At 65.6% G+C, this 220,047-nt stretch carries 221 protein-coding genes, 1 tRNA gene and 7 pseudogenes (2 of these 229 running past the window's edge); 90 read left to right on the forward strand and 139 right to left on the reverse strand.

The annotated features are described in order from the left end of the window. Both fdnG and AC3WR5_RS09290 read right to left on the reverse strand, forming a co-directional pair. Positions 1 to 396, reverse strand: partial view of a formate dehydrogenase-N subunit alpha gene (fdnG, locus tag AC3WR5_RS09285; protein ID WP_492484565.1) — the 5' end (the start) only. The gene continues 2,652 nt to the left of window position 1, outside the view; the window shows 396 of its 3,048 coding nt (coding positions 1–396); its start codon is at positions 394 to 396; its stop codon lies beyond the left edge, outside the window. A gap of 227 nt (positions 397 to 623) precedes the next feature. Beyond that, on the reverse strand, positions 624 to 1,583 hold the full coding sequence (locus tag AC3WR5_RS09290) for a bifunctional helix-turn-helix transcriptional regulator/GNAT family N-acetyltransferase (RefSeq protein ID WP_492483756.1): 960 nt from the start codon (positions 1,581 to 1,583) through the stop codon (positions 624 to 626). 257 nt (positions 1,584 to 1,840) lie between these two features. Between AC3WR5_RS09290 and AC3WR5_RS09295 the strand changes: the two genes are divergently transcribed. Continuing rightward, positions 1,841 to 2,233, forward strand: a complete 393-nt coding sequence (locus tag AC3WR5_RS09295) for a hypothetical protein (protein ID WP_492483758.1) — start codon at positions 1,841 to 1,843, stop codon at positions 2,231 to 2,233. Between the two features lie 198 nt (positions 2,234 to 2,431). Next, positions 2,432 to 5,050 carry a DNA mismatch repair protein MutS gene (gene mutS / locus AC3WR5_RS09300; RefSeq protein ID WP_492483760.1) on the forward strand — a complete coding sequence of 873 codons (2,619 nt, stop codon included), beginning with the start codon at positions 2,432 to 2,434 and terminating at the stop codon, positions 5,048 to 5,050. 30 nt (positions 5,051 to 5,080) lie between these two features. On the opposite strand, the gene AC3WR5_RS09305 is transcribed toward mutS, so the two are convergent. After that, positions 5,081 to 5,773, reverse strand: coding sequence for a hypothetical protein (locus AC3WR5_RS09305; protein ID WP_492483762.1), 693 nt, complete (start codon positions 5,771 to 5,773; stop codon positions 5,081 to 5,083). A gap of 85 nt (positions 5,774 to 5,858) precedes the next feature. Here AC3WR5_RS09305 and AC3WR5_RS09310 point away from each other — a divergent pair, with 85 nt between their 5' ends. The 9 genes and pseudogenes from AC3WR5_RS09310 (at position 5,859) to AC3WR5_RS09350 (ending at position 14,558) form a co-directional block, all read left to right on the forward strand. After that, positions 5,859 to 6,962, forward strand: coding sequence for a TolB family protein (locus AC3WR5_RS09310; protein WP_492483764.1), 1,104 nt, complete (start codon positions 5,859 to 5,861; stop codon positions 6,960 to 6,962). A gap of 90 nt (positions 6,963 to 7,052) precedes the next feature. Continuing rightward, a complete protein-coding gene (locus AC3WR5_RS09315) occupies positions 7,053 to 7,877 on the forward strand; it encodes a proteasome-type protease (RefSeq protein WP_141287561.1) in 825 nt (274 codons plus the stop codon). Beyond that, positions 7,877 to 8,695 carry an alpha/beta fold hydrolase gene (locus AC3WR5_RS09320; RefSeq protein WP_492483767.1) on the forward strand — a complete coding sequence of 273 codons (819 nt, stop codon included), beginning with the start codon at positions 7,877 to 7,879 and terminating at the stop codon, positions 8,693 to 8,695. The genes AC3WR5_RS09315 and AC3WR5_RS09320 overlap by 1 nt, the downstream gene beginning before the upstream one ends. 124 nt (positions 8,696 to 8,819) lie before the next feature. Next, positions 8,820 to 10,508 carry a CTP synthase gene (gene pyrG, locus AC3WR5_RS09325; RefSeq protein WP_141287563.1) on the forward strand — a complete coding sequence of 563 codons (1,689 nt, stop codon included), beginning with the start codon at positions 8,820 to 8,822 and terminating at the stop codon, positions 10,506 to 10,508. After that, the gene (gene kdsA / locus AC3WR5_RS09330; protein WP_141287564.1) at positions 10,505 to 11,362 is read left to right on the forward strand and encodes a 3-deoxy-8-phosphooctulonate synthase; all 858 of its coding nucleotides are present in this window, start codon (positions 10,505 to 10,507) and stop codon (positions 11,360 to 11,362) included. Before pyrG ends, kdsA begins: the two co-directional genes overlap by 4 nt. A 93-nt stretch (positions 11,363 to 11,455) precedes the next feature. Beyond that, positions 11,456 to 12,739, forward strand: a complete 1,284-nt coding sequence (gene eno / locus AC3WR5_RS09335) for a phosphopyruvate hydratase (RefSeq protein WP_141287565.1) — start codon at positions 11,456 to 11,458, stop codon at positions 12,737 to 12,739. Positions 12,740 to 12,842: 103 nt separating this feature from the next. Beyond that, positions 12,843 to 13,106, forward strand: a pseudogene (locus AC3WR5_RS09340) (septum formation initiator family protein); the annotation flags it as partial. A 101-nt stretch (positions 13,107 to 13,207) separates the two neighbouring features. Next, on the forward strand, positions 13,208 to 13,855 hold the full coding sequence (pnuC, locus tag AC3WR5_RS09345; RefSeq protein WP_492483770.1) for a nicotinamide riboside transporter PnuC: 648 nt from the start codon (positions 13,208 to 13,210) through the stop codon (positions 13,853 to 13,855). Beyond that, on the forward strand, positions 13,848 to 14,558 hold the full coding sequence (locus tag AC3WR5_RS09350) for an AAA family ATPase (RefSeq protein WP_492483772.1): 711 nt from the start codon (positions 13,848 to 13,850) through the stop codon (positions 14,556 to 14,558). The genes pnuC and AC3WR5_RS09350 overlap by 8 nt, the downstream gene beginning before the upstream one ends. Here the strand turns inward: AC3WR5_RS09350 and hslO are convergent. The 3 genes from hslO to AC3WR5_RS09365 form a co-directional block, all read right to left on the reverse strand. Continuing rightward, positions 14,541 to 15,524: an Hsp33 family molecular chaperone HslO gene (gene hslO, locus AC3WR5_RS09355; RefSeq protein WP_492483774.1), complete on the reverse strand. Its 984-nt coding sequence runs from the start codon at positions 15,522 to 15,524 to the stop codon at positions 14,541 to 14,543. The two genes, AC3WR5_RS09350 and hslO, sit on opposite strands and share 18 nt — an antisense overlap. Positions 15,525 to 15,658: 134 nt before the next feature. Next, positions 15,659 to 16,438, reverse strand: coding sequence for a ferritin-like domain-containing protein (locus tag AC3WR5_RS09360; RefSeq protein ID WP_492483776.1), 780 nt, complete (start codon positions 16,436 to 16,438; stop codon positions 15,659 to 15,661). A 43-nt stretch (positions 16,439 to 16,481) separates the two neighbouring features. After that, complete coding sequence (locus AC3WR5_RS09365; RefSeq protein ID WP_141288621.1) at positions 16,482 to 17,264, reverse strand: DUF481 domain-containing protein; 783 nt, start codon at positions 17,262 to 17,264, stop codon at positions 16,482 to 16,484. Between the two features lie 287 nt (positions 17,265 to 17,551). Here AC3WR5_RS09365 and AC3WR5_RS09370 point away from each other — a divergent pair, with 287 nt between their 5' ends. Both AC3WR5_RS09370 and AC3WR5_RS09375 read left to right on the forward strand, forming a co-directional pair. After that, positions 17,552 to 18,421, forward strand: a complete 870-nt coding sequence (locus AC3WR5_RS09370) for a basic amino acid ABC transporter substrate-binding protein (protein WP_141288622.1) — start codon at positions 17,552 to 17,554, stop codon at positions 18,419 to 18,421. A 15-nt stretch (positions 18,422 to 18,436) separates the two neighbouring features. Beyond that, positions 18,437 to 19,189: an amino acid ABC transporter permease gene (locus tag AC3WR5_RS09375; RefSeq protein WP_141288623.1), complete on the forward strand. Its 753-nt coding sequence runs from the start codon at positions 18,437 to 18,439 to the stop codon at positions 19,187 to 19,189. A 56-nt stretch (positions 19,190 to 19,245) separates the two neighbouring features. On the opposite strand, the gene AC3WR5_RS09380 is transcribed toward AC3WR5_RS09375, so the two are convergent. Then, entirely contained in the window at positions 19,246 to 19,842 is a 597-nt protein-coding gene (locus AC3WR5_RS09380) for a MarC family protein (protein ID WP_141288624.1), read from the reverse strand. A gap of 227 nt (positions 19,843 to 20,069) precedes the next feature. On the opposite strand from AC3WR5_RS09380, the gene AC3WR5_RS09385 reads away from it, so the two are divergent. After that, positions 20,070 to 21,059 carry a porin gene (locus tag AC3WR5_RS09385; RefSeq protein WP_492483780.1) on the forward strand — a complete coding sequence of 330 codons (990 nt, stop codon included), beginning with the start codon at positions 20,070 to 20,072 and terminating at the stop codon, positions 21,057 to 21,059. A 99-nt stretch (positions 21,060 to 21,158) separates the two neighbouring features. On the opposite strand, the gene xerD is transcribed toward AC3WR5_RS09385, so the two are convergent. Together xerD and AC3WR5_RS09395 are read right to left on the reverse strand one after the other, a co-directional pair. Further along, on the reverse strand, positions 21,159 to 22,100 hold the full coding sequence (xerD, locus tag AC3WR5_RS09390; RefSeq protein WP_492483782.1) for a site-specific tyrosine recombinase XerD: 942 nt from the start codon (positions 22,098 to 22,100) through the stop codon (positions 21,159 to 21,161). Then, positions 22,097 to 23,035, reverse strand: a complete 939-nt coding sequence (locus AC3WR5_RS09395; RefSeq protein WP_492484567.1) for a tripartite tricarboxylate transporter substrate binding protein BugE — start codon at positions 23,033 to 23,035, stop codon at positions 22,097 to 22,099. Before AC3WR5_RS09395 ends, xerD begins: the two co-directional genes overlap by 4 nt. Before the next feature lie 197 nt (positions 23,036 to 23,232). On the opposite strand from AC3WR5_RS09395, the gene AC3WR5_RS09400 reads away from it, so the two are divergent. Next, positions 23,233 to 24,135 (forward strand): AEC family transporter, encoded by a 903-nt coding sequence (locus tag AC3WR5_RS09400; RefSeq protein ID WP_141289570.1) that lies wholly within the window; start codon positions 23,233 to 23,235, stop codon positions 24,133 to 24,135. 4 nt (positions 24,136 to 24,139) lie between these two features. On the opposite strand, the gene queG is transcribed toward AC3WR5_RS09400, so the two are convergent. After that, positions 24,140 to 25,285 (reverse strand): tRNA epoxyqueuosine(34) reductase QueG, encoded by a 1,146-nt coding sequence (gene queG / locus AC3WR5_RS09405; protein ID WP_492483784.1) that lies wholly within the window; start codon positions 25,283 to 25,285, stop codon positions 24,140 to 24,142. On the opposite strand from queG, the gene tsaE reads away from it, so the two are divergent. The 4 genes from tsaE to AC3WR5_RS09425 all read left to right on the forward strand — a co-directional run bounded on the left by tsaE (position 25,286) and on the right by AC3WR5_RS09425 (position 27,891). Continuing rightward, positions 25,286 to 25,762 (forward strand): tRNA (adenosine(37)-N6)-threonylcarbamoyltransferase complex ATPase subunit type 1 TsaE, encoded by a 477-nt coding sequence (gene tsaE / locus AC3WR5_RS09410; protein WP_492484569.1) that lies wholly within the window; start codon positions 25,286 to 25,288, stop codon positions 25,760 to 25,762. After that, a complete protein-coding gene (locus AC3WR5_RS09415; RefSeq protein ID WP_492483786.1) occupies positions 25,759 to 27,147 on the forward strand; it encodes an N-acetylmuramoyl-L-alanine amidase in 1,389 nt (462 codons plus the stop codon). The genes tsaE and AC3WR5_RS09415 overlap by 4 nt, the downstream gene beginning before the upstream one ends. Positions 27,148 to 27,235: 88 nt before the next feature. After that, positions 27,236 to 27,481, forward strand: a complete 246-nt coding sequence (locus AC3WR5_RS09420; RefSeq protein ID WP_492483788.1) for an antitoxin — start codon at positions 27,236 to 27,238, stop codon at positions 27,479 to 27,481. Further along, complete coding sequence (locus AC3WR5_RS09425) at positions 27,481 to 27,891, forward strand: type II toxin-antitoxin system VapC family toxin (protein WP_492483790.1); 411 nt, start codon at positions 27,481 to 27,483, stop codon at positions 27,889 to 27,891. Before AC3WR5_RS09420 ends, AC3WR5_RS09425 begins: the two co-directional genes overlap by 1 nt. A 93-nt stretch (positions 27,892 to 27,984) precedes the next feature. Here AC3WR5_RS09425 and AC3WR5_RS09430 read toward each other — a convergent pair whose 3' ends face one another. Then, entirely contained in the window at positions 27,985 to 28,629 is a 645-nt protein-coding gene (locus AC3WR5_RS09430) for a VTT domain-containing protein (protein WP_492483792.1), read from the reverse strand. A gap of 50 nt (positions 28,630 to 28,679) precedes the next feature. On the opposite strand from AC3WR5_RS09430, the gene mutL reads away from it, so the two are divergent. The 5 genes from mutL (at position 28,680) to AC3WR5_RS09455 (ending at position 35,026) form a co-directional block, all read left to right on the forward strand. After that, the gene (gene mutL / locus AC3WR5_RS09435) at positions 28,680 to 30,623 is read left to right on the forward strand and encodes a DNA mismatch repair endonuclease MutL (RefSeq protein WP_492483794.1); all 1,944 of its coding nucleotides are present in this window, start codon (positions 28,680 to 28,682) and stop codon (positions 30,621 to 30,623) included. Positions 30,624 to 30,649: 26 nt separating this feature from the next. Next, positions 30,650 to 31,978, forward strand: a complete 1,329-nt coding sequence (locus AC3WR5_RS09440; RefSeq protein ID WP_492483796.1) for a pseudouridine synthase — start codon at positions 30,650 to 30,652, stop codon at positions 31,976 to 31,978. Continuing rightward, positions 31,965 to 33,218 (forward strand): multidrug effflux MFS transporter, encoded by a 1,254-nt coding sequence (locus AC3WR5_RS09445; RefSeq protein WP_492483798.1) that lies wholly within the window; start codon positions 31,965 to 31,967, stop codon positions 33,216 to 33,218. The genes AC3WR5_RS09440 and AC3WR5_RS09445 overlap by 14 nt, the downstream gene beginning before the upstream one ends. Further along, positions 33,215 to 34,168, forward strand: a complete 954-nt coding sequence (gene miaA, locus AC3WR5_RS09450; protein ID WP_492483799.1) for a tRNA (adenosine(37)-N6)-dimethylallyltransferase MiaA — start codon at positions 33,215 to 33,217, stop codon at positions 34,166 to 34,168. The genes AC3WR5_RS09445 and miaA overlap by 4 nt, the downstream gene beginning before the upstream one ends. A gap of 84 nt (positions 34,169 to 34,252) precedes the next feature. Then, complete coding sequence (locus AC3WR5_RS09455) at positions 34,253 to 35,026, forward strand: oxygen-binding di-iron domain-containing protein (protein WP_141288164.1); 774 nt, start codon at positions 34,253 to 34,255, stop codon at positions 35,024 to 35,026. Positions 35,027 to 35,085: 59 nt separating this feature from the next. Here the strand turns inward: AC3WR5_RS09455 and AC3WR5_RS09460 are convergent, their stop codons facing one another. Beyond that, complete coding sequence (locus AC3WR5_RS09460; protein ID WP_141288163.1) at positions 35,086 to 35,895, reverse strand: GGDEF domain-containing protein; 810 nt, start codon at positions 35,893 to 35,895, stop codon at positions 35,086 to 35,088. A gap of 223 nt (positions 35,896 to 36,118) precedes the next feature. On the opposite strand from AC3WR5_RS09460, the gene AC3WR5_RS09465 reads away from it, so the two are divergent. From AC3WR5_RS09465 to AC3WR5_RS09475, 3 genes are read left to right on the forward strand one after another with little or no spacing between them, the layout of a single operon-like run. Beyond that, entirely contained in the window at positions 36,119 to 37,030 is a 912-nt protein-coding gene (locus AC3WR5_RS09465; RefSeq protein WP_492483802.1) for an SPFH domain-containing protein, read from the forward strand. Positions 37,031 to 37,057: 27 nt separating this feature from the next. Further along, positions 37,058 to 37,576, forward strand: coding sequence for a hypothetical protein (locus tag AC3WR5_RS09470; protein ID WP_492483804.1), 519 nt, complete (start codon positions 37,058 to 37,060; stop codon positions 37,574 to 37,576). Further along, positions 37,576 to 37,770 (forward strand): type II toxin-antitoxin system antitoxin, encoded by a 195-nt coding sequence (locus AC3WR5_RS09475; protein ID WP_492483806.1) that lies wholly within the window; start codon positions 37,576 to 37,578, stop codon positions 37,768 to 37,770. The genes AC3WR5_RS09470 and AC3WR5_RS09475 overlap by 1 nt, the downstream gene beginning before the upstream one ends. 132 nt (positions 37,771 to 37,902) lie before the next feature. Here AC3WR5_RS09475 and AC3WR5_RS09480 read toward each other — a convergent pair whose 3' ends face one another. The 4 genes from AC3WR5_RS09480 to AC3WR5_RS09495 all read right to left on the reverse strand — a co-directional run bounded on the left by AC3WR5_RS09480 (position 37,903) and on the right by AC3WR5_RS09495 (position 43,096). Continuing rightward, entirely contained in the window at positions 37,903 to 39,531 is a 1,629-nt protein-coding gene (locus tag AC3WR5_RS09480) for a DHA2 family efflux MFS transporter permease subunit (RefSeq protein ID WP_492483808.1), read from the reverse strand. 23 nt (positions 39,532 to 39,554) lie between these two features. Continuing rightward, positions 39,555 to 40,808, reverse strand: a complete 1,254-nt coding sequence (locus AC3WR5_RS09485) for an HlyD family secretion protein (protein WP_492483810.1) — start codon at positions 40,806 to 40,808, stop codon at positions 39,555 to 39,557. 91 nt (positions 40,809 to 40,899) lie between these two features. After that, positions 40,900 to 42,387: an efflux transporter outer membrane subunit gene (locus AC3WR5_RS09490; protein WP_492484571.1), complete on the reverse strand. Its 1,488-nt coding sequence runs from the start codon at positions 42,385 to 42,387 to the stop codon at positions 40,900 to 40,902. Between the two features lie 97 nt (positions 42,388 to 42,484). Further along, on the reverse strand, positions 42,485 to 43,096 hold the full coding sequence (locus AC3WR5_RS09495) for a MarR family winged helix-turn-helix transcriptional regulator (RefSeq protein ID WP_492483812.1): 612 nt from the start codon (positions 43,094 to 43,096) through the stop codon (positions 42,485 to 42,487). Positions 43,097 to 43,326: 230 nt separating this feature from the next. On the opposite strand from AC3WR5_RS09495, the gene AC3WR5_RS09500 reads away from it, so the two are divergent. From AC3WR5_RS09500 to AC3WR5_RS09510, 3 genes are all read left to right on the forward strand, one after another. Continuing rightward, positions 43,327 to 45,132 (forward strand): ABC transporter transmembrane domain-containing protein, encoded by a 1,806-nt coding sequence (locus AC3WR5_RS09500; protein WP_492483814.1) that lies wholly within the window; start codon positions 43,327 to 43,329, stop codon positions 45,130 to 45,132. A 130-nt stretch (positions 45,133 to 45,262) separates the two neighbouring features. After that, complete coding sequence (locus AC3WR5_RS09505) at positions 45,263 to 45,946, forward strand: YiaD family glycine zipper/OmpA-like lipoprotein (RefSeq protein ID WP_492483816.1); 684 nt, start codon at positions 45,263 to 45,265, stop codon at positions 45,944 to 45,946. A 72-nt stretch (positions 45,947 to 46,018) separates the two neighbouring features. Then, positions 46,019 to 46,882, forward strand: coding sequence for a thymidylate synthase (locus tag AC3WR5_RS09510; protein ID WP_141283945.1), 864 nt, complete (start codon positions 46,019 to 46,021; stop codon positions 46,880 to 46,882). Positions 46,883 to 46,897: 15 nt separating this feature from the next. Here AC3WR5_RS09510 and AC3WR5_RS09515 read toward each other — a convergent pair whose 3' ends face one another. Continuing rightward, positions 46,898 to 48,721 (reverse strand): ATP-binding protein, encoded by a 1,824-nt coding sequence (locus AC3WR5_RS09515; RefSeq protein ID WP_492483818.1) that lies wholly within the window; start codon positions 48,719 to 48,721, stop codon positions 46,898 to 46,900. Between the two features lie 202 nt (positions 48,722 to 48,923). Between AC3WR5_RS09515 and AC3WR5_RS09520 the strand changes: the two genes are divergently transcribed. Continuing rightward, positions 48,924 to 49,439: a dihydrofolate reductase gene (locus AC3WR5_RS09520; RefSeq protein WP_492483820.1), complete on the forward strand. Its 516-nt coding sequence runs from the start codon at positions 48,924 to 48,926 to the stop codon at positions 49,437 to 49,439. A gap of 3 nt (positions 49,440 to 49,442) precedes the next feature. Beyond that, positions 49,443 to 50,021 (forward strand): DUF4337 domain-containing protein, encoded by a 579-nt coding sequence (locus tag AC3WR5_RS09525; RefSeq protein WP_141283951.1) that lies wholly within the window; start codon positions 49,443 to 49,445, stop codon positions 50,019 to 50,021. Positions 50,022 to 50,090: 69 nt separating this feature from the next. Here the strand turns inward: AC3WR5_RS09525 and AC3WR5_RS09530 are convergent, their stop codons facing one another. The 7 genes from AC3WR5_RS09530 to AC3WR5_RS09560 all read right to left on the reverse strand — a co-directional run bounded on the left by AC3WR5_RS09530 (position 50,091) and on the right by AC3WR5_RS09560 (position 55,489). Beyond that, positions 50,091 to 50,993 carry a copper resistance D family protein gene (locus AC3WR5_RS09530; RefSeq protein ID WP_492483822.1) on the reverse strand — a complete coding sequence of 301 codons (903 nt, stop codon included), beginning with the start codon at positions 50,991 to 50,993 and terminating at the stop codon, positions 50,091 to 50,093. Further along, entirely contained in the window at positions 50,993 to 51,358 is a 366-nt protein-coding gene (gene copC / locus AC3WR5_RS09535; protein ID WP_141284051.1) for a copper homeostasis periplasmic binding protein CopC, read from the reverse strand. The genes AC3WR5_RS09530 and copC overlap by 1 nt, the downstream gene beginning before the upstream one ends. 40 nt (positions 51,359 to 51,398) lie before the next feature. Continuing rightward, a complete protein-coding gene (locus AC3WR5_RS09540) occupies positions 51,399 to 51,728 on the reverse strand; it encodes a copper-binding protein (RefSeq protein ID WP_492483824.1) in 330 nt (109 codons plus the stop codon). A 29-nt stretch (positions 51,729 to 51,757) separates the two neighbouring features. Continuing rightward, positions 51,758 to 53,155, reverse strand: a complete 1,398-nt coding sequence (locus tag AC3WR5_RS09545) for a multicopper oxidase family protein (RefSeq protein WP_492483826.1) — start codon at positions 53,153 to 53,155, stop codon at positions 51,758 to 51,760. 11 nt (positions 53,156 to 53,166) lie between these two features. Next, positions 53,167 to 54,564 carry a TolC family protein gene (locus tag AC3WR5_RS09550; RefSeq protein ID WP_492483828.1) on the reverse strand — a complete coding sequence of 466 codons (1,398 nt, stop codon included), beginning with the start codon at positions 54,562 to 54,564 and terminating at the stop codon, positions 53,167 to 53,169. Next, positions 54,561 to 54,902, reverse strand: coding sequence for a hypothetical protein (locus AC3WR5_RS09555; RefSeq protein ID WP_492483830.1), 342 nt, complete (start codon positions 54,900 to 54,902; stop codon positions 54,561 to 54,563). Before AC3WR5_RS09555 ends, AC3WR5_RS09550 begins: the two co-directional genes overlap by 4 nt. Before the next feature lie 113 nt (positions 54,903 to 55,015). Continuing rightward, positions 55,016 to 55,489, reverse strand: a complete 474-nt coding sequence (locus AC3WR5_RS09560) for a DUF2946 family protein (protein WP_492483832.1) — start codon at positions 55,487 to 55,489, stop codon at positions 55,016 to 55,018. Between the two features lie 504 nt (positions 55,490 to 55,993). Here AC3WR5_RS09560 and AC3WR5_RS09565 point away from each other — a divergent pair. Continuing rightward, a complete protein-coding gene (locus tag AC3WR5_RS09565; RefSeq protein WP_492483834.1) occupies positions 55,994 to 56,302 on the forward strand; it encodes a hypothetical protein in 309 nt (102 codons plus the stop codon). Positions 56,303 to 56,731: 429 nt separating this feature from the next. Here the strand turns inward: AC3WR5_RS09565 and AC3WR5_RS09570 are convergent, their stop codons facing one another. From AC3WR5_RS09570 to AC3WR5_RS09685, 24 genes and pseudogenes are all read right to left on the reverse strand, one after another. After that, positions 56,732 to 57,187 carry a hypothetical protein gene (locus AC3WR5_RS09570; protein ID WP_492483836.1) on the reverse strand — a complete coding sequence of 152 codons (456 nt, stop codon included), beginning with the start codon at positions 57,185 to 57,187 and terminating at the stop codon, positions 56,732 to 56,734. Continuing rightward, positions 57,184 to 57,687 carry a lysozyme gene (locus AC3WR5_RS09575; RefSeq protein ID WP_492483838.1) on the reverse strand — a complete coding sequence of 168 codons (504 nt, stop codon included), beginning with the start codon at positions 57,685 to 57,687 and terminating at the stop codon, positions 57,184 to 57,186. The genes AC3WR5_RS09570 and AC3WR5_RS09575 overlap by 4 nt, the downstream gene beginning before the upstream one ends. A 37-nt stretch (positions 57,688 to 57,724) precedes the next feature. Then, positions 57,725 to 57,904 (reverse strand): annotated as a pseudogene (locus AC3WR5_RS09580) (DUF7940 domain-containing protein); the annotation flags it as partial. Positions 57,905 to 57,987: 83 nt separating this feature from the next. After that, positions 57,988 to 58,212, reverse strand: coding sequence for a hypothetical protein (locus AC3WR5_RS09585; protein ID WP_492483839.1), 225 nt, complete (start codon positions 58,210 to 58,212; stop codon positions 57,988 to 57,990). After that, on the reverse strand, positions 58,205 to 60,124 hold the full coding sequence (locus AC3WR5_RS09590) for a hypothetical protein (RefSeq protein ID WP_492483841.1): 1,920 nt from the start codon (positions 60,122 to 60,124) through the stop codon (positions 58,205 to 58,207). The genes AC3WR5_RS09585 and AC3WR5_RS09590 overlap by 8 nt, the downstream gene beginning before the upstream one ends. After that, positions 60,121 to 60,516, reverse strand: coding sequence for a hypothetical protein (locus tag AC3WR5_RS09595; protein ID WP_492483843.1), 396 nt, complete (start codon positions 60,514 to 60,516; stop codon positions 60,121 to 60,123). The genes AC3WR5_RS09590 and AC3WR5_RS09595 overlap by 4 nt, the downstream gene beginning before the upstream one ends. Continuing rightward, on the reverse strand, positions 60,513 to 61,307 hold the full coding sequence (locus AC3WR5_RS09600; protein ID WP_492483845.1) for a hypothetical protein: 795 nt from the start codon (positions 61,305 to 61,307) through the stop codon (positions 60,513 to 60,515). Before AC3WR5_RS09600 ends, AC3WR5_RS09595 begins: the two co-directional genes overlap by 4 nt. Before the next feature lie 3 nt (positions 61,308 to 61,310). Next, the gene (locus tag AC3WR5_RS09605) at positions 61,311 to 62,507 is read right to left on the reverse strand and encodes a hypothetical protein (RefSeq protein ID WP_492483847.1); all 1,197 of its coding nucleotides are present in this window, start codon (positions 62,505 to 62,507) and stop codon (positions 61,311 to 61,313) included. Between the two features lie 3 nt (positions 62,508 to 62,510). Beyond that, entirely contained in the window at positions 62,511 to 63,695 is a 1,185-nt protein-coding gene (locus tag AC3WR5_RS09610; RefSeq protein ID WP_492483849.1) for a hypothetical protein, read from the reverse strand. Between the two features lie 3 nt (positions 63,696 to 63,698). Beyond that, positions 63,699 to 67,412: a hypothetical protein gene (locus AC3WR5_RS09615; protein WP_492483851.1), complete on the reverse strand. Its 3,714-nt coding sequence runs from the start codon at positions 67,410 to 67,412 to the stop codon at positions 63,699 to 63,701. Then, on the reverse strand, positions 67,412 to 67,819 hold the full coding sequence (locus AC3WR5_RS09620; protein WP_492483853.1) for a hypothetical protein: 408 nt from the start codon (positions 67,817 to 67,819) through the stop codon (positions 67,412 to 67,414). Before AC3WR5_RS09620 ends, AC3WR5_RS09615 begins: the two co-directional genes overlap by 1 nt. Next, the gene (locus AC3WR5_RS09625; protein ID WP_492483855.1) at positions 67,816 to 71,448 is read right to left on the reverse strand and encodes a tape measure protein; all 3,633 of its coding nucleotides are present in this window, start codon (positions 71,446 to 71,448) and stop codon (positions 67,816 to 67,818) included. Before AC3WR5_RS09625 ends, AC3WR5_RS09620 begins: the two co-directional genes overlap by 4 nt. Next, entirely contained in the window at positions 71,441 to 71,653 is a 213-nt protein-coding gene (locus AC3WR5_RS09630; protein WP_492483857.1) for a hypothetical protein, read from the reverse strand. The genes AC3WR5_RS09625 and AC3WR5_RS09630 overlap by 8 nt, the downstream gene beginning before the upstream one ends. Positions 71,654 to 71,662: 9 nt before the next feature. Beyond that, entirely contained in the window at positions 71,663 to 72,409 is a 747-nt protein-coding gene (locus tag AC3WR5_RS09635; protein WP_492483859.1) for a phage tail tube protein, read from the reverse strand. A 9-nt stretch (positions 72,410 to 72,418) separates the two neighbouring features. Continuing rightward, complete coding sequence (locus tag AC3WR5_RS09640) at positions 72,419 to 72,898, reverse strand: hypothetical protein (RefSeq protein ID WP_492483861.1); 480 nt, start codon at positions 72,896 to 72,898, stop codon at positions 72,419 to 72,421. Continuing rightward, positions 72,895 to 73,212, reverse strand: a complete 318-nt coding sequence (locus AC3WR5_RS09645) for a hypothetical protein (RefSeq protein ID WP_492483863.1) — start codon at positions 73,210 to 73,212, stop codon at positions 72,895 to 72,897. The genes AC3WR5_RS09640 and AC3WR5_RS09645 overlap by 4 nt, the downstream gene beginning before the upstream one ends. After that, on the reverse strand, positions 73,209 to 73,463 hold the full coding sequence (locus AC3WR5_RS09650) for a hypothetical protein (RefSeq protein WP_492483865.1): 255 nt from the start codon (positions 73,461 to 73,463) through the stop codon (positions 73,209 to 73,211). The genes AC3WR5_RS09645 and AC3WR5_RS09650 overlap by 4 nt, the downstream gene beginning before the upstream one ends. Positions 73,464 to 73,507: 44 nt before the next feature. After that, positions 73,508 to 74,446 (reverse strand): major capsid protein, encoded by a 939-nt coding sequence (locus AC3WR5_RS09655; RefSeq protein ID WP_492483867.1) that lies wholly within the window; start codon positions 74,444 to 74,446, stop codon positions 73,508 to 73,510. A gap of 40 nt (positions 74,447 to 74,486) precedes the next feature. Continuing rightward, positions 74,487 to 74,825 carry a capsid cement protein gene (locus tag AC3WR5_RS09660; protein WP_492483869.1) on the reverse strand — a complete coding sequence of 113 codons (339 nt, stop codon included), beginning with the start codon at positions 74,823 to 74,825 and terminating at the stop codon, positions 74,487 to 74,489. Positions 74,826 to 74,861: 36 nt separating this feature from the next. Continuing rightward, on the reverse strand, positions 74,862 to 76,268 hold the full coding sequence (locus tag AC3WR5_RS09665) for a S49 family peptidase (protein WP_492483871.1): 1,407 nt from the start codon (positions 76,266 to 76,268) through the stop codon (positions 74,862 to 74,864). 70 nt (positions 76,269 to 76,338) lie between these two features. Beyond that, the gene (locus AC3WR5_RS09670) at positions 76,339 to 76,662 is read right to left on the reverse strand and encodes a hypothetical protein (RefSeq protein WP_492483873.1); all 324 of its coding nucleotides are present in this window, start codon (positions 76,660 to 76,662) and stop codon (positions 76,339 to 76,341) included. Positions 76,663 to 76,717: 55 nt separating this feature from the next. Beyond that, positions 76,718 to 78,286 carry a phage portal protein gene (locus AC3WR5_RS09675; RefSeq protein ID WP_492483875.1) on the reverse strand — a complete coding sequence of 523 codons (1,569 nt, stop codon included), beginning with the start codon at positions 78,284 to 78,286 and terminating at the stop codon, positions 76,718 to 76,720. Between the two features lie 2 nt (positions 78,287 to 78,288). Further along, positions 78,289 to 78,519, reverse strand: coding sequence for a DUF6148 family protein (locus AC3WR5_RS09680; protein WP_492483877.1), 231 nt, complete (start codon positions 78,517 to 78,519; stop codon positions 78,289 to 78,291). Beyond that, positions 78,519 to 79,256, reverse strand: a complete 738-nt coding sequence (locus AC3WR5_RS09685; RefSeq protein ID WP_492483879.1) for a hypothetical protein — start codon at positions 79,254 to 79,256, stop codon at positions 78,519 to 78,521. The genes AC3WR5_RS09680 and AC3WR5_RS09685 overlap by 1 nt, the downstream gene beginning before the upstream one ends. Positions 79,257 to 79,483: 227 nt before the next feature. Between AC3WR5_RS09685 and AC3WR5_RS09690 the strand changes: the two genes are divergently transcribed. Continuing rightward, positions 79,484 to 80,002, forward strand: a complete 519-nt coding sequence (locus AC3WR5_RS09690; protein ID WP_492483881.1) for a DUF4124 domain-containing protein — start codon at positions 79,484 to 79,486, stop codon at positions 80,000 to 80,002. On the opposite strand, the gene AC3WR5_RS09695 is transcribed toward AC3WR5_RS09690, so the two are convergent. The 19 genes from AC3WR5_RS09695 to AC3WR5_RS09785 form a co-directional block, all read right to left on the reverse strand. Continuing rightward, positions 79,962 to 80,510 (reverse strand): hypothetical protein, encoded by a 549-nt coding sequence (locus AC3WR5_RS09695; RefSeq protein ID WP_492483883.1) that lies wholly within the window; start codon positions 80,508 to 80,510, stop codon positions 79,962 to 79,964. The genes AC3WR5_RS09690 and AC3WR5_RS09695 overlap by 41 nt on opposite strands. Beyond that, positions 80,507 to 82,579: a phage terminase large subunit family protein gene (locus AC3WR5_RS09700; RefSeq protein WP_492483885.1), complete on the reverse strand. Its 2,073-nt coding sequence runs from the start codon at positions 82,577 to 82,579 to the stop codon at positions 80,507 to 80,509. The genes AC3WR5_RS09695 and AC3WR5_RS09700 overlap by 4 nt, the downstream gene beginning before the upstream one ends. Further along, positions 82,566 to 83,207 carry a hypothetical protein gene (locus tag AC3WR5_RS09705; RefSeq protein ID WP_492483887.1) on the reverse strand — a complete coding sequence of 214 codons (642 nt, stop codon included), beginning with the start codon at positions 83,205 to 83,207 and terminating at the stop codon, positions 82,566 to 82,568. The genes AC3WR5_RS09700 and AC3WR5_RS09705 overlap by 14 nt, the downstream gene beginning before the upstream one ends. 232 nt (positions 83,208 to 83,439) lie before the next feature. Next, positions 83,440 to 84,399 (reverse strand): DnaB-like helicase C-terminal domain-containing protein, encoded by a 960-nt coding sequence (locus tag AC3WR5_RS09710; RefSeq protein ID WP_492483889.1) that lies wholly within the window; start codon positions 84,397 to 84,399, stop codon positions 83,440 to 83,442. Then, positions 84,387 to 84,770, reverse strand: coding sequence for a hypothetical protein (locus AC3WR5_RS09715; protein ID WP_492483891.1), 384 nt, complete (start codon positions 84,768 to 84,770; stop codon positions 84,387 to 84,389). Before AC3WR5_RS09715 ends, AC3WR5_RS09710 begins: the two co-directional genes overlap by 13 nt. Then, positions 84,770 to 85,642, reverse strand: a complete 873-nt coding sequence (locus tag AC3WR5_RS09720; protein WP_492483892.1) for an LvrA C-terminal domain-related protein — start codon at positions 85,640 to 85,642, stop codon at positions 84,770 to 84,772. The genes AC3WR5_RS09715 and AC3WR5_RS09720 overlap by 1 nt, the downstream gene beginning before the upstream one ends. 5 nt (positions 85,643 to 85,647) lie before the next feature. Further along, on the reverse strand, positions 85,648 to 85,848 hold the full coding sequence (locus AC3WR5_RS09725; protein WP_492483894.1) for a helix-turn-helix transcriptional regulator: 201 nt from the start codon (positions 85,846 to 85,848) through the stop codon (positions 85,648 to 85,650). A 77-nt stretch (positions 85,849 to 85,925) separates the two neighbouring features. After that, the gene (locus tag AC3WR5_RS09730; RefSeq protein WP_492483896.1) at positions 85,926 to 86,369 is read right to left on the reverse strand and encodes a hypothetical protein; all 444 of its coding nucleotides are present in this window, start codon (positions 86,367 to 86,369) and stop codon (positions 85,926 to 85,928) included. Continuing rightward, positions 86,366 to 86,617, reverse strand: coding sequence for a hypothetical protein (locus AC3WR5_RS09735; RefSeq protein WP_492483898.1), 252 nt, complete (start codon positions 86,615 to 86,617; stop codon positions 86,366 to 86,368). The genes AC3WR5_RS09730 and AC3WR5_RS09735 overlap by 4 nt, the downstream gene beginning before the upstream one ends. Continuing rightward, positions 86,614 to 87,081, reverse strand: coding sequence for a hypothetical protein (locus AC3WR5_RS09740; RefSeq protein WP_492483900.1), 468 nt, complete (start codon positions 87,079 to 87,081; stop codon positions 86,614 to 86,616). Before AC3WR5_RS09740 ends, AC3WR5_RS09735 begins: the two co-directional genes overlap by 4 nt. Next, the gene (locus AC3WR5_RS09745; protein ID WP_492483902.1) at positions 87,078 to 87,239 is read right to left on the reverse strand and encodes a hypothetical protein; all 162 of its coding nucleotides are present in this window, start codon (positions 87,237 to 87,239) and stop codon (positions 87,078 to 87,080) included. The genes AC3WR5_RS09740 and AC3WR5_RS09745 overlap by 4 nt, the downstream gene beginning before the upstream one ends. Position 87,240: 1 nt before the next feature. Next, positions 87,241 to 87,477: a hypothetical protein gene (locus AC3WR5_RS09750; protein ID WP_492483904.1), complete on the reverse strand. Its 237-nt coding sequence runs from the start codon at positions 87,475 to 87,477 to the stop codon at positions 87,241 to 87,243. After that, positions 87,474 to 87,755, reverse strand: a complete 282-nt coding sequence (locus AC3WR5_RS09755) for a hypothetical protein (protein ID WP_492483906.1) — start codon at positions 87,753 to 87,755, stop codon at positions 87,474 to 87,476. The genes AC3WR5_RS09750 and AC3WR5_RS09755 overlap by 4 nt, the downstream gene beginning before the upstream one ends. Beyond that, the gene (locus AC3WR5_RS09760; protein WP_492483908.1) at positions 87,752 to 88,162 is read right to left on the reverse strand and encodes a hypothetical protein; all 411 of its coding nucleotides are present in this window, start codon (positions 88,160 to 88,162) and stop codon (positions 87,752 to 87,754) included. The genes AC3WR5_RS09755 and AC3WR5_RS09760 overlap by 4 nt, the downstream gene beginning before the upstream one ends. Next, complete coding sequence (locus tag AC3WR5_RS09765; RefSeq protein ID WP_492483910.1) at positions 88,159 to 88,518, reverse strand: hypothetical protein; 360 nt, start codon at positions 88,516 to 88,518, stop codon at positions 88,159 to 88,161. Before AC3WR5_RS09765 ends, AC3WR5_RS09760 begins: the two co-directional genes overlap by 4 nt. Before the next feature lie 116 nt (positions 88,519 to 88,634). Further along, a complete protein-coding gene (locus AC3WR5_RS09770; protein ID WP_492483912.1) occupies positions 88,635 to 89,426 on the reverse strand; it encodes a BRO-N domain-containing protein in 792 nt (263 codons plus the stop codon). A 3-nt stretch (positions 89,427 to 89,429) separates the two neighbouring features. Then, the gene (locus AC3WR5_RS09775; RefSeq protein WP_492483914.1) at positions 89,430 to 89,741 is read right to left on the reverse strand and encodes a hypothetical protein; all 312 of its coding nucleotides are present in this window, start codon (positions 89,739 to 89,741) and stop codon (positions 89,430 to 89,432) included. A 7-nt stretch (positions 89,742 to 89,748) separates the two neighbouring features. After that, entirely contained in the window at positions 89,749 to 90,216 is a 468-nt protein-coding gene (locus tag AC3WR5_RS09780) for a hypothetical protein (RefSeq protein WP_492483916.1), read from the reverse strand. Further along, complete coding sequence (locus tag AC3WR5_RS09785) at positions 90,213 to 90,395, reverse strand: Arc family DNA-binding protein (protein WP_492483918.1); 183 nt, start codon at positions 90,393 to 90,395, stop codon at positions 90,213 to 90,215. The genes AC3WR5_RS09780 and AC3WR5_RS09785 overlap by 4 nt, the downstream gene beginning before the upstream one ends. Positions 90,396 to 90,507: 112 nt before the next feature. On the opposite strand from AC3WR5_RS09785, the gene AC3WR5_RS09790 reads away from it, so the two are divergent. The 4 genes from AC3WR5_RS09790 (at position 90,508) to AC3WR5_RS09805 (ending at position 93,568) form a co-directional block, all read left to right on the forward strand. Next, positions 90,508 to 91,377 carry an Arc family DNA-binding protein gene (locus tag AC3WR5_RS09790; protein ID WP_492483920.1) on the forward strand — a complete coding sequence of 290 codons (870 nt, stop codon included), beginning with the start codon at positions 90,508 to 90,510 and terminating at the stop codon, positions 91,375 to 91,377. A gap of 164 nt (positions 91,378 to 91,541) precedes the next feature. Beyond that, positions 91,542 to 91,775, forward strand: a complete 234-nt coding sequence (locus AC3WR5_RS09795) for a hypothetical protein (protein ID WP_492483922.1) — start codon at positions 91,542 to 91,544, stop codon at positions 91,773 to 91,775. Positions 91,776 to 92,018: 243 nt separating this feature from the next. Further along, positions 92,019 to 92,279: an excisionase family protein gene (xisR, locus tag AC3WR5_RS09800; RefSeq protein ID WP_492483924.1), complete on the forward strand. Its 261-nt coding sequence runs from the start codon at positions 92,019 to 92,021 to the stop codon at positions 92,277 to 92,279. Then, entirely contained in the window at positions 92,213 to 93,568 is a 1,356-nt protein-coding gene (locus AC3WR5_RS09805) for a hypothetical protein (RefSeq protein WP_492483926.1), read from the forward strand. Before xisR ends, AC3WR5_RS09805 begins: the two co-directional genes overlap by 67 nt. Positions 93,569 to 93,588: 20 nt before the next feature. On the opposite strand, the gene AC3WR5_RS09810 is transcribed toward AC3WR5_RS09805, so the two are convergent. The 4 genes from AC3WR5_RS09810 to AC3WR5_RS09825 all read right to left on the reverse strand — a co-directional run bounded on the left by AC3WR5_RS09810 (position 93,589) and on the right by AC3WR5_RS09825 (position 95,101). Further along, entirely contained in the window at positions 93,589 to 93,987 is a 399-nt protein-coding gene (locus AC3WR5_RS09810) for a hypothetical protein (RefSeq protein WP_492483928.1), read from the reverse strand. A 90-nt stretch (positions 93,988 to 94,077) separates the two neighbouring features. Continuing rightward, positions 94,078 to 94,398, reverse strand: a complete 321-nt coding sequence (locus AC3WR5_RS09815; RefSeq protein ID WP_492483930.1) for a YHYH domain-containing protein — start codon at positions 94,396 to 94,398, stop codon at positions 94,078 to 94,080. 50 nt (positions 94,399 to 94,448) lie between these two features. Beyond that, positions 94,449 to 94,790: a hypothetical protein gene (locus tag AC3WR5_RS09820; RefSeq protein ID WP_492483932.1), complete on the reverse strand. Its 342-nt coding sequence runs from the start codon at positions 94,788 to 94,790 to the stop codon at positions 94,449 to 94,451. A gap of 68 nt (positions 94,791 to 94,858) precedes the next feature. Further along, entirely contained in the window at positions 94,859 to 95,101 is a 243-nt protein-coding gene (locus tag AC3WR5_RS09825; protein WP_492483933.1) for a hypothetical protein, read from the reverse strand. 99 nt (positions 95,102 to 95,200) lie between these two features. Here AC3WR5_RS09825 and AC3WR5_RS09830 point away from each other — a divergent pair, with 99 nt between their 5' ends. The 3 genes from AC3WR5_RS09830 (at position 95,201) to AC3WR5_RS09840 (ending at position 97,312) form a co-directional block, all read left to right on the forward strand. Next, on the forward strand, positions 95,201 to 95,689 hold the full coding sequence (locus AC3WR5_RS09830) for a thermonuclease family protein (protein WP_492483934.1): 489 nt from the start codon (positions 95,201 to 95,203) through the stop codon (positions 95,687 to 95,689). A gap of 392 nt (positions 95,690 to 96,081) precedes the next feature. Then, entirely contained in the window at positions 96,082 to 96,780 is a 699-nt protein-coding gene (locus AC3WR5_RS09835; RefSeq protein WP_492483936.1) for a hypothetical protein, read from the forward strand. Between the two features lie 10 nt (positions 96,781 to 96,790). Further along, positions 96,791 to 97,312: a hypothetical protein gene (locus tag AC3WR5_RS09840; protein WP_492483938.1), complete on the forward strand. Its 522-nt coding sequence runs from the start codon at positions 96,791 to 96,793 to the stop codon at positions 97,310 to 97,312. Between the two features lie 82 nt (positions 97,313 to 97,394). On the opposite strand, the gene AC3WR5_RS09845 is transcribed toward AC3WR5_RS09840, so the two are convergent. The 6 genes from AC3WR5_RS09845 to AC3WR5_RS09870 form a co-directional block, all read right to left on the reverse strand. Further along, positions 97,395 to 98,627, reverse strand: coding sequence for a tyrosine-type recombinase/integrase (locus AC3WR5_RS09845; RefSeq protein ID WP_492483940.1), 1,233 nt, complete (start codon positions 98,625 to 98,627; stop codon positions 97,395 to 97,397). A gap of 176 nt (positions 98,628 to 98,803) precedes the next feature. Then, positions 98,804 to 98,891 (reverse strand) — tRNA-Ser (locus AC3WR5_RS09850). A gap of 84 nt (positions 98,892 to 98,975) precedes the next feature. After that, complete coding sequence (locus tag AC3WR5_RS09855) at positions 98,976 to 103,223, reverse strand: DEAD/DEAH box helicase (protein ID WP_492483942.1); 4,248 nt, start codon at positions 103,221 to 103,223, stop codon at positions 98,976 to 98,978. 71 nt (positions 103,224 to 103,294) lie between these two features. Beyond that, positions 103,295 to 104,623 (reverse strand): serine--tRNA ligase, encoded by a 1,329-nt coding sequence (serS, locus tag AC3WR5_RS09860; RefSeq protein WP_141290126.1) that lies wholly within the window; start codon positions 104,621 to 104,623, stop codon positions 103,295 to 103,297. Between the two features lie 109 nt (positions 104,624 to 104,732). Continuing rightward, positions 104,733 to 105,716 (reverse strand): 4-hydroxy-3-methylbut-2-enyl diphosphate reductase, encoded by a 984-nt coding sequence (gene ispH, locus AC3WR5_RS09865; protein WP_141290127.1) that lies wholly within the window; start codon positions 105,714 to 105,716, stop codon positions 104,733 to 104,735. Between the two features lie 20 nt (positions 105,717 to 105,736). Continuing rightward, entirely contained in the window at positions 105,737 to 106,180 is a 444-nt protein-coding gene (locus tag AC3WR5_RS09870; protein WP_141290125.1) for an FKBP-type peptidyl-prolyl cis-trans isomerase, read from the reverse strand. Positions 106,181 to 106,290: 110 nt separating this feature from the next. On the opposite strand from AC3WR5_RS09870, the gene radC reads away from it, so the two are divergent. The 3 genes from radC to AC3WR5_RS09885 all read left to right on the forward strand — a co-directional run bounded on the left by radC (position 106,291) and on the right by AC3WR5_RS09885 (position 108,406). After that, the gene (radC, locus tag AC3WR5_RS09875; RefSeq protein WP_492483944.1) at positions 106,291 to 106,965 is read left to right on the forward strand and encodes a RadC family protein; all 675 of its coding nucleotides are present in this window, start codon (positions 106,291 to 106,293) and stop codon (positions 106,963 to 106,965) included. 121 nt (positions 106,966 to 107,086) lie between these two features. Next, positions 107,087 to 107,776 carry a Smr/MutS family protein gene (locus tag AC3WR5_RS09880; protein ID WP_492483946.1) on the forward strand — a complete coding sequence of 230 codons (690 nt, stop codon included), beginning with the start codon at positions 107,087 to 107,089 and terminating at the stop codon, positions 107,774 to 107,776. A gap of 93 nt (positions 107,777 to 107,869) precedes the next feature. Further along, positions 107,870 to 108,406: a TlpA family protein disulfide reductase gene (locus tag AC3WR5_RS09885; RefSeq protein WP_492483948.1), complete on the forward strand. Its 537-nt coding sequence runs from the start codon at positions 107,870 to 107,872 to the stop codon at positions 108,404 to 108,406. Positions 108,407 to 108,420: 14 nt separating this feature from the next. Here the strand turns inward: AC3WR5_RS09885 and AC3WR5_RS09890 are convergent, their stop codons facing one another. From AC3WR5_RS09890 to AC3WR5_RS09900, 3 genes are all read right to left on the reverse strand, one after another. After that, positions 108,421 to 108,840: a group II truncated hemoglobin gene (locus AC3WR5_RS09890; RefSeq protein WP_492483950.1), complete on the reverse strand. Its 420-nt coding sequence runs from the start codon at positions 108,838 to 108,840 to the stop codon at positions 108,421 to 108,423. 77 nt (positions 108,841 to 108,917) lie between these two features. Further along, positions 108,918 to 109,703 (reverse strand): MinD/ParA family protein, encoded by a 786-nt coding sequence (locus AC3WR5_RS09895; RefSeq protein WP_492483952.1) that lies wholly within the window; start codon positions 109,701 to 109,703, stop codon positions 108,918 to 108,920. 26 nt (positions 109,704 to 109,729) lie between these two features. Then, positions 109,730 to 110,449: a GGDEF domain-containing protein gene (locus AC3WR5_RS09900; RefSeq protein WP_141289883.1), complete on the reverse strand. Its 720-nt coding sequence runs from the start codon at positions 110,447 to 110,449 to the stop codon at positions 109,730 to 109,732. A gap of 235 nt (positions 110,450 to 110,684) precedes the next feature. Between AC3WR5_RS09900 and AC3WR5_RS09905 the strand changes: the two genes are divergently transcribed. From AC3WR5_RS09905 to AC3WR5_RS09915, 3 genes are all read left to right on the forward strand, one after another. Beyond that, positions 110,685 to 111,554, forward strand: a complete 870-nt coding sequence (locus tag AC3WR5_RS09905; protein ID WP_492483954.1) for a CheR family methyltransferase — start codon at positions 110,685 to 110,687, stop codon at positions 111,552 to 111,554. 107 nt (positions 111,555 to 111,661) lie between these two features. Next, on the forward strand, positions 111,662 to 112,318 hold the full coding sequence (gene cheD / locus AC3WR5_RS09910) for a chemoreceptor glutamine deamidase CheD (protein WP_211361516.1): 657 nt from the start codon (positions 111,662 to 111,664) through the stop codon (positions 112,316 to 112,318). A gap of 65 nt (positions 112,319 to 112,383) precedes the next feature. Next, positions 112,384 to 113,499: a protein-glutamate methylesterase/protein-glutamine glutaminase gene (locus AC3WR5_RS09915; RefSeq protein WP_231011383.1), complete on the forward strand. Its 1,116-nt coding sequence runs from the start codon at positions 112,384 to 112,386 to the stop codon at positions 113,497 to 113,499. Positions 113,500 to 113,562: 63 nt separating this feature from the next. On the opposite strand, the gene AC3WR5_RS09920 is transcribed toward AC3WR5_RS09915, so the two are convergent. From AC3WR5_RS09920 to AC3WR5_RS09945, 6 genes are all read right to left on the reverse strand, one after another. Further along, entirely contained in the window at positions 113,563 to 114,696 is a 1,134-nt protein-coding gene (locus tag AC3WR5_RS09920; protein ID WP_492483956.1) for a sulfotransferase, read from the reverse strand. A 29-nt stretch (positions 114,697 to 114,725) separates the two neighbouring features. Next, complete coding sequence (gene hemW / locus AC3WR5_RS09925) at positions 114,726 to 116,042, reverse strand: radical SAM family heme chaperone HemW (RefSeq protein WP_492483958.1); 1,317 nt, start codon at positions 116,040 to 116,042, stop codon at positions 114,726 to 114,728. 9 nt (positions 116,043 to 116,051) lie between these two features. Further along, on the reverse strand, positions 116,052 to 116,684 hold the full coding sequence (locus AC3WR5_RS09930) for a non-canonical purine NTP pyrophosphatase (RefSeq protein WP_492483960.1): 633 nt from the start codon (positions 116,682 to 116,684) through the stop codon (positions 116,052 to 116,054). Between the two features lie 22 nt (positions 116,685 to 116,706). Next, positions 116,707 to 117,447, reverse strand: coding sequence for a ribonuclease PH (gene rph / locus AC3WR5_RS09935; RefSeq protein ID WP_492483962.1), 741 nt, complete (start codon positions 117,445 to 117,447; stop codon positions 116,707 to 116,709). Between the two features lie 73 nt (positions 117,448 to 117,520). Beyond that, positions 117,521 to 118,432 (reverse strand): PP2C family protein-serine/threonine phosphatase, encoded by a 912-nt coding sequence (locus AC3WR5_RS09940; RefSeq protein ID WP_141288371.1) that lies wholly within the window; start codon positions 118,430 to 118,432, stop codon positions 117,521 to 117,523. Between the two features lie 32 nt (positions 118,433 to 118,464). Then, positions 118,465 to 119,433 carry a serine/threonine protein kinase gene (locus tag AC3WR5_RS09945; RefSeq protein WP_141288372.1) on the reverse strand — a complete coding sequence of 323 codons (969 nt, stop codon included), beginning with the start codon at positions 119,431 to 119,433 and terminating at the stop codon, positions 118,465 to 118,467. 30 nt (positions 119,434 to 119,463) lie between these two features. Here AC3WR5_RS09945 and AC3WR5_RS09950 point away from each other — a divergent pair, with 30 nt between their 5' ends. The 4 genes from AC3WR5_RS09950 to AC3WR5_RS09965 all read left to right on the forward strand — a co-directional run bounded on the left by AC3WR5_RS09950 (position 119,464) and on the right by AC3WR5_RS09965 (position 123,324). Beyond that, complete coding sequence (locus tag AC3WR5_RS09950) at positions 119,464 to 120,390, forward strand: YicC/YloC family endoribonuclease (RefSeq protein ID WP_492483965.1); 927 nt, start codon at positions 119,464 to 119,466, stop codon at positions 120,388 to 120,390. Between the two features lie 200 nt (positions 120,391 to 120,590). Further along, the gene (locus AC3WR5_RS09955) at positions 120,591 to 121,904 is read left to right on the forward strand and encodes a tyrosine-type recombinase/integrase (RefSeq protein ID WP_492483967.1); all 1,314 of its coding nucleotides are present in this window, start codon (positions 120,591 to 120,593) and stop codon (positions 121,902 to 121,904) included. 742 nt (positions 121,905 to 122,646) lie between these two features. Next, on the forward strand, positions 122,647 to 122,877 hold the full coding sequence (locus AC3WR5_RS09960; RefSeq protein WP_492483969.1) for a helix-turn-helix transcriptional regulator: 231 nt from the start codon (positions 122,647 to 122,649) through the stop codon (positions 122,875 to 122,877). 132 nt (positions 122,878 to 123,009) lie between these two features. After that, the gene (locus AC3WR5_RS09965; RefSeq protein ID WP_492483971.1) at positions 123,010 to 123,324 is read left to right on the forward strand and encodes a hypothetical protein; all 315 of its coding nucleotides are present in this window, start codon (positions 123,010 to 123,012) and stop codon (positions 123,322 to 123,324) included. Positions 123,325 to 123,351: 27 nt separating this feature from the next. Here the strand turns inward: AC3WR5_RS09965 and AC3WR5_RS09970 are convergent, their stop codons facing one another. After that, the gene (locus AC3WR5_RS09970; RefSeq protein WP_492483973.1) at positions 123,352 to 124,266 is read right to left on the reverse strand and encodes a LysR family transcriptional regulator; all 915 of its coding nucleotides are present in this window, start codon (positions 124,264 to 124,266) and stop codon (positions 123,352 to 123,354) included. Positions 124,267 to 124,426: 160 nt separating this feature from the next. Here AC3WR5_RS09970 and AC3WR5_RS09975 point away from each other — a divergent pair, with 160 nt between their 5' ends. The 4 genes from AC3WR5_RS09975 to AC3WR5_RS09990 all read left to right on the forward strand — a co-directional run bounded on the left by AC3WR5_RS09975 (position 124,427) and on the right by AC3WR5_RS09990 (position 126,818). Next, complete coding sequence (locus AC3WR5_RS09975) at positions 124,427 to 124,987, forward strand: flavodoxin family protein (RefSeq protein ID WP_492483975.1); 561 nt, start codon at positions 124,427 to 124,429, stop codon at positions 124,985 to 124,987. A gap of 65 nt (positions 124,988 to 125,052) precedes the next feature. Beyond that, on the forward strand, positions 125,053 to 125,376 hold the full coding sequence (locus tag AC3WR5_RS09980) for a superoxide dismutase (protein WP_492483977.1): 324 nt from the start codon (positions 125,053 to 125,055) through the stop codon (positions 125,374 to 125,376). Positions 125,377 to 125,460: 84 nt separating this feature from the next. Beyond that, positions 125,461 to 126,402 carry an aldo/keto reductase gene (locus AC3WR5_RS09985; RefSeq protein ID WP_492484574.1) on the forward strand — a complete coding sequence of 314 codons (942 nt, stop codon included), beginning with the start codon at positions 125,461 to 125,463 and terminating at the stop codon, positions 126,400 to 126,402. A gap of 5 nt (positions 126,403 to 126,407) precedes the next feature. Next, positions 126,408 to 126,818, forward strand: a complete 411-nt coding sequence (locus AC3WR5_RS09990) for an XdhC family protein (RefSeq protein ID WP_492483979.1) — start codon at positions 126,408 to 126,410, stop codon at positions 126,816 to 126,818. 36 nt (positions 126,819 to 126,854) lie between these two features. Here AC3WR5_RS09990 and AC3WR5_RS09995 read toward each other — a convergent pair whose 3' ends face one another. The 3 genes and pseudogenes from AC3WR5_RS09995 to AC3WR5_RS10005 form a co-directional block, all read right to left on the reverse strand. Then, entirely contained in the window at positions 126,855 to 128,069 is a 1,215-nt protein-coding gene (locus tag AC3WR5_RS09995; RefSeq protein ID WP_492483981.1) for an arabinose transporter, read from the reverse strand. Between the two features lie 2 nt (positions 128,070 to 128,071). After that, positions 128,072 to 128,293 (reverse strand): annotated as a pseudogene (locus AC3WR5_RS10000) (oxidoreductase); the annotation flags it as partial. Positions 128,294 to 128,406: 113 nt separating this feature from the next. Continuing rightward, on the reverse strand, positions 128,407 to 129,321 hold the full coding sequence (locus AC3WR5_RS10005) for a LysR family transcriptional regulator (protein WP_492483983.1): 915 nt from the start codon (positions 129,319 to 129,321) through the stop codon (positions 128,407 to 128,409). 258 nt (positions 129,322 to 129,579) lie between these two features. Here AC3WR5_RS10005 and AC3WR5_RS10010 point away from each other — a divergent pair, with 258 nt between their 5' ends. The 14 genes from AC3WR5_RS10010 (at position 129,580) to AC3WR5_RS10075 (ending at position 143,531) form a co-directional block, all read left to right on the forward strand. Continuing rightward, positions 129,580 to 129,747 (forward strand): hypothetical protein, encoded by a 168-nt coding sequence (locus AC3WR5_RS10010; RefSeq protein ID WP_492483985.1) that lies wholly within the window; start codon positions 129,580 to 129,582, stop codon positions 129,745 to 129,747. Between the two features lie 26 nt (positions 129,748 to 129,773). After that, a complete protein-coding gene (locus tag AC3WR5_RS10015) occupies positions 129,774 to 130,307 on the forward strand; it encodes a cyclophilin-like fold protein (RefSeq protein WP_492483987.1) in 534 nt (177 codons plus the stop codon). Between the two features lie 11 nt (positions 130,308 to 130,318). Then, the gene (locus tag AC3WR5_RS10020) at positions 130,319 to 131,062 is read left to right on the forward strand and encodes a dihydrofolate reductase family protein (protein ID WP_492483989.1); all 744 of its coding nucleotides are present in this window, start codon (positions 130,319 to 130,321) and stop codon (positions 131,060 to 131,062) included. 83 nt (positions 131,063 to 131,145) lie between these two features. Further along, positions 131,146 to 131,787, forward strand: coding sequence for an SDR family oxidoreductase (locus AC3WR5_RS10025; protein ID WP_492483991.1), 642 nt, complete (start codon positions 131,146 to 131,148; stop codon positions 131,785 to 131,787). Between the two features lie 204 nt (positions 131,788 to 131,991). Further along, complete coding sequence (locus tag AC3WR5_RS10030; protein WP_492484576.1) at positions 131,992 to 132,975, forward strand: alpha/beta hydrolase; 984 nt, start codon at positions 131,992 to 131,994, stop codon at positions 132,973 to 132,975. A 148-nt stretch (positions 132,976 to 133,123) separates the two neighbouring features. Continuing rightward, positions 133,124 to 133,867: an SDR family oxidoreductase gene (locus AC3WR5_RS10035; RefSeq protein WP_492483993.1), complete on the forward strand. Its 744-nt coding sequence runs from the start codon at positions 133,124 to 133,126 to the stop codon at positions 133,865 to 133,867. Positions 133,868 to 133,877: 10 nt separating this feature from the next. Beyond that, on the forward strand, positions 133,878 to 134,975 hold the full coding sequence (locus AC3WR5_RS10040) for an SMP-30/gluconolactonase/LRE family protein (protein ID WP_492483995.1): 1,098 nt from the start codon (positions 133,878 to 133,880) through the stop codon (positions 134,973 to 134,975). Between the two features lie 184 nt (positions 134,976 to 135,159). Continuing rightward, positions 135,160 to 135,900, forward strand: coding sequence for an SDR family NAD(P)-dependent oxidoreductase (locus AC3WR5_RS10045; protein ID WP_492483997.1), 741 nt, complete (start codon positions 135,160 to 135,162; stop codon positions 135,898 to 135,900). A 58-nt stretch (positions 135,901 to 135,958) separates the two neighbouring features. Next, on the forward strand, positions 135,959 to 137,176 hold the full coding sequence (locus tag AC3WR5_RS10050) for a PQQ-dependent sugar dehydrogenase (protein WP_492483999.1): 1,218 nt from the start codon (positions 135,959 to 135,961) through the stop codon (positions 137,174 to 137,176). A gap of 2 nt (positions 137,177 to 137,178) precedes the next feature. Further along, positions 137,179 to 138,342 (forward strand): MBL fold metallo-hydrolase, encoded by a 1,164-nt coding sequence (locus tag AC3WR5_RS10055; protein WP_492484001.1) that lies wholly within the window; start codon positions 137,179 to 137,181, stop codon positions 138,340 to 138,342. 111 nt (positions 138,343 to 138,453) lie between these two features. Then, on the forward strand, positions 138,454 to 139,275 hold the full coding sequence (locus AC3WR5_RS10060) for a 2Fe-2S iron-sulfur cluster-binding protein (protein ID WP_492484003.1): 822 nt from the start codon (positions 138,454 to 138,456) through the stop codon (positions 139,273 to 139,275). After that, positions 139,262 to 140,254, forward strand: a complete 993-nt coding sequence (locus tag AC3WR5_RS10065) for an FAD binding domain-containing protein (protein ID WP_492484005.1) — start codon at positions 139,262 to 139,264, stop codon at positions 140,252 to 140,254. Before AC3WR5_RS10060 ends, AC3WR5_RS10065 begins: the two co-directional genes overlap by 14 nt. 17 nt (positions 140,255 to 140,271) lie before the next feature. After that, a complete protein-coding gene (locus AC3WR5_RS10070; protein ID WP_492484007.1) occupies positions 140,272 to 142,458 on the forward strand; it encodes a xanthine dehydrogenase family protein molybdopterin-binding subunit in 2,187 nt (728 codons plus the stop codon). A gap of 197 nt (positions 142,459 to 142,655) precedes the next feature. Continuing rightward, positions 142,656 to 143,531 carry an aldo/keto reductase gene (locus tag AC3WR5_RS10075; protein ID WP_492484009.1) on the forward strand — a complete coding sequence of 292 codons (876 nt, stop codon included), beginning with the start codon at positions 142,656 to 142,658 and terminating at the stop codon, positions 143,529 to 143,531. A 115-nt stretch (positions 143,532 to 143,646) separates the two neighbouring features. Here AC3WR5_RS10075 and AC3WR5_RS10080 read toward each other — a convergent pair whose 3' ends face one another. From AC3WR5_RS10080 to AC3WR5_RS10100, 5 genes are all read right to left on the reverse strand, one after another. Next, positions 143,647 to 144,660 (reverse strand): XdhC family protein, encoded by a 1,014-nt coding sequence (locus AC3WR5_RS10080; RefSeq protein ID WP_492484011.1) that lies wholly within the window; start codon positions 144,658 to 144,660, stop codon positions 143,647 to 143,649. A gap of 13 nt (positions 144,661 to 144,673) precedes the next feature. Then, the gene (paoC, locus tag AC3WR5_RS10085; protein ID WP_492484013.1) at positions 144,674 to 146,887 is read right to left on the reverse strand and encodes an aldehyde oxidoreductase molybdenum-binding subunit PaoC; all 2,214 of its coding nucleotides are present in this window, start codon (positions 146,885 to 146,887) and stop codon (positions 144,674 to 144,676) included. A 2-nt stretch (positions 146,888 to 146,889) separates the two neighbouring features. Continuing rightward, positions 146,890 to 147,840: an FAD binding domain-containing protein gene (locus AC3WR5_RS10090; protein ID WP_492484015.1), complete on the reverse strand. Its 951-nt coding sequence runs from the start codon at positions 147,838 to 147,840 to the stop codon at positions 146,890 to 146,892. Further along, positions 147,837 to 148,496 (reverse strand): aldehyde dehydrogenase iron-sulfur subunit PaoA, encoded by a 660-nt coding sequence (gene paoA / locus AC3WR5_RS10095; protein ID WP_492484017.1) that lies wholly within the window; start codon positions 148,494 to 148,496, stop codon positions 147,837 to 147,839. Before paoA ends, AC3WR5_RS10090 begins: the two co-directional genes overlap by 4 nt. A 109-nt stretch (positions 148,497 to 148,605) precedes the next feature. After that, positions 148,606 to 149,793 (reverse strand): MFS transporter, encoded by a 1,188-nt coding sequence (locus AC3WR5_RS10100; RefSeq protein ID WP_492484019.1) that lies wholly within the window; start codon positions 149,791 to 149,793, stop codon positions 148,606 to 148,608. 143 nt (positions 149,794 to 149,936) lie between these two features. Here AC3WR5_RS10100 and AC3WR5_RS10105 point away from each other — a divergent pair, with 143 nt between their 5' ends. Continuing rightward, positions 149,937 to 150,836, forward strand: coding sequence for a LysR family transcriptional regulator (locus AC3WR5_RS10105; protein ID WP_492484578.1), 900 nt, complete (start codon positions 149,937 to 149,939; stop codon positions 150,834 to 150,836). A 110-nt stretch (positions 150,837 to 150,946) separates the two neighbouring features. Here AC3WR5_RS10105 and AC3WR5_RS10110 read toward each other — a convergent pair whose 3' ends face one another. Beyond that, complete coding sequence (locus AC3WR5_RS10110) at positions 150,947 to 151,915, reverse strand: sugar ABC transporter substrate-binding protein (RefSeq protein WP_492484021.1); 969 nt, start codon at positions 151,913 to 151,915, stop codon at positions 150,947 to 150,949. 87 nt (positions 151,916 to 152,002) lie between these two features. Next, the gene (locus AC3WR5_RS10115) at positions 152,003 to 153,994 is read right to left on the reverse strand and encodes a methyl-accepting chemotaxis protein (RefSeq protein WP_492484023.1); all 1,992 of its coding nucleotides are present in this window, start codon (positions 153,992 to 153,994) and stop codon (positions 152,003 to 152,005) included. Between the two features lie 198 nt (positions 153,995 to 154,192). On the opposite strand from AC3WR5_RS10115, the pseudogene AC3WR5_RS10120 reads away from it, so the two are divergent. The 3 genes and pseudogenes from AC3WR5_RS10120 to AC3WR5_RS10130 all read left to right on the forward strand — a co-directional run. Continuing rightward, positions 154,193 to 154,828: pseudogene (locus AC3WR5_RS10120) on the forward strand (transposase family protein); the annotation flags it as partial. A 40-nt stretch (positions 154,829 to 154,868) separates the two neighbouring features. Next, positions 154,869 to 155,198: a group II intron maturase-specific domain-containing protein gene (locus AC3WR5_RS10125; RefSeq protein ID WP_492484580.1), complete on the forward strand. Its 330-nt coding sequence runs from the start codon at positions 154,869 to 154,871 to the stop codon at positions 155,196 to 155,198. A gap of 136 nt (positions 155,199 to 155,334) precedes the next feature. Then, a pseudogene (locus tag AC3WR5_RS10130) lies at positions 155,335 to 155,970 on the forward strand (transposase); the annotation flags it as partial. 60 nt (positions 155,971 to 156,030) lie between these two features. Here the strand turns inward: AC3WR5_RS10130 and AC3WR5_RS10135 are convergent. The 13 genes from AC3WR5_RS10135 to AC3WR5_RS10195 form a co-directional block, all read right to left on the reverse strand. Next, positions 156,031 to 157,683 carry an FG-GAP-like repeat-containing protein gene (locus AC3WR5_RS10135; protein WP_492484025.1) on the reverse strand — a complete coding sequence of 551 codons (1,653 nt, stop codon included), beginning with the start codon at positions 157,681 to 157,683 and terminating at the stop codon, positions 156,031 to 156,033. A gap of 640 nt (positions 157,684 to 158,323) precedes the next feature. Then, on the reverse strand, positions 158,324 to 160,402 hold the full coding sequence (locus AC3WR5_RS10140) for an acetate--CoA ligase family protein (protein WP_492484027.1): 2,079 nt from the start codon (positions 160,400 to 160,402) through the stop codon (positions 158,324 to 158,326). A 90-nt stretch (positions 160,403 to 160,492) separates the two neighbouring features. Continuing rightward, a complete protein-coding gene (locus tag AC3WR5_RS10145; RefSeq protein ID WP_492484029.1) occupies positions 160,493 to 161,467 on the reverse strand; it encodes a Bug family tripartite tricarboxylate transporter substrate binding protein in 975 nt (324 codons plus the stop codon). 207 nt (positions 161,468 to 161,674) lie between these two features. Next, positions 161,675 to 162,841 carry an iron-containing alcohol dehydrogenase family protein gene (locus tag AC3WR5_RS10150; protein ID WP_492484031.1) on the reverse strand — a complete coding sequence of 389 codons (1,167 nt, stop codon included), beginning with the start codon at positions 162,839 to 162,841 and terminating at the stop codon, positions 161,675 to 161,677. Between the two features lie 58 nt (positions 162,842 to 162,899). Then, entirely contained in the window at positions 162,900 to 163,829 is a 930-nt protein-coding gene (locus AC3WR5_RS10155) for an electron transfer flavoprotein subunit alpha/FixB family protein (protein WP_492484583.1), read from the reverse strand. A 1-nt stretch (position 163,830) separates the two neighbouring features. Beyond that, complete coding sequence (locus AC3WR5_RS10160) at positions 163,831 to 164,580, reverse strand: electron transfer flavoprotein subunit beta/FixA family protein (RefSeq protein ID WP_492484033.1); 750 nt, start codon at positions 164,578 to 164,580, stop codon at positions 163,831 to 163,833. A gap of 43 nt (positions 164,581 to 164,623) precedes the next feature. Next, entirely contained in the window at positions 164,624 to 166,060 is a 1,437-nt protein-coding gene (locus tag AC3WR5_RS10165) for an aldehyde dehydrogenase family protein (RefSeq protein ID WP_492484035.1), read from the reverse strand. Between the two features lie 78 nt (positions 166,061 to 166,138). Further along, positions 166,139 to 166,921, reverse strand: a complete 783-nt coding sequence (locus AC3WR5_RS10170) for an enoyl-CoA hydratase/isomerase family protein (protein WP_492484037.1) — start codon at positions 166,919 to 166,921, stop codon at positions 166,139 to 166,141. Between the two features lie 49 nt (positions 166,922 to 166,970). Further along, the gene (locus AC3WR5_RS10175; RefSeq protein WP_492484039.1) at positions 166,971 to 168,194 is read right to left on the reverse strand and encodes an acyl-CoA dehydrogenase family protein; all 1,224 of its coding nucleotides are present in this window, start codon (positions 168,192 to 168,194) and stop codon (positions 166,971 to 166,973) included. Positions 168,195 to 168,244: 50 nt separating this feature from the next. After that, a complete protein-coding gene (locus tag AC3WR5_RS10180) occupies positions 168,245 to 168,715 on the reverse strand; it encodes a MaoC/PaaZ C-terminal domain-containing protein (protein WP_492484041.1) in 471 nt (156 codons plus the stop codon). A 25-nt stretch (positions 168,716 to 168,740) separates the two neighbouring features. Then, complete coding sequence (locus tag AC3WR5_RS10185) at positions 168,741 to 169,907, reverse strand: thiolase C-terminal domain-containing protein (protein WP_492484043.1); 1,167 nt, start codon at positions 169,905 to 169,907, stop codon at positions 168,741 to 168,743. Then, the gene (locus AC3WR5_RS10190; protein WP_492484045.1) at positions 169,904 to 170,350 is read right to left on the reverse strand and encodes a Zn-ribbon domain-containing OB-fold protein; all 447 of its coding nucleotides are present in this window, start codon (positions 170,348 to 170,350) and stop codon (positions 169,904 to 169,906) included. Before AC3WR5_RS10190 ends, AC3WR5_RS10185 begins: the two co-directional genes overlap by 4 nt. Before the next feature lie 16 nt (positions 170,351 to 170,366). Beyond that, positions 170,367 to 172,145 (reverse strand): thiamine pyrophosphate-binding protein, encoded by a 1,779-nt coding sequence (locus tag AC3WR5_RS10195; protein ID WP_492484046.1) that lies wholly within the window; start codon positions 172,143 to 172,145, stop codon positions 170,367 to 170,369. Between the two features lie 229 nt (positions 172,146 to 172,374). On the opposite strand from AC3WR5_RS10195, the gene AC3WR5_RS10200 reads away from it, so the two are divergent. The 4 genes from AC3WR5_RS10200 (at position 172,375) to AC3WR5_RS10215 (ending at position 176,406) form a co-directional block, all read left to right on the forward strand. Then, complete coding sequence (locus tag AC3WR5_RS10200) at positions 172,375 to 172,920, forward strand: DUF2889 domain-containing protein (protein WP_492484047.1); 546 nt, start codon at positions 172,375 to 172,377, stop codon at positions 172,918 to 172,920. Continuing rightward, the gene (locus AC3WR5_RS10205) at positions 172,917 to 174,143 is read left to right on the forward strand and encodes an arabinose transporter (RefSeq protein ID WP_492484048.1); all 1,227 of its coding nucleotides are present in this window, start codon (positions 172,917 to 172,919) and stop codon (positions 174,141 to 174,143) included. Before AC3WR5_RS10200 ends, AC3WR5_RS10205 begins: the two co-directional genes overlap by 4 nt. A gap of 97 nt (positions 174,144 to 174,240) precedes the next feature. Then, complete coding sequence (locus AC3WR5_RS10210; protein WP_492484049.1) at positions 174,241 to 174,594, forward strand: cyclophilin-like fold protein; 354 nt, start codon at positions 174,241 to 174,243, stop codon at positions 174,592 to 174,594. A gap of 69 nt (positions 174,595 to 174,663) precedes the next feature. Beyond that, the gene (locus AC3WR5_RS10215) at positions 174,664 to 176,406 is read left to right on the forward strand and encodes an FAD-dependent oxidoreductase (RefSeq protein WP_492484051.1); all 1,743 of its coding nucleotides are present in this window, start codon (positions 174,664 to 174,666) and stop codon (positions 176,404 to 176,406) included. Positions 176,407 to 176,446: 40 nt separating this feature from the next. Here the strand turns inward: AC3WR5_RS10215 and AC3WR5_RS10220 are convergent, their stop codons facing one another. Beyond that, positions 176,447 to 177,349, reverse strand: coding sequence for an SDR family NAD(P)-dependent oxidoreductase (locus AC3WR5_RS10220; protein ID WP_492484053.1), 903 nt, complete (start codon positions 177,347 to 177,349; stop codon positions 176,447 to 176,449). Positions 177,350 to 177,415: 66 nt separating this feature from the next. Between AC3WR5_RS10220 and AC3WR5_RS10225 the strand changes: the two genes are divergently transcribed. Beyond that, a complete protein-coding gene (locus AC3WR5_RS10225) occupies positions 177,416 to 178,189 on the forward strand; it encodes an SDR family oxidoreductase (RefSeq protein WP_492484054.1) in 774 nt (257 codons plus the stop codon). A gap of 63 nt (positions 178,190 to 178,252) precedes the next feature. On the opposite strand, the gene AC3WR5_RS10230 is transcribed toward AC3WR5_RS10225, so the two are convergent. The 15 genes and pseudogenes from AC3WR5_RS10230 to AC3WR5_RS10300 all read right to left on the reverse strand — a co-directional run bounded on the left by AC3WR5_RS10230 (position 178,253) and on the right by AC3WR5_RS10300 (position 191,432). After that, the gene (locus AC3WR5_RS10230) at positions 178,253 to 178,465 is read right to left on the reverse strand and encodes a hypothetical protein (RefSeq protein WP_492484056.1); all 213 of its coding nucleotides are present in this window, start codon (positions 178,463 to 178,465) and stop codon (positions 178,253 to 178,255) included. Between the two features lie 175 nt (positions 178,466 to 178,640). Continuing rightward, positions 178,641 to 178,808, reverse strand: coding sequence for a hypothetical protein (locus AC3WR5_RS10235; RefSeq protein ID WP_492484058.1), 168 nt, complete (start codon positions 178,806 to 178,808; stop codon positions 178,641 to 178,643). A gap of 28 nt (positions 178,809 to 178,836) precedes the next feature. Next, positions 178,837 to 179,190 (reverse strand): hypothetical protein, encoded by a 354-nt coding sequence (locus AC3WR5_RS10240; RefSeq protein WP_492484059.1) that lies wholly within the window; start codon positions 179,188 to 179,190, stop codon positions 178,837 to 178,839. A 443-nt stretch (positions 179,191 to 179,633) separates the two neighbouring features. Next, positions 179,634 to 180,254 carry a PfkB family carbohydrate kinase gene (locus tag AC3WR5_RS10245; protein ID WP_492484061.1) on the reverse strand — a complete coding sequence of 207 codons (621 nt, stop codon included), beginning with the start codon at positions 180,252 to 180,254 and terminating at the stop codon, positions 179,634 to 179,636. 143 nt (positions 180,255 to 180,397) lie between these two features. Next, on the reverse strand, positions 180,398 to 181,336 hold the full coding sequence (locus tag AC3WR5_RS10250) for an AraC family transcriptional regulator (RefSeq protein ID WP_492484063.1): 939 nt from the start codon (positions 181,334 to 181,336) through the stop codon (positions 180,398 to 180,400). 23 nt (positions 181,337 to 181,359) lie between these two features. After that, positions 181,360 to 182,766, reverse strand: a complete 1,407-nt coding sequence (gene dalD / locus AC3WR5_RS10255) for a D-arabinitol 4-dehydrogenase (protein ID WP_492484065.1) — start codon at positions 182,764 to 182,766, stop codon at positions 181,360 to 181,362. 64 nt (positions 182,767 to 182,830) lie between these two features. After that, positions 182,831 to 183,559: an SDR family oxidoreductase gene (locus AC3WR5_RS10260; RefSeq protein ID WP_492484067.1), complete on the reverse strand. Its 729-nt coding sequence runs from the start codon at positions 183,557 to 183,559 to the stop codon at positions 182,831 to 182,833. A 47-nt stretch (positions 183,560 to 183,606) separates the two neighbouring features. Continuing rightward, positions 183,607 to 184,629, reverse strand: a complete 1,023-nt coding sequence (locus AC3WR5_RS10265) for an ABC transporter ATP-binding protein (protein WP_492484069.1) — start codon at positions 184,627 to 184,629, stop codon at positions 183,607 to 183,609. Between the two features lie 24 nt (positions 184,630 to 184,653). Continuing rightward, the gene (locus AC3WR5_RS10270) at positions 184,654 to 185,469 is read right to left on the reverse strand and encodes a carbohydrate ABC transporter permease (RefSeq protein WP_492484071.1); all 816 of its coding nucleotides are present in this window, start codon (positions 185,467 to 185,469) and stop codon (positions 184,654 to 184,656) included. Between the two features lie 42 nt (positions 185,470 to 185,511). After that, positions 185,512 to 186,369 (reverse strand): carbohydrate ABC transporter permease, encoded by an 858-nt coding sequence (locus tag AC3WR5_RS10275; RefSeq protein WP_492484073.1) that lies wholly within the window; start codon positions 186,367 to 186,369, stop codon positions 185,512 to 185,514. Between the two features lie 90 nt (positions 186,370 to 186,459). Next, on the reverse strand, positions 186,460 to 187,767 hold the full coding sequence (locus tag AC3WR5_RS10280) for an ABC transporter substrate-binding protein (RefSeq protein WP_492484075.1): 1,308 nt from the start codon (positions 187,765 to 187,767) through the stop codon (positions 186,460 to 186,462). Positions 187,768 to 188,564: 797 nt separating this feature from the next. Further along, positions 188,565 to 188,813, reverse strand: coding sequence for a hypothetical protein (locus AC3WR5_RS10285; RefSeq protein WP_492484077.1), 249 nt, complete (start codon positions 188,811 to 188,813; stop codon positions 188,565 to 188,567). Between the two features lie 919 nt (positions 188,814 to 189,732). Further along, positions 189,733 to 190,401 (reverse strand): annotated as a pseudogene (locus AC3WR5_RS10290) (carboxymuconolactone decarboxylase family protein). Between the two features lie 97 nt (positions 190,402 to 190,498). Next, positions 190,499 to 190,993 (reverse strand): (R)-mandelonitrile lyase, encoded by a 495-nt coding sequence (locus AC3WR5_RS10295; RefSeq protein WP_492484079.1) that lies wholly within the window; start codon positions 190,991 to 190,993, stop codon positions 190,499 to 190,501. 28 nt (positions 190,994 to 191,021) lie between these two features. Then, complete coding sequence (locus tag AC3WR5_RS10300) at positions 191,022 to 191,432, reverse strand: (R)-mandelonitrile lyase (protein ID WP_492484081.1); 411 nt, start codon at positions 191,430 to 191,432, stop codon at positions 191,022 to 191,024. 10 nt (positions 191,433 to 191,442) lie between these two features. Here AC3WR5_RS10300 and AC3WR5_RS10305 point away from each other — a divergent pair, with 10 nt between their 5' ends. Together AC3WR5_RS10305 and AC3WR5_RS10310 are read left to right on the forward strand one after the other, a co-directional pair. Then, positions 191,443 to 192,351 carry a LysR family transcriptional regulator gene (locus AC3WR5_RS10305; protein WP_492484083.1) on the forward strand — a complete coding sequence of 303 codons (909 nt, stop codon included), beginning with the start codon at positions 191,443 to 191,445 and terminating at the stop codon, positions 192,349 to 192,351. A gap of 589 nt (positions 192,352 to 192,940) precedes the next feature. Further along, positions 192,941 to 193,921, forward strand: a pseudogene (locus AC3WR5_RS10310) (IS4 family transposase); the annotation flags it as partial. 187 nt (positions 193,922 to 194,108) lie between these two features. Here the strand turns inward: AC3WR5_RS10310 and AC3WR5_RS10315 are convergent. The 6 genes from AC3WR5_RS10315 to AC3WR5_RS10340 all read right to left on the reverse strand — a co-directional run bounded on the left by AC3WR5_RS10315 (position 194,109) and on the right by AC3WR5_RS10340 (position 200,380). Then, entirely contained in the window at positions 194,109 to 194,846 is a 738-nt protein-coding gene (locus tag AC3WR5_RS10315; protein ID WP_492484085.1) for an IclR family transcriptional regulator, read from the reverse strand. Between the two features lie 127 nt (positions 194,847 to 194,973). Then, on the reverse strand, positions 194,974 to 195,816 hold the full coding sequence (locus AC3WR5_RS10320; RefSeq protein WP_492484087.1) for an SMP-30/gluconolactonase/LRE family protein: 843 nt from the start codon (positions 195,814 to 195,816) through the stop codon (positions 194,974 to 194,976). A gap of 56 nt (positions 195,817 to 195,872) precedes the next feature. Next, positions 195,873 to 196,616: an SDR family oxidoreductase gene (locus AC3WR5_RS10325; protein WP_492484089.1), complete on the reverse strand. Its 744-nt coding sequence runs from the start codon at positions 196,614 to 196,616 to the stop codon at positions 195,873 to 195,875. A gap of 53 nt (positions 196,617 to 196,669) precedes the next feature. After that, a complete protein-coding gene (locus AC3WR5_RS10330; RefSeq protein ID WP_492484585.1) occupies positions 196,670 to 198,097 on the reverse strand; it encodes an aldehyde dehydrogenase family protein in 1,428 nt (475 codons plus the stop codon). 69 nt (positions 198,098 to 198,166) lie between these two features. Continuing rightward, positions 198,167 to 199,072 (reverse strand): sugar phosphate isomerase/epimerase family protein, encoded by a 906-nt coding sequence (locus AC3WR5_RS10335; protein ID WP_492484091.1) that lies wholly within the window; start codon positions 199,070 to 199,072, stop codon positions 198,167 to 198,169. 18 nt (positions 199,073 to 199,090) lie between these two features. Continuing rightward, positions 199,091 to 200,380 (reverse strand): CaiB/BaiF CoA transferase family protein, encoded by a 1,290-nt coding sequence (locus AC3WR5_RS10340; RefSeq protein ID WP_492484093.1) that lies wholly within the window; start codon positions 200,378 to 200,380, stop codon positions 199,091 to 199,093. 381 nt (positions 200,381 to 200,761) lie between these two features. Here AC3WR5_RS10340 and AC3WR5_RS10345 point away from each other — a divergent pair, with 381 nt between their 5' ends. Continuing rightward, on the forward strand, positions 200,762 to 201,694 hold the full coding sequence (locus AC3WR5_RS10345; RefSeq protein WP_492484095.1) for a LysR substrate-binding domain-containing protein: 933 nt from the start codon (positions 200,762 to 200,764) through the stop codon (positions 201,692 to 201,694). A gap of 28 nt (positions 201,695 to 201,722) precedes the next feature. Here AC3WR5_RS10345 and AC3WR5_RS10350 read toward each other — a convergent pair whose 3' ends face one another. From AC3WR5_RS10350 to AC3WR5_RS10380, 7 genes are all read right to left on the reverse strand, one after another. Then, a complete protein-coding gene (locus AC3WR5_RS10350; protein ID WP_492484097.1) occupies positions 201,723 to 203,108 on the reverse strand; it encodes an MmgE/PrpD family protein in 1,386 nt (461 codons plus the stop codon). Positions 203,109 to 203,160: 52 nt separating this feature from the next. Beyond that, complete coding sequence (locus tag AC3WR5_RS10355; protein WP_492484099.1) at positions 203,161 to 204,390, reverse strand: ABC transporter permease; 1,230 nt, start codon at positions 204,388 to 204,390, stop codon at positions 203,161 to 203,163. Continuing rightward, on the reverse strand, positions 204,390 to 205,961 hold the full coding sequence (locus AC3WR5_RS10360) for a sugar ABC transporter ATP-binding protein (RefSeq protein ID WP_492484101.1): 1,572 nt from the start codon (positions 205,959 to 205,961) through the stop codon (positions 204,390 to 204,392). Before AC3WR5_RS10360 ends, AC3WR5_RS10355 begins: the two co-directional genes overlap by 1 nt. A gap of 41 nt (positions 205,962 to 206,002) precedes the next feature. Then, complete coding sequence (locus tag AC3WR5_RS10365; RefSeq protein ID WP_492484103.1) at positions 206,003 to 206,974, reverse strand: sugar ABC transporter substrate-binding protein; 972 nt, start codon at positions 206,972 to 206,974, stop codon at positions 206,003 to 206,005. A gap of 92 nt (positions 206,975 to 207,066) precedes the next feature. Further along, on the reverse strand, positions 207,067 to 208,545 hold the full coding sequence (locus AC3WR5_RS10370) for an NAD-dependent succinate-semialdehyde dehydrogenase (protein ID WP_492484105.1): 1,479 nt from the start codon (positions 208,543 to 208,545) through the stop codon (positions 207,067 to 207,069). A 254-nt stretch (positions 208,546 to 208,799) separates the two neighbouring features. Continuing rightward, the gene (locus tag AC3WR5_RS10375) at positions 208,800 to 209,579 is read right to left on the reverse strand and encodes a glucose 1-dehydrogenase (protein ID WP_492484107.1); all 780 of its coding nucleotides are present in this window, start codon (positions 209,577 to 209,579) and stop codon (positions 208,800 to 208,802) included. A 59-nt stretch (positions 209,580 to 209,638) separates the two neighbouring features. Continuing rightward, positions 209,639 to 211,261 (reverse strand): GMC family oxidoreductase, encoded by a 1,623-nt coding sequence (locus tag AC3WR5_RS10380; protein WP_492484108.1) that lies wholly within the window; start codon positions 211,259 to 211,261, stop codon positions 209,639 to 209,641. A gap of 105 nt (positions 211,262 to 211,366) precedes the next feature. Here AC3WR5_RS10380 and AC3WR5_RS10385 point away from each other — a divergent pair, with 105 nt between their 5' ends. The 9 genes from AC3WR5_RS10385 to AC3WR5_RS10425 form a co-directional block, all read left to right on the forward strand. Then, the gene (locus AC3WR5_RS10385) at positions 211,367 to 212,305 is read left to right on the forward strand and encodes a LysR family transcriptional regulator (protein ID WP_492484110.1); all 939 of its coding nucleotides are present in this window, start codon (positions 211,367 to 211,369) and stop codon (positions 212,303 to 212,305) included. A 122-nt stretch (positions 212,306 to 212,427) separates the two neighbouring features. Further along, the gene (locus AC3WR5_RS10390; protein WP_492484111.1) at positions 212,428 to 213,345 is read left to right on the forward strand and encodes an NAD(P)-dependent oxidoreductase; all 918 of its coding nucleotides are present in this window, start codon (positions 212,428 to 212,430) and stop codon (positions 213,343 to 213,345) included. Positions 213,346 to 213,355: 10 nt separating this feature from the next. Beyond that, positions 213,356 to 214,252, forward strand: a complete 897-nt coding sequence (locus tag AC3WR5_RS10395) for an NAD(P)-dependent oxidoreductase (RefSeq protein ID WP_492484113.1) — start codon at positions 213,356 to 213,358, stop codon at positions 214,250 to 214,252. A 129-nt stretch (positions 214,253 to 214,381) separates the two neighbouring features. Then, positions 214,382 to 214,534 carry a hypothetical protein gene (locus tag AC3WR5_RS10400; protein ID WP_492484115.1) on the forward strand — a complete coding sequence of 51 codons (153 nt, stop codon included), beginning with the start codon at positions 214,382 to 214,384 and terminating at the stop codon, positions 214,532 to 214,534. Positions 214,535 to 214,549: 15 nt separating this feature from the next. Further along, positions 214,550 to 215,485: a LysR substrate-binding domain-containing protein gene (locus AC3WR5_RS10405; RefSeq protein ID WP_492484116.1), complete on the forward strand. Its 936-nt coding sequence runs from the start codon at positions 214,550 to 214,552 to the stop codon at positions 215,483 to 215,485. Positions 215,486 to 215,543: 58 nt separating this feature from the next. Continuing rightward, entirely contained in the window at positions 215,544 to 216,959 is a 1,416-nt protein-coding gene (gene tcuA / locus AC3WR5_RS10410) for an FAD-dependent tricarballylate dehydrogenase TcuA (RefSeq protein WP_492484117.1), read from the forward strand. Beyond that, positions 216,946 to 218,121, forward strand: a complete 1,176-nt coding sequence (gene tcuB, locus AC3WR5_RS10415) for a tricarballylate utilization 4Fe-4S protein TcuB (RefSeq protein ID WP_492484118.1) — start codon at positions 216,946 to 216,948, stop codon at positions 218,119 to 218,121. Before tcuA ends, tcuB begins: the two co-directional genes overlap by 14 nt. Further along, positions 218,108 to 218,329 (forward strand): hypothetical protein, encoded by a 222-nt coding sequence (locus AC3WR5_RS10420; RefSeq protein WP_492484119.1) that lies wholly within the window; start codon positions 218,108 to 218,110, stop codon positions 218,327 to 218,329. Before tcuB ends, AC3WR5_RS10420 begins: the two co-directional genes overlap by 14 nt. A gap of 1,045 nt (positions 218,330 to 219,374) precedes the next feature. Next, on the forward strand, positions 219,375 to 220,047 hold the 5' portion of the coding sequence (locus AC3WR5_RS10425) for an HTH-type transcriptional regulator ArgP (protein ID WP_492484120.1). It continues 314 nt past the right edge of the window; the window shows 673 of its 987 coding nt (coding positions 1–673); its start codon is at positions 219,375 to 219,377; its stop codon lies off the right edge, out of view.

Here is a 220,047-nt window from a genome sequence, read left to right on the forward strand (position 1 = left end):
GTCGGCCTTCATCAGCTTGGCGATGCGCTCGTTCGCCTCGTCCCAGCTGATGCGCTTCCACTCGTCGCTGCCGGCCTCGCGTACTTCCGGGTGTAACAGCCGGTTCGGGCTGTTGATGATGTCCAGCAGGCTGGCGCCCTTGGGGCAAAGCGTACCGCGGTTGACCGGATGGTCCGGGTCGCCCTCGACGTGGATCACCGAACGCTTGGCGTTCTTCGCGCCGTCGCCCAGCGAATGCATCAGGATGCCGCAACCGACCGAGCAGTAGGTGCAGGTCTGGCGCGTGACCGTGGTCGCGGCGAGCTTGTATTGGCGCACCTCCGCCAGCGCCGTCGCCGGGGAGAACCCCAGCAAGGCCAGGCTTGAGCCTGCCAGGGTGGAGCCAGTCACTCTCATGAACTGGCGACGTGAGACTTGCACGTGAAGCTCCTCGCAAAAAAGCACGAAGTGCAACCGCTCGAAGCCCTGGAACGCACCTGGGTTCAGCCTGGGAGCGGGTCGCCAGAAAATTCTATGCCTATGGGGGCATCCAGGTTGCGGGGTTTCACGGATGCCCCAGCGTCCAAGGCGGGCATGTTCACGCCCATGCGGGCTGCCTCGGGCAAGCGGCAAGACACTTGCGCTCAGAAATCCAAGGTCCAGGTCTCGCCCACCAGGTCATGGCCAAAGCTGTGGTGCGCCTCGCTGGCGACGAACCGATAGCCAGCCTTGCTGTAGATGCGCTTGGCAACGGTGAGATTGCTGTTGGTCCAGAGCCGGATGGAGCGGTAGCCGACGTCACGCGCGAACTGGCTGCACTCGGCGACCAACCGCTCACCCAGGCCCAGCCCGCGGGCGGAAGGCTCGACCAGCAGCAGCCGCAACTGGGCCACGCCCTCGATCGGCTGCCCGGTGGCTTCGTCCCGCGCCTGTACCAGGCAAACGCTGCCGATGTTCACGCCATCGCGCTCGGCGATCCAGCAGGCCTCGCGGCGCGCATCGAAGCGCTCGATGAAATCCGCCGCGATGCGCGCGACCATGGCCTCGAAGCCAATGTCCCATTGGTACTCGCGGGCATAGAGCGCACCATGCCGCGAGACCACCCAGCCCATGTCGCCGGGTCGATGCGGTCGCAGGACAAAGCTGTTTCTCGCCGGCTTGCTGCCTGGCTCCTCCAGCATGTCTCGCACGCGCTGGAAGGCCTGCAGCAACTCGCCCTGTTGTGCATCGCTGAGCCGGTCCAGCAGTTCACCCACCTGAGCCTGTGAGCGCTGCTCCAGCGGCGCCAGCGCCAGGCGGCCGGCGGCGGTGAGCTGCAGCAAGGACTGCCGCCCGTCCGCCTCGCTGCGGTTTGCCTCCACCAGCCCGCGCTCCTTCAGAGAGCGCAGCAATCGGCTCAAGTAGCCCACATCCAGATCCAGCAGGCGGCCCAGCGCCGTGCCGGTGATGCCGGCGCCTTCCTGCAGGTGCGCCAGCTCCCACAGCACGCGGGACTCGGTGAGGTTGAAGTCCGAGTCCAGCAAGCCTTCGTTGAGCGCGCCGATGCGACGGGTATAGAAGCGGTTGAAGCCGCGCACGGCTTCGATTCGGTCAGGCGAAGTCATGGCCGAAGGATACGAAAATTGATTGCTTTTGGCAATCAATTGCTTGCTGGATTGTCAATTGGCAACGGCGGCGGCGCAACACGCCTGTAGCGAGCCCATCACCGACGTCAGCAGTCCGCCAAACCTACAAACCCTGTTGGCAACGCCTGACACCGAGGCTGGTGGGTGGGGCGTACCTTCTGGTTCATCCGGTTCCGACCGGTTGCCCCTTTTCCTCCCACCGCGCAGGCCCTGCGCGGACTCTCAAGGAGTTCCCCATGAAGACGAACAAGACGCTTCTCTCCGTTGTGACCGCTGCTGCAGTCGCTGGTGCCCTGTCGATGGCCTACGCCCAATCCGAGCCGAACCTGCCGGTCCAGCCGGACACGCCGACCGCCGTGGAACCGCACGCCACCCAGGTGGCCACGCCCATGGTCCCGCCGCCTGGCGATTTCACCGGCTCGCAGAGCAGCGGCACCACGACCACCACGGTCGAAGCCCCTCAGCCTGTGGTGACGGTCACTCCGCCCGCCACCGTTGCCTATACCGCGCCTGCACCCGCCCCGGCCGCGCCGGCACCCGAGACCAGTCCGCCTGTCGACAACAGCGCGCCTGCGCCCATCGACAACACGCCGACAACCATGCCCGCGCCGCAAGCCGACCGCAACTAAGCTCATGCCTTCAGCGCCACCAGGCGCTGGGGTGAGAGGAAGAGCCGCCCGAGAGGCGGCTCTTCCTTTTGTGCGCCGCGCTGCGTCGTTCTACGGGCACCGCTGGGGCTGCAGCCAAAACCTCTGTGCGATGATCGCCAGCCGCTTCTTCGCGGCCCGGCCGCTGCGCCTTCCGCGCGCCTGATCCCCGCCCACCCCATGATTGACGAGACCGAGACCGCAGCCAGCCCGCGGCCTGCGCCAGCTTCGCTGGAAGGCCACACGCCGATGATGGCGCAATATTTCAGGCTCAAGGCCGACCACCCGGACACGCTGCTGTTCTACCGGATGGGGGACTTCTACGAGCTGTTCTACGACGATGCGCGCAAGGCCCACAGGCTGCTGGACATCACGCTGACGACACGCGGCCAGAGCGCAGGCCAGCCGGTCATCATGGCCGGCGTGCCGGTGCATTCGGTGGAAGGCTACCTGGCGCGGCTGCTGAAGCTGGGCGAATCGGTAGCGGTGGCCGAGCAGGTGGGCGACGTGGCCACGGCCAAGGGACCGGTGGAGCGCAAGGTGGTGCGCGTGGTGACCCCGGGCACGGTGACCGACAGCGAACTGCTGAACGACCGGGCCGACACGCTGCTGCTGGCCATCACCCGCCAACGCCAGACCTGGGGCCTGGCCTGGCTGGGGCTGGCCAGCGGGCAGCTGGGTGTGACCGAGTGCGTGGAGCGCGAACTGCCGGGCTGGCTGGCACGGCTGGCACCGGCCGAGCTGCTGCTGGACCGCGAGAACGACGCACACCCCGCCCTGCAGGCCTGCCGCGCGGCACGCACCGCGCGCCCCTCCTGGCAGTTCGACAGCGCCTTGGGCCTGCGCAAGCTCTGCGAGCAGTTGAACGTGGGCAGCCTGGCTGGCTTCAACGCACAGGCGCTGGGCACGGCCCACGCGGCCGCAGCCGCGCTGCTGAGCTACGCCGAACACACCCAGGGCCGCGCACTGGCCCATGTACAGACGCTCACGGTGGAGCGCTGCAGCGAACTGCTGGAGCTGCCGCCGGCCACCCACCGCAACCTGGAGCTGACCGAGACGCTGCGCGGCGAGGCTGCACCCACGCTGCTGTCGCTGATCGACACCTGCCGCACCGGCATGGGCAGCCGCGCGCTGCGGCAGTGGATGACGCACCCGCTGCGCGACCGCGCGCTGGCCAGCGGCCGGCATGCGGCGATCGAGCAGATGCTGGCAGATGGCATTGACCGGCTGCGCGACGCACTGCGCGGCATCAGTGATGTGGAGCGCATCACCTCGCGCGTGGCGCTGCGCCAGGTGCGGCCGCGCGAGCTTTCCGGCCTGCGGCAGACGCTGGCGCAGCAGCCGGCGCTGCGCGAGCTGGCGCCACGCGGCACCGCGCTGCTGGACGCGCTGTATGCCGACCTGTCACCCGACCCTGCCGTGGGCCAGCTGCTGGCGCGCGCCGTGGCCGAAGAGCCGGCGGTCCTGCTGCGCGACGGCGGCGTGATCGCCACCGGCTTCGACGCGGAGCTCGACGAGTTGCGCGCCATTGGCCAGAACTGCGATGCCTTCCTGCTGGAACTGGAGACGCGCGAGCGCGCCCGCACCGGCATCACCAACCTGCGGGTGCAGTTCAACCGGGTGCATGGCTTCTACATCGAGGTCACCAGCTCCGGGCTGGACCGGGTGCCGCTGGACTACCAGCGCCGGCAGACTCTGAAGAATGCCGAGCGTTTCATCACGCCCGAACTGAAGACCTTCGAGGACAAGGCGCTCTCGGCGCAGGACCGCGCGCTGGCGCGCGAGAAGTGGCTGTTCGAGCAGTTGCTGGACCAGCTTCAGCACTGGCTGCAGCCGCTGGCCGCGCTGGGCCGGGCCCTCGCCAGCCTGGACGCGCTGGCGGCGCTGGCCGAACGCGCGACCACGCTGGACTGGTGCCGGCCGGAGTTCGTCTCGCATCCCTGCCTGGACATCGAGGCCGGCCGGCATCCCGTCGTGCAGGCGCGGCTGGCCGAGACCGGCGCGGGCGACTTCATCGCCAACGACTGCCGGCTGGACACGCGCACCAAGCTGCAGATCATCACCGGCCCGAACATGGGCGGCAAGAGCACCTACATGCGCCAGGTGGCGCTGATCGTGCTGCTGGCGGCCATGGGCAGCTACGTGCCGGCAAGGCGCTGCCGGCTGGGGCCGATCGACGCGATCCACACCCGCATTGGCGCCGCGGACGACCTGGCCAACGCCCAGTCCACCTTCATGATGGAAATGACTGAGGCCGCCGCCATCGTGCACGGCGCGACCGAGCATTCGCTGGTGCTGATGGACGAGATCGGCCGCGGCACGTCCACCTTCGATGGCCTGGCGCTGGCCTCGGCCATCGCCACGCAGCTGCACGACCGCAACAAGTCCTTCACGCTGTTTGCCACCCATTACTTCGAGCTGACCGAGTTCCCGCGCAAGCACGAGCGGGCGCTGAACCTGCACGTCAGCGCGGTCGAAAGCGGGGACGACATCGTCTTCCTTCACGCGATCGAGCCCGGCCCGGCCAGCCGCAGCTACGGCGTGCAGGTCGCCCGGCTGGCCGGCATGCCGCCCGCGCTGGTCCGCCAGGCGCGGCACACGCTGGAAGCGCTGGAAACCAACTCGCGCGCCGGTGACCCGCAAGTGGACCTGTTCGCCGCGCCGGCTGCCTCGCCGGTGCGCGAAGCCTCTGCCGTGGAGCAGGCAATGGCGGCGATCAACCCGGACGCGATGTCGCCCAAGGAAGCGCTGGACGCGCTGTACCGCCTGAAGCAGTTGCAGGCGCAGGGCCAGGGCTGAAACGCCCGGCCTTCACCCGGCAGGAATCGCTCAACGCGGCTCGCGCACGTGGATGAGGTGCATCAATGAGGACACCGGCTTGTTGGCCTTGTCGCTCAACGCACCGTAGCGGTCGTAGACAGCGTTGAGTTCGCGGGCCAGCGCTTCGGTTTCCGCTTCGGTGAGCCAGAGGCGGCACCAGTAATAGAGGAAGTCGTCCGGCGGCTGGGCGTGGCCCTCGCGCGGCAGGATGGTGGTGAACAACCCCGCCGAAGGCGTGTGCGCCAGGCACAGCTCCAGGCTGGGCGCCTGGCGCACCAGCGAGCGCGACATGGCCGACAAGGCCTGGCCGTGCCAGCGCTGCGAGAAGTCCGCGAAGACGGCCTCGTAGCTTTCCATCGGCGCATGTTCGAGGCTGACGCGCACACGGTCCGCCACGCATCGGTAGAAAGTGACGCGGTGGCGCGCCCGCTTCTCCACGCGCTCGGGGCGGATCAGGCCGGCTTCGCTCAGGCGCTTGATCCAGTAGCTCATCGCCGGCTTGGCAATGCCCAGCTCGGCCGCGGCGCCGGCCAGGTCCGCGCTGCGGCCCAGGAAGGGCTTCAGGTGCTGGCGCTTGTCCGGCAGCCAGAGGATCTCGATGGCGGCCGGCTCGGTGACCAACAGGTCGGCGGCCGGCGTCCAGCCGGGCACTTCGTCGGAGGGTGAAAGGCGCAACGCGGTGGGCTCACGGTTCAGTTTCAAGCATGTTATTTGAACAGTGCGCTGCCTAGCCTTGGCACCGCCGCCTCACCCGGGGTGGCGTGACTGATTCAGGGACGACAACGCCATGCACAACCGATCCGCCATTTTCTCCACAGCCCGCCGCCTGCAACGCATGGCCGCGCTGATGGCCCTTGCCTGCAGCCTCGCCGCCTGCGGCGGCGGCGGCAGCGACACCTCGGAGCCGACCAGCGGCCCGGCACCCGCGCCCAGCCCTTCGCCCTCGCCTGCCCCATCCCCCTCGCCTTCGCCAGCTCCCGCACCGGCACCCACGCCTGCCCCGGCACCGGCCCCTTCCGTCTCCGGCCGGCTGTGGCACGAGGACTACGCGCTGGACTTCCGCGACGGCACGCAGATCGCTTCGCCCGATGGCGCACTGCCCTCGCAGGTCACCGCCGAACTGGATGCCTGGCCCTGGCCGGACGGCAGCCAGTACGCCACGACCGACTGGAACAGCTACGACGAATACACCACGCTGAAGGTGGTGGACACGGCCAGCGGCAACGTCCTCTACTCGGCCACGTCCAACCGCTACCTGCGTGTTGGCGCACCTTCTCCGGTCAACAAGTCCATGCTGCTGCTGTCGATTGCCGACGACGTCATTTCCCCGGAAGACTGGATCTTCGTGGACCTGAGCACCATGACGACGGTCAAGCAATTCCCGGCAAACGACTACATCAGCTGGTTGCCGGATGGGCGCTACCTGGCCGTCAGCGTCAGCGGAGCGATGCACATCGGCCAGGTGGATGGCGGCGACACGCCTGCCGGGCAGTTGAGCTTGCCCCCCGGCCGCCAGGTGGGCGGCGTGTGGGTCAATCGGCAGGGCACGCAGATGGCGCTGCGGCTGGAGAACCCGAACACCACTGGCGGCGAGGCGGACATCTGGGTGGCCGGGATGGACGGCAGCAACCTGGGCCGGGTGACGCAGACCACGATGAGCTACTTCCCGAAATGGTCACCTGACGGCCGCACGCTGGCGTTCGACGTGGACACCGGCCACTTCTGCAACGGCGTGGGCTGCATGGGCAGCTGTGACCTTTGGTGGGTGCCGGTGGAGGCCCGCAACGTGGTCGCACTGCCCGCCAGCGGCGATGCGAACCGCTTCTACGTCAAGGACCGGGACGGTCAGCAGCAGATCCTGGGGTGCGAGCTGTTGGCCTGGACCGACTGATCCCGCGCCAGGCGCATGCTCGGCCGGGCAAAGTCCCGGCCAGCGTGGACAATCGCGGTTTCAGCGATTTCCCGGTCCGCGGGCAATTCCATGACTTACTGCGTCGGCATCCGGCTCAACGCCGGCCTCGTGTTCCTCTCGGATTCCCGCACCAACGCGGGCCTGGACGCGATCAGCACCTTCCGCAAGATGATCGTGTACGAGCAGCCCGGCGAGCGCTTCATGGTGCTGATGTCGGCCGGCAACCTGAGCATCTCGCAGTCGGTGCGGGAAATCCTGCAGGTCGAGAAGCTGGCCAACGGCGACGAAGAGCCGATCACGATCTGGAACGCCAAGAGCATGTTCGAGGCCACGCGCGTGCTGGGCAGCGCGGTGCGCCGGGTCTATGACCAGGACGGCCCTTCGCTGAAGGCCGCGGGCATCGACTTCAACTGCAGCATGATCTTCGGCGGCCAGATCGGCAACGAGGCGATGCGGCTGTTCCTGGTCTATTCGGCCGGCAACTTCATCGAGGCCACGCGCGAGACCTGCTTCTTCCAGATCGGCGAGAGCAAGTACGGCAAACCCATCCTGGACCGGGTGCTGACGCCGGGCACGCCGCTGGACGAAGCGGCCAAGTGCGCACTGGTGTCAATGGATTCGACGCTGAAGTCCAACCTCTCGGTCGGCCTGCCGCTGGACCTGATGGTCTACGAGAAGGACAGCCTGCAGAGCAACCGCATCGCGGTGATCGACGACCACAACCCGTATTTCCGCATGATCCACAACACCTGGGGCCAACGGCTGCGCGAGGTGTTCGAGGGCATTGACGATCCGCACTGGGGCGGCGGCGACGCGGTGCATCCACTGCTGACGCCCAGCCATCGCTACGAGCCGATGCGCAAGATCCAGGGGCCGGACGAGAAGATCGTCTGATGGCCGACACCATTGTTTTCGCCCATGCCAACGGGTTTGGCGCCGGCACGTACCGCGTACTGTTCGAGCGCTGGCGCGCAGCGGGTTTCGAGGTCAAGGCGCCCGAGCGACTGGGCCACGACCCGAAATATCCGGTGGCCAGCAACTGGCGCGCACTGCGCGACGAATTGCTGGCGTTTGTCGAACGCGAAACCGAAGGCAGGGTCTTCCTGGTTGGCCATTCGCTGGGCGGCTTGCTGAGCCTGATGGCGGCCAGCCGCCGGCCCGAACTTGCGCGCGGCCTGCTGATGCTGGACTCGCCGGTGATCACCGGCTGGCGTGCCCACAGCCTGCAAATGGTCAAGCTGGGCGGCCTGCTGCCCAGCATTTCGCCCGGCAAGGTCTCGGTCAAGCGGCGCCATGAGTGGCCCAGCCGCGAGGCAGTGCATGCACATTTCGCCGGCAAGCCGGTTTTTGCCCGCTGGGACCCGCGGGTGCTGGCCGACTACGTGGCCACCGGCTTTGTCGAGGCCGATGCGGCCGAGGCGGTGCGCGAAGAGGCCCGCATCGTGCTGGGCTTCAAGCGCGAGATCGAGACCCGCATCTACAACACGCTGCCGCATCACCTGGGACTGGTGCTGCACAAGCATCCGCTGCAGTGTCCCGTGGGCTTCATTGCCGGCACCCAGTCGGCCGAAATGCGCCAGGGTGGCACCGAAGGCGCGCGGGCACTGGCCAAGCAGCGTTTCGTCTGGTTCGAAGGCACGCACCTGTACCCGATGGAGCGGCCGGACGACACGGCCGACGAAGTGATGAAGCTGCTGCGCGGCATGTCCTGAACACGCGGCACCGCCCGGCCGGGTAGGCCCCGGTATAATGCCTTTTTACCACCACAGCGTTCGTGCATCCCCGTGATGCGGCCTGTCTTCGGGCCCGCGGGCGAGACCGCGTGCGCTGCAAGAAATGACCAAGTTCGTCTTCGTCACCGGCGGTGTGGTGTCTTCCCTGGGCAAGGGCATCGCATCGGCCTCTCTCGCAGCGATTCTTGAATCGCGCGGTCTCAAAGTCACCCTCATCAAACTGGATCCATACCTGAATGTGGATCCGGGCACGATGTCGCCGTTCCAGCACGGCGAGGTGTTCGTCACCGACGATGGCGCGGAGACCGACCTGGACCTCGGCCACTACGAGCGCTTCATCACCACGCGCATGAAGCGCAGCAACAACTTCACCAGCGGCCAGATCTACAAGACGGTGCTGGAGAAGGAACGTCGCGGCGATTACCTCGGCAAGACCGTGCAGGTCATCCCGCACGTCACCAACGAGATCCAGGAGTACGTCAAGCGCGGCGCGGGCTTCGGCACGCCCGAGGCGGTCGACGTGGCCATCGTGGAAATCGGCGGCACGGTGGGTGACATCGAGTCGCTGCCCTTCCTCGAAGCGGTGCGTCAGCTCAGCCTGAAGATGGGCCCGACCAACACCGCATTCGTGCACCTCACCTACGTGCCTTACATCAAGGCCGCCGGCGAGCTGAAGACCAAGCCGACCCAGCACACGGTGCAGAAGCTGCGCGAGATCGGCATCCAGCCAGATGCGCTGCTGTGCCGCGCCGACCGCGAGGTGCCGGCCGAGGAGCGCGAGAAGATCTCGCTGTTCACCAACGTGGCCTCGCACGGCGTGATCTCGATGTGGGACGTGGACACCATCTACAAGGTGCCCCGCATGCTGCACGAGCAGGGCCTGGACGAGCTGATCTGCATGAAGCTGCAGCTGCTGACCCGCCCGGCCGACCTGCGCACCTGGGACAACCTGGTGCACGAGGTGGCGCATCCGAAGGGCGAAGTCACGATCGCGATGTGCGGCAAGTACACCGAGCTGTCGGACTCGTACAAGTCGCTCAACGAAGCGCTGCGCCACGCCGGCCTGCACAACCATGTGCGCGTGAAGATCGAATACGTGGACTCGGAAGAGCTGAACGACGCCAACGCCGCCGTGCAGCTCAGCGGCTTCGATGCCGTGCTGGTGCCTGGCGGCTTCGGCAAGCGCGGCGTGGAAGGCAAGATCGCCGCCGCCCGCTTCGCCCGCGAGCACAAGCTGCCGTACCTGGGCATCTGCCTGGGCATGCAGGTGGCCACCATCGAATACGCCCGCCACATGGTCGGCCTGACCGGTGCCAACTCGACCGAGTTTGAGCCTGACACGCCGCACCCGGTGATCGCGCTGATCGACGAATGGCAGGACGCCGACGGCTCGATCCAGAAGCGCGATGCCAACTCCGACCTGGGCGGCACGATGCGCCTGGGCGCGCAGAGTTCGGACGTCAAGCCCGGCACGCTGGCCCATGACATCTACGGCCCTGTCGTCACCGAGCGCCACCGCCACCGCTACGAAGCGAACGAGCATTACCTGGACCGCCTGCAGCAGGCCGGCCTGGTGATCTCGGCCATCACCCAGCGCGAAAAGCTGACCGAGATGGTCGAACTGCCGCGCACGGTGCACCCTTGGTTCGTCGGCGTGCAGTTCCACCCGGAATTCAAGTCCACGCCGTGGGACGGCCATCCGCTGTTCAAGGACTACATCAAGGCGGCGATCAGCCACCAGCAGCAAGCTGCCGCAGCGTCCGCCGCCACTGCCGAAAAGGGCACCGCATGAAACTCGCCGGATTCGAGGTCGGCCTCGACAAGCCGTTTTTCCTGATCGCCGGGACCTGCTCGATCGAAGGGCTGGAGTTGACGCTGGAAGTGGCCGGCCAGCTGAAGGAAGCCTGCACGGCGCTCGGCATTCCGCTGATCTACAAGGGCTCGTTCGACAAGGCCAACCGCTCGTCCGGCACCACCAAGCGCGGCGTCGGCATGGAGGCGGGCCTGAAGATCCTCGACGAGGTGCGCCGCCAGACCGGCCTGCCGGTGCTGACCGACGTGCACGACGCGACGCAGGTGGCAGAGGTCGCCAGCGTCGTGGACGTGCTGCAGACCCCGGCCTTCCTGTGCCGCCAGACGGATTTCATCCGCGCGGTCGCGCAATCGGGCAAGCCGGTCAACATCAAGAAGGGCCAGTTCCTCGCGCCCTGGGACATGAAGAACGTCATCGACAAGGCCCGCGCCGCCGCGCGCGAGGTGGGCCTTTCCGAAGATCGCTTCCTGGCCTGCGAACGCGGCGTTAGCTTCGGCTACAACAACCTGGTGGCCGACATGACCAGCCTGGCCGAGATGCGCAATTCCGGCGCGCCTGTAGTGTTCGACGTGACCCACTCGGTGCAGAAACCTGGCGGTCTCGGCGGCTCCAGCGGTGGTGCGCGCGAGATGGTGCCGGTGCTGGCGCGGGCCGGCGTGGGCGTGGGCGTCGCGGGCCTGTTCATGGAGACGCACCCGAACCCTGCCGAGGCCTTCAGCGACGGCCCCAACGCCGTGCCGCTCAAGCACATGAAGACGCTGCTGGCGCAACTGGTCGCTCTGGACAAGGTGATCAAGGCCCAGCCGTTGCTGGAGAACGACTTCAGCTGCTGAAGTCTCGCCCGCGGCGCAACAAGCTGATGTACGCGGGTAACCCGTTTCTGGCACCCTGCGCGCCGCAGAAGAATTTTCATTACGGAGAGAGCAATGAGTGCAATCGTTGACATCGTCGGCCGCGAAATCCTCGACAGCCGTGGCAACCCCACGGTCGAGTGCGACGTGCTGCTGGAATCGGGCGTGATGGGCCGCGCGGCCGTGCCTTCTGGCGCTTCGACCGGCTCGCGTGAGGCCATCGAGCTGCGCGACGGCGACAAGAGCCGCTACCTGGGCAAGGGTGTGCTGAAAGCCGTCCAGAACATCAACAACGACATCAGCGAAGCCGTGCTGGGCCTGGATGCCTCCGAGCAGGCCTTTCTGGACAAGACGCTGATCGACCTCGACGGCACCGACAACAAGAGCCGCCTGGGCGCCAACGCGATGCTGGCCGTCTCGATGGCCGTGGCACGTGCCGCAGCCGAAGAGTCCGGCCTGCCGCTGTACCGCTACTTCGGCGGCATGGGCGGCGTGCAGTTGCCGGTGCCAATGATGAACGTCATCAACGGTGGCGCGCACGCCAACAACAGCCTGGACCTGCAGGAGTTCATGATCATCCCGGTCGGCGCGCCCAGCTTCCGCGAAGCGCTGCGCTACGGTGCCGAGGTCTTCCACGCGCTGAAGAAGATCATCGATGCCAAGGGCATGAGCACCACGGTCGGCGACGAAGGCGGCTTTGCGCCCAGCCTGCCCAGCCACGAAGCCGCGATCCAGCTGATCCTGGAAGCCATCGACAAGGCCGGCTTCGAGGCCGGCACGCAGATCGCCATCGGCCTGGACTGCGCCGCCAGCGAGTTCTACAAGGACGGCAAGTACCACCTCGAAGGCGAAGGCCTGACGCTGACGGCAGCCGAGTGGACCGACATGATGGCCACCTGGGTCGACAAGTACCCCATCATCTCGATCGAAGACGGCATGGCCGAAGGCGACTGGGACGGCTGGAAGCACCTGACCGAGCGCCTGGGCAAGAAGGTCCAGATCGTGGGCGACGACCTGTTCGTCACCAACACCAAGATCCTGAAGGAAGGCATCGAGAAGGGCATTGCCAACTCGATCCTGATCAAGATCAACCAGATCGGCACGCTGACCGAGACCTTCGCCGCCATCGAGATGGCCAAGCGCGCGGGCTACACCGCAGTGATCAGCCACCGCTCGGGCGAGACCGAAGACAACACGATCTCCGACATCGCCGTGGGCCTGAACGCCGGCCAGATCAAGACCGGCTCGCTGAGCCGCAGCGATCGCATGTCCAAGTACAACCAGCTGCTGCGCATCGAGGAAGACCTGGGCGACGTGGCCGTGTACCCGGGCCGCGCCGCGTTCTACAACCTGCGCTGACCGCAGGCCGGGCCTTTGCGCCCGGCGCCGCTCACCATCGCCGGGCCCTCGCCCGGCGTTTTCGTTTTGGGGTGCCAACAGGGGCTTGCGGCACAATCGCGACATGCGCGTGCTGCCCTTTGTCCTCGCCGCCTTGCTGGCGCTGGTGCAGGCCGAACTCTGGTTCGGCCGCGGTGGCGTGCCACATGTGATGAGCCTGCGCAGCGAACTGGCCACGCAGCTGGCCGCCAACGACAAGGCGCGCGCCCAGAACGAGCGCCTCTCCGCCGAGGTCGCCGACCTGAAGAACGGGCTGGAAATGGTCGAGGAAAAGGCCAGGCTGGAACTGGGCATGGTCAAGCCGGATGAGTTGCTGGTGGTGATTTCCAGCAGCGCCGGCAGCACCGGAAATGCGGCGCCCAAGCCACTCGCGCCGCTCGCGCCGGCCACGGCCGCCCCCTCGCAACCCTGACGCCGATGCCGAACTGGATGTCCGCTGCCTTGCAGGCAGCCGTTGCCCTGTGGGCCACCCTGCTCGCGCCCGCCTTCACGCTGTGGGGCAGTCCTTTCACCTGGCTCGAACTGCTCGCCTGCGTGCTGGCCATCTGGATGGTGGCCTGCAACATGCGCGTGAACCCGCTGGGCTGGCCGCTGGCCATCGCCAGCTCATTGCTCTACGCAGGGCTGTTTGCCGAGTACAAGCTGTATGGTGAAGCCAGCCTGCAGGTCTTCTTTGTGCTGGTCGCTGGCTGGGGGTGGTGGCAATGGCTGCGCGGGCGTGGCGAGGACGGCGGTGCGCTGCGCGTGCATCGCCTGACCGGCCGGCAACGCGCACTGGCCTTGCTGGCCACACTGCTGGGCTGGCCATTGCTCGGCTTGTTGCTGCACCGCTTCACTGACAGCGACGTGCCATTCTGGGACGCGCTGCCCACCATCGCCAGCATCACCGGCCAGTCGCTGCTGGGCCGCAAGCTGATCGAGAACTGGCCGGTGTGGATTGCGGTGAACCTGGTCAGCATGGGCTTGTTCGCAGTCAAGTCGCTCTGGCTGACGGTGCTGCTGTACGCGGTGTTCACCGTGATGGCGGCCGCGGGCTGGCAAGCCTGGCGCAGGCTGGAGGGCCGGGTCAGTGCCTGAGCAGCAGCAAACGGGGCGGGTCATTGCGCTGGTCGGCGCCGAGAGCACCGGCAAGAGCACGCTGGCCGCCGCGCTTGCACCCCGCGTGGCCGAGCTGACCGGCTGGCCCTGCACCTGGGTGCCGGAATACCTGCGCGAGTGGTGCGACGCGCAGGGCCGCACGCCACGTGAGCAGGAGCAGGAGGCCATCGCCCTCGAACAAGCCCGTCGCATCGAACAGGCCGCCGCCACGCACGCGGTGGTACTGGCCGACACCACGCCGCTGATGACCGCCGTCTACCACCGCCAGGTCTTCGGCAGCGACACGCTGGATGCGATGGCACTGGCCTGGCAACGCCGCTGCGCGCTGACGCTGCTGACCGCGTTGGACCTGCCCTGGGAGCCGGACGGCCTGCAGCGCGACGGCCCGCAGGTACGCGCGCCAGTGGACAACCGGCTGCGCGAGCTGCTGGTGGGCGCCGGGCTGGCGTTTGCCGTGGTCAGCGGCAGCGGCCCGCGCCGGGTGGAGGCAGCCCTGGATGCGATGGTGCCGGTGCTGCGCCTGCGCCGCGCGCCGCGGGCCGGGCTGCTGACGCGGCTGCAGGACCGCGACGCCGCGCAACCCGCCTGGCTGTGGGCCTGCGACAGCTGCGATCAACCGGACTGCGAGCACGCCGCTTTCCAGCAGCGCATCCGCACGGCCGGCTCACTGCAGCGAAGCTGACGCTGGCGGCTGGTCGCGGCCGGGCGTGAACATCTCGCCCACGTCGACTGCGTCGAAATGGTATTGCTGGCCGCAGAAGTCGCAGGCGATCTCGATGTCGCCGCGCTCTTCCAGGATGCTTTCGGATTCTTCGCGGCCCAGGCCGGTGAGCATGTTGCGCACCCGTTCGCGCGAGCAACTGCAGCCGAAGCTGGGCGTGAGCGGCTCGAAGCGGCGCACTGACTCTTCCCAGAACAGCCGGCGCAGGATCGTGTCCGCTTCCAGCGTCAGCAGTTCCTCGCGCGTCAGCGTCGCGGCCAGGTGGGCAATGCGGTTGAAGGCTTCCGACTGGCCGATCTGGTCCTCGTCGCCCGAGCCCCAGGGCGTGGCGCCCGGCCGCTCGCCGGCCAGGTTGCCCTCGCCCTTGGTCGGCAGCCGCTGGATCAGCAGGCCGGCAGCGACTTCGCCGTTGGCGGCCAGGATCAGGCGGGTGTCCAGCTGCTCGGACTGCAGCATGTAGTGCTCCAGCACCTCCGAGAGGTTTTGCAGCGGCCGGCGCTGGTCGTCGTGCAGCGGCACGATGCCCTGGTAGGGCTGCTGACCGGGCAACCGATCGGCGGGGTCCAGCGTGATCGCGCAGCGGCCCTGGCCGTGCAGGTTCAGCATGGCCTCGACACGAGCGCCGTCCGGCACCTCGCCGACGACCTTGGCCGTGGTGCGAAAGCTCAGGTCGGCCTTGGCCTCGGCCACTGCGAGCTTGACCGGACCGTCGCCCATGACCTGCAGGATCAGCGAGCCATTGAACTTGATGTTGGCCTGCATCAGCGTGGCGGCAGCCGCCATTTCGCCCAGCAGTTCACGCACCGGCGGCGCGTAGTCGCCCGCAGCCTCACGGCGGCGCAGCACCTCTTGCCAGCTGTCGGTCAGTCGCACCAGCATGCCGCGCACGGGCAGGCCTTCAAACAGGAATTTATGGAGTTCGCTCATGGGATGGGTCCGCAGCCACGCAAACGGTGACCGCGTGTGCGGTCTGCCACGCTGCGCCTGGAAGACTGCCGATTTTACGAAGCTTGGTACCAGCAGGCGCAGCCAAGGTCTTGCACCGGTTGGGTTGCTGGCCGTCAGCTGCGGTAGCTCTCCAGCTCTTCTTCGGTGAAACCGGCTGCGCGCCGGGCGTCGAGGTTGAACGGGCCTTTCATGCGCGGCGCGCCATATTGCGCCGCGAGCTGCGAATAGGTGGCCACGGGTGCCAGGCCGCGCTGATCGCACAGCCAACGGTACCAGTGGTTGCCGGTGGCGACATGGCCGATCTCGTCGCGCAGGATGATGTCGATGATGGCGCCAGCCTTCAGGTCGCCTGCGCCGATCAGCTTGGCCTTGACCGCCGGCGAAGCGTCCAGCCCCCGCGCCTCCAGCGTGCGAGGCACCAGCGCGACGCGGGCCAGCAGGTCGCCCTTGGTCTTCTCGGCCATTTCCCACAAGGCGTTGTGCGCCGGGAAGTCGCCGTAGCGGAAACCCAGCGCCAGCAGATGGTCGCGCAGCAGCTGGAAATGCAGCGCCTCCTCGCGCGCCACCAGCAGCCACTGCCGGTAGAAGTCCGCCGGCATGCCGGCAAAGCGCCAGACGATGTCCAGCGCCAGGTTGATCGCATTGAACTCGATGTGGGCCAAGGCATGCAGCAGGCCCGCCCTGCCCTCCAGCGTGCCGACAGAACGATGCTTCAGTGCGGTGTGTGGCATCAGCTCGGGCTTGGGCGGGCGGCCGGGAATGCCGGCCGGTTCGACGAACACCTCGTCGGTGTCCAGCGCAGCCCACGGATCAAGCGCACGCGTGCCTTCGGCCTTGGCGTCATGCGACGGGGTGAGCAGCAGCGCCAAGGCCTGCCGACGAAGGTTCTCCATGCGGCATGCTAACCAGCTTGGCGCCTCGACACCGGCCAGCGCCTCAGTCCAGCTTGACGGAAATGCCGGTGACGAACAGCGTGTCGCCCTTTTTCAGGCCGACGCCGGGATCGCTGTCATAGCGGTAGTTCAGCCCGGCGGTGAGGCTGAGCCTGGCGGTCATCGCAACGGCCAGGCCGGCGTCCAGCGTCGCGCGCGAGCCGCCGCCGGAATCCAGCGCAGGGTAGTACGAAAGCTTCTGGCGGAAGCTCGTGGTTTCAGTGAACTTATGGCTGGACTCTTCGCCCAGCACCAGCTCGGCGCGACCGTAACGGACGCGCAGTTCGTCGTTGACGACAACAGGATCGAAATAGCGGTCTTGCGAATAGCCGATGCCCAGCGTCGCATCCCAGGTCAGGTCGTCGCGCTTGATCAAATGTCGGCCGACACCGCCGTGCACCGAGCCGCGCGCCTGGATGTTGGCAAATTCATCGCGCAGGAAATCGGCGCTGCCAAAGCCAAACCAGGCCGGCGTGAAATCCTGGTTATAGGCACCACCCAGGGACACGTTCTCCGCCGTGGTCTGGCCTTCCGAGCGCGACCACAAGGCCTTGCCGCCCAAGGTCAGCTTGCTTTCGTCGGTGGCCTGCACGGCCTCGCCATTCAGATTGACGCTGGCCGCACTGGTATTGCCAGACGAATAACTGGCGCCCGCGCCCAGGGCGTAGCGCATCTTGCCATCGGGCTTCACGGTGGCCTGGGCCAGCGCGACGCCTGGCAGGCCGAGCAGGCAGAGGGCGAGAACGGTCGTCGAACGTCGGTGTCGGGTAGCGTGGCATCGGGACATCGGTTCTCCTTGAAGCTGAAAGAAGTCAATTGCCGGGCGAAGACGACTGCCTGCAGGGAAGGCGGCGTGCGCCGAGCGCGTGTTGCCGGCACTGTGGCAATCCGCGTACCAAAGGCCGCCGGCTGGCTGTGCATACCGCCCGGCCGCGGCAATGTGTGCCCAGGTAACAAGGCACCGCCTCGGTGCGTGATTACCCCGTGCCGTCGTGGCGTAAATATTGCGTAACCCGGCCGTACACTGAAGGAACTAGTTTTTCCTTAGTTTTGCCCACTGTTTTGAGGACATCCATGGCTCAACAAGATACCCGTCGTTTCCTGAAGGCCGCCACCGCATTGGTGGCTGGCTTGGTGCTGGCTGCCTGCGGCAAGCAAGAGCCGCCGCCCGCGCCGGCCGAAACGGCGTCCGCCCCGGCTTCTGCGCCCGCCCCGGCGCCAGCCAAGGTCTACACGGTCGGCACCGACGCCGCTTATGCGCCGTTCGAGTTCCAGAACGAGAAGGGCGAGATCGTCGGCCTGTCGGTCGACCTGCTGAACGCAGTGGCAGAAAAAGGCGGCTTCCAGGTCAAGTTCGTCAACACCCCCTGGGAAGGCATCTTCAACGCGCTGGGCCAGGGTGACCGCGACTTGCTGATCTCGTCGATCACGATCACCGACGAGCGCAAGCAGACCATGGATTTCTCGGACCCGTATTTCGACGCGTTCCAGCTGATCGCGGTGAAGGAGTCGTCGAAGATCTCGAAGTTCGACGACCTGAAGAAGCTCAAGGTCGGCGTGCAGACCGGCACCACCGGTGACGAAGTGGTCACCAAGCTGCAAGGCAAGACCGCGACGACCATCAAGCGTTTCGAGTCGACGCCGCTGGCGCTGAAGGAACTGGAAGCCGGCGGCGTGGACGCCGTGGTGGCCGACAACGGTGTGGTGATCCACTACGTGGCCAACAACCCTGGCGCCAAGTTCAAGACCGTCTCCGACAAGGCTTTCGCGCCGGAGCAATACGGCATTGCGGTGAAGAAGGGCAACACCGAACTGCTTGGCATGATCAACAAGGGCCTGGCCGCCGTGAAGGCTGACGGCACCTACGCAGCGATCTACAAGAAGACCTTCGGCACCGAGCCGCCCGCCGCTGCCGCACCGGCTGCATCCGCCGCCTCGAACTGACGCGGAGCGCACGGCGTGGACTTGCGTTGGGAAATCCTGTCGGGCTACTGGCCGCTCTTCATGAGCGGTCTGTTGACCACCATCGAGCTGACCTTGGTGGCCATTGTGGTTGGCCTCCTGCTCGGCGTGGTGCTGGGCCTGATCAGCAGTTCACGCAGTGCGCCTCCACCGCAGTCCCCGCCCGCGCGGTGGCTGCTGGTGATCGTGCGTGGCATCACGACCGCCTACGTCACCTTCTTCCGCGGCACGCCGCTGTTCGTGCAGATCCTGCTGGTGCACTTCGCGGTGATGCCGGCCTTGATCCATCCGGACAACGGCTTGCTGCTGTCGGGCGACATGGCGAGGACCTTCCGCCAGGAGCACGGCGCGTTCTTCTCGGGCTGCGTCGCGCTCTCGCTCAATGCGGGCGCCTACATCTCCGAGATCTTCCGGGCCGGCATCCAGAGCATTCACCTGGGACAGACCCAGGCCGCCTGGAGCGTGGGGCTGTCGCACTCGCAGGCCATGCGCTTCGTGATTCTGCCGCAAGCCTTCCGTCGCATGGTGCCGGCGCTGGTGAATGAGGGCGTGACCCTGATCAAGGATTCCTCCCTGGTTTCGGCCATTGGCCTGGCCGAACTGGCACTGGCAGCCCGCACGGTGGCGGGCGCATATTCGCGCTACTGGGAGCCATACCTCGCAATCTCGGCGATGTACCTGATCCTGACCCTGCTGCTCTCAACACTGGCCAAGCGGCTGGAAGCGCCCGCACACTTGCGCGGACGATGATTGCAAGTATTCTGAAAATATAAAGGCGGCGTTAAGCCGCTTTTTCTTTTGCCCTGTCAAAGCCCGAAGAAATAGCGCTTCAACCCCGCCAGAATCATTTCCACCGCCACCGCCGTCAACACCAGGCCCATCAGCTTTTCAACCGCCGAAACCACCGGCGTGCCGAGGATTTTGCGAATGCGGTCGGCTGCCAGCATCACCGCGCCGCTGACCAGCATCGCCAGCGTCAGCGCCCCCACCCAGTGCCACATTCGCTCGGGCTGCCGCGAGGCCAGCAGCAGCACGGTGGCCATCGCTGACGGGCCTGCCAGCAGCGGCACCGCCAGCGGAAAGATCATCGGCTCACGCTGGCCCTCCGTGGCATAGATTTCCCCCCCTGAAGCGAAGATCATCCGGATGGCAATGATCAGCAGGATCACCCCGCCTGCGACCTCCAGCGAACGCTCCGACAGGTGCATCAGGCGCAGGAAGCCTTCGCCCGTGAACATGAAGACCAACAATACCGAAAAGGCGATTGAGACTTCGCGAATCGCCACGACAGCGCGGCGCTCGGGGGACACGCTGCGCAACACCGAAATGAAGATCGGCAGGCTGCCAAAAGGGTCCAGCACCAGCAGGAGGAGGACAAAGGCCGAGATGAAAGTGTGGTCCATGGGTAGATTGTGGCGGCGTGCGTGATGTCGGCGCAGTCCTACGCCAGTTGCATCGCAACAACAGATTGAGCCCTGTTTGAGGGCGGCGCCAGGGTAAACCTTCAGGACGCACTTGTTCCAGCGATAAACTGCTTTTCACAGTGTTGTCATTCAGCACTTCAGAGTTTCGCTGCTCTGCTCGCGCAGACGTGAGGCTCCTTTGTTTACATTGACCAAGGGTCCTTCTCATGAAGAAATCTCTCGTTCTGACCGCGATCGCGGCCACCCTGGCGGCCCCCGCTGCGTTCGCACAAAGCTCGGTGACCATTTACGGTCGCCTGAACGTGGCTGCTGAAAGCCAGAAGATTGGCGATGGCGACCGCAACAATGTGATCCAGGATTACAACTCCCGCATCGGCTTCAAGGGCGAAGAAGATCTGGGCGGCGGCATGAAGGGCCTGTTCCTGATCGAGAGCGGCTTCGACGCCTCGACGGGCAAGAGCGGCTCCGCATTCTGGGGCCGTGAGTCCTGGGTTGGCCTGGCCACCCGTTTCGGCACGGTCAAGCTGGGCAACATGTCCGCAAGCGAGGCTTACTACGCCACTGCTGACTGGATCGGCATGCACAACCATGACACGGGCCCGACCGAGGACGCTTTCTACAGCGTCGTTGGCGCCGGCAGCGGCACCATCGCTTACGGCAACCTGAAGAATGCTGTTGCGTACTACACCCCGGTGGTCGCGGGCTTCGTGGGCCACGCCCAGGTCGCCGAAGCGCCTGCGGGCAGCGAAGACAAGATCTACTCCGGCGCCGTCAACTACGACCGCGGTCCTCTGCACCTGGGTCTGGGCTACGAGCAGCATGGCGACGACAAGCAGACCGTGGGCCGTGCGGTCTACGAACTGGGCGCGTTCACCTTCGGCGGCTACTACGGCCAGGTCAGCGGTGACTCCAAGCACAACATCTGGCGTGTCTCGGGCATGTACACCCTGGGCAACAACGAACTGCACCTGAACTACGGTCAGGCCGGCAAGATCGACGGCGTGCCTGACAGCGGCGCCAACCAATGGACGGCTCAGTGGAACTACAACCTGAGCAAGCGCACCAAGGTGTACGCGTTCTACAGCAAGCTCAACAACGACGACAACGCTGCTTACCAAGCGTTCGCTGATGCTGGTTCACAAGGCCCGGGCCAGAACTTCAGCAGCTACGGTGCTGGCATTCGTCACAACTTCTGATGCCTCAGGCCTTCGGGCCTGGTTTCAGCAAAAGCCGACCTCAGGGTCGGCTTTTTTCATGGGTGATCGTAACGGCGCGACACCGCAACATCGCCGCCGTCACCCTCGCGGATGGTGCTGCGCATGCAAAGACTTCAAGCGCTCTCGCGCCACATGGGTGTAGATGGTCGTGGTCGAGATGTCGGCGTGGCCGAGCAGCATCTGCACCACCCGCAGGTCTGCGCCGTGGTTCAGCAAATGGGTCGCGAAGGCGTGGCGCAAGGTGTGCGGTGACAACGACACACGGATGTCGGCCTGCGCCGCATGCCGCTTCACCAGCGTCCAGAACATCTGGCGTGTCATCGGCCCGCCGCGCGCCGTGACGAACAAGGCGTCGCTTGCCTGGCCTTGCAGAATCTGCGGGCGGCCATCTGCCAGAAAAAGCCGCAGCCAGCGCTCGGCCTCTTCGCCGAAGGGAACCAGACGCTCCTTCTGTCCCTTGCCGCTGACACGCAGCACACCATCGTTCAGGCTGAGGTTGATGGACGGCAGACCGACCAGTTCGCTGACCCGCAGACCGCTGGCGTACATCAGCTCCAGCATGCAGCGGTCGCGCAAGCCCAGTGGCGTCATCACGTCCGGCGCTCGCAGCAGCGCTTCGACCTGTGCCTCGCTCAAGGTCTTGGGCAGGCGCATCGGCTGGCGGGCGGCCAGCAACTGCAGGGTCGGATCCACCTTGACGTGGTGCTCACGCAAGGCCCAGCGATAGAAGCGCCGAAAAACCGCCAAGCGGCGGTTGGCGCTGCTGCTGCGGCTGCCGGCATGCCGGGCCGTTGCGTAGGCCTGCAGATGGACCTGGGTGACCTGGGTGAGGTCCACGCCGCCCTGTTCGGCCAGCCAACTGGCCAGCCCCTGCAAGTCCCGGCGGTAGGCGGCCAAAGTGTTGGCGCTCAGCCCATCCTCCAGCCACAAAGCGTCGTTGAACAGATCGATCAGGCCTGCATCCACCGCGCAAGGCGGCAGATGCAGCACAGGCCCGGCAGGCCTCTCCGGCAGCGTCACTCCAGCGTCAGCTTCTGCTTGGCCACGACCTGCTTGTAGACGTCGAACTCGGCCTTGATCTGCGCGGCGAACTGCTCAGGGGTGTTGAGCACCAGCAGCGAGCCCGTTTCCTCGATGCGCTTCTTGACCTCAGGCAGTTCGGCCGTTTTCTTGACTGCAGCAGCCACCTTGTCGACCACGTCCTTGGGCAGGCCCTTGGGACCGTAGATGCCGTAGTAGGCCATGCGGTTCACCGGCTCCAGGCCCACTTCCTTGAACGTCGGCACGTCGGGCAAAACAGCCAGGCGCTGCGGTGCAGCGACAACGATGGCGATCAGGCGACCTTCCTTGATGAAGGGCAGCGCGGACGGCAGGTTGTCGAAGATCATCGGCACTTGACCCGCCACCGTGTCGTTCAACGCAGGGCCTGCGCCGCGGTACGGAATGTGGGTCACAAAAACGCCAGTCAGGCTCTTGTACAACTCCATCTGCAGGTGGCCGATGCCGCCGGTGCCGGAACTGGAGAAGCTGTACTTGCCGGGATTTTTCTTCAGGACTTCGAGGAAGGTCTTGTAGTCCCGTGCCGGGAAGGACGGATGCACCGCGATCACATTCGGCGTCGCCGCGATGTTGATGATGGGCGTGAAGTCGGTCAGCGGGTTGTAGGCGATCTTCGGGTTGATGGCCGGATTGGCCGCTGTGGTCGACACCGTCGCCACACCCAGCGAATAGCCATCCGGCGCCGCACGCGCCGTGTCCAGCGCGCCCACCACGCCGCCGCCGCCGGCCTTGTTCTCGACGATCATGGTCTGGCCCAGTGCCAGGTTCATCTTCTCGGACACCACGCGGGCGATGATGTCGGTGGTGCCACCAGGCGCAAAAGGCACGACCAGCTTGACTGGCTTGGTCGGGTAGTTGCTCTGCGCAAAGGCGGAAGTGGCGCAAGCAGCGGCCATCAAGGCTGCGGACAGGGTCCAGCGCAGGCGGTTCGAGTGTCGCAATGCAGTCTCCAGAGTGAACAGGGCAATGGCGGCAGGATAGCCCAGCCAACCGTCGATTCAGCGCACGCCGAGAAGTATGCCGAGGCCTTGGTTTGCCTGGACTGCGGCCATTGCGTAAGGGCCATCCCTGCTCTCGCAGGCACACTGCAGCCATGTCCCATGTGCTGTTGCTGCTGCCCGACTTCCTGCTGATCCTGCTCGGCTTTGTGCTGTGCCGCCGCACGGCACTGAACCGCTCGGTGTGGGACGGTGTCGAGAAGCTGGTGTATTACCTGCTGTTCCCGGTGCTGCTGTTTGTCGCCATCGTGCGCCAGCCGCTGCAGGCCGGTGCGCTGATGACGCTGGCCGGCTGCGGCCTGGCAGTCGTCGGCTGCGGCATTGCGCTTTCATATGCCCTCGGCCGCTGGCCTGGCGTGGACGCGCGCCTGCACGCTTCCGGCGCGCAGACGGCCTTCCGCTTCAACTCCTATGTCGCGCTGGCGCTGGCAGAGCGGCTGGGCGGCGTTCAGTCTGTTGCCTGGACGGCCTTGCTGGTCGCGCTGTGCGTGCCGGTCTGCAACATCGCGGCAGTCTGGCCGCTGGCCCGACATGCTGGCCAGAACTTCCTGCGCGAACTCCTGCAGAACCCGCTGATCATTGGCACGGTCGCCGGGCTGGTCGGCAACCTGTTGGGCCTGCAACTGCCTGAGCTGCTGCAGATCACGCTGAGCCGCATCGGCGGCGCCGCCCTGCCGCTGGGATTGATGGCGGTGGGCGCCGGGCTGCAATTGGGCGCCTTGCGGGACGCACCCAGGCTCGCCGCCGCGCTGATGAGCATCCGCCACCTGATCCTGCCCGTCATCGCCATCGTACTGGTGCGCGTGGCCGAGCTGCCTGCCGGGCAGCAGGTCGTGGTGGTCGCCTTCGCGGCCTTGCCAACCGCCTCCAGCGCCTATGTGCTGGCCTCGCGCATGGGCGGCAGCGGCAGCTTTGTGGCCGGGCTGGTCAGCCTGTCCACGCTGCTGGGCATGCTGAGCCTGCCACTGGCGCTGATCGGGCTGGACGCCACGCGCTGAAGCCTCAAGGCTTGTCGGCGGCCTGCGCCAGCGCCCACTGGATGTGCTCAGCGACCAAGGGCGTGGCCACGGGCAGCGAGGCTGACAACGCCTGACCCAGCGCTGCCTCGTCGGCCACGCCTGAGGCCAGCGCATTGCCCATCGCCACCGCCAGGTTGCGCTGCCAGCGCTGGTGGCCAATGCGGCGGATCGCGCTGCCTTCGGTCCGCTGCAGGAAGCTCGGCTCGTCCCAGGCCCACAGGTCCAGCAGACCGGGCGCGTCCAGCGCGGGCCTTGTGTCGAAGTCCGGCACGCTGGCCCGGCGCGCGTATTTGTTCCACGGGCAGGCCAGCTGGCAGTCGTCGCAGCCATAGATGCGGTTGCCGATCAACGGCCGCAAGGCCTCGGGAATGGCACCGTCGTGCTCTATCGTCAGGTACGAGATGCAGCGCCTGGCGTCCAGCCGGTAAGGCGCGACGATGGCCCTGGTCGGGCAAACCTGCAGACAGGCTTCGCAGGCACCGCAATGCGCGTTGACCGGCTCGCTCAGCGGCAGCGCCAGGTCCACATAGATCTCGCCGAGGAAGAACATCGAGCCGGCTTCGCGCGACAGCGTCAGCGTGTGTTTGCCGCGCCAGCCAATGCCGCTGCGGCTGGCCAGTTCCACCTCCAGCACCGGCGCCGAATCGGTGAACACACGGTGGCCCAGTGGGCCGACCTCGGCGGCCAGCTTGTCAGCCAGTTGCTGCAGCCGGGCGCGCAAGACCTTGTGATAGTCCCTCCCCCGCGCATAGAGCGACACCATGGCCCGCTGCGGGTCGGCCAGGCCTTGCCACTCGACCTGCTGCCAGTCACCTGCGCGGTTGGCAGGCAGGTAGTCCATGCGCGCGGTGACGACACGCACCGTGCCGGGTATCAGCTCGGCCGGGCGAGCCCGCTTGAGCCCGTGCGCAGCCATGTAAGCCATGCTGCCGTGAAAGCCCGCATCCAGCCAGGCCAGCAAACCCGGCTCGGCAGATGACAGGTCGACATCGGCCACCCCAATCTGGGAGAATCCGAGCGTGCGGGCCCAGTCCCGCAACTGCTGCGTGATGTCCGTGTTTCCTGGCGGCGATTTGTCAGACGCCTGCTGCCGCGAGACGCCTTCACCGCCCTCCACATTTTGAGCCATCTGCCGATTCTAGAAACTCGCACGCTGCGCTGGCCTGACGAAACTGCCTGCGCCGAATTTGCCGCCAATTGGGCGGCCCGCCCCGCCATCGCCAACGCCTGCATCGAGCTGGACGGCCCCCTGGGCGCCGGCAAGACCACGCTGGTGCGCCATCTGCTGCGCGCGCTGGGGGCCACCGGCCGCATCAAGAGCCCGACCTATGCGGTGGTCGAACCTTATCTGCTGGCCAGCCCACATGGCGCGCTGGCAGTTTCGCATTTTGATTTCTACCGTTTCAGCGACCCGCGCGAATGGGAGGACGCGGGTTTTCGGGAGGTATTTGCCGCCCCCGGTTTGAAGCTGTGCGAATGGGCCGGCAATGCTGGCCCCTATCGCCCCGTAGCAGACCTCGCGCTGCAGATTACGCCGCAGGCCGACGAAAGCCGCGTGGTGCAACTGCAGGCCTTCACCGCACGAGGACAGGAGTTGCTGGCATGAAACGTCGTGACGCCTTGAAATCGCTGGGCCGCGTGGCCTTGGTGCTGGGCCCGGCCCAGCTCGCCTGGGGCGCCAGCATTGTCTCGGTGCGAGTCTGGCCCGCACAGGAATACACGCGCGTGACGATCGAATCGGACCAGCCGCTGGTGGCCCGCCACTTCCTGACCGACGACCCGCAGCGCCTGGTGGTAGACATCGACGGGCTGGAGATGAGCCCCGCCTTGCGTGAGCTGGTTGGCAAGGTCAAGTCGGACGACCCGTTCATTGGCGGCGTGCGCGTGGGCCAGAACCAGCCGCGTGTGGTGCGCCTGGTGCTGGACCTGAAGCAGACCGTCAAGCCACAGCAATTCACGCTGATGCCGGTCGCCGCCTACCAGCACCGACTGGTGTTCGACCTCTACCCGACCGAAGCGCCGGACCCGCTGCTGACGCTGATCCGCGACAAGGCCCAGGCCGAACGCGAAGCGGCCCGCTCGGTGCAGGACGCGCTGGGCGAGTTCATCGGCAAGGTAGACCGCCCGCTCGCCGCCACCGAGGCCGCGCGCTCCGGCGCCGCCGCGCCCGGCACCTCCACCACTGCACCGCCGTCGACCCAGGTCGCCATGGCGCCTCCCCCGCCTGCCGCACCGCCATCCATCCCCGGCAAGTCCAGCGCCGCGCAGCGGGACGGCATCAACCGCCTGGTCATCGTCGCCATCGACCCCGGCCACGGCGGCGAAGACCCAGGCGCCATCGGCCCCAGCGGCCTGAAGGAAAAGGACGTGGTGCTGCGCATTGCGCTGCAGCTGCGCGACAAGCTCAACACCAAGCCCGGCATGCGCGCGATGCTCACGCGCGACGACGACTTCTTCGTGCCGCTGCAGGAACGCGTGGCCAAGGCCCGCCGGGTACAGGCCGACCTGTTCGTCTCGGTGCATGCCGACGCCTTCATGAACCCCGACGCGCGCGGCGCCAGCGTCTTCGCGCTGAGCCAGCATGGCGCGTCCAGCACGGCCGCGCGGTGGATGGCGCAGCGCGAGAACGCGGCAGACGTGGTGGGCGGCGTGAATGCCGCGACCAAGGACGCTCAGGTGCTGCGCGCGCTGTTGGACATGAGCACCACCGCGCAGATCAAGGACAGCCTGCGCGTGGGCAACGAAGTGCTGTCGCGCATCGGCACCGTGGGCCGGCTGCACAAGGGCGAGGTCGAACAGGCCGGTTTCGCGGTTCTGAAGGCGCCGGACATCCCGTCCATCCTGGTCGAGACCGCGTTCATCTCGAACCCCACCGAAGAAGACAAGCTGCGCGACCCCGAGTACCAGCGCAAGCTGGTCGAGGCGCTGTTCACCGGCATCGACCGCTACTTCGCGAAGAACCCGCCGCTGGCGCGCAATCGCCAGACTTGAGAGCACCCCAGACTTGCTGACCCGCGCGGTGCATGGCATATCTTTTTGATATACTGCGTCTTCAGATCCGCAGGACAGGAGCCTTTCCGTGGACACCGCCAAGATATTCTGGTCTGGCCGCTCGCAAGCGGTTCGTCTGCCCAAGGAATTCCGCATCGAGGGCAGTGAGGTTCGCATTCGCCGACACGGCGCCAGCGTCATCCTTGAGCCCATCGCCACAGACTGGGCCTGGCTGGATGCCCTGGCTGGCCCGCTGGACATGGACTTCCAGCAGGCAGTGACCGAGCAGCCTCCCGCCGAGGATCGCCCCGGGCTTGCAACGCTGTTCGACTGATGCGCTACCTGCTCGACACCAATGCAGTCATCGCGGTGCTGAACGATCCTGCCGGGCCCGTTTCCCGGCGGCTGCACGGCGTAGCACCACCTGACGTAGGCGTGTGCGCCATCGTGATGCACGAGCTGTACTTCGGCGCCTTCAAGAGCCAGCGGCGCGAGCGCAACCTGGCCTTGGTGGATGCGCTGCGCTTTGAGGTGCTGCCGCTTGACCAGGAGGATGCGCGCCATGCCGGCGACATCCGCGCGCTGCTCGCGGCGCAGGGAACGCCCATCGGCGCGTACGACATCCTCATCGCGGGCCAGGCCCGCGCGCGCGGCCTGACGCTGGTCACCCGCAACCTGCGCGAGTTCGACCGCGTGCCCGGCCTGGTGACGGACAACTGGCAGGCGGAGCAGCCCAAGGGGTGATTCCTCGAAAGGGTGGTCACTGCGAGCAAAGGGTGCTCTGCAGCCGCCCACGCCGGGCCGGCCAGCAACTGCCCGCGCATCTCGCCACCCCGCTCAGGCCGGGGCGCGGCGGCGCGCCTTCACGGCACCGGCCAGGATCACCACGCCAGGAATCAGGATCATGGCCCAGATGATTTTTTCGAGGTTCTGCTGCACCCAGGGGATGTTGCCGAACAGCACGCCAGCCATCATCACGCCGACCACCCAGAGCGCGCCGCCAATCAGGTTGAACAGCGTGAAGCGCGTGCGGCTCATCGCCGCTACGCCGGCCACAAAGGGGGCAAACGTGCGCACAAACGGCATGAAGCGCGCGACGATGATGGTCACCGCACCATAGCGCTCGTAAAAGGCATGGGCCTGCTCGAAGGCCTGCTTGTTGAAGAAACGGGATTGCTCCCACTTGAACACTTTCGGCCCCAGCGCCCGGCCGATCGTGTAGTTCACCTGGTCGCCCAGCACCGCGGCCACCAGCAGCACCGCCAGCGACACCGGCAGGCTCATCAGCCCGGTGCCGCACATCGCACCGACCACGAACAGCAGCGAATCACCCGGCAGGAAAGGCATCACCACCACGCCGGTCTCCACGAAGATGATGGCAAACAGCAGCACGTAGACCCAGGTGCCGTAGTTGGTCACGAACACCGCGAGGTGCTTGTCCACGTGCAATATGAGATCGATCAGGGGGGCGAGAAAGTCCATGGGCAGGGATTATCAGGGTGGACATCACACGGGCTCTCTACAATCCCGGGATGAACGACAACGTGCATCCGCCGCTGCACAACGCCTTGCAGGCCGCGCCGCGCCGCCCGATCCGCGAATTGCCCGACGAACTGGTCAGCCAGATCGCTGCCGGCGAGGTGGTGGAGCGCCCGGCTTCGGTGGTGCGCGAGCTGGTGGACAACGCGTTGGACGCTGGCGCCGAACAGGTCACGGTGCGCCTGGTGGCCGGTGGCGTGCGGGCCATCGTGGTCGAGGACGACGGCTGCGGCATTCCGCATGACGAGCTGCCGCTGGCGCTCAAGCGCCACGCCACCAGCAAGATCAGCTCGCTGGCCGAGCTCGAAGGCGTGATGACCATGGGCTTCCGCGGCGAGGCGCTGGCCGCCATCGCCTCGGTCTCCGAAACCCACATCGTCAGCCGCCCCGCAGATGCTTCGCAGGCCCGCAGGTTGGACGCCCGCAGCGGCGAGCTGCAGCCTGCCGCCCGCGCGCAAGGCACCAGCATCGAAGTGCGCGAGCTGTTCTTCAGCACGCCGGCGCGGCGCAAGTTCCTCAAGTCAGGCCCAACCGAGCTGTCGCACGCCATCGAGGCGGTGCGCCGCCATGCGCTGGCGCGGCCGGACGTGGGCTTTGCGATCTGGCACGACGGCAAGCTGGTCGAACAATGGCGCCGCGCGCTGCACGAGCAGCGCATGGCCGACGTGCTGGGCGAAGACTTCCTGGCGCAGAGTCGGCCGGTGGAGTTGCTGGCCGGGCCGATGCGGCTGCAAGGCCGCGTGGGCCTGCCCGAAGCCGCGCGCAACCGCGCGGACCACCAGTACGTCTACGTCAACGGCCGCTACGTGCGCGACAAACTGATCACGCACGCCTTGCGCAGCGCCTATGAGGACGTGCTGCACGGCCAGAAGCAGCCGGCCTACGTGCTGTTCCTGGACATCGACCCGACGCGCGTGGACGTCAACGTGCACCCGACCAAGATCGAGGTGCGCTTCCGCGAGTCGGGCGAGGTGTATTCGGTCGTCAAGCGCGCGGTGGAAAAGACGCTCTCGGCCCCGGCCGGCGCGCACGTGCCCGCCGCCATCTCGCAGGAGCCACTGCCCACGGCGACCCTGGGTGCCGAAGCGGCGCAGCCCGCTTCCGCCTCCTGGGGCGACCGCCAACCCAGCCTGCCCGCCTCGTACGCCACCGGCGCCGGCCTGCCACCCACCGCACACCAGCAACGCCTGAGCCTGGCCGACCTGGGCCAGCTCTATGCCCGCGAAGCGCCCGCGCCGTGGGCCAGCCCGGCGACCTTCGCACCGCCGTCGACCACACCCATCAACCTGCCCACGGCCCCGGCGGGCGACCCGCCGATGGACCGCGCCGCGGTACTGGACGGCGACTGGCCGCTGGGCCGCGCGCTGGCCCAGCTGTCGGGCGTCTACGTGCTGGCGCAGAACGCGCACGGCCTGGTCATCGTCGACATGCACGCGGCGCACGAACGCATCGTCTACGAGCGCATGAAGGCCGAGGCCCGCCTCACGGGCCTGGCCGCGCAGCCGTTGCTGATCCCGGCCACCTTCGCGGCCACCGCCACCGAGGTCGCCGTGGCCGAAGCCCGGCAGGCCGACCTGATGGCGCTGGGCCTGGACCTGAGCCCGCTGGGGCCCACCTCTCTGGCCGTGCGCAGCCGCCCTGCCGCGCTGCCGGATGCCGACCCGGTCGAGCTCGCCCGCTCGGTGCTGGCCGAACTCGCTGAACTGGCCGAGGCCGACGCTGCGCACCTGATCGAGCGCGCCCGCGACGACCTGCTGGCGACCATGGCCTGCCATGGCGCAGTGCGCGCCAACCGGCGCCTCAGCCTCGAAGAAATGAATGCCTTGCTGCGCCAGATGGAGCACACCGAACGCTCCGAGCAATGCAACCACGGCCGGCCCACCTGGCGCCAGCTGACCCTGAAAGAACTCGACGCGCTGTTTCTGCGCGGCCGCTGAGCCCTCTCCCTGAACTGGATCCCAACATGCGCTCAGACCGCGACATTCAACGCACCCCAAAACGCCCGCTGGCCCGCACGGCCACCGGTTCGCCCACTGCGCCTGCCAATTCGCCGGCACCCGCACCTGCCGAAGACGGCAAGCCCGCAGCGCCCAAGCCTACGGTGACCTATGCGCCGCGGCAAGACGCGCGGGGCGACAGTCGACCCGAACCACGCGGTGATTACCGCAACGAGCCGCGACGCGACGCGCGTCCCGAAGCTCGAGGCGACCGTCGCCCGGACGCACGCAGCGAGCCGCGCCAGGGTCCGCGCAACGACGACCGCCCGGCGCCTCGCTGGGACGACCGCCAGGCACCGCGCGGCGACGCACGCCCTGCGCCATCGTTTGACCGGCCGCGCGAACGCCCACCTGCGGCCGATCCCGGCTTGGCCCGCAACGACCAGCGCCGCAACGTCAGCTCCGCCCGGCCCGACGGCCCGGCCCGCCCGCAGCCGCGCGACGCCGGCCCGGCCTACCCGCGCCAGGACCCGGCAGCCCGAGGCCCGCGCGCCGTCAAGGCAGCGCCGTCCAAAGCCAAGGTCTACCCCGGCGCCACGCCGCCGCGCGACCCGGCCGAAGGCGTGCGCCTGTCCAAGGTGCTGTCCGACCGCGGCCTCGCCTCCCGCCGCGAGGCGGACGACTGGATCGACGCGGGCTGGGTCAAGGTGGACGGCGAAATGGCCGTGCTCGGCCAGCGCGTGAAGCCCAATGCCCGCATCGAGATCGACCCGGCCGCGCACACCCAGCAGGCCAAGCGCATCACGGTGCTGATCAACAAGCCCATCGGCTACGTCAGCGGCCAGGCCGAAGACGGCTATGAGCCGGCCGTCGTGCTGGTGACCGCCGCCAACCACTGGGAAGAAGACCCGACCCAGAAGCCCTTCCACGCTGGCCACGCCCGCGGCCTGGCACCCGCCGGCCGGCTGGACATCGACTCCACCGGCCTCCTGGTGCTGACCCAGGACGGCCGCGTGGCCAAGCACCTGATTGGCGAGCACTCGCTGGTCGAGAAGGAATACCTGGTGCGGGTCGAACCGATGGGCGAAGGCCCGTTCCCACCGGAAAACCTGGAAAAGCTCAACCACGGCCTGTGGCTGGACGATGTCGAGCTGAAGCCGGCCAAGGTCAGCTGGGCCAATGAGGACCAGCTGCGCTTTGTGCTGCGCGAGGGCCGCAAACGCCAGATCCGCCGCATGTGCGAGCTTGTGGGCCTGAAGGTGACGGCACTCAAGCGCGTGCGCATCGGCAGCGTGGTGCTGGGCAAGCTGCCTGCGGGCCAGTGGCGCTACCTGCGCGAAGATGAGCGTTTCTGACACGAGCACCGCGTTGCCCGCCGCGGTGCCGGCACCGCGCCTGACCGAAGCGCAGCTTGCGCTGGCGCTGTCGCTGCTGCTGGGCCTGCAGCCCCTCACGACCGACCTGTACCTGCCCGCATTGCCCTTGCTTCGCCACGCGCTGGGCGCCGGCATGGCGGCCGCGCAGCTGACGATGTCCGCGCTGCTGCTCAGCTTCGGGCTGGCGCAGCTGCTGATGGGGCCGCTGTCGGACCGCTTTGGACGCCGCCCGGTGCTGCTCGGTGGGCTGTGCCTTCATGCGCTGGCTGGCGTGGGCGTGGCGCTGGCACCGGACATGGCGACGCTGATCCTGCTGCGCGCGGTACAAGGCGTGGGCATGGCGGCCTCGGTTGTTTGCGCCCGGGCGATGGTGCGCGACCTTTACGAGCCCTTCGAGGGTGCGCAGGTCATGTCGCGCGGGCTGTTCGGGCTGGGTGTCATCGCGATGCTGGGCCCGGTGCTGGGCGGCATGCTGGCAGCCAGCCTGGGCTGGCGCGCAGCGATGGCCGCGGTGGCGCTGGGCGGTGCGTTGACGCTGCTGTTCGTCTGGCGCACGCTGCCGGAAAGCCTGCCCAGGCGCAACCTGCAGGCGCTCAACGCCGGACCGCTGGCGCGCACCACTGCCGAAGTGCTGCGGCACCCCGGTTTCCGTGCCTGGACCGCGCTGATCTCGGCCACCTACGGCGGGCTGATCGTGCTGCTGGCCGGCTCGCCGTTTGTCTACATTGGCACACTGGGACTGGCGCCCTGGGCCTACGGGCTGGTGATGGCTTCGGCCTCCGGCTCGTACATGCTGGGCACGCTGGCCTGCAGGCGACTGGTGCCGTGGCGCGGGCTGGCGGGCGCGGTGCGCATCGGCGGCGTGATGTCGCTGGCTGGCGGGTTGCTGATGCTGGCCTGCGCCAGCCCGCCGCAGCCGCCGCTGGCCGGCGTGCTGGTGGCGCATTGGCTGTACGTGTTCGGCCATGGCATTCACCAGCCTTGTGGCCAGGCCGGCGCGGTCGGCGCGTTTCCGCAAGCCGCCGGTCTCGCCTCGGCCTTGTCCGGCTGCATCCTGGCACTGGTGGCGTTTGCCATCGGCCTGGGCATGGGCCGCACGATGAACGGCCAGTTGGCACCGCTGGCCATCGGCCTGGCGCTGGCTTCGCTGGCGGTCATCGGCGTGGCGTTCACGCTGGTGCGCTGGCATGGCGAACCCAGGCGCACCACCGCCGCATGAACCGGAACGCGCTGGACTGGATCGGCCTGGCCGGGCCGACCGCCTCGGGCAAGACGGCGGCCGCGCTGGCGCTGGCACAGGCGCTGCCGGTCGAGATCATCAGCGTCGATTCGGCGCTGGTCTACCGCGGCATGGACATCGGCACCGCCAAGCCCAACGCCGCCGAGCAGGCGCTGGTGCCGCATCACCTGATCGACATCATCGAACCCGAGCAGGCCTACTCGGCCGCGCAGTTCGCGCGCGACGCGCAGCGGCTGATCGCCGAGATCCGCGCTCGCGGCCGGTTGCCGCTGCTGGTCGGCGGCACGATGTTGTACTTCAAGGTGCTGGTCGACGGACTGGATGAATTGCCGCAAGGCGATGCCAGCTTGCGCGCCGAACTGGACGCCGAAGCCGCCCGCCTGGGCTGGCCGGCCATGCATGCCAGGCTGGCGGAGGTGGACCCGGTAAGCGCGGCGCGACTGGCGCCAGCGGACGCACAACGCGTGCAGCGTGCGCTGGAAGTCTGGCGCCTCACGGGCCAGCCGCTCTCAAGCTTCCACTCGCGCGCCGAGACGCCCGCCGCACCGGCTCGGCACTTGTTGATTGCGCTGGAGCCGCTGTCACGCGCCTGGCTGCACGAGCGCATTGCGCTGCGCTTCGAAGCGATGCTGGCGCAGGGCTTCCTGGCGGAAGTGCAGGCACTGCGCGCGCGCGGCGGGCTGCATCCAGGCTTGCCGTCCATCCGCTGCGTGGGCTACCGCCAAGCCTGGGAAGCGCTGGACGCCGGGTTGTCAGGCCAGGCCCTGCACGATGACCTGATGGCCCGCGGCGTGGCCGCGACGCGCCAGTTGGCCAAACGGCAACTCACATGGCTGCGCAGCATGACCCGGCAGGTGGTGGCCTGCGACGGAGGGGATCCCGCCGACGAGGTGCGCAGGCAAGTGCTGCAGGCGATCCAGGCTCGCTGACTCGAGGCCGGATTGAACGGCCCGCAGCGCCCGCGCTTGCGGAGTATCAAACGACGAGCTGGCGCGGCCCCCTAGCATGGCAGCATGCCCGTCATCCTTCACCAATCGCCGGGCCACCAGTGCCTGATGTTTTCCGACCTGGCCGACGAATCCGGCGGAGAGGCGGTTCAGTCCAACCAGTTCCTAATCGTCGACGACGGGACGGGCGCCATCATCGATCCGGGGGGCAACCTGGCCTACTCCGAGCTGTATCTGACGATGACGCGGCATTTCCCGCCGCACAAGCTCTCGGCCATCCTGGCCTCCCACGCCGACCCGGACATCGTCGCATCGCTGGACCGCTGGACCACTTCCACGCCCAACGCCAAGATCTACGTGTCCACGGTGTGGGAGCGCTTCATTCCGCACTTCTGCAAGCCCGGCAAGACGATAGGCCGCATCGTCGGCATTCCGGACCCTGGCATGCGCATCCGCATCGGCAGGCATGACCTGATCGCGCTGCCGGCGCACTTCCTGCACGCCGAGGGCAATTTCCAGTTCTATGACCCGGTCAGCAAGATCCTGTTCTCGGGCGACCTGGGCGTCTCGATGGTGAGTGGCGAGATCGCCAGGACGCCCGTCTCGTCGCTGGCCACGCTGTTGCCACGCATGGAGGCCTTTCACCGCCGCTACATGGTCTCGAACAAGGTCCTCAGGCTTTGGGCCGACATGGTCAGCCCGCTGGACATCCAGATGCTGGTGCCTCAGCACGGAGCGCCGCTGACCGGCCCGGCCATCGGCGAATTCATCGCCTGGGTGCGCGAGCTGCAGTGCGGCATCGACCTGATGGGGCCGCGGCACTACCAGGTCCCTGCGTAGGAAAGCGGAGATGACAAAGCGGCCCGCAGGCCGCTTTGTCATGGGGCGTCAACGCGCGATCAGGATGGCGTGACCGAGCGCGACGGGTCGCTTTGGCGCGGCAGGATGGGCGCAGCGCGCACGCAGTTGCGGCCGGCGTCCTTGGCGGTGCGCAGCGCGGCCTCGGCTTCCTGGATCAGCCCGTCGAGCGCCAGTTGGCCAGCGTGCACATGGGCCACGCCCACGCTGACGGTGGCCACCACATGCGCCTTGTCCCAGCGGAAAGGCGTTGCGGCCACCTGCTGGCGAATGCGCTCGGCTGCGTCCAGCGCACCCAGCGGGTCGGTGTGAGGCAGAAAGACGGCCAGTTCGGCGCCACCGAAGCGGGCCAGCACGTCAGACTGGCGCAGCGTGGCGCTGACGCGGCGGGTGACTTCGAGCAGGATCGCGTCGCCGCAGCGCTGGCCGAGGTTGTCGTTGATGCGGCGCAGGTGGTCGGTGTCGATCAGTAGCAGCGCGCCGTCGTCGCCGTAGCGGCGGCAGCGGGCCCATTCGCGGTCGGCCAGGCGCAGGAACTGGCGGCGGTTGCTGACACCGGTCAGTTCATCGTCCACGCACAGCATTTGCCGCTGCTGGGTGGATTGCGCCAGCGCGCTGGCCAGGTTCAGCGCCACGCCGCCGGTCAGCAGCGCGGGCACCAGCGCGATCGCGGCGCCGGCCAGCGCGGCAGGCCACGAAGCGTGGTCCATCCACATCAGCACGGCCGCGACAAACGCGCCTACACACAAGGCCACGCCGAGCTGAAACAGCCAGGCAGAGCGCAAGCCCATGCGGGTGACGGCGCGTGAGAGCCGGTGTGCCCAATCCATGTCGAGGTCGGTTGAGGCCATGCCAGAAGGACAAAAAATGTCAGTAATTATTCCAACACATTTCGGCTGCGATGTGCGTTTCCTTCAGTGTTGACAACGTGAGGAAATGGGTAAAGCAACCCGGAATTTCACTCACGCCGCAGCCGGCTTCACAGGCGCGGGTGCGTGCGCTTGACCGGTCAGGCGATCTGAGATTAAAGTGATATCACTTTGATTTCTGGCCGTTGGCCGCCGAGGAAACCTCATGCAGACCCCCGCCCGCACGGAAAATCCGTTCCATTCGCTCAACGGCTACGCGATGATCGCCGCCGCGCTGGCGCTGATCCTGGCCGGCGTGCTGTCGCTGATGCTGCAGGTGCTGCCGCTGGTCGCCAGCATCCTGCTGGGTGTGCTGCTGGTGCTCAGCGGGGTCATCACGCTGGCCGGCCTGTACATGCTCCAGCCCAACACCGCGCGCATCCTGACGCTGTTCGGCCAGTACCGCGGCACCGACAGGGCCGAAGGCCTGCGCTGGGCCAACCCGCTGTTCGCCGGCCGCAGCGTCTCGCTGCGCGCTCGCAACTTCAATGCGCCAACGCTGAAGGTCAACGACAAGCGCGGCAACCCGGTGGAGATCGGCGCGGCCGTGGTCTGGCGGGTACGCGACACCGCGCAGGCGGTGTTCGAGGTCGATGATTTCGAGTTGTACGTGAAGGTTCAGGCCGAAACCGCGCTGCGCCACCTCGCCTCGCAATATGCCTATGACCACACCAGCGATCCGACCGACAGCGCGGCCACCCAGGCTGCAGCCGCGGAAACGACGCTGCGCGGCAGCATCGACGAAGTGGCCCATGCCTTGAAGACGGAACTCCAGGCGCGCTTTGGCGCAGCTGGTGTGGAGGCGCTGGACGCCAAGCTGACCCACCTGGCCTACGCACCGGAAATCGCCCAGGTGATGCTGCGCCGCCAGCAGGCCGAGGCCATCGTCGGCGCACGCACGCAGATCGTGCTGGGCGCGGTCAGCATGGTGGAAGCCGCGCTGCGCGGCCTGTCCGAGCGCGACATCGTGGTGCTGGACGACGAACGCAAGGCGGCGATGGTCAGCAACCTGCTGGTGGTGCTGTGCGCCGACAAGGACACCCAGCCCATCATCAACACCGGCACGCTGTACAACTGACGCGCAAGGCCTGCCATGTACCACCGCATGCAAGACACCGCTTCGCCATCCAGCTCGCCGCTCGACGAGATCTACCTCGAACGCCAGTACGCCAGCCTGCCGCTGCTGGGGCTGCTGCTGGCGCTGGGCCTGGGCCTGCCGCTGGTCATCCAGGCCGACCTGCGCGACGGCGGAAGCTGGCGCGACACGCTGCCGGTCTACGCACTGATCGTCGCTGTGCAGGCCGGCCTGCTGCTGGCCTTCGGCCGCTTCAGCGTCTCGCTCAATGCCGAGCGCCTGCGCTGGTCCTTCGGCTGGCTGGGCTGGCCCCGCGGCCAGGTGCTGCTGGCCGACATCCAGCGCGTGGCGCCAGCCCGCAGCCGCTGGACCGAAGGCTGGGGCATTCGCGCGACACGCGACGGCATGCTCTACAACCTGCGAGGCTTGCAGGCTGTGCGGCTGACGCTGCGCAACGGCCGCAGCCTGCGCATCGGCTGCAGCGACCCGGCGACCCTCGTCAACCTGCTGGCACCGCGCTTGAATGGCGGCGCCTTGGCGGGCCGCTGATGGCCAGTCCGGGCAAGAAGAGCTACCCGCTGCGCATCGACCCCGCGCTGTGGGCCGAGATCGAACGCCTCGCGGCGCAGGAACTGCGCAGCGCCAACGCGCAGGTCGAGTACCTGCTGCGCGAGGCGCTGGCCAGGCGTGGGCGCCTGCCTGCCGCGGGCGACGCCAAAGGAGAAGCGGCCGGCGATGAATGAACCTCGCCGGCCGCGTTAGTCAATGGGCAGTCGACGGTGGCGACACGGAGCCGCCACCGCCGGGCCGCCCCAAGATGGCGGCTCAACCCGCTCGGCGGGTGGTGCTGCGTACTCGCGGCACCGGGTGCCCCGTCAATGGGCGCCACCAGCGTCGGCCGGCGCGCCGCCCGCGTGCGGCGCAGGCCGCTTGGTCAGCCAGATCAGGCCGATCAGCAGCACGAACAGCAGCGCCGAGCCGATGAAGATGTCGTCGGCTGCACGGGTGAAGGCCTGCACGTCGATCAGGCGGTTGATCTGGATCAGCGCCTGGTCGGTCGTCAATCCGGCCTGGTTCAGGCCGGTCAACGCGCCGCTCAAAGCGTCCTGCTGGCCGGTCATCGGCTCGGTGAGGTGTGCATGGTGCAGTGCCGCGCGGCTCTCCCACAGCGTGGTGGCGATGGACGTGCCCATCGCGCCAGCGGTGATGCGCACGAAGTTGCTCAGGCCGGCGGCTGCCGGAATGCGCTCCGGCGGCAGGCCAGACAGCGTCAGCGTCGTCAGCGGGATGAAGAAAAACGCCATCGCCGCGCCCTGGATCAACGTGGGGATCAGGATCTGCACGAAGTCGGTCTGCGGCGTGAACTGCGAACGCATCCACAGCACCAGCGCGAAGACGATGAAAGCGCCGGTCGCCATGCGCCGCGGGTCCCACTCCGCGACCTTCTTGCCCACCAGCGGCGTCAGCAGGATCGCGAACACGCCCACGGGTGCCAGGGCCAGGCCGGCACTGGTGGCGGTGTAGCCCATCCACTGCTGCAGCCAAAGCGGCATCAGCACCACGTTGCCGAAGAACAGGCCGTAGGCGACCGACAGCGCCAGCGCGCCGAATGCGAAGTTGCGCCCCTTGAACAGCCGCAGGTCGACGACCGGGTGTTCCTCGGTCAGCTCCCACACCAGGAAGATCGCGAACGAGATGCCCGCGATCAGCGCCAGGATCACGATCTGGTTCGAGGCGAACCAGTCCAGTTCCTTGCCCTTGTCCAGCATCAGTTGCAGCGAGCCCACCCACAGCACCAGCAGCGTCAGACCCACGGTGTCGATCGGCAGCTTGCGGATCGTGGTTTCACGGTCGCGGTAGATCCACCAGGTGATGCCTGCGGCCAGCAGGCCGACTGGCACGTTGATGTAGAAGATCCACGGCCAGGAGACGTTGTCGGTGATCCAGCCGCCCAGCAACGGGCCGACCACCGGCGCGACCAGCGTCGTCACGCCCCACAGCGCCAGCGCCATGCCGGCCTTGGCCCGCGGATAGCTGGACAGCAGCAGGGTTTGCGACAGCGGGATCATCGGCCCGGCCACCAGGCCCTGGGCCACGCGGCAGACCACCAGCATTTCCAGCGAGGTCGCGAAGCCGCACAGCCAGCTGGTCAGCACGAACAGCAGCACGCTCATCGTGAACAGCTTCACCGCCCCGAAGCGCTGCGTGAGCCAGCCGGTGAGCGGCACCGAAATCGCATTGGCCACGCCGAAACTGGTGATGACCCAGGTGCCCTGGTTCGGGCTCACGCCCACGTCGCCGGCAATCGCCGGGATGGACACGTTGGCGATCGACGAATCCAGCACGTTCATGAACGTGGCCAGCGACAGCGAGATCGTGCCCAGCAGCAAGGGCAGGCCGTGCAGCGGCGCGTAGCCCGGGGGCGCGCCTGCAGCGGCCGGTGGCCCGGCGGGCGCAGCCGAAGGCGCCGCAGCGCCGGGCTGCGCTGAAGTATCAGCACTCATGGCAACAGCCTTTCAGTCGGTGCTCAGTGCACCGTGGTGGCGCTGGCAGCCAGGTTGCCGGCGGCCGCTGCAGCCACCTGGTGGCGGCCCAGGCTGCTGGCGAGAAGTTGCTGCACGCGCTGGTCAGCATCCTTTTCCAGCGTCTCATAGACACCGGTCTGGGCCACCGCTTCGCCGCGCGGCACGTCGGCCAGCGCCTTGCCGCTCTGGTCCTCGGCATTCACCGTGACGTCCATCGACAGGCCCACGCGCAGCGGATTGGCGCGCAGCTCGGCCGGGTCCAGCGCAATGCGCACCGGCACCCGCTGCACCACCTTGATCCAGTTGCCGGTCGCGTTTTGCGCCGGCAGCAGCGAGAAGGCTGCGCCGGTGCCCGCCCCCAGGCCTGAGACCTTGCCGTGGTAGACGACCTTCTTGCCGTACACGTCGGCTTCCAGCTCGGCCGGCTGGCCGATGCGCAGGCTTTGCAGCTGGCTTTCCTTGAAGTTCGCGTCCACCCACAGCTGGTTCAGCGAGACCACCGTCATCAGCGGCGCACCGGCCTGCACGCGCTGGCCGATCTGCACCGCGCGCTTGGCCACGGTGCCGTCCATCGGCGCCGGCAACTCGGCGCGGCGCAGCGTCAGGTAGGCCTCCCGGACCCTGGAGGCGGCCGTTTGCACGGCCGGATGCTGCTCGACGCTGGTGCCGTCGGTCTGCACCTGGTTGGTCGTCAGCTGCTCGCGCGCGGCGATCACGGCCGACTGGGCCGCGGCGACCGCGCTCTTGGCGCTGACCAGCTGGTTGTTGGCATGCTGGAACTCCTCCTTGCCGACCGCCCCCGAGGCGACCAGCGCGGCGCGCCGGTTCACATCGTCCTGCGCCTTGGCCAGGTCGCTCTGCACACGGGCCAGGTCGGCTTCGCGCAGCGCGATCTGGGCCGACAGCGTGCCGTTGCCGGCGAACAGGCCGCGGGTGTCGCGGATGGCCTTGGACAGCTGGGCCTCGGCCTGCTCCAGCGCCACGCGGGCATCGGTCGTGTCGAGCTTGACCAGCGGCTGGCCGGCGCGCACGAAGTCGGTTTCGTCGGCCATGATGGAGACCACCGTGCCGCTGACCTGCGGCGTGATCTGCACCACGTTGCCGGCCACGTAGGCGTTGTCGGTGTTCTGCAGGTAGCGGCCGTTCATCCAGTGGTACACGCCCCAGCCGGCACCGGCCAGCACGACCACGGCGGCGATCACGGTCAGGCCGCGGCGGCGGGCGTTGTTGGGTTCAGCGTTGTTGTTGTCGCTCATGGCAAGCTTTCGAATTGAGTCGGGTCCTCGTGGAACCCGGTTTGCATCTGCAATCGGAATGGGAGATGAAGGTGGCCGACACGGCGCCGGATCACGGCGCGCCCGGCTTGCCGGTGGCGGCCTGCGCCACGGCCTGGGGCTGTTCAGTCCAGCCACCACCCAGCGCCTTGACCAGCGACACGCGGCTGTCGAGCTGGCGGGCCTGCAGGTCCACGGCGGCGCGCCGCTGCACCAGCAGCTGGCTTTCCGCGTTCAGCACGATCAGGTAGTTGCCCAGGCCGGCACCATGGCGCTGGCGGGCCAGGTCGTAGGCCGTCTCGGCGCTGCTGAGCGCACCGCCCTGCTCGGCCTGCTGGCGGTTCAGCGAAGCCAGCGAGCCGATGGCATCGGCCGCTTCGCGCACGGCGTCCAGCAGCGTGCCGTTGTACTGCGCGATCGAAGCGTCCAGGTCGGCCTGCCTGGCGCCCAGCTGCGCGCGCAGCCTGCCACCGTCGAACAAGGGCAGGCGCAGCGCCGGCTGCACGCCGTACTGTCGGCTGCCGGCTTCGAACAGCTGGTCCAGTCCCAGCGAATTGAAGCCGATGAAGGCGCTCAGGTTGATGTCCGGGTAGAAGTCGGTGCGTGCGACCTTCACGTCCTGGCCTGCCGCTTCGACGCGCAACCGCGCCGCAACCACATCTGGCCGGCGGCCCAGCAGATCGGCGCCCAGCACCGTGGGCAGCTGGGCCAGCGCCATCGCGTCCAGCTTCGGGCTGAGCGAGTCCAGCGCCTGTGGCGCCAGGCCGGCCAGCACGGCCAGTTGATGGCGGGCCAGCATGATCTGCTCGTTCAGCGCTTCGATCTGCACCCGTGTGTCCGGCAGCGCGCCTTCGGCCTGTACCTGCTCGACCTTGGTGTCCAGCCCGGCGTCCACGCGCTGGCGGGTCAGCTTCTGCAGCTCCTCACGCTGGGCCAGCGTGCGCTCGGCCACTTCGCGCTGCGCCAGCAGCTTGGCCAGCGCCACATAGCCATGCGCCACCTGGGCCGACAGGCCGGTGGCCGCCGCTGCCGCATCGGCCTGCGCTGCCTTGGCCTGGCCCAGCGCCGCGGCCAGCTCGGCCGCGTGCTTGCCGAAGAAGTCAGGCGACCAGCTGGCACCGGCCTGCAGATTGCCGATGTTCCAGGTGCCACCGCCCAGCGGGGCCGGGTAGATGCCGTTGGCACTGAAGCGCTGGCGGGTCACGTCACTGTTCAGCGAGGCTTGCGGCCCGTTGGTGGCTTCGTTCAACTGGGCGAGCGCTGCGGCGCGCTCGACGCGGGCGCGGGCCACGGCAAGGCTGGGATGAGCCTGCAGCGACTGCTCGATCAGGCTGCTCAACCGGGCGTCGCCCAGCACCGACCAGTTCAGCGCGGCGGTTTCGGGCGTTGCTTGCTGGGCCAGGCCGAGCACGGCGGGCTCGGTCTGGGCCAGCGGCGTGTGATCGGGGCCAGGGCTGGCGCAGCCAGTCAGCAGCACTGCGGCCGAGACCAGCGCCACCGCGGTGGTCAGGCTGGCAGGACCGAAGGCGCGGGCCAGGTTCGTGAGGCTGTGGATGGACATGGGCAACAGGGACGACAGGAGATGGGTTCTGGAGGCATTGCCGCGGCGCGGCAGCAGGCGGAAGTGGGCCATGTGCAGGCTCCTTGTTCTTGAGAGGTCAGCCGCTGCCATCCGCAGCGGAGGGATCGGTACCGGCCAGGACAGCGCCGGCGACGATGGCAGCGCCGACGTTCCCGCAGCAGCCGGGTTTCAGCGCTTCGCCGTTGGCGATCATTCGCCGCATGAACTGCTGCAGCAGTTGGAATTCAGCTTCGGAGAAACCGGCCAGGTGCCGGTTCATTTCGTCGCACAGCACCGGCGGCACCAGGGCCGCCGCCGCCCGGCCTTCTTCGGTGGGCACCAGGTGCACCACTCGGCGGTCTTCGGTCGAGCGCTCGCGGCGCAGCAAGCCCTTGGCTTCCAGCCGGTCCAGCGAGCGCGTCATCGCACCGGGGTCGGTGCCCAGCTCGCGCGCCAGGCTGGCCATGGTGTGGTCTTCGTGGGCCACCAGCTTGTAGAGCGGCAGCCATTGGGCGTGCGTCATGTCCAGGGCCGACAAGCGGCTGTCGACCCGGGCCATCACCGAATTCAGCACCAGGCGCATCAGGTAGCCCACGCTGTGCTCGGACTTGTACTGGCCGGGCACGTAGAAGGCAATGGCCGGCGAAGCGCCTTCTGCCCGGTCAGGGGCAGCGGCAGCTGCAACGGAAGGGTCCTGGGTCGATTTCATGCCTGCACTATATTTGCTCAAGCAAGTATTGCTCAGGCGATGATTGAATAGGCTTGCGTTTTGCAAGGTTTTGTCTCAGCGGCGCAGCGTCACGAAGCGCTGCCTACACTCGGCGGCATGAGACGCACAGAGTCAATCCAATTCGCTCGGGCCAAGCGCCGGGCCGCTCCCAAGCGGGGCCGCATCCCCTCGGGGGATCGGCCGACGTACCCGTCGGCCGAGGGGCGGTCATGAGCCAGTCCATCCCAGACCGCCCGACCGCCCGCAGCCCCCGTTCGTTGAGCGGACTGCTGCCCTTCCTGCGCCCGTACCGCTGGCGCATCGCGCTGGCGCTGGTTTCGCTGGTCGCCGCGGCGGCGGCCACGCTGGTGATGCCGGTGGCGCTGAAGTCGCTGATCGACCATGGCCTGGTGGCGGCCGAGCCGGGCGAGCGGGTGATGCAACTGCGCGAACACTTCCTGCCGCTGTTCGTCGTGGGCGTGCTGCTGGGCCTGTTCTCGGCGCTGCGGTTCTACATGGTCAGCTGGCTGGGCGAGCGTGTCACCGCCGATTTGCGCAATGCTGTCTATCGCCACGTCGTCTTGCAAAGTCCCGGTTTTTTCGAGACGACTTCCAGCGGCGAGGTCATCAGCCGGCTGACGACAGACACCACGCTGGTCCAGACCGTCGTCGGCTCCAGCCTCAGCATGGGCTTGCGCAACAGCGTGATGGGCCTGGGCGCGCTGGGCATGCTGATCTTCACCAACCCCCGCGTGATGCTGCCGGTGCTGGCGATGCTTGTCTTCATCATCGGCCCGGCGCTGTATTTCGGCCGCCGCGTGCGCCGCCTCTCGCGTGCCAGCCAGGACCGGGTGGCCGACGCCAGCGCGCTGGCCAACGAGGTGCTGAACGCGATTCCCGTGGTGCAGAGCTACACCCAGGAAGCCGGCGAGGCCACGCGCTTCGACCGCGCGACCGAAGCCGCCTTCGAGACCGCCCGCCGCCGCACCCGCGTGCGCTCGGTGCTGATCGCCTTCATCATCAGCGCCACCTTCGGCGCGCTGCTGTTCGGCCTGTACCAGGGCACGCAGGCGGTGATCCGTGGCGACGTGTCCGCCGGCCACCTGGGACAGACGGTGCTGTACGTGATCGTGCTGGTCAGCTCGGTCGCGGTGCTCTCCGAGGTCTATGGCGACCTGCTGCGCGCGGCAGGCGCCACCGAGCGGCTGATGGAGCTGCTGGCCACCCGGTCCACCGTGGCCGAGCCGGCGCAGCCGCAGGCCTTGCCGGCCACGCGTGGCGGCTCGGCGGTGGCGCTGAACCATGTGCGTTTCCATTACCCTTCCCGGCCGGCCCAGGCCGCGCTGGCCGACCTGAACCTGCAGATCAAGCCGGGCGAGACGGTGGCGCTGGTCGGCCCCAGCGGCGCCGGCAAGTCCACGCTGTTCCAGCTGCTGCTGCGCTTTTACGACGTGGACGCCGGCACCGTCACGCTGGACGGAGTGGACGTGCGCAGCACGCGCCTGCACGACCTGCGCGAGCGCATCGGCATCGTGCCGCAGGACAGCGTGATCTTCTCGGCCAATGCGATGGAAAACATCCGCTACGGCCGCCCCAAGGCAACGGACGAGGAAGTCATGGCAGCGGCCAAGGCGGCCTTTGCGCACGACTTCATCCTCGCGCTGCCCGGCGGCTACCAGAGCTTCCTCGGCGAACGCGGTGTGCGCCTGTCGGGTGGCCAGCGCCAGCGCATCAGCATTGCCCGCGCGATCCTGAAGAACCCGCCGCTGCTGCTGCTTGACGAGGCCACCAGCGCGCTGGACGCCGAGAGCGAGCGGGTGGTGCAGGCCGCCCTGCAGGCCGCGATGGCCGACCGCACGACGCTGGTCATCGCCCACCGGCTGGCCACGGTGCAGCAGGTCGACCGCATCGTCGTGCTGGACCAGGGCCGCATCGTCGACCAGGGCCGGCATGCCGAGCTGATGGCCAGAGGCGGGCTGTATGCACGGCTGGCGGCGCTGCAGTTTGGCGGCGAATCGCAGGTCCGCGCCGCTTGAACTGAACGGGCTGACACTCGCCGATACAGCGGCAGCTGAACTTTTACCCCGTTTCCGGTCCCTAATGGCTGCGACGGCGCTCGCGTGGCTGCGGCGCCCGCATCCCAACTCGAACACACAGGAGTCTTCCATGCAGGTTCAAATCAACACCCCACGCTTCAACTTCCGCCCCCTGGCGCACGCGGCCGGCCTCACGCTGCTCAGCGCCACGGTCTTCGTGACCGGCTGCGCCAACATGGGCGAGCGCGAAAAAGGCACCGCCGGCGGCGCTGCCATCGGCGCGATCGGCGGTGCGGTGATCAGCTCGGCCACCGGCGGCAAGGCCGGCACCGGCGCGCTGATCGGTGGCGCGCTCGGCGCGGTCGCCGGCAACGTCTGGTCCAAGCGCATGGAAGACAAGCGCCGCGCCATGGAGCAGGCCACCGCCGGCACGGGTGTGCAGGTCACCCGCACGGCAGACAACCAGCTGCAGGTCAACGTGCCCAGCGACATCAGCTTCGATGTCGGCCGCTCGGCGATTCGACCGGAACTGCGGCCGGTGCTGGACAAATTCGCGGCTGGCCTGGACAGCAGTGTGATGCAGGTGCAGATCGTCGGCCACACCGACTCGACCGGCAGTGATGCCATCAACAACCCGCTCTCGGTCGACCGCGCCGCCAGCGTCAAGGACTACCTGGTCACCCGCGGCGTTGCCGCCGGGCGCATCAGCACCGACGGCCGTGGCTCGCACCAGCCCATCGCCGACAACAGCACCGACGATGGCCGTGCACGCAATCGTCGCGTGGAGATCTTCCTGGCCGAGAAACAGGGCTGAACCAAGGCTGATCCTCGACTTCTACAATCCTGGCCGGGGCGCTTGTGCCCCGGCTTTTTTTCGCCTGCAGACATGACCAGCCAGCCCTCGCCCACCTCGCGCCCGGTTCGCCCCCCGGTTCGGCACCAGTACGAGGACCTGATGCGCCACGTGTTCGAACACGGCGTGGCCAAGGGCGACCGCACCGGCACCGGCACGCTCAGCGTGTTCGGCCACCAGATGCGCTTCGACCTCTCCGAAGGCTTCCCGCTGGTCACCACCAAGAAGGTCTTCACCAAGGCCATCATCGTCGAGCTGCTGTGGTTCCTGCGCGGCGACTCCAATGTGCAATGGCTGCAGGAACGCGGCTGCACCATCTGGGACGAATGGGCCCGCGACGACGGCGACCTCGGGCCGGTCTACGGCGTGCAGTGGCGCAGCTGGCCCACGCCCGGCGGCGGCCACATCGACCAGATCGCCCAGGTCGTGCAGCAGCTCAAGACCAACCCCGATTCGCGCCGCATCCTGGTCAGCGCCTGGAACGTGGCCGAGCTGGACAAGATGGCGCTGATGCCCTGCCATGCGATGTTCCAGTTCTACGTGGCACCGGCCACCGAACCCGGCGGCCGCGGCAAGCTCAGCTGCCAGCTCTACCAGCGCAGCGCCGACATCTTCCTCGGCGTGCCATTCAACATCGCCAGCTACGCGCTGCTGACCCACATGCTGGCCCAGCAGTGCGACCTGGACGTGGGCGACTTCATCTGGACCGGCGGCGACTGCCACCTCTACAACAACCACTTCGAGCAGGTCCAGACCCAACTGGCACGCGAACCGTTTGCGTATCCCACGCTGCAGATCAAGCGCCGCCCCGCGTCGATCTTCGACTACACGCTCGAAGACTTCGAAATCGTCGACTACCAACACCACGCGGCCATCAAAGCCCCGGTAGCCGTCTGATCCGGCTCGACCGGTTCAATTGCCCAGCTCGGCGACAGGCAATGGCCGCTGCAGCACCCGCGCCAGATCATCCAGCGTGAAGGGCTTGGCGAGGAAGTCGTCCATGCCCGCTTCCAGGCACTGCGCGCGGCTCAGCGCGGTGACGGTCGCGGTGAGCGCCACGATGGGCAGGCGTGGCAGGCCCAGCGCGGCCTCGCGACGGCGGATCTCGCGCGTGGCTTCGTAGCCGTCCATCACCGGCATGCGGCAGTCCATCAGCACCAGGTCGGGCCGGCCGTTGTCGCGCAACGCGCGGCGCACCGCCTCGCGGCCGTTCGGCACACGTTCCACGACCACGCCCAGGCGCTGCAGGTAAGCCTCGGCAATCATCGCGTTGACGTCGTCGTCTTCGGCCAGCAGCACCTGCAGGCGCTGGCCGGCCAGCGAATCCGCAGGCACCTGCGCCGCACTGGCGGCTTCGGCCACCCGCGGCAGGCGGGCCACGAAACGGAAGCAGCAGCCTTCGCCGAGCCGGCTTTCCAGCGTCAGCCCACCGCCCATGCGCTGCGCAATGGCGCGTGCAATGCGCAGGCCCAGGCCTGTGCCTTCCAGTGGCCGCATGCCGGCATCGGCCTGCTCAAAGGCCTCGAATACCCGGGCTTGATCGGCCTCTGCAATGCCAGGGCCGGAATCTTCGACCTCAATCAACCAGCGTTCGCCCTCGCCGTCGTCCTCGGCTGGACGCACGCGCAGCGCCACGTGGCCTTGCGCGGTGAACTTCACCGCATTGCCCAGCAGGTTGTGCAGCACCTGGCGGAAGCGCACCGGGTCGCCGCGCACCCACAGTGGCGCGCTCAGCCCGCAGTCCACATCCAGCCGCAGGCCTTTCTCCTGCGCCCGCACTTCGTAGACCCCCATCACCTGGTTCAGCTGCGCGCACAGGTCGAAGACTTCCTCGCGCAGCGCAAAGCGGCCCTCTTCCATCACCGCCATGTCCAGCAGGTCGCTGATCAAGCCGAGCAGGTGGCGGCCGGAGGACTCGATCAGCTCGATGCGCCGGCGCGCCAAGGCGTCCGCGCTGTCCAGATGCATCAGCCGTGCCAGGCCCATGATGCCGTGCAGCGGCGTGCGCAATTCGTGGCTGACGGCGCCGAGGAACTTGGACTTCACGGCGCTTTGCTGCAAGGCAAGCTGCAGCGCATCACTGCGCTCGCGCATCAGGTCGCGCGCCTGCAGGCGCAGCGTCACCGCCTGCAGCAGGCGCCGCTGCATGCGGGCCGCAGTGGCCAGCTGCGCGGCCACCAGCAACAGCAGGCCCAATCCGCCAAACACCCCGAGCCGGTCGCCGCGCAACAGCAGCGAAGCTGCGGTGGGCAGCAGGATGGGCAGCACGTAGCAGGCCGTGGCCGCCAGGCTGATCTGCAGCCCGAAGGTGGCCACGCAGGCCACGCTGGCCAGGCTGGCCACGACGAGCGCGACGACCTCGGGCACGTCGTGCATCAGCCAGGCGCCGGCCAGGCCCCAGACCGCGCCATCGACCAGCAAACCGCCCAGTGTCAGGTGGCGCCAACGCGGCAGACGCCCGTCGGCCGCGGGTTCTTCGCCGTGCTCAGGCCGGCCCGGCACGTCCGGAAAGGGCTGCAGCAGCGGCATCAGCTGGCGCGCATGCAGCAAGCGCAGCAAGGCCACCACCAGCTTCAGCAGCACCCATTGCCACAGCAAGTTCGTCGGTACGCTGGCCCGCAGCTGCCAGGCGCCCAGCATCGCAAAGGCATTGGCCAGCACCATCGCCGAGGCGGCGTGCAGCCACACCAGGTGCAACTGCTCCAGCTGCCAGGCCGCGCGCAGTGGCGCAGCCAAGGGCGTGGCGGCCCACCGCCCTGGCGGCCACGCCTGTCCGGTCCGCCCTGTGGACGAACCCGCTGCGACGGCCTCCGTGTGCTCGGCGTCCCCCGGAGCAGGGGCTGGGTCGGCCGGGTGGTGCATGTTGCAGTGCAGTCTAGGCGCATCACCTCGCAGCCGAATGGGTGCTCACCCGCAGCAAGGGCGACAATGCCCGCCGATGATCCGCCGAACCCTCGTCACCCTGATCGCCGTCGTGGCCCGCAATGGCTGCATTGGCCGAGACAACCAGTTGCTCTGGCAGTTGCCCGAGGACCTGGCCCATTTCCGCCGTGCCACCCAAGGCTGCCCGGTGATCATGGGCCGCAAGACCTGGGACTCGCTGCCGCCGCGCTTCCGCCCGCTGCCGGGCCGGCGCAACGTCGTGCTGTCGCGCCAGCCTGGCCTGCAGTTGGAAGGCGCGGAATGCGCCACCAGCCTGCACGAGGCCCTGCTGCTGGTCCAGGCCGCACCGCAGGCCTTCGTGATCGGCGGCGCGCAGGTCTATCAACTCGCCTTGCCGCGTGCCGACCAGCTGCTGCTGACCGAAGTGCAGCAGGACGCCGACGGCGACGCCTTCTTTCCGAGCTTCGACCGCACGGAATTCCACGAAGTCGCCCGAATCGCTGGCCAGCCCGCGGACGGTCAACCGGCTTACGATTTCGTCACCTATCAACACGTCCCCCTGAGGAGCTGACCCATGTCCGGCGACGGATTCCACGTGCACGGTCCCCACGACCACGAACTTGAACATGCCGCGCAACACGGCGGCGCCGGCAGCATGGCCGGCCAGCTGGCCGTCATCACCGCCATCCTCGCCACGGTCGGCGCGATCTTTTCCTACATGGGCGGCGCCACCCAGGCCGCGGCTGGCCTGTACAAGAACGACGCCGCGATCCGCAAGACCGAGGCTGCCAACCAGTGGGCCTTCTACCAGGCCAAGAGCGGCAAGCAGAACATTGCCGAGCTGGCCGTGGTGCTGGTGGCCGAAGACAAGCGTGGCGAATACGAAAAGCAGGTCGCCCGCTACCAGCACGAAAAGGAAGAGATCAAGGTCGCCGCCGAAAAGCTGGAAGCCGAATCCCGCGAATTCGACGAAAAATCCGAAGCGCAGATGCACCAGCACCACCGCTGGGCTCAGGCGACCACCGCGCTGCAGATCTCCATCGCGATGGCCGCCATCGCCCTGCTCACCCGCCGGCGCTGGCTGGAATACGCCACCATCGGCCTAGGCGGCCTGGGCGTGGTGATCGGCGTCGCGGCCTGGTTCCACCTCTGAAGCAACCCACCGGGGGGCCCACCCTGAAGTGCGCCACTGGTGCCGGACATGCCCGCGACGAGAAAGCGTCTACATGGCCGCCGGAGGCTGTTGAGACGTCAACACCGCAGCTGCCACCAGCGCCCCCAGCAGCAGGACTGATTCCAGGCGCAGGATCGCGATGACTTTTGCGGAGGCGCTGTCGTGCCGGATCAGGGCCGGAAAGCCGATGAGCTTGTTGTAGCCCCCCAGCCCGGCAGCCGCACCGACGCACACCAGCTTCACGATCAGCGTCACGCCGTAGCCGGTGTCGACCAGGTGGATTGGGAGACCCAGGCGTTGCCAAGCGTTGACCAGGCCCGTCACCACAATGCCCCCCAATGCGATCGTTGCGGCGAACGACAGACTTTCCAGGTAGCGGTGGAACACCGCATTCGCCGGGGCGGTTGCCTGTGCCGCCGGCAGCACGCACCAGGCAGCAATCGCAACACCGCCAACCCACAGCGCAATCAGGATCAGGTGCAGCCACTCGATCGCCAGTCCCAAGCTCAACAGCCCGCCCTCACCGCCGTGGCTCACTGAGGCACGGGCCAGCGCGAACAGGGCGAGCAATGCCAGGGCCGCAACGCACTGGCCTGCAGTCAATCGGGACCGCCACACCATGAAGGACGCACAGGCGAGCAGCACGAATGCAAGCACGCCCGCTCGGCCGTAGGAGGTCTTCACGAGCATCGTGGGCAGCATGGCGGCGGCCTCTGGAAGCGTGTGTCCCATCATGACGGCCGCCGCCGCCCACATCGCCAAGCCTTGGCTGACGAGTCCGAGCCCTGCGGCGAACCGCTCCCACGTGCGCAGATGCACCAGCAGGCCGCCCTGCGGCCGCGCACCGGCCCTCAGCAGCCACCAGCGCGCGAGCACGCAGCCCAAAAGTGCGGAAAGGCTGGCGTTGACGGCTGCAGCCGAGCCGATCTGCAGCAGCGTGGTGGCGTCCATTACTTGACGGTGAAGTTGAAGTTCCCGGTGCGCCGATGACCGTCCGCGCCGACTGCGACCCACTGCACGCTGTAGCCCCCAGGCGTCAGCGTCGGCAAGTCGACGTGCAATGTCGTGACGTCAGCCGTGTCGATGTGTGGCTTTGGGGTGGCCACATCCTTGCCCGCAGCGTCCTTCAAGGTCACGGCGCTGAAGGACTCTTCGACCTTCTCGTTGAACGTCAGAGAGAGGTCCTTGGGCGCCGAAACCGTCGATCCAGCTGCTGGTGTCGAATTCTTCAGCGAAGCGTGCGCCTGCGCCAACTGCGGCGACAAGACCGCGCTCGCAACGGCGAGGACAAGACCGAGCATGTTGAGTTTTTTCATGAGGTTCACTTTCAATTCAATGCGATGGCGCGAGAGGGAATTACTTGGCGACCTGCAGCGCGGTCACGGTGAGGGCGCCGCCGACCTTTTCGGCGACGAAATGGATCTGGTCGCCCACCTTGACCTGGGTCAGCATGGCGGGATCCTTGACGCGAAACACCATCGTCATGCCTGGCATGCCGATGTTCTTCAGCTCGCCATGCTTGATGGTGAGCTTGCCGTTGTCCTTGTCGATGTTCCTGATCTCGCCCTGGGACATCTCCGCGTGGGCGCCCGCCATCGGCTCGTCGTGCGCAAAGCCGGGCGCGGTGATGGTTGCAAACGAGCCGGCAATGAGGACGGCGGCAGTGAGCTTGAGCAGTTGCTTCATGGTCTTGCTTTCAAGGTTGCAGTGGGAAGTCATTGATGGCCTGAATGACCGGACGGCTTGCGCACGGTCATCTCGATGGGAGCCGACTTTCCTGTCGGCTGCATGAGGTGCCCTCCAGGGCTCTCATTGCGCTGGGTCGCGGGCATCCCGCCCTGCCATTCATAGGCCAGCGTGCCGGGTGGATGCCGGTACCAGCCAGGGTCGCTGTAGTCGCCAGGCTTCTGCTCGGCGCGAACCTTCATCACGGTGAACATGCCGCCCATCTCGACGCCGCCGAACGGACCTTCGCCACCCATCATGGGCAGCGTGTTCTCCGGAATCGGCATTTCCATGCCGCCCATGGACTGTCCCTTGTCGCCCATCGCCATGTAGTCGGGCATCAACTGGGTGATCTTCTCGGCGACGCCGCGCTGATCCACGCCAATCATCGTTGGCACGTCGTGACCCATCGCATTCATCGTGTGGTGCGACTTGTGGCAGTGGAAGGCCCAGTCGCCAGGCTCACTGGCCACAAACTCAATCGCCCGCATCTGCCCAACCGCAACGTCGGCAGTGACCTCCGGCCAGCGGGCCTGCGGCCGCACCCATCCGCCGTCGGTGCCGGTCACCTCGAACTCGTGACCGTGCAGGTGGACGGGGTGGTTGGTCATCGTGAGGTTGCCGACCCGGATGCGCACCTTGTCGCCTTGGCGCACGACCAGTGGGTCGATGCCCGGAAACGCACGGCTGTTGAACGTCCAGAGGTTGAAGTCCAACATCGTGTTGACGCGCGGCGTGAAGCTGCCGGGATCGATGTCGTAGGCGTTCAGCAGGAACACGAAATCGCGATCGACGCGCATCGTGCCGATGTCCCGCGGATGCGTGACCCAAAAGCCCATCATGCCCATCGCCATCTGGGTCATCTCGTCGGCATGCGGGTGATACATGAAGGTGCCGGCACGGCGGGCGACGAATTCGTAGACGAAGGTCTTGCCTGGTGCAATGCCTGGCTGTGTCAGCCCGGTCACACCATCCATGCCGTTGGGCAGGCGCTGGCCATGCCAGTGGATGCTGGTGACTTCGGGCAATCGGTTCGTCACGAAGACGCGCACGCGGTCTCCCTCCACCACCTCGATGGTGGGGCCCGGCGACTGGCCGTTGTAGCCCCACAGGTGGGCTTTCATGCCAGGGGCAATTTCTCGCACCACTGGCTCGGCCACCAGGTGGAACTCCTTGACGCCGTTTTTCATGCGCCACGGCAAGGACCAGCCATTGAGCGTGAGGACGGGATTGAACGGGCGGCCGTTGGGCGGGGCTGGCGGTGGCTGGGTCAGCGGGCTGGCTTGACTGACGGCTTCAGGCAGCATCGCTGCGCCCACTCGGCTGACAGCCGTGGCACCCACAAGGGTTGCGCCTGCAGCCTGGAAAAACGTTCTGCGGTTTGTCATCATCGATTCCCTCAGTGCGCGCGCGGCTCGCCCGCTGCCGACTTGCTTGGCGCGCCGAAGCCGGCCAGGCTCGGCGAACGGCCGGTGAGTGCACTTTGCAGATCGGTGTCGGCGATCCAGAAGTCGCGCAGCGACTCGACTGCGCCGGTCACGCTGTTGACTTGATCGCGTGCATCGGCGAGCAGTTCGAAGACGCCCGTCAGCATCCCGTTGTAGCGAAGCATGTTTTCATCCGAGATGCGCTTGCGCAGCGGCACCAGCTCATCGCGGTAGTGCCTGGCCAGGTCGTAGGCCGTTCGATAGGCCGAGTACGACTCGCGAACTTCCGAGCGGGCATTGGTTGCCACTTCGGCAGTGCGGTGAACCGCCTGCATGTACATCGCCTCCGCACGCGCGGTGCGAGTCGATCCAAAGTCGAACAGGGGCAGTTCCAGCTCGATCTCGTAGCCAGTCTGGCGGGCTTCGCCGGTCTGGCGCTTGTCGGCATAGCCGACATCAAGCACATTGATGAAGCGGGTCGTCTTGGTCAGCCCAAGCGACTTTGCCGTGGCTTCTGCATCGCGCTTGGCCATCAGGACGTCCAGGCGCTTGCTGGCCGCGGTTTGCTCGGCATCCTTGGGTTCAAGCGCCGAACTGGGCAGGTCTGGCAGCCTTTCGGGCAGCGTGAAGCCAAGACTTTCGCCAGAGAGACCCAGCGCGCGGATCAGTCGCTCTCTTTCGGCGACCACTTGATGGCGCGCACGCGCCAAGTCGGCCGTGGCATCTGCGTAGAAGGACTGCTCACGCATCTGTTGCAGCCTGCTCAAGTTGCCCGCCTGCAGCATGCGTCGCGCCAGTTCGCTCGATGCGTCGGCCGCAAGCTTGACTTGCTCGGCGTACCTCGCGAGTTCCTGCGCGGCCACAGCAGCAAAGAACGCCTTGCGGGCCTCTGCAGCGATGCCGACCGCTTCGAAGGCAGCCTGGTACTGCGCCTGCTCTAACTGCCGTTGTGCCACATCGTTGGCAATGGGCATCGTCAAGAGGCCTGCGAGGTCGAACACCACCGAGCGGTCAACCTCGGTGATACCTCCGCCGGCAAGGCGCCCGAAGCTCAGCCGGGGATTGGCCAGACGACCTGCCCGCACCCGTTCCGCTTCTGCAATGCCCAGCTCGGAGAAGCTGGCTTGAAGGCCACGATTGTTCAGGAACGCGATCTCGACCGCCGCGTCGGCTGTCAGCGGCTGTTGGAGCAGTTCGCCAACGCGCGCGGCGGCTGAATCGACATCGGACGCCGTCCGCTGAAAGCCGACGCCTTGTCCGGTGCGCTCCCTGGTGAGCTCGGAGACTTGGCCGGCGCCACCATCAGGCGAAAACGAAGCGCAGCCGGCCAGGGCCAGTGCTGCTGCAGCAGCAATCGTCAGCCGCATCATCGCGTGTCTCCTTGCGGGTGATGACCCCCATGGGCCGACGCCGCTGGCAGAGAAACCGTGGGCGCGGGAGATCGAGCCGCCGGTGGTGCCACCAGCGGCATCGCAGCGGCCTCCTGGCCGGCCGCTGCGCCGTCGTCCCGCAACGCGTCGTTGAGCGCGCGCCAATCGCCGGTCTTGATGTCTTGCCAGCGCGTGTAGTCAGCGAAGGCTGACAGGTAGCGCAGCGCCGGAGCCAAGGCTTTCGGGTCCACTGGATCGGGCGGCCTGGACTGGGCAGGCGCGAGCAGCGGCAAGCCGAGCGCGACCACAGGCGCGAGCCTGCAGAAGAAGTTGTTCATGAATCGCAACCAATTGAGTCGGCGGCTCAGCAATGCGAGCCGCAAGACGCTCGGCACGACCGCCTTGCGGACGCGCGAGCCCCGTCAGGCCTCCTGAAGAGGCCCAAGGTGGGTCAGGTGGTTCGGGGAGGGCGCTCCTGGCCGCCCGAGAAGAAGCTGGGCAACGGCGCCGTGTAGGAAGCAAACCGCACAGCCGTGAAGCCCAACGGCTCAGCAAGCGCCGGCACGGCACTCACCAGGGGTGTCAGCGAGCAGCATGCCGAACACATGTTGCACTTGTCCGAGCCCGCATGATGATGGCGTTGCTCGCCGTGGGCATGTTCGGCATCTGCCCGGGCGTCAGACGGACCCGCCTCGTGAACCACGTGATGCGCCACTCCCGCGTTCGCCTCGGAACCTTCGGCCATGCGGAGCTCGTTGTGCGAGCCGGCATCCCCTGCCGAGCAGAGCATGGCGGCCGCCACCGCGCCCCGCAAGGGAAGCAGCACGGCCAGCAGCAGCAGGAAGCAGAGGCGAACGGTTTTCACAAAGGCTGAAAAGACTGGAAATTGGCTTTTTTGCCATTCAGGGCAATGGGTCCAACTCACCGAAACATGATCCTAAACCCTCCACCTGTGGCAAGGTCAAGCATGCGCAAGTGGTCCAGCGGCTGCGGCCGAACCTGCTGGCATGGGGAAAGCCTACGTCGGGCCTGCGCAAGCTGGGCAAGTGGCTGCGTCATCGACTGCGGGCGATCCAGCTCTGGCACTGGGCCCATCGCCTAATTGAACCGACTTGGTGCCCCCAGACTCTCCTGCCCTCAAACTCCCGAGCCGCCCGGCGCGGACCCGTGTGCCGGGTGGTGTGGCAGGGGCGCCGAAAAAACAAAGCCCGCGACATGCGCGGGCTTTGACTGATTGGCGGAGGGAGTCTGCCGAATCTTGCTCGGAACACCAGTATTTATGCGGCTTTCCGGCCCACTCCGCCGCTCCAGTTCCCCCTTCCGTTCCCCCATTCGCTCGGCGCTGGATCGGATGGCCCTCGTGATCAGTCCAAGCGCTCGCGACGGCGTAGAGTTGTCCGCCATGCAAGCGATCCTCTACAGCCGATCGATGTCACCCATCACCGTTGTGGAGCTGACTTCAATGCAGTGGCAGACCCTTGAACAAGGCGGCTCTTGCGCTCTGACACCGGATGAACCGATGTCTCGGCTTCATCCATTCAACGTTGGTTCGACCGGAGCGGCGGTTCGCCCGATCTCGTTGAAGCTGCGCCCGCTGGGCACCCCCGCTCAGGACGAACTGCTGTTTCTCTTCACTGAGGTTGAAGACGACGAGGAGCTCGCGGCAAACCTGAAGCTCGCCCTCCTGCCCGCTCAACTGAAGTGGCTTCAACGCAGAGGCGTGGCTATCCCCGGTTGATCGTCGGCACGCAGGATCTGCCTGCATCTTCCCGCGATACCAACTTGGGATGCCAAGCACCAGCGTCGCAAGGCCGACGATCGCGGCCTCAGCACCGGGCGCGCCCAGCGCACTGGCCAAGAAGTGGGGGATTCCCGCCTGAAAGCCTGCAACGCGGATTTGGCGGATCCTAGGGCCTGACGGTATTCACCTTTGCGTACGAGATGATTTCGATCCCAACGTGCCGAAGCTGTTCCACAGTCACATGGTGCCTGTCCCCAGGAACTCTGTCCCGGTTCAACACCCCGCCAGCGTCCAGGCCGAGATGGTTCCGGAGCGCTAGTGCCACGTGCTCTTGAAAGTCGGGACCGATGTCTTCGACCAGCGACAGCACCGTCTGCCGAGCAATGCCGCCCACGGTGAAGTGCACATTCCAGTTTGCTGGTTCCATCAGCGCTCCGATGAGGTTTCGACGGTAGACGTTAGCAGACCGAAAGCGGCTTGGCAGGCCCTGAATCGATCCGCTACGGCGTCGGCTTCGCGTGCGAGCGCGACAAGATCGTTTCGATCGTCGTCATGAAGTACCCCTGCGGCGGGGCGGGCGTCATCATTTCGGCCGGGGCATCCGGCTGCTGAACTGGCGCCGGTGCTGGCGGCGAGCTCGCGCAGGCGACCAGCAGCATCAGCAGCATGGCGCTCAGCGGCCAGGCGATCACGGGTGAGCGCATTGGTGATCCTCGTCATGTTGCGCGCCGCGAGGCGCTCGGTTTCTCGGGCATCCTCGGACAGCTGCAGTGCCTCGCGGGCCTGCACTGCCGCGACGTGCCGGGCATGAGCGCCCCACCCCGCTCCAGCGGCCGACGTCAAGCTGGCCAGCCAGATCAGGATGCGGGTCGACAACGTCACGCTGGCAATCCAGTCAGGCAAAGGTCGCGTTCGGCAGCCCGCCGCTTCGTCAGGCCTGGCAGGCTGACCAGCACGCCGGCCAGACGTGCCTTGTCCCACTTCGGCAGCTCGTCGCAGGCCGCACGCAGCCGGCCGGCCTTCAGGTGGCGCGCGGCGGTGCTGGCCGCCGGCGAGCAGGCGATGGCCGAGCCGATGTTGAACACCGCGTCGGAGAAGGCCGCGGCAACCGGCTCGGGGAGACCGGGCGCGCAGACCTCAACGATCTCGACGGCGCGCCGCATGTCAGCGGTCAGGAAGGCGTCGCACTCTTGCAGCGTGTAGCGCCGGCCCGCGACAACGTCGGCACCGGTGTGACCGCGGCAGACGGTCAGGATGCCGGGGGGATCGTAGTAAGCCACCTGGCGCAGGCCTTCGGCCGGCGCCGCGAGCGCTGCAGCCACGGCAGCAATGACAGCAGTGCCGCGGCTCGCCAGCGGCTTGCTGGGTTGTTGGGCGATCATCGTCTTCAGTCCTCCAAAGTTTCGGCTGCGACACCAGGCGGGCCAGCGCTGCAGCAAGGGACAACAGGCCCGCCGCCATGGCGAAGCCCAGGGTTGGGTGATCAGGGGTCAGCAGGCTCAGCACCACCTCGATGGCGCTCAGCAGCGCGGCGACGAGGGCCAGGCGCACCGACCACAGCCGCAGCCAGAGGCGGCGGGCGTCTTGAATGAACTGCACGGCCTAACCTTCCCTGTCGGACTGGCGGGCAAGGCTCTGCCACCCCGGCCGTCGCAGGCAGGGTGCGGATCTGGTCGACATGGCTAGATCTCGGCGGTCACGTCAGGCAGGCTGGGCGCATCGCCTTGGATCACCCCGCCCTGCACGAACACGTCGCCGCCCAGCGTGGCTGCGCCGCGAACGGTGATCACTGCGCCGCCTGGCAGCTGCACCACGGCGCCGGTGGCGGTCAGCTCGATGACCGTGCCCACCTGTAGAGGCTGGGCTGGAATGAGCGCCCGGAAACGGGCGAACAGGTTGCTAGCCATAGGTCTGCACTCCAATCGTCTGCCACACCTGAGGCCGGCCCGCGTCCACCGCGGCGCTGCGCACCAGGCCTTGCCGGGTCACGCTGCCGTCGACGTAGCGCACGAATGCGCCCGGGACGATCACGCCCGTTTCTGGCAACACCGGAAGCCGCAGGCTGACGGTCGCCTGGCGGCCAACGTTGGCCAGGACCGGCATGGCGCGCTGCCGGCCGGCGACGATGTCGGTACACAGCGCGTCGGTGATCATGGCGGCGACCAGGTCGCCAGCGGTGCCGGCGCGCTTGATGTCTGCCCGTACACCGCCGGCGGTGCTGCCGCACACGAAAACGCGGTTGTAGACAGCACGGTCCGCCCAGTCGATTCCCTCGCGCTGGACCACCGCCGCCGGCAACTCGAAATCGGGCGTGGCCGTCGACCAATCCCAAGGCCCCACCGGGTAGTGCGGGAGGATCAGCAGCCGGTCTTCCGACGGGTGGGACTGTACGTAGGCGCCCGCCGCCTCCGCAATGCGGTTCAGGGCGCTGATCGGGCTGCCCTGGTGGCTCCAGGCGCCGGCGGGCACCAGCCAGTCGTCAGGGTCCCAATCGACCAGCCAGCCGCTGGGCACGCCGGAGATCGACAAGGCGTCATTGGCCAGCTGCTGCGCCGTCATGGCCACGTCGGCACTGAAGGCGCGCTCCAGCGCATAGGGCGTGTCCAGCACCGCCGAGCGGCCCCGGCCGGAGACGCGCAGCGCGCTGCGGTTGAAAGTGCGGTCCCGGCTGATGCCCTCGGCCAGCACCCGAAATGCAGTGCCGTTGACAACCGCTTCCAGCTCGACCGGCTCGCCGAAGCTGGCGGGCTCCAGCTTGGCCAGCTCACTGCCGGGCACCGAGGCCGAGAAGCCCCAGGTCCAGCTGCCGTTATCGATCGACAGCTGCAGCGACGGGCAGGCGATCGCAATGTCGCCGTCGACGCGGCGCAGCGAGACTTCGTTTTGAACCATGTAAACCCTTCTGACGGGGATCACCACCGTCGCCGGCGGCGGCGTGTCGTGCCGCTCGCAGACAAAAATCAGCTCGTTGTCGGTCGCCGCACCGCCGCTGAAAACCAGCTCCACCTCGTCGCCAGCGGGCGGCAGGTAGCACGGGTCGAAAGGCGGGACAACTGGCCCCCAGGTCGACCGGCCAGGCGGCGGACGCATTGCGTTCTCGTAGTCCGCCCGGGTGGCGAACTCCAGCGCCAGGCCATCGCCTCCCGTGGTGCGAAGCACGACGCGCATCGGGTGGGCCGGTTGCCATGGGCTGCTGATCGACTGGCGGCGGTCGTGCAGCGCGTTCTCAAAGACAGACCGCACGGCGTCGCTCTGCAGCGCCTGGCCGACTTGCCAGCCGCTGCGGGCGACCGGCCGGCGGCTTCGGTCTGCGTTCTGCCATGCGCTGGCCGCCGGCCGGCCCTGCAGCGGCTGGGCGGCCTGCCAGCCGCTGCGAGCGGCCGTGCGAGACCGCAGCAGGCGCGCGGGCATGGCAACGGTGATGGCGAGGCCAGGAAGGGGCTGCGCAGGGCTCCAGGCGGCCGCCTTGGCCACCCGCAGCGGCTGGGCCTCTTGCATCCTCATGTCGACCGCCGCGCGCACGTCGGCCGCCGTCTGCCAGCTGCTGCTGCCGGATGCGACAAGCGGACGCTGCACGTCGTTGCTGTAGCTGGCCGCCACCTCGCCGCCTATGTCCTCCAGCGCACCGGAGATCGTGGCCAGGATGGGCGGCGCCACCAGCACCGCGCCGCCGATGTCTTCCAACTCGCCCGCGACGGTGACCGAGATGGCCTCGCCGATGACGGAGCTGCCGAAGATCAGCTCATAGGGCGGCCCGCTGGTCGGCGCGTCGGCAAAGATCAGCTCGACGCTGTTGCCGGCCGGCGGCGTGTAGCTCATGTCAGCGTGCCGCTCACCACGGCCACGGAGCCGCCCACATAGATCGCCAGGTCAGTCAGCATCACGTCGCCACCGCCGCCAGCCAGCGACACGAGCCCATCGCAAACCTCGTCGCCGTTGCCGGTGACGAAGATGGCCCATGTCGCCGTGCCATTCGCGGCGCCGAGCGCAACTGGGCTGGGGGCCAGGACGAGAACGTTGCTGCTGAGCGCGCCGCAGGGCTTGGCCAGCGTAATTTCGGCAAGCATCGTGGTGCCTGGGGCGTCATCAGCGGTCGCTCGTCTGGTGCCGCCATAGACACGCAGCCGCGCATTGCCGCTGCCCGAATCGAGGTCGGCCAGCGTCGCCGCGATGCGCACGCCCTTGTGTCGGGTTGTCGAGCGAAACGTCATGCGGTGCTCACGTTGTCGGCGGGCACGGCGCGGTAGCCGTGCGCGTAGTCATAGGCCATCGGCGTGTATTTGCGCGTGCTGTCGATCGAGGTGAACTCGAAATGGCCATCGCTGGCCCGCGACCAGGTCGCCCGCACGATGCGGTTGGCTCGCTCGTCGATCAGGATCACGTGGCGCGAGACCGGCACGTCAGGGCCGCTGCTGGGGCGAATCTTCACGTGACCACTGATCGTGCCCTGGCCGCCGCTGTAAACGTCCTGCACCTTTAGCGTGGCGCCGGAAAGCCTGGTGCTGGTGGGCAACGTGCGGGCACGGCCTGGCACGATGATCTGCGCGGGTTTGACGACTGCCGTCTGCGGGAAGGTCTGCGCACGCACGTAGACCATGGACCCGGCCGGTAGGCTCGTCACATAGGCCCGCGTCTCCCAGGTGGTCAGGTTGTTCGAGCCTTGGAGGGCCAACGTGAATGGGATGGCTTGCGTGAACGCGTAGAGCCCGAAATGCTGGATGTCCTGCGTGACGCCGGCCCCGAAGTCCCATTGCACCCAATGGCCCACGGTCGGGGTCAGTGCCGCAGATGTCCACGTCGTTGCGTTGCTGCCGTCGAAGATGTTGGCAGCGCTGCCCGACGAGGTCGAACTGGCCGACGCGGTGCCGCTGCCCGTCAACGCAAGGTTTGAGCCGCTGCCGTCGATGGCAGTGCGCATCTCGATGCCGGCGAAGGCGATGGTCGCGCTCGTCGCCGGGAAGCTGATCGTCGAGACCCGCCAGTATCGATAGGGGGTGCCCATCGGTTACCTCCAGGGTCCGGTGATGTCGAAGGCCACGGCACCGTGATTGCCGGTGGCGTTCTGTGCCGTGAGCGAGAGCTGCCCGACCCGCAACACAAGCAGCTTGCGACCGGCCAGCGCGCCTGAGCCGGCCACGCGGTCCAGGGTGGACAGCACGAAGCCCACGTTCTGCGGCATGTGGTACAGGCCGGGCAGCGTGCCCCGCGTCGTCAAATCACTTTCAAGCAGACACGCGCGTTCAAGTTCCAGCCCATTGTCTGGGCCGTTCGGGAAAGGCAGCACACCGCTACCACTTTTCACGTTGGTCCCGTTGCCCTTGCGGCTCTCAGCGTATATCCCCGCCGTGACGAATGATCCGATCCCCGTCCAGGAGCGCGCCAGGGTCAAGGTGTTGCCGATGGTGGCCGAAGCCATCGAGGCATTCGCCAAGTCCAGGGAAGGGCCCGCGAGAGCCGTGCTGTTGGCCGTGTCGCAATTGAGAAAAGCGGCGTAGGCGTCAGCGCTGTTTCGTGGGAGCAAGTCGCCGAACCCTCGCACGTCGCCCTGGCTAGTGACGGCTGTCGTGGAGTTCGGGCAGGTCCACCAGTAGACCGTGCGGTCGTCGACCACGATGGCCCAGTTGCGTGCGACCGCGCTGGCCGCCGACGACTTGGATGCGTAGGTGCCGCCGGCCACTGCCGCGTTCGTCGGGAACGCACCCGTGCCGGTGTTCACGTCCGACATCGTCTCGTAGCCGACGAGGCGCGCGTTCGTCGTGCCCGTGTCATCCACCCGCAGGTGCATGCGCAGCGAGCCGCTGGTGGTGTCGCTGCTGCGGTACACGGCAAGGTTCGTGCCGCTGAAAGTCTTGGCCCACCCGGCCGGCGAGTACTTCGCGGTGATGGTGCCTGCAGCTGCTTGGTCTGCGATGCCAGTCGCGTCGAAGGTGAAGGTGGTTGCAGTTGCCGAGAGCACGCGCCGGTCGCCATTGAGCGCTGCGGCCCCTCCTGTGATGCCGGCGATCAGCACCACGCTGTCTGGCTCGTAGATCATCCCGGCACCACGGCTGGCCGTCGCGACGCCACCAGTGATCGTGAGACTGTCCAGGCTCTTCAAATTGAACCCGTTGAGCAGGCATGCGTCCTTGACGGCCACCCATGCACCTGCCACCCCGGAAAGCACCGGCGCGTCCGCCATGAAACTCGTAAAAAATTTGACCACCGTTTACCTCCAAGGGCCGGTCAGATCGAAGAACACCAGTCCCGCGCTTATCGAGTTCTGTGTGCCTCCGGGGGGCCCGCATCGCACTGCCAGCAGCCGTCGGCCTGCCAAATCTCCTTGACCGTCGAGCTTGTCCCATGTCGCGAAGGCGAACCCAACGTTTTGGGGCACGTGGTAGAGCCCCGGCAGCCGCCCGCGAATGCTGAAGTCGTAGTCCCGGGCATAGACGCGATCCAGGTCCAGCATGTTGTCCGGCGTGTTTGGGTACGGGCTCACCAGACTCGATTGCCCACTGATGATCGTGCCCGCGGCACCACGCAGGCTCTCGGCGCAAATTCCGCCAACGGCTGCACCGCCAAAAGTGCTGAAGGACCGGGAAAGGAAGAAGTTGCCGACGTTGGCCGCATAGAGCGAATTGCTGAGGTCGGGCACATTGCCAGTGGAAGCGGACAGGTTGCTCGCGGCGCAGCACAGCAGAGTGGCGTAGTTGTCGGTGGAAGACCTGGCCACGAAGTCGCCAAAGCCGCGCAAGGTGCCTTGGCTGGTAACCGCGACACCCTGCCCCGAGCCACACCAGAAATAGAAAAACTTCTCGTCGCCGATGAGGATCCAGTTGCGGGCAGTCGCGCCCGCCGCCGCGGCCTTCTCCCAGTAGCCTCCACCGCTGCTTTGAGCCTCGGTCGGAAACTTGCCGAGACCGGTGTTGATGTCGCTCATCGACTCATAGCCGACGACGCGTGCGTTCGTCGTACCGGTGTCGTCCACGCGAAACACCTGGCCAAACGCAGTCACGTCGCTTGGCTTGTAGACGGCTAGGTTGGTGCCCGAGAAAGGCTTTAGCCAGCCCAGCGGCGACATCTTTGCGGTGATGCTTCCAGTCGCGGTCTGATTCGCAATGCCCGTCGCGTCGAATGTCGCCGTCGTGGCTGTCACGCTGAGCAGCGTGCGGTCGCCGTTCAGCGCCGCAGCACCACCGGTAATGCCGGCCAACAGGACCACCGCGTCACGCTCGAACGTGATGCCGGCACTCCGGGTCAGCGTACCGATTCCTCCTGCGATCACGAGACTGTCCATCGTGACCAGGCCGAACCCATCTTTCAGACATGCGTCGGCCAGCGCGATGAAGGCGCCGGCAACCCCGGCATACACCGGTGCGCCCGGCATGTTGGAGTGGAAGTACTTGGGCATGGTTTACGGCCGGTCCACGTCGCCGCGGGCCAGCAGGGTGAAAGAGTCGCTGATGCCCGACTCGGGGCCTTGCTGCACGGTGCGGATCACCCACACCGGGAATTCGGCGCCCACGGTGTTGAAGCGCACCACGTTGCCTTGTGACCAACCCGCGCCCCAGCCAGCGGCGCGGATCGTGAAGTAGGGCGAGCCCGCCGCCTCGTTCATCGGCGCGCAGTCGGTGGTCGTGTTGCCCGTGGCGATCAGGCCGATGTGCTCGCCGTAGACGTTGAAGGCGCCGGTGTTGGTGAACTGGACATACCACCGCTCGCTCAAGCCACCTGCGTTGGTCAGCTCGATGGGGTGGGCAATATCGTTGTAGGTGGCATTGGCCGCGCTGCCGATCGGCTCATCTCTCCACTCGTTCGTCCAGCTCACCTGGTCGAACAGCGTCGACACCCGTGCGAAAAGGTTGCCGGCGACCAAGGCGCTGCTCACGTAAGAGCCGTCCGGGAAATCATGGGTGAGCGGCCTGGTGAACGTGATGGACCCGTTGATCTGCGCGTCTCGCACCAGCGCCATGTCTTCGATCCGGTGCTGCATCGTCACCGGCTGGGCCCAGCCGGTGATGTCGTCGACGTGCAGCGTGCCGGCGTCCAAGTCGACCGTGTACCCGGTGTTGATCGCCAGGCCGTCGCTGCCGTAGACCGACACGCGCGAGAGCCGGACTCGGCCGAAGTCGACGTTGTCGCCGTTGGCGTAGGTGTGGGCTGCGACGGTGCCCGTGTGGCCCACCACCGCGTAGCTGCCAGCCCGGAAGATGGGCACCTGGCCATTCGATGGCAGGCGCACCGGATTGACGCCGATGATGTTCGGGTCGAGCGGCAGGTAGGTGTAGGCCGAGGCGTTGTAACGCAGGCTGTCCGCCCGCACGCCCTGGCTGCGCACGAGCGAGACGCTGGGCACGCCGAGATAGCTCACGTCGGTGACGCCCGTCGAGGCGCCCAGCGTGGAGCCTGCGCGCTGGCCGAACCGAAGGACGACGACGCCGGTCTGGTAGTCAACGGTGCCGATCACGCCGCGGGCGCCGAAGCTTGCCGTGTCGGCCGGCGCGCCGCCGGTGCTGATGACGCCGTCCGAGCCGGCCGTGGCAGTGAAGGTGGTGCCGTCTTCCCATTGTCCGGCGACGCTGAACGAACCGCTCCGCAGCGGTGCGATCGACGCGCGAAACACCGCGCCGTCCAGCAGCATCACCGTGCCGTCTGCAATGCTGGGCGCGACCGTGCCGGCGGCGTTCAACACCGAGGGTGAGAAGCCCGAAGACCACAGCGTCAGCGCGTGGTAGCCCTGCATGTTCACGCCAGCCCCGTAGATGGCGGTGGACATTTGGAACGAGCTGTCGCCCACCAGGTGCGCATAGGCGGCCGAGATGGTGCCGGCCTGGGTGCCCAGGCCCGTGGTGGGCGACGGATTGCGCACCACATTCGGATAGGCGTTGCGGTACTGGTCGCTGCCGATGAAGTACTGGCTCAGCGGGTTGCGCACGTACAGCGTGTTGAAGGTCGAGATGGCCGAGCTGGTGGCCCCATCGGTGCCCGAAGCACGCCACTGCGTGGCGACCGCCAGCGTGCCGACCCACCAGGCCCACGGCGGCGTGTCGCCAGGCGTGCCGCCCGGGCCGTTCAGGACGGTCAGCGTGACGGTGCGCAGCGCGGTGCCGGTGTAGACGATGTAGGAGGCGCCCACGCCCAGCGGCGTGCGGTGCTCCCAGACGCCTTGCACTTCCTGGTAGGTGGCCAGCGACTTCACCAGGGAGCAGGCCCCGGTCGAGTAGTTCACCGCGCCGCAGGTCAGGTTGCCGCTGGGCGTGGCCAGGTAGAGGTTGCCGGCGCCGTCGTCGAACACCTCCAGCACCACCTTGGCCGAGGTGTCCACGCCCGGATAACCGCGCACTGGCCGCTGGCCGGTGATCGCCAGGTTGACGCTGTTGGCCTTGACGGCGCCGCCCAGGCTGAAGGTCCAGCTCGCGCCTCCGTCGGTGAAGGATGCGATCGACGCGGTGAGCGCGGCGGCCTCGGTGATCGCCAGTGTCACGGCCGTGCCCGAAGGCGGCAGCGTGCTGGGTGCGATCCGTACGATGCCCTCGGCATAGTCGACCTCGCCCAGGCCGTAGCCGGTCAGCCCGCCGGTGCCGTTGTCAGTGACCGTGCGGGCAGAGCCATCGTTCCAGGTGATCGAGAGCGTGTTGGGCTTGATCGAGTGGCCCAGCGCGTAGGCGAAGAAGGCCCGCGAGACCAGCGGGCTTCCCGTCGTCGGCACCGAGGCGACCGTGGGCGCGATGACCGACGACACCCAGACGATGATCACCTGGCTGCCGACGTCCGGCAGCGCGCCCAGGGTCAGGCTGACGGTGCCGGTGCTGAAGTTGCAGGTGCCCACGCCGAAGGCGCTGTCGCCACCGCGCAGCGCGCCACTGCCGTCGTCTTCGAGCACGTACCACCGGCCCTGGGCCATGTAGCTGACCTGGACGCTGCCTCGGGCCGGGATCGGGTCCAGCGTGGCCACGTAGGTCAGCCGCTGGCCTTCGATCGTCACCGGAATGCCGATGGACGAATTGACGACGGTGGGCGTGGTGGCTGGCGTGTAGGTGACGGCGTGCGCGCCGCCACCGGTGCCGAAGAGATTGGTCAGCAGCGCGACGACGCCGTTTGCATAGTCCACCGTGCCGACCTGGTCGGTGGTCGCATCGTTGACCAGGTTGCCGCCCTTGTCTTTCAGCGTGACGCCGCCGCGCACGATCACCAAGCTGCCCGGCGTGATCGCGCCGCCCAGGAACATGCTCTGCGTGGTCGTGAAGGCCAGCGTCAGCGTCTGGGTGACGTTGCCGCCGGCATCCAACGGCAGGCTGAGCTGCTGGTTCAGCCGCGCATCGGCGATCGGCGTTTCGATCTGCGCCGAAGGCACCAGCGCCGCGAAGATGCTGGCCGCCAGCACGGTGAACTCGCCGACTTCGGCCGGCACCGTCAGGCGCACTGCGCCGTAGTAGCGCGCGGCGTCGGCAACGATGGTGTCAAACAGCCGCGTGCGCGTGCTGTAGCTCAAGCTGGTGTCGTATCGGGTCGGGTCGAAGCCGGGGTAATCGACGTCGAGCTGGTCGCTGATCTGCACAGTGACCTGCAACCGGCTGAAGTCTCCGTTGGCGTCGGTGAAAGTGCGGGTGATGCTGGACACGTCCGTCGCGCGCACGTACTGGTCATGCTGACCGGCCTGGCCAGGCAGTTTGCGCAGCACCAGGGACTGGCCGACCACTGGAAGCGGCGTGTTGACCTGGCCGAGCATGGTCACCGTCATCTGCCCGGCGATGTGGTCGCCGAGCAAGTAGAACGACAGGGCCGGGCCGATCGACAGATAGGACTCGATGCGGTTGATCGCGTCGTCGCGTCGGTCGAAGGTGTCGGCCGTCGAGCACAGCGTGACGTTGACCAGCGGGTCGGTGGGTGGTTTTTCGACGATGACGTTGGCGCCGAGATACTCGTCGGTGTTGTTGGTATCAACCTGCACGAATACTTTGCGGGCCGAGAGATTCCCGCCCGCGCGATCGACCTCCGAGAGGTCCGAGAAAATCCCGTTGCTCTCACCGTCCGCAATCACCTGGCTGGTCGGCGCGCCGCCGCCTTCTGGCACGTCGGCCATGACCTGGCTTTTGACCAGGCGGATATCGCCCTGAAGGATTGGCATCAGATCCTCATCAGCTTGGCGGTCACGGTGTAGTGGTCCGTGTCCGTAGGGTCATCGAAAGGCACCACCGCGTCGGCCTGGAAGGCCGGCGCTTCGTGGTGGCGCCAGATCACTTGGCCGGGCTCGTCGTCGAGCGTCAGCGTCATTTCGAGCAGCGGGATCTCGGCCCAGGCCTGCAGCTGCAGCACATCGGCCAGCGTCAGCCAGCCGCTTTCCTGGTCGCGGCTGCCGAGCGTCACCGGCTGGCCGGAGGGAATGGCCGCGGCCTGCACGATCAGGGCGCCAGTGAGTCCCCGCTCGATCGCCTGGTCGACGGGCTGCCACGCGAGGCGGTCCAGCTGCTGGATGCCATCGGGGAACGTCACGACGACGCTGCCGACAGAGAGGGTGATGGCGGCCATCGTCATGCGGCGCGAGCCGCCTCCTCTTCAAGCTGCGCAAGAAACGAGGTGAGCGCGTTCGCGTCTGCCGCGCTGGCGGTGTTGATCGTGGTTGAGGTGCTGCCCAGCTTGATCGTCACGGTGTGCGATGTGCTGCCGCTGGCAGTCGCCGTTGCCCCGGTGCTGGAAGGCGTCTGCTTGGCACCGCTGCCATCCTTGCCATAGAGCGCCTGCTGCGCGGCCTTGGCCAGCGCGTCGCTGAGCGAGCTGCCGCCGTACTTCGCCTGGCCCGGGTTGTTGCTGGACGGCACATTGCCGTTGCTGTCCGCGAACTGCCGGGCCACGGACTGGGCGGCGCTGTCGTCGAGGCCAAGGGCTTTGAGCTGGGCGATCAGGCTGGTCAGCGTCTGGCCTTCAGCGTTGATCGTGTTCTTCCCGGTCATGTCCAGCGCGAAGCCGTTGGCGTCGACGTTCTGGCGCTTGTTCTCCAGCTCAATGGCCTTTTCCTTGGCCGCGTTCAGGCGCTCCTGCGCCGCGTTTTGCGCTTCCAGGGCAGCGGTGACCGCATCGACGGCGCCGGCGGCCGAGTTCGCGGCAGTGGCCCAACCGCGGAAGCCTTCAGCACCCTCCCCCGCCACGCGCACCACGGTCTTGCCGGCTCTGTCGGTGGCCAGCTCCATGTCGTACACGCCGGCCACGATGGAAGCCTCTGCGATCTTGATCCGGTCATTGCTGGCGATCGCCGCTTCGGCGTAGCGCCTGAAGGCCTCCTGCTTCTGGCTCAGCGCGACGGTGCCGTCGTACTGGATCACGTCAAAGGCCTTCTTGGCGCTGTCGGCGATGCGGTCCAGCTCTTCCGGCGCCTTCAGGCCGAGCGCGCGAAACGCCTCGCTCACCGTGTTCACGCCTGGCACCAGGTCGTCGAGCTTGTTGCGGGCCTTCTCCAGGCCCTGGGCCAGTTGGTCGCCGGTAATCAGACCTTGCTGGCCAAGTTCCTGGTATCGATCGATGACGGCCTGCACCGCCTTGCTGGTGCCCGCGGCCTGCAGCGCTTGGTCCAGGCTGGCGCCCAGCGTTCGGCTGACGATCTCGCCCTTGGCGCCCAGGCGCTCCAGGCTGGCCGCCAGCGTGTCCACGTCGTTCAGCGCCTTGTTGGCGCCGGTGCTGAAGCCCGAGGTGAGTTCTTCCAGGCTGGTGCCGGCACGGCGCAACGATTCGACGGTGACGGCGTTGATCGCGTCGGCCAGCCGGCGAGCGCCCTGCTCGGTGCCGTCGAAGGCGGCTTGAGCGGTGGTCTGGAAGACCAGCAGGTCTTTGCCGTTGAGCGCGGCGGCCAGAGAGTCGCGCACCTGGTCGCCGGTGATCTTGCCCTTCTGCTCCAGCGCGTCCAGCGCAGTGATCGCGTCTTTGATGCCCTGCAGGTTGTCCAGCTGCAGCGACTTGGAGACTTTCTCCATCGCCGCAGCCACACCGTCACCCTTGGTGATGACGGCATCGAACTCGGCCACCAGCAGCTTGCTGGCGGCGTTGAGGCCCAGCGCAGCATCGGCGGCCTGCTGGGTCTTCTGAGCCAGCGCGGCTTTCTCCGCGGCCGCCAGCCTGGCGCTCTCGGCATCCGCCTTCTGAGCAATGGCCGATTCCTCGGCGCGCTTCTTTGAGCCATCCATCGTCTCGAAGAGATCGACCAGCGCACGCTGACCAGCATGGATGCCGTCCACCAGCAGGTCCGCAGCAAGCGCCACGGCTCCAATCGCGGTGCCAATCCCCGCGATCTGGGAAGCCTTGGTGACAAAGCCTCGGATGAAGCCGCCCGCAGCGTTGGCTGACGCACCTATGCCAGTAAGCCCGGCGGCGGCTGTCGCTGACGCGGCTGAGTTGGCACGCTTCGCTGCGGTGTTGGCGATCGTGACTTCGGTGTCGGCCGCAAGTGCGGCGGACGCTCGCTGGATAGCAGAAGCTTTGTCAAGGAAGAACCTCGCTAGGTCCAACGCCTTGTACGCAGCCCAGGCTTTCCCCGCATTGAGCAATATCGCCCCCAGGGTGTCGAGGTTGCCGGCGATCAAGTTGATCAGTCCGGCCGCCTTCGTGGTCACGCCGTTTGCTTGGTCGACCTCTCCGACGTATTGCGTCCATTGGGTGCTCAAGTTCTGCAGGGCACGACCCACCGACGCGGGCAACTGTTCGAACTCGGCCTGCACCGCGCTGGCCTGCCCGCGCAAAGATTGAATGACCACCTGCGAGGTGAGCGAACCGGCTTCCGCCAGCTTGCGCAGTTCGCCTGTCGTCACGCCGAGTCCATCCGAGAGCGCCTGAGCCAACCGCGGGGCCTGCTCCATGACGCTGTTGAACTCGTCGCCGCGAAGTACACCGCTCTGCAGCCCCTGGATCAGCTGCTGAATGGCCGCCCGCGAGGACTCGGCCGATGCGCCGCTGAGCTGGGTTGCCTGGTTGATGGTCTCGGTGAGAGCCAGAGCTTCCTGGTTTGAAACGCCTATGGCCTTGCCTGCTGCGGCCAACTTGGCGAAAAGCGTGCCCGTTTCCTCCACCGCGCTGTTCGTGCGGGTGGCGACATCAAAGACTCCCTGGAAGGCCTGATCGAAGGCCGCGCCCTCACCCGTGGTCAGCTTGATACGGGCCGCCAGGTTGTTGTACTGGTCTGCCGTCTGGGACAGCTGGCCGATCAAACCGCCTAGCAACTGCCCGCCTATCGCCGCGCTCGCGATTTGCTGGACAGTGCGCAGCTGGTCGCCGATGCCTTCCAGGCCGGTACGAACGCCGGCGGCCACCTGGGTCTGCTTTTGCCCTGCTTCGGTGGCGGCCGTGGCGAGCCTGCTGTACTGCGCTGCAATCTGCCTGCTGCGAGCAATCAGCTCCTGTTCTCGCAGCTCATCTGCCAGCGCTGCCGCCTCGGCAGCCTGCTGCTGGCGGCGTTCGGCCGCCATCGCTTGGTTGGCGGCCTCCACGCGTGCAGCGGCAGCGCGCTTTGCGGAAGCTACCGCCTTTTCGTTGCTCGCGGCTACCGCGGCTGAAACGGCGGAGCGCCGCTGTTCCGCCGCCGCTTCAGCCGCTGCTGCGCGCTGCGCCGCGGCAGCCACCTCTGCTTGAGCCGCAACCTGCTCCGCCGCCTGCCGCTGGGCAGCCTGGCCAGCTGCATCCTGCGCGGCCTGCAGCTGCCGGACACCCTGCACTGCCTCTTCCTGCCGCCGGCTCAGCTCGCGGGTTTTGCTGGCCAGCTCGTCGCTGCCAATGCCTGCATCGTTCAGCGCCTTGCGCTGATCCTGCAGGGCTTGCGTGGCCAGCTGTTCCTGATCCTTCGCGGCACGCACCGCGTCGCGAAGCTTTTCCAGGCGGCCCGTTTGGGTCTTGGTCGGCTCGCCTGCAGTGTTGATCTCGCGAGCGTAGGCCTGGGCCTGCTGTTGCGCAGCTTGCAACGCTTCTGAGGCCGAGCGCGCCTGCTCTTTCAGCCCGACGAAGGTGGAGATGGCCTCCTGCTGCTGGCCGATGGCGCGCAGCTCGGCGGCCAGTTCCTTGGCGTTTTCCGCCAGCGAGGGATCAATGGCGCCGTCCAGGCGCTCCAGGCTGGTGGCCAGGCGGTTGACATCGGCGTCACCGCTGGTGGCGGCCTCAATGTCAAACCGGATCTTGGGATCAGCCATGCGTGCTCATCGCGGGTTCGGGTGGCACGGCACCGCCGTGATAGCGGCTGCCGAGCTTGGTGCAGGCCGCGCGCCAGACCTGTTCGGTTGGCGCGGGCCAGGGGGAATTCGGGAGGATGGGGACCACCAGCAGCAGCCGTGCGGTGCGCGACACCTCGATGGCGTCCCGGCCATCAGCCAGGCGCCAGCGGTCCCCGTTTGCCACCTGTGCTGCTCAGCGCTGGTCGAAGACGAAGGGCTCGGTCTTACCGGCCGGCGTCTTCAGCTTGCCGGTCAGCTCGATGGTGTTCCAGTCATCCTTCAGGAAGTCGAATTCCGACGACGGCGTCAGCACCACCTCCCAGACCCGCAGGATGCCAATGGAATCGTCCACGGTGTTGATGCCATCCATCATGAGGAAGGCGCGGAGCTGAGGCTGCACGCTGCCGCGGATGCGGGCGCCCGTGAACGCCAAGGCGCTGTAGTCAGCCTTGCAGGATGCAGCATCGGCGATGGCCCCACCTTCCAGAGCGCGGACCATGCCAAGCCGGCGATTGACTTCATAGTCCTCGCCTTCGTCGTACGTTGTTGTCCCGGCAGAGTTCGACAGCGTGAAGGTCGGACCGAGGTCTTCGTGCGCCAGCTGCACCCAGCCGCCCAGCGACATGACGACGACTTCGTCAGCCACGGTGCTGGCGGTTTGCGAATAGGTGGCGGCTTCGCCCAAGAAGCAATACCGCAGCGTGTCCCGATTCACCGTTTCGATGGTGATCGAAATCTCCGCCGAGTCCAGCTGGGACGCGGTTTCCAGGATCTGGCCCCAGGTGGCACGCTTGCGGCTCTTCTGTTCCTTGGTGGTCGAGTTGCTCTTGATGGCGAGCTTGGTGGCGTTGCCCACATCGACCAGCTTGCCGCCGGCGATGAGGGGCTGGATCATCACGTCGCCCGCGCCGATGAAGCCTTGTGCTGTGGAAAGAGACATTCAGTTCTCCTAAGGTTGCTGGGCTGCCGTTCCTGCGCGTCGCGCAGCGGGCAGCCGGTAGTCGATTTCGAAGACGGTGAAGATCAGCGCGCCGCCTACGTCCAGGCCCTCCATGCGATAGCCGCGCTGGCCCTCGCGCGGGGCGTTGAAGCCAGTGAGGCGCTTTTGAGCCACCAGTTCGCGCCCCGCCGCAAGGCCACTGGAAGCAAGGGTCAACTTGACCGCCTCCATGTCCTGATCTGCTGCTGCGCGAGCCTGCTCTGTGCGGTTGATGACGCCCACGGTCAGCGAGAAGGTGCGGCCCTCGCTCTGCCCTGGGCGGTCAATGAACGCATCGCCCTTGTCTTCGATGAAGACAACCCGTTCGCCATCGGCCAGCTCGGCCGGGGCGGTGGGGTTGTCCACGAACGTCGCCCCGGCCAGTTCCGGCGCTGCACCGAGCGCCTGGAAGATGGCCTGCGACAGCAGGTAGGGAATGGACTGGCTCATGGCGAGACCTTCTTCAGCCAGGCCTTGAGTTCCTGGCCGTCATTGACTGCGCGGCAGTCGTTCACCCGGTAGGAGCCAGCACAGGGGCCGGTGGTCACCGCCACCGCGTCGCCCTTGCGCACGTCCAGCCCGGCCGCGAACAGCGCGCTGCGGTGGGCGGCAACGGCCCGGCCGTCCAGCGCCTCTTCGTCCGATTCGCCGACGATGGCCGAGAAGGAAAGATCGTCCACGCCTGCGCGCGACCGAACCATCTGCACAGCGAAGTCGGCCAGGTCGAAGAAGACGCCGGCGGCCAGGTCGTCGTCGCCGATCACGGCTTGGCGTCCTTCTTGGCGTCGGCCTCGGCATCAGCCTTGGCCTTCGCTTCGGCTTCAGCCTTGGCCTTCGCTTCGGCTTCAGCCTTGGCCTTCGCTTCGGCTTCAGCTTTGGCCTTGTCAGGGCCGAGCGTCGCCGCGCCGCTGATCAACAGGCCTTCGGCCACTGAGGCCGACACGCCGATCAGATCGCCGCCAGGTTCGACGCGCTTGCCGCCATGCTTCACCGGCTCGACGGCGATCATGTCCACCAGCTTTCCGGCACCGGTGGCTGCCTTGCTTTGGCCGCTCATGGTCAGGCCACCGCGGCGATGAACAGGAAGCCGGCCGTGGAGCCCGGCAGCACGGGCTGGCGAGCGTCGGTGACCGGGTAGTACCAGGTGTTGGTGTTGCGGTCGAAGTAGCCTTCCTCGACGCTGGGCCGGCCCTTGAGCTGGTAGGTGTAGCCGAAGGTCGGCGCACCAAGGTCGGCAGCGCTGGCGGTGACCGTGTAGGCGAGCAGCGCGTATTTGCCCCACACGTCCTGGAACGACGTGCCGTCGTGGTAAATCGCGCCGCCTTCCACCACCAGGTCCACCTCGAACTGGGCGGCCAGCTGGGCCAGCGTGGCCGGCGTGCGGTCCTTCGCGGTGCTGATCTTGTCCAACACCTTCGGGTGCACGCGCAAAGCGCTCAGCACTTTCGGCCCCAGCTCCAGCACGTTCGGACGAACGCCGGTCTGCGAGCGGATGGCTTCTTTACCAGCCTCGATGTCGCCGTGCGGATCGCTGGCCGGGTCGCTCCACTGGTCGGTGCCGGACAGCGTGATCTTGTTGCCCGCGCCGTAGTTCGCTGCGTTCAGCGCCAGGTCAGCGGCCTGTTTTTCGCGCTCCAAAGCCTGCAGATTGAGCACCTTGCGGACCGACTGAGCCTGCAGGTTGAGGCCGGGGACGGCTTCCGCCTCTTCCATCATCTCAACCGGCACGGACGCTTCGAGGCGGTAGTCCCCCAGCGAGAAGGATGCCGAGCCGTAGTTGAACTGCATGCGCTTCGTGTTGGCGCCAGGGGCGCGCGCCGTGTTCACCAGCTTGAAGTCGTCCGGCGTGTACACGATGATTCGGCCGCCTCGCGCACCCACTTCCACGTTGGGAAACAGGATGTTGGCAATCGGCGAGGCGTTGCTGCGATAGCCGCGCGCAACTTCGGTCAGGATCGGGTCGATCACCCGGGCCTGCGAGGTAGTCATTTGAGTCATGAAAGGCTCCAGAAAATGGGATGCGGGGCCGAGCTGGCGATCAGTTCGGGATGTAGATCAGCTCGACGATCTGGCCGGCAGCCGTGGCGGCTGCCTGGCCTGGCGCCATGCGACCGACCTTCACGCCGGTGTTGTTGGTGATCACCCGGCCCAGGTTGTCGACTTCCACCGCAGCGCCGACGGCGATCGCGGCGCCGGCCTCGGCTTCGACGGTGCCGCCGGCATCGACGGGCACCAGGTCACCGGAGGCGGCCGACGTGCGGGTGAAGCCGGCGATGGCGGCGCCGGCGGCCGGCACAGCACCGGCAACGGTGACGCCGCGCGCGGGCGACAGCGCAGCCGCCGCCAGCACGGAGAGGGTGAGGTTCGCGTAGTTCATCGCGTGTTCTCCAGGTTGTGAGGTTGCGAGCGGCGATCAGCCGCCGAAGCCCAGCCGTTCCATGGCGGTCAGGAAGTCGACGTTGTGCTGGGCGGCGTAGGCCTTGGCCTTGGCCGCCTGTTCCTTCTTGTCCAGCTGAGGCTTGTCGTCCTGCGGCGCGGCCGACGAAGGAGCAGCCCGCGGCGCGTCTTCGGTGTGGGCCGCGACGGCCTTGGCGCGCGCGGCGCGCTCGGCGTCCAGGATCTGCATGGCCGCATCGGCGCCGGTGCTGGTGCCGTCGGCGGCCAGCTTCTCGATCAGCGCTTCGTGGCCCGGCAGGGCCTGCTTGCGGACGCCGGCGACGCGGGTCACTTCGTTGTCACGGCCCTCGGCGCGCAGCATGGCCGCCGCCTCGGGGTTCTCGGCCGCGAAGGCCGCGGCAACTTCTTTGGGGGTCATGAAAGACTCCTTTGGTTGAGGTGGGGTCAAGGCTTGCGGCACCGGCGAGCCAGGGTCAGCCTGCGGGGCGCTGGCGACGGGCGCCGGCGCGGGTGCAGGGTCGCCCGCCACTGGCGCACCGGCCGGTGGGAGGGCTGCTACAGCGAACACCGCTTTGCGGCGCGCTGCGAAGCGTTCGGGGTTGGTGGCGAGCTGCTCGACCATGTCGTCGACCGTGGCCACGCCGTCGGCCAGGCCGCGGTCAATGGCCTGCTGGCCGATCCAGATGCGGCCATCGGCCATCTGCTGGTGCGCCTGGTCGGCGGACACGCCGCGGTGTGTCGCCACGGCATCGAGGAAGGCGCTGTACAGCTGGTCGACCTGCGACTGCATGTAGGCCTGGCCTTCTTCGGACAGCGGCGCATTGCCGCTGGCCATGCGCTTGTAGCGGCCTGCGGTGATCTCTGTCGTCACGCCGCCGGTGTTGCGTGGCTGGTAGTTGTGAGTCGCCACCACGCCGATGGAGCCGACCATGTCGGTGGCGCCGCTGATGTACACGGCATTGGCGGCCGAGCCGATCCAGTACAGCGCGCTGGCCATGGTGCCCTGGCTCACGCTCACCGTCGGCTTGGCCTGGGCGAGCCGGCGCACAGCTTCGGCCACGGCCGGGATGAGCGTGACGGAGCCGCCTGGGCTGTCGATGGCCAGCACCGCAGAGCGGACGCGCGGATCTGCCGCCATGCTGTCGATTTGCTTGATGGCGCCCTGGGCGCTGATGCCGCCGCAGATCTGCATGAACAGGTTCGCCTTCGGCGCGATCACGCCTTCCATGCTGAAGACGCCGACTGCGCCTTCGCGCAACTGGTAGTCCTGCTGATCGCTGGTGAGCGGGCGGCCCATGCGCGCCTCGAAGGCGGCCAGGTCGATCTTTTCGCCGCGCAGGTGCGTGCGGTAGATCTCCTGCATCTCCAGCAGCTTCTCGGGCGTGACTGCCCAAGGGCCGGTTAGCAGTTCAAGCAGCGTCATCGCGGGGCTCCAGATGCGACGAACCCCGCTCGGTGGCGGGGTTCGGTGGGGGAAGGATGGCGGCGCTGGCTCATCGGGAGCGTGCGACGGCGGTGTTGCGCGCCAGGTCTTCGAGCGTGCGGCGCATTTCCTTCATGTCGCTGCGCACCTCGCTGAGCGTGTCGCGGTAGCGGGCGTCCAGCTCGCGGGCGAACTGCTTGTTGGCCAGCAGCTCGGCCTCGGTGAGGGTGACCCGCTTGTCCAGGTTCGACCAGGACAGGAAGATCGTCACCAGGAAGCCGGCGAAGGTCAGCAGGTGCCCGAGGTTGACCGTGGGGTCAAAGGCAACGCGGCGCGGCGCGATCATCGTGCGGCGGTCCGGGCCGGTGTAGCCGGGGGAGGTTTTCTGTGGCATGGCGGTCGGGTCCGGCTTTGGGTTGACGGCAGGTGGCACAGCGGTACTTCGGTCATCAGGTGGTGGGCCTTGGCGCCGGGGTTGGCGCTACGGTTGGAGCAGGCGCGCCGGCCTTGGGCACCGGCAGCATGTCGGCGGCACGCAGGGCGGATTGTTCGCGCACCTTGATCGGAAGAGTACGGTTCCAGTCGCTGCCGAACAGTTCCCATTCGGCCTGCTCGCGAGTCATGAAGCGCGCGTCAACCGCCGCGGTGTAGGCATCCACCTCGTCCTTCGGGTTGATGCTGCCCTGACTGTCGCCATGCCAGGCGGCGCGGGTGTAGGCCCAGCGAATGAGCGGGTCGGCGAAGAAGCCGGGCGCCGGTACGCGGCCGATGGCGACGGCCTCGGCCAGCCAGGTTTCGAGCACAGGCTGGCAGAAGCTGTTGACCACCCATGTGCGCTCGGTGCGGAAGTGCATCCAGGCGTCCAGCAGCGCGGCTTTGCTGGCCGAATAGCTGCTGTTGAAGGCTTTGGTGAGCACCTCGAACGGGATGCCCAGGCCCATGCCCACCAGGCGCAGCATGCCCAGGATGAAGGCTTCGGCGTTCGGGTTGGGCCGCTTCGGGTCTGCGAAGGTGGCCTTCTCGCCTTTGGCCAAGCCGACCACGGCGGCCGGGCCGAGGGCGATCTCATCACCCGCAGGGCCGCCGCCCTGCCCCGGCGCCAGGCCGAACACCGGCGCCGGGCCGGTGCCGGCCTCGGTCTCGATGAAGGTCGTGAAAAACGCGTTGATGACCGCCGCGGTGATCTCCGCTTCGGTGAACCGGCCCAGGTCCTTGATGGTCTGGATGACGGGCGCCAGGTAGGGCACGCCGCGCGTTTGCTCGGGGCGCAACGGGCGGTAGTGGTGCAGGATGCGCCGGCGGCCGCTGCGGTTGCCGATGCGGTCGATCCACTGGCCTGCGAAGCGGTCACCCGGCAGGTAGGCGCCGGGGTGGCGGTCATAGATGTAGTACGACTCAGGCGCGCCGCCGCCGTCCAATCGCCGAACCCCAGCCACCACGGTGGCAGTGTCGGACAGGCCGCCGGGGTTGCCGCAGCGGTCGGCCTCCAGCAGCTGCAGGCGCAGTTTGTAGGGCTGGGTGGCGCTGGGCTTGCCGTCTGGCAGCACGGTGAAGCAGTCGCCGCTGGTCAACCGGCCGCCCAGCACGCTGCCCTGGCGTTCGTAGAAGGTTTCGGTGCCTTCCCAGTCGCACTCGGGGCTGTCGGCCCAGAGGCTGAATTCCTGGGCGGCATTGGCTGCCCATTCGGCAGCCTGCTCATCGTTCCAGCCCAGAACCTTCGCCACCGGCTGAAACACCGGCTGCAGGCCGGTGCCCACCACGCGGTTGATGTTGGTGCCGATGGCGCCGGTGGCGATGGGATTGGTGGCGCGCAGCTCGCGGCTCTCGGCGCGCTGTCGCGGCAGGCTGCGCAGGATGTCGGCGTCCGCGCTGCGCGGCGTGGCCATCCAGCGACCGTTCATGGGCGACATGGGGCCGCCGTCCGCGCCGTAGCCGCTGAAGGCACCGAACTGCACACCCTGCTGCTGGGCGTGCGCTTCCAGGCGACGCCGGGTGTGGACTGGCAGGTTGAGGCCCATGCTCAGCGCGCCGGGGTGAAGTACATGACGCGGCGGGCGCCGCTGGTGGCGGCGTCCATGGTGGCGAGTTCGGCGCGAATGGTCTTGATCTCAGCCCGGACCTGTTCGAGGTCAGCGCGCTTGTTGCGGCGCGCCGTGGCGCCTTCGCCGATGGTGTAGTCCTGGCTCTGAAGAATGCGCGCTTCGGCATCCAGGTAGCCGGTCAGCCGGGCCTGCAGTTCATCACGGGTCATCAGCGATCACCTCGGGAAATGAGGGCCTGGGCCGCGGTCGCGAATTCGGCGCGAAAACGGGCCAGCACCACGGGTTGCACGATGCCGTCGAAGTCCAGGCGCTTGCGGTATTGCGGCGCCTGGTCGGCGAAGATGAACAGCGGACGCAGGCGGTGACCCTCGCGGCGCCAGATGCCCGCGCGCTTGCGATTGCCACCACGTGGCACGCCGACAAACAGGTCGTTTTTCAGCACTCGGCCCTTACGGAAGCCGCCATTGCGCCGCCTCACCGAGGCGCCCTTCAGGTTCTTCAGCGTCGTGAGGAGGCGGCGAGCCGCGGCTCCCGTCAGATTGCCTGCAGCGTCCAGCTCGGCGGCTTGGCCGGGCATCAGCCATTGATTGCTGCCCAGCTCACCCATGTAGCGCAGCGCGGTCTCGATGCGCTTGTGGTTCCGGCTGCCGCCGAACACTTCAGGCGCCAGGTAGTTCTGCGGCGTGGTGCCGTTGCTGACCTGGTCTTTCACGGCGACGCGCGCGGTGAGGTTGTCCTTCGTCGCGGGCACGATGCGCGTTGCATTGAGGGTGTAGCGCACCGGCTGATCGAACACCGCGGGCATCTTCTGCACCACGGCCTGCTGCCCGGCCTGAACGCTGCGGGTTAGCGCGGTCGCGGCAGCGTAGGGAATGACGCGCGCAGGCACATCGCGGGCCTGGGCGATCGCATCGGCGATGGATCCTTGGCGGCGGGTGGTGAGCATGCTGCGGTGCGGGCAAAAAAATGCCCCGGAGCGCTTTCACGCTACGGGGCAAGGCTTCTCGTCGAAGAGTTCCGGTCCAGTCCAATCAACCCATCCAAGTGTGCAAATTACCGTCCAGAGACAGTTTCTCTACCTACCTGAATTGCTGCGAATTTTGGCCTTTCTGTGCTACGGTTTCCAGCGCTGTTTTGTGCTACGTGGATAGCACACTTTTGAGGGGGATCAGCATGGCAAAGCGTTGGATCGCTGTTGCGCTTTCAGTCGTTTCGTGCGCTGCTTCGGCGCAGTTCAAATGCGTCGGTTCAGACGGCGCTGTTTCGTTTCAGCAGATGCCTTGCGCAGGTGCCGGCGCCAAGCAGGAGCTGCTGACGGTGCGCCCGGCCAGCGGCCGAGCGCCGGCGCAGGCCAGCGCCATGACGGAGGCCAACTCGTCGCCCAGTGCTTCGCCAAACGCTGACGTGCGACTGGCAGCAAAGATGGAACGCGAACGCAAGACGCTGGAGATGCAGCGCCGAATTGCGAACGTCGAATCCGACATCGACCGGCGCAACGGCCTGATGCAGGAAGAGATGGATAGCATCCGGTCGCGCAAGTCCAGCGCGAAGAACAACCTCGCGGGCGCGACGTGGGAGCAGAGTCTGAGCGGCGAGATGCAGGCCGTAGCGGCAAAGTACAAAGCCATGAACGATGTGGACATGGATCGGCTCAAGCAGATGCGGCAGGAGCTGGCTGCAATGCAGATGTGACGCTGGGAAGGCCCGCCAGCTGCGCCTGATTGTCGGCCAGGATCTCTCGTGAGGCTGAATAGACGCGCCGGCGGAAGTCACGCACCAGTGTGTACCAGTGCCTCCGCGACACGCCGACAAGCGGCGCCGCAGCCTTGATGTTCTTCGGGCGCACGATGTAGTGCAACTCGAAGACCTGCCGGTCCAGCGCCGCGGGTTGGGCCAGCACCGCCAGGTGGAAGGCGTGAAGCTCGGCACTGCACACGGCGTCCGGGCCACCTTCCCGCGTGACCGGACGGCTCTTCGACGCGAGGCGGCCCAGCAGGCTTGGCGGGGTCGACGGCTTGCCGTAGTAGCGACGTGTTTGGCACCACCAGGCCCAGGCCTCGCAGAGCTGGTGGATGTGATCGTCCGCGCTCAGCTCGGCCGGCGCGATGTCTTCGGCGTCGTCGTGCTCCGGGTGCGTTCCCTGCGGCGCCGCGGCGGCCAGGTGGCCGGCGTCGACCACGGTGTGGGTGGAAGTGGTCATCGTTGGAGTCCTCGGTTCAGGATGCGGCGGCCACCGTGGGCCTGTGGCAGGTGGGTGGGGATGTCGGGAGGCACGGGAGGAACGGCCGGCGCTGGCGGTGCGCTGTCGGCCGGCAGGTCCTGCGGCTGCGTGTGGGCCGGGGCGGGATCTGGCTGGACCACCGGCAGCGCCTGCGCGGCCGCAGCGGCGAACAGATCGGGCGTGAAGCTGGCCGGCACCAGGCTGTCGCGCAGGCGCTGCCAGTCCTGACCCGACCAGCGCTGCAGCTCCAGGTGATAGGCCAGCGCCAGATTGCCGACGGCGCAGTCCAGCACCTCATTGCGGGCGCCTTGCGGCTTGGCCCACACGCGCACAGCGCGACCGCCGCGCACCACGGTGCTGGGCTTCTCGGCCAGCAGCTGCTCGAAGAAGTCTTCTTCCAGGCCCGTGCACCAGTGGGCCGCGCCGGCGCCGCCCACCAGCTTGTATCGGTTCAGGAACCAGTCCTTCGCGGTGTCGGCGCCCAGCATCCACAGGCGCACGCCGCCGGGCCGCTTGTTGCCCTGCCAGTCGATGTCCACCGCGCTCGGGCGCGCGGCGATGATGGCCCGGCCGGCGACGCTGTGCCCCTTGGTGACGACGCAACCCAGGTGCTCGCGCTGGCTGCCGTAGTTGTAGACGTCCTGCGTGTTGTGGCCGCCGGAATCAATCCCGTAGGCGCTGACCTTGATGAGCACGCCGCTGGCATGCGCGTAGGGCGTGCGGCGCATCTCGTCCAGGCGCTGCCAGACGCTGCCTTCCTGGTCGGGCGGTTCGGTCGGGGAGCCCCACAGGATGCGATGGTCAATGGTCCAGTGCTCCAAGCCCGGCCCCCAGGCCTCGGTGGTCACTTCCAGTCGGTTGGGCTGGGTGTCGGCGTACATGGTCAGCACCAGGGCGCGGTCCGGCAGGATGCGCGGCGGGTAGGCCTCGGCTGCGGCGCGCTTCATCAGCTCGGTGGTGGTGCTGGTGGCTTCGCTGCGGTCATAGTCCAGGCCGAGGCGGGTGTTCCAGAACACCATGATTGCCTGGTGATCGCCGCGTTCCTTTTTCTCCAGCGCCTCGATCAGCTCCTTGGCGAGGCTGATCCAGCTGATGGAGCCCAGCGGCGCATAGAACGCAGACAGCGTGACGCTCACGGTTTCGCCGTCGCCCTGCGCGTAGGCCACCCAGCGCGCCTGGCCGCCGTCTTCGACGCTCGGCAGCATGCTGGTCTTGTGGTGCTCCTCGATGTCGGCGCCGCAGTCCGGGCAGGTCATCCAGGCGCGGGTGACCTCGTCGCCTACGCTTTCGTGCCGGAAATTCTCGACCACCAGTTCATGCAGGTGTCCGCAGTGCGGGCACGGCACGTGGTAGTGCTCTTGCGTGCCCTTCTCGAACCAGTCGGTGATTTCGCTCAAGCCCTGGGCGGTGGGCGAGCTGACCAGGTAGGCCTTTGCGCTGTTGCCGTAGCTGGTCTGCCGGGCCAGGGCCAGCTTGACCCGCGAGCCTTCCTTGGCGCCCGTCACCCAGCCTTCGCGGTTGATCTCGTCGCAGAACAGGTAGCGAATCGGTACCTCGGCCAGGTTGGCGTCGGAACCGGCGGTGAGGATGTAGAGGTGGCCACCGTCGAATTGCTTGTCGCCCAGCGTGTTGCGGCTGCTGCGCGAGCGGGGCTTGGCGACCTTGCCCTTCACGGCGTCGCAGGCGTCGATGGCCTCTTGCACGCGGTTGCTCAGGCGCTCGGTCACCGTGGCGTTCGGCTCCAGCGCCAGGATGTTGGCCGGCGCGCTGTGGATCCAGCCGAGCGCGGCGCAGATGAAGACCTGGGTCTTCAGCATCTGCGAGGCCACCCTGGCGACCACGTACCGCGCCTTGTGTGATGGGCTCAGCGCCTGCAGCAGCCGGCGCGCATAGGGAGTCTTCGCGATCCTGTAAGGGCCGGGGAACGCCGCCCCCTTCGGGATCACCACGTTGTCTTCCGACCAGGTGTCCAGCTGCAGGTCGGCGTCAGGTGCCACAGCCTCTGCCGCAGCGCGCAGCACCAGGCTCAGCGCGTCAGTCACCGCCACTGGCATCCCCCCGCAGGTCAGCCGGCACCTGGGCGCCTTCGGCGTGAGCGTGCTCGGCCGCGAGCTTGGCAAGCACGCGGTCGCGGAACAGGTTCAGCGCCTGGCGCATGCCTTCGTCGATCACCTGCTGGATCTCGCGCTGGTCGGTCAACGGCACCAGGCGGCCGGCCACGGTGCGGCCCAGCGGCATCATGCTGTCGCGGAGCATGCGAAAGGCGGTCCACACGGCCTGGCCGACGGCAGCAGCGTCGGTCAGCGAGCCTTCCTTCTCTTGCCGAGTGATGCGCGCCATCAGCAGCTCTTCGTTTTCGCGGGCAGTGCGGGCCTGGTCATAGCTCAGGTACGTCTCGCCCAGCACGCCAGCCATCATCCCGGGCTGTGTCCCCTGCCCCCCTTTCGGTTGCGCTGCGCTCACTGGCGGCGAGGGCTGGTCTGCTGCTGGGGCCGTCCGAGCACGCGCGCGGGTGTTCTGTGCCCACTGGATGTCAGCCACGGCCGGGTCAATCCAGCGCTTGCCGTCCTTCTCGATGACCGAGATGCGCCCGGCCTCGATCGCTTTGCGCACGGCCTTCTCGTCGCAGCCGCGGTGGCGGGCGTATTCGGACACGGTCATGAGCTGCACGGCCATCAGCAAGCCCCCGAGTCCGAGCAGATCGGACCATTCACCGGACTTTTCCCCGGCCCAGCGACTGGCGCACTCGCGCGGGTCGAATCACCCGTGTTGGGCGCGGTCCTGGAAGAACCTACTGGGGGGTGCGAGTCGGACCCAACCTGGTCTGGCACTGCCTGTGGTTGGACGGTGCAACCCGCAAAAACCGAATGGCGGCTGTGTGTTGTCTTCATTGGCGAACTGCTCCAGGTCATCCGTGGTGCGGCCAAGCCGCGAAGTCCAGCGCACGCGCGCCGGGCGATCCCACGAACTGCTGGGAGTCGGCCTCCCACCACAGGGCGAACTTCCCCTCAAACTCGCCGTTGCGCTGCTTGTCGCAGATCAACAGGCAGTCGGCCTCGTCGGGTGGGACCAGCTTGCCCTCGGCCTGCTTCTTCTCCTTGACCTTGTTCCGCCAGACCATCAAGACGTTGTCGACCTGGTCGGTGATGGCACCGGAGCCTTTCACGTCGGCCTTGCTTGGGACCTCACCCTCGCTGCCAGGCTTGCGGATGTGGTGCACCAAGTGGATGTGCGTGCGGTGGTCGCGCGCGATGCTGGTGAGCATGTCGACGAAGTCCTTCTGGCGGTTGTAGTCGTCTTCGCCGGCCACGCACTTCATCAAGCTGTCGATCACGATGTGACCAATGCCCAGCTCGGTCGCGCAGTACTTGGCCATGCCGGCGACGACGTCAGGCTTCACGGTGCCCTGCTGGTCGTAGAGCCACAGGCGGCCGTCGGTCATGATCTGGAACTGCTCGTAGACCTCGCGGAAGAGCGCGAGGAACTCCGGGTTCTGATCGGCCTGGCCGGGTGGCCGCTGGCTGGAAAACTGGCGCGTCATCCGCTCCAGGGTCTTGGCCGGCTTCATCTCGAAGCTGGCGATGCAAGCCTTCTGGCCCTGGGCCATCAGCGACAGCATCGCCATGCCGGTGACCAAGCTCTTGCCGTGGCCGTTCTGACCGCACCACAGCGTGACCTCGCCGGGCCGGAAGCGGAACTTGTCATGCGTCTTCTGCCATGGCAGGCAGGGCGAGCGATCGATGTGCGCGTGCCCCAAGCCAGCGATCATGCCGTCGATCCACTCGCGGGCCGGTCGCACCTTCTGCACTGCATCCGTGTCGCGCAGGTAGGACGCGAAGTCCATCGTGTCTCGAATCACTTGGGCCACGTGCCCTCTCCTTTCGAATCGAAAATTTCCAGCGTCTCGCACATGCCGCCGCCACGAGGCAGGAACACCACTCCGACAGCGCGCTTCGCGCCGGCGGCACGGAAGGCCTCGAACACCTCGCGCACCCGTCCGGCCGTCATGCCCTCGACCTTGACCTCAAGCCCAACAGCGAAGCGCAGGTCCAGCGATGCCAGCAGTTCCCCCGGCCCGATGGCGACGTAGGCCTTCGGGGGCGCCACCGCAAACTCCTCGTGCAGGCGGTGCCACTGCGCCGGCCAGGTGCTGCGGACGGTGTCGGTCTCGACCTCAATGCCGTGCTCGGGCACCTGGCCGCGAAGCCGCATGGCGATGAGTGGGGCGTGGCCGAGCATCAGATCGCCCCTCGCATCGGGTCCGACTGGCCACCCGCGGCGTCATCGCTGCCGGACTCGTCTTCCCACCGGCGGCCGTTGAGCCACGAGGCGGGGAGCGGGACGAATTGGCCGCCATCCTTCCGCCATTGCGGGGACTCTGCCTGCCTCGCCAAGGTCGCCAGCATCGACTTCAGCAGGTCCTCATCGGGCTTGAGCTTCGAGAAGACCTTGAGGGCGTCCTTCCTGGCCTCCTTCCGTGGGTAGGCTGCCCAGAAGCTGGCGAAGCTCTCGTCGCTCCCCTTGGGGGTAGGGGGTAAATATCCCTGTCCCTTTACTGTCCCTGTCCCTTGGTGAACGTCGCGTCGTTGCTCACGTTCATCGTGACGTTCAACGTCGCGTTGCTCGTCTCGTTCTTCGTCACGTTGCTCATCACGTTGCTCGTCGGTGGCTTCCTTCTTCGCCTTCTGCTTCGCGAGACGTGCGGCAGTTGCAGCTTTCGTACGTTCACGATGAGCCTGCTTCGACGCCCACGATTCGAGCGCCTTCGCGCACACCGTCTGGTGGTACAGCCGGCCGTCGCTGCACTTCGTGAAGTGAGCCAGTGCGCGCTCGCGCACCCGCCGCCACTCCTTCTCGTCGCAGCGCGCCAGGTCGGCCAGCACCTCGTCGTCGTCGGGCAGGCTGCCGCACGGCACCTGGTGCCAGGACTCGCACCACAGCGACACCGCGGCGTGCGCGACGCGCGGATCCTTCTTGGCCTTGATCCACAGCGAGGAGGACAGGAGCTTTCGCACGTCCAGCGGCATGAAGCCGAAGTCCGTGAGATCGACCTCTGCGGGCACCAGCGGATCAGGCAGGGCCGGCGCAGCGCCGGCAGATGTGTCACCCATGAATGTCACGCCGCCTGGTGCTGGGCGATCCACGCGTGCACCGCCGCAAGGTCCCACGCAACGCAGCGTTCGCCGAAGGACTTGGGCTTTGGGAAGCGGCCGGCCGCGATCTCCTGGCGCAGCTTCGTCTTTCGGAATGGCAGGAACGGCAGCAGCTGCTTCTCGCGGATGAATCCGACCGCCGGGAGTTGTGGGGCCTGTGACATGGCGGGTTCCTTTGTTCGCTCTGGTTCGGTATGAGCCACTGAGTTACGCACGATAGGGAGGCACACTTTTTCAGCATTCAGGCCCATGAGCTGCCTCCGGCGCGTTCGCCAACGCACCACCGCAGCACTCTCTGAAAGTCGGCGTCTTGGAGGGCTTCCCGGTGCTGCTTGAGCTGCAACCGGCCGGCGTGGCTGTCGCCAAAGGCGACCTTGGCCAGCTCCGTCCGCCGAGCGTGAAGGCGGGCATTTGCTGCAGCGCAGTGCAGGTCGGCGATGCGCACGCGGCGCAGCACCAGCGGGCCTCGGATGAGGTACGTCAGCTCGAAGGCGAACCCATCCGCCTGCCAGGCCCGTACCTCGCCGGGCTGGGCTGGCCAGGTGGTGCCGGCCGGCGGCACCAACCCTTCTTGCTCAAGCTGGGCGCGCGTGCCAACGAACTGCGCATCACCGCGCGGCACGATCAGCACTGCCAAGTCGCCGGCCACCAGGTCGGGAAAAGGCGTGCACTGGAGGCGAGTCATGGGGCCTCCATCGGGGCGGTGCGAAGCTGGGCCTCGATGGCTTCAATGCCCGTGAGCTCGGCAAGCAGCGCGCGGCGCACCGCGAACTGCAGTTGCGTGCTGCTGCGCGGGTCATGGGGAGGCAGCCCGTTGTCGCCGTCGTCCTCGATCAGCCGCAGGAGTTCAACGAACGAACGGGCGGTGATGAGGTGGTTGCCCAGTGCATCCGCCAGCTCGGTCGGGCTCACGGGTTCTGCGCTTGCGCTCACGGCGTGGCTCCCTTCTTTGCAAGGCGTGCATCCTTCGCAGCCGCCAACGAGTTGCGCGCCTGGGCCGCGCGGGCGCGTTGATCGATGTCGGCGATCTCGCGGCGGATTTCAGCAGCGACCATTCCGAAACACTGGCGCAAATGGTCCTTGGTCGCCTTCTGCGCGCGTTGCTCGTGGTCGTCCAGATCGGCGAGCCTGTTCTTGTGGATGGACGTCACACCCTTCGGCAGTGGCCCACGCAGCGCACGGTTTCTCACCGGCACAGACTCTTGCGCGAAGAGACGCACAACATTCGATCGCGGGCGGTCGGGCCGGGTCAGGCCCGGGGGCTTCATGCCCGCGATGTGCCGGTCGATTACCACCCTCATGTGCGCCTGGAACTCGGCCTTTTCCTTCAGTGATCGGTCTCTCACCTGAGCGAGCACCCGCAGCAGTTCCGCCTCCATCTGAGACTCGGTGCTCATGCCGCACCTCCTCGCGCAGGCAAGGCCAGCACCACCGGCAGCGCAACCAGGCACAGCACGCACCACAGGCCGATGGCCTGATCTTTGTCGGCCACCACGCGAGCGGCCACATCCACCGCACGGCCCAAGACAGCGCGGATCGTCTTTCTGATCTGCATGTCAATCCTTCCGGGGTGAGTTTTGAGACTCGGCCGCGTAGGCGGCCATCCACTGCGCATCGGCCTGGCGGTGGGCGGCTTGGGCTTGGACCTGCAGGGCGCGCAGTACCGCGCCCAGTCGATGGATGCGGCCGGTGTCTCCGGACTCGGCCTCGTTCACCAATTCGCTGGCCAAGATGGTCAGGTTGAGCACATCCCCGACAGCCCGCGTGATGCTTTCGAGCACGGCGGCGCTCATGCTGGATCCCCCGCTTCCTTCAAGCCCATGATCTCTTCGACGCGGTCATAGACATCGCGCGCGAGCGACGCCACCAGCGACAAGACATCCTCCTGGATCTCTCGGGAGTAGTTGCCGAAGGTGCTGTCGCCATACAGCGTTTCGGCAAGGGCCCTCAACTGGCGCGCTCGGTCGTACAGATCGTCGTGCGCATTCAGTAGCGCAACGCCTTGCGCCTTCGACGCCCCGGAGTTCACCCCCAGATTGCCGCTTGTAGGCTTGGTTGCGGCGCTCTTCACAGTGCACCTCCGTTCGCCGTCGAACCCTTGCGGCGGCCTGAGTGCTTGCGCGGCGGCAGCATGCCGGCCATGAAGGCCTGGAACTGGCAGTCCTGGGCCGCCAGCACTGCCCGGCGCGCGCCGACATCCCGCTCCACCATGTCGAGCAGCGAACGACGCCTGGCCTGGCCCTGCACCCGGGCCATCGTGTCGTGGCACACGGCAGCGGCCCTGGCCCAAATGGCGGCGGCCTGTCGCTCGCTGCACTCGCGGCCGCGCTTGCCGCGCCTAATCTGGTCCCACAATTCGTTGCCATCGGCGGGCGGTGGAGCGGTGGACTTCTTGAGCGGCTCATTGCTCATCAGCGCGTCCCACAGGTCCTCGGCGGCGCTGTCGAAGCCGCGTTCGCTTGGGGTGGATTTGCTCACAGCGCACCGCCTTTCCGGCTGGCGGCTGGGACAACTGCGCGACGCTGACGCTCCAGATGGGCTGACTCTTCCAGCACGAGTTCGGCGAAAGTGTCTGCGGCCTGTTCGATCACGCGGAGCACGCTGGTCACCAAGTCCAGCCGTTGCGAGGCGTCGGGGCGCTCCAAGCTCAGCCGTGCCACGACGGCCAACGCGGCGATTCGCTCGGCGGCGTCGCCGGCCAGGTCGACCAGTGTCTGGAAGGACAATGCCAGATCGTCGTGATGCCGAGCGCGCGAAGCTGCGCCGGGCGGAATGCCCCCCAACGGGGGATGGGCTGCGCCGAGGGCGGCGCTATGATTGCTGTCAAGCGACATGGAAGTCTCCGAAGACGAAAGTTGACGCTCAGACGTGTTCAAGCCCTGCCAGGCTTGAGCACGTCGACCTACCGCAGAAGAGCCGCTGCGGTGCCGGGTTGAAATGAGGTGCCTGTTCACGCCGCTTCGCGGCCCTGGATCAGCCCCACCAGTTCCGAGAACCGAGACCTGAACCAGTGAGGCTGCGTCTCGCGCGGGTTGCTCGGGCTCACAAGGTTCTTGCCGAAGGACAGACCGCGCTGGGTGATGGACCAGAAGGTTTTCGTTCCCTTCGTGCTGCTCCCGCGCGTCAGCTGCTCCAGCAGGCCCATGTCGGCCAGCACCCTGTTGACCTTGGCCGCACTCAAGAGGGCGCCATGCTCCTTCAGCAACTCGGACATCGAAGCCGTCGCTTCGCTGCTGAACTGAGATGCGTTTGGCGCGTCCACGCCGTAGGCCGGCAACAGCGGAAGATGTTCGGGCGCATTGAGGGCAACTGCCTTCTGCACAACGCCCAGGCGCGCGGAACCCTCCAAGCGGAGCGCGTCGCTGATGGCCTCCGCAAGTTGCACAGCCAGCACCGCCGGGCCGCGGTTGGAATGGGAATAGGTGCCGGTCTTTCGGATCGATGGCAGCACCTTGCTCGTGACCCACTTCTTGAAACGCCTGGCTTCGGCCTTGCGGCTACCAAGGACCAGGTTGTAAAGACCGGACTCGTTCAGCGTGGTGACCTGCTGCGTCCCGCCAAGGGTGTCAATTGAACTGACACCCTTTTCATCCGCGTCAAGGCGGGCAGTCGCCATGGCCGTGTTTCCCAAGGCTAGGGCGTCGCAAACGTCCGAGGCGACGAACCATGGGTTGCCAGCTGCGTCGCGGACGACTCGCAACGGGAACTTCTCTTCGAAGTCGAAAATCTCCAGGTCATTCATGTTTCAGCTCCTATCGATCAGGTTCAACAGCACGGGCGCATCCGACTCCCAGTCCCGGCAGTCGTCGTTTTCTTCGAGGTGGCGAAACACCGCCACCGCCTCTGCATTGGTGGTCGGCTTGATGGTGGCCAGGCAACTGCGAGTGAAGGCCCGCCGCGCATCGGACTGGGTGTCAAGGTCCCCGAACCCGTCGAAGGCATTGCGCAGCCTGTAGAGCTCATCCCAAAACGCCAGCTCGCGAAGGCAATCGGTCAGCGTCAAAGGGAGCAACTTGGGCTGGGCCTGAAAGCGCGCAGCGACCTCGGCTTTGTCCAACCAGAGATCACCCTTCCGCACCTTCAAGCCGCGCAGCGCCTTCTTGCAGAAGCTCTCCGCGGGGAGTGGCTGCCACCACTCGGGGCCAAGGCGGCCAAGCGCTTCTTGCTGGCATGCCCGCCGGTCTACTGAGCGCTTTGCGTGGCTTTCCAAGTCGGCGAAGTCGAACGCAGGAAAGGCGGCGAAGACGTTCCCCGGGTTGGCTCGCAGGAGCGATGAGCTTGTAACGCTCAGCTAGATCCTTCAGAGGCGTCTTGACCTGCTTCGCTGCCAACATCGCCTTCTCGATCAGGTCCTGCTGGCCGGTGGCGATCACTTCGCGCAGCCACAGCACTGCGTCAACCTCCACATCCCCGGTGACTGCCTTCCGCACCGGCACCTCTTGAATGGCCAGGGCGGTGCTCTCGCTGTGACGAATGGGCGGAAGGCAGAACAGCTCGCGATGCGCACTGCCGATGACGGATGCTGCGGTCATTGAGCTGGCCGCAGTTCGGCCTGTGCCGCGATGTCCCGCTCTAAGCGCATGACGATTTCGCCTGTCAGTGATCGGTATCCACTTCGAGCAGCCACCTGCAGATGCTTTTGCAGCTCTTCGGGCAAATGCAGGCTGAACGGTGCGCGGCGCTTGAGAGCCGGCTTTTGCTTCATCTCCATCGTTGGATCCTTTCCGCGATGTCCTTAGTGTGGATGAAGAATAGAATCTACGGCATGTGGATGTCAATAAGAATCTTTGATGTGATTCTTTTTGATGTACACAATAGAGGGCATGGCAGATCGTCACCAGTCGCAGTCGTACCCCCTCCGCCTCCCCGAGGATCTAAAGCAGAAGATCGAGGACGCCGCGCGCGAGGGCGGGCGCTCGATCAACGGTGAGATCACAATTCGGCTCGCGCAGTCCATTGAAGCGCCGGAACTCGCGACAAGCAGGCAACTGCTTAGGCTCGCAATGGAGGTCGATCAAGCAAATCTGGACAAGATGGCGCTGATCCTGATGGTCACTGAACTGGTGCATACCGTTCGAGTGTTCGGCGCAACGCTTGAGCCGAAGCTGGAGCCGGGTCCGACCTTGGACTTGATTCGCGAATGGACCGACTCTGCGCTCCAGCTTCAGAAGGAGGCCGATGACTACATGCCCGACGAATCGGATCTAGGCGCACTGGACAAGATGAAGGACAACATCCTCTCCAAACTGGCCAATCTGAAAGCTATGGCCAACCGCGCAGTCCAGGAGAGCAAGGCGCGCGTGGCGGCAGTTCAAGCGGTCAACCTGCCCGTCCGCCTGTTCGAAGAAAAATTAGCTCGGGGGGCCCAAAGTAGCGCCAGCACACCCGCGGAACTACCCTTGAATCTCTTCGAGACTGAGCCGATGGCGTCTGCACCGCAGGCAGCAACTCAGCTGCCGCTTTATGAGGCACGGGGATCTCACCAGGAAGAACAGTTTGTCGCTGGTCCGAGCAACAAGCGCGTGAAGCCAGTCAAGCCCAAGAAGGTGATTTTGGTGGGCAACATCGGTACGGACAAGGAGGTCCGAAGCTCCATCGCGAAGATCATCAGGCGCAATGATCCAGTAGAAGCCAAGCCGAAGGGGCCGCCGGCTTACACCCAGCTCATGCCCCGAAAAAAAACGCCGCGCTGATGGTGTATCAGATACCTTTTTTGCGGTCCTGATCAGATCATCTTGATGCATCGAAAGAGGAACCTATAACCGGTCAACCTCAGATTGATGCAGATCCTAACGGCACACTGGTTTTCTTCAAACACGTCGCATCGTGTAGCTGACGGCCCATCGCGTTCCATGCAATGACCACCATCACCCAAAAGACCATCGGCGTGAACGGCGAGGAGTTGCGGACCCTCAATGCCGCAGACGTGCCGGCCACCGATGTGCACGACCTGATCCTGGCCGCTTCGCAGTTCGTGGCGGCCTACGAAGACGGCGCCAGCGAGGAAATCATCGAGGCCCGAGTTCAGCGGGTGTCCGGCAGGCTGGACATCCTGTGGGCACTGTTCTCGAAGCCGGAACAAGGTGCGTGATTGCCAAACGAAAAAGCCCGCGGCGTTGGCCTGCGGGCTTTGGGCACGGCTCCGCTTCAAATGGGGCCGGCGAGTTGTTATGACGGGTCTGTCTGTCCGTCTTTGGTGCTGAGCGAACTCTAGCCCATGTTTTGAATTTCACAAAGTGGGCACTGTCGACCCTCGACGGCCCTCACGCGAGGCGGTGGGTGTGGGGCGCTCGCTCCAGCACGACCCAGCCACCTGGCCAGAAGGGACAGCGCCATGAACGAGGAACAGCGGATCACCTACCAGGTTGTGCCCGGCGACCACGTGCTGATCCACGTCGCTGCGGCGATCTGGGGTTACACCGAGCGCGCCATCCAGCGAAAGATCCAGGACGGCGTGTGGCTTGAGGGGGCGCAGTGGCGCCGGGCACCGGACGGGCGCATCGTCATCATCAGGAAGGGAGTCGAGGCATGGTTCACGACGGGAGGATCGTCGGCGGCGAAGAGATCGAGTCGAACGAGCCACACCGGCCTTTGACCGATGCCGGTCACACGGGAGCTGTGACGGTCACACGCTCCCAGCTCTACGCCAGGGTCTGGGAGACGCCGATAGTCCGCCTGGCCGCCGAGTTCAACCTCTCGGACAACGGGCTGCGGAAGATCTGCAAGAAGCACGACATCCCGCTGCCGCCCCGAGGGTACTGGGCGCGTCTGGCTGCCGGGCAGCAGGTGGAGCCGGCGAAGCTGCCACGCCGTTCCGACGATTCGCTGGTTGACCTGCCGACGGCGCCTGAGGGTGCCGCCCCCAATACCGCGGCGACACCGCTCGACGGACACGCTTCTGAGGGGCCTACAGAAGTACCTCTTTATCCGGCCGAGATCCGCCCGGCGCTCGTTGGATGTCACGAGATCGTGAGAAGGACGGAGCGGTTCTTCTCGGGTGTGGCGGCAAAGGTAGCCGCCTACGAAAAACGAAAAGCCAGTCCACCGAAGACCGGCGGCCCGCGCCTCGACCTCATACCCAGCCACCGCAACCACCGCGGCCGACTATTTCCAACTCAGCCAGGGTGTCTGCGCATCGTCGCGACGCTCAAGAGCATCGACTGGATCCTGCGCTTTCACGATGCGCTTATTCGATGCCTCGCCTTGCATGGGTGCACCGCGGACACGCGCACCGAAAGCACGTTCGATGCGCTTCTGATCCGCTTCCAGCACGACAGCCTCGTGGTGACGTTCTCCGAGGACTTCGAGACCAGGAAGCTCAGGGATCCGGCGCGCCCATGGGTGGACACGGAATACCTGGCCAAGGACCGCTACCGGCTCAAGATCCTAGGCCGAGGGCACTGCCCGGAAAAGAACTGGGGCGGCAGCCAAGACCAACTTTCCGAGCGGTTGCCGTCCATCGCCCGCGAGATGGCGCAGATGCTCCAAGTGCTGGCCGCAGACCGAGAGGTCCGCGAGGCCGCGGCTGAAGAAAGGCGGGTTACCTTTGCAAATTGGCTGGCAGAGCAAACGGTTCTGGAGGCCGCTAGAAAGGCAGCCGCCGACCGCAAGGCGGCCCGAGCAGCCCAACTCGACCGCCTGCACGCCCTGCTGGCCAACCGCGAGAAGCACGCCAGCGCGCTGCGGCTGCTGGCCGAGCTCGAAGGGCGCGGCGACCACCCTGCCCTGCGCGCCTGGATCGACACGGTGCGCGCGGGCCTGGTGGATCCGACTGAGGCTTTCCTGCGCGAGATCGAGGCCGAGGGTGGCGGAGATCACAAGCCGCTTTGGTGGCCAGGGGGCGCGACTCCGAGCGACAGGACTGACGTCAGCCCGGGTAGCTGAGCTTTGCCAGCCCTGTACTTCTACGGCGCGCTCGCTGCAGATGCCGGGCGCATGGCCTTGAGCATCTCCCGCTGGGCATCGGTGACGTTGTCCATCATCGCGGTGTAGTCGTACTTGTCACCCCACTCCACGACCTTGCCGTTCACGAAGCGAACGAACACGCGGTCTGGCGACAGCATTTCGTTGTCGACGGCGGTGAACCCGACACGGCCAGGAGACCACCAAAAGTAGCGCTCAGTCAGGTTCTCGCCAGCCTTCTTGGCTGCCGTCTTGCGCGGCGTGCCCATGACCGAGATCACCTGATCCTTGCTCATGTCGATGGACAAGCGCATGGCCCTGCTGCTAAACGATTCAACCGGAGCCGTCGCACAACCGGTCAGCGCGATTGCCGCGACCAGCGAAAGAAACAGAACGCGCACATCGCCTCCCAAATTCAAAAGTCTATTCTCGCGGTCACTGAGCCGACTGTCATTGTGCTGGGCAGGCACAGCAGCACGGCCGCGATTCGTTCAACACCCACCGTAGTTCTTCTTCCCGCTCTTCGTGATCGTGTAGGTTCCGCCACGTGGGCCCACCTGGCAGCCAGGCGGCAGTGCGCCGGCAGGCTTGCCGGCCTGCTTGGGGGCGCCAGTGCTGCATGACTTCGCCCGGTGGCAGTGGTACTCGCCGGTCTTCCGGTTCGTGTGGCAGCCATCGGCGTTGAGTCCACCGGGGTGGGCGCGGACTGGACGAATGGTCAGCGCTACGACGAGACCGGCGGCGAACTGCAGTGCTTTGCACATGCGGGCCATATTGCCCTCGGCCGGCCGAAAGACCAGAGGAGCGGCCATGATGCGTCCGCCAGTTTGAGGATTGCGGCCCCGCGACCGAAAGAGCCCATCTACCAGTTGCCGGGCTCGGCGCCCTTCTCCAGCCGCCAGCAGCGAAACGCCTGCCAGCCGACCACAGCAAACGCCAGCGTGGCGGCGACGTACAAGCCTGTGGCGACCCATTCCGCCAACTGGCGCGCCGCCTGCGCGGCACCTACCACCGATGCTTCAGTCGGTGTCGTCGGGTCGATGATGAGAGCAAGGCCGGCGAAGAGCACAGCCAGTACAACAGCCCCAACGCCACCTTTGGTTCGCTGTTTGATTTCCGCGGAAACCGGGTCATCCCACCTCGTAATTGAAAGCTTTGACCAAGCGCTCATTGGGGACGCGATAAGGGAAATCAGGATGTCCATCGACGCAATGCAGTAACGCGATTGAAAGGCTTTCGAGGCGGCCACGTGCTTTGGCCCAGCACCCGCGCTCAGTTGCCAGGAAAAGGGCCGCCAGCGCCTGCACTGGGCGCCGACACCTCGTTCAGTTCCTTGGCCGCGCGATGCCTCGCGACGATCTGTGCAATCTCAAGGTTCAGCGACGCCTGCTCCATGGCCACCGTTGCTTCTTGCGCACGCAGCTGCGCGGCTGCACGCGGATCGAAGCGGTCGCCGACATAGTTCGCTGGGTTCTCTTCCGGGAAGTCCTCGAAGTAGTCGCTCCACTCACCCATCACGATCTCCTTGTACTCGGTTGCTGTTCGGCGAGAGGCTACCCCTTTCGTTCGTCTAGCCAAGAGGTGACGTACTCAATTTTGAGGATGCCCTGCGCCATGCTCTGCTTGGCAGTCGGCTCGACCGACAGCGACGTCCTGACCACCCATTGCCAGGCCAAGGGCGAAACGCCGGCTCAGACGCTGAAGATTCGGCTTGCCGAGATCGACGCGCCGGAGAAGCGCCAAGCTTTCGGGGAGCGGTCGAAGCAGGCCCTGGCCAGCCTGTGCTTCAACCAACGCGCGGAGGTGCATCCCGAGAAGCTGGACCGCTACGGACGCACCATCGGCACCGTGAGGTGCCGCGGTGAAGATGCAAGCGCGGCGCAGGTGCGCGCCGGCATGGCCTGGGTCTATGTGCAGTACGCGTCGCCTGGCTCGCGGTTGTTCAAGCTGCAAGCGGATGCACGGACGTCACGTGCGGGGCTGTGGGTGGATGCCGCGCCTCTCGCGCCGTGGGAGTGGCGTGGCCTGCAGCGCGCCAAGGATGGCAGGGGGCAACTGCCCTTGGTTGTGCAGTTTTTCACGATCTGCATCCGGAGAGGATGAAGCCATCCTCAGCCGGAAGGACGTCTGCGAGACAAGCAGCGCCCCTCATAACCTAAAGTCGAACGATTTGAGGGAGTGGTATGGAAACCGGGAAGGTCGCCTTATATCAGGTAAAGCGCTGTGGATACTATCCTCGGGGCCGGGACGAGCTTCAGTTCGGGAACCTCGATTCGACATTGGAGGATCTGGTTCTTTGGGCCAGAGGTAAGCAACTCGCGCAAACCCGAATCGACCACCCCCGAGCAAGCCAAGATCGCCTCGGTACGTTCTTGCTCGATGCAAGAGCAGAGCGCGGGCGTTACTTGATAACCCTCTGGAATGAGGTACCCGCCACATCGGGTGCCGTTGCATCTGTTCACGGAGACTCTAACGTCGGGCGACCAAGAGTTGTCATGAACGAGATAGAAGCCGGTTCAATTCCTGGTTTCGCCACATACTTTTACATCATCCCGCAACGGCGACTAATTACTGCGGCAAGATTTCAGCATTCCATTTTCGGGCATGCACAGCTTCGCGCATATATGGGTTCGTTCTTGAGATATTGCGGCCGCCACGCCGCCTACGACAGCACCAATGATGATATTCAACTATTAGGATATACAGAGCGCCGAGGCGACGAACCAAGGAGGCTACGGGCGGTATTTGACTCTGACCCCAAGAGCCGGGACTCAGATCACGCCAGATTCGTAGCCGAAGCCGCAAGCATCACGAAAGTGGTGCGTAAGACAGCACTGCACATAAATCGGGCTGCTGACCGGGCATTGTGGCAACGGGCTCTGCAACATGTTCATCTTGCGGCCGGCCCCACCCCAGCGGCGCCTGTTCGCATTGACTACGCAATTGACGTCGTTTTAGGTGGCGATGAGGTACGCGAGATCATTGCTGCATGGCAAAATGAAGACCAGGTGGATGAGTGGGAAGACGTCGGCTTTCGTTTCCGAGGCGACTCACAGACTCAATGGTTGAGCCACGCTTTGGCAAGGACTGAGCTTCATCTGGATATCCAACGCGATAGCGAGGAAGTTGTTAATGCAGCATCTTTGCTCGCTGAACTAAGGCGAAACGAGGCGGAAGTGCTGCGCCTCTTATGAGGAGACCGGCATGATTTTGGTGAAGGCTACCCTGTGGCTAACATGCTTCGCACTCATAGGGTGCGGGGCGTGGTTCGGCCGCAGCGTGCCCTTTGCTGAGCAGTGGCCGATGTTCGAGGCGCTGCGAACCACAGCCTCCATTATTTTCGCAGTGGTGGGCGCTTGGATGGCCATAATATATCCAGAGCGATTAAAGCTGTCTTTTAATCAGCCTTCCACAAAGTCAGCCACAGGCCCAACAGGATGGGGACAACTGTTTGGCCCAGTAGTAAACTCCACCGGCATACTGACCGCAATTTTGATTATTGGCGTATTAGCGCCAATTTTAAAGGCTCATCCGCCTAATTTGCCCATGGTATTCATGAGAGGCGTATCCTATGGGATTTTGACGACTCTTACTCTATGGCAACTTTGGACGGTATTGTTAACGCTAGTTCCGGCGAGCACGATCAAGACCTATCTTGACGCCGAGGATGCCCAACACGCCAGCAAAGCCGCTTTCTTGCAAGGCACGTCGAAGCCCCCGACCTAGAGCAGGCTGAGGCGGCCGAAATGCATGGGACCTAGTACCGCCCAGCAACACCCGCACGGCACGCTCGGCCAGGCCTGGCTCGTCAGGCAACTCTCAGGGGAAAGACCTTCGCGCCCTGGCGCAGCTGGTCGAGGTGATCGGCCCAGGCCTGCATCATCTTGCGCCGCGCTGGCAGGTAGGTGGCGAAGTTGTAGGCTGCCGAGACTTCGTCGCGCTCCATGTGCGCCAACTGCAGCTCGATGTGTGCGTGGTCGAAGCCCATCTCGTGCAGCGCGGTGGAGGCCACGCCGCGGAAGCCGTGGCCGGTCATCTTGCCCGCGTAGCCCATGCGGCGCAGCGCGCCCAGGATCGTGCCGTTGCTCATGGACTTCTCGTGATCCCGCTCGCCGGGGAACAGCAGGCCACTGAGGCCGCGCAGCTCGTTCAGGCACCGAAGCATGTCAACAGCCTGGGTCGACAGCGGCACGATGTGCGGCGTGCGCATCTTCATCCGCACGGCGGGGATGCGCCACTCGGCCGCGTCCAGGTCGAACTCCTCCCATCGGGCGCCGATCAGCTCGCCAGTGCGCACGAAGGTCAGCGTCATCAGCTGAAGGGCGAAGCGCGTGAAGGGCGAGCCGGGATAGGCCTCAATCTTCCGCAGCAGCTCGGGCAGCTCCCTGCCCTCCACACGTGCGAAGTGCTGCTTGTCGCGCGGCTTCAGGGCCACGCTGGGCTTCACGTCTTTCGAAGGGTTGCGCTCGATGGCGCCATGGGCCACCGCGTATTCGAAGACCTGGCCGCAGGTCTGCCAGCACCGGCGCGCAATGTCCTGGGCACCGCGCGCCTCGATCTTCTTGGCCATTGCCAGCAGCTGCGGCGCCGTGATGTCGAGGATCGGCTTCGCGCCCAGCACCGGGAACACATCGGCTTCGAGGCGTCGGATCACGTAGTCCGCATGCCTGGGCGAGCGCGGCCCTTTCCAGTGGTCAAACCACGTGCGGGCCACCGACTCGAAGGTGTTGCCCATGCGAACGGCATCTGCCAGCTTGGCGTCCTTCTTGGCCTGCACTGGATCGCTGCCGCCCTTCAAGACGTCGCGCGCCTTGTCGCGCTCGCGGCGCGCTGTGCTGAGCGACACGTCGGGGTAGCTGCCCAGCGCCAGCCGCTTCTCTTTGCCGCCGAAGCGGTACTTCCAGCGCCAGTGCTTCGAGATTGACCCATCTGCCTTTGTGGGTTGCACTTCGAGGTACAGGCCACCACTGTCCGAGTACCTTTCGCGGGCTCTGCCGTCGGGGCATTTCGCGTTTCTGCAGGCAGCATCGGTCAGGGCCATCTGGGGGACTTTTCGAAGTTTTGGGGGCACGAAGCGCCTCCGTTCCCCCAAATATGCCCCCAGCAAAACGCGGCTGTCAACGAACAACGGCGGCGCTCCACAAACGAAAAAGCCCCGACTAGCGGGGCTCTTACGTGGATTCTGCGGCCGTCTGCGACGTTTACCGAATCTATCCTTGGCGGAGAGGGAGGGATTCGAACCCTCGGTACGTTTCCGTACGCCTGATTTCGAGTCAGGTACAATCGACCACTCTGCCACCTCTCCTGATAGGTGCACCCGTGGTCACCGGGTGAAGCCTCACATTCTAGCTCAGGTTCTGAGCCTTCCGCGAAGCTCGCGGAAAGTATTTCATGCTCCCGGTTCTTCCTTGTCTTCGCGCATCAGGGCGATGAGTTCGTTTGCGCTGGGCAGTGCGGTGGTTTCCTGGCCTTCGAGCAGCAGGTCCGCGAGTTCGCGCTTGTCGCGGTGCAGCGTGAGGATCTTCTCCTCCAGCGTGCCCTCGGCCACCAGGCGGTAGACCGTCACCGGGCGCTGTTGGCCGATGCGGTGGGCGCGGCCGCTGGCCTGGTCTTCGGCGGCGGGGTTCCACCAGGGGTCGGCGATCACCACGTAGTCGGCCACCGTCAGGTTCAGGCCGAAGCCGCCGGCTTTCAGGCTGATGAGGAAGAGCTCGCCCTGCCCGGCCTGGAAGGCGTCGACGCGCTTCATGCGCTCGGCTGCTGGCGTGCTGCCGTCCAGGTACTGGTAGGCGATGCCGGCTTCATCCAGCGGCGCTTTCAAGAGCGTGAGGAAGTCGACGAACTGGCTGAAGACCAGGGCCTTGTGGCCGTTGGCGACCAGCTCCGCGGCCAGCTCGCCAAAGGCCTTGACCTTGGCACCGACCAAGCTCAGGTGCGGACTGGCCAGGCGCGGGTCGCAGGCGGCCCGGCGCAGCTTCGTCAGCCCGGCCAGGATGTTGAACTGGGCCTGGCCGATGGCGTCGCCCGAGAGGCTGCGCTCCGCCGCGACCAAGGCATCTCGCCGCAAGGCTTCATAGTGAGCCTGTTCAGCCGCTTCCAGCGGTATTTTCAGGATCAGCTCGGTGCGCGGCGGCAAATCGTCCAGCACCTGGGCCTTGGTGCGGCGCAGGATGAAGGGCGCGATCAAGCGGCGCAACTGGCGTTGGGCAGTCTTGTCGCGCTGGCGCTCGATGGGGCCGGCAAAGCGTTCGTTGAAGCGTGCCATCGTGCCGAGCAGACCGGGGTTGCAGGCGCGCATGACGGACCACAATTCGCCCAACCTGTTCTCGATTGGGGTACCTGAAAGCGCCATGCGGAACCGGGCCTGCAGCGCAAACACGGCCTGGCTGCGCTTGGCTGCGGCGTTCTTGATCGCCTGGGCTTCGTCCATGACCAGCGTGGCCCATTCGCGGGCGGCGAAACGCTCGGCGTCCTGCTGCAGCAGCGCGTACGAGACCAGCAGCACGCTGCCAGGGGTGTCGGTCGCAATCTGGGCCGCGCGGTCTGCCCCGGCTTCGCCGAAGACCTGCACATTGAGCGAGGGCGCGAAGCGACGCGCCTCGGCGCGCCAGTTGCCAACCAGCGAAGTGGGCGCAACGACCAGCGCCGGGCCCTTGGCAGCACGCGACAGCAGCACCGCCAGCGCCTGCAGCGTCTTGCCCAGGCCCATGTCGTCTGCCAGGCATGCCCCAAGGCCGGCAGATGCCAGGCGCATGGCCCACTCGAAGCCTTCTTCCTGGTACGGCCGCAGGCTGGCCTGCAGCGTGGCCGGCAAGGCGGGCACGACACGCCGGGCTTCGTCCAGCTCCTCCAGGCGACGGGCAAACGCATCGTCTACCGTCAGCTGGCTGCCTTCGGCCAGTTCCTGCAGCCAGGGTGCGGCCACCTTGGGCAGGCGCAGCGACGTCAGGTCGTCCTTGCCGGCCTTGGCTTCCGCCACTGCGGCCAGGTCGGCCAGGCGCTCGCGCAGCTCCTGTGTGAGCGCCAGGTAGCGGCCATCGCCCAGCGGCACGAAGCGACTCTTGGCGCCGCTGTGCAGGCCCATCAACTGCTGCAGGCTCAGCACCAGCGCTTCGTCGACTGCCAGGTCGCCGTCCAGCGCCAGCCATTCCTGGCGCGTGTGCACCCTCAGCGCGAGCTGGGCGAGACCGGCAGTGTCCACGCGCAAGGCCTTGCCCTGCGGCCAGTCCAGCGCCTGCAAGGCATTCAGCGGACGCAACCTTTCGACCAAGGTCAGTGCCTGTTCGGCATCGTCCAGCAGCCATTCGCAGGGCGCGCCGGCAGGCAGCGGCGGCAGCATCGGGCAGGCGTCCAGCACCGTGTCCAGGTGCTCGCGCTCTGCGGCGAGGTCGCGCTGCACGCCAATGGTTTCGCCCTTGACCGCGGCCACCACGCGCGCACGACCACCGCCCGGCACCAGGCGCGGGCCATCGTCGGCATGGTCAGGGCCAAAGGGCGCGGCGACCAGGCGGAGTTGCAGGCCATCGCCCACGGGAGACAGCTCGGCGCGCAGCCGTGAATCCGCGGTCAGCTCACGTGCGGCCTGCGCGCTCTGCGCTTCGTCGCTGTGGATGCGGAAATGCGTGCCCAGGCCGGTCAGCACTTCCTGCAGCTGGGCCACGCCCTGCTGCGGAATGTCCAGGCCTTCGGGGCCGAGCAACTGGGCCACGCGTTTTTGCGCCGGCGTGAGGCGGATCAGCCGCGCGCGTTGCGGGCTGTCTCGCACCACGGTGATCAGGCGCAGCTGGTCCAGCTCCTTCTGCTCGGCGGCGCTGCCGGACCAGCGCGGCGTGGCGTCATCGCCCACCACCTGCAGCGTGGGCCACAGGCGGACGCGCAGGCGCTCGCCTTCACGGGTCACGTCCAGCTCGGGGCCGGCTTCGGTCAGCTCGACCTTGGTCTCCAGCGCATCGTCGAACACCAGGCCGGGGTGGCCAACCAATGCGGCAGCAGCGGCAGCGAGGTCGAAACGCACCTGACGGCTGTAGGCTTCCTGCTTCAGCGTGCGGGCCACGCGGGCGTCGTGTGGCGGCAGTGCCTCTGCGGTACGCTGCAGCCGTGTCAACGGCACGTCCTTGGGCTTGCCCCAGCCGCGCACGCCACGCTTCTGCTCCATGGCCTGCAGGTCCAGCACCTGGCCCTGGCGGCCCAGTTCCAGCACCCACAGCAGCTGGGTTTCATCCGAGGACGTGGCACCCGCGGCTGGCTCGGGCGCAACCACCGCGCGCAGTGCGTCCAGCGCCACTTCCCAGCGCTCACGGGCGCCGCGGATGAAGAACACCATCTGCACGCGTTCGCCGGACAACACCTGCAGCGCAGCACGCAGTTGGCCGGACAGGAAGGCCAGCCCTGCGCCATCGAGCTGGGCCTGCAGGCGCTGCGCAGCGTCCATCTCGTCGATGGACAGCGGCTCGGGCTGCGCGCCTTCCTTGAGCCATGCGCGCATCAGCCAGCGCCACAGGTCCAGCGGCGAGGTCTGCACCCTGCCGCCCAGCGTGTAGGGGCGGAAAGGCCCCAGCTCGCGCGGCACGTCGCCCAGCCGCATCTGGATGGCCAGCGCGATGAAGCCATACGGCCCGTCCAGTACCGGCTCGCGCTTGCCGCCTTCGGCCAGGCAGAACTTCAGTGCCTTGCGCAGCTGCTCCGGGCCGCCCTGGGCCAACAGCGCCATCGGGTACCACGGGCCGATGACGGTCGAGACAAAGCGGCTCCGCTTGCCGCTGAGCTTGCGCAGCGCCGCCAGGCTGGTCTCGAAACAGGTTTCGGCTTCGACCCATTGGCCGGCATGCGCCAGCTCGACCCCACGCAGGCATTCCCGCATGGCCAGTCGGCCCGGCAGGGTGGCATCGGCCTGGCCTTCAGGTGCGGGGCGCAGCGCGGGCGCCAGCAACTCGTCCAGCTGAGACAGTTCACCGGTGCAGCAGAAGGCCTCGGCCAGGCACCAGCGCAACAGGTTGGTGGACACCGGCTCGCTGGGCTGGCGGGCAGATTCCTGCAGCAGCGCGCTGACGGTGGCCGGCAGGTCCATGCCGGTGGGCAGGCGCCAGTTGTGGGTCCAGCCCATGACCAGGTCCAGCATCGCCAGCGCACGCACTTCGACGTGCAGCCAGTCGACCATGGGCGGCGCCATCAGGCCTTCCAGCACGGCCGGCAGCAGTTGCTCCACAGCGTCGCAGCCCCAGGGCAGGCGCGATTCGAGCTGGCGCAGCTTCGCCAGGTCACCGCCGCTCAGTGCCTCCAGGCGCAGGCGGGCGACGGCGGCTTCGACCGACGGCAGGCGCCCGTCATAGCGCGAATGGCCAATGCTGATCGCGGGGTAGCCGTCGACCATCGCCAGCGTGCTGCGCAAGGTCTCCAGCGACAGGTCCAGCAGGGCAGACCAGGCGGGGGCCAGCGCCCTGGGCGCAGGCGTCCAGAAGCCGGTGCGCCGCAGGTCCTGTTCCACCCAGCCGGCCTTGGCCAGCGCTTGCAAGGTCAGCCGGATGGCATCCTGCGTCGGCCTGCGGCCGGACTCGCTTCGCAGCGTGGGCTCGGCCAGCAGCTCGAAAATCCAGGTGCGCGGGCGCGGCACTGCGCCCAGCGCCAGCGCCGTGAGCACCTCGCGGGCCAGCGGCGGGAGCGCGTCCCAGCTCGCGTCGCCGGCGGGCAGCGGGTCGTCGTTCAGAGCGCTCAGGGCTTCAGCACCGTCTGGTCGCCCATGTAGGGCTGCAATGCATCGGGCACCAGCACCGAGCCGTCCGCCTGCTGGTAGTTTTCCAGCACGGCGACCAGCGCGCGGCCGACCGCCAGGCCAGAGCCGTTCAGCGTGTGCACGAACTCAGTCTTGCCCTGGGCGTTCTTGAAGCGGGCCTGCATGCGGCGGGCCTGGAAATCGCCCATGTTCGAGCAGGAGCTGATCTCGCGGTAGGTGTTCTGCGCCGGCACCCACACTTCGAGGTCATAGGTCTTGGTGGCGCCAAAGCCCATGTCACCGGTGCACAGCAGCATCACGCGGTACGGCAAGCCCAGCTTCTGCAGGATGGCCTCGGCGTGGCGTGTCATCGCCTCCAGCGCGTCCTGGCTCTGGTCGGGCGCGGTGACCTGCACCATCTCGACCTTGTCGAACTGGTGCTGGCGGATCAGGCCGCGGGTGTCGCGGCCCGCCGAGCCGGCTTCGGAGCGGAAGCACGGGCTGTGCGCGGTGAGCTTCACCGGCAGCTGGTCGGCGGCGAGGATCTGCTCGCGCACGGTGTTGGTCAGCGAGATTTCCGAGGTCGAGATCAGGTACTGCTCGGCCTGGCTTTCGTCGCCACCGCGGCTGACCCAGAACATGTCTTCCTTGAACTTCGGCAGTTGCCCGGTGCCCTCCAGGATCTCGCGGTTGACGATGTACGGCGTGTAGCACTCGGTGTAGCCATGGTGCAGCGTGTGCTGGTCCAGCATGAACTGGGCAAGCGCGCGGTGCAGCCGGGCGATGGGGCCCTTCATGAAGGTGAAGCGCGAGCCGCTGAGCTTGGCGCCAGTCTCGAAATCCAGGCCCAGCGGGGCGCCCAGGTCCACGTGGTCGCGCACCGGGAAGTCGAAGCTGCGAGGGCCTTCGCCGTTCGGGCTCCAGGCGCGCACTTCGACGTTGCCGCCTTCGTCCACGCCCACAGGCACCGATTCGTGCGGCAGGTTGGGCACGCCCATCAGCATCAGCGCCAGCTCGCCTTGCAGCGCTTCCAGGCGCTCGGCGCCAGCCTTCTGCTCGTCGCCAATGGCGTTGACTTCGTTCATCAGCTCGGTGACCTGGGCGCCGGTGTCTTCGCCCTTGGCGGCCTTGCCCTTCAACATGCCGATCTGCTTGGACAGGCTGTTGCGCCGGGCCTGCATTTCCTCGGTGCGCATCTGCAGCTGCTTGCGCTCGGCTTCGAGGGAGACAAAGCGGGTTTCGTCGAGGAAGGGCTGCGGGTCCTTGCGGGTGGCGAGGCGGGCCAGGACGGCGGGCAGGTCGCGCCGCAGCAGGCTGATGTCTAGCATGGGATGCTTTCTACGAATGCGGTGGGGCCCGTGGGCCCGGAACAAGAAGGATCGCGCGCGGCCAGCGGCCACGCGGCAGGAAATGGCAGCTGCGAAGGCCGGCGCCAGCTCAAGATCGCGAAGCCGCGAACTCGGCCATGGACTTGTCGCCCAGGCCCTTGGGCAGCGGGAATTCGATGGTTTCCTGCACACCAGCCAGGCGGCGCACCGAGACCGAACCCAGCGCCTTCAGGCGCGCAATGACCTGCTGCACCAGCACGTCGGGCGCCGAAGCGCCGGCCGTCAGCCCCACGCGCGGGCGGTCAACCAGCCAGCTGGCTTGCAGATCGTCGGCCGAGTCGACCATGTGGGCCGGCGTGCCCAGGCGCTCGGCCAGCTCGCGCAGGCGGTTGCTGTTGGAGCTGGTAGGGCTGCCGACGACGATCACCACGTCCACCTTGGGCGCCAGCACCTTGACAGCGTCCTGGCGGTTCTGCGTGGCGTAGCAGATGTCCTGCTGCTTGGGCTCGCGCACGTTCGGGAACCGCGCCTTCACGGCGGCCAGGATCTCGGCCGCGTCGTCCACGCTGAGCGTGGTCTGCGTGACGACTGCGAGCTGGTCCGGCTTGGTGACCGGTGCGGTGGCCACATCGGCCACGTCCTCCACCAGGAAGATGCCCTCCAGCAGCTGGCCCATCGTGCCTTCGACTTCCGGATGGCCCTTGTGGCCGATCATGATGAACTGGAAACCCTCGCGCGCCAGCTTGGCCACTTCGACGTGGACTTTGGTGACCAGCGGGCAGGTCGCGTCGTAGATCTGGAAGCCGCGCGCAGCGGCCTCCTGCTGCACGGCCTTGGACACGCCGTGGGCCGAGAAGATCAGCGTGGCGCCGGGCGGCACGTCGGACAGCTCCTCGATGAAGATCGCGCCCTTCTGCTTCAGGTCGTTGACCACGTAGGTGTTGTGCACAATCTCGTGGCGCACATAGATCGGCGCGCCGAATTTGAGCAGCGCGCGCTCGACGATCTCGATCGCCCTGTCCACGCCGGCGCAGAAGCCGCGCGGCTCGGCCAGCAGGATGTCACCGGGCTGGGCCTCGGTCACCGGCGTCATGGGAGCGGTCACAGCGGAATTCATAGCACGCCAATCACCTGCACCTCGAAGGTCACGGCAGCGCCGGCCAGCGGGTGGTTGAAGTCGAACAGCAACCAGTCGCCACCCAGCTCGCGGATCACGCCGGCAAAGCGGCCGGTGCCGTCCGGCGTGGGGAACTCGACCACATCGCCCAGATGGTACTCGGCCTGCGGGTCGCCATGCTCGGCCAGCAGGCCACGCTTGACGCGCTGCAGCATCTCCGGGTTGCGCGGGCCGAAGGCCTCGCCCGGTTCGAGCACGAAGCTCGTGCGCACGCCCTCTTCCAGGCCGAGCAGGCGCGCCTCGATGGCAGGCGCCAGTTGCCCTGCGCCCAGCGTCAGTGTGGCCGGCTTGTCGTTGAAGGTGGTGACGACGTCGGCGCCGTCCGGGCCCGCGAGCCGGTAGTGCAAAGTCAGGAAGGATCCCGGCTGGATGGTGTTCACAAGGCGCTGCCTGTACTGGTAATCTGGAAACGATTTTAAGGGCGACCCCGACACAGAACGATGCGGCGCCCCGAACACCACACGACAAGCATCACCCAGGGAGGGTGTCCATGGACATGAAAGACGTGCCGGCTGCACTTCGGCCGCGCGAAAAGCTGCTGGCGCAAGGCCCGGCAGCGCTGGCCGACGCCGAGCTGCTGGCGCTGCTGCTGCGCACCGGCATCCAGGGCAAGGGCGTGCTGGTGATGGCCGGCGAACTGCTGACCACATTCGACGGCTTCGGCGGCCTGCTGCAGGCCAGTCCGGACGACTTCCGCCGCGTCAAGGGCCTGGGCCCGGCCAAGCGTGCCGAGCTGGCCGCGGTGATGGAAATGGCCCGCCGCGCGCTGCTGCAGCCCATGCAGCGCGGCCCGGTGTTCGACAGCCCCGGCCGTGTGAAGGACTTCGTGTCCCTGCAGCTCGCGCGCCGCGAACAGGAGGTGTTCGGAGTGCTGTTCCTGGACAGCCAGCACCGGCTGATCGAATGGCGCGAGCTGTTCCAGGGCACGCTGTCGCAGACCAGCGTCTACCCGCGCGAAATCGTCAAGCTGGCGCTGGCGCTGAATGCCGGCGCGCTGATCCTGGCGCACAACCACCCATCCGGCCTGGCGGAGCCGTCCAAGGCAGACGAATACCTCACGCAATCGCTGAAGGCCGCGCTGCAGATGGTGGACGTGCGGGTGCTGGACCACCTGGTGGTGGGTGCCGGCCAGGTGGTGAGCTTCGCGGAACGTGGGTTGATCTGACCCGCTGCCGCTGACCCGCCCGGGCAGTCGGGTAGCGAGGCTGTTGTAGGCTTGGCAGCAGTGAGCAGCCGCCAAGCGCAAGCAAGCGGCTGCCAAACGGATTGGCCAGCGAGGATGTGCCGTGAAAGTCAATGGCCTGAAGGAGTTGGGGCGGCTGCGCGACGCCTTGCGCGAGGCCGAAGCGCAGGCCGCCGCCGAGCGGGCGCGCCAGGCGGTCGAGCGGGCCCGTCGCGAGCGCGAGCGCAACCTGTTCACCAGCAGCGTGGGGCCGGTGCGGCCGATGAAACCCAGCGGTCGCGCCCAATCCAGCCGGCAGCTGCCGCCGCCCGAGCCGCGCCAGCGCGAGCTGGACGAGCAAGCGGCACTGCGTGAGGCGCTGTCGGACGAGGTGGACGTCGAATCGCTGCTGCTGACGGACGACGGGCTGAGCTACCGCCGGCCCGACGTCAGCGAAGCCGTGCTGGCCAAGCTGCGCAAGGGCCACTGGTCCATCCAGGGCGAACTGGACCTGCACGGCATGCGGCGCGACGAGGCGCGTGATGCACTGTCCGATTTCGTCCGACTGGCCCACCAGCACAGCCGACGCTGCCTGCGCGTGGTGCACGGCAAGGGCCACGGCTCACCGGGCCGCGAGCCGGTACTGAAGTCCAAGGTGCAGCGCTGGCTGGCGCAGCGCAGCGAGGTGATCGCGTTTGCGCAGGCCGCCGGGCCGCAAGGCGGCGCAGGCGCGTTGATCGTGCTGCTGGGCAGCCGGGACGGCCACCGGCCGAGCCAAAGGCCCGCATCCGCCATTGCGCCCGACGCGAGTTGATTGCCAGCGGCCATCTTTCTGCCTTCACCCTGTAAGTTCACGGCGCGCCCGGACGACTGAACCGTTCCCTCGTCGCTTCCGCCAAGGCCTTGCATGCACCACCGCCGCGCCACCTCGTCCGCCCGTCTTGCCGGCACGCTCCTCTTTGCCATTGGCTTCGCCACGGCCCACGCCGCCTCGCCGGCGGCGCCGCCGGCCGGCAGCACACTGCAGTTGCAAGGCCAGCCCCTGGAGCCCGGCCCGGCATTTTCACTCGCCAGCCTGCGCGGCCAGGTGGCATTGGTGTACTACTGGCACACCGGCTGCGCGGTCTGCCTGGACAAGCTGCCCGAGCTGCGCGCCAACGTGGCCGGATGGCGGCACCGGCCGTTCACGCTGGTGATGGTGCAGGTGGACCGCCAGCGCGAGCCAGCGCAGCGCTACTGGCAAGTGCTGATGCAGGCCCAACCACAAGCGCGCCAGGGCCCGGTGCTGTGGCGCGGCGGTTCGGGCTTTGCCGACAACCTGCGCGGTGAACCCCAGCACTGGCCGTTGTCGGTACTGGTGGACGTGCAAGGCCTGGTGGTCGACAGCTGGGAAGGCCGCATTCCGGCCGAGGCCTGGGACAGGATCGCGGACCTGCTGCCCTGAGCTGACGCATGCGTTCAGTGGGGCCGGTTGCGCATCCAGTCGGCAGTTTCGAACAGCGATCGCTCCAGCCTGGCCTTCAATTCGGCCGGCACCGCCCGGTCTTCCATCGCCTGGAACATGCAGGCCAGCCACTGGTCCCGCTCGACCTGGCCGATGGAGAACGGCAGGTGCCGGGCGCGCAGGCGCGGGTGGCCGAAGCGTTCGATGTAGTGGCTGGGTCCGCCCAGCCAGCCGCAGAGGAACCAGAACAGCTTGTCGCGGGCATCGTCCAGCGTGCTGCCGTGCACTTCGCGCAAGCGGGCGAAAGACGGTTCGAGGTCCATCAAATCGTAGAACCGGTCCACGAGCGCACGCACGCCGGGTTCACCGCCGAGCTGCAGGAAGGGGGTGGCGGCTGCCTCTGCAGCGGCGGTGTCGGTGGGGACGTCGGTCACGGTTGGATTGAAAAACGGTGGGCCAAAACACCAACGCGCTGCCGGGCAGCGCGTTGGCAAGGGAAAAGGCAGCCCCTTCAGCTGGTCAGGCGGGTCGCCACGGCCAGCACGGCCTGCGAAGCGGCACTGCCGGGAAAGCACTCCAGCATCAATTGTCGACGCCGCACGGCGTCGCGGACCGCAGCGTCCACCGGAATTTCGCCGACGAACTCCAGCTTCAGTGGCGCCTCCAGGCTGGGCGTCACATAGCGGTCCACGACCTGCTGCAGTTGGCCGCGGATGGTGCGGCCTTCGCCGGTCTGGGTGACCTGGTTGACCAGCAGCTTCAGGTCGCGCCGGCCCTGGGTCGTGGCCAGCACCTTGATGGTGGCGTAGGCGTCGGTGAGCGAGGTGGGTTCGGGCGTGGCCACGACCAGCACCTCGTCGGCCAGCGAAACGGTGTAGAGCACCACGTCGGAAATGCCGGCGCCGGTGTCCAGCAGGATGCGGTCGAAGCGCGGGCGCATCTGCTGGATCACATCGACCAGCTGGTCGCGCACTTCGGGCGTGAGCCGCGAGTATTCGACCATGCCGGAGCCTGCCAGCAGCACGTGGAAGCCGCCGGGCGCGGCCATCACGGCCTCTTCGAGCTTGTGCTTGCCGGTGAAGACGTCGTGCAGCGTGATCTTGGGGAAGAGGTTCAGCACCACGTCGAGGTTGGCCAGGCCGAGGTCGGCGTCCAGCACCAACACCTTCTCTCCGCGGCGCACCAGCGCAGCCGCGAGGTTGGCCGAGACAAAGGTCTTGCCGACGCCACCCTTGCCGCTGGTGACGGCGGTGATGCGTGCGCGGCGGGTGCCGCTGGCAGCAGGGAGTTCACTCATGGGAGACGGGTTGGAAGACACGGCACTCATTCGAGATCCCCAGGCATGGTGGTCCCGAACAGCAGGCCCTTCTCTTCGGCACTGACGTTGGACACAGGCGTGGGCTCCAGACAGGTTCGGTTGCGGCCTTCGGACTTGGCGCGGTAGAGCTGCAGGTCGGCGCGTTCGGTCCACAGCGCAGGCGTGGAACGCACCCACTGCGGCGCATAGGCCCCACCAACGCTGACGGTGATGCCAAGGCGCAGCGAGAGCCCGGCGGTGATGACCTTCTGCTCGATGCGCTGGCGTATCCGCTCGGCCACGGTCTGGCCAAAGGCGGGCGGGCAATTGGGCAGGATGACGGCGAATTCCTCGCCGCCAATGCGGGCCGGCAAGTCCATCGGCCGCACGCATTCGGCCAGGCATTCGGCGACCGCGCGGATCACCTGATCGCCGACGATGTGGCCGTGATGGTCGTTGACGCGCTTGAAATGGTCAATGTCCAGCATCAGCAGCAGCGCCGGCTCGCCGGAGCGGGCCACGCGGTCGATTTCACGGTTCAACGCGGCCTCGAAGGCACGGCGGTTGGACAGCCCGGTCAGGGCGTCGCGACTGGAGATCTCGCACAGGCCGTCGATCACCGCCTGCAGCCACGCGGCGCTGCCCGGCGCGCCGGGCAAGGCGTCGCGACCCGACTGCTGCAGCAACTGCAGCGCCCGGTCCAGCTGCAGCGCAGCGGGGTCCGCGGGGGGGAGGGATTCGGGCAAAGCGCTCACGGAGTGTGAATTACTGCTGACACAAGGGAATTTCGAATCAGTCTAGCAGTGCGCTACCGGCACCAACAGGCCGAAAAAGAGATGCGAATGCCCGCTAACTCCGACCCTCGGGCTGGGGCCAATTTGCAAGACTGCCAGCCATCGCCACACCTGCGGACATCCGTGCCGGGCAGCGGTACGCCATTCGTGGGCGAACCGCAGGCCGCACCCGCCACACAGAGACATCATGAACGCATCCCTTGAAGCACAGCGAAGCCCGGCCGGTGGCGAGACCGACCTCGGGGAGCAGGAGTTCACCTTTGCCTCGGCCGACTTCGAGCGGGTGCGCAAGCTGATCTACCAGCGTGCCGGCATCAGCCTGCACGAGGGCAAGCGGGCGATGGTCTACAGCCGGCTGTCGCGCCGGCTGCGCGAGACCGGCCACCGCAGCTTCAAGGACTACCTGCAGTGGCTGGAGAGCGCCACCGGCCCGTCGGGCGACGAGGAATGGCAGCAGTTCATCAACTGCCTGACCACCAACCTGACCTCCTTCTTCCGCGAAGAACATCACTTCCACGCGCTGGCCGAAGCCCTGCGCGGCATGGGCGGCAAGGCGCCGCGCATCTGGTGCTGTGCCGCCTCGACCGGCGAAGAGCCCTATTCCATCCTGATGACGCTGGCAGAGTCGCTGGGCGAGCGCAGCGGCGCACGCCTGACCGCCAGCGACATCGACACCAAGGTGCTGGCCACCGCCCGCCAGGGCGTGTACGCAGCCGACTCGCGCGGCCTGTCGCCTGAGCGGCTGAAGCGCCACTTCATGCGCGGCACCGGGGCCAACAGCGGCTTCATCCGCGTCAAGCCTGAGCTGGCGCAGATGGTCGAGTTCAAGCCTTTCAACCTGATGACCCCGCGCTGGGCCATGGGCGAGCCGTTCGACATGGTGTTCTGCCGCAACGTGATGATTTATTTCGACCACGACACGCAGCGCAAGGTGCTGGAGCGCATCCACAGCGTGATGAAGCCGGGCGGGCTGCTGTTTGTCGGCCACTCCGAGAACTTCACCGACGCGCGCGACCTGTTCACGCTGCGCGGCAAGACGATCTACCAACATGTGTGACGCCTGCCGCGCTTGCAGCAGCACCCTCGCCTCCTCTGATTTTTGCGACTGACGGAACCCAGCCCATGGCCACTCTGCCCTCTGCTTCCCTCGCTGGTGCCCGCGGCATGCCGCCGCCGCCTCCCCTGTTGAGTGCCGGCATGGGTGCCAAGTCCGGCCGGCTGGAGCGGCTGAAGGCCGCGCCGCGCAAGCCGGGCGAAGCCTCGTTCTTCTTCTATGACGCGCACTTCAAGAATGAAGCCGTGAAGATCCTGCCCGGCGAGTACTTCGTCGACAACGAAGACCTGCTGGTGATGACCACGCTGGGCTCGTGCATTGCCGCCTGCCTGTGGGACCGCAACGCCAAGGTCGGCGGCATGAACCACTTCATGCTGCCCGACGGCGCCGGCGACTCCGGCCGCTACGGCAGCTACGCGATGGAACTGCTGATCAACGAGATGATGAAGCGTGGCGCTTCGCGGCTGACGATGGAGGCCAAGGTCTTCGGCGGCGGCGCGGTGATCAGCGGCATGAACTCGATCAACGTCGGTGAGCGCAACACCAAGTTCGTGATCGACTTCCTCGCGACCGAGCGCATTCCCATCGTCTCCAAGGATGTGATGGACATCTACCCGCGCAAGGTCTGTTTCCTGCCGTACAGCGGCAAGGCCATGGTCAAGCGCCTGGCACCGGCGAATGCCGAGGCCCTGGTCGCACAGGACCGCATGGCAGCGCAGAAGGCGGCACCGGCCACCACGGGCGGCGGCTCGGTCGACCTGTTCTGAACGACGCACGCACCCACAAGACAAGGCAGCAGGCCAATCCGAATGGCCGTTCCTGGAGACGATGAATGACAAAGACCCGAGTGGTGGTGGTGGACGACTCCGCCCTGGTGCGCAGCCTGCTCACCGAAATCATCAACCGCCAGACCGACATGGAATGCGTCGGTTCGGCGGCAGACCCGTTTGCCGCGCGCGAGATGATCCGCGCGCTGAACCCCGACGTCATCACGCTGGACGTCGAAATGCCCCGCATGGACGGGCTGGATTTCCTGTCCAAGCTGATGCGCCTGCGGCCGATGCCGGTGGTGATGGTTTCCACGCTGACCGAGCGAGGCGCCGAGGTCACGCTGAAGGCACTGGAGCTGGGCGCGATCGACTTTGTCGCCAAGCCCAAGATCGGCATTGCCGATGGCCTGAAGCAACTGGCTGAAGAAATCACGGACAAGGTGCGCATCGCCGCCAAAGCCCACATCAAGCGCCTGGTGACGCCGCCGCCTGCCGCGCCCGCCGGCGCGCTCGCCACAGGTGGTGCCGGCGCCCTGGCCGCTGCACCGCGCCCGCCCGCGCCGCTGCTGGGCCGGCTGTCGACCGAGAAACTGATCTTCATCGGCGCCTCCACCGGCGGCACCGAGGCCACCAAGGAAGTGCTGGTCAACCTGCCGCCGGACTCGCCGGCCGTGGTCATCACCCAGCACATGCCGCCCGGCTTCACGCGCAGCTATGCCGCTCGGCTGGACGGCCTGTGCAAGATCCGGGTCAAGGAAGCAGCAGACGGCGAACGCATCCTGCCCGGCCACGCCTACATCGCGCCAGGCGGCCTGCACCTCAGCGTCGAACGCTCAGGCGCCAACTACATCGCCCGCGTGCGCGACGGCGAACCGGTCAACCGCCACAAGCCTTCGGTCGAAGTGCTGTTCGAATCCGCGGCCCGCGTGGTCGGGCAGAACGCCTTCGGCATCATGCTGACCGGCATGGGTGCCGACGGTGCCCGCGCAATGAAAACCATGCGCGATGCCGGCAGCTTCAACATCTGCCAGGACGAAGCCACCTGCGTAGTCTTCGGCATGCCACGCGAAGCCATCAACCACGGCGCCGCCGATGAGGTTCTACCGCTGAACCAGATTGCCAGTCACCTGATGGACAAGCTGCGGCAAACGCACGGGGCTTTGTTGAACCGGGTCTGAAGCAAGCCGGTACGCATCATCTGCCAGGCGGAACCAGCAAAGCGCTGTTGCACGCGCGCTCTGTCAGGCCGGATCGCGCCTGAGCTCTGCCACCGGCCGAGCGACCCCATCTTCCATCAGCAGGAGGGTGCAGGACTGCCCGGGCAGCAACGCAACTGGCGGCCCCTTGTACCGGGCCTTGGCGGCCCAGGGGTTCGCCGGCAAGCGGGCAGCAGCCCAGGGTGACGGGCTGCCCCAGGCCAGCGGCATGACACCCGCAGGCGTGTGCAGCGCCAAAGACAACGCAGTGGCATCCGCCATGGGCACCGCCACGCCATCCCAGACGAACAGATCGCCGGCACCGAGGGCCGACCTGGTCGGCTGATCGGGTGCCAGGAGCGCCAGGGCAGGCGGCAAAGGTTCGCGCAGGAAGAACTGCGGCATTGCCGCCCCCCCCGCCCCGCGGCGAACGTCGCGGGGTGCCTGTCCCGCCTGGCTTGGCAGAGGCGCCCGAGGCGGCGCGCTGGCAGAAGAACTGTAGCTGTGATCCCGCCCGAGCACCTCGCTGACCAGCGCCGGGTTGCGGCGCACCCCCAGGAAGTCGAACAGCCGCCCCACCGCCTCGCCATTGGCAAGCAGCTCGGCGTAGTCGAGATGGAAGGCCGGGCTCGCCGGGTTTTGATAGCCTCGCGTGACCTCGGCAAACTGGCTCAGCAGTTGCCTCACCTTGGCCGGCTCGCGGTCTCGCCACCAGGCGCTGCGCGAGACTTGCTCTGGGTCCCGCGTCAGGAAAATGAAGGCCGGACGGCTCATCAGTTGCGCCAGAAAATCGAGGTAGCTCGTCAGGCGCTGCGCGTAGGGTGCGTTGCCGGTCAGGGCATCAGGCAGGTAGCGGATTTCCTTGAAGCCGAGACAGGCGGGTCTCGCACCTTGAACACCCCCCAGCAACTGGCGCTCGACCAGCGCCCTGGCGTCGGCCAGAAAGCCTTGCGGGTCCAACCCGGAAGCACCGAACCACGGACTTTCCACGCGGTCGGCGCCTGGGCCACCGAATTCCGAATGCGTGCGTGTCAACTGGGTCCAGGCATTGAACAGCCCGTGGCAGAAATTGTAGTTTTCACCCCGGATGAGGCAGCCCGGCAAGGCATTGCAGAGCCCCTGCAACAGCGTCGAACCGGACCTGCCATACGTGACGATCAACAGACTCTGGAAGTTCATGGCGGTTGAAGAATTTAGCCCACGCGCTATTAGAGAAACAACGCCTGCAGGTCGCTGAGAAAGTCGAATCCCAACGCAGTTGGTCGCAGAAGTGGACCCGCCTCGGTCGGCACCTGCTCCAGCAAACCCTTGGCCTTGGCCTGCTGCAAGCCAGCAGCGATTGCCGAAGGTGGCAAGCCGGTGCGCTCAGTGAACAGTGCAGGCTCGAAGCCGTGGCGCAGCCGCAGCAGGTTCAGCATGAACTCGAAGGGCAGCGCCTTGCGGCTGACTTCTTCCTCGTTGGACACTGCGCGACCGGCCAGCGCTTCGCGCATGTAGGCAGCCGGCTCGCGCCACTTGACCTGGCGGACCACGCGGTGCGGGAAGCTGAGCTTGCCGTGGGCACCGGCGCCCAGCCCCAGGTAGTCACCGAACTGCCAGTAGTTCAGGTTGTGGGTGCAGCGGTGGCCGGGGCGGGCATAGGCCGAGACTTCGTAGCGGTCCATGCCGGCGGCGGCCAGCGTGTCGGTCACCTGGTCCAGCATCGCGGCGCTGGTGTCGTCGTCGGGCAGCACCGGCGGGCGGCTGGCAAAGACGGTGTTGGGCTCCAGCGTCAGGTGGTAGAGCGACAGGTGCGGTGGATTGAACTGCAGCGCGGTGCGCAGGTCGGCGGCCAGCTCGGCCTGGGTCTGGCCAGGCAGCGCGTACATCAGGTCAAGGTTGAAGGTGCCAAAGGTGGCCGCGGCTTCCTCAACGGCCGCCAGCGCCTGCGCACTGTCGTGCACGCGACCCAGGGCCTTCAGCTTGTCGTCATTGAAGCTCTGCACGCCGATGGACAGGCGCGTGACACCGGCCTGATGGAAGGCGCGGAAGCGGTCCTTCTCGAAGGTGCCAGGGTTGGCCTCCATCGTGACCTCGCAGCCGGGCTGCAACGGCAGCAGTTGGCGCAAGTCGCTCAGCAGGCGGGCAATGGCGTCGGGCGAGAACAGGCTGGGCGTGCCGCCACCGATGAAGATGGAGTGCACGCTGCGACCCCAGATCAGCGGCAGGCTGGCTTCGAGGTCGGCGCGCAGCGCATCAAGGTAGCGAGCCTCGGGCAACGCGTTGAGAGGTTCGGCGCCGGGCCGCCCCAAGCCGAACGCTCCCCCTTGGGGGGGCGACGCCGCAGGCGTCTTGGGGGCCCACTCATGCGAGTTGAAGTCGCAATAGGGGCACTTCTTTAAACACCACGGTAGATGCACGTAGATCGACAGCGGCGGCGGCGCGCCCAGCTGCAGTGTGCCGGCGCGCAGGAAGCGCTGCGCGGCACTGGCGCCATCGGGCACCGGGCCCTGGCTTTCGGCGGGATGGATCGGCGGCAAGGACATGCGCAGGACTCAGCCGAGTTGCCAGGCGCTGCGCATCAGCGCGAGCATCTGCCCGGCAGCCAATGCGCGATGGCTATGGGCGTTCTTGACGCCAGCATCGAGCATCGCCACGCTGCGGCCCAGCGCCGGGATGAACATCAGCGGGTCGTAGCCAAAACCGCCCTCGCCTTGCGGCGCGGTGAGGATCTCGCCCTCCCAGCGACCGAAGGCGATCAGTGGCTCGGGGTCGTCAGCCGAGCGCAGTGCGACCAGCGCGCAGACGAAGCGGGCACGGCGGTCGGTCACGCTGTGCAGGCGCTGCAGCAGCAACTGGTTGTTCGCGGCGTCCTGAAAGACACGCTGCGCCTCGCGTTCGGTACCGGGCAACACGTTCACCGGCGCAAAAACGGCGCTTTGCACGCCCGGGTGACCACCCAGCGCGTCCACGCACAAGCCGGAGTCGTCCGATATCGCCGCGCTGCCTGTGGCCGCCGCGGCATGCCGCGCCTTGGCCAGCGCGTTTTCGATGAAGGTGTGATGCGACTCCTCGGCCTCGCTCACGCCCAGCGAACCCTGGGTGACCAACTCGATCGCCAGCGGCGCGAGCAGGCCACCCAGCTCCTTCAGCTTCTTTGCATTGTTGGATGCCAACACCAGCCGCATGCCGCGCTCCTGTGCCCGATGGTCAGCGCCTGGCCAACGGCGCAGCCAGCGCGACCTGCTGCATGCGCACCAGCTCGGCAATGCCGTCGCCGGCCAGTTGCATCAGTTGGTCCATCTCGGCGCGGCTGAAAGCAGCCCCTTCGGCCGTGCCCTGGATCTCGACAAAGCCACCAATGCCTGTCATCACGACGTTCATGTCGGTGTCGCAGGCCGAGTCCTCGATGTATTCCAGGTCCAGCAGCGGCGTGCCTTCGACAATGCCGACCGAGATCGCCGCGACCGCGGTGCGGATCGGCGAAGTCGTCAGCTTGCCCTGGGCCAGCAGCAGGTTGACGGCATCCTGCGCGGCGACAAAGGCGCCGGTGATGGCTGCGGTACGGGTGCCGCCATCGGCCTGCAGCACGTCGCAGTCCAGCGTGATGGTGCGCTCGCCCAGGGCCTTCAGGTCGAACACGCAGCGCAGCGAACGACCGATCAGGCGCTGGATTTCCTGCGTGCGGCCGCTCTGCTTGCCGCGCGCGGCCTCACGGTCACTGCGGGTGTGCGTGGCGCGCGGCAGCATGCCGTATTCGGCCGTGACCCAGCCCTCGCCGCTGCCGCGCTTGTGCGGCGGCACCCGCTCTTCGACCGACGCGGTGCACAGCACCTGCGTGCGGCCGAACTCGATCAGCACCGAGCCTTCGGCATGGCAGGTGAAGCCCCGGGTGATGCGCACCGGGCGCAGGGCATTGGCGGCGCGGCCGCTGGATCGTTCGTAGCTCATGGGCAAAACCTGTCGGAGAAAACAAGAAGCCGCCGCCGGCAAGCGGCGGCAGCGGCAAGCAGTGTGGGCCGGGTCAGCGCGGCTTGCGCGATGAACGCTGGATGGCCTCGTTGATCTCGCGGATCGAGCGTTCGATCTCGGCTTCGTCGAGGTCACCGGTGTTGCTGTCGCTGAGCGTGGCCTGGATGGTCGAGGCAAACACGTCTTCGCCGAGAGAACGCGTGGAGATGCCCACCGTGGTATCGCGGTCTTCAACCGCCTCCCATTCGACCGCCAGCGCAGTGACGTTGTCCCCATGCGTGCCGCCATTGCGCAGCGCCTGCTCGACCATCTCGGGCACGGCATCCTGCAAGGGCCGGTTGCTCAGGATGTTGACGATCTCATCGTCGGTGACGGTGCTCCACAAGCCGTCGGAGCAAACGACGATGCGGTCGCCGGGCTGCAACATGATGGGGCCGGCCGTGTCGACCACCGGCTTGCCGGGGCTGCCCAGGCAGGTGAACAGCACCGAGCGGTTGAAGCGTGCATCGATGGGCACCACGTGGGCCAACGTTTCCTGCAGCTCGGTGTACGAATGATCTCGGGTGCGCTGCATCAGCTTGCCGCCGCGCACCAGGTAGAGCCGCGAATCGCCGCAGTGCGCCCAGTAAGCCGCATTGCCCTGGATCACGCAGGCGACGACCGTGGTGCGCGGTGTGTCGACCAACGAGCGCTCGGTCGCGTAGCGCAGCAGTTGGTGATGGCCGGCCAGCAGCGCATCCTGCAGGAAGCGCAGCGGGTTCTTCAGCGAAGGCTTGGCTTCCCGCTGGAAGGCGGCAGCCAGGGTCTGCAGTGCGAGCTGCGAAGCCACCTCGCCCTCGGGGTGTCCGCCCATGCCATCGGCCAGTGCAAACAAGCCGGAATCCCGCGTGTAGCAATAGCCCATGCGGTCTTCGTTCTTCTCGCGGCCCCCCTTGCGACTGATCTGGTAAACAGAAAAGCGCATCGGGCTTCCGGATCCTGTGTAGACGCTGCGGCTCACGGTCTGGCACCCGTCTTGAGGTTTTCAATCTGCAGCTTCAGCCTTTCGGTGAAGCCCAGCGAGGTGTAGCGCCGCTCGGTCTCACGCGACAGCTCTTTCTGCAGCGAGAACACGCTTTGCGGGCGCGACAGCGGGTCCAGCGACATGCACCACTCGGTCACCTCGATGAGGTTGTCGGAATAGGTGTTGCGCATGCGCGAAAGGGACAGCGGCAGGCGGTCCTTGTCGATGCGCTGCGGCGCGTCATTCGGCGGATAGCCCTGCATGCAGGCGTAGATGCAGGCACCGATCGCGTAGATGTCGGTCCACGGGCCCAGCGAGCCGTCGCGGCGGTACATCTCGGGCGCGGCAAAGCCGGGCGTGTACATCGGCCGGATGAAGTTGCCTTCCTTGGACAGCACTTCGCGCGCGGCACCGAAGTCCAGCAGCACCGCCTTGTTGTCGTTGGTGATGAAGATGTTGGCCGGCTTGATGTCCAGGTGCAGCATCTTGTGCTGGTGCACGATGCGCAGGCCGCGCAGGATCTCGTCGAACAGGCTGCGGATGGTCGACTCGCGGAAGACCTTCTCGCGCTTGAGATCCCGTGCGGTGACGATGAAGTCCTGCAGCGTGTCGCCCTGCAGGTAGTTCATCACCATGTACACGGTTTCGTTTTCGCGGAAGAAATTCAGCACCGAAACCACGCTGGGGTGCGAGATCTGCGCAAGCGAGCGGCCTTCTTCGAAGAAGCTCTTCAGGCCCAGCCGGTACAGCGGCTGCTTCTCGGGTTTGACGCGGGGAATGAGCTCACCAGCGGCGCGTTCGGCCAGCGAAGCGGGCAGGTATTCCTTCAGGGCCACCAGGTGGCGGCTGTCGTCTTCGGCGAGGTAAACCACGCCAAAGCCGCCGGCCGCCAGCTTCTTGATAATCTGGTAGCCACCAACCACGGTGCCCGCGGGCAACGGGGAGGGCTTGGGCTTTGACATAATCGGGGTTTTGCTTCCTGCAAAAGCTTCATGGCAGTTTACAGCATGACCGGCTTCGCTAGCGCGAGTGCCAGCCCGGTGTCAGACGTCGAAACCGCCCTACCCGGCATTACCGTGGAGATCCGCACGGTCAACAGCCGTTTCCTGGACATTGCCTTTCGATTACCGGACGAATTGCGCCACCAGGAGCCCGCGATGCGCGAGCTGCTGGTGGCCGGTTTGCGCCGCGGCAAGGTGGAATTGCGCGCTGCGCAGGGCCGCGCAGCCGAAGAAGGTTTGCCCCAGCCCAGCCCCGAACAGTTGAACCGGCTCAGCCGGCTCGAAACCTCGGTTCAGGCCTGGCTGCCGAAGGCACCGCCGCTGTCGGTGCACGAGGCCTTGCAGTGGTGCCGCGGCGCCGGCAGCAGCGCCCCCGGCCCGGCCCGGCTGGACGAGCTGGCCCTGCAGGCGGCCCGCGCCGCCATCGAAAGCCTGAAGGACGCCCGCGCCCGTGAAGGCGACCGGCTGGTCGCCATCCTGATGGAGCGCATCGTCAAGCTGCGCGAACTGGCCACCCAGGCCGGCCCGCTGGTGCCTGCCGTGGTGCAGAAGCAGCAGCAGCGCTTCCTGGAACGCTGGACCGAAGCGTTGGCCGCGGCCGACAGCAGCACCGGCGGCAACGCCAGCGTGTCGGCAGAGTCGGCCCGCGACCGGGCGCTGAACGAAGCCGCGGCGTTCGCGATCCGCATCGACGTGGCCGAAGAACTCTCGCGCCTGAACGCCCACCTGGACGAGATCGAACGTCTGCTCAAAGCCGGCGGTGAACTCGGCAAGCGGCTGGACTTCCTGATCCAGGAACTGCACCGCGAAGCCAACACGCTGGGCTCGAAATCTGCCGCGCTGGAACTGACCGGCATCTCGGTCGAGATGAAGGTGCTGATCGAGCAGATGAGAGAACAGGTGCAGAACATCGAGTGAGGTTTCGGGGGGTCTCAAGCGACCCCCAGAAACCAGCTAACCTACTGTCGTGTAAGGATATTTTGTCCCGAGCCGTCCCAGGGCGTCGCAGTGAAGCGCGCGCAACCTGTGGGGTTTATTGTGGGGTTTTTGGGGTTCGCGGCGCTTCTGGCGCGTCCATCCGACAAAAAACCCCACAGCCTCACAGGAGCCTATGGGACATGAACACACAGCAAAGACCAATCACTGACCGCGAGATCAAAGCATGGCTGGCTTCGGGAGCCGTGGACCGCGGCATCGGCGAAGGCCTGACCTTCGTCGCGAGCGCCACTGCAGCACGGGCCGGCAAGGCCTCGTGGATTCTTCGCTACCGACTCAATGGTCGAACCAAGGAGAAGGTGCTCGGGCGCTACCCGGAGTTGTCGCTGAGGGATGCGCATGAGCAAGCGAGGCAGGACAGGGCAGCCATCGAACGCGGCATCGATGTCGCCGCAGCCAAGCAGGCGGAGAAGGCGCTTTTGTTGGAAGTACCCACGGTGCAGCGACTGGGCGAAGTCTGGTTCGCAAAGTACATCCAGCCGCGCTACAAATATCCGGACGTCGTGGCCCGCGTGCTGCGCAAGCACATCAATCCCGTAATTGGGCAGCTCGCGCCGCTCGACGTGAAGCCAGCCCATGTCGACCGCGTGCTGACCCGCATCGTCGCGAGCGGTGCGCCGACCGTGGCAAACGATGCCCTTCGCTACATGAGCCGAATGTTCCGGATGGCTGCGCGTAACCACTGGATCGAACGAAATCCGGCCGCAGACTTCGACTCAGTGGATGCCGGAGGCGATGAGGTCTCACGCGACCGCTGGCTGACCATGGAAGAGCTGCAGCAGCTCGCCCTGGCAATGCGGACAACGCCAAATTTCGGCCGCGAGAATGAACTGGCTATTTGGCTGCTCCTCGCGATGTGTGTTCGCAAGATGGAGTTGCTATCGGCTCGCTGGGACGCCTTCGATCTCGACGCGGGTGTCTGGACCCTCGCCAAGGAGAGCACAAAGACCCGCTCTTCAATCCTCATTCCCCTGGCGGAACCGGTCATCGCATGGCTCAAGGAGGCCAGAGTCTTTTCATTCGGCAAGCCCTACGTCTTTCCCGCCCGCCGGCTCGTCCGTTCGCGCTTGGGAGTGGCGCGCAGGAATCGATACGAGCATGTCGGACCCGACACCCTCAATGTCGCGCTCCAGCGCCTGAAGATTCTCGACATTGAGCACTTCACCGTGCACGACATGCGCCGAACCGCGCGGACGCATTTGGCCAAGCTCGGCGTCGACCGTTTCGTCGCCGAGCGCTCGCTCAACCACAAACTGGGTAACGTCGAAGGCATTTACGACCGGCACGACTACTTTGCCGAGCGCGCGACTGCGTTGGGTGCCTGGGCCGAGCTGCTTGCGAACGTCGAAAGTGGAAAGGTGCTTGCCAGTCCGCCCGCGGCTCCCCGCACAGCGACGAGAAAAGCCAGACGCGTGGGCATGGTGACGGATGGTTGACTCGCCCAGCGATTCAAGCAGCGAAGCTGTCTTCGGCACTTCTACATTGCCGTTCTGGACATTGCGGATAGTCCACCGCCAACATTGCCTCTGAACTCGACCCCGCGCCCTGCATTAGCCTGGGGGCGCGACTGGCGGTTTCAAGTTTGAAGTGCAACACCCGGCATAGATTGCAATGTCAGTGGATTTCCGGCTCGTCGCCTTGTGCGATTGGATCGCGCATGGGCGTGGAGCGGAAAACCGCTATGAACATGCCGGCCCCGGCATGCTCAACGTCGCGATGAGACGCCTGAAGGTCCTCGACATCGAGCACCTCACCGTGCACGACATGCGGCAAACGCGCAGACGCACCTGGCCGGTCTCGGCGTTGATCGGTTCGTTGCCGAACGCTCCCTCAACCACAAGCGGGACAATGTCAAAGGCATCTACGACAGACACGACTACTTTGCTGAGCGAGCAGCCGCGCTGGGTGCATGGGCCGCACTGTCAAAGGTCGAGAAGGGCAAGCCGCCCGCCGGTGCGACGAAAGCAACACGGGTAGCGGCCAAAGCGACTGAGCGCGCGCGCGTGGTGACAACTGCTTAGGCCGCAAGCACTCGAACCCGGAGCCAAGGTCGCCCGGTCAAGGCACCGCATCGACGCGTAGGTCAACCACGATGCAGGATTTCGGTTCGAATCCAGCACGCGGCCGATCCCGCTTGCATCCTAGAGTTGCCGATATGCCTCTCACCGGAGACAGCCCGTGCAACGCAACCCGTCTTTACCAACGCCCCGACGCACCGAGACCGTTACGCCGCTGTTCCTGCGCATGCCCACTGTCATGCGATTGACAGGCCTGGGGCGCTCGACCATCTATCGGCTCATCGCCGAGCGCAAGTTTCCGAGCCCGGTGCGCCTCGGCCCCCGCGCAGTGGCGTGGAGAAGCTCCGACCTCGCCGAATGGGGCGAGGCGCGACCCGTCGTCTCGCACTGAAGGCACGACTCACACGCAAGATGCCCCTGGCACCGGGCGCGATCGGCCTGTCATCGCGATCTTGAAAACAGCGCCGATCAACAGCATCACGCCGAGCACCTTGGCCCATCGCCAGGTTGTGAACCTGTAGCGATGGTTGACCCACCGCGCGCGGTGCAGCCGTACCAGGCTCAAGAACACGGCGAACGCCGTGACGAATGGGCCGTCCAAGCCCGCCGTTGGTGGATGTGGATCGCTCGGACGATGCCGAAGGACGCAGAAGCAGGGGGCGGGCTGATGGTCGCGGTGGTCCAACTGGCCATCGCATCCGGCTCGCCGATGGGAGGGGTGCTCTTCGACCACCACGGCTATCTCAGCACATTCACCGCGAGTGCGGCTCTGCTGTTGGCCTCAGCGCTGCTGGTCTTGGTGACGGCACGGGCTGACAGGCGCAGTAGCGCCGAATAGCGCCATGCTCATGCCCTTCTCACTGGGTCAGACCGCGGGCACGACACGCGGCAGAGCCTCGACCAACGTGTCGATGGCCAGCCGCAGGCGCAACGGCGTGGCTTGGCCAGCCGCCCACACCGCATGGGTCTCTAAAGGCAGCGAGGCACGCCCCGTCATGACCGCCACCAGTTGCCCGCTGGCCAACTGGTCTCGCACCAGCCAACTAGGTATCCAGGCCAGGCCCAGCCCCGCCATCGCTGCATCAGCCATGACCGACAGGTCGTCCATGCGCAACCTGCCCTTCGGTGAGACTTCGACGGACTGGCCGCGCTCGCCCTCGAATTGGATCGGGTGGATGTAGTCCGACCGCCGATACACAAGGACATCATGCATCTCAAGTTCAGAAAGCTCCTCGGGTTTGCCACGTCGCCGCAGGTATTCAGGCGAGGCGCAGAGCACCTTTCGCTGGACAAGCAGACGACGTGCCCGCAAGCCCCCGTCAGGCTTGAGTGCGCCATTGCGGATGGCCAAGTCGAACCCGTCTGCGATGAGATCCACAGGCCGGTCGCTCAGACTCAACTCGAGCTCCAGCCCCGGGTGCCCCGAGGCCCACTCGAGCAGGATCGGCGCCACGCAGAATCTGCCAAACAACGCCGGCATCGTCACACGCAGGCGGCCCATGACCTCCTTGCGTCCCGATTCGAGCAGAGATTCGGCGGCGCCGAGTTCCTCCAGCGCGCGCTGGCAGCTTTCGAAGTAGATGCGGCCATCCTCCGTCAGGGTCAATGACCGCGTCGAGCGATGGAACAGGCGCACACGCAGCCGCTCCTCGAGCCTCGAAATCGCCTTGCCTACGGCCGAGCGCGTCACGGAAAGCCGTTCGGCCGCGCCGGCAAAGCTGCCCGCCCTGACGGTCTCGACAAAGACAAACACGCCGTCCAACTGATCCTGAATTGCCATTCGATTGAATCCCACGAGGAACCAATCTTCAGAAAAAATCTATCCATTGTAGATTCATGATTGACCATAACATGACTGAGTGTCAGCGAAAAGCCCTTCGACGCCGGTCAGTTGAATGACGACAGCGGCCCCCTGGTCTGCAGTTTTTTTGGAGAAAAACATGTTGGTTTCCATTGTTTATGACAGTGGCTACGGCCACACCGCCAAGCAAGCCGACGCCGTCGCCACGGGTGCCCGCCGCGTGGCAGGTGCAGAGGTGAAGTTGGTTCCCGTCGCGGATGGCGACGTCCCATGGGACACGCTCGCCAGCAGCGACGCCATCGTCTTCGGCTCGCCAACCTACAACGGGACTGTCAGTGCACGTCTCAAGAAATTCATGGAGGACTCGACCCGCCACGCCTGGCTTCCACAGACGTGGCGCAACAAGGTCGCCGCGGGCTTCACCAACTCCGGCGCCATGCACGGCGACAAGCTGAACTCGCTCATCACGATGGCGCTGTTCGCGGCCCAGCAGGGCATGGTCTGGGTCGGTTTGGACCTGTTCCCCGGCAAGACCCCGGAAGACAAGAACCGTATCGGCGGATGGCTTGGCGCGATGGCGCAGTCTGACGATGCCTCCCCCGAAATCACACCCAACGGCAGCGACCTCGATACCGCAGCTCACCTCGGTCAGCGCGTGGCTGAACTGGCTCGCCAACTGCGCGCAGGTCAGCCGGCGTAACGCGCGCAGCGACACCGACATCGGTCAGGCCTCGGACCTCCCATCCCCATCAAGACCCATACATCATGAAATTGCTTTGCCTCGACATTCCCCAACCTGGCGCCAGCCTGGATCAGTACGCCCCCTACCTGCACGCTGAAGTGCAACACACCTGGGACCTCTACAAGAGCGGCTTCGTCCGCGACATCTACTTCCGCCAGGACCGCCCGGGCGTGGCCATCATTGCCGAGGCCGACTCCGTCGAAGCAGCCCGCTCCCAGCTGATGGAGGTCCCCCTCGCGAAGGTCGGTCTGATTGGCTGGGAGGTGATTCCCCTAGGCCCGATGCTGAACTGGGAACTGTTGTTCGCGAAATCGCATCCCTACACCACTGTCGGCGCGATGCAATAACGCCGACGCTGGCTGCAGGGTTCTCAGGCCACCCCATTGGCCGCGAGCTCAGCCATTTCGAACCCACGGAGAACACCATGAGAAATCTACCCAAGATCGCAGTCCTGGGGCACCGGCTTCGCAGGCGGTGACCAGGTCTTTGGCAACCACCTCGACGAGGAGGCCCTGAAGCCGGTCTTCGACGCGGCCATCGCGGCCGGCCTGAACCTGTGGGACACCGCTGCGGTCTACGGCATGGGATCGTCGGAAGCCTTGCTGGGCTCGTTCGTCAAGCGGTTGCCCCGTGACGACGTCATCCTGTCGACCAAGTTCACGCCGCAGATTGCGGACGCGCACGCCGCCAATCCCGTGGCGGACATGCTCTCGCAGAGCTGCGAGCGGCTGGGCACCGACCACATCGACATCTACTGGATTCACAACCCGACCCAGGTGAATCACTGGACGCCGCACCTGCTGCCGCTACTCCGAGACGGGCAGGTCAAGCGTGTGGGTGTGTCCAACCACAACCTTGCGGAAATCAAGCAGGTGAACAACACGCTGGCCAAGGCGGGTTTCGCCGTCTCCGCGGTTCAGGACCACTACAGCCTGCTGTATCGCTCGTCAGAAGACGGCGGCATCCTGGACTACTGCAGGACCAACGGCATCACGTTCTTCGCCTACATGGTGCTGGAACAAGGTGCTCTCTCCGGCAAGTACAACGTCGCCAACCCGCTTCCCGAGGGCAGCGGCCGGGCCGCCACCTACAACCGCGTACTGCCGCAAATGGAACAACTGACCAACGCCATGCGCGACATCGGCGCGGGCATGAACGCCTCGGTTGCCCAGGTCGCCATCGCATGGGCGATTACCAAGGGGACGCTGCCCATCATTGGCGTCACCAAGGTGGCTCAGGTGTCGGACGCTGCCGGGGCGACAGAGCTCGCGCTCTCTCTGCAACAGATGCAGACCCTCGAAGCCCTTGCGGCACAGGCAGGCGTAAATACGCGCGGCGAGTGGGAACGGCCAATGCACGGGTCGGTCGACTGACGGCCATGGACAACTTCAGCGCGCCTGACACCATGGTGCTTCGCACAGCGCAAGCGTGGCTTGCGGCTGGCGATGCCGTCTGGCTCGCAACCGTGCTCGAAACCTACGGATCGGCGCCAAGGCCGGTGGGCTCCATGGCGGCGCTCAACGACCGCGGCGAAGTGGTGGGCAGCGTGTCGGGCGGCTGCATCGAAGATGACATTACCGACCGGCTGCGGCGCGATTCACAAGCCTGCCGGCAGGGCACGTCGCTGATATACGGCGTCAATGGCGACGAACGCGCGCGCCTTCGTCTGCCTTGCAACGGACATCTGCGGCTATGGCTGGAACCCGCGCCACCTGCCGTCCTTCGCGCGCTGCTGCAGCGCACCGAAGCGGGCCACGGTCTCGGATGCTTAGCCGAACATGCCGGCTGATGCAAATGCAAATGCCTCGCACCTTTGCACACCAGCTCATTTTTTACGCGTCAGGCTGGCAGTGCCCCCACGGGCCGGATGGGCCCCCAGCCACGCAGCGATCGGCACGGCGCAAAGCGCGAGCAGCGCGGCGATGAGAAAAATCTGCGCCACTCCGATCACATCGGCGAGAAGCCCCAGGAGAGGCGCGAACAAGCCAAGCGCCAAGTCGATGAAGGCCGTATAGACACCCATTGCGAGACCTCGCGCCTCGGTCGGCGCGCGGGAGACAGCCTCCATACCGAGGCCCGGATACACCAGTGCGTAGCCGAATCCCGCCATGGCAGATCCAGCAAAAGCAAGCCACGCGTAGGGGGAAAGCCAGATAAGAGCAAGCCCCGCGCTGTGAATCACGATAAAGATCATCGCAGTACGTGAGCCGCCGAGGCGATCAGGCAATGGACCGAAGAAGACTCGCGCCACCACCAAGGCGATCGCGAATGCGGTGAAAGACAGCCAGGCCGGCTGCCATCCTTTCTGGACGAACAGCAGAACCTCGAACGCCGTAGTGATGCCGTAGCCCACGCTCGAAAATGCCATCGCCAGCCCAGGTATCCAAACCGCCTTGAGCACCTGTCTGGCTGTCCCTCGGCTTTGCGTTGCAGGCCGGGTCGCCGGAACGAAGACGACCAGCAGCCATGTCGCCACGGCGCCAAGAAGTGTCGCCCACCCAATAGAAGCGAAACCAAGTCTCGCATACAGAAAGCTCCCGAGAGGCGCACCCAGGGCCAAGGCGACGAACATCGCTGTGCCGATCCACGCGATCATCTTGCCTACCTGACCCGGACCCGCGAGAGTAAGGCACCAGCTCTGCGCACCGATCATGATGAAGCTCTCAGCGCCCCCCAAGAGCACGCGGCCTGCCAGCAGGATCACGATCGACCACGCGGGATCGCCAGTAGTCATCGTCGATGCGAGGTAGAGCAAGCCGGCGAGCGCCGCCATCACAGCCCCAGCCACCACGGCAAACTTGGACCCCAGCCGATCTGATACCGTCCCGGACCACAATCGGCAAAGCAGCGCCGCAGCGAACTGCGCGCCCGCGACAAGGCCGACAGCGAATACGCTGAAGCCCAGGTCTCCATGGATGTGCAGCGGCAGAGCTGGCAATGCCGCGCCCGTGACGAGAAACACGGCGAACACACAGCCCATCAAAGATGGCAGCGTGCCATGGATCGGCGAATTCGAGGCCTGGGGCACGATTTTTGACATTGCGTTTCAACCTCGACAGCGCAGCGAGTGCGATTCGCGATGCAGCCTTCGTACTCATCGCTGCGCGCGTTGGCGCGGGGTGCAAGGAATTGATGAATCAGGCAGGCGTTCGCACCGTGGATCTCGACGCCATCCGGGCCGGCCTCGACGGCACGCCGGGCTGCATGACAAAACGCCTGCACGATCTGCGGCACCTCTCGGGTGGTCCGAGCCGGGGGCACAGGTCATTGGCTTCTTTTGATTTCATGGTCTCTCTAAGGTGCGGCACTGTTCGGGGCAGACCCCTGTGCCCTCCCTCTTTGGACCGGACAGCGATACCTGTCTCGGGCGGAATCGGCTATCGCTTCTTGGTGATTGACGGCGCAGTCCACCGCAGCGCATCAAGAACCAGCGAGAACGCATGCGAGGGCTGCTTGCGACTCGGGTAGTACAGGTAGTAGCCAGGGAATGGGGCACACCAGTCCTCCAGAACGCGCACCAGCCGACCGTTCTCAAGGTGCGGCGCAAACTCTTCTTCGGGCAAGAACGCGATGCCCAGGCTTGCGACTGCCGCGTCCACCATGCTGGGCGAGGTATTGAAGATGAGTTGCCCATCCACTCGCACGTTCAACTTCTGGCTGCGGCGCTCGAAGTCCCAAACGTAAATACCTCCCGCAGTCTGCATGCGCATGTTGATGCAGTTGTGCTTCACCAGGTTGCGAGGGCTCTTGGGCTTGGGATTTTTCGCGAAATACGCCGGCGACGCCGCAGCGGCCATGCGCAACTGCGGGCCGAGCGCCACCGCGATCATGTCCTTGTCGATGGTGTCGCCAAGACGCACACCGGCATCGAAGCGGTCCGCCACGATGTCCCTGAAGCCGTAGTTGATGTCGAACTCAACCTTGATTTCAGGGAACTCAAGCAGCAAAGAGGTCAGCTTGGGAAGCAGCGTGGTCCGCAGGACGTGCTCGCCGCAGGTGATCCGAACCGTGCCGGCCGGCTTGTCCCGCATTTCCGTCAGCTCGTCCAGTTCGGCATGGATCTCGTCGAATCGGTGGCCGATGGCGTTGAGCAGTCGCTCGCCGGCGGCGGTGGGCGACACGCTGCGCGTGGTGCGCGTGAGCAGACGGATGTCCAGGCGCGTCTCCAGGCCGCTGATGGCCTGGCTGAGCGCCGATTGCGTGACACCCAGCAGCGAGGCTGCGCGCGTGAAACTGCCTTCGCGCGCTACCGTCACGAAGTACTGGAGATCATTGAGGTTACGTTTGACCACGGTGAAAAGTCTCGCACGGTTTTCTGATTAGCTTATCTTATATCCTCTTTAAGTATTCATTAGCTAGTCAATTTGACTTTGCTGCGCCAACATCCAGGCATGAAAAGAGGCATTGCCGATTTGTACGCCATGGTTGCGGCACCAAGCGCCGGTCGTGTTCGTCGACTCCGCGTTCGGGCTGGCGGCATGCGGTGGCGGCTCACCCAGGCCAATGCCTCGGATGGCGATTCGTCTGTACCTTCACAGGAGTTCCGCCGGATGGTGGCTGTGATCCAGTTGCCCATCACTCTGGGCGCGAGCGTCGGCGGTCAGCTGTTCGACGCAACCGGCTACCGGAGCACCTTCGTGTCGAGTACGGCCGTGCTGCTGCCCGCTGCCCTCCTGGCTTTCACGACCCCGCGCGCGCAAGCCCGGCAAGCGGCCTGAATCGCCGCCTACAACCAGGAGACCCCATGACCATGACCCTCGATGTCCTTCACAAAGACCGCAGTGAACACCTGCCTGGGCGTGGCTTGTGGGCCATGCGCACCCTGGGCCTCTTGTGCGGTCTGCTCATGCTGACTGGATGTGACGCCGCCCAGCCCGGCGCATCGGGCACGCATACCGCCGCTCCCACGGCCACTGTCCAACCGGAAGAACCCCGCATGCAGATGACCGTCGGCGAACGCCACTTCACCATTACCCTGGCCGACACCGAAGCAGCTCGCGAGCTTGCCGCGATGCTGCCACTGTCGATCAACATGGCCGACCTCAACGGCAACGAGAAGCATGCGGAGTTGTTGAAGTCGCTGCCAACGAATGCAAGCCAACCCGGCACGATCCGCAGCGGCGACCTCATGCTGTACGGATCGAGGACGCTGGTCGTCTTTTACCTGACCTTCAGCTCGTCCTATTCCTACACGCGCCTCGGCCGCGTGGACGATCCCTCCGGCCTGGCCCAGGCGCTCGGCAGCGGCCGCACACGAATCGAGTTCTCCAAGGAATAGAGGACGAACCGATGCTGGCAACCACCTTGAACAAGCCCTACGTCGTGATCCATACGCTGACGACGCTGGACGGACGAATCCACAACATTGCACTGCCCGAGTTCGATTCGGCAGCGCTCCTGTACGAGCAACTGGCACTGCATGCCGAGCAGCAGGTGCTGAATATTCGGGGCTACCTGAATGGCCGCGTTTCGACCGACGACAACTTTACCCGCTACCGCAAGCCCGACCTGAACGAATCTGCGGCCCTGGTTCCCGAAGGCGACTTCGTGGCAGAGGCGAATGCGCCGATGTACTACGTGGCGCTGGACCCTGCCGGCCGCTTGGGGTGGGAGGAGAACCACGTCGACTATGGCGGTGTCCGGTCGCACGTGGTTTCGGTACTGACCGGGCGGGCCGGCAACGCCTACAAGGACTTGCTGAGGCGGCTGGGCATCTCCTACGTCATCGCCGGCAACGACCAGCCGGACAACGCCCTGGCCCTGCATAAGCTGGTGACGCTGTTCGGCATGGAGCGCGTGATGATCGGCGGCGGCGGCGTGCTGAACTGGTCATATGTGCAGGACGGCCTGGTCGATGAACTGAGCCTCCTGCTGTGTCCCGTCTCCGACGCATCGCCCGCTGCTCCGGGTCTGTTCACGGCCCGGGCGCCGTTTTCTCAAGTCAAGCCTCGCTCGTTCACGCTGATCGACGTGAAGGCGCTAAAGAACAGCACCCTGTGGCTGCGTTACCGGGTGCACAGCCAGCCATCCTGATCCAAAGAACCCAAGCCGCGAAGCTCAATTCTCATCGGGGTGAGCGAGCGAACGCAACGAATGCAAAACAGGCCAACTCAACCATGAAGAACGTGATTCTGATCGGCGCCAACGGAAGCACGTCGCAGGAAATCATCCCCCGTCTGCTGGAACAGGCGGACGTGAAGCTGACCCTCTTCTTGCGCCGCGCAAGCCGCCTGCAGCACATGCAGAGCGGTCGGGTGACTGTCGTGGAGGGCGATTCGTCCTCCCCCGCAGACCTGATGCGCGCGATCCGTGGGCAGGAGATTGTCGTCAGCACCATGGGCGGCATGGACCTGGACGCCAAGACCGCGAACATCGTGCAGGCCATGAGAGAAGTTGGCGCGCGCCACATCGTCGTCATCAGTGCCGGTGGCATCTACGGTGAACTGCCTCCAGCCTTCAATGCCTGGGACAAGAGCATGGTCGGCCAGTACCGCCCGATCAACTTTAAGGCGGCAGAGATTGCCGAGCAATCAGGGCTGGCCTACACCGTCCTGCGCCCGGTCTGGCTGACCAACAAACCAACGGAAGCGTTCCAGTTGACCCGGAAGGGCGAGACCTACAAGGGCACGGAAACCTCACGCGCGAGCATCGGCCGTTTCGTGGCCGAACTTGTGAAGAACCCCCAGCAGTACGCCAACCTCAACTTGGGCATCAGCCAGCCCGACACCGACGGCTGCAGACCGGAAGCGTACCGCTGACCCTCACTCGTGGGGGCAAAAGGAACCGACCTGCCGGCCAGATCCATCAATCACGTAATAGAGAATGTCATGAACGAAGCTACCCTGAACATCGAGAACCTCAAACGGAGGACGGCCCTCAAGGGCGTGGTCCAAGGCTCGATCCTTGCCGGCTTGTCAGTGGCCCTCGGTGGCCAGACGGCGCTGGCGCAAACTTCATCGGCCATGATCGAGTCGGGCGGCCTGCGGCTGACGCGTGAATGGGACAAGCTCTTCCCAAAGAGCGATAAGGTAGATCACCAAAAGGTCACCTTCAAGAACCGCTACGGCATCACCCTCGCGGCTGACCTGTATCTGCCGAAGAGCCGTGCGACCCAGCGCCTGGCGGCGATCGTCGTCGGCGGTCCGTTTGGCGCGGTCAAGGAACAGTCCTCGGGTCTGTACGCGCAGATCATGGCCGAGCGCGGCTTCGTGGCACTGGCCTTCGATGGCTCCTACACCGGGGAAAGCGGCGGCGAGCCGCGCAACGTCGCCTCGCCGGACATCAACACCGAGGATTTCATGGCGGCGGTGGATTTCATCGGCCTACAGCCCTACGTCGATCGCGAGCGCATCGGCGTTATCGGCATCTGCGGCTGGGGCGGCATGGCATTGAACGCCGTGGCCGCCGACAAGCGCGTCAAGGCTGTCGTCGCCAGCACCATGTACGACATGACCCGCGTCATGTCCAAGGGCTACAACGACGTCGTGACCCCTGTGCAGCGCACGCAGACGCTGGAGCAGCTGAGCCGGCAGCGCTGGGAGGACGCCACGAATGGGAAACCGGCCTACCAGCCGCCTTACAACAAGGACGTCAAGGCCGGCGACGCACAGTTCATGGTCGACTACCACGACTACTACATGACGCCGCGCGGCTACCACCCGCGCGCGGTCAACTCCGGCAACGCCTGGACGGTCACCACGCCGCTGTCGTTCATGAACATGCCGATCCTGACCTACATCAAGGAGATCTCGCCGCGTCCGATCCTGTTCGTGCACGGCGAGAAGGCCCATTCGCTCTATTTCGCCCAGACCGCCTACGCGGCCGCCGCAGAGCCCAAAGAGCTGGTGATCATCCCGGGTGCCAGCCACATTGATCTGTACGACCGCGTGGACAAGATTCCCTTCGACAAGATCACCGACTTCTTCGGCAAGCACCTCAAGGGCTGATCAACCCGATCAAGGATCGCTCACATGACCCGCTCGGGCTCGACCTTCGTCAGCGGCCAGGTCCTGGCCGTTGACGGCGGATTCACTGTGTACTGATGGTCACGCCGGCATGCGTTGCCGGCACATAGAAGGACAGCAGAAGAACATCATGATCAAAAACAAAGTCGTCATCATCACCGGCGCCTCGTCCGGCATCGGCGAAGCCACGGCCAAACTGCTCGCGAGCAAAGGCGCCAAGGTCGTACTCGGCGCGCGGCGCGCAGCCAACCTGAAGCGAATCACCGACGAGATCCAGGCGCATGGCGGCCAGGCGGTGTACCAGGAACTGGACGTCACCCAACAGTCCGAGAACGATGCCATCGTCAAGTTGGCCAAGGACAGGTTCGGCCGCGTGGACGCCATTTTTCTCAATGCCGGCCTGATGCCCAACTCGCCGCTGTCCGCGCTCAAGACCGACGAGTGGCATCAGATGGTCGATGTCAACGTCAAGGGCGTGCTCAATGGCGTGGCCGCCGTACTGCCCGAATTCCTGGCGCAGAAGTCCGGGCATGTGATTGCCACCTCGTCGGTGGCGGGGCTCAAGGCCTATCCGGGTGGTGCCGTCTATGGCGGCACCAAATGGTTCCTACGCGACTTCATGGAAGTCCTGCGCATGGAGTCCGCCATGGAGGGCTCCAACATCCGCACCGCGACGATCTACCCGGCTGCAATCAATACCGAGCTGCTGTCGACCTTCAGCGACAAAGCGTCGCTCGACCAGATGCAAAGCATCTACGACAAGTTCGGCATCTCCCCGGATCGGATCGCCAACGTCGTGGCCTTCGCGATCGACCAGCCCGACGACACGACGATCAATGAATTCACGGTCGGCCCCTCGAATCAACCTTGGTAAGGGCCGCGCCATGACGACGGCATCTTTCCGCGAAGTGATGCGCGAGAGCGGCGACCGACCGGATGCCAAGGTACGCGCGGCCTTTGTCGTCATCGGCTTTGGCCACGTGTCGGCAGCCTCGGCGCAGAGCAGGTTCGCCGAACCGGCCTTCGACATGCATACGCGCTGTGTGGAGCCGATCCCGGCATCCGAACGCGCATTGCAGACAGCCGTGGCTGAACCCTGGTTCAAGACGTCCAACGAGGGGTTGCTCCTCGAAGGGGCGATCTTCGACCGCAGCTGCAATCTGCTTTTCTGCGACGTGAGCGAGCGACGCGTTCTGCGCCTGACCCCGGATCAGCAGTTGTCCACCGTCGTCACGCTGGACACGCTGTCGCCGGGCGGGCTGGCTTTCCATCCGGACGGTCGCCCGTTCATCGCGGCTCTGGGCATTCCGAACCGACGCGGCGCGATCTATTCGGCGAACCCGGGCGGCTCGGGCCTGCAGATCATCGTGCCGCCCGTGGCCGGGTACGTGCCCAATGACCTGGTGTTTGACGCGCGCGGCGACTTCTACTTCACCGATTTCAAGAGCACCGCGACCGAATCCAGGGGCGGTGTGTACTACGCCGCGCAGGACTGGCGACCATCGAACCCGTGCTGCCCAACTTGGCAATGGCCGATGGCCTGGCGCTCTGCCCCGACGGCAAGACGCTGTGGGCGACCGAGTTCGGCCGCAACCTGCTGCACCGGATCGAACTGGCCGACGCGACCACCATCGCGCCGGTCAGCTCGACCATCGCCTACGACTTCGTCGGCCCGGCCCCAGACTCTGATGCGTGCAGATGCCGACGACAACGTGTACGCGGCGATCTACGGGCAGGGCCACTTGCTGGCCTTCAACCGCAACGGCATTCCCATCGGCCAGATGCTGCTGCCCGGACACGATGGCGGCCACAACCTGGCCCGCACCAGCCTGGCAGAAAAGACCTCTACGTCGTCACCAGTGACATGGGCAAAGGGCAAGGGGCGATGGTGTTCCACGCCAAGGCGTTCGGCAAGGGGCTGCCGCCCGCTTCATCCCGATAACGGTATGCCGCCGCCGGCCATCCGGCACCTGGCGGCCTGATCGGGGGATCATGCCTGTGGAGCGGCAAATATTTTTCACCGCAGGCGCCGGACTTGGTTCGACATTGATTGCTGGCTCACCCCTTGACCCTGCGACATCCAGGGCACACATACCGGCGGATTCCAGAAAGGAGACTTCCACGCCCAACGCACAACGAGGCAGCAAGTCAGGCGTCAAGGCCCGCGTGTTCGTTACCGGCTCGGCCGATGGACTGGGCTGCGCCACGGCCAGGACCTTGCTGGGCCAGGGCCACGAAGTCGTCGTACATGTGCGCTCGCAGGCGCACATGTCAGCCGTGAAGGAACTCATGGACCGGGACGCCGTCGCCACGGTCGGTGATTTGTCCGATCTTTTGTCCGATCTTGCGCAGATTCTCGATCTTACCCGCCAGGTCAATGCGAGCGGTGCAATGGATGCCGTCGTCCACAACGCGGGCATCCCCAATGGCGCCCAACTGCTGGTTGTCGACGTCGTCGCACCGTACCTGCTCACGTCCCTCATCCAGCGCCCCAAGCGCCTGATCGACCTGAGCAGCAGCATGCACCGGGGCGGACGCGCTAGCCTGGCCGGCATGGACTGGACCGGCCGCACATCCACCGGCGGCTACTCGGACAGCAAGTTGTTCGTGACCACTCTGGCAGCGGCCGTCGCACGGCTGTGGCCCGAGGTGTACAGCGACGCCGTCGATCCGGGCTGGGTGCCGACCAACATGGGTGGCCCGAGCACGCCCGACGACCCGAGACTGGGCCACCTGTCCCAGGAATGGCTTGCGACCAGCGACGATCCCGAGGTATTGACCAGCGGCCGCTATTGGCACCACCAACAGCGCCAGGAGCCGCCCCCCGCCCTCAACGACAACCGGTTCCAGGACCTGCTGCTGGCGGAACTGGCGCGCGCCACCGGTACCAGGCTGGCGGGCTCGTGACCCCCGGCCGATCAGCGATTCCCCAAGAGGCAATGTCAGAACCTGATGAGAGGTGCCCATGAAGAAGCAAGCTCGACGTTCCGCCCTGACCTGGCATCTTGTTGCTGCCATTGCGCTGCTAGCCTTTGCCACAGGAGCTGCGCAGGGGCAGGACTTCAACGCCCGCGCGCCGAATGCGAAGGACCAGCGCCCCGCCTTTGAAGGCCAGACCCGTGCGCCGATCCTCGATGCGGATGTCCGGCTGAACTCGCAGGTCGTCGCCGACGGTCTGGTGCATCCCTGGGGCATGGCCCAGTTAGCCGACGGCCGCTGGTTTGTGACCGAGCGCCCGGGCCGGCTGCGGCTGATCACCGCCGACGGCAAGGTGTCCGAGCCGATCACCGGCCTCCCCGCTGTGGACGCCCGGGGCCAGGGCGGACTGCTCGACGTGGTGGTCCGTGACGACTTCGCGCGGACGCGCCGTCTGTGGTGGAGCTATGCCGAGCCGCGTGACGGCGGCGCCAACGCGACCGCCGTGGCAACGGGTGTGCTCTCCAGGGACGATCGCAGGATCACGGACGTCCGGGTGATCTTCCGGCAGAACCCGGCCAGGAACTCCACGGCCCACTTCGGTTCGCGGCTGGTCTTCGACCGCGCCGGCATGCTGTTCGTGACGACCGGGGATCGCTATGAGGCGCGCGCGCTGGCGCAGGATCCCGGCACGCACATCGGTAAGGTGCTGCGCATAGATCCGCAAGGCGGTGCTGCCGCAGGCAATCCGTCGATTCCGGGCGGCCAGCCCGAAGTCTGGTCCTACGGGCATCGCAATGTGCAGTCGGCCGCGCTAGCGCCGGACGGCAAGCTCTGGACGGCGGAGCATGGGGCGCTTGGCGGTGACGAATTGAACCAGCCGCAAGCTAGGCGGAACTATGGCTGGCCAGTCATCACCTACGGCCTCGACTACAGCGGCCGCGCCATCGGCGACAGGCTGACGGCGCGCAGGGACATGGAGCAGCCGATCTACTACTGGGACCCCGTGATCGCGCCCAGCGGCATGGCGTTCTACCAAGGCACGCTGTTTCCCGGATGGCACGGCGATCTGCTGATCGGCGGCCTGGCCGGCCAAGCGCTGGTGCGGCTGACCCTGAACGGCGGGCGCGTCACGGGCGAGGCCCGCTACCTGCAAGGCCAGGGCCGCATCCGGGATGTCGATGTCGCCCGGGATGGCGCGGTCATGGTGCTGACCGATGCCCCGAACGGCGCCCTGATTCGCGTGACACCCGCACAAGGTGCATAAGCATGAAAGAACTCTGGTCCCGCGTCATCAAGGTGGGTATCGGCGTCGCCGTCCTGGGCGTCGTCGGTGTCTTCGCCTATTTTCAGCAACCGGTGTTCGGGGAACTTCCCAGCGGCGAACGGTTGACACGCATCGAACACTCGCCCAACCATGCCGATGGCATGTTCCGAAACCAGATCGACACGCCCATGAAGACGACAGATCAGTCCGAACTGTCGATGTGGATGGAGACTCTCCTTGGGAAGAAGGGCCAGCCCCGTCCGCCGGGCGCCATTCCCGCCATCAAGACCAACCTCAAAGCGCTCAATCCTGCGCAGGACCTGGTGGTCTGGCTGGGCCACTCCTCTTATTTTGTGCAACTGGATGGACAGCGCTTCCTGATCGATCCGGTCTTCAGCACCAATGCCGCGCCCCTACCGGCGGCAAACCGGGCGTTCGAGGGCACCAGCATCTATGCGGCCGACGACATGCCCGAGATCGATGCGCTGCTGATCAGCCACGACCACTATGACCATCTCGACTACCCATCCATCCTGGCCCTCAAGTCCAAGGTCAAGAAGGTGATCGTCGGGCTGGGCGTGGGGGCGCATTTCGAGGCCTGGGGCTACGACATGGCCACCGTGCGCGAGGCCGACTGGAACGAGGTGATCGCGCTGACCCCGCAGGTGCAGATCCACATCGCGCCGGCCCGGCATTTCTCCGGGCGCACCCTGACCCGCGACCAGTCGCTGTGGGTCGGATTTGCTCTGGTGTCTCCCGAGCGCCGCCTCTTTTTCAGCGGTGACTCGGGCTACGGGCCGCATTTCGCTCAAATCGGCCGGCAGTTCGGCCCTTTCGATTGGGCGGCGCTAGACGCTGGTCAGTACGACCCCCGCTGGGCGAGCGTCCACATGAACCCGGAGCAGGCCGCGCAGGCAGCCGAGGACCTGCGCACGCGCGTGCTGATGCCGGGGCATGTGGGCCGCTTCTCCATCGCGCCCCACGACTGGGACGATCCCTTCAAACGCATCGCGGCCGCCAGCAAGGGACGCGGCTATGCGCTGTGGACGCCAGAGATCGGCCAGCCCGTCCATCTGGACGGCGGCGCACAGTCGTTCGCGCCATGGTGGGAGCACAACGCCGCCAATGCGCAGTCCCGCAGTGCCACTGGCGCCAAGGAGAAGTAAGGCGCGCATCTGCAATCGACACGACACGCACGCGCCCGTGATCCCATCCCGCGCAAGTTTTGTCCCGGCCAAACCGCCAACGCCATTTAGCCCGAAGGAAAGGAACCCACGATGAAACATCCCATCGAGACCGACCCACCGGTTGAGCTCAGCACCGATGAAGCGGCGCTTCTGAGCGAAATGCCCGATCTGGACGGTGTCGGCCAGTCGCGCCGCACCTTCATGATGAGCTCCGCAGCGGGCAGCGTCGGCCTGTTCGCGGCGAACCTGCTGGCCCAAGAGGCCGCGTTGGCGCAGATGCCGCTTGCCGAAGGCGCCGCAACGGCGTTGATCAAAGCGCAGAACGTCGTCAACGTGACCTTTCAGGTCAACGGCGTGCAGAAGACCCTGGAAATTGATTCTCGCGTGGTGCTGCTCGACGCTTTGCGCGAACGCCTGGCAATGACCGGATCGAAAAAAGGCTGCGACCAAGGCCAGTGTGGCGCTTGCACGGTGCTGGTGGACGGCGAGCGCGTCCTGTCCTGCCTCACGCTGGCAGCAACGCTCGAAGGGCGAGAAGTCACCACGATCGAGGGGCTGGCCCAGGGCGATCAATTGCACCCGGTGCAAGCCGCCTTCATCAAGCACGACGGCTTTCAGTGTGGTTACTGTACGCCGGGCCAGATCTGCTCGGCCGTCGGCATGCTGGGCGAAGCACGCCGCGGAGATGTCAGCCATGTCACGGCCGACGTCAGCAAGACCACGACACGCCTCACCGACGAGGAAATCAAGGAGCGCATGAGCGGCAACATCTGTCGCTGCGGCGCCTACCCCGGCATCGTTGCCGCGGTGCAGGAGGTGCACTCGGGACGCCAGACCGCCCAGACCTGGCAATTCGCCACCGAGACGCAACTGGCGTCCGTTCGCAAGGAGGATGGCCATGAGACCGTTTGAGTACGTACGCGCGGCCGATACCGCATCGGGCGCAGCCGCAGTCGCGAGCGTGCCTGGCGCGAAGTTCCTCGCGGGCGGCTCCAATCTCGTCGACCTGATGAAGGAAGACGTGGAGCGGCCCACCCGTGTGGTGGACATCCGCCAGTTGCCGCTGCGGCAGATCCAGCGTACCCGCGCGGGCCTGTCCTTGGGTGCGCTGGCGACCAACACCGAGACCGCCAACCATCCGGTGATCCGCGAGAACTATCCGCTGCTGACCCAGGCCATCGTCGCGGGTGCCTCGGGGCAGTTGCGCAACATGGCCACCAACGGCGGCAACCTCCTGCAGCGTACTCGGTGCAACTACTTCTACGACACCGCAACGCCGTGCAACAAGCGCGAGCCCGGCACCGGCTGCGGTGCGCGCGAGGGACTGAACAAGATCCACGCCGTCCTCGGCTGGAGCGAGGCCTGCGTGGCAACCTATCCGGGCGACATGGCCAACGCGCTGTATGCGCTTGACGCCAACGTGCGTGTGCGTACGACGGACGGGCGCGAGCGGCTGATCCCGATCGCCGATTTCCATCGCCTGCCGGGCGACACCCCGCAGCGGGACAACAACCTCGAACATGGCGAATTGATCCTCGCCATCGAACTGCCGGTCTCGGCAGCAGAGTTCGCACGCAACTCCCACTACCTCAAAGTGCGGGATCGAACCTCCTACGCCTTTGCGATGGTCTCTGTCGCCGCCGCGCTGCAACTCGACAGCGGCACCATCCGCCAGGCGCGTGTGGTGCTGGGCAGCGTCGCCCACAAGCCCTGGCGCAGCGCCGAGGCTGAGGCTGAGCTGGTCGGTCGCCGAGCCACCGAAGACACGTTCCGCCAGGCTGCCGCAGCCGCGCTGCGCGATGCCCGCCCGCTGGCCCACAACGCCTACAAGGTGGAACTGGGACAACGATCTGTTGTGCGTGCGCTGATGCGCGCCGCGAAACTGGCTTGAGCACAAGGAGAACTGCCATGGCACGCTATCTTGGGAAAGAAATGACCCGCGTGGACGGGATCGCCAAAGTCACGGGCAAGGCCAAATACTCGGCCGAGTTCCAGGTCCCGCATGTGGCCTACGGCTTCATCGTGCTGAGCACCGTGGCCAAAGGTCGGATCACCACGATCGATGCCCGCGAGGCCGAGAACGCAGCGGGCGTGGTGCGCGTATTCACCCATCTGAACGCTGGCCGCCTGGGCAAGGCGCCAGCGGCCAGTGCGCCGCCGCAGTGGTCTTGGCCGCTGCAGTCGGATCGGGTGTTCTTCAACGGCCAGCCGATCGCATTGGTGGTCGCCGAAACTTACGAGCAGGCGCGCCATGCCGCACGGCTGGTCAAGGCCACCTATCAAACCGAGCCGCACGTCACCGAGTTGCAGACAGTGCTGGGCCGCGCCATGCCGATACCGCAGAACACGCTGCCACGCGGCGACCCGGCCGGCGCGCTGAAGTCGGCAGAGGTCAAAGTAGAGGCCGAATATCACATCCCGATCAACCATCACAATCCGATGGAGCCGCATGCGGCGATCGCGTTCTGGGAAGGTGAGAACCTCACGATTTTCGACAAGACGCAGAACGTCTACGGCGTGCAGAAACACCTGGCCGAAGGCTTGGCCGTGCCGGCCGAGAACATCCGCGTGGTGTCGCCTTTCGTCGGTGGTGCCTTCGGCTCATCGCTCAAGCCCAACTACTACCCCTCGCTGACCGCCATGGCCGCGCGCGAACTCCGGCGTCCGGTCAAGGTGGTCTTCACCCGCACGCAGATGTTCACCGGCCACGGCTACCGGCCACAGACGATCCAGAAGGTCGCGCTGGGCGCGGACCGCAACGGCAAGTTGCAGGCCATCGTCCAGGAAGCGTTTCACAACACCTCGTCCTTCGAGGCGTTCTCGGACAACACCACCGGCTTTCTCAAACAGGTCTATGCCTGCGCGAACCTGGACATGCCGCTGAAGGTGGCAGCCACCGACTTGCCCACGCCAACCTGGATGCGCGCGCCCGGGGCGGTCAGCGGCATGTTCGCGCTGGAAAGCGCGATGGATGAGCTGTCCTATGCGCTGAAGATCGATCCGCTGCAACTGCGCCTGATCAACTACGCCGAGGTCGATCCGGTCAGCGGCAAGCCGTTCTCGAGCAAGGCCCTGCGCGAGTGCTACCGCCTGGGCGCGGAGAAGTTCGGCTGGAAGAACCGCAACCCCGAGCCGCGCTCGATGCGCGACGGCAAGCTGTTGGTGGGCTGGGGCATGGCGTCGAGCGTGTGGGGCGCGATGCAGATGCCTGCGAACGCCAAGGTCACCTACCGCGCCGACGGAACCGCCAGCGTTGCCAGCGCGACCAGTGACATCGGACCCGGCACCTACACCGTGATGACCATGATCGCGGCGGAGTTCCTGGGCCTTCGAATGGATCAGGTGAAATTCGAGCTCGGCGATACACGCCAGCCTCAGGCCCCGGCGCAAGGCGGCTCGTGGACGACGTCCAGCGTCGGGTCTGCCGTGCGCGGCGCGGCGCTGACGATCACCGCCAAGCTGCTGGATTTGGCGAACCGCGAGGCCGCCTCGCCGCTGAGCGGCATCGCTGCCGAAAACGTCGAGATGCTCGATGGCCGCCTGCGCTCCAAGAGCGATCCTTCGCGCGCGGTCGACATTGCCGAGGTCATGCGGCGCACCGGTACCAACGAGATCACCGAAGTCTTTAACTCGACCCCATCACCCGAACGAGAAAAGTATGCCTCACTCGCCCACGGCGCCCAGTTCGTCGAGGTGAAGGTCGATCCCGACCTTGGCACGATGCGGGTGACCCGGGTGATCGAGATCACCGCCTGCGGAAAGATCCTCAACCCGCTGGCCTCGCACAGCCAGGAGATCGGCGGCGTGGTCTGGGGCATCGGGATGGCGCTGGAAGAAGCCACCGAAGTCGATCACCGCACGGGCCGCTTCATGACAGCCAACTTGCAGCATTACCACGTGCCGGTGAACGCCGACATCCACGCCATCGAGACCATCTTTGTGGAAGAAGACGACACCGTCGTCAATCCACTGGGGGTCAAAGGCATGGGAGAGTTGGGCATGGTCGGCATTCCGGCCGCCATCGCCAATGCTGTGTATCACGCCACCGGCAAGCGCATCCGCGATCTACCGATCACCCCAGAGAAACTCCTGTGACTTCACCCAACCCGCAAGCTTGCGGTGGGTGGTGTGTTCTGGTCGCTGGATGTCGCCACCGGCAAGGGGCAATCGATTCCGGCGCGCGCTGCTCGCTTCGCTGTCCGCGCCAGTTGCGTTCTTAATCCTCTGCGCGACGCCCGCGTCCCTGACGCCTGATCAGTCGTGCACAGAAAATTAACTACCGGAGAATCAAGATGAAAGTTGATGCCAGCCTTGCCGGTCAGTTCGCCATTGGCGGCGATCTGACGGTCAACCGCCTGGGCTTCGGCGCGATGCGCATCACCGGACCCAACGTATGGGGCGAACCGGAGAACCGCGACGAGGCGATCCGCGTTCTGAAGCACCTGCCGGAGATCGGTGTCGATCTGATCGACACGGCCGACAGCTACGGACCGTTCGTCAGCGAACAGCTCATCGCCGAGGCACTGCACCCTCACGGTAGGATCAAGATCGCAACCAAGGGCAGTCTCGTGCGCTACCCCGGCAACGCCACCAGCCCATCTTGGCCGGTGATCGGCGACCCCGCCTATCTGCGCCAGTGCGTTTACATGAGCCTGCGACGGCTGAAGCTCGAACAGATCGACCTCTGGCAGCTCCACCGCATCGACCCGAAGGTGCCGCGTGCAGAGCAGTTCGGCGCCATCCGCGAATTCATCGACGAAGGTCTGATTCGGCATGCCGGCCTGAGCCAGGTGCCGGTCGAGGCCATCGAAGAGGCGCGCAAGTACTTCCCAGTGGCAACGGTGCAGAACCGCTACAACCTGGCCGACCGGGCGGATGAGGACGTGCTCGACTACTGCGAGGCGAACGGGATCGGTTTCATCCCTTGGTTCCCGCTGGCGGCGGGCGCTCTCGTCAAACCCGGCGGAGCGGTGGACGCGCTCGCCAAGGCGAAGGGCGCCACGGCCGGCCAGATCGCACTGGCCTGGCTGTTGAAGCGCAGTTCCGTGATCCTGCCCATTCCCGGCACGAGCACCCTGGCTCACTTGGAGGAAAACGTGGCCGCCGCGGCGATCACACTCAGCAACGAGGAATTTGCCGAACTTGACGCCGCTGCCCCGCGCGGTTAAACCCATGCACACGGCCTGCCGGCTGAGGCTGCCGCGGCCTGTGCAGGCGTGCGCCTTTCACCTTGAATAACCCGACCCGAGCCCTCGGGCCTGGATCTGCCGTCAGATCAAATCTTCACGAACTCTCAGCGCAGTCCTTGGCGAATGCGACATCCTGTGCTTGTGGAAGTGACAGGCCATTCTTGACCGCCAGGACCTCGGCCATCACGCTGACGGCGATCTCTGACGGCGTCTTGCTGCCTATGTACAGCCCAATCGGACCTTTCAGCCGCGCCAACGCTTCGGACCCGACGTTGAAGTGCTCGCCAAGACGCTGCCTGCGCGCCAGGCTATTGCGCCGGCTTCCGATGGCACCGATGTACATCGCCTGGGTCGCAAGGGCATCGATCAGCGCGAGGTCGTCGAGCTTCGGGTCGTGGCTCAGCGCAATGACGGCGGTGCGCCGGTCCGGGCGGAAGGCGACGACGGCGTCGTCCGGCATGTCCGTCACGATCCGCGCGCCCGGCACGCTCCACGAACCAAGGTACTCGCGCCGGGGGTCGCAGACGGTGACTGCAAAACCGTTGAAAAGCGCCATCGTGGCCAGGTACTCCGCCAGCTGCCCCGCGCCGATGAGCAGCATGCGGTAACCGGGGCCGAAGGTCTGCGATGCGAAGTCCGCATCGACCTGCAAGGCCTCCGGCGCGCTCCTGTCGGCCAGCGACGCCGAGCCGTCGATCAAGCGAACCGTGCGGCGGACGAGTCGCCCCTCGGCGAGTGCGTCGACAAGCACTTGCAGCGGCTCGACAGCAGGGTCGAACTCCGCCAGCAGTTCGAGCGTGCCGCCACAAGGCAGGCCGAAGCGCCGCGCTTCGTCCGAGGTAACGCCGTAGCGCATGAAGGTGCAGGCGGCCTCACCCGGCTGGCGCCAGGCAGTGCGGTTAGTCACCAGCCGATGCAGGAGATCGTCCTCGATGCACCCACCGCTGACCGATCCGACCACCGCGCCGTCGGCAGCCAGTGCCATCAAGGCGCCCACCGGCCGGGGTGAGGACCCCCATGTGCGAACCACGGTGAACAGCACAGCCCGTCGGCCCGCGCGGCGCCAGTCGCGCAGCGAACGCAGAACGAGGAGATCGAGGTTGTCCATTGGCAACGCAGCCTCAGGCAACGGCTGGCAGGCCCGCGAGCAGCTTGTCGAGCGTGACGGGATAGTCACGCACGCGGATGCCGGTGGCGTTGTAGATCGCGTTGGCAACCGCTGCGGCAACGCCACACAGGCCCAGCTCACCGACGCCCTTGGCCTTCATCGGCGAAGCAATCGGATCGACCTCGTCCAGGAAGATGACCTCCTGATGCGGAATGTCCGAATGCACAGGCACTTCGTAGCCTGCCAGATCATGGTTGACGAAGAAGCCGCGGCGCTTGTCAACCACGAGGTGCTCCATCAGGGCCGCGCCGACGCCCATCGTCATCGCGCCGATGACCTGGCTGCGGGCTGCCTTCGGGTTGAGAATGCGACCCGCCGCGCACACCGCCAACATGCGGCGCACGCGAACCTCACCGGTTGCGGCATCCACGGCCACTTCGACAAAGTGCGCACCAAAAGTCGATTGTTGGTACTTCTTGTCGAGGTCGCCGTATTCGATGACGTCCACCGCAACAAGTTCGCCTTCGGCCGCGGCCTGGCCGAGCGGCACGCCACGTTCGCCGGCTCGCACCTGGCCGTCGGAAAAGGTCGGTGCCGCATCCCGCATCCCCAATCGTTGCGCGACCATCTCGCGCAACTTCACGCACGCCGCATAGACGCCGGAGGTTGAATTTGTCGCCCCGAACTGGCCGCCCGACCCGGCCGACACAGGGAAGGCAGAGTCACCGAGGCGCACCGTCACGTCCTCCAGCCGGACGCCCATCATCTCCGCCGCGGTCTGGGCCAGGATGGTATAGCTGCCGGTGCCGATGTCGGTCATGTCGGTTTCCACCGTCACATGGCCTGCTCGGTCGAGGCGCACGCGCGCGGCGGACTTGATAGGCAGGTTGTTGCGGAAGGCGACCGCCATGCCCTGCCCTACCAGCCAGCGGCCTTCCCGCCGTTGGCCCGGCCGAGGGTTGCGGCTGGCCCAGCCGAAACGTTCTGCGCCTACCCGCATGCACTGCACCAGCTGGCGCTTCGAGAACGGCCGGGCCGGCTTCTCTGGGTCCACCTGCGTGTCGTTGATGACTCGGAACTCGACCGGGTCCAGGTCAAGCTTCTCGGCCATCTCATCCATCGCGATCTCCAGCGCCATCAGTCCCGGTGCTTCACCAGGGGCCCGCATGGCATTGCCCTCGGGCAGGTCCAGCAGCGCCACTCGCGTAGCCGTTAGCCGGTTGGCGCCGGCATATAGCAGGCGGGTCTGGTTGGCCGCGGTCTCCGGGCTGCCGCCGGCCAGGTTGCCGGACCAGCTTTCGTGGGCGATGGCGGCAATGCGGCCGTCCTTGTGCGCGCCCAGCCGGATGCGCTGGACGGTGGCCGGCCGATGCGTCGTGTTGTTGATGATCAATGGCCGCGCCAGCATCACCTTGACGGGACGCCCCGCTGCCTTGGCGCCAAGGGCTGCCAGCACCGCGTCCGCGCGCACAAAGAGCTTGCCACCGAAGCCGCCGCCAATGTAGGGTGACTTGAGATGCACCTTGTCGGGCGTTACGCCCAGCGTGGCAGCGACGTCGCCGACGCCCCAGGCAATCATCTGGTTCGACGTCCAGAGGGTGAGTCGTTCTCCCTGCCACCAGGCAATTGACGCATGGGGCTCCATCATCGCGTGGGAGTGGTCTGGCGTCGTGTACATCGCGTCCAGCGTGATCGGCGCCGATGAGAACGCGCCCGTGAAATCGCCGACTGCCGTCTGGGGCGGCCCGTCGAACGGATTTGGTTGAGGCAGGCCGGCATCAGGCCTGGCCTTCTCAAGATCGAAGACGCCGACCGTCGGTGCATAGTTGACACGCACGAGTGAAGCCGCTGCACGCGCCTGCTCGAACGTTTGCGCGACGACGAGCGCGATGGCCTGGTGATAGTGCTGGATGTCCGGGCCACCCAGCAACTTGGCCGTGTTGAATGTGCCTTTGCCAAGCTTGCCTGCATTCGCTGCAGTGACGATTGCGATGACGCCGGGCGCCGCCTGGGCAGCCGAGAAATCCATGGACGAAATGCGTCCCTTCGCAATGCCTGCGCCGAGCACGAAGCCGTAAGCCGGCGCAGACGGAAAACCCTCGTGGTGCTCGTACGCATAGGGCGCTTGGCCGGTGGTCTTGAGCCGGCCGTCAATGCGGTCGGTGGCCTTGCCGACCACCCTGAGCTGGTCAATCGGGTTGGCGGTGGCAGGGGTGTCGAACTTCATTTTCAGGCCTTCGCTTCGGAAAGGACGGCAGTGAGCGTGCGCTCGGCCAGCTGCAGCTTGAATGCGTTGTCGGCCGTGGTCCGGGCGCCGACGAACGCGTCGGCCACCAGGGCAGCAGCGCGCTTGTGCGCCTGCCCTTCGGCAGCTTCGACACGCCAGGGTTTCGGGGCCACGCCACCGAAGGCCACGCGAGCCCGACCGTCCGGCTGCACGATGGTGGCCACCGACACCAGCGCGAACGCATACGAAGCCCGATCTCGAACCTTGCGGTACGCGTGAACGCCGCCCACAGGCGGCGGCAGGGTGACTGCCGTGATCAGCTCGCCGGGCTCGATGGCCGTTTCGAGGTGCGGGGTACTTTCCGGCAGGCGGTGGAAGTCGGCAATCGAAATTCTGCGGCCCGTGCCATCCGCCCGAATCGTCTCGACGGTTGCGTCCAGCACGCGCAGGGCGACGGCCATGTCGCTGGGATGCGTCGCGATGCAAGCCTCGCTGGTGCCGATGATCGCCAGGGACCGCGTCGCGCCACCCATCGCGCTGCAGCCACTGCCGGGCTGGCGCTTGTTGCAGGGCTGGTTGGTGTCGTAAAAGTAGGGGCAGCGGGTGCGCTGCAGCAGGTTGCCTGCAGTGGTCGCCTTGTTGCGCAGTTGACCGGATGCGCCGGCCAGCAGCGCGCGAGACAGCACACCTTGGTCGCGCCGCACGCGCGCATCGCTCGCCAGGTCGGTGTTGCGCACCAGGGCACCAATCCGCAGCCCGCCATCATTCGTCGGCTCGATTCGGTCGAGGCCAAGGCCGTTGACGTCCACCAAATGAACCGGTGTTTCGATCTGCAGCTTCATCAGGTCCAGCAGGTTGGTTCCGCCCGCGATGAACTTGGCCCCGGGTTGTCGCGCGACTGCGGCAGCGGCCTGCGCAGGCGTGGTGGCGCGCTCGTAGGTGAACGGCTTCATGCGGCGCCTCCAGCGACTTCGGTGATGGCTTCGACGATGTTCGAATACGCACCGCATCGGCAGAGGTTGCCGCTCATGCGCTCGCGCAGTTCGTCAACCGAGAGCAGCGGCCTGGCGCCGATGTCCGCGCTGACGTGACTGGGCACGCCGCGTTTGACCTCATCGAGCATTCCCACGGCCGAGCAGATCTGACCAGGCGTGCAGTAGCCGCACTGATAGCCGTCGTGCTTCACGAAGGCCGCCTGCAGAGGGTGCAGGTGCTCGGGCGTGCCCAGACCTTCAATCGTCGTGATCTTGTCGCCGTCATGCATCACCGCCAGGCTCAGGCACGCGTTGATACGCCGCCCATCGACGAGCACGGTGCAGGCGCCGCACTGGCCGTGGTCGCAGCCCTTCTTGGTGCCGGTCAAGTGCAGTTGCTCACGCAGCGCATCAAGCAGCGTGGTGCGGGTGTCGAGAGACAGCCGGTGGGTCTGGCCGTTCACCACGAGCACGACATTGGCTGTCGGCACGCCGAGGCAGACGCTGTCCGCAGGCACCGCCTCTGCGGTGGGCGATGCTGCCTCAGCTGCCCGGCCAAACAAGGCCGAGGCTGAGGCAGAAACAGCGCTCGCGACCATCAGGCCGCGACGTGAAATATGAGAGGCGTCGTTCATGTTGGAAATCCTCTTGAGTTCTCGAATTTGGCCAAGGTTCCGCATCCTTCCTACACGCCTGACTCTTCAGAAGAAAGACAAAGCACTCGGGGACTTGAGCTGCGCATGCTCACGCCGCGCCTGCGCCCAGCCGCTGAACGCTGCCGACAAGCGCCGCGCCTGCAGTCAGCAAAGCCGCCGCGCCGACCATGGTCGCGACAATGGACAAGTGATCGAGCAGCAGTCCGCCGAAGCCGGCGCCGAGCATGATGGCAAGCTGTATTGCGGCGACCATCAGCCCACCGCCGGCTTCCGGCTCGTCGCGCACGCAGCGCGTCAGCCAGTTGAACCACGACACGGGGATCGCCGCATTCAATGCGCCCCACGCAAACATGAGCGCAGCCAGCGGCCACAGCGCGTGCTCCGCGACCAGCATGGTCACAGTCACGGCGCCGAGCGCCATCGGCAGCGCGCGGAGCAGGCGATACAGGTGGCGCTCGATAAGCGCGCCTGCAGCTGCAGTGCCAACGAAGCCGGCTGACCCCATGGCCAGCAGCAGCAGCGACAGCTGCGGCAGGGTCACATGCACCTGGCTTTCCAGAAAGGGCCGGAAATAGGTGAAGGCCGCGAAAGCACCGCCAAACGTCAACATGACAGAAGCCGTTGCCCGCAACACCGCGGGTCTGCGCAGCAGTCCGAGCACGCGACCCAGCGGGACGCAGCTTGTTGACGGCATGGAGGGCAAGCTTGCCCACTGCCAGGCCACTGTCAGCGCGGCCAGCGGAACCAGCGCCCAGAACACGCCACGCCAGCCAATCAGGCCGCCCAGGTAGCTGCCAAGGGGTGCCGCGAAAGCGGTGGCAGCGGCGTTGCCCATGTACATCACACTCAACGCCCTCGGCACCGCCCCGCTCGGGACCAGGCGAATGATGGTTGCCGTCGCCAGCGACCAGAAGCCGCCGACCGTGACACCGAGCAGTGCGCGGGCAAGCATCAAGCATTCGAAGTTGGGGGCCGCAGCGACCAGCACAAGCGACAGCAGCATCACGGCCGTCAGGCCGATGAGAACGTAGCGCCGATCCAGTCGCCCGGCCGCAGAGGAGATCACCAGACTGGTCGCCACTGCGAACAGGCCGGAAATGGAGATTGCCTGACCCGCCAGCCCTTCGGTCGCGCCAAACTCATGGGCGATCGGCGTCAGCAGGCTGACAGGCATGAACTCCGAGGCGACCAGCAGTGCGACACACATCGTCATCGCACCGATGGCGCCCCAAGCCTTGGCGGAGACGGCAGGGACTGGACGGCTTTCTCGATTCATGCTGCCGCATGCTAGTTGCTGCATCGCAGCATGACGCGCCTCAGACGGCATGAGCTCATGAACTGGATATCATGAATGAGCAGGAGATTATTCAGACCGACACATGGCGAATGCCGATGAGCTGCGCGCAAAGGAACGATGAAATGCTGAATCACATCAACGACATCATCAAATTCATTGCGGTGGCCAACGAGCGCAACTTCACGCGAGCGGCCGCCAAGCTAGGCGTGTCCCAGTCGGCGCTCAGCCACTCGCTGCGCGACCTTGAAGCACGCTTGGGGGTACGCCTGTTGACGAGGACGACCCGCAGCGTGTCGATGACCGAAGCAGGCGAGCGCCTGATGCGCTCGGTCGCGCCAAGGCTGACTGAGATCGAGGCCGAGATCGCAGCCGTGACCGACCTGGGCGACAAAATCGCGGGGGTCATCCGCATCACCGCCATCGACCATGTGGTCGAATCGGTGGTCTGGCCCAGGCTCGACGCCCTGCTACATCGACATCCGGAACTCAAAATCGAAATCAGCACCGACTACAGGATGGTGGACATCGTGGCCGAGCGCTACGACATCGGGATCCGGTGGGGCGACCAGGTCGAGAAAGACATGATTGCGGTGCGCATGACGTCCGATCAACCCATTGCGATCGTCGGGTCCCCCCCCTACCTCGACATCCGCGGCGTACCAACCACACCGCAGGATCTGCTGCGGCACAACTGCATCACGCTGCGCCTGGCCACCAGCGGAGGCGTGTATGCGTGGGAACTTGAGCGTGACGGGCGCCGCACCGAAGCACGCGTCACCGGCCAGGCCACCTTCACCAGTGTGTACCCCATGCTCAAGGCAGCGCTTTCTGGCCACGGATTGGCCTTCCTGCCGGAAGACATGATCCGACCCCACGCCGAGGCCGGACGTCTCAAGAGGGTGATGCCCGATTGGTGCCCGCGCTTCCCCGGCCTGCACGCCTACTACACCAGTCGGCGCCATCCGACGCGGGCATTGGCGACGGTGATCGAAGCGCTGCAACAGTCCACCCAAACCGAGTGACGGCCAAGTCCGAAACGTACCGTTCAGCGCGGACCACTCACACGCGCCAGTGATGCAGCGCCTGGCCACTCAACGGGGCAATAGCGACCGCAGCGCGTGCCGTAGCTCTATCACCATTCAGGCGGGCAGCTCGCGAGTGTCTCGCTGGTGATCAAGGGGGTCTCGTAGGTCAAGAACTGAGCCTTTGCGGTGTTCTTACCCGTCGCAGCCTCGTAAAGGGCTTTGGCGGCGAGGCGGCCAATTGTCCCTGGACGGGTGCAAACCGACCCATCAAAAACACCACTGCGAACAGCCTCGTTGCCCAAGGCGGACCCCCCGCCAGTGGCAATCAGGCGGGTCTTTGCGCCTGCCGCCTGGATGGCGCGAGCGCAGCCAAGCGCCATGTCATCGGCATGACTGAATAGCAGGTCCAGCTTGGGATTGGCCTTCAGCATTTCACTGCAGACGGCCTCTCCTTTGGCGGGAGACCAGTCCGTGGCGCGAGAAGCGACGATCTTGTAAGGAATGCCGGACTTGTCCAGCGCCTTTCGGAATCCTTCATTGCGCTGGGTAACTGCGGAAAAGCCAGCTGCCCCCTCCACCACGCCGATGGTGCCCGCATGGTCGTGCGGCAGCAACTTCACCGCCAGTTCACCGGCCCGTTCCCCGGCCACGACGTCATCCGTGGCGACAAACGCCGTGAGCTTCTCGTACACGTACTTGGGGCCCTTTTTCGGATCTCCGACCTGAGACGCTGCAGCCACAAAGGGGATGTTGTGACCGGCTGCATCATCCACCCATTGCACAGCCTGCCCGGCGTCGGCAACGATCGCAGCGATGCCATCGACCTTGTACCCGACCATGTCCTCAATGGCGTGTGCCTGCCGCTCCACATTGGAGCGTGGATTGAGGATGATGGCTTTGCAGCCCAGCTCGACACAGGCCTTCTTGAAGCCGCTCGCCACGGCGGCGTCATAGGGATATTGGGTGTTATTGGCAACGTAGACAAGCGTGATGTCCTTGGCGGTTGCTGAATGGGTTGCGATGGCCGCTGAAAACGCGACCAAGACAGAAGGCAGAATTTGGCGATACTTGATCATGTTGATCTCGCGTAACGTGGGCTCGGCCGATCAAGCGCGGACGCGCTTGATGACTGCGCATGCTGTTAGGGATGGCTCGGCCGCGCTTCAAACGGCGATGCGGAAAACTGCAACCGCTTGCACCAAGGCTGCTGCCTCGTGACTCAGGCTTTCTGCAGCTGCGGCGGATTCCTCCACAAGAGAGGAGTTTTGCTGCGTGGACGTATCCATCGAGTTGATTGCCTCGCCAACCTGTGCGACACCGGTTCGCTGCACTGCACTGGCGACATTGATTTCGCTCATGAGCGACGTGACATTGCGAATCGACGTCACCACCTCTTCCATGGTGCCGCCTGCGCGTGCCACCAACGCTGTACCACGTTCGACCTGCTCCACGCTGGCAGAAATGAGACCGCGGATCTGTCGCGCCGCGTCGGCGCTTCGACCCGCCAAGGAACGCACTTCGCTTGCTACCACCGCAAACCCTCGCCCCTGTTCCCCCGCACGGGCCGCTTCGACGGCGGCATTGAGCGCCAAGATATTGGTTTGGAAAGCAATGCCATCAATGACGCCGATGATCTCCCCTATCTTGCGGCTGCCGTCATTGATCACGCGCATGGTGTCCACGACCTCGGCGACCACTTCGCCGCCTCTGGCGGCCACCTCGGAGGCATCGCGGGCAAGATGATCGGCGCGTTCCGCTGCCGTGGCGTTGCGGCGGACGTTCGCGCCGAGTTCCTCCATCGTGGCCGCCGTCTGCTGCAAAGCGCTTGCCTGGCGCTCCGTGCGCTGGCTCAAGTCAAGGTTGCCCTGGGCGATCTCAGAACTGGCATTTGCCACACTGTCACTGCCATCGCGAACCCGCCGCACCACATCAGTCAGGCGAAGGTTCATGTCCCTCAGGGCCGACATCAACTGGCCGACCTCGTCTGATCCCGTGACCTCGACCTCCGTCCTCAGATCTCCCTCCGCCACGTGCCGTGCGACCTGTACCGCTTTGGCCAGAGAATGTGACGTACTGCGCGCGATGGCCACGAGCATGAGCGCTGCCAAAGCTGCGACTCCCGCCATCAACGCGATGGTCCAACTCATGGTCACCCGCGATCGAGACTGCTGTTGAGCCAGCAGTGCATTGATCACGTTGAATGACTGCGTGATCATGGTGAACTGTGCATCAATCAGAATTGTGGTCTCGCCGAAGTATTCGGCCGACGTACCTGAGGGCAATCGTTGCTGCAGAAATGTCTGGTCGATCACCGAGCCCATTACCTGGGCCGAGCCCAAAGCCGAACCGGCCACTTCTTTGAGCGCGCTGTTGTCTGCTGACAAAGATCGGGCGACACGCTGGAAGTCCACACGAACAGCGTCCAGTTGGAACAGCATTTGATCGAGTTGCAGCGACAGAGTGGCTTGATCGGCGCCACTGACCCCCCGATGCGACAAGGCGCTGGCACTGACGGCCTGCATTCTGCTCATGCGCTCGGTAAGTGCGGGAAGAGACAGAAGCGCCATCTGCGCAAGATGCAGCGTCTCGCCCTCACGATCCAATCCTATTCGTGACACGTCCGCCACCCGCCCCAGCAATGCCAACTCCGAGGCTGCCAAGGCTGCATGCTGATCCAGGCTGGTGGAGGGATCGATCGAGCCGGTTGCGGCAGCCTGTCGCAAGGGCATCCATTCACTCGCCACCTTTTCTGCGGCACCCGTGAACTCATCAGAACGGACACGCAGGCGATCTAAAGCCGCATCCACCTCCGCAGCCTTGCCTTTGAGCGCAGCAACTTGTCCTTCATCACCCGCCTGGGCCATGGCCGCAATGGTTCGGTGCTGCTGCGTCAAACGCAGCAATTGCAGCACGGATTGAGCCTCGCTGAGACCTTCGCGTTGAGCCGCAACCAGCCGCTCCTCGTTGGCCAGGTTGGTCATGATCAACGCCGTCGGTACTGCCGCCATGAGCACCGCGCAACCACCAATCAAGGCAAACTTTCGACGGATTGGCCAACGATTGAGGATGTCTGCAAAAGTTGTCGCTCGCATGCGTATGGCCTTGTAGTGATGGGTTGCGAATTTGTCTCGATAGAGCAAGCATTCTTCGTCCACCGCCCACTTCACTTGAGCAGATAAAGGCTCACTACCAGCCCCAATTCAAGATCACGTGCTGTATTTGGCGCACGAAGTGCGACATCGCACGCACACGGCCAGTGATGAGCACGCAGTCAAGCGAATCTCTAGCAGCCTTGTGCAACCCTGGCCGAGAAGAATCGAGAGACCACCGGCGCGCGTCAAGCTACTTGGGCCAGCGCAACGCAGGCGCTGGCAGCGCCCGAGGAGGCGCGCGCGAGCCCCTCGCAGACCAAGGAAGACAGGCGTCGCATCAAAGAACTCGAGCGCGATGTGCGTCGCAAGGACAAGGCCCTGGCGGAGACGGCAGCACTGCTGGTGCTCTCAAAAAAATGCGAGGCGATCTTCAAAAGGAACACGCAGGGCGAGGACGAATGATCGGCCTCGAAGATCGCCAGGAACATGCCCGAGACATCGAAGTGGCCCGCAAGGCGGGCGCGCGGTTGCACCAGGCCTGCGGGATTGTCGGCATCACGGCACGCACGCTGCAGCGCTGGAAGGCGCACCAAGGCCTGGAATCGGGTGATGGCAGACCAAACGTCGTGCGGCCGATGCCCAGCCACGCGCTGAGCGAAGCCGAGCGCGCGCGGATCCTGAGCGTGGCCAACGAGCCGCGCTTTGCCGACCTGCCGCCCGCGCGCATCGTGCCAACGCTGGCCGACGAGGGCGTTTACATCGCCAGCGAGTCGACTTTCCAGCGCGTGCCGCATGCGCAGGGGCAGACGCGCCACCGCGGCCGTGCCAAGGCTCCCCGCAAGAGCCGTCCGCCGACCACGCACATCGGCGCCGCGCCAGTTGTGGTGCTGGGACATGGCCTCCCCGCATCGAGGTTCCGAAGACGATGGCGGCGGACTTGCGACACAAGGTCAAGCAACTGACGACGCGGCAGACACTGCACTGGTCGCTCGACGACTTGCTTCAGAAGCTCAACCCCATCCTGCGTGGCTGGGCGCACTTCTACTGCTATTGCACCGGCGCGAAAGACATCCTGCGCGACCTTGACTGGTACGTGAGGGACCGTGTGTGGCGCTGGATGCGGAAGAAGCACCCCGACGCCTCTGTGCGGTGGCTGCTCCGACATCGGCGACTGAGCCGGCACCGCCCGACGCGGCGGGTATGGCAAGGCGACCGGCATGAGCAGTACCAAATGGGCTGGCTGAAGGTGCAGCGCTACAAGCGCTGATGGATGACCCCTCCCGACTTCACCGTGGTTCCTGGAGAGCCGGATGCATAGCGAAAGGTACACGTCCGGTTCGGTGAGGAGGCACGCGAAACTGCCGGTCGCAAGATCGGCGCGGCGCGCGTGCTCTACTCAACCATTCCTGCCCACGGAAGTCGCCGGCCGCTGGTTCATCCTGTACCTGATCCTAGACGTGTACAGCCGCAAGATCGTAGGCTTTGAGGTGCACGAAGACGACCACTCGGACCATGCAGCGCGCCTGGTGCAGCGCACTGCGCTGCAGGCCATCCACGCGATGCCTCGCGAACAAAGGCCTGTGCTGCATGGCGACAACGGCGCCACGCTCAAGGCCACCATGGTGCTGGCGATGCTGTGGTGGCTGGGGGTGAAGCCTTCGTACTCGCGGCCGCGCGTGAGCGACGACAACGCCTTCGTCGAAAGCCTGTCCCGCACCGCAAAGTACCGGCCAGAGTTCCCCGCTGCGGGCTTCGCCAAGCTCGGCACGGCGCGCGAGTTCGTGCATTGGTACAACCACGATCACAGGCACAGCGGCATCCGCTATGTCAGCCCGGCGCAGCGCCATGAGGGATGCGACGTTGCGATCCTCGCGGCCCGGCACGAGGTCTATCAGCAGGCTCGCGAGCGCAACCCGTCGCGGTGGCCAGGCAACACGCGCGACTGGTCGCACATCAAGGCTGTCACCCTCAACCCGGAACGCGACTCAGTCGTCGCCGCGGCATCTCGCCGCGAACCTATTCACCCGCCGGCTGCTTGACCGAGGCAACAAGTAGCTTGTCGCGCACGGCAGGCTCGCCAGAAAAATAACGGGCTGCGCTCAGGGCTGCAGCTTGCCGATGCCACTTTGCAAGATCTGGACCAGCAGTGTGCTGCGGGTCTGCTGGGCCACCGTGAGCCTGCGGCTGCCGGCGCGCGAGGTGTCGGCGGTGACGACGTCGGGCAGGCCGTCCTGGTTCAGGTCGACTGCGGCCACTGCGTGCGGTTCGTCAGTGCCGGTCACGAAGTTGGCCTGGATGAAGCTGGGGTTGTCACTGCCGGCTGCGCTGCGGTTGAGCAGGACGCCGATGGCGCCATCGGTGGTATTGCCCAAGCCCAGGTAGCTCACCAGCACGTCGGGGCGGCCGTCCAGGTCCATGTCGGCCACGGCCACGCCATAGGGGACGCCGCCGATCTCGCGCACGTTGGCGACGAAGCTCGGCGTGGTGGCGCCAACCGGGGTGCGGTTGACCAGCAGCGCCCAGGTGCTGCCGGCGGTGCCGTTGTTGTTCACGGTGACGATGTCCAGCTTGCCGTCGCCGTCGACGTCCAGCGTGGCCATGTCGGAGGCAGGCTCGACGGTTTCGAAGGTGATCGCCGGGGCGAAGCTGATCTGCGACGAGCCCGCGGGTGTGGTGTTGAGCAGGATGGCGACAGTGGCGTGCGTGGCGTTGTAGTGGTTGCCCAGCGCGATGTCCGGCTTGCCGTCGCCGTTGAAGTCGCCGGTCACAACGGTCTGCGGGGATGAGAACTTGCTGTCGGTGTCGGCTGCGAAGCCCAGGGGCGCGTCCAGCGCCACGATAGTCTCGTCGCGCTTGGTCAGGTTGCGGAAGACGATGGCGCGGTTGCTGTTGGCTTTTGAGCGGGAACCGAAGCCGGCACCGACGATGTCGATCTTGCCGTCGCCATCGAAGTCGGCACAGGCCATCTGGTTCATGTAGCCCCAGGGCAGAGAGACCACGTCGGTGCGCACGAAGCTCAGCGCGCCGGGCTGCGAAGTGTTCATCTGCGCCGTGAACTGGTTGGTCCCGGCAACGGCGGCCACCAAGTCCGGCAGGCCGTCGCCGTTGAGGTCGCAGGCCACGGGCTTGTTCGGTGCCGAGACCATGCCCAGCGCCACGGGGGCGGCCAGCACCGGCGCAGTGGTGGCGCCGGCGGTGGTGTTGTTGAGCATCACGTCCAAGGTGCCAGCGGTGTAATTGGCCAGCACCAGGTCCGGCTTGCCGTCGCCGTCCAGGTCGGCACTGGCCATGCCGTAGATGTACTCGCCGATGGTGGCCAGCGGCGTGGTGGTCGCCAGCGCCAGCGTGTCCAGGCTGCCGGCGGTCTCGATGGCCTGGTCCAGCTGCAGCGTGAACTTGCCCAGCTTGCGGTGCTTGGCGTCCTTGCCCAGCACCTGTACCGGCACCGAGACGCTGGTGGCGCCGGCCGGAATGGTGGCGATGCCGCTGGTGGGCCAATAGTCCTTGCCGGCCTTGGCCGAGCCGTCCACGGTCTGGTAATGCACGCTGACGGCATTCGTGGTGTCGCCCTGGCGCACGATCTTCATCGGCAGCACGGTGGGCTGGTCACCCAGCGTGACGGCGGCGTTCTTGCCGTTCAGGGTGGCGGCGGACTGGGCATGGGCCGAATCGCCCAGGGCGAACAAGGCCAGCGCGGCGACCAGCAACTGGACGGAGGGCAGAAGGCGGAAACTGGCAACAACGGCGGGCACGGGCAAACTCCTAGCGGACGGGCTTCTGGGATGTGGGGGATGCTCGGGCAAGTGACCCGGGCCCCGCCTGGTGGCGGTTGGAAGGCAGCGGGTGATCTGCAGCCTTGACGCGAAGATAGGCGCCGCCGGCAGGCAAGTCCTGCCCAACTGATGACTAAACCATGACTGAAGGGGCTCAGGTCCGCAACGAGATGCTCGGAGATTCTAAGAGCAGCGCAGCAGGCGGGATGCGCGCGGCGGTGACGCGGCATCCGTGGCTTCATTCCGTCAGACCGGTTGAGGCGTGATCCGTCCAATTTCCATAGCTGATCGAATCGACGTTGTGCTACAGCCGAGCGAGTAGTCGCCGAGCGGCTGCCAACTCACCCAGCCAGCCGCATCGGCGAGTTACTGCCGCATCGCTGGGCGCCCGCTTCCTGAATTGCCGAGCGAGCCGCATACCCAAAGGTAACTTGGCCGGACGCTTAGCTTGCATCGAACAATGGCCGCAATGGCAATTCCAGCACCTGATTCCGGAGGTCTTCAGCCGCCATATCGTGGACTTCGAAGCGGTGCGACCGGCCGCGACAACGGCGCCGGGCAGATGGCCACCACGGGGCTGTATGGGATCGGGTCGCAATAAATTTCATTCGTGTTCATCTCAACTGGCGATGACCAGTGCATCAACTGCGCGCAGTCCTCGGCCGTGCGCACCGACGATCACCGGATTGATCTCGAACTCTCGTATGGCCAAGGCCGAGAGGAACTGATCACCAAAGGCAACCGCAGCATTCACCAATGCATCGATATCGGCCTGAGGCTTGCCACGGAACCCTTGGAGAAGCGTCCACAGCTTGAGTTTGCGCAGCGCGGCGCGCACCTGCTCGTGCGTGGTAGGAAGGGCCAGGTGCGCCACGTCGCGGTAAAGCTCGATGGACACGCCGCCGGAGCCCAGCGACATGACCGGACCGAAATCCGTCTCTCGCAGGCACGACACCACCACCTCGACGCCCTCGCTCACCATCTCTTGAACCAAGATGCCGGCTTGCGGCTTGCCCATCCGCACGCGGAAGTCGGCCGCGAGGCGATCAACCTCGTCGAGCGACCTCACCTTCAGCTTCACAAGACCCAGCTCGGTCTTGTGCTCGGACTCCGACGGCAGCACCTTGACCACCAGCGGAAGCACCATGGCCTGGCAGGCCTGCGCAGCCCGATCTTCCGGGCGCAGGATGGTCCAGCCGACGGGTGTGACGCCGCCGTCTTGGCAAAAATGCATGGTGTCGGCCCAGCCGTGAGGAACCGAACGCGTGGCCGACGGAACGCGGCTTCGCGCTTTGGGAAGCGACCGGAAGTGCGCACGCTGATACAGCCAAGATAGGGCTTGCATGGTAATCAGCGGATCGGCAGCCAGCAGGACGCCCGCCTCTCGGAAGGCGCGTCGCGTGTCCGGCTCCAAGGTCTCGCCAACAAAGCTCACGATGACCGGCAGTTGACCGCCCAGTGCCTTGAACACCTCGGCGTCTTCCTGCAGATACTTGCGTCCGCTGCTGGCGTACTGCACGACGATGGCTTCGGTTCGCGGATCAACTGCGATTGCCTCGCAAGTGTCTCGGAACAGGTTCGCGACCGTGTTGATCTGGCCCGTCAGGTCGATTGGGTTGACCTTGCGGGCGAAAGCGGGCAACAGCGCATCAAGGCGGGCTGCCGTGTCCGGGCTGAACTCGCTCAAGGCGACGCCGAATTGGCTGCTGTGATCCGCCAGCAGCGCCCCCGCCCCGCCGGATGAGCTGAGCACGGAGACACCACCCTTGGCATCACCGCTCACCCTCGGACTGGCGATGAATGCCAGCGCCTCGACGGCGAGCAACATCTCGATCAGGCTGTTCACAAGTATCACGCCAGCATGCGCCAGTACATCCACGTACACCGCGTGCGAGGAAGCGATCTTGCCGGTGTGCGAGGCGGTCGCCTGCTGCCCGATGGTGGAACGGCCCGCCTTCAAAACGACAATCTGAACATCCCGCAAACGCGCCTTCTCTGCGATGGCAATGATGCGGTGAGCATCGTTCAGACCTTCAATGTAGAGCGCGACGACGCGCACATCGTCCTGCTCGACCACCCAGTCGAGCGTGTCGAGTGCATCGAGGCAGGTCTCGTTGCCCACGCTGACCATGTAGGAGCACCCCATGCCGCTGCGCTGCAACGAGTTGCCAATTGCGCCCGCCAGCGCTCCGCTCTGGCTCACCACTGCAATCGGCGCATGCAGCACAGTGTCGAGGTTCTGCAGCGCAGGGCTGTAGGTCAGCATGCTGCGATGACGCACTGACCAGATGCCCTGACAGTTGGGCCCCATCACGGTGACGCCATGCTCGGCAGCTTCCTTGGCCAGCCGCAGCGCATGTCCCCTGCCTGCTTCCGTCTCTTCAAATCCAGCACTGAAGACGATCGCATTGCGAATGCCCCTGGCGCCGCACTCCGCGATGATGCCGGGCACCGTTTGCGCCGGTGTGATGATCAGCGCGACGTCGGGCGCTTCGGGCAATTCCGCAAGTGACTTGAATGCCTCGAGGCCCTCTACCTCTGCATGGGTCGGGCTGACCGGGTAGACACGCCCGGCAAACCCGTGCTTGAGCACGACGCGCACGAGCGAGTTGCGCGGACTGCCACGCTGAGGTGAGGCACCCACGATGGCCACGCTTTGTGGCCGAAAGAGGGTATCGAGCGCTTTGATTTCGTTCATCTTCTTCTCTCGTCTCGTTATGAAGGGATTGCGGCAACCGCAACCTCCGGACTCAACCTGCCGAAACTGTCGTCACAGCTCGCACCAACTTCAGTCGCTGCCGCCAAGCTTCAACTTACGCTCGTCGACCACGCGCTTGAGTAAGCTGAATTCGGTGTTGATTTCAGCCGCGTACTGTTCCGGCGTCCCGCCAACCACCACGGCGCCGGTTTGTTCGATCCCTTGCCGAACCGATGGGTCTTCCAACGCGGCGCGGACTGCCGCATTGATCTTATTAACCACCTCGGGAGGCATCCCCTTGGGGCCGACGATTCCGAAGGCGGACATGCGATTCATCTCCTTCAGTCCGACCTCCGCGAAGGTCGGGACTTCCGGAAGGCTGCTCAATCGCGTGGGCGACGCCACCACGAGCGGACGCAGCTTGCCACCCTTGATGAATTGCAGTGCCGAGGGAAGTGCGTCCATGACAATCTGGACTTGGCCACTGACCGTGTCATTCAGCGCGGGTGCCGCACCTCGGTAGGGGATGTGCGTAATGAACACACCCGTCATGCGCTTGAACGTCTCCATCTGGAGGTGGCTGATGCCACCCATACCGGATGAGGCATATGAATACGCAGCCGGCTTTCGCTTCAGCTCCGCCACGAACCCAGCGAAGTCGGTCGCAGGAAAGTCAGGGTGTACCGCGATGACCGTGGGCGTCGCGGCAACATCGACAATCGGGGTCATGTCACCAGGGCCATACGGTGAGCCTGGATTGATGGCCGGATTGGCCGCTGTCGTCGAGGGAGTCGCCATGGCCAGCGCGTAGCCATCGGGTGGTGACCGCAGGACGCCTTGTGTCCCGGTCGTACCCCCACCACCAGGACGGTTGTCGATCACGATGGCCTGCCCGAGGATGCGCCCGACGGCAGGTGCGACCACCCGGGCCGCCAGGTCTGTCGATCCGCCGGGCGCAAACGGCACAACCAAACGGATCGGCTTATTCGGGAAGTTCTGGGCAAGTGCAGAAGTGCCGAAAGCCGCCAATGCACAGGTCACAAGCCAGCGCGCAGATCTGTTCATGTTTTGTCTCCTTGGTCCAGCCGACCAAAGCGATTCTCGGAAAGCATGCGTTGGTGGTCGAGTCGACTTTTCTGCTCATCGCGGTAAGTTCGGCTGATGTGAGGCCGGCCGGATGGCTTGGTACCGCCCATCCGCAATGGGCACGATGCAGTTCTAGGCGCGGTAGGTGTTCATCCGGCAGGCCTGGGTTTTCGCGTGCGCTGAGTCTCACCACGCCGCATTCAGTACCTCCAGCAGCGAATCCACGTCCTTGACGGGCCGCGCATTGCGGCTGACGAACCAGTCGGACATCGCCGCATCGGCAATCAGCTTAAGGTCGTTCGAACCGAGCCCGAGTTCCCGGAGGGCGCGCGGCCTGGGCACCCGAGCGAACAGCGCCTCGACGCGCTCGATGGCCGACTGCTCGGGCGTGGCACCGGGAATTTCCGCAAGCGCGTGCCGCACGGCCTGCGAGCGTGCAGCGGTCACCGGCGCGTTGAAGCGCATGGTGTGCGGCAGCAAGATGGCGTTGACGGTGCCATTGGCGACATGGCAGCGTTTGCCGATCGCATGCGCCAACACGGAGGCGAGCCCGGCGCCGCCTTGCTCCGTGCCACGCCCGCAAAGCACAGCAGCGACCACGAGCGTCTCGCGAGCCGAGGTGTCCCCCGCCACGCCGATGTCCGCCAGGCCCTTGCTCGCAAGCCGCAAGGCCTGCATCAAAAAGGCCTCGGAGATCGGATCGCACTGTGGCGACTCAAGCGCCTCCACGGCATTGGCCAAGGCGTTCAAGGTGGCGCTGCGCACCAGGTGGTCCGGGGCCGTCTGCACGAACTGCGGATGGATGAAGATGCCTCGGGCGCGGGTCTTGGGATCGAACATGGCCAGCCGCTGGCCATCGGCGTCGTGCACCGCGGTGCCAGCCTTCGCGAAGGCTGTGCTCGGCGTTGTCGGCACCACCAGAAGCGGGAGCTTGACTGCGTTCAGCCGCGGGCTTTCGAACTTGCCATCGGCCGCTCGGCGTGTGCACAACTCGGCGAGCGGCCGCTTCTCGCCGGCTAGGATGGCTGCAGCGCGTGCCGTCACCGCGGCCGAGCCGCCACCGACGGCTATGATTGCGTCGGCCTGCACTTGCTCCAGCAAAGTGGCCGCCTCTTCGACACCCGAAACCGGACTGTGCTCGCGCGCAGACGTCGATACGCCGGCGAGCAACGGCCCGAGCGCCTCGCGCAGCAGTTCCAGTTCGGCACTTCCGCCCATGGTCTTGCCACAAACGACCACCGCGCGCCGGCAGCCGAGGCGGGCGAGTTCCTGCTTCAATGCCGCCAGGCTCTCGCTGCCGTGTGTGACACGCAGTTCGGCTGACACGTGCTGATACGACAGGGTCATGGACATTGAGCGCGTCAAGGCACGCCGGTTGGATTGAAAGGGAAGCGGCCGATGCGCCCTCGCCTTAAAGCGCGCGCGTCAGCTCAGGCACCGCGGCGAACAGGTCCGCTTCGAGCCCGTAGTCCGCGATGCTGAAGATCGGTGCCTCGGGGTCCTTGTTGATGGCAACGATGACCTTGCTGTCTTTCATGCCGGCCAAATGCTGGATCGCACCGCTGATGCCACAGGCGATGTACAGGGTCGGCGCGACGATCTTGCCGGTCTGCCCTACCTGCCAGTCGTTCGGTGCATAGCCTGAATCCACCGCGGCGCGGCTGGCGCCGAGCGCGGCACCGAGCTTGTCGGCAAGCGGCGTGAGCACCTCCGCGAATTTGTCGTTGCTGCCGAGCGCGCGGCCGCCCGAGACGATGACCTTGGCGGCGGTCAGTTCGGGACGGTCCAGCTTGACGATCTGCGCACCGGCAAAGACACTGCGTCCGCTGTCCGCCACCGCGTCAATCTTCTCGATGGCGGCACTGCCGCCTTCGCTCGCCGGCTCGAAAGCTGTGGTGCGCACGGTGACGACCTTGATCGCATCGATGCTCTGCACGGTCGCGATCGCATTGCCGGCGTAGATCGGCCGCTCGAAGGTGTTGGCGGAGATGACCTGGGTGGCGTCGCTGATCTGCGCGACGTCCAGCAGCGCGGCCACGCGCGGGGCCACATTCTTGCCTTGCGCCGTGGCAGCGAACACGAGATGGCTGTAACTGCGCGCGATCTGCAGCACCTGCGCGGCCACGTTTTCGGCGAGCTGCTCAGCCAGGCTCGGGCCGTCGGCGAGCAGCACTCTGGCCACCCCCCGGAGCTTGGCCGCGGCATGCGCGACGCTTTCGGCATCTGCGCCAGCAATCAGCACATGAACCTCGCCCCCACATTGCAATGCCGCTGTGACAGCGTTCAACGTCGCACCCTTCAAGCTGCGGTGGTCATGTTCGGCAATGACAAGCGCACTCATCTCAAACCACCTTCGCTTCGTTCTTGAGTTTGGCCACCAAAGTGCCCACGTCCGGGACCTTGATGCCGGCGCCGCGCTTGAGCGGCTCGGCAACACGCAGCGTCTTGAGGCGAGGTGCCACGTCCACGCCGAGGTCAGCGGGCGTTAGTGTTTCAAGCGGCTTCTTCTTTGCCTTCATGATGTTGGGCAACGTGACGTAGCGGGGCTCGTTCAACCGCAGATCGGTGGTGACGACTGCCGGCAACTGGAGCTTGAGGGTCTCGAAGCCGCCATCGACTTCGCGCGTGACCGCTACGAGCTGGCCGCTCAGCTCAACCCGGGACGCGAAGGTGGCCTGCGGCATGCCGGCCAGCGCCGCCAGCATCTGGCCGGTCTGGTTGGAGTCGTCGTCGATGGCTTGCTTGCCGAGGATCACGAGGCCGGGCTGCTCTCGGTCAACCAACGCCTTCAGGATCTTGGCCACGGCCAGCGGCTGCAGTTCCTCAGTCGTCTGGACCAGGATCGCGCGATCCGCGCCGATGGCCAACGCCGTGCGCAGCGTCTCCTGGCACTGGGCGACGCCGCACGACACCACGATGACCTCGGTGACGGTGCCCTTCTCCTTCAATCTCACCGCCTCTTCGACGGCAATCTCATCGAAGGGGTTCATCGACATCTTCACATTGGCGATGTCCACGCCGGTGCCATCGGACTTCACGCGGACTTTCACGTTGTAGTCGACGACGCGCTTGACTGCGACCAATGCCTTCATGGCGTGATTACTTTCTTGCTGGGCATCTTGTGGGGTGTGGTGCTCAAATCGTCCAGCTGACCATGCGCATCTCGCACATCTCATGAACAGCGTACTTCGGGCCCTCGCGCCCAAAGCCAGAATCCTTCGTGCCGCCGTAGGGCATCAGATCGACGCGCGAACTCGAGGTCTCATTGATGTGCACACCACCGACCTGCAGGCGCCGCACGGCCTTCATGGCCACATCCAGGCGGTTCGTGAAGAATCCGGTCGCCAAGCCATAGGGCGTTGAGTTCACGCGCACGATGGCCTCATCGATCGAATCGAATGGCTCGATCGACATGACCGGCCCAAACACTTCCTGGCAGCTGACCTCGCAGTCCCGGCTGACATCGGCCAGCAAGGTTGGCGGCACCACCGCGCCTTCCCGACGCCCGCCGGCCAGGACCCTCGCGCCCTGGCTCTCAGCCCGTTGAATCCATCCATCAATGCGCTCAGCCGACGCAACGCTGATCACCGGGCCGACCTGTGTCTTCGGATCGCGCGGGTCGCCGTGCGCCATGGCCTTGACCGCGGCAGCCAGCCTCTTCTCTACCTCTGCGTAGCAACTGCGCTCGACGAGCAGATTCTGGATCGAGGTGCACACCTGACCCGACTTTCGGTACGCAGCACCGACGATCTTTGGGATCGCCACGTCCAGGTTGGCATCAGCGCACAGCACCGTGAAGGCGATGCTGCCCAACTCCATCTGCGTTCTGCGAAGGCCTGCGCGTTGCTGGATCTCGCGGCCCACCTCGGTACTGCCGGTGAAAGCGAAGAAGCGAATGGCCGGCTCGTCAATCAGCCAGTTGGCGACTTTTGCACCGCCGTGCACGATACCGATCAGGCCCTTCGGCAAACCCGCATCCAGCAGCACCTGCGCCAACAAGGTGGCAGTCTGCGGCGTACTGCTCGAAGGCTTGACGACAACCGCATTGCCGGCGGCCAAGGCCGGCGCCACCTTGTGGGCAACTGTGTTGACAGGCGCATTGAAGGGCGTGATGGCACAGATCACGCCCAGCGGCACCGGGATCGTGAACCCCAGCCGCCCGGACTGCAGCGGAGCTCCTTCGAGCGGGATCATCTCCCCGGTCAGGCGCCGCGCCTCTTCGGCCGACAGTCGGAAAGTCTGGATGCAGCGGCGCACTTCGCCTTGGGCATCACTGATCGCGAAGCCGGCTTCAGCGCAGATCACCGCGACGAAGCGCTCGCTGTCCTGCTCAATCAGGGTCGCAGCCCGGTCCAGGATAGCTCCGCGCTCATGGGCCGTCAGAGACGACGCTTCATAGGCAGCCTGGGCGACGGCCACGGCCTGACGCACCTGCGCCTGCGAAGCAAGGTGCAGATGGGCGCAGGGCGTGAGCAGGAACTTGTCCAGTACATCCGCCTGCTCGGTGCCATCAAGCCATTCGCCGCCAATCAGCATGCGAACCTCGGCGACATTTGACGAAGGCTTGTTCATCGATTCATCCTCTGTGTGTGTTTTCTCGCAGGGAAGCTGCAGGCTGGCCTGCAGCCCAACTCGGCCCCAACAATGCAATCAAGTTCCGGTGAAGACGGGCTCGCGCCTTGCGGCAGCGGCCTCCACGCCTTCCTTGTAGTCATTCGTTTCACGCAGCCAGTTCTGCTCGAAGGCCTCGCGCTCGGTGGCCGCGCGGAAGGCGAGGATCAGCTCCGCGTTCAGCGCCTCGCGCGTGGCCTGCACCGACAATGGCGCCGCCTTGACGATCTCGCGCGCCATCTCGATGGCAGCGCTGCGCACCTGATCCTGGGCAACGAGTCGGTCAGCCAGCCCCATCTCGAAGGCTGCCTCGCCGGTGATGCGCTCGCCCGTCAACATCAGCCAGCGCGCCTTCTGGTGACCCACCAACCGAGGCAAGGTGAACGTCAACCCGAAGCCGGGGAAAAAACCAATGGCTGCGAAGTTGGCGGCGAACCTCGCCTCCTTGCAGGTGACGCGGAAGTCGGGGAAGACCGCGAGGCCAAGGCCGGCGCCAATGGCAGCGCCCTGCACTGCCGCAATAATCGGCTTGCGTGTGGATATCAGGCGTCTAGCCTCCTTGTACGGGTGGCGCTTGGCCGGCAAGAACTTTTCGCCGCGTGCTTCCACTTCGAGCCGCTGCTTGAGGTTGCCGCCGGCGCAGAAATGCTTGCCGGCCGCCGCCAACACGACAGCCCGGCACTGCGTGTCGCGGTCCAGTTCCTCCAGGACAGTGGCCAGGTTGCCGAGCAACTCAACGTCCAGGAAATTGTTCGGCGGACGCTGCATCTCGATGATGGCGACGTGCCCATCCATCTCGACACCGATGTCGTCAAAGCCCATGTTGTTCCTCTTCACGAAGGGTGAGTCGCGCGACGCCAAAAAAAAGTGGCTACCTCGTCGAAGCCGCCACGTCGGTCTGCCGCATGTCGCGCAGGCCTGTCTTGCCGTGATGCCGATCAGCCACCTTGTAGCCCAGCGCGTCCTCGGCAATGATGACCTTCTGGACGTTGGCGGAGCCTTCGCCGTTGTAGAGCATGTCGGCATACACGCGGTACCAGGACACGCGATATTCGCGGGCCAGGCCATAGCCACCGAAGATCTGCTGTGCCCTGTCGGCACACATCTTGGCTGTCTGCGAGGCGTGGTATTTCGCGATCGATGCGATGCGATTGGACGGCTGGTCGTTGTCCATCGACCAAGCAGCGCGGTACACCAAGCCGCGGCTGGCCTCAATGGCAGTGGCCATTTCGGCAATCGAGTCCTGGATCATCTGGTACCTGCCAAGCGGTTGCTGACGCACCGTGCGCTCGTTGGCATAACGGGTGGCTTCCTCGAAGCAGGCCTGCGCCAAACCGAGACACTTGGCCGCCACGTTGAGCCGGCCCGGCTGCAACGCACGCATGATGATCTTCGCCCCTTCACCTTCCTCGCCGAGCCTGTTCTCCACGGGCACGATGAAGTCGTCGAGGAATACGGCGTTGGTTCGGAAGGCCTTGGACATGCCCAGGAGGTCGATCGGTTGAGCCTTGAAGCCGGGATATTTTTTCGGCTCGACGATGAAGGCAGTGACGCCCTTGGCACCCGCATCGCGATCTGTCTTGGCCATCAGGATGCCCACATCCGTCTCGTTGGCGATCGATGCCCACATCTTCTGCCCGTTGATCCGATAGACGTCGCCATCGCGCTTGGCGAAGGTCTTCATCGCGATCAGCGCATCCGAGCCGCTGTCTGTTTCGGACAAGGACATCATTCCGATGGTCTTGCCTGCAAGAAGATTGGGCACGTACCTCTGCACCTGCTCGGGCGTGCCCGCCAGGTAGATTGCCGATGGGCAGGTACCACCCTGCTGGTTATTGCACGAAGTGAAGCGGACTTCTTGACGCGACATTTCCTCGATGATCACCACCGCCGCCATGTAGCCCATGTCGCTGCCGCCGACCGACTCCGGAAACACGGCGCCATACAAACCGGCCTCGCCGGCCTTGCGGATCAATTCGCGCGGGAACTCCTGGCGCTGCTCGAAGCCCTCCATCACGGGGACCACTTCGTTGGCCATGAAGCGCGCGACCATGTCGCGGACGGCCTCGATCTCTGGGGTAAGTGCGAAATCCATCGGAACGTTCCTTTGCTGTTGACTCGATTTTTTCTGCCGCCGGAACAGGCTCAAGCCTCGGGGCGCCGCCGGTACATCAGCGTCGTCTTCATCGTCTGCGCCACCGTGCCGTCCTGCTTGACGATGCGGCGATCGAAGGCCACCACACCACGGTCAGGCTTGCTGGTCTCCTTCTTGTGCGCGACGCGGGCGACGAGGTGGATCGTGTCGCCGTGTTTCACAGGGCTAACCAGCCGCCACTCATCCACGCCGAGCAGTGCGAGGATGGTTCCCTCGTTCACACCAGCGGCATGCCACAGGCCGCCGGCGATCGCGTAGACCAGTGGTCCGTGCGCAATCGGCTCACCAAACGGCGTCTGTTTGCAGTACTCGAAGTTGGTGTGGATCTCGTTGAAGTCACCCGAAATGCAGGCGAAGTTCACGATGTCCGTGCTGGTGACGGTGCGCGAGGGCGTCACATATTCGGCGCCGACCTCGAAGTCTTCAAAGTACTTGCCGCGTGGGTGGTGGGTGGTGGTCACGATGCTGCCTGTGTTCAAACCGGGTTCAACCGGGGGTGCTGCCGAGAATCAGCGAGCAGTGCGAGGACAAGATCCCGCCTTCGTTGTGCACCAACGCAATTTCGGCGCCCTCGACCTGACGTGGACCGAGCCCCCCGCGCAATTGCCGGACGACCTCGACGATGCCCAAGATGGCACCCGCCGCGCCCGCGTGGGCGTGCGATAGCATCCCGCCATTGGTGTTGACCGGCAACTTGCCACCAATGCGCGCGTGGCCGCCCTGGAAGAAGGCGCCGCCCTCACCGGGTGCGCAGAAGCCGAGCTCCTCGAGCTCGATGATCGGTACGATGGTGAAACAGTCGTAGAGCTGGGCCAGGTCGACGTCCTGCGGCTCAATGCCGGCCATCTGGTAGGCGCTTCGGCCCGACTCGCGTGCGCCAAAGTTCATCAGGTCCGGCGCGCACATCACGTGCTCGTGGGTGTGCATCTCGCCAATGCCTAGCAAGTAGGCCGGCTTGTGCTTCATGTCGCGAGCCCGCTCGGCCGACGTCACGACAAACGCGCCTGCAGCATCGGAGATGATGCAGCAGTCGAGCATGCACAACGGGTCGGCGATCGGCTTGGACGCCAGCACCTGCTCAATCGTCAACGGCGCCTTCATCTGCGCGTCTGGGTGCAGACCCGCATGCGCACGCGTGTTCACGGCCACGCAGGCCAACTGCTCGCGTGTCGTGCCGTACTCGAACATGTGGCGCTGCGCCACCATGGCGTAGAAGCCCGGTATCGACCCGCCATAGGGCTTCTCGAACTGCGGATGGCCGACATTGGTGAGCACCGCGATGGCCGCTTCGCGCCCGAGGCCGGTGGCGCGGTTCTCGCCAGCACAAACCAGCACCGTCTCGGCCGTTCCGGAGGCAATCGCCTGGGCCGCGTGGCGCAGCATGATGCCGGGGCTGGCGCCGCCGGCCACCATCGAGGTGCACATGCGCGGCCGCATGCCCATGTACTCGCACAGCGACGCGCCGAGCATGGTGTAACTCTCGGTGAACGAGTAGGCTGTGAGCAGCCCGTCGACGTCCGCAGGCCGCAAGCCCGCATCGTCGAGCGCTCGCTTGCAGGCCTGTGCGTTCAGCCCCAGGCCCGACAGGTGAGGCACCTTGCCGATGTCGGACTCGCCGACACCGACGATTGCCACCTTGTTCTTGAGTGTCATGCTGCCTGCCCGTGATCGGTGGAGCCGAGCCGCTCGAACTGCGGAATCAGCGCCTCGTCACCGCGACGCTCGAACGTCACTTTGACGCGGTCTCCAATCGCGGTATCCAGCGCGTTGCTTCCCACGACGTTTGCAAACATGCGCGGGCCTTCGTCGAGGTCGATCAATGCGATCACATAGGGCACGAGCGCCGCGAAATCGGGGGTCGGCGCGCGGCGCACGATGCTCAGGCTGTACACGGTGCCAAGCCCGCAGCAGTCGACCCACACCAGTTGGTCAGACCAGCAGAATGGGCACTGGCCGCGGGGCATGAAGTGCCGCTGACCGCAGGCCTGACAAGATCGCACCGTCAGACGCAGCTCGCGCGCGGCAGCCCAGTACGCACGTGAATCGGCGTTGGGTTCCGGCTTGGGCAATGGAAGGGGCTGCTGCATGACGTTCATTCGAGTCCCAGTGAATTCATGCCACCCAAGGCTTGCCGAAAGCGGGTTCCTTGAAAGGCGTTGGCGGCAATTGCCAAGTGCCTGTGGACGGGGGCCGGACCTCGGCGTCAATGTGCACGTCAATGACGCAAGGTCGCCGATTGCGCAGTGCCAGGGCCACGGCGTCGCCAAGGTCTTCGCTGCGCGTCACTGTCATGCCATCGGCGCCACAGGCGCGCGCCCAGGCCGCGAAGTCGGGGTTGTAGCGCTCACCACCCGGCCCCTGTGCGCCCTTGTAAAAGGCGGTACCGTGCTCACGCCCGCCAAACATGCCGTACTGGATGTCGCGGATCGCGCCCCAGGCGAAGTTGTTCCAGACGATCCACACGCAAGGCAGGTTGTGCTCGACCGCGGTACAAACGACGTACGGCGTCATCGTGAAGCCTCCGTCGCCAACGACGGCCACGCAGGGGCGATCAGGCGCGGCGAGTTGCGCACCGAGCACGCCGCACACACCGAACCCCATTGACGAATAGCCCCAACTGTTGAGCATGCTCTGTGGCCGGCGTGGCTTCCAGAACTGCATGAACCAGTTGTGGTGGACACCCGAGTCGAGCGAAAGGATCACATCGTCTGGCAGCACCTTTTGCAGCGTATCGACGACGAACTCCGGCCGGATCGGCGTGGTAATGGCAGAGAAGTTTGGGCGAATGAATCGCTCCCACTCGCCCACCCAGCCGCCCACCTGCTCCAGCCAACCTGCGTACTTGCCAGCAGGGATGTCGCCGGCCTCGTTCACTGCCGCCAGCAATTGCTCGCAGAACACCTTGCAATCGGCCACCAGACCGAGCGTCGGCGGATAGTTGCGCCCGAGTTCCTGTGGATCGATGTCAACGTGAACGAGCTTGGTCTTTGGAAAATTCCACGAATAGCCCGGCTGCCAGCTGGAGGAGGAGCGATCGTCGAAGCGTGTGCCGACGGTGATGATCAGATCGGCGTGGCGACCAGCCTGGTTGGCCGGATACGCGCCGTTGCGGCCGATGAAGCCGAGTGTGTGCAGATCGTCCGCCGGCACGCAGCCCATGCCATTCGGCGACGTGATGACCGGCACCCCCAAGCGCTTGGACAGTGCGGTGAGTGCCGGGCCAGCTTCCGACAGCGTGACGCCGTGACCGATGAAGAACACCGGGCGCTGCGCCGCTCTCAGCAGCCCAACCACGCTTGCAACGTCCGCCGGCGAAGCCGCGGGGCGGTGCGCCCCGAGCACATGCGACGGTGGCGGCACCCCCACATCCGCCTCTTCCTGGTAGAGGTTGTAAGGCACGTCGAGGTTTACCGGGCCAGGCCGCCCTGTGACCATGGTGTCGAACGCCTGGCGCAGCGCCAGCGGCAACATGTCCACGCGCGAGGGCTGAAAGCTGCGCTTGACCACCGGCTTCAGCACCGACGGAAAATCGGCTTGGTTGTGGGCATAGAGCTCCTGAAATGGCGCTCGGTTCATCTGCGAGGTCGGTACGTTTGACGTGATCGCGAGGAACGCCGATGAGTCCGAAAGCGCAGTCGCGAGCGACATCACCATGTTGGCGGAGCCGGGACCTGTCGACGTGAGCGTGGCGACTGGGCTGTGCTTCACTCGGAAATAGGCGTCGGCCATGTGGCCTGCGCACTGCTCGTGCCGTGGTGATATCAACGTGACCTTGTCACGCACGTCGTACAGCGCGTCGAGCATGCCAACGTTGCCGTGACCACAGATGCCGAACACGAATGGCACCTTCTGCTGCACCAGATACCCTGCGATGACTTCGCTGCCCTTCATGACCATGCCTACCTTCGCTGTTTGCGGTGTTCGGGACCTCGTGATGTTTGAGCCACCCGAGGGAATTGCACTTTGCCGAGTCGCGATTGCAGTGTCCAGACAGTTCTTCTTATGCAGGTAGCCACTCTTGCTTACCGGCCGTAGAGCGGTCAGAAGGGCTTACCAAGTGGGGCAGTGAATGCGACCGACAGACGACTAGTCCAACGCCACAATCAAGTTGGAGACCACCATGCCACTGACCACGCCCGCCATGCGCCACGAAGTTCATCACCGAGCGATTGACATGAGGGCTTTCGCGCGCGTTGACGGGCTGTTTGATGTAGAGGCGAGGCTGATCGATCGCAAGCCGTTCCCATTTCTGCGCGCCAGCTCCCCCGTTCCAACACCTGGGGGCGAGCCGCTGCACGACCTGTGGATACGCGTCACTGTCGACCGAGAGTTCGTGGTTCGCGACATAGAAGCGTCTTCCGACGCAACGCCTTGGCCGCTCTGCAGGGAAGCCGAGGGAACATTGAAAGTACTCGTCGGTGAGCGCATCGCGCGCGGTTGGTCGGCTAAGGTCAAGGAACGGTTGCGTGGCGCGGCCGGATGCACGCATCTGATGGAGATGCTCGTCACGCTCGGCACCACAGCGCTGCAAGGCATCCGTGGTGTCGATACGAATCGGGAACTCGCTGCGCGTTGGAAGATCGACACCTGCTACGCCTATGGGCGCGAACGATCAGTGGCAAAGATGCTCTGGCCCAGTCACCACCGGCCGTCGGCCGAGTCATGAGCTTCAGGGCATCTTCAAGCACCAGTCGATCGATGGCATTGCAGCGCTGCCTGCTGGCCCCCATGGCACTGGTGTTCATGGTCTTCGGGATGACCGGGCTCGCGATGCCGGTGCTGCCCGTGCACGTGCACCAAACGCTCGGCATGAGCTCGTTCGTCGTCGGGCTGGTCTCGGGCAGCCAGTTCGCCGCATCGTTGCTGTCGCGCCTCTGGTCAGGACATTTGTGTGATCGGCACGGGCCGAACATGGCGGCTCACATCGGGCTGCTCGCAGCCTCCGCATCCGGCCTCCTGTACCTGCTGTCACTGCAGTTCATGGCATCTCCCGATATCTCACTGGCAGTGCTGCTGCTCGGACGTGCGCTGCTCGGTGGCGCGGAGAGCTTCTTGGTGACAGGCGCGCTCTCGTGGGTAGTCTGTTTGGCGAAGCCGAGCGAATCCGGCCGCGTGATGGCGTGGATCGGCATTGCCATGTACACGGCGTTCGCGATCGGCGCGCCGATCGGTGCGGCGCTTTACGCATCCATGGGGTACACCGCAATTGCGGTCGCGACGTTTGTTGTGCCGACTTTGGCATTGCCGCTGCTGCACCGCGTTCCAGTGCACGTTACGCCAGCGCCGCGTGCGCCCCAGAGCAGTGCCAAGACCTTGCGTGCAGTCTGGAGACCGGGCCTCGGGCTGGCTTTGAGCAGCCTCGGGTTCTCCGCCATCACGACCTTCATCACGCTGTTGTTCGCCAGTCGTAGCTGGTCGCCAATTTGGGCCGGATTCAGCGCTTTCGCAGTTGCTTTCGTCGCAGCGTGGATCGCGGGCGGTCGCCTCCCTGACCGCTTCGGCGGCGCCCGCGTGGCGCTGTTCAGCTTGCCGCTCGAAGGGCTCGGACTGACGGTGGTCGCAGGAGCGAATACCCCGCTGGCGGCCGTGTTCGGCGCAGCGATGGTGGGCCTTGGCTACTCACTCGTCTTTCCCGGCTTCGGACTCGAAGTTGTGCGGCAGGCACCGGCCGGCCACCGCGCACTGGCACTGGGCAGCTACACGGCCTGCCTCGACCTGGCGCTTGGCTTGGCCGGGCCCGCGCTGGGCCTGCTGGCTGACAAGACGGGGCTCGCTGCGGTGTTCGCAGCGAGTGCACCGACGGTGCTGCTTGCAGCAGCCGTGGCTCTTGTCCTGATGCGACGGCCCAAAGCGGGCATCAATGAATCGCCGAGAAAGGCGATGCCATGAAACGAAGAAGTACCCACATCGGGCTGGTGGTACTCAGCCTCCCGCTGCCGTCAATCGCTCGGCCGCAACCGGCCCAACCAGCCACCCGGAGACTGCCATGCTGATGCACATCACTTTCGGCGAGACGGTCATTGCGGCAACGCTGGACGACCACCCTACGGCGAATGATTTCCGCTCGCTTCTTCCGCTCGCGGTGACGCTCGAAGACCATGCCAGCACAGAAAAGATCACCTACCTGCCGCGCAAGCTGTCGACTGCCGGCGCGCCGGACGGCGTCACGCCACTCCCAGGCGATCTGGCGTACTACGCGCCCTGGGGCAGCCTTGCAATCTTCTACCGGAAATTCCGCTACTCGCCTGGCTTGATCCGTCTCGGACGCATCACGTCGCCACTGGAGGCATTGCGCTTCACAGGCAGGATGCAAGCTGGACTGGCAATGGCCGCGGAATGAGACCTCGAAGCCGCCTGCACGCGACCAGCGCGCGGGGGCCGGCAGCCGGGCACACTGGAGCCACAAACGATGATGCGTGAGATGTATGACCTGATTGTGGTCGGATCGGGTGCCGCGGGCCTCTCGGCGGCATGCACAGCGGCCGCGCTGGGCCAGCGTGTGCTGCTGCTGGAGCACAGTGATCGCGTGGGCGGCACGTCGGCGATCTCCGGCGGCATGGTGTGGATACCGGACAACCACAAGATGAAAGAAGTGGGGCTGCCAGACAGTCTGCAGGACGCGCGCACGTACCTCAGCCACACCGTGTCCGGCTCGCAACAGGATGCCCGCATCTCGCACTTCCTGGCGCGCGGCGACGAAGCGATCCGCTTCCTCGAATCGCACACCTCGCTGCGCCTGCAACCCGTGCGCCGCTATCCCGACTACTATCCCGACCTCCCAGGCGCGACAGCTGGCGGTCGCGTGCTGGAGCCCGTCCCCTTCGACGGCCGCGAACTGGGCGCGGCCTTCGCAACACTGCGCGACCCGCTGCCTGAGTTCATGCTGTTCGGCGGCATGATGGTCAGCCGCGAAGACCTGCCGGTTCTACGGCGCGTGACGCGCTCACCGAAGGCGATGTGGCATGCCACCAGACTGCTCGCCCGCCATCTTCGGCAGCGGTTGAACGCGCACCGGGGAACATCGCTGGTTCTCGGTAATGCGCTGGTGGCGCGCCTGTTCAAGTCGGCCCTCGACTTGGGCGTCGAGATCGCACTGCGAACGTCGGTCGTTTCACTGGTGCGCGAGGGGGAACGCGTCATTGGCGTCACCGCCGGATTCGGTGCTGCTCAGCGAACGTTGCGCGCGCGGCTCGGCGTTGTTCTCGCCACCGGCGGGGTCTCGCATCACACGCTGATGCGCAACCAGTACGTGCCTGCCTCTGCCGGTGGCCTGTCCGCCACGGTGAAGAGCGGGGCGTCGGTTGGCGGTGCGGAACTGGCGCAACGTGTCGGCGCACGACTCAGCCCGCCGGCATCGTCGCTGGACGATGCCTTGGCCTTCTGGGTTCCAGTGTCGACATTCACGCGCCACGACGGCCAGCAGGCCGTCTTTCCGCACACGGTGACGGACCGCGCCAAGCCCGGCCTGATTGCCGTGGATCAGGACGGAAGACGCTTCGTCAACGAGGCCGTGTCTTATCACGAGTTCGTGCGCGCACAGCTGCGCGACCCGGCGCGCCGCAGCCCGGCCTGGCTCATCTGCGACAGCACCTTCCTGTGGAAGTACGGCCTTGGCCGGATCCGGCCGTTTGCGCTGACCACGCACGAAGCACGCCGCAGCGGCTATCTACGCCGCGCCGACACGCTGGCGCAACTTGCAGACGACATCGGCGTGCCGCGCGATCAATTCTCCGAAACTGTGCGCGGCTACAACGAACACGCGGCGCTTGGTCAGGATCCCCAGTTCGACCGAGGCAGCAACATCTACCAGCGCCACCTCGGCGACGCAGATCAGAAGCCCAACCCCTGCGTGGCGCCCATTGATCGGGCACCGTTCTTCGCAGTGGCCGTCCAGCCCGCCGATCTCGGCATGGCAGCTGGTGCGATGACAGATGAGCTGGCGCGTGTGATGCGCCCGGACGGAACGCCGCTTGCGGGGCTGTATGCATGCGGGAACGACATGCACTCGGTGATGAACGGTGCTTATCCGGGCCCAGGCATCACGCTCGGGCCAGCACTGGTGTTCGGCTACATCGCAGCCCGACATGCGTGCGAGGACATAACCGCGGGAGCCCGGCGTAACGCTGATGCCGCGGCGCCACAGTCGGTCTGAACCGGCAAAGCGCGGGGCACACCCCGCACTTTGCCATGCCTCAAGTGCGGTTGAGGATTCGCCCGCCGTCAACGAGGATGCACACGCCTGTGATGAAGCTGGACTCCTCCGAGGCGAGGAACACCGCCAGGTTGGCCACGTCCCAACCTGTGCCCTGGCGCCCGAGCGGCACCTTGGCGTTACGCTCTGCATTGACCTCGTCGCGCGACTTGGCAAAACGGCGCGAGCGGGTTTCAACGGCCATCGGCGTGTCGATCAGGCCGGGCATGATGGCGTTGACGCGGATGTTGAACTTGGCGTTCTGCAGCGCGAGTTGTTCGGTCATCGCATTCATCCCGGCCTTCGTCGCCTTGTAGGCCACGTAGGGGTACAGACCCACAGCCGCAGCCGAGGACACATTGACGATAGAACCGGAACGCTGTTCCCGCATGATCGCCAAAGCATGTTTGCAAGCGAAAGCCGGGCCACGCAGATTGGTGCGGTAGATGTTGTCGAAGCGGTCCTCGGTGATGTCCATCAGGTCCGCATCACCACCGCCCAGGCTCACGCCGACGTTGTTGTGCAAGATGTCCAGCGAGCCCCAGCGGCGATGGGCCTCGCTGATCGCCGCAACGATCTCGGCCTCCTGCGTGATGTCGGCCTTGAACGCCAACGCGTCGCCACCCTCGCTGCGGATCATTTCCGCCGTGATTTCGGCCGACTCGATCGACCGGTTGACGGCCAACACACGCGCACCTTCGCGCGCAAATCGGATCGCCGCGGCGCGGCCATTGCCGAGGCCCTCGCCTGGGCTCTGACCCGCGCCAATGACGACGGCCACCTTGCCATCCAGACGCTTCGAAGCGGTCCAACCCGCACCTTGACCATTGGGAGTGTTCATGACTGTGTCTTGCCTCATCAGATTGAGCTGGAACTGCCGTGTGAATGATATCATCGGTTCCATTGTTCGGACTTAGTTCCATCCATTGAAACAGACTGGAACTTGCATTGCCATGGAGACTCTTGGGCCATGAATCTCGGAATTGACGGAAAAGTTGCACTGATCACGGCAGCCAGTGGCGGCATGGGCCGCAACATTGCGCGGGCATTGGCGGCGGAGGGCGCCAACGTGGTCCTGTTCGCGCGCTCGGTGGACAAGCTGCAGCAGATCGCGACGGAGATCGAGCAGGACTACGGCGTCAAGGCGCACGTCGTCGCTGGCAGCATGCTGGTGGCCGGTGATGTGCAGCGTCTGGCGGATACCCTATCAAGTATTGGCGGCCCCGACATCGTGGTGCTCGTGACCGGCCGCCCACCCAACCCGCTGCGTGACACCCTGGAGGAAACCGAGACGCAACGCTGGCAGGAAGCGTACGAGAACCAACTGCTGAGCGTGATCCAGGTGGTCAATGGTGTGGCCCCGCTGATGGTTGGGAAGGGCTGGGGGCGAATCGTGGCCATCACGTCGGCTTCGGCGAAGCAGCCGATGGCGGTACACGCGTTGTCCACCGTGTTTCGCGCCGGCGTCACGGCCTACATGAAGGGGCTGGCCAACGAGCTTGGACCCAAGGGCATCACGGTCAACTGCGTCGCGCCGGCCCTGATCGACACCAGTCATCGCACCGGCTCGTCGGCCTACAGCGCGGCGCAGACCCAGCACCGACAGGGGTTGACCCCGTTGGGGCGGATGGGCACACAAGAGGAACTCTGCGGCGTGGTGGCTTTCCTGGCCTCAAGGCAGGCGGGCTTTGTCACTGGTTCGACCATCGCCGTCGAGGGTGGCATGATCGCTTCGCTGTTCTAGAAAGGCTCACAGTCCGCGCGCGGTTTACTGCACACGCTCGCCATGGCGATGGGGCCTTTGTCATCAAGGTTGGATCATGACCTTGATGGCTTGCCGCTCATCCATCGCCCGGTGGCCTTCGGGCGCCTCCTGCAAGCCGACTGTACGGTCGAACACGCGGCCGGGCTGGATACGACCCTCAAGCACATCGGGCGGCAGTTCGTCGATGCAAGCCCGCACCGGTGTCGGCCCGCCACCCACGACGAGGCTCTTGAAGAAAGTAGGAATGCCGGGCATTCCTTAATAGTGAGGCACGCCCACGTGACCGATGACTCCACCCGGCCGGGCAATTGCAACTGCAGCACTGGCCGTAGACGCGTCGCTCCCGGGACCAGCAGTTGTTCCCCTGCCATTGTTTTGCACTACTGCTTTTCCGAGGCGCCGGAGGGCACTGTTTGATTTGCGGCGCAAGTCACGCGTGCCACATGTCCTTCTCGCGCAGCTCGGGTTCGTGGAAGGCCGGCGGGTCGCTGGATTCAGGCTGGGTCGGGGACAGGCGCTCGCCCTCCGCGATGCCGCCTTGCGGAACGGTCAGCTCGTGCACCGCCTTGATCGGCTCACCGGCCTCGTGGTCCAGCACGAAGATTTCGCAGGGTTTGGTCGGCGGATCAGCAACAGGCGCGCGGTCTGCGGCGCGGTCGGGTTAGCCAGCGTCGGCTGCGAGGCGACGTCGTAGTCACAGATATCGTGGTGGGCGGTCTGGAGCGCCAGCGCATCCGGTCGGTCTCGGCATCGAGCGCGACGACGGCACTGCCGACGTCGCGCTCGCACGTGCGGCGCCGGCCACCGTAGGCATCGGGCATGGCCCCGCCCATCGGCATATAGACCAGGCCCAGTTGCTCGTCGGCACTGATCGGCGCCCAACTGTTCAGCAGCGACGGCGTATAGCCCTCGCCCTCCGGCGGCGCGCCAATGCGACCCGGCACACCGGCGTCGAAGGCCCAGGCCTGTTCACCGGTCACGGCGTCGAAGAGTCCGCATGACACCCGAGGGACCGCCCCAGTACTGGCCATCCATCCGGGATGCCATCGCCGACAACCACATGAGCCTTGACGATTATCGGCACGTCAAGTACGTGTGCCAGGGTCAGCCATAAGCCGCGTTCAATCACTGACTGCCCCACCGGAGACAGCGCAGAAAGTTTGAGATGGCACCGACATGAAATTCGAGCGAATCCCAGGACCCGGCTGCGGCTGTTTCAGTCGAGCTCAACGCGCCGCGGCAAGTTGGCACCACGGCGACCGAAGGTGGTCGCCGCGGCGCGCGTGGCGAAGTGCAACGCGCTTGAGAGCGAGGCCAGGTCGAGCGCCGCGATGCCGGCTGCCGTCAAAGCGCTGTGCTCGGCAAGCCAAGTTTGCAAGGCAGCCTTGAAGGTGTCTCCGGCGCCGACGGCGGTCGATCACGGTCACGGCCGCCGGTTCAGGCGGCAATGCGACCGGCAGGATGGAAGGCGGCCTCTCCTTCGCCGCCGCGCGTGACGACCACCAACGTCGTACCGGCTGCCAGTGCCGCGTCGGCGAAGTCGTTGATTGAGCGACCTGGATAGAGCAACGCCAAGTCCTCGTCGCTGAGCTTCAGCACGTGGGTTCGCGGCTGCATCCATTGCAGGGTGGCGCCAACGGCGCTGCACCACCATGGCATAGCTGCCGAAGTGAAAGGCGTTTGCCGTTGCCGGAATCGCAGCCAGATGTTCGTGGCGCACCAGACGATCGGCTGCGCCCTCGCCATAGAAGGCGTACGAGGGAACACCTTGCGCATCCAGGCCGCCCAGGCTCAACGTGGTCGGCGCATCGATGTGGGCGACCGCGCCGGCTGCAACCTCGTCGTCGGCGAGCGCCCGCATCAGACGTTCCCCGGCGAAACCAATGCCGATGCCCCAAAAAAAGACGACCGGCTGCCCAAGCCGAGCCAGGCCCAACGCGACATTGAGCGGTGAGCCGCCAATGCGGCCGTCGAATGCCATTCCGGTGGCAGTGTCGCCCGTGGCGAAAATATCGAACAAAGCTTCACCGCAGACGACGAACATCAGGCCTTTCTCCTCAAGGGAGCCTCAAATGTCGACCAGTGACCAGCGCGGTCTGCGATCGGTCGAAAAGGTTGGCGGGCTGCATCTGAAGTGCCGAGGTCGTTGCCGAGAAACATGCGCAAGCCTCGCCGATCCTGCAGATGTCAGACGCGTGGGCCACCGAAGCGGTGGTCTGCCTGGCGCCTGAATTCGGTGGGCGTCACGCCCTTGATTTCCAGGAACCGGCGGTTGAAATTGGCGAGGTTGTTGAACCCGACCTCGTGACCAATGTGGGTGACCAGGTGATCGGTCTCCATCAACAGCTGGCAGGCGCGGTTGACGCGGATGCGGTTCACGAAATCGGTGAATGTGTTGCCGGTGGCACGGCGAAAGAAGCGCGAGAAGCGGCTGTCGCTCATGCCCAGTTCGCTCGCCATTTCCGCGGCCGACAACGGATGCGCGTAGTCGCGCGCGATGCGATTGATAATCTCGCTGACCTGGCCGTTCGAGACCTCGTTTTCTTCGCCCTGCATGCGCACGCTCGACAGCAGGCGGTAGTCGGTACAGCGCGCGAGGTCGCTCAGGTAGAGGCAAAACGCAGCCAGCCTCTGGAAGCCGCGCGCCGACTTCACGGCGTCGAAATGCCGCACAGCGTGGTCCGAGAGGCCGAAGAATTCGATCCCGTGGCGTGCGCGCTCCAGAAGCGCCATCACTTCCGCCATCTCCGGGATCTGCTCAGCCGCGTGGGCGATCGGGTTGTGAGCGAACTGGATCACCAGATCCCGTTCTGGCACGCCGCCCTCGGGCGTATCCACCGACACCCAGTTGTGCGGCAACCGCGGTCCGCACAGAACCAGGTGACCGGGCCGGAAGGGCCCAATCCAGTCGCCGACAAAGGCCTTGCCCGAGGTCACGGTGATCAGGTGCAGTTCGTATTCGTCGTGAAAATGCCAGCGCGCCAGGGGCGTCGGAAAGCCGTGCGCGACGCAGCGCACCAGACCCGTGTCCGCCGGTGCCTCGTAGCCCAGCGATGGCGAGCGCGCGTAGTCGTGCTCCAGTTCGGGTTGACGCTGGCGGGGCAAGTTGAGTTCGCGTGCAGACATGGCCACAATTCTTGCTCAGCAGGTCAGGGTGCGGCCGCTTCGACGAAGCGGGCAACGCGCTGGCTGGCTGCACGCACCGCGGCAACCAGCCGAGGGTCGCCAGCCAGTGGTCCGAAGAGCACGGCGTTCGCGCAGAACGCCGATACCGGGTCTTTGGCATCGCAGATCGCATGCGCTGCAGCGGGTTCCATCGCCTGGTCCTGATATGCGTAGGCGATCTGCCCACGGTGCCAGCGCTGCAGAAAGGCCAGGAACAGCGCCGGCAGCATCGCCGTGCTGTCAATGGCCTCGCCGCGTTCCAGTCGCTCGACCAGCGTCGGCCGGATGAAGCCCGGGATCTTCGAGAACCCGTCCATCGCCACGCGTTGGTTGGTGTCGCGCACGTCGGGGTTGCCGAAGCGCTCGAGCACGACGTCGCGGTAGGCGGCCAGGTCGATCGGGCTCGGGTGGCCGGGCCGGTTCAGGCAGGGGATGACGTCGTCGCTCACGTAGGCCCGTGCGAAACCACGGATCACCGGGTCGTGCGTGCCTTCGTGGATGTAGCGCATGCCAACCAGCGTGCCGGCCCAGGCGATGCAGCTGTGCGTCGCGTTGAGGATTCGGATCTTCGCCTCTTCGTAGGGCTCCACCGAATCGACCATCTCGACCCCCACGCTTTCCCAGTCCGGGCGGCCGGCGACGAAGCGGTCCTCGATCACCCATTGGATGAAGCTCTCGGACATCACCGCCGCACCGTCGCTGCGTCCGGTGGCGGCCTGCACGCGTTCGGCGACCTCGGGCGTCGGCCGCGGCGTGATGCGATCGACCATCGCGTTCGGGCTGCTGGTGTTCGCCTCGACCCAGCGTGCGAGTGCATCGTCGCCGATGAGCGCGATGAACTGCATCAAGCCGCTGCGCGAACGATCGCCGTTGTGGCGCAGGTTGTCGCAATTGAGCAGCGTCACGGGGCCCGCCCCTGCCTGCATGCGTGCGCGCAGGATGGCCGTCAGCGCCGCGTAGAGGGTGCTAACGGGGTGGCCCGGGTCCTGCGAGCGGATGGCCTCCAGGTCGGCGGCGAGGTCCTTCGCCGACAGGTCGAGCCGGTCTTGCGCGTCCAGGTAGTAGCCGGCTTCGGTGACGGTGAACGAGACGATGCGCGTCTCCGGGTCGGCGCCGACCTCGATCAGCCCGGCCAGGTTGGCGGCATGAGGAATCACGCGCTCGATCGCGTCGATGGTCTCGTAGGCACGCGCCCCGGCAGGCGTGACCGTTTCCAGCGTGTAGCGGCCGTCCTGCGCGATCAGCGCGGCCATGGTGTCTGCCATGTCGGCGCGGGTGTTGCCGCCGACGATGGCCCAGGAGCGGTCGCCGGTCTCGCGCAGCCGGTGCAGGTAGACGGCCTGGTGGGCCCGATGAAAGGAGCCGAGACCGATGTGCAGAATGATGTTCATGGCGTCCTCACGCAGGGTTGGCCGCCACATCGCGGCCTTGCGGGCATGGAATGGCAGCCGGGGGCTACAGGTCGAAGTTAGTGGGCATCATCACCACGTCGCGGATCGTCATGCCGCGCGGCCGGGTCAGCATGAACATCACCACCTCCGCCACCTCGCTGGCCTCGAGCAGGCTGCCTGCCGCCTTGGCCTCCTCGAGCTTCTCCGCCGGCCAGTCCGCCAGCAGCGCGCTGATCACTGGCCCGGGCGAGATCGAGCCGACGCGCAGGCCGTGCTTGAACACCTGGCGCCGCACCGTCTGCACGAAGCAGTTGATGGCCCACTTGGACGAGGCATAGACCGGCTCCCATGGGGTTGGGAAGTGCGCGGCCAGTGAACTCGTCACGATGATATCGCCGCTGCGGCGTTCGATCATGTGCGGCAGCACGTCGTGCACGTTCTTCATCACCACGTTGACGTTGAGATTCAGCATGCGGTCGATTGCAGCGTTGTCCGCGTCGACCAGATCGCCGCCGACATAGGTGCCGGCATTTGCATGAAAGATGTCGAGCTGACCGGCTTTGTCGAGGATGCCCGGTAGCAGCGCTGCACATGACTTCACGTTGAGCAGGTCGAGGACCAGCGGGATCGCCGCATCGCCAAGCCGGCTGCACACGGCTGCCAGCGCCGCCTCGTCTCGGTCGACCAGCACGACGCGCGCGCCGGCGGCGATCATCGCTTCGGTGGTCGCCAGGCCGATGCCCGATGCAGCGCCAGTCACTGCTGCAACCTTGTTTTTCAGTTCATTTGCCATGGTGAGTTTCTCCTTGCCGGGGCCGTCGATGCAGACCCCGATGTAATTCAGGCGGCCCGCACGGCCCGGCCCCGGGCGTCGAAGCGGTGCGCATTCGCGGCGTCGATGAACACGCCGACCCTGGCGCCCGCGCGCAGCAGCGTGCGCGTCGGCTGGCGCGCGATGATCTGCGGGCCGCCGTCGATGGTCACGTAGAGCAGCGTCTCCGCGCCGAGCGATTCGACGAGGTCGACCGTGCCGGGCAGGCCGCCCTGGCCGTCCGGCTGCAGCGATACGCCTTCCGGCCGCAGGCCGACGAAGCCGTCGGCGGGCACGCCGGGAATGTCGGGCAACTGCCTGGCCGCGATCACGTTCATCTGCGGCGAGCCGATGAACTGGGCGACGAACTGGTTGGCCGGACGGTCGTACAGTTCCAGCGGCGTGCCGACCTGCTCGATCTGGCCATCGCGCAGCACGACGATGCGGTCGGCCAGCGTCATCGCCTCGACCTGATCGTGCGTCACGTAGATCGAGGTCGCGCTGAGGTTGCGGTGCAGGTTGTGGATCTCGATGCGCGTCTGGCCGCGCAGGGCGGCATCGAGGTTCGACAGCGGCTCGTCGAACAGGAAGACCTTGGGCGCGCGTACGATGGCGCGGCCAATGGCCACGCGCTGGCGCTGGCCGCCCGACAGTTCCTTCGGCGTGCGCTGCAGGTACTGCGTGAGATTCAGGATCTCGGCGGCACGGCCCACCTTCTGCTGGATCACTTTCTTGTCGATGTTGGCCAGCCGCAGCGCGAACGACATGTTGTCGAACACGCTCATGTGCGGGTACAGCGCGTAGCTCTGGAACACCATGGCGAGGTCGCGCTTGGACGACGGCAGCTTGGTGATGTCGCGGCCGTCGAGGTGCAGGCTGCCGCCGTCGATCTCGGTCAGCCCGGCGATCATGCGCAGCAGCGTGCTCTTGCCGCAGCCCGAGGGGCCGACGAAGACGACGAATTCGCCCTGCTCGATCTTCAAGTCGACGCCCTTGATGACGCGCACATCGCCGAAGACCTTCTCGACGCCTTTGAGTTGCAGATAGGACATGGTGTGTTGCTCGTGGAAAAGGGGTTACTTGACGGCGCCGAAGGTCAGGCCTTGCACCAGTTGCTTCTGGCTGAACCAGCCGACGACGACGATGGGTGCGATGGCCATCAGCGACGCGGCCGACAACTTGGCCCAGAACAGGCCCTCGGGGCTCGAATACGAGGCGATCAGCGTGGCCAGCGTTCCGGCCTTGGATGAACCGAGGTTCAACGACCAGAAGGCCTCGTTCCAGCTCAGCACCAGACACAGCAGCGCGGTCGACGACAGCGTGCCCATGGCCAGCGGGCGGATGACGTGCTTAAATTCACCGAACAGTGAGGCACCGTCCATGCGCGCTGCCTCCAGGATGTCGTTGGGGATGTCCTTGAAGCCCGAATAGAGCATCCAGACCATGATCGGAAGGTTGCTCAGCGTGAACACGGTGATCAGCGCGGTCAGCGAGTCCAGCAGGCCGACGGTCTGCGCCATCACGTAAATGGGCACCAACGCACCCACGGCCGGCATCATCTTGGTCGACAGCATCCACATCAGGATGTCGCGCGTTTTCTTCGTGCGGAAGAACGCCATCGAATACGCAGCCGGAGCGGCAATCGCCAGGCCCAGGACCGTCGAGACGAGGCTGGTGACGACGGAGTTCCATGCGAAGTGCAGGTAGTCGCTGCGCTCGTTGACTTCGGTGAAGCTCTCCAGCGTGGGCGTGAAGAACAGCTCAGGCGGAATCGCGATGGCCTGCTGCTCGGTCTTGAACGCGGTGATCACGAGCCAGATCAGCGGGAAGACGATGAGCAGCGCGACCAGCCAGGCCGTCAGCGTGCGCAGGATCAGGGCAAGGTGTTTCATTTCATGGTCGCTCTGGTGTTGGCGTGGGGTTGCGTCGACGCATCAGTCGAGGTTCTTGCCGATCATTCGGATCAGGAACACCGCAGCGATGTTGGCCAGCACCACCGCAAAGAGCGCGCCTGCCGAGGCGACACCGACGTCGAAGTTCATCAGCGCCTGCTTGAAGATCAGGAAGGCGACGTTGGTGCTGGCGTTGCCCGGTCCGCCGCTGGTGGTGGTGAAGATTTCGGCGAACACGCTCAGCAGGAAGATCATCTCGATCATCACGACGATGGCAATCGGCCGGGCCAAGTGCGGCAGCGTGAGGAACCAGAACTTCTGGAAGGCGTTCGCGCCGTCCATGCCTGCAGCCTCCATCTGGTCGCGGTCCAGGCTCTGCAGGCTGGTGATGAAGATCAGGCAGGCGAAGGGCAGCCATTGCCAGGCGACCATCGTGATCACGCTGAACAGCGGGTGGTCGGTAAGCCAGTCCACCGGCGTCGCGCCGAAGAAGAGGGCCACCTGCGACAGCACGCCGTAGACCGGATTCATCATCATGTGCTTCCACAGCAGCGCATTGGCCGTGGGCATCACGAAGAAGGGCGATATCAGCAGCACACGCACCAGGCCGCGGCCGGGAAAGGACTCGTTGACCAGCAGCGCCAGCGCAATGCCCATCACCACGGTGATGCCGATCACCGAGCCCAGCAGCACGAGCGTGTTCACGACCGAGGCGCCGAAGTCGGGATCGGTGAAGAAGAACTCGAAGTTCGACAGGCCGATGAACTCCTTGTCGCCCGGCTGCATCAGGTTGTAGCGGACGGCCGAGAAGTAAATCGTCATCAGCAGCGGCACGATCATCCATAGGAAGAGCGTGACGACGGCAGGCGCCATCAAGAGGCGCGGCAGGGTGCGTTTCATGCAAGAGGCTTCCGGTCCCGTTTCTGGGGCACTGATCACGTCGGACGGTGAGGGGCGGCTCGTCGTCGAGCCGCCCCGGCGGACGGTGGACTACTTGTAGTACCCAGCCTTGCGCATCTCGCGATCGGCAGCGGTCTGCGACGCCTTCAGCGCCGCGTCGACCGTGGTCTTGCCGGCCAGCAGCGAACTCATCTGCTGGCCCACCGCCAGGCCGATGGCCTGAAACTCCGGGATGGCCGCGAACTGCACGCCGACGTATGGGCTCTTGGGCAGCGTGCTGTCGTTCGGGTTGGCGCTGTCGATGGCCTTCTTCTCGGCCTCGGCGAACTTCGCAGCCTTCAGGAACTCGGCGTTCGCGTAGGTGGACTTGCGCGTGCCGGTGGGCACCGCAGCCCAGCCCTTCTCCTTGCCGACCAGGTTCACGTACTCCTTGGAGGTCGCCCAACTGATGAACTTCTGCGCCGCTTCGGCGTTCTTGGTGCTCGCAGGAATGGCCAGCGACCAGGCCCACAGCCAGTTCGCGCCCTTCTGTGTCACAGCGTAAGGTCCTTGGGCGAACGCCACCTTGTCGGCGACCTTGCTCTGCTTCGGGTCGGTGATGAAGGATGCGGCGATCGTCGCGTCGACCCACATGCCGCACTTGCCTTCGTTGTAGAGCGCCAGGATCTCGTTGAAACTGTTCGCCGCAGAGCCCGGAGGGCCGTAGTTCTTCAGCAGGTCGACGTAGAAGGTGACCGTGTCCTTCCAGGGCTTGCTCTCGAGTTGCGGCTTCCAGGCCATATCGAACCACTGCGCGCCGAAGCTGTTGGCCATCGTAGACAGAAAGGCCATGTTGTCGCCCCAGCCCGGCTTGCCGCGCAGGCAGATGCCGTAGACGCCGTTCTTCGGGTCGTGGATCTTGGCGGCGGCGTCGCGCACGTCATTCCACGTCGGGCGTTCAGCGAACTTGATGCCCGCCTTGTCGGTCAAGTCCTTGCGGTACATCAACATTGAGCTTTCGCCGTAGAACGGTGCTGCATAAAGTTTGCCGTCGACCGATAGCCCGTTGCGGATGGCAGGCAAAAGGTCGTCTACGTCGTAGGCTGCATCGGGCTTGAATTCCTTGAGCCAGCCCTTCTTGCTCCAGATCGGCGTTTCGTACATGCCGATGGTCATCACATCAAATTGGCCACCCTTGGTGGCGATGTCGGTCGTCACGCGCTGGCGCAGCGTTCCTTCTTCCAGTGTCACCCACTTGAGTTTGATGTCGGGGTTGGCCTTCTCGAAAGCCGGTGTGAGCTTCTGCATCTCGATCATGTGGCCGTTGTTGACGGTGGCGATGACGAGCTCAGTGGCGGCAGACGCGCCCGCGGTAAACGCAATGGATAGCGACAGGACCAGGGGTGTCTTCAGTTTCATGTGATGTCTCCTCGGAACTTGGGATGGATGTGTCGACGCGGCGTCGCTTGGACTTGGCGGTCGAAGAAACTATAGGTCTCACCCCGTTGCGGAGGGCATATGCGCCTGACCAATGCACGTACTAAATTTCATATGAATAGGGGGGATTTCCCTAAATTCGATGGATTTGCGTACTGAGTCGACCTTGCAAGATTCATTTGTGCGCCACAGGGACTGCTGACGCGATAGTGCCGAGGACAGAACTTCCCCGTGGGCAGGAGCATCAATGCAGGAACGCCGCCCAGCCGCAGGGCACAAGCGAGCCACAGGATCGGGCCGGTGATGGCATCGGGTACCGTCGAAGGACTTGGGGTCGATGGCGAAGCCCGGCGTCGAGGACTGCGGCCGATCATCGAACACGCAGTACGTGAACGACCGCAGTTGCGAGGCACATGGCCTGCGACGAGCGAAGGCGTCATGGATTTGACGCGGGAACTGTCCATGGAAATGTCCTTGAGGAAAAACGAAGGGTTCCCCGCCCGTAAGGGAGAAGTCCCTTGTGGGTGGCGTGGATGGACGCGGCACCTCGGTAGGAGGAAACGACCCGCACGGTTTCCCACACTTGCAGCCTCGAAGGCTTGGCTGCCTGGGCATGTGTCGGCTGCGCCGACGAACATGGGGGCAGGATGGCCTTGGAACGGGCAGCGTGCCCGCAGGAAACCGAACCGCGCTGCACCCGCTTTCATGCGCGTCGAGGAACAAAAAAGCCGCAGGCGGGAGCACTGCAGTGTGTATATGGGCGAGACCTGTCCTGGCGGTTAGCCAGTGCTCAATGGTTCCTGTGCGGAGACGGACTGGGGACGCAGCGTCATCGCCGCTGTAACCGGCGCGATGGCGGCCGCGGACCACAGGCTGGCGCGCATGGGCGCCTGCACCAGCAGCGCGCCAAACACCGCCACCGTCAGCCCGACGGCCACGCTCACCAGGTCGCTCACGATCATCGTTCGCGCTCCAAAGCGATGGGCCGGCCGCGCGCTGAACGGCGTCAGCACAAGCTCGATCAGCATCGTCGGCAAGAAGACGACGCCTGTCGCAGGCGCCGAGAGGCCGCGATACTGCTGCAGGTAGGCTCATGACGAACGGCATGCCGACGTAGCCGACCATGAAGGTGAAGCCCGGCACCATGGAGATCCGGGCATTGCGTGGCGCCAGCAGTCCCCAGGGCACCATGGGGTACACCCCGCGGCGCTGCGACCAGACGAAGGCGGCCAGCACCGCCAGCGCCAGGGCGAAGGCCGCGAGCACCGGCGTCGCGCCGAGCCCTTGCGCGCCGGCCTCGATGGCGCCGTAGATCAGCACCCATGGCCAGAATGGCCGTAACCAGCCCCACCGCATCGAACGGCGAGTCGTGACGGGGCGACGCCGGTGTCCGGGCCCGGAACGCCAGGGGCAGGAGGCCGACCGGCAGGTTGACGAAGAAGATCCAGCGCCAGTCCAGCGAGACCGGCCAGCCGCCGATCACCGGGCCGGAGGTAGATGCCACGGAACCGCCAATGGCCCACAAGGCCACCGAATCCCCGCGCCGGACGGGATCGGGATAGGCCTGCCAGATCGGCAAAACATCGACGCCGGCATCATCACCGCCGCGCAGGCGCCTTGCACAGGCGCGCCACCACCAGCGTCGCCAACGTGGGCGCTGCGACGCAGGCCATCGAAGCGAGGATGAATACCACCAGCCCCAAGGCTGAGTACCCGCCGTGCGCCAATGCGATCATTCACGCTGGCGCCCAGGTGATGGGCCAATGTCGGCAGGGCCAAGTTGACCACGACCGCATCCGGGGCGATGACGAAGAACCCTGGGAGTGCCGCGATCAATGTCGCCTGCGCGTAGCGCGTTGCCGCTGGCGTGGGAGCATCGAGTAGGCGCGCGGGAGTGGGCGCTCCGGTGGCTTCACGGCAGCGGTGGCGTCTTGGAGCGGGACATGCTCAAGTTCCCGCCTTGGCCGCGAGCTGTTGCTCCAGCGCCGTGCTGGCGCGACGCGCCATGTCGGCGTCCACGCGCGCCGCCAGTACCAGGATGAGCTAGCGCAACTGTCCGGCCGTCAGGCCAACGTTCATGCTGATGCGCATGTGCGCCTGCAGTTGCGATTCGGCACCGGACAGCGCCGACAGCACGCCTACGGTCGCCAGCTCGCGGCTTTGCCAGTCGAGGTTGTCGCGCTCGAAGATGTCACCGAACAGATGGGTGCGCAAGTATTCGTTCGCCGCCGGCGCAAAGTCGAACAGCGGCCCTTCGACAAGCCCGTCCGAGAGCTTGGTCTGGTTTGCCGTGCCAGCAGCCAGCAGCGCGTCGCCCTTCGGGATGGGGCGGCTGGGCGCGCTGCCGGGCGCATCCTGGACGCCGCGCTGCTTGCGCGCGTCGAGTACCTTCAACAGCTTGCCCAGCGCATTGAGGCTGCGCGGAAAGCCGGCGTAGGCATAGAGTTGCAGCAGGATTTCACGGGCGTCGCCGATCGTCAAGCCGGCGTCCAGCCCCTGGTTCAGGGCGGCATTGAGCTTGGCCATGTCGCCCGCGGCGGCGAAGGCCGCAATGGGCACGATGGCCTGCTGGTGCGCGTTGAGGGTTTCGGACGCGATGGCTTGGGTCGGGTTCATCGGTCGGCTCTCCTGTGCGTGCGCAACGGTGCTCGCGGCTGTCGCCATCGCCAAGGCGACAGCGAGAGCGGCGGCGCAGCGACGCGTGCGGTGATGCTCAGAGGGCGTTGTATTGCTCATCGCTGACTTTCTCCATCCATGCGACGTTCTTGCCGTCCACCGTGCCGGTGACGGCCAGGTGCGTCATCGCCGTGCCGGGCGCCGCGCCATGCCAGTGCTTGACACCGGGTGGGCACCAGACCACATCGCCAGGACGGATGACCTGCACGGGCTTGCCCCATTCCTGGACCCGCCCGACGCCGGAAGTCACCACTAGGCGCTGCCCCGCAGGATGGGTGTGCCAGGCGGAACGCGAGCCAGGCTCGAAGGTCACCAGGCCGCCGGAGGCGTTGATGTTCTTGTCGGCCGGCCAGACGGGATCGACCCGTACCCGGCCGATGAAGAATGCGGCCGGCCCAGCGGCCGAGGCCTGTTCTCCCGCGCGCGTGATCTGCTGCGCGCTGTCGGCGGTGCCGGCCTGTGGTTCAGCGGCCAGGGCCAGGCCGGCGTGCAAGGCGGCCGCACACAAGGCGAGATTGAGAAGAGAGCGCATGGGTGTCCTTTCCTGTGATGAGGTCGGTTCAGCCGCGCGGCGGCCCGGTGAGGTATTGCTCGTCGGAGACGTGTTCCATCCACTCGACGTTCTTACCATCGAGCGCTTCCTGGATTGCGATATGGGTCATAGCCGTGGTCGGCGAAGCGCCATGCCAGTGCCGGTGACCCGGCGGGCACCAGATGACGTCGCCGGCGCGGAATTCGACGATCGGCTCGCCTTCGCATTGCGTCCGGCCGCAGCCTGCGGTGATGATCAGCGTCTGTCCCAGCGGGTGCGAGTGCCAGACCGTGCGAGCGCCCGGCTCGAAGGTGACGGCGGCGCAGCACACGCGGGCCGGCGCAGGCGGGGCGTTCAGCGGGTCGATGCGAACCGTGCCGGTGAACCACTCGGCAGGTCCTTTGACGGAAGGCTGAGATCCAGCACGTTTGAGTTCCATGAATTCACCAATGTATAAAGAAAACCTCAACGACCTGCAAGCCTTCGTGGCGGTGGCCCGCGCATGCAGCTTCACCCGCGCTGCGGCGCAACTGGGGCTGTCGCGCTCGGCATTGAGTCACGCGATGCTGGCGCTCGAAGCGCGCCTGGGCGTGCGGCTGCTCACCCGCACCACCCGCAGCGTGTCCACGACGGAGGCCGGGGCCAGGCTGTTGGACGCGGTGGCGCCCCGCTTGGACGAGATCGAACTCGAACTGGGCTCGCTCAGTGCTGCACGCGACAAACCCGCCGGCACGGTGCGCATCACCGCACATGACCATGCCATCTCCACTGTCCTCTGGCCCCGATTGCTGCCGCTGCTGCAGCACTACCCCGCCGTCAACCTCGAATTCAGCGTGGACTATGCGTTCACCGACATCGCGGCACATCGTTTCGACGCCGGAGTGCGCGTAGGGGATCGGGTGGACAAGGACATGATCGCTCTGCGCATCGCGCCCGACCTGCGCATGGCCGTGGCGGCGTCGCCGGACTACCTAGCCGACAAGCAGCACCCTCGCACGCCCCATGACCTGACCGAACACCGCTGCATCAACTTGCGCCTGCCCACGCATGGCGGCCTCTACGCCTGGGACTTCGAGAAGGATGGCGAAGCGGTCAACGTACGCGTGGGCGGCCAAACCACCTTCAACAACACCTTCCTGATGCTCCAGGCTGCGCTGGACGGGATGGGCTTCGCCTTCGTGCCTTTGGACACCATGCAGGTCCACATCGATGCGGGCCGGCTGGTGCCAGTCCTGCAGGACTGGTGGCCGACCTTTCCGGGCTACCACCTGTACTACGCGAACCGCAGACAGATCGCGCCGGCGCTGGCTCTGATGATCGAAGCGTTGCGGTGGCAACGAACCGGCGCCCGGACGTGAAATCGGGTAAGAGGAGGGGTTACGCCCTTCGTCCTCCCGCACCACCGTACGTTGGGTTCCGCATGCGGCGGTTCATGGTTGAAGCTGGAAGCGACGATGAGTATCCACCAGCGACACAAGCCCCATGCGGTGGAAGAAGGACTTCAGGAGGGCAGCGTTCATGTGGCTGGCGCCGGAGTTCCATCAGGCACCTCGCCCGTTGGTCGCAGAACGCCGCGCGCGTTCCGTTCTCAGTCCCTGCCTCATCAATGTCTTGGCCCGGGCGTATTGACGTTTTGGGTAGCGCCGCAGTCGGTACCGCAGCTTGCGTCTGATCCACCCGTCCAGTTCCTGCCATATATCCTTAGCTGGACGTGGCTGAATTTTTAAATAGCCCGTCCAACCACAGCAGCAGGTTGAGCGTTTGCTTGATCGCTGCCACACCAGCGCCACGCTTATCGCGCAGCAAGGCTTTCATCTTCTGGCGCAGTCGCACAACGCTGGCCGCAACCATCTTGAGTCGGGCTTCCCCTCTCCCGATCAACCCATGCCCGAGGAAGTCGCGCGTGCTCGCACGCGCCACCGCACTCTTGCCCCGGTTGACCTGCAGCTTGAGTTCGCTCTCCAGGTATTGCCCGATGGCCTCGAACGCGTGCTCGGCCGCCTTGCGGCTACCTGCATTGGCGGCGGCGAGGCTGGCGCCGTGCAGGCCAGCAACTCGGCGATCTCGCAGGCGCAAACCCGGCTCGGTTCACAGGTGATGCGTCAACTGACCGAGCGTGTTCTGCGTCCTCTGGCCGCGGAGGGTGCGCCCGGCGCATGGTATCGGGGGCTGCGATGGCAGTTGCATGGACGTCGCCGACGAGGCGGCCAATGCCGAGTTCTTCGGCTATTCCGGTGCCTCGCGTGGCCTGAGCGGGTTTCCGCAGGCGCGTGTGTCGGGCCCGGTGGAATCCCGCATGCACAGCCCCCTACGGCCACAGTGAGAAGCTCACGGCAGCGAAGATGGTGCCCGGCATGCTGGTCTGGCCGACCGCAACTTCTACAACTTCAAGCTCTGGCGCAGCGCCTGCGCCAGCGGCGCCATGCTGAGCCGGCGCGTGAAGGCCAACCTAAAGCTCGCGGTCGAGAGGATGATGCCCGACGGCTCGTACCTCAGCACCATTTTCGACAGCGAGGACGGGCATCGTCGTGCGGGGCAGACCGTGCACGTGGTCGAGTACGCATTGCAAGACTCGGCCACACCGACGCAGGACGGCTACCACCTGGTGAGCAACATTCTGGAGCCCGAGCAAGCGCCCGCGCTGGCTGGCGCTGGCGCTGGCGGCGCTGTACCACGAGCGCTGGGAGATCGAGGGCGTGTTCGATGAGTTCAAGACGCATCTGCGGGCCAACAGCACCGTGCTGCGCAGCAAGACTCCGGATCGCTTGCTGCAAGCGCTATGGGGCCTGCTGCTGGCGCACTTCGCCATTCGTCAACTGATAACGCGGGCCGCCTGGCCACGCGGTATCGACCCGACCGGCTGAGCCTCACGTACGCCGGGCAAGTGATCAAGAGCAAGAGCCGCAAGCTGCGGCTGTTTCCCCCTGAGCGATGGCGGCAGTGGCGCGACTCGTTCCTCGAGGCGATAGCGCGGCCGCTGCGCCAGCAGCCGTGGTCGCTTCAATCCGCGAGGAGTCAAGCGCAAGATGAGCAACCTCAATATTCGCATCGCGGCGAACCGCTTCACCAACACCATCAGCCAATGCCAGTTCTGAGTATCTGAACAGTATTGGGGCTAGGCAGCACGGCCGCCGTACTGTCGCGAGATGTCAGCGGCGGCCTTCTTCACCAGCTTGGTGAATTCCTTTTCGTGCATCTGGATGCGCACCGTCGGGCCGTTGACCGTGACGCAGTAGCGCGCTTCCTCCTGCGCATCCCAGATCGGCGCAGAAATGGCGGACAGCCCGATCAGGCGCTCCCCATGTGAGACCGCGTAGCCCTGCTCACGGATCTTTGCCATGTCTGCAAGCACCTCGGCTTGCGTGCGCTTGGTGGTCCGTGCTATCGAGGCGACGATGGCGGCGGCCTCCGACTTCGGAAGGTGGGCCAACAGGGCCTTGGAGGCCGAGCCCAACTGCAACGGGATCTCTTCTCCGGGTTGCATCACGCTTCGCAGTTGCGACGGCGCGGTGGCCACCGAATCGATGCACACCCGGCTGCGACCCACCGTGGTGTGGATGGCAACCGTTTCCTTGGTCTGCTCAGCCAATTCCAGCATTGCCGGGCGCGCGATGGCGCGAATGTCCAGTGTGCTCCTGACCATGCCCGCCAGACGCGTGAAGCGAAATGACAGGCAGTAGCGCTGATCCTCAAGACGAACCAAGTAGCCTGCCTGCTCCAGGCTGCCCACAATGCGAAAGGCTGTTGACTTCGGCAGTTCGATGCGATCCGCAATCTCCTGCAGGGATAGCGCGCTCTTTTCAGCAGTGAAGCTCTCGAACACTGCCAGTGTTCGTTCGACAGAGCGCATCATCTGAATGTCCTGAATGCAAAAAGCTTTGCATTCTACCGAGCCGGTTCCTCTGAAAGGAACTGATACCACTGAACGAAACGACGCACATGCTGGCGCCCGCCATGCCGGCAAGGCTAGGTCGAGGGCTTCAGGCCGCGCGAGGAATGTCCACTGACACGACGAAAACCGCAGCGTTTCGCTTGCCCGCGATCAGTTCGTCGACCGAGCCGCGGTAGACGGTGCAGAACAGCTCACGGCCGCCCTTGCCGCCCAACGTACACGCCACACCGCGGCCTTCGAAGGCAATCACGTCGGTGACGGTGCCACCGTCGAGCACACGCAGGAACTCACCTGTGTTGAAGCAGCCAACCCAGATCGCGCCTTCAGCGTCGCTGCAGAGGCCGTCGGGCTGGCGCGTACCCAGGTCGGCAAAGATTCGGCACCGGCTGAGCTTGCCGTCGTCGTCGATGTCGAACGCCGTCAGCCGCCCGAGCCAGGTTTCCGCGACGATTAGGGTCTTGCCGTCATTGATGATCACCGAGCCGTTGGGAAACTCGACGCCGGTCGCCGCGACGCTGATCGAGCCGTCTCGGTCGACCCGGTGCAGCGAGGTCGTCACCTTCGGCTCGCCTGCGTCGTAGTCGTAGCCGAAGTTGCCGACGTAGATGTGGCCATGTCGATCAATCGCGAAGTCGTTCACGTCACCGGATGCCAACGCCGACAAATCAGCGTATTCGATGAGGGCATTGCCCTCGATCTTCATCAGCTTGCGGTTCTTGGAAGACACCACGATTGGCGTGCCATCGGGCAGGAACCCCAGGCCCGACGGGCGATGGGGGACCTCGCAAATCTTCGTGCGTGCGCCATCCGGGCTCAGCGCATACACCATGTGATCAAACACGTCAGAGACCCATAGCCGGTTCTCTTGCCAGCGTGGTGCCTCTAGAAAGATGAAGTCGTCTGCGAATAGCGACGGTTGGCGCTTTGTCATTGTCTCACTCCAAGCGGCCCGCCGGGCCGCGCTTTCCACTCCTTGCGCCTTGAGACCTACCAGCCGCCGTCAATCTGGATATTCTGTCCGCTGATGGCGTCCGATTGCGAGGTGGACAGGAACACAGCTAGGTTGGCGATATCAACCGCCTCGATGCGCCGCTTCAGGCTTTGGCTCTCGAGGATCCAGTTGTGGTACTGCTCGCGGGTGTCGGCACGATCACGGAACTCGGCCTCGGAAACAACCGCGCCCGGAGATATCCCGTTCACGTTCACGCCGTGAGCCCCGAGTTCACGCGCCAGCCCCTTGATCAGGCCGTACATCGCCCCTTTCGACGCGATGTAGGGCACGTAACCGTCCCATCGGCCGGTGAGGGTCAACGAGGTCACGTTGACGATCTTGCCGTACTTGCGTTCTTTCATCGTCCGGCTGCAAGCCCGCGACAACACAAAGACCGCCGAGGAGTTGATGCGGACCTGGTCCTCGTACTCCTCGATCGAGAAGTTCTCGAAGGGCTTCATGATGACCAGCGCGGCATTGTTGACAAGCACGTCAATCCCGCCGACTTCGTCCGCCAGCGCCGAGACCGAGGCTTCGGTCGCAGCCAGTTGATTCAGATCGCAGCCGAAATACCGCACGTTCTTCGCAACAGCGTCGAGTGTGGCTTGCGCGTTGGCGACGCCGGGGCGATCAAGCGCGATCACATGGGCGCCCTCCTCCGCATAACGCGCGACCATTGCTCGCCCGATGGTGCCCAGGGCGCCCGTGATGAGAACGTTCTTTCCAGAAAGCTGAGCCATGTTGTCGTTTCCTATTTGCCTTAAAGCAGTGTTGAACAATCTGTCAGCGCCAATTACGCGCCTGCGTCGAACCCGATCAGGGCCTTCACTTCGAGGTATTCCTCAAGGCCGAACACGCCCATTTCCCGGCCGTTGCCCGAGCGCTTGTAACCGCCCATGGGCGCCTCGGTGTTGCTCGGCGCGCCGTTCAGGAAGATGCGCCCGGCACGCATCCGGGCGCCGACCGCACGGGCCCGGTCAAGGTCGCGAGTGAACACATAGCCCCCAAGACCGTACTCTGTCCCGTTGGCGATCGCTATCGCCTCGTCGTCGGTGGCATAGGGGATCACCGCAAGCACAGGGCCGAAGATCTCTTCCTGCGCGATCGTCATCGCAGGCTTCACGTCCGCAAAGATCGTGGGCTTGACAAAATAGCCGCGCGTCAAGCCTTCGGGCCGGCCGAGGCCGCCGCAGACCAGCCTGGCGCCCTCGTCAATGCCGATCTTGATGTAGTGCTGGACGCGATCAAACTGGGCCCGGTTCACCACCGGCCCAATCGTGGTGGTGGCATCTTGCGGATCCCCGACGCGCACCTTCACCGCCTCCTCCTGCAACAGATGCAGGATCTCACCGACCTGCGACTCGTGCACAAGGATGCGGGTCGGTGCGTGGCACGACTGGCCGGTGTTGCTGAACGCGCGCGCAACGTTCCAACGTGCGGCGGCGTGGAGATCGGCGTCCCTCAGGATGATGTTGGCAGACTTGCCGCCGAGTTCCTGGGCAACCCGCTTCACCGTCGCCGCAGCCGCCTCGGCCACCAGGATGCCTGCGCGGGTGGAGCCGGTGAACGAGACGAAGTCGATGTCGGGGTGGGCGCAAATCGCGTGGCCGACCGTCGGCCCATCGCCAATGACCAGGTTGAAGACGCCCTTGGGCACGCCGGCCTCGTGGAGTATCTCGGCCAGCTTAATCGCCGTCACGGGCGTGAACTCGCTCGGCTTGACAATCGTTGTGCAGCCCGCTGCGAGCGCCGCAGAAAGCTTTGTGGCGATCAACTGGGCGGGCCAGTTCCATGCGGTGATCAGTCCGCACACGCCAATCGGCTCGCGCCTCAGCAGGTTGTCGCCCAGGCGAGTCTCGAATTCATAGGTGCGCAGCGTCTTGACGGCCTGCCGGAAGCCGTCGATTGCCGCGCCGGTGCGCTGCTTCACACCAACCGGTGCGCCGAGTTCCTCAGTGATCGCAGCGGCGACCTCCTCTTCGCGCCGCACGAAGACTTCGACGATGCGCTCCAGCAGCGCCAGTCTTTCTTCCCGGGTGGTGGCACTGAAGGTCGCAAACGCGCCGCGCGCCGCCTTCACGGCGCGGTCCACGTCGTCCACACCAGCCAGGCCGACGGTCGCAAACACTTCTTCGGTCGCCGGATTCACCAGATCGAAGGAGGTCGCAGACAACGCATCGACCCATTCACCGTTGATGTAGCACTTGCCGTAATGTTTCATCTGTATCTCCGCAATGTCGAGGGTGGTTCGCATGCCTTGCTCCAGCTGCAGGCGCCAGGAGCAGCTCGGTCAGTTCGCCGCAGCCACGGCCTGCCAACCCATGAGGTCGAGCGCAGCGGCGCTGCGCTCAATCGCCAAGTCGGGGTCGGGGTCGATGATTTCCAAAATCGGCGCGCGCCTGAAGCCGATCTCGTTCAACACGACGGGCAGCGGCCCAAAGTCGACCGTTCCGAGGCCAATGGCGTCATGGCGGTAGACGGTCTGGGTCGTGTCGGACAGATGGACCACACGCAGCCGTGGCGCGCACATCCTGAGGGCCGCGCAGACGTCTTCCTTGACGAAGTGGCCGTTGGCCACGTCATACACAATGCCGACCCTGGCGTCGCCGAACTGTTCCACGGCGTCCAGCAAGTCGGCCGCATACGGGAGAAATGCGAAGGGCATGTTCTCCACGAAGACGCTGGTGCCAGCCTGGGCAGCAAGTGGCACCAGTTGCGCCAGCGCCCGATGAAAGTGCTCAACGAGCTGCGCCTTCGGCATCGGCAGCAAGGGGTTCGCCTTGCCGGGGCCGACGACCACGCCTGCGGCGCCCAGGTCTCCGGCCAGCGCGACCACGGCCCGCAGGTGCTTGAGCGTCATGTCGCGCATCTCAACAGTCGCGGCCGCGATGTTGAGATCGATGTTGGGCATGTTGAGTGTCGTGACGATCAGGTCGTTGCCAACGATGAAGTCCCGCAACTCGCGACGAGCCTGTGGCCCGATGTCCGCCGGCCAAAGGTGCCCAGGGTACATCATCAGCTCGAACTCATGAAAGCCTTGCGCCGCCAAGCCCTGCAAACATTCGCGTACAGGCGACTGCAGCGTGTATGAATACGTGTTGACTGCATAGCCGCGCGGACGCGTTGTCGTGGACATGGGCTGGAAGCTTGAAAAGTAAGCGGCCTTCTCGATATCGCCGCGGCCGGCATTGCTCAATCGGCCCGCCGTGGCCAATCAGTCGAGCGTTGCGGCAACATCACTCCTCGGTTGCTTCGGCTGCACCGCGCTGGCGCGCCTGCCGCCAAATGCACCGGCCTGCTCGAGTCGTGCAATGTCGGCCGGCCCGAGTTGCAATTGCTCTGTCAGGACGGCGTCGCGATGCTCACCGAGACGGGGGATGCGCGGCATCTCTTGCGGCTTCTCGAACCAGGCCGCATTCGCAGGCAAGGTGAACGTACCCCCATATCCGTCGTCCACATCCCAGAGCGCCTCTCGCTTGAGAAGGTACTCATCATGGATTACCTCTTTCATGCCAAGAATGGACGCAACTGGTACATCGACAGCAACCAGCTTGGCCGTGATCTCGGCGCGGGTGTGCGCCCGCGTGAATGCCTCGGTGATGGCATGCACTTCGCTCTGGCGCTTGGCGCGCTCGACGTAGGTGGCGTACCTCGCGTCGCTGCCCAGCTCCGGGCGTTCCATGGCCACGCAAAGGCGAGCCCAGAAGTCGTCGCGATTGACGCCAATGTTGACCGCACCGTCCGATGCCGGAAATGCGCCATAAGGGATGCCGTGGAAGTTATTGGAACCCGTGAAGCCCGAGGCCACCGGGTCTTCGACCTGCGCGCGGCCAAGGGCCACGGAGACCATTGGCAACATGCATTCAACCAGGCCGAGATCGATCAGCTTGCCAACGCCGTAACGCTCCTGATTGCGCAGCGCCAGCAGGATGGCGGCATGCGCAGACACAGACGCCGTGATGTCGCCAAGCGCGAATCCGCACCACACGGGGCTGCCGGTGTGGTCCCGCGTCAGCCCCGTCGCACCCGACATGGCCTCCGCCACGATGGCCAGACCGGCGCGACCCGCATGCTCGCCCGCGTTCTCCATGCCAAAGCCGGAAATGGTGGCGATCACCAGGCGCGGAAAGCGCTCACGCAGCGCCTCCGGATGAATGCCCAGCCGCCCCAGTGCGGACGTGCGCATGTTCGTCACGAACACGTCGGCCTTTTCCAGCAGCCGCTCCAGCACTGCAGCGCCCTCAGCGTTCTTGAGGTCAAGCACGACACTCTTCTTGCCGCGATTCAGGGACGCGTAGTACGCGGTTACCTCACCCGCTTCGGTGCGGCGCGTGGGCAGACGATGGCGAGTCAGTTCGCCCTCGGGTGGCTCAACCTTGATGACCGTCGCGCCTTCATCGGCCAGCATCTGGCAGCAATACGGGCCAGCAATCAAATGGGCAAGCTCGACCACGTTGATGCCATGCAAAGGGAGTGGTGCCGAGCCGCTGGTGCGAATGGCCATGTGGGGATTCCAGGCAGATTCAATTGCTTGATTTTCTTGAACAGCAGTGGCCGAGTCGAGTTGGATTTATTGGCGCGCAAGGTAAGTTCCACTAACCCGCTGCGGGGCCGCGCTCCGGCCGCATGGGCGCGTCCCCCAGGCATAGATGGAAACACGTCTGGACGCCCTTCTGCGTGACGCGCACACTGCTCGCGCTAACACGACAGGCCCATCGCCAGTCGCATAGAACACCGAGGCATGGACGCCAAGTCTGCTGTCGGCAGAAGAGGGTCGGCAACGAAACGCGTGCACGATGCCATCGGTCACGCTGCACTGTTGTCCTCCGCGCCCTCCTCGCACCTTTCACCGCCGTGTAAACGCACACACTAAGCCTCTTCATCCATGGAACTTCGTCATCTCCGCTATTTCATTGCAGCCGCTGAAGAGGAACACTTCGGCCGCGCCTCTGACCGCCTGCACGTGACCCGACCCGCGGTATCTCAAATCATCGCTGACCTGGAAGAAGAGATTGGTACGCCATTGTTTGAACGGCTTGCACACCGCGTGCGGCTGACGGCCGCGGGCAAGGTGCTCCTGCCTCAGGTTCGGAGCATGCTGGAGCGCCTGAACGACGCGCTGGTCACAGCGCAGCGGGTGGGCCAAGGCAAGAGCGGTACGCTCAGCATTGGATACGGCTCGCTGACTCTCCTGAACACGATCTTTCGCGCAGCAATCAAGCAATTCAACGAGTCCTATCCGGACGTGAAGCTCTCGCTGTGCGAGATGTCCACGACCGAACAGCCCAAGGCGCTCGCCGAGGGCAAGATCCACGCGGGGTTCATGCATCTCGGGCCCGGCGGGGTGAAGATGCGCAAGGGGCCCGGTTCTGGCATGGCCTCGCAGGACGACACGGTGCTCGACTGGTTCAACATCCAGACCAATGCGCTTGGCGTGGCACTGCCGGTCGAGCACCGCTTGGCACAGAAGAAGTCGCTCACGCTGGCCGACCTCGCGGCTGAGCGCTTTGTCGTCGTGCCGGAGTCGGTCAGCAGCCCGGGCTACGGTCCGCTCTTCGCACTATGTCAGCAGGCCGGCTTTGAACCTGATGTTGTGCAGGAAGTCCGGACAATTTCAGCCCAGCTGAACCTCATCTCGGTGGGCATGGGCATCGGGCTGGCGGTGACCGGCCGCAACTTTGCGTACCCTACAGGCATCTCGGTCGTGCCGCTGGAGAACGCAAACTACTCGACCAGCTTCGTGTTTGGCTGGGTGAAAGGCAACGTGGATCCGGCGCTCGAACGAATGCTCGACATCATCAAGATCCTTGCGAAGTGATCTGCGCCTTGGCCGAGCACCTCGGTGGCTAAACGCCGGGTGCGAGGACCCGAAGCAGCTCGGTGGCGTCACCGAGCGCATCCAGGTGTCGTGCCATTTCGGTGACCCTTTCGATTCGGCCGGCGGACACCGTGCTTGCAGCCGCAGCAGCGCAGTCGGCAAACTTCGACGCCATGTCGTTCCACGACAGCGGCGCCTCAGCGCTGCCTGGCACTTTCGAACCGACCCGGTCAAAACGCCGTCCGTCTCGCATCACGATCTCGACACGGCCATCAGGCAGTTTGGTTTTCCAGTCGAAACTAGCGTCTTCGACCGGCACCACCTTTTGAGCGGCAGCGAGCACGAGAGGGTCATGGAGCGTCGCCATGCAGAAGTCCGACACCTTCATCTGTCCGCGCGCCATGACGATCCCGACACAGAATGGCAGACTGAACTTGGCATCTACCAATGTGGCGGGCGCGCGGCGATCCGCCAGCGGAGTCGACATGATCTGCTGAAAGTCGCCGACGTATACGCGCACTTGCTCGATCTCGTCTGCCACCAGTTGGTGCTCGCGCATCAACCCGATCGTGGCATGGAGGTAGGTGTGCACGTTGCCCACAGCTGGCCAAAACTTGTAGAGCATGGAGGCACCGAGGTGCTCCGTCCCGAGGTTCTCCAGCATCTTGGTGCGGTCATACTTGCCGCCGTAATAGGTGTTGAAGATGCCGGCCTGGCCCTCAAACAGCGCGTCAATGCCAGTGATGCCTTTCTCGGCCAGCAAGGCACCGAGCACAGCACCTTGCGCTGTGAAGCCGGCGTACATGCCTCGCAAATCACTGCCGGTGCCGAAGATCAACTGCATCGTCCCGCCGGATTGCATGCTGGCAATTCCGAGCGCATGGGCGGTCTGAACCGGGCCGAGGCCAACCACATGTGCGGCCGCAGCCGCGGCCGAAAACACGCCAACCGAGGTCGACAAATTCCAGTCCTGCCGCCACCCCACGTTGCAGCGCAGCCGCACGAACAAGTCCTGGCCTGCGGCCACGGCAGCGATCATCCGCCGTCCAGAAATTCCGCCTTTGCGCTCGGCCAGCGCGAACGCTGCGGGGACGATGGAACTCGATGCATGGGCACCCCACGGCGTCTGATCGTCGAAGTCGAGGGCGTGGGCCATCGCGCCGTTGGCGAGTGCGGCCATCGGCGCGGGCACACGCCCGCCAAAGCCAAGCACTGACGATTCGGCGTCGCCACCCCATTCCTGCACCAGGTCCACCAGGCCGCGAACGGCTGGCTCCATGCCACTGGCGGCCAGCGTCACGCCGAGAGTGTCGAGGATGCTCTTTTTCGCCGCGTCGATTGCTTCCGGCGAAAGGGATTCGAAGCGGGCGCCGGCAATGGCATGCGCGAATTCATGACTGATGTCGATCGACATGGCATCTCTCCTGTGCAGCGGATTGGATCGAGCGCTCGCGCTAGGTGCGAGATCAATGCAACTTGCCCCGTCCCTTGCCACCCACGGTGTAAATCGCCGCAGCGATCACGATCACGGTGCCCTCGATGAGACCTTGGTAGTTCGCGCCGAGGTTCAACATGTTGAAGCCGTTGGTGAGGGTGAACAGCAGCAGCGCCCCGGCCAGTGTCTTGACCACGCTCCCAGCGCCACCGAAGAGCGATGTGCCGCCGAGGATGGCCGAGGCGATCACGGTGAGCTCCGCTCCCTGAAGCGCCGCCGGATTGATCGACCTCAGCCGGCTGCCGAACATCACGCCGGCAAAGCCCGCAGCGGCGCTGCAAAGGATGAAGGCCGCCATCCGGTAGCGGGCAACGTTGATGCCCGAAAGCCGCGCGGCCTCAGGGTTGCCGCCCACGGCATAGAGGCGTCGGCCGATGACTGTGAAGCTCAACACCGACCAGACGATCAACGCAAAGACGGACATGTAGATCACGGCCTTGGAGACAGACAACTCGTCGCCGCCATACCAGCCCGTCCCCATCGCACAGACCCCTGCGATCAGCAAGCCGACGGCTGCCGGCGACAGGTTCCTGGCTTCTCGCCGCAAGCGCAGGACCAACACCACGCCCGCCAGCGCCAACGCAGCGCCGATGATCACCAGCGGCATGCCAATGGCAACCCGGCCCGACTCGAAGGCGCGCATCGCGGCGATCACGTCCGGGTTCTCGACAGACAGCGAGCGGCCGTCGGTGTAGATCAGGACGATGCCTCGTATCGCGGTCAGCGTGCCCAGCGTCACGATGAAGGCATTGATGCCCAGGTATTGGACGATTGACCCATTCAGCAAGCCTGCCAATATCGCCACCAACATCGCGACACCAACCGCTGGCCAAAATCCAAGCGCATCGCCAAGGCCGATCAGCAAGGCAGCTGAGAGTGCTGCCACCGAGGCCACCGACAAGTCAAAATTGCCGGTGATCAGAATCACCGTCATCGCGATGGCCATCACAGCAGTCAACGATGACTGGTGAAGCACATTCGTGACGTTCTGGATGCTGAGATAGCTCACCCGTCCGGTGTAGGCACTGGCGACGGTGAGCACCAGCACGAGCAGCAGCAGGGCGTAATACACCCCCATTTCGCGCAGGCCGAAAAGCCGTCGCCAATTGTGTTTCACGACCGGCAGGCTGGCAGGCACCAGGCTGACCGCAGGTGGAGCGACCGTGTCCCGCAAGGAAGCCGGAGTAGCTTGGTGGTTCATCAGTGCAAAGGCCAATCAATCGACGTCAAGGGTGTGCCATGAATCGGTGCGGCGTCGGGGGGGGCACCCTTCCCGCCAGCCATCAGGATCAGATCGTGCTCAGATGTCGCCTCCCGTGCGCGTTCGGCGACACAGCGGCCATCGCGCATCACGAGGATGCGATCACTCACGGCGAGAAGTTCCTCGAACTCGGACGACACGATGATCACGGACTTGCCTGCCTCGGCCAGCTCGCGCACAAGGCGGAGGATGTCGGTCTTGGCACCAATGTCGATGCCAGCAGTCGGTTCATCAAGAAGAAAGACCTTCACGTCGCTGAACAACCATTTGGCGATCGTGACCTTCTGGGCATTGCCGCCGCTCAAATCCGTCACGAGCGAATCGGGCGATGGCGCCTTGATTTTCAACTTTCGAATGGCCTCGGCACCGCGCTGGTATTCGCGGCTGCGCATCGGCAGCCAGCGGCCCCACGAGACACCCGCCAAGTCCGGCAAGGTGGTGTTGCGCCACAACTCGAACAGCGGCACCAGCCCCTGCCGCGAGCGGTCTTCAGGGACGAGCGCGATGCCTGCGCGGACCGCAGCCGCAGCTGATCGCCCGACCTGCTTGCCACCGACCACGATGCGGCCGACGGCATCGGGATCGGCGCCGAAGATGGCGTGCAGAAGCTCGCTGCGGCCGGAACCCAATAAGCCGGCAATGCCAAGCACCTCGCCTGCAGCCAGCTTGAGGGACACAGGCTTCAGCTTTCCAGGTGATGCCAATTCACGCAGCTCAAGCACCACCGGGGCATCCGAACGATGCGTTTTCTCATGTGCACGGTCGAGCGCAATCAGTTGCCGGCCCACGATGGCTTCAGCGATGCGCGCCTCGTCCATGTCGCAGGTCTGCGCACGCAGCACGGGCTGCCCGTCCCGCAGGACCGTCAGGCAATCGGTCATCGCCATGACTTCGTCCAGAAAGTGCGATACGAACAGGATTGCCTTATTTTCGATCCGCGACAATCGCCGCACGGTCTCGTACACCACCTCCCGTTCGTCGCTGGCCAGCGATGCAGTGGGTTCATCCATCACGATCAGTTCGGCCCCAGTTCCCAGTGCCTGGAAAATCGACACCATCTGCCGCTGCCCAATCGCCAATTCGCTCACCAGACCGTCTGGATCGAGCCGATACCCAACGCGCTCGCAGAGTTCGGCAAACCGCGTTCGGTAAGACGGATTTCGTCGCCAGCGCCCGTCGTCTCCCAGGAAGACGTTTTCAAGAACCGACAGTGTGGGCACGAGCGGGATGTGCTGGTGAATGGTCGCAACGCCCATCGCATTCGCTTCCTTGGGCGAAGACCATTGAACAGTCTCTCCCTTCCACATGATCTTCCCGCCCGATGCCGGGAATGCGCCGGACAGGATCTTGATGAGCGTGGACTTGCCGGCACCGTTGGCCCCGAGCAAACCGTGGACCTTGCCACGCTCGATCACCAGATCGACCCCGCGCAGCGCAACCACGGCACCGTTGGCGAACGACTTGGACAACCCCTCCAGCCGCAACAGCGGAGGGCCTTCGGCAGCTCGCATCGAACGCACTTCGTGAAGGCTTGTCGCCGCGACTGCGCCGATCACCACTCGGCCGGGCAGACCGTCAGGTTTGCCTTGGTGATGGCCGGCGTTTCATAGGAGATGAACTGCCCCATCTTGGTGTTCTTGCCAGTCGCCGCGTCGAACAAGGCCTTCGCGGCAAGGCGGCCAATGGTTCCTGGCTTGGTGCACACGGAGCCATCCATCTCACCGTTCTTGATGGCATCGTTGCCGAGCTTCGAGCCGCCACCGGTTGCCACCAGCTTCACCTTGGAATTGGCCGCTCGGATGGCGCGTGAGCAACCGAGCGCCATGTCATCGGCTTGGCTGAAAAGCATGTCCAGGTCGGGGTATGCAGTCAGCATGTTCTGGCACACGGCCTCGCCCTTTGCCGGCGTCCAGTCGGTCGGCTGCGAGGCGACGATCTGGTATTTCACGCCGGCGGCGTTTAACGCCTTCGTGAAGCCTTCAGTTCGTTGCCGGACCACAGCGAAGCCAGGCGCGCCCTCGACGATGCCGATCTTCACCACACGGCCCTTTGGCAACATAGTGGCGGCCAGCTCGCCGGCGCGCTGGCCTGCGACGACATCGTCCGTCACGACCAGCGCTGTCAACCGGGGGTTGACCTGCCTGAGTGGCACCTTGTCGGGATCGCCGATCTGCTGCGCGGCGGCCACAAAAGGAATCTTCTTCTCGGCCAGGCGATCAACCCAGCCCAGCGCGACGACCGAGTCGGTGGCGATGATGGCGATGCCGTCCACCTTCTGCGCGATCAGATCCTCGATGGCGTTGCCCTGCCGCTCCACGCTGTTGCGCGGATCGATCACGATCGCCTTGCAGCCCAGTTCCTTGCATGCATCCTGGAATCCCTTTCCAAGCGCAGCGTCGTAGGGGAATTGCATGCTGTTGGCCACGTACGCGATCGTGATGTCCTTCGCGTTCGCTGTGGCTGCTGAGAACGCCAGTACGCAGGCGCCGAAAAGGGCGGCAGAGGTCTTGTGGATGTATTTCATGTATGTCTCCTGTTTTAGTGTCGATTCTTTGTGCATCGTTGGCGCTGTGCTTACCGTCTGACTGCCAACCCGCCAGACCGTCAGAAAATCATTTACATGCGGGCCGTCTTCTGCAGGATGGTCTTCGTGACGGTGTAGGCGTCCAGGCTCGTAGAGCCCCCCTCACGCCCAAAACCGCTCTCCTTCACACCGCCGAATGGCGTGTCTGCATCCGGCGCGCCGAAATGGTTGATCGACAGCACGCCACACTCAAGTTCTCGGCCGAGTCGCTCGGCTTCTTCCAGCGAATTGGTGAACGCGTAGGCGGCCAGACCCACCGATAACGAATTGGCAAGTGCGATCCCCTCTTCGAGGTCGACAATCGACACGCAGGCACCAATCGGGCCAAACGGTTCGATCGTCATCGCGTCCGCGTCGCGCGGCACATCGGCGAGAACGGTGGGCGCGAAGAAGTAGCCGCGGTCACCGATCCGGTGGCCGCCGGCAGCAATGCGCGCGCCGCGCTGCCTGGCGTCTCGAACAAGTGCTTCCATCGCCGCCAGCCGCCTGCTGTTGACCACCGGGCCGACCTGCGCGTTCGGGTCAAACCCGTCGCCGACCCGCAGCTCACGGGTGGTCTTGACCATTGACGCAACGAACTGCTCGTAGAGCTTCTGGTGCACTATGAAGCGGGACGGTGAAGCACAGATCTGCCCGTTGACACGCGTGCTGCCGAGCGCCGCAAGGCGGCCGACCTCGACCGCATCAACCCCATCGCACACGAGCACGGGGGCGTGACCACCGAGCTCCATCAGCGCTGGCTTCATCGCCGCGGCGGCGAGCTGTGTCAGCTGCTTGCCCACTTGAACCGAGCCCGTCAGCGTGACCAACCGGGTGACGGGCGAAGCAATCAGCGCAGTCGAGATGTGAGCCGGGTTGCCAAAGACGAGATTGAGCACCCCAGCAGGAAGCCCGGCGTCGACGAAACACTGGACCAGGTGACAGGCCCCGCCAGGCGTCTCCTCGGCAGCTTTGAGCACAATCGAACAGCCGGCGGACAACGCAGCGCTGACTTTGCGCGCCGGCGCGCTGAGCGGAACGTTCCACGGCGTGAATGCCGCCACCGGCCCGATGGGCTGGCGCAACACATACTTCTGCATCTGCGGTTCGCCCGGCACAACGAGTCCGTAGCCGCGCAACGATTCGGCGGTGTCCCACTCGAAGAAGCTGGCAGACCGCTCGACTTCCGCACGAGCATCCGCAATCGTCTTGCCGTTCTCCAGCGTGATGGTGTGAGCGATGGCTTCGGCGCGCTCGCGCAGCAGCGCAACGGCCCTAAGAATGACGCGCACTCGCTCCTGGGGCGGCGTGTCACGCCAAGTCAAGAAGGCCCGCGCCGCCGCCGAGAGCGCACGCTCAAGGTCCTCGGAACTGGCCTGAGGAACAGGCCCCAACACGCGCTCATTGCTCGGGTTGCGAACGTCCTGATAGGAGCTCCTGTCATGGATCCACTTGCCATCGATGTACAGCCCGATGCGCGGGTACGCCACAAGCGATGTGTTGTCGATCACCTGAGGGTTCTCATTGGGCATGAATTGATCCTGTTTGCATTTCTGCAGGGGCCTGAGGCGCTCTGACAATCGCAACCTTCGCTGCGTTGTTGCCACAGATTGAGCGACCGCCACATGGTCAATCTGTGGCAATAATTATTTGGTGGGGCGGTCGATCTGGTCGAGTCGAATTTTCTGGCGTTGACGGTAAGTTGACCTGAACGCTGCGAGAGAAGCTGGCTGGCTGACCGACGAGGCATAACTCACCGCGCTCGCATCGGATTCGGCGCGTCGAATCAGATCCCGGCGGTCTGTCCGCCATCGACGACCATGGCATGCCCGGTGACAAAGCCGGCCTCCTCGGAGCAGAGCCACAAAACCGCCGCGGCGATCTCTTCAGGTTTCCCCATTCGCCCTATCGGCTCCTGCGCGACCACACGGGCCCTTCCCTCGGCGGTGCCGAGCGTGAAGCGTTCGATCATCTCGGTGTCGATGATCCCCGGGCAGACCGCGTTGACACGGATGTTGGACTTTGCATAGTCGAGCGCAGCCACTTTGCTGATGGCCGTGACACCGAACTTTGCGGCGCAATAGGACGATTGGCCCGTGATGGCCAACACACCGGCGCCAGACGCGGTGTTGACGATTGCCCCGCCGCCGCCCGAGAGCATCAGCGGGATCTGGTACTTCATGCACAGGAACACGCTGCGCAGGTTCACGCTCAGGACGCAGTCCCACAGGTCTTCGCTGATGTCGGCCAAGGCCGCAACAGGCTGCTCAATGCCAGCATTGTTGAACGCCAAGTCGAGCCGGCCGAAAGCATCCATCGCCACCTGAAGCGCGGCCCGCACGTCTTCACCGCGCGTCACGTCGCAGCGAACAGCACACACCGGCGCGCCAATCTGCTCGATCAGGCGGGCCGTCTCCTGGTTGCCTGGCTCGGCAATGTCGGCCAGCAGAAGGCTGGCACCCTCGCGCGCAAATGACAGTGCCGTGGCCCGGCCAATGCCGCTTCCGGCACCGCTCACAAACGCCACCTTGCCGGCGTAACGCCGACGTTCATTCACCATCGTCATCTCGATCTCCTTCGTTGGAATCGTTCAGGCGCCCCTTGTCTGCGGTGTCGCACGCGCCGTCAGGCGGCAAGTGGCCGGCGCGCCAGCCCATCCTGCAAAATCATGTCGGCACCCTTCTCGGCAATCATCATGGTCGGTGCATTGGTGTTGCCCGAAGTGACATGCGGCATGACGGAGGCATCGATCACTCGCAGCCGTTCGATGCCCCGGACGCGCAGCCTCGCGTCCACCACCGCCATGCTGTCGCAACCCATCTTGCAAGTGCCCGAAGGATGGTGCGCAGAGTTGCCATGGACCTGCATGTAAGCGAACAGTTCGTCGTCGGTCTGGGCTTGTGGACCAGGCAGGATCTCCTCCACCACACGCTCGGCCAGCGGCCCTGTGGCAAAGATGCGGCGGATCTGCCGCAGCCCTGAGATGACGGCGTTCACGTCATCGGGGTGGGTCAGGAATTCGGGATGGAACACGGGTTGCTGAAACGCATCCGCCGAGCGAAGTGTGATGTAGCCGCTCCCGGCAGGCCGAAGCCGATAGACCGAGGCGGCGATCGAGGGTTGGCGATCAACCTCGACGACGCCATTGCCGTGGTAGGTGAATGACATCGGCCGGAAGCTGATCTGCAGGTCGGCGTAGGGCTCATCGGGGCGACTCTTCACGAACGCTGCCACCTGCGAGGACCCGAGCGCGAGGTATCCGGATCTGGTCGTCAAATAGCGCAGCCCCTCCCAGTATTTGCGCAAGCCGGTGATGTTGGCGTTGTACGAACTGTCGGGTGTGGCGCGGTAGCTGGTGTGCAGGTAAAAGTGATCTTGCAGGTTGCGGCCGACGCCCGGCAACTCAAGCTGCTGCTGGATGCCGTGGCGCTGAAGCTCTGCTGCCGGCCCAATGCCCGAGAGCATCAGCGTCTGCGGCGAATTCAGCGCGCCGGCCGCAAGCACAACCTCTCGCGCGGCGCGCAACACACGCCTTTCTCCGCCTTCGACCACTTCGACGCCGACCGCCTGGTTGTGCTCGAACACAATCTTCTGCACGAAGCAGTTGGTACGCACGACGAGGTTCTGCCGTGATCGCACCGGGGCCACATAGGCCGCATAAGCGGAGTGGCGACGCCCGTGTCGGATGTTGTGCTGCATGAACGCGACGCCGTCGTGCAGTTCGCCGTTGAGGTCGGCCGTGCGCGGGATGCCCTGTCGCACCGCCGACTCGATGAAGTCCACGGAAGCAGGATGCCGGATCACCGGATCACTGATCCACAACGGGCCGCCGACACCGCGGTAGTCGTCACCACCTCGCTCGTTATGCTCCATGCGCTTGAAGTAAGGCAACACGTCTTCGAAACCCCACCCGGCATTGCCCAGGTCGCGCCAGGTGTCAAAGTCCTGGCGGTGTCCCCGGATGTAGACCATGCCATTGATCGCACTCGAGCCTCCCAGACCCTTGCCGCGCGGCCAATACATGCGCCGGTCCAGCAGTCGCGCCATGGGCTCGGTGGTGTAGTTCCAGTTGAGGCGCTTGTGGAAGTAGAGCTTGGCCATGCCGGCAGGCGTGTGGACCCAGAATTTTTCTGCGGGCGGCCCGGCCTCCAGCAGCAGCACGCGATGCTCGGGGTGGTCTGACAAGCGCCGGGCCAACACGCAACCCGCCGAGCCGGCGCCAATGACGATGTAGTCGAAGTCTTTCAAGTGATGGTCCATTTGGCGAGGCTGCAGTGACGACCTTTTCGATTCTCGAAGCCAGTGTGTCACCACGCCAATGAATAGAATGAAAGCGTTCATCAGCAAACACGCATGACCAACATCCTTGATGCCGTTCCGTGGGCACGCCGCCTGAAGATTCGGCACCTGGAGGTGTTCCTGTCGCTGCAGGAGACGGGCAGCCTCACCGCTGCCGCCGCTCAGTTGCACATGACGCAACCTGCCATGTCGCACTGGCTGGCAGACATCGAAAGCGTCATCGGCCGCCCCTTGTTTGTTCGAGGCCGCCGCCTCGTGCTGACCACCGAGGGCGAAGTACTGCGCTCGCACGCCGCGCGCATGCTGGGCGACGTGCAGCGCACCCATGCCGATCTGGCTGCGGTGGCTTCAGGGCTACGAGGTCGCGTGCACGTGGGCACCGGCATTCCGAGGGTGCTGCTGCCCAAGGCCATCGCGCGGATGCAACAGGAGCGGCCGGACATCTTCGTATCGGTCGCGGAAGCGCCGCTACCGGATCTGCTTGAGCGACTGTCAAAACGCGAGATCGACATCGTCATTGGCGCGCTGAGTGCGCAGGCGCTGCGCTCGGGCTTCTCCACCGAGACGCTCATCGAGGACAGCGTGCAAGTAGTGGCGCTTGCCGGGCACGCACTGCTTCGCAAGCAAGTGCCGCAATGGGAAGACACGGCCCGCCATCCCTGGATTCTGCCGCCCTTGGGCTCGGTGATGCGCGACACGCTGGACGCGGCGTTCGCAGCGCGCCGGCTGCGTCCGCCAGTGCCTTGCGTGGAAGCCAACTCGTCGATACGCATGCAACTTTTGACCGGAGAATGCGACTACCTCTCCATCCTGTCCGCGTCCGAGGTCCAGTTGTACCGGCCAATGGGCCTGATCGAGGCCGTGCCGCTCATGCCGGCCATTCCGTCGCCCGACATCGGGGCGATCTGGGAAGCGGATCGCGCCAACCCAGTGATGACGCAGTTCCTCGAAGCCCTGAGACTTGAGGCTCGCGCAATGGTGGCCTCGGCTTAGCCGACCAGCGTCAGCCTCGCTTACCGTCAGCCGCAAAAGAATCAACTCGACCGGCCGCCGCCGACGCCACAGAATTCGGCTCGGTCGCTGAGGCGCTTGAGTGCAGATTCGGGGAGTTTCGAATGCGGATTGGATACATCGGCCTGGGCGCCATGGGCGGCGCCCTCGCCCGTCACCTGGTAGGGAAATACACGCTGACTGTGCTGGATCTCAACAGCAGCATCGTCGCATCGTTCGAGGCGCAGGGCGCCCAGTCGGCGCGCTCCAGTAAGGACTTGGCGCGCCAATGCGACGTGGTGATGCTGTGCCTGCCGCGCAGCTCGGACGTCGAGCGTGTGCTGTTCGGCCCCGACGGGTTGGCCGAAGGCCTCGCGTCCGGTGCCATCGTGGTCGACCAGACCAGCGGCATCCCGGAAGAAACGCGCAAATTCGCCCAACGCCTCGCCGAACACGGTGTGTCGATGATGGACGCCCCCGTCTCGGGCGCCATGGCAACAGCCATCGCAGGCACTGTCTCCATCATTGCCTCCGGCCCGAAGGACGTGTTCGACAAGGTGCAACCGCTGCTCGCCACAATTAGCCGAAACGTGCTCTATTGCGGCGAGCGCGTGGGCAATGGACAGACCATGAAGGCTGTCAACAACATGATGAATGCGGGCTGCCGGCTGGCGACGCTCGAGGCAGTGTCAATGGGCCGCAAGTACGGTTTGTCGCTGCCGGCAATGACGCAGGCACTGAACCACACGACGGGTCGCAACTTCACTTCGCAAGGCATGCTGGTGGCCATCGCCGAGGGGCGCCAGTCGACCAATTTCGGACTCGCACTTCAGCTCAAGGACGAACAGCAGGCGCTTTCGATGGGCATGGCGCAAGGCGTGCCAATGCCGATCTCGGACATCGTGCGGGGCTTGCTCCAGATCGGCGTGAACACGCTGGGCAAGGAAGCGCGGCTGGAACAGATCATCGGGGTCATCGAATCGATGGCCGACACACGGCTGGCGCCCTTGGCTGCGCCAGCCTCGCCCGTCCAGAATCACTGAGCGCAGCATCATGAACATCGCAATTCTGGGCAACACCCCACTCGCCAGCGAGCTGGCAAGTCGCCTCGCCAATTCACACAGCGTGTACCTGCTCGCCGAGCGCTCGCGCGCCCCACGGGTAGAGGCAGGCGCCACCGTGTTGACCAGCGCCCCGGAACTGGCGCGCCGCTGCGATTTGATCGTCGTCTGCGCGGCTTCGGCGGTCGAGGCGCACGAACGCCTGCTCGGCGCAGAAGGCGCGCACGCTGGCCTGTCGGCCGGCAAGATTGTGATTGACCAAACCGTGGGAAGTCCTGAAGACGCCATCGCGCTCTCGGTCGCACTCGACCCACTCGGCGTGACGCTGATCGAAGCACCGATCCACTGCGAACGCATCGAGTTGCTGAACGAAGCCTCAGCGATCCTATGCGGTGGCCCGAGCGCTGCTTTCGCCAAGGTGCGTCCCGTGCTCGAAGCCATCGGGCCCCCCGTGGTCCACTGCGGTGAGTCGGCGGGCAGCGGCCAGGCGGCTCGACTCGTGGTGGCCTCGGTCGCGGCATGCAATCGGATGGTGACCTACGAGTGCGCGGCCATGGGCCTGCGCAACGGACTCAGCATCGCGGACATGGCCACAGTGCTGAATCGCTGCTCGGGGGCCAACAGCGGCACGGCACGCGTGCTGCCCGCAATCGCCACGGGCGGGCGCAGCGCGGACGTCCCACTCGACGGTGTCGTCGAAGACCTGATCCGCGCCTCGCGACTGGCGGCCCAGGTCGGCGCGCCCATGCTCATTGGCAACCTGGTCCGCAGCCTGCTGCAGGCGGAATCGAATGCACTGGGTGCATCAGCGCTGTTGGACGACACCTTCCGCGTTTTTTCCAACGGCGTCGGCTCGCACGCAGGAAGCGCAGACGGCAGCACTCCCTGAAGCCGTCCCGGCCCCACTGGCCACGGCTGGACTCGACATGCCATCCGTTGCGAAGGACTGGCCAATTGACTTGCATCAGTTCGGGCAAGCTCAGCATCGGGCTTGCGCCCACGGCCTGACGTGCAACCCATGATCGCAGCCGAGATCAACTCGTCGGCAATGCAGATGGTTGCGGTCGACGCGAGCCTCGCCGCAACCATCCAGCGCGTGCTGCTGGCGATGTGCTCGCGCGAGCTGGTGCATTCGGGGTCCTGGGTGGGCGTCCGAATCTGCGGCCACTGACTGCCAGAAAAACGAATGGAACTTCGGCAACTTCGCTATTTCGTGAGCGTGATCGAGCTGGGCAGCTTCGGTCGTTCGGCCAAGGCGCTGGGCGTCGTCACGTCGGCGCTCAGCCAGCAGGTCAGTCGGCTGGAAGGGGAGCTGAGCACGCGACTGTTGAGCCGTTCCGCAAGCGGCGTGCAGGCAACGGATGCTGGCATGGCCTTCTACAAGCAGGCCCAACTGAGCCTGCGCCATGCGGACGACGCCGTGCGTGCGGCACGACAAGCACGCCTGTCGGGCCACGTCAGCATCGGCATGTCGTCCTCAACATCGGCGGTGCTAGGGCTGCCGCTGATCATGGCCATGCGCGCGCGATATCCCGACGTGCGCCTGCGAATGGTCGAGAGCCTTTCAGGCAATCTCATTGCGATGCTGAATGCTCGTCAGCTCGATCTTGCGGTGTTGTTCGAAGCCGGCGCAGCGCAGCGTTGGACCCTGCTGCCACTGCTGAACGAGCGACTCTTTCTCGTCGGCCTGCGCGAGATGCCTGAACTGAAGGCCCTGCTTGGCCGCACGCGTCTATCGATGGCTCAGCTCGCAGGCGTGCCGCTCGTGTTGCCGAGCCGCTCGCATGGGTTGCGTGTCGCAGTCGACGCCGCGTTCATGCGCAGGCGCTGCGAGCCCAGCCTGGTGCTCGAAGTCGACGGACTGGCCGTGCTGATGGACGCGGTGCGCTCCGGGATCGGCGCAACCCTCCAGCCCGGCGCTGCGACCGTGCGGCTACCCGACGATGCAGTGGCGCGGATCGAGATCTCAGACCGCCAGGCGCGGCGCGAAAACCTGCTCGCGAGCCTCAGCGAGGACGAGCTGTCGCCTGCGGCGTTGGCGGCACGCATCGTGTTGCGCGATGTCGCCGCACGCCTGGTGACAGGCGGCCATTGGCCCGGCGCGACCCTTCACGATCCGTGAACACCCGTTGACGGACATCTCACTACCGCACTCAAGCCCTCCTTCCTAGACTCACCTCATGGCAAACAGAAAGATCGACGTCCTGGTCATTGGTGGCGGCAACGCCGCACTTTGTGCCGCGCTGATGGCGCGCGAGGCAGGGTCCTCGGTGCTGGTCCTTGAAGCGTCGCCACGCGAATGGCGCGGTGGTAACTCACAGCACACGCGCAACCTGCGCTGCATGCACGACGCACCGCAGGATGTGCTAGTCGATGCCTACTCCGAAGAAGAGTTCTGGCAAGACCTGCTCAAGGTCACGGGTGGCGCCACAAACGAAGCGCTCGCTCGGCTGGTGATCCGTGCCTCGGCAACTTGCCGACCCTGGATGAAACGCCACGGCGTGCATTTCCAACCGTCGCTGTCGGGCGCGTTGCACACCGCCCGCACCAACGCCTTCTTCATGGGCGGCGGCAAGGCGCTCATGAACGCCTACTACCGCAGCGCAGAACAACTCGGCGTACGCATCCGCTACGACACGCCGATTGACCGCATCGAGTTACGCGATGGCCGATTTGTGGCAGCCTGCTCGGGAACTGAGCGCTTCGAGGCGCGCAGCTGTGTGCTGGCTGCGGGCGGCTTCGAATCCAACCGCGAATGGCTGCGCGAAGCCTGGGGAATCAACGAGCGCGGCGAGCACCCGGCTGACAACTTCCTCATCCGTGGCACCCGCTTCAACACCGGCACGCTGCTGCGTTTCATGATCGACGCCGGTGCCGACAAGATCGGCGACCCGACCCAGGCCCACATGGTGGCCATCGATGCACGCGCGCCGCTTTACGACGGCGGCATCTGCACACGCATCGACTGTGTATCGCTCGGCGTTGTGGTGAACCGCGATGCCGAACGCTTCTACGACGAAGGCGAAGACTTCTGGCCAAAGCGCTATGCCATCTGGGGGCGTTTGGTGGCTCAGCAGCCCGGCCAGACTGCCTACTCGATCATCGACGCCAAGGCCCAGGGCCGTTTCATGCCGCCGGTGTTTCCCGGCGTCAAGGCCGGCAGCCTGCCGGAACTCGCACGCTCGCTCGGTCTGGACGAAGCGCGCTTCGTGCAGACGCTCGATGCTTACAACGCTGCGTGTCGAACTGGCACTTTCGATCACACCAAGCTGGACGACTGCGACACCGCCGGCCTGACCCCCGCGAAAACCCACTGGGCAAGGCCCATCGACACGCCGCCGTTCTGCGCCTATGCACTGCGGCCGGGCGTCACGTTCACCTACCTAGGGCTGAAGGTCGACGAGACCGCTGCAGTGCGCTTTGGTGGTCGCGCCAGTCCCAACCTGTTTGTCGCGGGCGAAATGATGGCCGGCAACGTGCTCGGCAAAGGGTACACCGCGGGGGTCGGCATGAGCATCGGCACCGCCTTCGGCCGCATCGCCGGCGTGCAGGCTGCCAAGGCGGCAGCGATGGAGCATGACCATGAAGCAGCTTGAAACTCTGACGCGCGAGGCCGCAGCTCTGGCCGACGGCGGTAGACGCGTGATCCCGATCAAAGCCATGACTGCCAGCGAAACGGAAGTCGAGCGTGTGCTACAGATCTGCAACGCGTGCCGTTACTGCGAGGGCTTTTGCGCCGTGTTCCCTGCTATGACGCGCCGCCTGTCTTTCGCCAAGGCCGACGTCAATTTCCTCGCCAATCTGTGCCACAACTGCGGGGCCTGCCTGCACGCCTGCCAGTATGCGCCGCCGCACGAGTTCGCCGTCAACGTGCCGCAAGCGATGGCCAAGGTGCGCCTTGAGACCTACACCGAATATGCCTGGCCGTCCGCGCTAGGGGCACTCTACAAGCGCAATGGGTTTGTGCTTTCGATGGCTCTCGCAATCGGTCTGGCGCTGTTCCTGGTCCTGGCGGCGGCGTTGAACGGCGCACTGTGGGGCGCCCCACCTGGCGGCTACTACGCCATCTTTCCGCACAACCTCATGGTATTGCTATTCGCACCGATCTTCCTCTTCTCGGTCGTTGCGCTGAGCATCGGCGTGCGAGGCTTTTGGCGAGCCGAGGCATCCGGCCCCGCCTCGACGCCAGCCGCAGCCGAGGCGCTGCACAACATGTTGACGCTGAAATACCTGGATGGCGGCCACGGCGAGGGCTGCAACAACGCGGATGACCGCTTTTCGCACCTGCGACGCCGCTTTCATCACCTGACGTTCTACGGCTTCATGCTGTGCTTCGGCGCCACCAGCACCGCGACGCTTTGCCACTACGCGCTCGGCATGCCGGCACCGTACGGCTATGCCAGCCTGCCGAAGCTGCTGGGCATGGTCGGTGGCATCTCGCTGATGTCCGGAACAGCCGGTCTGTTCTGGCTGAACCTCAGGCGCCACCCATTGCAGCAGGACACCGCGCAACGGCCGATGGATCGCGGGTTCATCGCGCTGCTGTTCCTCACCGCGGCGAGCGGCCTAGTGCTAACGCTGGCAAAGGAACACGCCATCCTGCCGCTGTCACTATGCCTTCATCTCGGCGCGGTCATGGCCCTTTTCGCGACCCTTCCCTATGGCAAATTTGCACATGGTATTTACCGCAGCGCAGCATTGCTGAAATGGTCCATCGAACGCCGCCAGCCAAGCAAGCTTCAACTTGCCGAAGATTGAATCCAAGGGGAACGAAATGGAGACCAGCGGCATGCACCGCGGTGCAATCCGTCGCCAGTTTTCAGGATTTCCGGCCGCCGCAGTGCCTGAGCCAGATGGCAGTAAGGAGGACATCGATGCGATGGTCGACCGTAACGGTAAGGTTTTCATCAAACCCGTGTTCAAGGGCGACATCAGCGAGAGGGATGAGGCTGGTCTGATCGGGTAAACAACAGACATGAGGACGACGCTGGCGGAGATGGAGCGCCCATACTTCGTGGAACCGCGCGACGCGATTTGAGCGGAACAGTGTCGGTCTCCCAGCGCACCGAGCAACCGTGCCAACCCAACATTGAGACAGGGTGGGTGCCGACTTTGAGAGGAGCCGCCCAGCTAGTCCAAGCGGCGCCGGTAGGCCGAGCACGAGGTTCGCCCACTACACGGTCCGTGCCACGGCATCCACAAGGCCAGCAGGCGTCGGCCCGGCCAGACCTGAGCGTCAAGCTGCGGAGTGCGCTCAACAATCAGGAACATCGTGTCTCTCCGCTATCGGGCAGACTTCGGACCTCATCTGCCGATGACTCACCACCAGCCGGAGACAGCCTTGCCTTCCCGGTCCTGCCTAAAGCTTTGAGGGAGCCGTTTGTGGTTGTTGTTCTCTCGGAGAAAGCCAGGCTGCCGAGTGGATGCCCGCCCCGCATTCGTCGGTCGCCGAGCGGCATCAAGCGCACCATTTGCGAGCGCAGCCGCAAGGGAACCGTGGATTAAATTGGGGGGACCCGCGCCTGCGTTGGCGCAGGCCGTCTATGCCGCGAAAGCCCCTTGCCGCTGCGCGTGCGGCGCGACGATCCGCATGTCTGGCGACCGGCGAGGCGAGGCACGGGCGAATGCATGGCGACGAGGGAATCGGGCAAGCTACGGCCCCGGGGCCGTAGCGCAGACCGCTCTCTGCGTGCGTGCGAAAGCACGCGCGCCCATCACCCGCATTTACGATTTGTGACGTAACGCCTCTGGACAATACCTCCCTCCGTAGACATCAATAGCGAATTGAACAAGGCCGACTCCGAAGCGGTCCGACAAGCACCCGTCGCTCGATGTGGTTCGCTTGGAAAAAAACGGGGGCGCCTGAACAGCGACGACGTCAGTCTGAGCGACTCGATGGCGCGCGCCGGCATCGACGCAGATCGTTTCCAGTGCCCACGGCAACGGGACCACCGTCTCTGCGGCCGCGAACAGCTGTACGCCTCGCGCGTCGTCCGAAAGGAGATTGCGCCATGCTGGACAGAGATCAACTGGAGACGTTTGCGTGCGTCGCCGAGCAACAGAGCTTCGAACGAGCAGCCACGCTTTTAAACGTGACGCGAGGTGCCGTCTCGCAACGGATCAAGGCGCTCGAAGAATCGCTCGCAACCATCCTTCTGCTGCGCGAGAAGCCTGTCACACCGACACCCGCTGGCGAGGTGCTGCTGCGTCACGTCAAGGCGCTGCGTCTGCTTGAGGCATCCTCGCTGCGCGAACTCTGGAACTCATCCGCTGGACACGGTCCGGTGCCGCTGGCAATTGCGGTGAACGCCGACTCCCTGGCCACCTGGTTCATGCCACTGATGCGCGACCTTTTCTTGCAGCGCGCAGTCGCGCTTGAGGTGGTCACCGACGACCAGGACCACACCTCCGGTCGCCTGCGCCGTGGGGAGGTCGTCGGTTGCATCTCGACTGATGCCAAGGCAGCCTCAGGATTCGTCGCAGAACCTCTCGGGGCCATGGAGTACCGCTGCTACGCGACGCCAGCTTTCGCGGCGGAGTTTCTGGGCGACGGCCTGACAGTGGCGAACGTGCTGCGCGCGCCAGCGATCCATTTCAATCGCAAGGACGCGCTGCATGCGGAATTTCTGCAACGGCGGTTCGGCGTTCGCATCGACCGCTATCCCCGCCACTACCTGCCCTCCC

This window comes from Ideonella sp. FW305-24 (assembly GCF_058788035.1).

What these genes read in the sequence shown, in the direction of transcription:
- AC3WR5_RS09290 (WP_492483756.1), bottom strand. Translation starts at nt 1,583, where the DNA reads ATGACTTCGCCTGACCGAATCGAAGCCGTGCGCGGCTTCAACCGCTTC.
- AC3WR5_RS09295 (WP_492483758.1), top strand. Translation starts at nt 1,841, where the DNA reads ATGAAGACGAACAAGACGCTTCTCTCCGTTGTGACCGCTGCTGCAGTC.
- mutS (WP_492483760.1), top strand. Translation starts at nt 2,432, where the DNA reads ATGATTGACGAGACCGAGACCGCAGCCAGCCCGCGGCCTGCGCCAGCT.
- AC3WR5_RS09310 (WP_492483764.1), top strand. Translation starts at nt 5,859, where the DNA reads ATGCACAACCGATCCGCCATTTTCTCCACAGCCCGCCGCCTGCAACGC.
- AC3WR5_RS09315 (WP_141287561.1), top strand. Translation starts at nt 7,053, where the DNA reads ATGACTTACTGCGTCGGCATCCGGCTCAACGCCGGCCTCGTGTTCCTC.
- AC3WR5_RS09320 (WP_492483767.1), top strand. Translation starts at nt 7,877, where the DNA reads ATGGCCGACACCATTGTTTTCGCCCATGCCAACGGGTTTGGCGCCGGC.
- pyrG (WP_141287563.1), top strand. Translation starts at nt 8,820, where the DNA reads ATGACCAAGTTCGTCTTCGTCACCGGCGGTGTGGTGTCTTCCCTGGGC.
- kdsA (WP_141287564.1), top strand. Translation starts at nt 10,505, where the DNA reads ATGAAACTCGCCGGATTCGAGGTCGGCCTCGACAAGCCGTTTTTCCTG.
- eno (WP_141287565.1), top strand. Translation starts at nt 11,456, where the DNA reads ATGAGTGCAATCGTTGACATCGTCGGCCGCGAAATCCTCGACAGCCGT.
- pnuC (WP_492483770.1), top strand. Translation starts at nt 13,208, where the DNA reads ATGTCCGCTGCCTTGCAGGCAGCCGTTGCCCTGTGGGCCACCCTGCTC.
- hslO (WP_492483774.1), bottom strand. Translation starts at nt 15,524, where the DNA reads ATGAGCGAACTCCATAAATTCCTGTTTGAAGGCCTGCCCGTGCGCGGC.
- AC3WR5_RS09360 (WP_492483776.1), bottom strand. Translation starts at nt 16,438, where the DNA reads ATGGAGAACCTTCGTCGGCAGGCCTTGGCGCTGCTGCTCACCCCGTCG.
- AC3WR5_RS09365 (WP_141288621.1), bottom strand. Translation starts at nt 17,264, where the DNA reads ATGTCCCGATGCCACGCTACCCGACACCGACGTTCGACGACCGTTCTC.
- AC3WR5_RS09370 (WP_141288622.1), top strand. Translation starts at nt 17,552, where the DNA reads ATGGCTCAACAAGATACCCGTCGTTTCCTGAAGGCCGCCACCGCATTG.
- AC3WR5_RS09380 (WP_141288624.1), bottom strand. Translation starts at nt 19,842, where the DNA reads ATGGACCACACTTTCATCTCGGCCTTTGTCCTCCTCCTGCTGGTGCTG.
- AC3WR5_RS09385 (WP_492483780.1), top strand. Translation starts at nt 20,070, where the DNA reads ATGAAGAAATCTCTCGTTCTGACCGCGATCGCGGCCACCCTGGCGGCC.
- AC3WR5_RS09395 (WP_492484567.1), bottom strand. Translation starts at nt 23,035, where the DNA reads ATGGCCGCTGCTTGCGCCACTTCCGCCTTTGCGCAGAGCAACTACCCG.
- AC3WR5_RS09400 (WP_141289570.1), top strand. Translation starts at nt 23,233, where the DNA reads ATGTCCCATGTGCTGTTGCTGCTGCCCGACTTCCTGCTGATCCTGCTC.
- queG (WP_492483784.1), bottom strand. Translation starts at nt 25,285, where the DNA reads ATGGCTCAAAATGTGGAGGGCGGTGAAGGCGTCTCGCGGCAGCAGGCG.
- AC3WR5_RS09415 (WP_492483786.1), top strand. Translation starts at nt 25,759, where the DNA reads ATGAAACGTCGTGACGCCTTGAAATCGCTGGGCCGCGTGGCCTTGGTG.
- AC3WR5_RS09425 (WP_492483790.1), top strand. Translation starts at nt 27,481, where the DNA reads ATGCGCTACCTGCTCGACACCAATGCAGTCATCGCGGTGCTGAACGAT.
- AC3WR5_RS09430 (WP_492483792.1), bottom strand. Translation starts at nt 28,629, where the DNA reads ATGGACTTTCTCGCCCCCCTGATCGATCTCATATTGCACGTGGACAAG.
- mutL (WP_492483794.1), top strand. Translation starts at nt 28,680, where the DNA reads ATGAACGACAACGTGCATCCGCCGCTGCACAACGCCTTGCAGGCCGCG.
- AC3WR5_RS09440 (WP_492483796.1), top strand. Translation starts at nt 30,650, where the DNA reads ATGCGCTCAGACCGCGACATTCAACGCACCCCAAAACGCCCGCTGGCC.
- AC3WR5_RS09445 (WP_492483798.1), top strand. Translation starts at nt 31,965, where the DNA reads ATGAGCGTTTCTGACACGAGCACCGCGTTGCCCGCCGCGGTGCCGGCA.
- miaA (WP_492483799.1), top strand. Translation starts at nt 33,215, where the DNA reads ATGAACCGGAACGCGCTGGACTGGATCGGCCTGGCCGGGCCGACCGCC.
- AC3WR5_RS09455 (WP_141288164.1), top strand. Translation starts at nt 34,253, where the DNA reads ATGCCCGTCATCCTTCACCAATCGCCGGGCCACCAGTGCCTGATGTTT.
- AC3WR5_RS09460 (WP_141288163.1), bottom strand. Translation starts at nt 35,895, where the DNA reads ATGGCCTCAACCGACCTCGACATGGATTGGGCACACCGGCTCTCACGC.
- AC3WR5_RS09465 (WP_492483802.1), top strand. Translation starts at nt 36,119, where the DNA reads ATGCAGACCCCCGCCCGCACGGAAAATCCGTTCCATTCGCTCAACGGC.
- AC3WR5_RS09470 (WP_492483804.1), top strand. Translation starts at nt 37,058, where the DNA reads ATGCAAGACACCGCTTCGCCATCCAGCTCGCCGCTCGACGAGATCTAC.
- AC3WR5_RS09475 (WP_492483806.1), top strand. Translation starts at nt 37,576, where the DNA reads ATGGCCAGTCCGGGCAAGAAGAGCTACCCGCTGCGCATCGACCCCGCG.
- AC3WR5_RS09480 (WP_492483808.1), bottom strand. Translation starts at nt 39,531, where the DNA reads ATGAGTGCTGATACTTCAGCGCAGCCCGGCGCTGCGGCGCCTTCGGCT.
- AC3WR5_RS09485 (WP_492483810.1), bottom strand. Translation starts at nt 40,808, where the DNA reads ATGAGCGACAACAACAACGCTGAACCCAACAACGCCCGCCGCCGCGGC.
- AC3WR5_RS09490 (WP_492484571.1), bottom strand. Translation starts at nt 42,387, where the DNA reads ATGTCCATCCACAGCCTCACGAACCTGGCCCGCGCCTTCGGTCCTGCC.
- AC3WR5_RS09495 (WP_492483812.1), bottom strand. Translation starts at nt 43,096, where the DNA reads ATGAAATCGACCCAGGACCCTTCCGTTGCAGCTGCCGCTGCCCCTGAC.
- AC3WR5_RS09500 (WP_492483814.1), top strand. Translation starts at nt 43,327, where the DNA reads ATGAGCCAGTCCATCCCAGACCGCCCGACCGCCCGCAGCCCCCGTTCG.
- AC3WR5_RS09505 (WP_492483816.1), top strand. Translation starts at nt 45,263, where the DNA reads ATGCAGGTTCAAATCAACACCCCACGCTTCAACTTCCGCCCCCTGGCG.
- AC3WR5_RS09510 (WP_141283945.1), top strand. Translation starts at nt 46,019, where the DNA reads ATGACCAGCCAGCCCTCGCCCACCTCGCGCCCGGTTCGCCCCCCGGTT.
- AC3WR5_RS09520 (WP_492483820.1), top strand. Translation starts at nt 48,924, where the DNA reads ATGATCCGCCGAACCCTCGTCACCCTGATCGCCGTCGTGGCCCGCAAT.
- AC3WR5_RS09525 (WP_141283951.1), top strand. Translation starts at nt 49,443, where the DNA reads ATGTCCGGCGACGGATTCCACGTGCACGGTCCCCACGACCACGAACTT.
- AC3WR5_RS09530 (WP_492483822.1), bottom strand. Translation starts at nt 50,993, where the DNA reads ATGGACGCCACCACGCTGCTGCAGATCGGCTCGGCTGCAGCCGTCAAC.
- copC (WP_141284051.1), bottom strand. Translation starts at nt 51,358, where the DNA reads ATGAAAAAACTCAACATGCTCGGTCTTGTCCTCGCCGTTGCGAGCGCG.
- AC3WR5_RS09540 (WP_492483824.1), bottom strand. Translation starts at nt 51,728, where the DNA reads ATGAAGCAACTGCTCAAGCTCACTGCCGCCGTCCTCATTGCCGGCTCG.
- AC3WR5_RS09545 (WP_492483826.1), bottom strand. Translation starts at nt 53,155, where the DNA reads ATGACAAACCGCAGAACGTTTTTCCAGGCTGCAGGCGCAACCCTTGTG.
- AC3WR5_RS09550 (WP_492483828.1), bottom strand. Translation starts at nt 54,564, where the DNA reads ATGATGCGGCTGACGATTGCTGCTGCAGCAGCACTGGCCCTGGCCGGC.
- AC3WR5_RS09555 (WP_492483830.1), bottom strand. Translation starts at nt 54,902, where the DNA reads ATGAACAACTTCTTCTGCAGGCTCGCGCCTGTGGTCGCGCTCGGCTTG.
- AC3WR5_RS09565 (WP_492483834.1), top strand. Translation starts at nt 55,994, where the DNA reads ATGTCACCCATCACCGTTGTGGAGCTGACTTCAATGCAGTGGCAGACC.
- AC3WR5_RS09575 (WP_492483838.1), bottom strand. Translation starts at nt 57,687, where the DNA reads ATGATCGCCCAACAACCCAGCAAGCCGCTGGCGAGCCGCGGCACTGCT.
- AC3WR5_RS09585 (WP_492483839.1), bottom strand. Translation starts at nt 58,212, where the DNA reads ATGGCTAGCAACCTGTTCGCCCGTTTCCGGGCGCTCATTCCAGCCCAG.
- AC3WR5_RS09590 (WP_492483841.1), bottom strand. Translation starts at nt 60,124, where the DNA reads ATGAGCTACACGCCGCCGGCCGGCAACAGCGTCGAGCTGATCTTTGCC.
- AC3WR5_RS09595 (WP_492483843.1), bottom strand. Translation starts at nt 60,516, where the DNA reads ATGACGTTTCGCTCGACAACCCGACACAAGGGCGTGCGCATCGCGGCG.
- AC3WR5_RS09600 (WP_492483845.1), bottom strand. Translation starts at nt 61,307, where the DNA reads ATGGGCACCCCCTATCGATACTGGCGGGTCTCGACGATCAGCTTCCCG.
- AC3WR5_RS09610 (WP_492483849.1), bottom strand. Translation starts at nt 63,695, where the DNA reads ATGCCCAAGTACTTCCACTCCAACATGCCGGGCGCACCGGTGTATGCC.
- AC3WR5_RS09615 (WP_492483851.1), bottom strand. Translation starts at nt 67,412, where the DNA reads ATGCCAATCCTTCAGGGCGATATCCGCCTGGTCAAAAGCCAGGTCATG.
- AC3WR5_RS09620 (WP_492483853.1), bottom strand. Translation starts at nt 67,819, where the DNA reads ATGACGATGGCCGCCATCACCCTCTCTGTCGGCAGCGTCGTCGTGACG.
- AC3WR5_RS09625 (WP_492483855.1), bottom strand. Translation starts at nt 71,448, where the DNA reads ATGGCTGATCCCAAGATCCGGTTTGACATTGAGGCCGCCACCAGCGGT.
- AC3WR5_RS09635 (WP_492483859.1), bottom strand. Translation starts at nt 72,409, where the DNA reads ATGTCTCTTTCCACAGCACAAGGCTTCATCGGCGCGGGCGACGTGATG.
- AC3WR5_RS09640 (WP_492483861.1), bottom strand. Translation starts at nt 72,898, where the DNA reads ATGAGCCAGTCCATTCCCTACCTGCTGTCGCAGGCCATCTTCCAGGCG.
- AC3WR5_RS09655 (WP_492483867.1), bottom strand. Translation starts at nt 74,446, where the DNA reads ATGACTCAAATGACTACCTCGCAGGCCCGGGTGATCGACCCGATCCTG.
- AC3WR5_RS09660 (WP_492483869.1), bottom strand. Translation starts at nt 74,825, where the DNA reads ATGAACTACGCGAACCTCACCCTCTCCGTGCTGGCGGCGGCTGCGCTG.
- AC3WR5_RS09665 (WP_492483871.1), bottom strand. Translation starts at nt 76,268, where the DNA reads ATGACGCTGCTTGAACTGCTAACCGGCCCTTGGGCAGTCACGCCCGAG.
- AC3WR5_RS09670 (WP_492483873.1), bottom strand. Translation starts at nt 76,662, where the DNA reads ATGCCACAGAAAACCTCCCCCGGCTACACCGGCCCGGACCGCCGCACG.
- AC3WR5_RS09675 (WP_492483875.1), bottom strand. Translation starts at nt 78,286, where the DNA reads ATGGGCCTCAACCTGCCAGTCCACACCCGGCGTCGCCTGGAAGCGCAC.
- AC3WR5_RS09680 (WP_492483877.1), bottom strand. Translation starts at nt 78,519, where the DNA reads ATGACCCGTGATGAACTGCAGGCCCGGCTGACCGGCTACCTGGATGCC.
- AC3WR5_RS09685 (WP_492483879.1), bottom strand. Translation starts at nt 79,256, where the DNA reads ATGCTCACCACCCGCCGCCAAGGATCCATCGCCGATGCGATCGCCCAG.
- AC3WR5_RS09690 (WP_492483881.1), top strand. Translation starts at nt 79,484, where the DNA reads ATGGCAAAGCGTTGGATCGCTGTTGCGCTTTCAGTCGTTTCGTGCGCT.
- AC3WR5_RS09695 (WP_492483883.1), bottom strand. Translation starts at nt 80,510, where the DNA reads ATGACCACTTCCACCCACACCGTGGTCGACGCCGGCCACCTGGCCGCC.
- AC3WR5_RS09705 (WP_492483887.1), bottom strand. Translation starts at nt 83,207, where the DNA reads ATGGCCGTGCAGCTCATGACCGTGTCCGAATACGCCCGCCACCGCGGC.
- AC3WR5_RS09715 (WP_492483891.1), bottom strand. Translation starts at nt 84,770, where the DNA reads ATGCTCGGCCACGCCCCACTCATCGCCATGCGGCTTCGCGGCCAGGTG.
- AC3WR5_RS09720 (WP_492483892.1), bottom strand. Translation starts at nt 85,642, where the DNA reads ATGGGTGACACATCTGCCGGCGCTGCGCCGGCCCTGCCTGATCCGCTG.
- AC3WR5_RS09725 (WP_492483894.1), bottom strand. Translation starts at nt 85,848, where the DNA reads ATGTCACAGGCCCCACAACTCCCGGCGGTCGGATTCATCCGCGAGAAG.
- AC3WR5_RS09730 (WP_492483896.1), bottom strand. Translation starts at nt 86,369, where the DNA reads ATGACTCGCCTCCAGTGCACGCCTTTTCCCGACCTGGTGGCCGGCGAC.
- AC3WR5_RS09740 (WP_492483900.1), bottom strand. Translation starts at nt 87,081, where the DNA reads ATGAGCACCGAGTCTCAGATGGAGGCGGAACTGCTGCGGGTGCTCGCT.
- AC3WR5_RS09745 (WP_492483902.1), bottom strand. Translation starts at nt 87,239, where the DNA reads ATGCAGATCAGAAAGACGATCCGCGCTGTCTTGGGCCGTGCGGTGGAT.
- AC3WR5_RS09750 (WP_492483904.1), bottom strand. Translation starts at nt 87,477, where the DNA reads ATGAGCGCCGCCGTGCTCGAAAGCATCACGCGGGCTGTCGGGGATGTG.
- AC3WR5_RS09765 (WP_492483910.1), bottom strand. Translation starts at nt 88,518, where the DNA reads ATGTCGCTTGACAGCAATCATAGCGCCGCCCTCGGCGCAGCCCATCCC.
- AC3WR5_RS09770 (WP_492483912.1), bottom strand. Translation starts at nt 89,426, where the DNA reads ATGAATGACCTGGAGATTTTCGACTTCGAAGAGAAGTTCCCGTTGCGA.
- AC3WR5_RS09780 (WP_492483916.1), bottom strand. Translation starts at nt 90,216, where the DNA reads ATGACCGCAGCATCCGTCATCGGCAGTGCGCATCGCGAGCTGTTCTGC.
- AC3WR5_RS09785 (WP_492483918.1), bottom strand. Translation starts at nt 90,395, where the DNA reads ATGGAGATGAAGCAAAAGCCGGCTCTCAAGCGCCGCGCACCGTTCAGC.
- AC3WR5_RS09790 (WP_492483920.1), top strand. Translation starts at nt 90,508, where the DNA reads ATGGCAGATCGTCACCAGTCGCAGTCGTACCCCCTCCGCCTCCCCGAG.
- AC3WR5_RS09795 (WP_492483922.1), top strand. Translation starts at nt 91,542, where the DNA reads ATGACCACCATCACCCAAAAGACCATCGGCGTGAACGGCGAGGAGTTG.
- xisR (WP_492483924.1), top strand. Translation starts at nt 92,019, where the DNA reads ATGAACGAGGAACAGCGGATCACCTACCAGGTTGTGCCCGGCGACCAC.
- AC3WR5_RS09805 (WP_492483926.1), top strand. Translation starts at nt 92,213, where the DNA reads ATGGTTCACGACGGGAGGATCGTCGGCGGCGAAGAGATCGAGTCGAAC.
- AC3WR5_RS09815 (WP_492483930.1), bottom strand. Translation starts at nt 94,398, where the DNA reads ATGGCCGCTCCTCTGGTCTTTCGGCCGGCCGAGGGCAATATGGCCCGC.
- AC3WR5_RS09820 (WP_492483932.1), bottom strand. Translation starts at nt 94,790, where the DNA reads ATGGACATCCTGATTTCCCTTATCGCGTCCCCAATGAGCGCTTGGTCA.
- AC3WR5_RS09825 (WP_492483933.1), bottom strand. Translation starts at nt 95,101, where the DNA reads ATGGGTGAGTGGAGCGACTACTTCGAGGACTTCCCGGAAGAGAACCCA.
- AC3WR5_RS09830 (WP_492483934.1), top strand. Translation starts at nt 95,201, where the DNA reads ATGCTCTGCTTGGCAGTCGGCTCGACCGACAGCGACGTCCTGACCACC.
- AC3WR5_RS09835 (WP_492483936.1), top strand. Translation starts at nt 96,082, where the DNA reads ATGAACGAGATAGAAGCCGGTTCAATTCCTGGTTTCGCCACATACTTT.
- AC3WR5_RS09840 (WP_492483938.1), top strand. Translation starts at nt 96,791, where the DNA reads ATGATTTTGGTGAAGGCTACCCTGTGGCTAACATGCTTCGCACTCATA.
- AC3WR5_RS09845 (WP_492483940.1), bottom strand. Translation starts at nt 98,627, where the DNA reads ATGGCCCTGACCGATGCTGCCTGCAGAAACGCGAAATGCCCCGACGGC.
- serS (WP_141290126.1), bottom strand. Translation starts at nt 104,623, where the DNA reads ATGCTAGACATCAGCCTGCTGCGGCGCGACCTGCCCGCCGTCCTGGCC.
- ispH (WP_141290127.1), bottom strand. Translation starts at nt 105,716, where the DNA reads ATGACGCCGGTGACCGAGGCCCAGCCCGGTGACATCCTGCTGGCCGAG.
- radC (WP_492483944.1), top strand. Translation starts at nt 106,291, where the DNA reads ATGGACATGAAAGACGTGCCGGCTGCACTTCGGCCGCGCGAAAAGCTG.
- AC3WR5_RS09885 (WP_492483948.1), top strand. Translation starts at nt 107,870, where the DNA reads ATGCACCACCGCCGCGCCACCTCGTCCGCCCGTCTTGCCGGCACGCTC.
- AC3WR5_RS09895 (WP_492483952.1), bottom strand. Translation starts at nt 109,703, where the DNA reads ATGAGTGAACTCCCTGCTGCCAGCGGCACCCGCCGCGCACGCATCACC.
- AC3WR5_RS09905 (WP_492483954.1), top strand. Translation starts at nt 110,685, where the DNA reads ATGAACGCATCCCTTGAAGCACAGCGAAGCCCGGCCGGTGGCGAGACC.
- cheD (WP_211361516.1), top strand. Translation starts at nt 111,662, where the DNA reads ATGCCGCCGCCGCCTCCCCTGTTGAGTGCCGGCATGGGTGCCAAGTCC.
- AC3WR5_RS09915 (WP_231011383.1), top strand. Translation starts at nt 112,384, where the DNA reads ATGACAAAGACCCGAGTGGTGGTGGTGGACGACTCCGCCCTGGTGCGC.
- AC3WR5_RS09920 (WP_492483956.1), bottom strand. Translation starts at nt 114,696, where the DNA reads ATGAACTTCCAGAGTCTGTTGATCGTCACGTATGGCAGGTCCGGTTCG.
- hemW (WP_492483958.1), bottom strand. Translation starts at nt 116,042, where the DNA reads ATGTCCTTGCCGCCGATCCATCCCGCCGAAAGCCAGGGCCCGGTGCCC.
- AC3WR5_RS09930 (WP_492483960.1), bottom strand. Translation starts at nt 116,684, where the DNA reads ATGCGGCTGGTGTTGGCATCCAACAATGCAAAGAAGCTGAAGGAGCTG.
- rph (WP_492483962.1), bottom strand. Translation starts at nt 117,447, where the DNA reads ATGAGCTACGAACGATCCAGCGGCCGCGCCGCCAATGCCCTGCGCCCG.
- AC3WR5_RS09940 (WP_141288371.1), bottom strand. Translation starts at nt 118,432, where the DNA reads ATGCGCTTTTCTGTTTACCAGATCAGTCGCAAGGGGGGCCGCGAGAAG.
- AC3WR5_RS09945 (WP_141288372.1), bottom strand. Translation starts at nt 119,433, where the DNA reads ATGTCAAAGCCCAAGCCCTCCCCGTTGCCCGCGGGCACCGTGGTTGGT.
- AC3WR5_RS09950 (WP_492483965.1), top strand. Translation starts at nt 119,464, where the DNA reads ATGGCAGTTTACAGCATGACCGGCTTCGCTAGCGCGAGTGCCAGCCCG.
- AC3WR5_RS09955 (WP_492483967.1), top strand. Translation starts at nt 120,591, where the DNA reads ATGAACACACAGCAAAGACCAATCACTGACCGCGAGATCAAAGCATGG.
- AC3WR5_RS09965 (WP_492483971.1), top strand. Translation starts at nt 123,010, where the DNA reads ATGGTTGACCCACCGCGCGCGGTGCAGCCGTACCAGGCTCAAGAACAC.
- AC3WR5_RS09970 (WP_492483973.1), bottom strand. Translation starts at nt 124,266, where the DNA reads ATGGCAATTCAGGATCAGTTGGACGGCGTGTTTGTCTTTGTCGAGACC.
- AC3WR5_RS09975 (WP_492483975.1), top strand. Translation starts at nt 124,427, where the DNA reads ATGTTGGTTTCCATTGTTTATGACAGTGGCTACGGCCACACCGCCAAG.
- AC3WR5_RS09980 (WP_492483977.1), top strand. Translation starts at nt 125,053, where the DNA reads ATGAAATTGCTTTGCCTCGACATTCCCCAACCTGGCGCCAGCCTGGAT.
- AC3WR5_RS09990 (WP_492483979.1), top strand. Translation starts at nt 126,408, where the DNA reads ATGGACAACTTCAGCGCGCCTGACACCATGGTGCTTCGCACAGCGCAA.
- AC3WR5_RS09995 (WP_492483981.1), bottom strand. Translation starts at nt 128,069, where the DNA reads ATGTCAAAAATCGTGCCCCAGGCCTCGAATTCGCCGATCCATGGCACG.
- AC3WR5_RS10010 (WP_492483985.1), top strand. Translation starts at nt 129,580, where the DNA reads ATGGTGGCTGTGATCCAGTTGCCCATCACTCTGGGCGCGAGCGTCGGC.
- AC3WR5_RS10015 (WP_492483987.1), top strand. Translation starts at nt 129,774, where the DNA reads ATGACCATGACCCTCGATGTCCTTCACAAAGACCGCAGTGAACACCTG.
- AC3WR5_RS10020 (WP_492483989.1), top strand. Translation starts at nt 130,319, where the DNA reads ATGCTGGCAACCACCTTGAACAAGCCCTACGTCGTGATCCATACGCTG.
- AC3WR5_RS10025 (WP_492483991.1), top strand. Translation starts at nt 131,146, where the DNA reads ATGAAGAACGTGATTCTGATCGGCGCCAACGGAAGCACGTCGCAGGAA.
- AC3WR5_RS10030 (WP_492484576.1), top strand. Translation starts at nt 131,992, where the DNA reads ATGATCGAGTCGGGCGGCCTGCGGCTGACGCGTGAATGGGACAAGCTC.
- AC3WR5_RS10035 (WP_492483993.1), top strand. Translation starts at nt 133,124, where the DNA reads ATGATCAAAAACAAAGTCGTCATCATCACCGGCGCCTCGTCCGGCATC.
- AC3WR5_RS10040 (WP_492483995.1), top strand. Translation starts at nt 133,878, where the DNA reads ATGACGACGGCATCTTTCCGCGAAGTGATGCGCGAGAGCGGCGACCGA.
- AC3WR5_RS10050 (WP_492483999.1), top strand. Translation starts at nt 135,959, where the DNA reads ATGAAGAAGCAAGCTCGACGTTCCGCCCTGACCTGGCATCTTGTTGCT.
- AC3WR5_RS10055 (WP_492484001.1), top strand. Translation starts at nt 137,179, where the DNA reads ATGAAAGAACTCTGGTCCCGCGTCATCAAGGTGGGTATCGGCGTCGCC.
- AC3WR5_RS10060 (WP_492484003.1), top strand. Translation starts at nt 138,454, where the DNA reads ATGAAACATCCCATCGAGACCGACCCACCGGTTGAGCTCAGCACCGAT.
- AC3WR5_RS10065 (WP_492484005.1), top strand. Translation starts at nt 139,262, where the DNA reads ATGAGACCGTTTGAGTACGTACGCGCGGCCGATACCGCATCGGGCGCA.
- AC3WR5_RS10070 (WP_492484007.1), top strand. Translation starts at nt 140,272, where the DNA reads ATGGCACGCTATCTTGGGAAAGAAATGACCCGCGTGGACGGGATCGCC.
- AC3WR5_RS10075 (WP_492484009.1), top strand. Translation starts at nt 142,656, where the DNA reads ATGAAAGTTGATGCCAGCCTTGCCGGTCAGTTCGCCATTGGCGGCGAT.
- AC3WR5_RS10080 (WP_492484011.1), bottom strand. Translation starts at nt 144,660, where the DNA reads ATGGACAACCTCGATCTCCTCGTTCTGCGTTCGCTGCGCGACTGGCGC.
- paoC (WP_492484013.1), bottom strand. Translation starts at nt 146,887, where the DNA reads ATGAAGTTCGACACCCCTGCCACCGCCAACCCGATTGACCAGCTCAGG.
- AC3WR5_RS10090 (WP_492484015.1), bottom strand. Translation starts at nt 147,840, where the DNA reads ATGAAGCCGTTCACCTACGAGCGCGCCACCACGCCTGCGCAGGCCGCT.
- paoA (WP_492484017.1), bottom strand. Translation starts at nt 148,496, where the DNA reads ATGAACGACGCCTCTCATATTTCACGTCGCGGCCTGATGGTCGCGAGC.
- AC3WR5_RS10100 (WP_492484019.1), bottom strand. Translation starts at nt 149,793, where the DNA reads ATGAATCGAGAAAGCCGTCCAGTCCCTGCCGTCTCCGCCAAGGCTTGG.
- AC3WR5_RS10105 (WP_492484578.1), top strand. Translation starts at nt 149,937, where the DNA reads ATGCTGAATCACATCAACGACATCATCAAATTCATTGCGGTGGCCAAC.
- AC3WR5_RS10110 (WP_492484021.1), bottom strand. Translation starts at nt 151,915, where the DNA reads ATGATCAAGTATCGCCAAATTCTGCCTTCTGTCTTGGTCGCGTTTTCA.
- AC3WR5_RS10140 (WP_492484027.1), bottom strand. Translation starts at nt 160,402, where the DNA reads ATGAACGAAATCAAAGCGCTCGATACCCTCTTTCGGCCACAAAGCGTG.
- AC3WR5_RS10145 (WP_492484029.1), bottom strand. Translation starts at nt 161,467, where the DNA reads ATGAACAGATCTGCGCGCTGGCTTGTGACCTGTGCATTGGCGGCTTTC.
- AC3WR5_RS10150 (WP_492484031.1), bottom strand. Translation starts at nt 162,841, where the DNA reads ATGTCCATGACCCTGTCGTATCAGCACGTGTCAGCCGAACTGCGTGTC.
- AC3WR5_RS10155 (WP_492484583.1), bottom strand. Translation starts at nt 163,829, where the DNA reads ATGAGTGCGCTTGTCATTGCCGAACATGACCACCGCAGCTTGAAGGGT.
- AC3WR5_RS10160 (WP_492484033.1), bottom strand. Translation starts at nt 164,580, where the DNA reads ATGAAGGCATTGGTCGCAGTCAAGCGCGTCGTCGACTACAACGTGAAA.
- AC3WR5_RS10165 (WP_492484035.1), bottom strand. Translation starts at nt 166,060, where the DNA reads ATGAACAAGCCTTCGTCAAATGTCGCCGAGGTTCGCATGCTGATTGGC.
- AC3WR5_RS10170 (WP_492484037.1), bottom strand. Translation starts at nt 166,921, where the DNA reads ATGGGCTTTGACGACATCGGTGTCGAGATGGATGGGCACGTCGCCATC.
- AC3WR5_RS10175 (WP_492484039.1), bottom strand. Translation starts at nt 168,194, where the DNA reads ATGGATTTCGCACTTACCCCAGAGATCGAGGCCGTCCGCGACATGGTC.
- AC3WR5_RS10185 (WP_492484043.1), bottom strand. Translation starts at nt 169,907, where the DNA reads ATGACACTCAAGAACAAGGTGGCAATCGTCGGTGTCGGCGAGTCCGAC.
- AC3WR5_RS10190 (WP_492484045.1), bottom strand. Translation starts at nt 170,350, where the DNA reads ATGAACGTCATGCAGCAGCCCCTTCCATTGCCCAAGCCGGAACCCAAC.
- AC3WR5_RS10195 (WP_492484046.1), bottom strand. Translation starts at nt 172,145, where the DNA reads ATGAAGGGCAGCGAAGTCATCGCAGGGTATCTGGTGCAGCAGAAGGTG.
- AC3WR5_RS10200 (WP_492484047.1), top strand. Translation starts at nt 172,375, where the DNA reads ATGCCACTGACCACGCCCGCCATGCGCCACGAAGTTCATCACCGAGCG.
- AC3WR5_RS10205 (WP_492484048.1), top strand. Translation starts at nt 172,917, where the DNA reads ATGAGCTTCAGGGCATCTTCAAGCACCAGTCGATCGATGGCATTGCAG.
- AC3WR5_RS10210 (WP_492484049.1), top strand. Translation starts at nt 174,241, where the DNA reads ATGCTGATGCACATCACTTTCGGCGAGACGGTCATTGCGGCAACGCTG.
- AC3WR5_RS10215 (WP_492484051.1), top strand. Translation starts at nt 174,664, where the DNA reads ATGATGCGTGAGATGTATGACCTGATTGTGGTCGGATCGGGTGCCGCG.
- AC3WR5_RS10220 (WP_492484053.1), bottom strand. Translation starts at nt 177,349, where the DNA reads ATGGAACCGATGATATCATTCACACGGCAGTTCCAGCTCAATCTGATG.
- AC3WR5_RS10225 (WP_492484054.1), top strand. Translation starts at nt 177,416, where the DNA reads ATGAATCTCGGAATTGACGGAAAAGTTGCACTGATCACGGCAGCCAGT.
- AC3WR5_RS10230 (WP_492484056.1), bottom strand. Translation starts at nt 178,465, where the DNA reads ATGCCCGGCATTCCTACTTTCTTCAAGAGCCTCGTCGTGGGTGGCGGG.
- AC3WR5_RS10245 (WP_492484061.1), bottom strand. Translation starts at nt 180,254, where the DNA reads ATGTTCGTCGTCTGCGGTGAAGCTTTGTTCGATATTTTCGCCACGGGC.
- AC3WR5_RS10250 (WP_492484063.1), bottom strand. Translation starts at nt 181,336, where the DNA reads ATGTCTGCACGCGAACTCAACTTGCCCCGCCAGCGTCAACCCGAACTG.
- dalD (WP_492484065.1), bottom strand. Translation starts at nt 182,766, where the DNA reads ATGAACATCATTCTGCACATCGGTCTCGGCTCCTTTCATCGGGCCCAC.
- AC3WR5_RS10260 (WP_492484067.1), bottom strand. Translation starts at nt 183,559, where the DNA reads ATGGCAAATGAACTGAAAAACAAGGTTGCAGCAGTGACTGGCGCTGCA.
- AC3WR5_RS10265 (WP_492484069.1), bottom strand. Translation starts at nt 184,629, where the DNA reads ATGTCCTATCTGCAACTCAAAGGCGTCGAGAAGGTCTTCGGCGATGTG.
- AC3WR5_RS10270 (WP_492484071.1), bottom strand. Translation starts at nt 185,469, where the DNA reads ATGAAACACCTTGCCCTGATCCTGCGCACGCTGACGGCCTGGCTGGTC.
- AC3WR5_RS10275 (WP_492484073.1), bottom strand. Translation starts at nt 186,369, where the DNA reads ATGAAACGCACCCTGCCGCGCCTCTTGATGGCGCCTGCCGTCGTCACG.
- AC3WR5_RS10280 (WP_492484075.1), bottom strand. Translation starts at nt 187,767, where the DNA reads ATGAAACTGAAGACACCCCTGGTCCTGTCGCTATCCATTGCGTTTACC.
- AC3WR5_RS10285 (WP_492484077.1), bottom strand. Translation starts at nt 188,813, where the DNA reads ATGCTGATCGAGCTTGTGCTGACGCCGTTCAGCGCGCGGCCGGCCCAT.
- AC3WR5_RS10295 (WP_492484079.1), bottom strand. Translation starts at nt 190,993, where the DNA reads ATGCGCTCTCTTCTCAATCTCGCCTTGTGTGCGGCCGCCTTGCACGCC.
- AC3WR5_RS10300 (WP_492484081.1), bottom strand. Translation starts at nt 191,432, where the DNA reads ATGGAACTCAAACGTGCTGGATCTCAGCCTTCCGTCAAAGGACCTGCC.
- AC3WR5_RS10305 (WP_492484083.1), top strand. Translation starts at nt 191,443, where the DNA reads ATGTATAAAGAAAACCTCAACGACCTGCAAGCCTTCGTGGCGGTGGCC.
- AC3WR5_RS10315 (WP_492484085.1), bottom strand. Translation starts at nt 194,846, where the DNA reads ATGATGCGCTCTGTCGAACGAACACTGGCAGTGTTCGAGAGCTTCACT.
- AC3WR5_RS10320 (WP_492484087.1), bottom strand. Translation starts at nt 195,816, where the DNA reads ATGACAAAGCGCCAACCGTCGCTATTCGCAGACGACTTCATCTTTCTA.
- AC3WR5_RS10325 (WP_492484089.1), bottom strand. Translation starts at nt 196,616, where the DNA reads ATGGCTCAGCTTTCTGGAAAGAACGTTCTCATCACGGGCGCCCTGGGC.
- AC3WR5_RS10330 (WP_492484585.1), bottom strand. Translation starts at nt 198,097, where the DNA reads ATGAAACATTACGGCAAGTGCTACATCAACGGTGAATGGGTCGATGCG.
- AC3WR5_RS10340 (WP_492484093.1), bottom strand. Translation starts at nt 200,380, where the DNA reads ATGGCCATTCGCACCAGCGGCTCGGCACCACTCCCTTTGCATGGCATC.
- AC3WR5_RS10345 (WP_492484095.1), top strand. Translation starts at nt 200,762, where the DNA reads ATGGAACTTCGTCATCTCCGCTATTTCATTGCAGCCGCTGAAGAGGAA.
- AC3WR5_RS10350 (WP_492484097.1), bottom strand. Translation starts at nt 203,108, where the DNA reads ATGTCGATCGACATCAGTCATGAATTCGCGCATGCCATTGCCGGCGCC.
- AC3WR5_RS10355 (WP_492484099.1), bottom strand. Translation starts at nt 204,390, where the DNA reads ATGAACCACCAAGCTACTCCGGCTTCCTTGCGGGACACGGTCGCTCCA.
- AC3WR5_RS10360 (WP_492484101.1), bottom strand. Translation starts at nt 205,961, where the DNA reads ATGCGAGCTGCCGAAGGCCCTCCGCTGTTGCGGCTGGAGGGGTTGTCC.
- AC3WR5_RS10365 (WP_492484103.1), bottom strand. Translation starts at nt 206,974, where the DNA reads ATGAAATACATCCACAAGACCTCTGCCGCCCTTTTCGGCGCCTGCGTA.
- AC3WR5_RS10370 (WP_492484105.1), bottom strand. Translation starts at nt 208,545, where the DNA reads ATGCCCAATGAGAACCCTCAGGTGATCGACAACACATCGCTTGTGGCG.
- AC3WR5_RS10375 (WP_492484107.1), bottom strand. Translation starts at nt 209,579, where the DNA reads ATGACGATGGTGAATGAACGTCGGCGTTACGCCGGCAAGGTGGCGTTT.
- AC3WR5_RS10385 (WP_492484110.1), top strand. Translation starts at nt 211,367, where the DNA reads ATGACCAACATCCTTGATGCCGTTCCGTGGGCACGCCGCCTGAAGATT.
- AC3WR5_RS10390 (WP_492484111.1), top strand. Translation starts at nt 212,428, where the DNA reads ATGCGGATTGGATACATCGGCCTGGGCGCCATGGGCGGCGCCCTCGCC.
- AC3WR5_RS10395 (WP_492484113.1), top strand. Translation starts at nt 213,356, where the DNA reads ATGAACATCGCAATTCTGGGCAACACCCCACTCGCCAGCGAGCTGGCA.
- AC3WR5_RS10400 (WP_492484115.1), top strand. Translation starts at nt 214,382, where the DNA reads ATGATCGCAGCCGAGATCAACTCGTCGGCAATGCAGATGGTTGCGGTC.
- AC3WR5_RS10405 (WP_492484116.1), top strand. Translation starts at nt 214,550, where the DNA reads ATGGAACTTCGGCAACTTCGCTATTTCGTGAGCGTGATCGAGCTGGGC.
- tcuA (WP_492484117.1), top strand. Translation starts at nt 215,544, where the DNA reads ATGGCAAACAGAAAGATCGACGTCCTGGTCATTGGTGGCGGCAACGCC.
- tcuB (WP_492484118.1), top strand. Translation starts at nt 216,946, where the DNA reads ATGAAGCAGCTTGAAACTCTGACGCGCGAGGCCGCAGCTCTGGCCGAC.